Annotated in this window: 212 protein-coding genes, 2 pseudogenes and 1 riboswitch (1 of these 215 only partly in view); of the genes and pseudogenes, 96 read left to right on the forward strand and 118 right to left on the reverse strand. The window is 68.6% G+C overall.

All coding sequences use genetic code 11. The features are described 5' to 3' along the window. Positions 1-15 precede the first annotated feature (15 nt). Positions 16-813, forward strand: a complete 798-nt coding sequence (locus O7R11_RS04675; protein ID WP_337996329.1) for an alpha/beta fold hydrolase — start codon at positions 16-18, stop codon at positions 811-813. A 184-nt stretch (positions 814-997) separates the two neighbouring features. Here the strand turns inward: O7R11_RS04675 and O7R11_RS04680 are convergent, their stop codons facing one another. After that, entirely contained in the window at positions 998-1,666 is a 669-nt protein-coding gene (locus tag O7R11_RS04680; RefSeq protein ID WP_337996330.1) for a response regulator transcription factor, read from the reverse strand. A gap of 147 nt (positions 1,667-1,813) precedes the next feature. On the opposite strand from O7R11_RS04680, the gene ribA reads away from it, so the two are divergent. Together ribA and O7R11_RS04690 are read left to right on the forward strand one after the other, a co-directional pair. Further along, on the forward strand, positions 1,814-2,989 hold the full coding sequence (ribA, locus tag O7R11_RS04685) for a GTP cyclohydrolase II (RefSeq protein ID WP_337996331.1): 1,176 nt from the start codon (positions 1,814-1,816) through the stop codon (positions 2,987-2,989). 125 nt (positions 2,990-3,114) lie between these two features. Further along, entirely contained in the window at positions 3,115-4,200 is a 1,086-nt protein-coding gene (locus tag O7R11_RS04690) for a hypothetical protein (RefSeq protein WP_337996332.1), read from the forward strand. A 180-nt stretch (positions 4,201-4,380) separates the two neighbouring features. Here O7R11_RS04690 and O7R11_RS04695 read toward each other — a convergent pair whose 3' ends face one another. After that, a complete protein-coding gene (locus tag O7R11_RS04695; RefSeq protein ID WP_337996333.1) occupies positions 4,381-5,064 on the reverse strand; it encodes a YggS family pyridoxal phosphate-dependent enzyme in 684 nt (227 codons plus the stop codon). Between the two features lie 25 nt (positions 5,065-5,089). Here O7R11_RS04695 and O7R11_RS04700 point away from each other — a divergent pair, with 25 nt between their 5' ends. Then, the gene (locus O7R11_RS04700) at positions 5,090-5,695 is read left to right on the forward strand and encodes a thiamine phosphate synthase (protein ID WP_337996334.1); all 606 of its coding nucleotides are present in this window, start codon (positions 5,090-5,092) and stop codon (positions 5,693-5,695) included. Positions 5,696-5,742: 47 nt separating this feature from the next. Here the strand turns inward: O7R11_RS04700 and O7R11_RS04705 are convergent, their stop codons facing one another. The 4 genes from O7R11_RS04705 to O7R11_RS04720 all read right to left on the reverse strand — a co-directional run bounded on the left by O7R11_RS04705 (position 5,743) and on the right by O7R11_RS04720 (position 10,304). Continuing rightward, complete coding sequence (locus tag O7R11_RS04705; protein ID WP_337996335.1) at positions 5,743-6,876, reverse strand: porin; 1,134 nt, start codon at positions 6,874-6,876, stop codon at positions 5,743-5,745. 279 nt (positions 6,877-7,155) lie between these two features. Next, positions 7,156-8,349, reverse strand: coding sequence for a porin (locus O7R11_RS04710; RefSeq protein ID WP_337996336.1), 1,194 nt, complete (start codon positions 8,347-8,349; stop codon positions 7,156-7,158). 463 nt (positions 8,350-8,812) lie between these two features. Then, positions 8,813-10,000 (reverse strand): porin, encoded by a 1,188-nt coding sequence (locus tag O7R11_RS04715; RefSeq protein ID WP_337996337.1) that lies wholly within the window; start codon positions 9,998-10,000, stop codon positions 8,813-8,815. Between the two features lie 160 nt (positions 10,001-10,160). Beyond that, the gene (locus tag O7R11_RS04720) at positions 10,161-10,304 is read right to left on the reverse strand and encodes a hypothetical protein (protein WP_337996338.1); all 144 of its coding nucleotides are present in this window, start codon (positions 10,302-10,304) and stop codon (positions 10,161-10,163) included. On the opposite strand from O7R11_RS04720, the gene O7R11_RS04725 reads away from it, so the two are divergent. From O7R11_RS04725 to holA, 4 genes are all read left to right on the forward strand, one after another. Further along, positions 10,303-10,866 (forward strand): DUF3576 domain-containing protein, encoded by a 564-nt coding sequence (locus O7R11_RS04725; protein ID WP_337996339.1) that lies wholly within the window; start codon positions 10,303-10,305, stop codon positions 10,864-10,866. The two genes, O7R11_RS04720 and O7R11_RS04725, sit on opposite strands and share 2 nt — an antisense overlap. A gap of 101 nt (positions 10,867-10,967) precedes the next feature. Next, complete coding sequence (gene leuS, locus O7R11_RS04730) at positions 10,968-13,556, forward strand: leucine--tRNA ligase (protein ID WP_337996340.1); 2,589 nt, start codon at positions 10,968-10,970, stop codon at positions 13,554-13,556. A gap of 22 nt (positions 13,557-13,578) precedes the next feature. Continuing rightward, entirely contained in the window at positions 13,579-14,196 is a 618-nt protein-coding gene (gene lptE, locus O7R11_RS04735) for an LPS assembly lipoprotein LptE (protein WP_337996341.1), read from the forward strand. A 4-nt stretch (positions 14,197-14,200) separates the two neighbouring features. Further along, a complete protein-coding gene (gene holA, locus O7R11_RS04740; RefSeq protein ID WP_337996342.1) occupies positions 14,201-15,238 on the forward strand; it encodes a DNA polymerase III subunit delta in 1,038 nt (345 codons plus the stop codon). 170 nt (positions 15,239-15,408) lie between these two features. Here holA and O7R11_RS04745 read toward each other — a convergent pair whose 3' ends face one another. The 5 genes from O7R11_RS04745 to mnmE all read right to left on the reverse strand — a co-directional run bounded on the left by O7R11_RS04745 (position 15,409) and on the right by mnmE (position 21,168). Next, on the reverse strand, positions 15,409-16,281 hold the full coding sequence (locus O7R11_RS04745; RefSeq protein ID WP_337996343.1) for a ParB/RepB/Spo0J family partition protein: 873 nt from the start codon (positions 16,279-16,281) through the stop codon (positions 15,409-15,411). Beyond that, on the reverse strand, positions 16,278-17,087 hold the full coding sequence (locus O7R11_RS04750) for a ParA family protein (protein WP_337996344.1): 810 nt from the start codon (positions 17,085-17,087) through the stop codon (positions 16,278-16,280). Before O7R11_RS04750 ends, O7R11_RS04745 begins: the two co-directional genes overlap by 4 nt. Beyond that, a complete protein-coding gene (gene rsmG / locus O7R11_RS04755) occupies positions 17,065-17,712 on the reverse strand; it encodes a 16S rRNA (guanine(527)-N(7))-methyltransferase RsmG (RefSeq protein ID WP_337996345.1) in 648 nt (215 codons plus the stop codon). The genes O7R11_RS04750 and rsmG overlap by 23 nt, the downstream gene beginning before the upstream one ends. 166 nt (positions 17,713-17,878) lie before the next feature. Continuing rightward, positions 17,879-19,831: a tRNA uridine-5-carboxymethylaminomethyl(34) synthesis enzyme MnmG gene (mnmG, locus tag O7R11_RS04760; RefSeq protein ID WP_337996346.1), complete on the reverse strand. Its 1,953-nt coding sequence runs from the start codon at positions 19,829-19,831 to the stop codon at positions 17,879-17,881. Further along, the gene (gene mnmE, locus O7R11_RS04765) at positions 19,828-21,168 is read right to left on the reverse strand and encodes a tRNA uridine-5-carboxymethylaminomethyl(34) synthesis GTPase MnmE (protein ID WP_337996347.1); all 1,341 of its coding nucleotides are present in this window, start codon (positions 21,166-21,168) and stop codon (positions 19,828-19,830) included. Before mnmE ends, mnmG begins: the two co-directional genes overlap by 4 nt. A gap of 129 nt (positions 21,169-21,297) precedes the next feature. Between mnmE and O7R11_RS04770 the strand changes: the two genes are divergently transcribed. Beyond that, positions 21,298-21,753 (forward strand): methylated-DNA--[protein]-cysteine S-methyltransferase, encoded by a 456-nt coding sequence (locus O7R11_RS04770; protein ID WP_337996348.1) that lies wholly within the window; start codon positions 21,298-21,300, stop codon positions 21,751-21,753. A gap of 155 nt (positions 21,754-21,908) precedes the next feature. Here the strand turns inward: O7R11_RS04770 and rho are convergent, their stop codons facing one another. The 4 genes from rho to hemE form a co-directional block, all read right to left on the reverse strand. Beyond that, complete coding sequence (rho, locus tag O7R11_RS04775) at positions 21,909-23,168, reverse strand: transcription termination factor Rho (protein ID WP_337996349.1); 1,260 nt, start codon at positions 23,166-23,168, stop codon at positions 21,909-21,911. A 222-nt stretch (positions 23,169-23,390) separates the two neighbouring features. After that, a complete protein-coding gene (locus O7R11_RS04780) occupies positions 23,391-23,819 on the reverse strand; it encodes a CopD family protein (protein ID WP_337996350.1) in 429 nt (142 codons plus the stop codon). A 7-nt stretch (positions 23,820-23,826) separates the two neighbouring features. After that, on the reverse strand, positions 23,827-24,879 hold the full coding sequence (hemH, locus tag O7R11_RS04785) for a ferrochelatase (protein WP_337996351.1): 1,053 nt from the start codon (positions 24,877-24,879) through the stop codon (positions 23,827-23,829). Next, complete coding sequence (gene hemE / locus O7R11_RS04790) at positions 24,876-25,937, reverse strand: uroporphyrinogen decarboxylase (RefSeq protein WP_337996352.1); 1,062 nt, start codon at positions 25,935-25,937, stop codon at positions 24,876-24,878. The genes hemH and hemE overlap by 4 nt, the downstream gene beginning before the upstream one ends. 451 nt (positions 25,938-26,388) lie before the next feature. Here hemE and O7R11_RS04795 point away from each other — a divergent pair, with 451 nt between their 5' ends. The 5 genes from O7R11_RS04795 to dnaQ are packed head-to-tail and all read left to right on the forward strand — an operon-like array spanning position 26,389 to position 29,995. Then, positions 26,389-27,228: a pyruvate, water dikinase regulatory protein gene (locus tag O7R11_RS04795; protein ID WP_337996353.1), complete on the forward strand. Its 840-nt coding sequence runs from the start codon at positions 26,389-26,391 to the stop codon at positions 27,226-27,228. Further along, entirely contained in the window at positions 27,221-27,823 is a 603-nt protein-coding gene (locus tag O7R11_RS04800; RefSeq protein ID WP_337996354.1) for a Maf family protein, read from the forward strand. Before O7R11_RS04795 ends, O7R11_RS04800 begins: the two co-directional genes overlap by 8 nt. After that, positions 27,820-28,704, forward strand: a complete 885-nt coding sequence (locus O7R11_RS04805; protein ID WP_337996355.1) for a shikimate dehydrogenase — start codon at positions 27,820-27,822, stop codon at positions 28,702-28,704. The genes O7R11_RS04800 and O7R11_RS04805 overlap by 4 nt, the downstream gene beginning before the upstream one ends. A gap of 6 nt (positions 28,705-28,710) precedes the next feature. Then, positions 28,711-29,313 carry a dephospho-CoA kinase gene (gene coaE, locus O7R11_RS04810; protein ID WP_337996356.1) on the forward strand — a complete coding sequence of 201 codons (603 nt, stop codon included), beginning with the start codon at positions 28,711-28,713 and terminating at the stop codon, positions 29,311-29,313. Then, a complete protein-coding gene (gene dnaQ, locus O7R11_RS04815) occupies positions 29,306-29,995 on the forward strand; it encodes a DNA polymerase III subunit epsilon (RefSeq protein WP_337996357.1) in 690 nt (229 codons plus the stop codon). The genes coaE and dnaQ overlap by 8 nt, the downstream gene beginning before the upstream one ends. Positions 29,996-30,152: 157 nt before the next feature. On the opposite strand, the gene grpE is transcribed toward dnaQ, so the two are convergent. After that, complete coding sequence (gene grpE, locus O7R11_RS04820; protein WP_337996358.1) at positions 30,153-30,764, reverse strand: nucleotide exchange factor GrpE; 612 nt, start codon at positions 30,762-30,764, stop codon at positions 30,153-30,155. Between the two features lie 44 nt (positions 30,765-30,808). Beyond that, on the reverse strand, positions 30,809-31,861 hold the full coding sequence (hrcA, locus tag O7R11_RS04825; RefSeq protein ID WP_337996359.1) for a heat-inducible transcriptional repressor HrcA: 1,053 nt from the start codon (positions 31,859-31,861) through the stop codon (positions 30,809-30,811). A 156-nt stretch (positions 31,862-32,017) separates the two neighbouring features. On the opposite strand from hrcA, the gene rph reads away from it, so the two are divergent. From rph to hemW, 3 genes are all read left to right on the forward strand, one after another. Further along, entirely contained in the window at positions 32,018-32,737 is a 720-nt protein-coding gene (gene rph / locus O7R11_RS04830; protein WP_337996360.1) for a ribonuclease PH, read from the forward strand. A gap of 3 nt (positions 32,738-32,740) precedes the next feature. Continuing rightward, positions 32,741-33,343 (forward strand): RdgB/HAM1 family non-canonical purine NTP pyrophosphatase, encoded by a 603-nt coding sequence (gene rdgB / locus O7R11_RS04835; protein WP_337996361.1) that lies wholly within the window; start codon positions 32,741-32,743, stop codon positions 33,341-33,343. Positions 33,344-33,532: 189 nt separating this feature from the next. Then, positions 33,533-34,714, forward strand: a complete 1,182-nt coding sequence (gene hemW / locus O7R11_RS04840; protein WP_337996362.1) for a radical SAM family heme chaperone HemW — start codon at positions 33,533-33,535, stop codon at positions 34,712-34,714. A gap of 266 nt (positions 34,715-34,980) precedes the next feature. On the opposite strand, the gene O7R11_RS04845 is transcribed toward hemW, so the two are convergent. Then, on the reverse strand, positions 34,981-36,381 hold the full coding sequence (locus O7R11_RS04845; protein WP_337996363.1) for a penicillin-binding protein activator: 1,401 nt from the start codon (positions 36,379-36,381) through the stop codon (positions 34,981-34,983). Positions 36,382-36,413: 32 nt separating this feature from the next. Between O7R11_RS04845 and rsmI the strand changes: the two genes are divergently transcribed. From rsmI to O7R11_RS04860, 3 genes are read left to right on the forward strand one after another with little or no spacing between them, the layout of a single operon-like run. After that, a complete protein-coding gene (rsmI, locus tag O7R11_RS04850; protein ID WP_337996364.1) occupies positions 36,414-37,298 on the forward strand; it encodes a 16S rRNA (cytidine(1402)-2'-O)-methyltransferase in 885 nt (294 codons plus the stop codon). Beyond that, on the forward strand, positions 37,295-37,681 hold the full coding sequence (locus O7R11_RS04855) for a YraN family protein (RefSeq protein ID WP_337996365.1): 387 nt from the start codon (positions 37,295-37,297) through the stop codon (positions 37,679-37,681). The genes rsmI and O7R11_RS04855 overlap by 4 nt, the downstream gene beginning before the upstream one ends. Before the next feature lie 13 nt (positions 37,682-37,694). Beyond that, a complete protein-coding gene (locus O7R11_RS04860; RefSeq protein WP_337996366.1) occupies positions 37,695-38,285 on the forward strand; it encodes a BON domain-containing protein in 591 nt (196 codons plus the stop codon). Here the strand turns inward: O7R11_RS04860 and O7R11_RS04865 are convergent. Continuing rightward, positions 38,272-39,654: a sensor domain-containing diguanylate cyclase gene (locus tag O7R11_RS04865; RefSeq protein ID WP_337996367.1), complete on the reverse strand. Its 1,383-nt coding sequence runs from the start codon at positions 39,652-39,654 to the stop codon at positions 38,272-38,274. The two genes, O7R11_RS04860 and O7R11_RS04865, sit on opposite strands and share 14 nt — an antisense overlap. A gap of 325 nt (positions 39,655-39,979) precedes the next feature. Here O7R11_RS04865 and gshB point away from each other — a divergent pair, with 325 nt between their 5' ends. From gshB to O7R11_RS04880, 3 genes are all read left to right on the forward strand, one after another. After that, positions 39,980-40,930, forward strand: coding sequence for a glutathione synthase (gshB, locus tag O7R11_RS04870; RefSeq protein WP_337996368.1), 951 nt, complete (start codon positions 39,980-39,982; stop codon positions 40,928-40,930). Positions 40,931-41,127: 197 nt separating this feature from the next. Continuing rightward, positions 41,128-42,651, forward strand: a complete 1,524-nt coding sequence (locus tag O7R11_RS04875) for a YifB family Mg chelatase-like AAA ATPase (protein ID WP_337996369.1) — start codon at positions 41,128-41,130, stop codon at positions 42,649-42,651. Further along, complete coding sequence (locus O7R11_RS04880; protein ID WP_337996370.1) at positions 42,648-43,253, forward strand: LysE family translocator; 606 nt, start codon at positions 42,648-42,650, stop codon at positions 43,251-43,253. The genes O7R11_RS04875 and O7R11_RS04880 overlap by 4 nt, the downstream gene beginning before the upstream one ends. A 177-nt stretch (positions 43,254-43,430) precedes the next feature. On the opposite strand, the gene O7R11_RS04885 is transcribed toward O7R11_RS04880, so the two are convergent. From O7R11_RS04885 to hisB, 8 genes are all read right to left on the reverse strand, one after another. Further along, on the reverse strand, positions 43,431-43,784 hold the full coding sequence (locus O7R11_RS04885) for a nuclear transport factor 2 family protein (RefSeq protein WP_337996371.1): 354 nt from the start codon (positions 43,782-43,784) through the stop codon (positions 43,431-43,433). Positions 43,785-44,255: 471 nt separating this feature from the next. Then, complete coding sequence (locus tag O7R11_RS04890) at positions 44,256-44,621, reverse strand: histidine triad nucleotide-binding protein (RefSeq protein ID WP_337996372.1); 366 nt, start codon at positions 44,619-44,621, stop codon at positions 44,256-44,258. A gap of 43 nt (positions 44,622-44,664) precedes the next feature. After that, positions 44,665-44,985 carry a phosphoribosyl-ATP diphosphatase gene (locus O7R11_RS04895; protein ID WP_337996373.1) on the reverse strand — a complete coding sequence of 107 codons (321 nt, stop codon included), beginning with the start codon at positions 44,983-44,985 and terminating at the stop codon, positions 44,665-44,667. Then, positions 44,982-46,580: a GGDEF domain-containing protein gene (locus O7R11_RS04900; protein ID WP_337996374.1), complete on the reverse strand. Its 1,599-nt coding sequence runs from the start codon at positions 46,578-46,580 to the stop codon at positions 44,982-44,984. The genes O7R11_RS04895 and O7R11_RS04900 overlap by 4 nt, the downstream gene beginning before the upstream one ends. A gap of 63 nt (positions 46,581-46,643) precedes the next feature. Then, positions 46,644-47,414 carry an imidazole glycerol phosphate synthase subunit HisF gene (hisF, locus tag O7R11_RS04905; protein WP_337996375.1) on the reverse strand — a complete coding sequence of 257 codons (771 nt, stop codon included), beginning with the start codon at positions 47,412-47,414 and terminating at the stop codon, positions 46,644-46,646. A gap of 2 nt (positions 47,415-47,416) precedes the next feature. Further along, positions 47,417-48,154: a 1-(5-phosphoribosyl)-5-[(5-phosphoribosylamino)methylideneamino]imidazole-4-carboxamide isomerase gene (gene hisA, locus O7R11_RS04910; RefSeq protein WP_337996376.1), complete on the reverse strand. Its 738-nt coding sequence runs from the start codon at positions 48,152-48,154 to the stop codon at positions 47,417-47,419. Then, a complete protein-coding gene (gene hisH / locus O7R11_RS04915) occupies positions 48,151-48,810 on the reverse strand; it encodes an imidazole glycerol phosphate synthase subunit HisH (RefSeq protein WP_337996377.1) in 660 nt (219 codons plus the stop codon). Before hisH ends, hisA begins: the two co-directional genes overlap by 4 nt. Beyond that, positions 48,807-49,430, reverse strand: coding sequence for an imidazoleglycerol-phosphate dehydratase HisB (gene hisB, locus O7R11_RS04920; protein WP_337996378.1), 624 nt, complete (start codon positions 49,428-49,430; stop codon positions 48,807-48,809). Before hisB ends, hisH begins: the two co-directional genes overlap by 4 nt. A gap of 242 nt (positions 49,431-49,672) precedes the next feature. Between hisB and O7R11_RS04925 the strand changes: the two genes are divergently transcribed. From O7R11_RS04925 to hslU, 3 genes are all read left to right on the forward strand, one after another. After that, complete coding sequence (locus tag O7R11_RS04925; protein WP_337996379.1) at positions 49,673-50,146, forward strand: helix-turn-helix domain-containing protein; 474 nt, start codon at positions 49,673-49,675, stop codon at positions 50,144-50,146. A gap of 80 nt (positions 50,147-50,226) precedes the next feature. Continuing rightward, positions 50,227-50,766: an ATP-dependent protease subunit HslV gene (gene hslV, locus O7R11_RS04930; protein WP_337996380.1), complete on the forward strand. Its 540-nt coding sequence runs from the start codon at positions 50,227-50,229 to the stop codon at positions 50,764-50,766. Beyond that, entirely contained in the window at positions 50,763-52,076 is a 1,314-nt protein-coding gene (hslU, locus tag O7R11_RS04935; protein WP_337996381.1) for an ATP-dependent protease ATPase subunit HslU, read from the forward strand. Before hslV ends, hslU begins: the two co-directional genes overlap by 4 nt. Before the next feature lie 193 nt (positions 52,077-52,269). Here the strand turns inward: hslU and ppa are convergent, their stop codons facing one another. From ppa to O7R11_RS04955, 4 genes and pseudogenes are all read right to left on the reverse strand, one after another. Beyond that, positions 52,270-52,806 carry an inorganic diphosphatase gene (gene ppa / locus O7R11_RS04940; RefSeq protein WP_337996382.1) on the reverse strand — a complete coding sequence of 179 codons (537 nt, stop codon included), beginning with the start codon at positions 52,804-52,806 and terminating at the stop codon, positions 52,270-52,272. Then, a complete protein-coding gene (locus O7R11_RS04945) occupies positions 52,803-54,107 on the reverse strand; it encodes an AmpG family muropeptide MFS transporter (RefSeq protein ID WP_337996383.1) in 1,305 nt (434 codons plus the stop codon). The genes ppa and O7R11_RS04945 overlap by 4 nt, the downstream gene beginning before the upstream one ends. 4 nt (positions 54,108-54,111) lie before the next feature. Next, positions 54,112-55,938, reverse strand: coding sequence for a translational GTPase TypA (typA, locus tag O7R11_RS04950; protein WP_337996384.1), 1,827 nt, complete (start codon positions 55,936-55,938; stop codon positions 54,112-54,114). Between the two features lie 42 nt (positions 55,939-55,980). Further along, a pseudogene (locus tag O7R11_RS04955) lies at positions 55,981-56,970 on the reverse strand (adenosine kinase). A 128-nt stretch (positions 56,971-57,098) separates the two neighbouring features. Here O7R11_RS04955 and O7R11_RS04960 point away from each other — a divergent pair. From O7R11_RS04960 to O7R11_RS04970, 3 genes are all read left to right on the forward strand, one after another. Continuing rightward, the gene (locus tag O7R11_RS04960) at positions 57,099-57,776 is read left to right on the forward strand and encodes an EI24 domain-containing protein (protein WP_337996385.1); all 678 of its coding nucleotides are present in this window, start codon (positions 57,099-57,101) and stop codon (positions 57,774-57,776) included. Positions 57,777-57,962: 186 nt separating this feature from the next. Continuing rightward, positions 57,963-58,457 carry a bactofilin family protein gene (locus O7R11_RS04965; RefSeq protein WP_337996386.1) on the forward strand — a complete coding sequence of 165 codons (495 nt, stop codon included), beginning with the start codon at positions 57,963-57,965 and terminating at the stop codon, positions 58,455-58,457. 6 nt (positions 58,458-58,463) lie between these two features. Then, entirely contained in the window at positions 58,464-58,925 is a 462-nt protein-coding gene (locus O7R11_RS04970) for a hypothetical protein (RefSeq protein ID WP_337996387.1), read from the forward strand. A 160-nt stretch (positions 58,926-59,085) separates the two neighbouring features. Here O7R11_RS04970 and nth read toward each other — a convergent pair whose 3' ends face one another. The 4 genes from nth to dnaK all read right to left on the reverse strand — a co-directional run bounded on the left by nth (position 59,086) and on the right by dnaK (position 63,914). Beyond that, on the reverse strand, positions 59,086-59,730 hold the full coding sequence (gene nth, locus O7R11_RS04975; RefSeq protein ID WP_337996388.1) for an endonuclease III: 645 nt from the start codon (positions 59,728-59,730) through the stop codon (positions 59,086-59,088). A gap of 202 nt (positions 59,731-59,932) precedes the next feature. Continuing rightward, on the reverse strand, positions 59,933-60,733 hold the full coding sequence (gene dapB, locus O7R11_RS04980; RefSeq protein ID WP_337996389.1) for a 4-hydroxy-tetrahydrodipicolinate reductase: 801 nt from the start codon (positions 60,731-60,733) through the stop codon (positions 59,933-59,935). A gap of 25 nt (positions 60,734-60,758) precedes the next feature. Next, complete coding sequence (gene dnaJ, locus O7R11_RS04985; RefSeq protein WP_337996390.1) at positions 60,759-61,895, reverse strand: molecular chaperone DnaJ; 1,137 nt, start codon at positions 61,893-61,895, stop codon at positions 60,759-60,761. 102 nt (positions 61,896-61,997) lie between these two features. Continuing rightward, positions 61,998-63,914 (reverse strand): molecular chaperone DnaK, encoded by a 1,917-nt coding sequence (dnaK, locus tag O7R11_RS04990; RefSeq protein WP_337996391.1) that lies wholly within the window; start codon positions 63,912-63,914, stop codon positions 61,998-62,000. A gap of 276 nt (positions 63,915-64,190) precedes the next feature. On the opposite strand from dnaK, the gene O7R11_RS04995 reads away from it, so the two are divergent. Beyond that, on the forward strand, positions 64,191-64,421 hold the full coding sequence (locus O7R11_RS04995) for a DUF1178 family protein (protein ID WP_337996392.1): 231 nt from the start codon (positions 64,191-64,193) through the stop codon (positions 64,419-64,421). After that, on the forward strand, positions 64,418-65,209 hold the full coding sequence (locus O7R11_RS05000; RefSeq protein WP_337996393.1) for a DUF1848 domain-containing protein: 792 nt from the start codon (positions 64,418-64,420) through the stop codon (positions 65,207-65,209). Before O7R11_RS04995 ends, O7R11_RS05000 begins: the two co-directional genes overlap by 4 nt. 283 nt (positions 65,210-65,492) lie before the next feature. Here O7R11_RS05000 and O7R11_RS05005 read toward each other — a convergent pair whose 3' ends face one another. The 3 genes from O7R11_RS05005 to O7R11_RS05015 form a co-directional block, all read right to left on the reverse strand. Next, positions 65,493-66,140, reverse strand: a complete 648-nt coding sequence (locus O7R11_RS05005; RefSeq protein WP_337996394.1) for a hypothetical protein — start codon at positions 66,138-66,140, stop codon at positions 65,493-65,495. A gap of 451 nt (positions 66,141-66,591) precedes the next feature. Continuing rightward, the gene (gene secB / locus O7R11_RS05010; protein ID WP_337996395.1) at positions 66,592-67,068 is read right to left on the reverse strand and encodes a protein-export chaperone SecB; all 477 of its coding nucleotides are present in this window, start codon (positions 67,066-67,068) and stop codon (positions 66,592-66,594) included. A gap of 76 nt (positions 67,069-67,144) precedes the next feature. Beyond that, positions 67,145-67,603, reverse strand: a complete 459-nt coding sequence (locus tag O7R11_RS05015) for an FxsA family protein (protein WP_337996396.1) — start codon at positions 67,601-67,603, stop codon at positions 67,145-67,147. Between the two features lie 139 nt (positions 67,604-67,742). On the opposite strand from O7R11_RS05015, the gene O7R11_RS05020 reads away from it, so the two are divergent. The 8 genes from O7R11_RS05020 to O7R11_RS05055 are packed head-to-tail and all read left to right on the forward strand — an operon-like array spanning position 67,743 to position 73,992. Next, positions 67,743-68,432, forward strand: coding sequence for a Tim44/TimA family putative adaptor protein (locus O7R11_RS05020; protein WP_337996397.1), 690 nt, complete (start codon positions 67,743-67,745; stop codon positions 68,430-68,432). Beyond that, a complete protein-coding gene (gene mltA, locus O7R11_RS05025; protein WP_337996398.1) occupies positions 68,419-69,612 on the forward strand; it encodes a murein transglycosylase A in 1,194 nt (397 codons plus the stop codon). The genes O7R11_RS05020 and mltA overlap by 14 nt, the downstream gene beginning before the upstream one ends. Positions 69,613-69,619: 7 nt before the next feature. Continuing rightward, entirely contained in the window at positions 69,620-70,396 is a 777-nt protein-coding gene (locus O7R11_RS05030; protein WP_337996399.1) for a (Fe-S)-binding protein, read from the forward strand. Beyond that, positions 70,393-71,850, forward strand: a complete 1,458-nt coding sequence (locus O7R11_RS05035; RefSeq protein ID WP_337996400.1) for a lactate utilization protein B — start codon at positions 70,393-70,395, stop codon at positions 71,848-71,850. Before O7R11_RS05030 ends, O7R11_RS05035 begins: the two co-directional genes overlap by 4 nt. After that, positions 71,840-72,364, forward strand: a complete 525-nt coding sequence (locus O7R11_RS05040) for a hypothetical protein (RefSeq protein ID WP_337996401.1) — start codon at positions 71,840-71,842, stop codon at positions 72,362-72,364. The genes O7R11_RS05035 and O7R11_RS05040 overlap by 11 nt, the downstream gene beginning before the upstream one ends. Continuing rightward, positions 72,361-73,029, forward strand: coding sequence for a LutC/YkgG family protein (locus O7R11_RS05045; RefSeq protein WP_337996402.1), 669 nt, complete (start codon positions 72,361-72,363; stop codon positions 73,027-73,029). The genes O7R11_RS05040 and O7R11_RS05045 overlap by 4 nt, the downstream gene beginning before the upstream one ends. After that, positions 73,022-73,612 carry a Smr/MutS family protein gene (locus O7R11_RS05050; RefSeq protein ID WP_337996403.1) on the forward strand — a complete coding sequence of 197 codons (591 nt, stop codon included), beginning with the start codon at positions 73,022-73,024 and terminating at the stop codon, positions 73,610-73,612. The genes O7R11_RS05045 and O7R11_RS05050 overlap by 8 nt, the downstream gene beginning before the upstream one ends. Then, on the forward strand, positions 73,609-73,992 hold the full coding sequence (locus tag O7R11_RS05055; RefSeq protein ID WP_337996404.1) for a helix-turn-helix domain-containing protein: 384 nt from the start codon (positions 73,609-73,611) through the stop codon (positions 73,990-73,992). Before O7R11_RS05050 ends, O7R11_RS05055 begins: the two co-directional genes overlap by 4 nt. 173 nt (positions 73,993-74,165) lie before the next feature. Here O7R11_RS05055 and O7R11_RS05060 read toward each other — a convergent pair whose 3' ends face one another. Continuing rightward, the gene (locus O7R11_RS05060) at positions 74,166-75,755 is read right to left on the reverse strand and encodes a DUF6119 family protein (RefSeq protein ID WP_337996405.1); all 1,590 of its coding nucleotides are present in this window, start codon (positions 75,753-75,755) and stop codon (positions 74,166-74,168) included. A gap of 276 nt (positions 75,756-76,031) precedes the next feature. On the opposite strand from O7R11_RS05060, the gene O7R11_RS05065 reads away from it, so the two are divergent. Both O7R11_RS05065 and O7R11_RS05070 read left to right on the forward strand, forming a co-directional pair. Next, positions 76,032-76,262 (forward strand): AbrB/MazE/SpoVT family DNA-binding domain-containing protein, encoded by a 231-nt coding sequence (locus O7R11_RS05065; RefSeq protein ID WP_337996406.1) that lies wholly within the window; start codon positions 76,032-76,034, stop codon positions 76,260-76,262. After that, the gene (locus O7R11_RS05070; RefSeq protein ID WP_337996407.1) at positions 76,252-76,659 is read left to right on the forward strand and encodes a PIN domain-containing protein; all 408 of its coding nucleotides are present in this window, start codon (positions 76,252-76,254) and stop codon (positions 76,657-76,659) included. Before O7R11_RS05065 ends, O7R11_RS05070 begins: the two co-directional genes overlap by 11 nt. Before the next feature lie 157 nt (positions 76,660-76,816). On the opposite strand, the gene phoU is transcribed toward O7R11_RS05070, so the two are convergent. The 3 genes and pseudogenes from phoU to O7R11_RS05085 all read right to left on the reverse strand — a co-directional run. Next, complete coding sequence (gene phoU / locus O7R11_RS05075; RefSeq protein ID WP_337996408.1) at positions 76,817-77,548, reverse strand: phosphate signaling complex protein PhoU; 732 nt, start codon at positions 77,546-77,548, stop codon at positions 76,817-76,819. A gap of 32 nt (positions 77,549-77,580) precedes the next feature. After that, on the reverse strand, positions 77,581-79,083 hold the full coding sequence (phoR, locus tag O7R11_RS05080; protein WP_337996409.1) for a phosphate regulon sensor histidine kinase PhoR: 1,503 nt from the start codon (positions 79,081-79,083) through the stop codon (positions 77,581-77,583). 228 nt (positions 79,084-79,311) lie between these two features. Continuing rightward, a pseudogene (locus tag O7R11_RS05085) lies at positions 79,312-80,589 on the reverse strand (malic enzyme-like NAD(P)-binding protein); the annotation flags it as partial. A 228-nt stretch (positions 80,590-80,817) separates the two neighbouring features. Here O7R11_RS05085 and mutS point away from each other — a divergent pair. From mutS to O7R11_RS05135, 10 genes are all read left to right on the forward strand, one after another. Next, a complete protein-coding gene (mutS, locus tag O7R11_RS05090; protein WP_337996410.1) occupies positions 80,818-83,496 on the forward strand; it encodes a DNA mismatch repair protein MutS in 2,679 nt (892 codons plus the stop codon). Positions 83,497-83,845: 349 nt separating this feature from the next. Then, a complete protein-coding gene (locus O7R11_RS05095) occupies positions 83,846-86,701 on the forward strand; it encodes a [protein-PII] uridylyltransferase (protein ID WP_337996411.1) in 2,856 nt (951 codons plus the stop codon). Continuing rightward, a complete protein-coding gene (gene murJ, locus O7R11_RS05100; RefSeq protein WP_337996412.1) occupies positions 86,698-88,248 on the forward strand; it encodes a murein biosynthesis integral membrane protein MurJ in 1,551 nt (516 codons plus the stop codon). The genes O7R11_RS05095 and murJ overlap by 4 nt, the downstream gene beginning before the upstream one ends. Positions 88,249-88,604: 356 nt before the next feature. Continuing rightward, positions 88,605-89,603, forward strand: coding sequence for a tryptophan--tRNA ligase (gene trpS, locus O7R11_RS05105; RefSeq protein ID WP_337996413.1), 999 nt, complete (start codon positions 88,605-88,607; stop codon positions 89,601-89,603). A 39-nt stretch (positions 89,604-89,642) separates the two neighbouring features. Next, the gene (locus tag O7R11_RS05110) at positions 89,643-90,662 is read left to right on the forward strand and encodes a DUF2333 family protein (RefSeq protein ID WP_337996414.1); all 1,020 of its coding nucleotides are present in this window, start codon (positions 89,643-89,645) and stop codon (positions 90,660-90,662) included. 26 nt (positions 90,663-90,688) lie between these two features. After that, the gene (locus tag O7R11_RS05115; protein ID WP_337996415.1) at positions 90,689-91,609 is read left to right on the forward strand and encodes a sulfite exporter TauE/SafE family protein; all 921 of its coding nucleotides are present in this window, start codon (positions 90,689-90,691) and stop codon (positions 91,607-91,609) included. Then, on the forward strand, positions 91,606-92,364 hold the full coding sequence (locus tag O7R11_RS05120) for a TIGR02186 family protein (protein WP_337996416.1): 759 nt from the start codon (positions 91,606-91,608) through the stop codon (positions 92,362-92,364). Before O7R11_RS05115 ends, O7R11_RS05120 begins: the two co-directional genes overlap by 4 nt. Before the next feature lie 66 nt (positions 92,365-92,430). Further along, complete coding sequence (locus tag O7R11_RS05125) at positions 92,431-92,976, forward strand: NifU family protein (protein WP_337996417.1); 546 nt, start codon at positions 92,431-92,433, stop codon at positions 92,974-92,976. A gap of 72 nt (positions 92,977-93,048) precedes the next feature. After that, complete coding sequence (locus tag O7R11_RS05130) at positions 93,049-94,008, forward strand: glucosaminidase domain-containing protein (RefSeq protein ID WP_337996418.1); 960 nt, start codon at positions 93,049-93,051, stop codon at positions 94,006-94,008. A gap of 218 nt (positions 94,009-94,226) precedes the next feature. After that, the gene (locus O7R11_RS05135) at positions 94,227-95,336 is read left to right on the forward strand and encodes a PA0069 family radical SAM protein (protein ID WP_337996419.1); all 1,110 of its coding nucleotides are present in this window, start codon (positions 94,227-94,229) and stop codon (positions 95,334-95,336) included. Between the two features lie 260 nt (positions 95,337-95,596). Here O7R11_RS05135 and O7R11_RS05140 read toward each other — a convergent pair whose 3' ends face one another. From O7R11_RS05140 to O7R11_RS05155, 4 genes are all read right to left on the reverse strand, one after another. Beyond that, positions 95,597-96,040, reverse strand: a complete 444-nt coding sequence (locus O7R11_RS05140; RefSeq protein WP_337996420.1) for a PaaI family thioesterase — start codon at positions 96,038-96,040, stop codon at positions 95,597-95,599. A 310-nt stretch (positions 96,041-96,350) separates the two neighbouring features. After that, positions 96,351-97,271 carry a hypothetical protein gene (locus O7R11_RS05145; protein ID WP_337996421.1) on the reverse strand — a complete coding sequence of 307 codons (921 nt, stop codon included), beginning with the start codon at positions 97,269-97,271 and terminating at the stop codon, positions 96,351-96,353. Positions 97,272-97,612: 341 nt separating this feature from the next. Then, entirely contained in the window at positions 97,613-98,200 is a 588-nt protein-coding gene (locus tag O7R11_RS05150; protein ID WP_337996422.1) for an NAD(P)H-dependent oxidoreductase, read from the reverse strand. A gap of 76 nt (positions 98,201-98,276) precedes the next feature. Continuing rightward, complete coding sequence (locus O7R11_RS05155; protein ID WP_337996423.1) at positions 98,277-98,879, reverse strand: class I SAM-dependent methyltransferase; 603 nt, start codon at positions 98,877-98,879, stop codon at positions 98,277-98,279. 138 nt (positions 98,880-99,017) lie between these two features. Between O7R11_RS05155 and O7R11_RS05160 the strand changes: the two genes are divergently transcribed. Further along, on the forward strand, positions 99,018-99,560 hold the full coding sequence (locus tag O7R11_RS05160) for a flavin reductase family protein (protein ID WP_337996424.1): 543 nt from the start codon (positions 99,018-99,020) through the stop codon (positions 99,558-99,560). Positions 99,561-99,817: 257 nt separating this feature from the next. On the opposite strand, the gene ubiV is transcribed toward O7R11_RS05160, so the two are convergent. The 4 genes from ubiV to O7R11_RS05180 are packed head-to-tail and all read right to left on the reverse strand — an operon-like array spanning position 99,818 to position 105,036. Continuing rightward, positions 99,818-100,726, reverse strand: a complete 909-nt coding sequence (ubiV, locus tag O7R11_RS05165) for a ubiquinone anaerobic biosynthesis protein UbiV (protein ID WP_337996425.1) — start codon at positions 100,724-100,726, stop codon at positions 99,818-99,820. A 17-nt stretch (positions 100,727-100,743) separates the two neighbouring features. Beyond that, positions 100,744-101,763, reverse strand: coding sequence for a ubiquinone anaerobic biosynthesis protein UbiU (gene ubiU / locus O7R11_RS05170; protein ID WP_337996426.1), 1,020 nt, complete (start codon positions 101,761-101,763; stop codon positions 100,744-100,746). A 44-nt stretch (positions 101,764-101,807) separates the two neighbouring features. Then, positions 101,808-102,461: a ubiquinone anaerobic biosynthesis accessory factor UbiT gene (gene ubiT, locus O7R11_RS05175; protein ID WP_337996427.1), complete on the reverse strand. Its 654-nt coding sequence runs from the start codon at positions 102,459-102,461 to the stop codon at positions 101,808-101,810. A 34-nt stretch (positions 102,462-102,495) separates the two neighbouring features. Beyond that, on the reverse strand, positions 102,496-105,036 hold the full coding sequence (locus O7R11_RS05180; RefSeq protein ID WP_337996428.1) for a heavy metal translocating P-type ATPase: 2,541 nt from the start codon (positions 105,034-105,036) through the stop codon (positions 102,496-102,498). 134 nt (positions 105,037-105,170) lie between these two features. Continuing rightward, positions 105,171-105,320, forward strand: a riboswitch (FMN riboswitch). A gap of 114 nt (positions 105,321-105,434) precedes the next feature. On the opposite strand from O7R11_RS05180, the gene ribB reads away from it, so the two are divergent. Next, positions 105,435-106,094 carry a 3,4-dihydroxy-2-butanone-4-phosphate synthase gene (ribB, locus tag O7R11_RS05185; RefSeq protein WP_337996429.1) on the forward strand — a complete coding sequence of 220 codons (660 nt, stop codon included), beginning with the start codon at positions 105,435-105,437 and terminating at the stop codon, positions 106,092-106,094. Positions 106,095-106,298: 204 nt separating this feature from the next. On the opposite strand, the gene gyrB is transcribed toward ribB, so the two are convergent. The 7 genes from gyrB to mutM all read right to left on the reverse strand — a co-directional run bounded on the left by gyrB (position 106,299) and on the right by mutM (position 114,776). Further along, positions 106,299-108,743 carry a DNA topoisomerase (ATP-hydrolyzing) subunit B gene (gene gyrB / locus O7R11_RS05190; protein ID WP_337996547.1) on the reverse strand — a complete coding sequence of 815 codons (2,445 nt, stop codon included), beginning with the start codon at positions 108,741-108,743 and terminating at the stop codon, positions 106,299-106,301. A gap of 20 nt (positions 108,744-108,763) precedes the next feature. Beyond that, complete coding sequence (gene recF / locus O7R11_RS05195; protein WP_337996548.1) at positions 108,764-109,942, reverse strand: DNA replication/repair protein RecF; 1,179 nt, start codon at positions 109,940-109,942, stop codon at positions 108,764-108,766. Between the two features lie 22 nt (positions 109,943-109,964). Then, complete coding sequence (gene dnaN / locus O7R11_RS05200) at positions 109,965-111,083, reverse strand: DNA polymerase III subunit beta (protein WP_337996430.1); 1,119 nt, start codon at positions 111,081-111,083, stop codon at positions 109,965-109,967. Between the two features lie 376 nt (positions 111,084-111,459). After that, positions 111,460-112,854: a chromosomal replication initiator protein DnaA gene (gene dnaA / locus O7R11_RS05205; protein WP_337996431.1), complete on the reverse strand. Its 1,395-nt coding sequence runs from the start codon at positions 112,852-112,854 to the stop codon at positions 111,460-111,462. A gap of 327 nt (positions 112,855-113,181) precedes the next feature. Further along, positions 113,182-113,442, reverse strand: a complete 261-nt coding sequence (gene rpsT, locus O7R11_RS05210) for a 30S ribosomal protein S20 (RefSeq protein ID WP_337996432.1) — start codon at positions 113,440-113,442, stop codon at positions 113,182-113,184. A gap of 123 nt (positions 113,443-113,565) precedes the next feature. Beyond that, entirely contained in the window at positions 113,566-113,925 is a 360-nt protein-coding gene (locus O7R11_RS05215) for a hypothetical protein (RefSeq protein WP_337996433.1), read from the reverse strand. 14 nt (positions 113,926-113,939) lie between these two features. After that, the gene (mutM, locus tag O7R11_RS05220) at positions 113,940-114,776 is read right to left on the reverse strand and encodes a bifunctional DNA-formamidopyrimidine glycosylase/DNA-(apurinic or apyrimidinic site) lyase (protein ID WP_337996434.1); all 837 of its coding nucleotides are present in this window, start codon (positions 114,774-114,776) and stop codon (positions 113,940-113,942) included. A 76-nt stretch (positions 114,777-114,852) separates the two neighbouring features. Here mutM and ubiE point away from each other — a divergent pair, with 76 nt between their 5' ends. From ubiE to O7R11_RS05260, 8 genes are all read left to right on the forward strand, one after another. Continuing rightward, the gene (gene ubiE / locus O7R11_RS05225) at positions 114,853-115,635 is read left to right on the forward strand and encodes a bifunctional demethylmenaquinone methyltransferase/2-methoxy-6-polyprenyl-1,4-benzoquinol methylase UbiE (RefSeq protein ID WP_337996435.1); all 783 of its coding nucleotides are present in this window, start codon (positions 114,853-114,855) and stop codon (positions 115,633-115,635) included. A 9-nt stretch (positions 115,636-115,644) separates the two neighbouring features. Beyond that, positions 115,645-117,183 (forward strand): 2-polyprenylphenol 6-hydroxylase, encoded by a 1,539-nt coding sequence (ubiB, locus tag O7R11_RS05230; RefSeq protein WP_337996436.1) that lies wholly within the window; start codon positions 115,645-115,647, stop codon positions 117,181-117,183. A gap of 82 nt (positions 117,184-117,265) precedes the next feature. After that, on the forward strand, positions 117,266-118,465 hold the full coding sequence (gene coaBC / locus O7R11_RS05235; RefSeq protein WP_337996437.1) for a bifunctional phosphopantothenoylcysteine decarboxylase/phosphopantothenate--cysteine ligase CoaBC: 1,200 nt from the start codon (positions 117,266-117,268) through the stop codon (positions 118,463-118,465). Next, entirely contained in the window at positions 118,462-118,929 is a 468-nt protein-coding gene (dut, locus tag O7R11_RS05240; RefSeq protein WP_337996438.1) for a dUTP diphosphatase, read from the forward strand. Before coaBC ends, dut begins: the two co-directional genes overlap by 4 nt. A 19-nt stretch (positions 118,930-118,948) precedes the next feature. Then, complete coding sequence (locus O7R11_RS05245; protein WP_337996439.1) at positions 118,949-119,404, forward strand: RrF2 family transcriptional regulator; 456 nt, start codon at positions 118,949-118,951, stop codon at positions 119,402-119,404. 10 nt (positions 119,405-119,414) lie between these two features. Then, positions 119,415-120,380 (forward strand): cysteine synthase A, encoded by a 966-nt coding sequence (gene cysK / locus O7R11_RS05250; protein ID WP_337996440.1) that lies wholly within the window; start codon positions 119,415-119,417, stop codon positions 120,378-120,380. Positions 120,381-120,586: 206 nt separating this feature from the next. Further along, on the forward strand, positions 120,587-121,339 hold the full coding sequence (locus O7R11_RS05255; protein ID WP_337996441.1) for a HesA/MoeB/ThiF family protein: 753 nt from the start codon (positions 120,587-120,589) through the stop codon (positions 121,337-121,339). 282 nt (positions 121,340-121,621) lie between these two features. Next, complete coding sequence (locus O7R11_RS05260; protein ID WP_337996442.1) at positions 121,622-122,383, forward strand: SDR family NAD(P)-dependent oxidoreductase; 762 nt, start codon at positions 121,622-121,624, stop codon at positions 122,381-122,383. Positions 122,384-122,584: 201 nt separating this feature from the next. Here the strand turns inward: O7R11_RS05260 and O7R11_RS05265 are convergent, their stop codons facing one another. Together O7R11_RS05265 and O7R11_RS05270 are read right to left on the reverse strand one after the other, a co-directional pair. Further along, positions 122,585-123,463, reverse strand: coding sequence for an EamA family transporter (locus O7R11_RS05265; RefSeq protein ID WP_337996443.1), 879 nt, complete (start codon positions 123,461-123,463; stop codon positions 122,585-122,587). 27 nt (positions 123,464-123,490) lie between these two features. Next, positions 123,491-124,468: a 2-hydroxyacid dehydrogenase gene (locus O7R11_RS05270; RefSeq protein ID WP_337996444.1), complete on the reverse strand. Its 978-nt coding sequence runs from the start codon at positions 124,466-124,468 to the stop codon at positions 123,491-123,493. A gap of 122 nt (positions 124,469-124,590) precedes the next feature. Between O7R11_RS05270 and O7R11_RS05275 the strand changes: the two genes are divergently transcribed. Continuing rightward, positions 124,591-125,112 (forward strand): SH3 domain-containing protein, encoded by a 522-nt coding sequence (locus tag O7R11_RS05275; RefSeq protein ID WP_337996445.1) that lies wholly within the window; start codon positions 124,591-124,593, stop codon positions 125,110-125,112. 2 nt (positions 125,113-125,114) lie between these two features. Here O7R11_RS05275 and irrA read toward each other — a convergent pair whose 3' ends face one another. The 24 genes from irrA to tsaB all read right to left on the reverse strand — a co-directional run bounded on the left by irrA (position 125,115) and on the right by tsaB (position 149,589). Next, the gene (gene irrA, locus O7R11_RS05280; protein ID WP_337996446.1) at positions 125,115-125,534 is read right to left on the reverse strand and encodes an iron response transcriptional regulator IrrA; all 420 of its coding nucleotides are present in this window, start codon (positions 125,532-125,534) and stop codon (positions 125,115-125,117) included. A 184-nt stretch (positions 125,535-125,718) separates the two neighbouring features. Beyond that, a complete protein-coding gene (locus O7R11_RS05285) occupies positions 125,719-127,116 on the reverse strand; it encodes an NAD(P)H-dependent flavin oxidoreductase (RefSeq protein ID WP_337996447.1) in 1,398 nt (465 codons plus the stop codon). Positions 127,117-127,352: 236 nt separating this feature from the next. Further along, complete coding sequence (gene pnp / locus O7R11_RS05290; RefSeq protein WP_337996448.1) at positions 127,353-129,482, reverse strand: polyribonucleotide nucleotidyltransferase; 2,130 nt, start codon at positions 129,480-129,482, stop codon at positions 127,353-127,355. Between the two features lie 194 nt (positions 129,483-129,676). Beyond that, entirely contained in the window at positions 129,677-129,946 is a 270-nt protein-coding gene (gene rpsO, locus O7R11_RS05295) for a 30S ribosomal protein S15 (protein WP_337996449.1), read from the reverse strand. Further along, positions 129,909-130,886, reverse strand: a complete 978-nt coding sequence (gene truB / locus O7R11_RS05300; protein WP_337996450.1) for a tRNA pseudouridine(55) synthase TruB — start codon at positions 130,884-130,886, stop codon at positions 129,909-129,911. Before truB ends, rpsO begins: the two co-directional genes overlap by 38 nt. Then, complete coding sequence (rbfA, locus tag O7R11_RS05305) at positions 130,879-131,271, reverse strand: 30S ribosome-binding factor RbfA (RefSeq protein ID WP_337996451.1); 393 nt, start codon at positions 131,269-131,271, stop codon at positions 130,879-130,881. The genes truB and rbfA overlap by 8 nt, the downstream gene beginning before the upstream one ends. 180 nt (positions 131,272-131,451) lie before the next feature. Continuing rightward, entirely contained in the window at positions 131,452-134,001 is a 2,550-nt protein-coding gene (gene infB, locus O7R11_RS05310; RefSeq protein WP_337996452.1) for a translation initiation factor IF-2, read from the reverse strand. A 31-nt stretch (positions 134,002-134,032) separates the two neighbouring features. Next, a complete protein-coding gene (locus O7R11_RS05315; RefSeq protein WP_337996453.1) occupies positions 134,033-134,659 on the reverse strand; it encodes an RNA-binding protein in 627 nt (208 codons plus the stop codon). Continuing rightward, the gene (gene nusA / locus O7R11_RS05320; protein ID WP_337996454.1) at positions 134,643-136,193 is read right to left on the reverse strand and encodes a transcription termination factor NusA; all 1,551 of its coding nucleotides are present in this window, start codon (positions 136,191-136,193) and stop codon (positions 134,643-134,645) included. Before nusA ends, O7R11_RS05315 begins: the two co-directional genes overlap by 17 nt. 11 nt (positions 136,194-136,204) lie before the next feature. Next, positions 136,205-136,699: a ribosome maturation factor RimP gene (rimP, locus tag O7R11_RS05325; protein WP_337996455.1), complete on the reverse strand. Its 495-nt coding sequence runs from the start codon at positions 136,697-136,699 to the stop codon at positions 136,205-136,207. 326 nt (positions 136,700-137,025) lie between these two features. Continuing rightward, positions 137,026-137,739, reverse strand: coding sequence for a tRNA (guanine(46)-N(7))-methyltransferase TrmB (gene trmB, locus O7R11_RS05330; protein WP_337996456.1), 714 nt, complete (start codon positions 137,737-137,739; stop codon positions 137,026-137,028). A 1-nt stretch (position 137,740) separates the two neighbouring features. Next, the gene (gene metK, locus O7R11_RS05335) at positions 137,741-138,910 is read right to left on the reverse strand and encodes a methionine adenosyltransferase (RefSeq protein WP_337996457.1); all 1,170 of its coding nucleotides are present in this window, start codon (positions 138,908-138,910) and stop codon (positions 137,741-137,743) included. 229 nt (positions 138,911-139,139) lie between these two features. Continuing rightward, on the reverse strand, positions 139,140-139,646 hold the full coding sequence (locus O7R11_RS05340) for a helix-turn-helix domain-containing protein (RefSeq protein WP_337996458.1): 507 nt from the start codon (positions 139,644-139,646) through the stop codon (positions 139,140-139,142). Between the two features lie 136 nt (positions 139,647-139,782). Beyond that, positions 139,783-141,339, reverse strand: coding sequence for an apolipoprotein N-acyltransferase (gene lnt / locus O7R11_RS05345; protein WP_337996459.1), 1,557 nt, complete (start codon positions 141,337-141,339; stop codon positions 139,783-139,785). Further along, on the reverse strand, positions 141,336-142,256 hold the full coding sequence (locus O7R11_RS05350) for a hemolysin family protein (RefSeq protein ID WP_337996460.1): 921 nt from the start codon (positions 142,254-142,256) through the stop codon (positions 141,336-141,338). The genes lnt and O7R11_RS05350 overlap by 4 nt, the downstream gene beginning before the upstream one ends. Then, the gene (gene ybeY, locus O7R11_RS05355) at positions 142,249-142,818 is read right to left on the reverse strand and encodes an rRNA maturation RNase YbeY (RefSeq protein WP_337996461.1); all 570 of its coding nucleotides are present in this window, start codon (positions 142,816-142,818) and stop codon (positions 142,249-142,251) included. Before ybeY ends, O7R11_RS05350 begins: the two co-directional genes overlap by 8 nt. Further along, entirely contained in the window at positions 142,811-143,809 is a 999-nt protein-coding gene (locus O7R11_RS05360) for a PhoH family protein (protein ID WP_337996462.1), read from the reverse strand. Before O7R11_RS05360 ends, ybeY begins: the two co-directional genes overlap by 8 nt. After that, positions 143,806-145,164, reverse strand: coding sequence for a tRNA (N6-isopentenyl adenosine(37)-C2)-methylthiotransferase MiaB (miaB, locus tag O7R11_RS05365; RefSeq protein ID WP_337996463.1), 1,359 nt, complete (start codon positions 145,162-145,164; stop codon positions 143,806-143,808). The genes O7R11_RS05360 and miaB overlap by 4 nt, the downstream gene beginning before the upstream one ends. Before the next feature lie 259 nt (positions 145,165-145,423). Then, positions 145,424-146,254, reverse strand: a complete 831-nt coding sequence (locus O7R11_RS05370) for a lysophospholipid acyltransferase family protein (RefSeq protein ID WP_337996464.1) — start codon at positions 146,252-146,254, stop codon at positions 145,424-145,426. 5 nt (positions 146,255-146,259) lie between these two features. Further along, the gene (locus O7R11_RS05375) at positions 146,260-147,060 is read right to left on the reverse strand and encodes a GNAT family N-acetyltransferase (RefSeq protein ID WP_337996465.1); all 801 of its coding nucleotides are present in this window, start codon (positions 147,058-147,060) and stop codon (positions 146,260-146,262) included. Between the two features lie 86 nt (positions 147,061-147,146). Continuing rightward, complete coding sequence (locus O7R11_RS05380) at positions 147,147-147,584, reverse strand: Fur family transcriptional regulator (protein ID WP_337996466.1); 438 nt, start codon at positions 147,582-147,584, stop codon at positions 147,147-147,149. A 161-nt stretch (positions 147,585-147,745) separates the two neighbouring features. Next, positions 147,746-148,168, reverse strand: coding sequence for a Ros/MucR family transcriptional regulator (locus O7R11_RS05385; RefSeq protein WP_337996549.1), 423 nt, complete (start codon positions 148,166-148,168; stop codon positions 147,746-147,748). 330 nt (positions 148,169-148,498) lie between these two features. Continuing rightward, a complete protein-coding gene (gene rimI, locus O7R11_RS05390; protein ID WP_337996467.1) occupies positions 148,499-148,975 on the reverse strand; it encodes a ribosomal protein S18-alanine N-acetyltransferase in 477 nt (158 codons plus the stop codon). Continuing rightward, positions 148,966-149,589, reverse strand: coding sequence for a tRNA (adenosine(37)-N6)-threonylcarbamoyltransferase complex dimerization subunit type 1 TsaB (tsaB, locus tag O7R11_RS05395; protein WP_337996468.1), 624 nt, complete (start codon positions 149,587-149,589; stop codon positions 148,966-148,968). The genes rimI and tsaB overlap by 10 nt, the downstream gene beginning before the upstream one ends. Before the next feature lie 49 nt (positions 149,590-149,638). Between tsaB and ddpX the strand changes: the two genes are divergently transcribed. Beyond that, entirely contained in the window at positions 149,639-150,193 is a 555-nt protein-coding gene (gene ddpX / locus O7R11_RS05400; RefSeq protein ID WP_337996469.1) for a D-alanyl-D-alanine dipeptidase, read from the forward strand. Between the two features lie 230 nt (positions 150,194-150,423). Here the strand turns inward: ddpX and O7R11_RS05405 are convergent, their stop codons facing one another. Then, on the reverse strand, positions 150,424-151,011 hold the full coding sequence (locus O7R11_RS05405) for a malonic semialdehyde reductase (protein WP_337996470.1): 588 nt from the start codon (positions 151,009-151,011) through the stop codon (positions 150,424-150,426). An 84-nt stretch (positions 151,012-151,095) separates the two neighbouring features. On the opposite strand from O7R11_RS05405, the gene O7R11_RS05410 reads away from it, so the two are divergent. After that, positions 151,096-152,166 carry a polysaccharide deacetylase family protein gene (locus tag O7R11_RS05410; protein WP_337996471.1) on the forward strand — a complete coding sequence of 357 codons (1,071 nt, stop codon included), beginning with the start codon at positions 151,096-151,098 and terminating at the stop codon, positions 152,164-152,166. Position 152,167: 1 nt separating this feature from the next. On the opposite strand, the gene O7R11_RS05415 is transcribed toward O7R11_RS05410, so the two are convergent. Further along, entirely contained in the window at positions 152,168-152,368 is a 201-nt protein-coding gene (locus O7R11_RS05415) for a CopG family transcriptional regulator (RefSeq protein ID WP_337996472.1), read from the reverse strand. 41 nt (positions 152,369-152,409) lie between these two features. Here O7R11_RS05415 and O7R11_RS05420 point away from each other — a divergent pair, with 41 nt between their 5' ends. Next, positions 152,410-154,206, forward strand: a complete 1,797-nt coding sequence (locus O7R11_RS05420; RefSeq protein ID WP_337996473.1) for a transglycosylase domain-containing protein — start codon at positions 152,410-152,412, stop codon at positions 154,204-154,206. Positions 154,207-154,412: 206 nt separating this feature from the next. On the opposite strand, the gene O7R11_RS05425 is transcribed toward O7R11_RS05420, so the two are convergent. From O7R11_RS05425 to O7R11_RS05440, 4 genes are read right to left on the reverse strand one after another with little or no spacing between them, the layout of a single operon-like run. After that, complete coding sequence (locus O7R11_RS05425; RefSeq protein ID WP_337996474.1) at positions 154,413-155,168, reverse strand: M48 family metallopeptidase; 756 nt, start codon at positions 155,166-155,168, stop codon at positions 154,413-154,415. After that, positions 155,165-155,599, reverse strand: a complete 435-nt coding sequence (locus O7R11_RS05430; protein ID WP_337996475.1) for a YcgN family cysteine cluster protein — start codon at positions 155,597-155,599, stop codon at positions 155,165-155,167. Before O7R11_RS05430 ends, O7R11_RS05425 begins: the two co-directional genes overlap by 4 nt. After that, complete coding sequence (locus tag O7R11_RS05435) at positions 155,596-156,930, reverse strand: cobyrinic acid a,c-diamide synthase CobB (RefSeq protein WP_337996476.1); 1,335 nt, start codon at positions 156,928-156,930, stop codon at positions 155,596-155,598. The genes O7R11_RS05430 and O7R11_RS05435 overlap by 4 nt, the downstream gene beginning before the upstream one ends. Next, positions 156,927-158,195 (reverse strand): SCO family protein, encoded by a 1,269-nt coding sequence (locus O7R11_RS05440; RefSeq protein ID WP_337996477.1) that lies wholly within the window; start codon positions 158,193-158,195, stop codon positions 156,927-156,929. Before O7R11_RS05440 ends, O7R11_RS05435 begins: the two co-directional genes overlap by 4 nt. Positions 158,196-158,494: 299 nt before the next feature. Between O7R11_RS05440 and cbiB the strand changes: the two genes are divergently transcribed. Together cbiB and O7R11_RS05450 are read left to right on the forward strand one after the other, a co-directional pair. Next, positions 158,495-159,472 (forward strand): adenosylcobinamide-phosphate synthase CbiB, encoded by a 978-nt coding sequence (cbiB, locus tag O7R11_RS05445; RefSeq protein WP_337996478.1) that lies wholly within the window; start codon positions 158,495-158,497, stop codon positions 159,470-159,472. Positions 159,473-159,506: 34 nt separating this feature from the next. Next, positions 159,507-160,226, forward strand: coding sequence for a nitroreductase (locus O7R11_RS05450; protein ID WP_337996479.1), 720 nt, complete (start codon positions 159,507-159,509; stop codon positions 160,224-160,226). 195 nt (positions 160,227-160,421) lie between these two features. Here O7R11_RS05450 and O7R11_RS05455 read toward each other — a convergent pair whose 3' ends face one another. The 5 genes from O7R11_RS05455 to O7R11_RS05475 form a co-directional block, all read right to left on the reverse strand. Then, complete coding sequence (locus O7R11_RS05455) at positions 160,422-161,879, reverse strand: cobyric acid synthase (protein WP_337996480.1); 1,458 nt, start codon at positions 161,877-161,879, stop codon at positions 160,422-160,424. A gap of 181 nt (positions 161,880-162,060) precedes the next feature. Continuing rightward, complete coding sequence (gene cobO, locus O7R11_RS05460) at positions 162,061-162,675, reverse strand: cob(I)yrinic acid a,c-diamide adenosyltransferase (RefSeq protein ID WP_337996481.1); 615 nt, start codon at positions 162,673-162,675, stop codon at positions 162,061-162,063. 11 nt (positions 162,676-162,686) lie between these two features. Then, positions 162,687-163,229 carry a bifunctional adenosylcobinamide kinase/adenosylcobinamide-phosphate guanylyltransferase gene (gene cobU / locus O7R11_RS05465; RefSeq protein ID WP_337996482.1) on the reverse strand — a complete coding sequence of 181 codons (543 nt, stop codon included), beginning with the start codon at positions 163,227-163,229 and terminating at the stop codon, positions 162,687-162,689. Next, entirely contained in the window at positions 163,222-163,857 is a 636-nt protein-coding gene (locus O7R11_RS05470) for a histidine phosphatase family protein (RefSeq protein WP_337996483.1), read from the reverse strand. The genes cobU and O7R11_RS05470 overlap by 8 nt, the downstream gene beginning before the upstream one ends. Positions 163,858-163,873: 16 nt before the next feature. Next, entirely contained in the window at positions 163,874-164,671 is a 798-nt protein-coding gene (locus O7R11_RS05475; RefSeq protein ID WP_337996484.1) for an adenosylcobinamide-GDP ribazoletransferase, read from the reverse strand. Between the two features lie 82 nt (positions 164,672-164,753). Here O7R11_RS05475 and cobT (O7R11_RS05480) point away from each other — a divergent pair, with 82 nt between their 5' ends. After that, positions 164,754-165,788, forward strand: coding sequence for a nicotinate-nucleotide--dimethylbenzimidazole phosphoribosyltransferase (gene cobT / locus O7R11_RS05480; RefSeq protein WP_337996485.1), 1,035 nt, complete (start codon positions 164,754-164,756; stop codon positions 165,786-165,788). 11 nt (positions 165,789-165,799) lie between these two features. Continuing rightward, complete coding sequence (gene cobT, locus O7R11_RS05485; RefSeq protein WP_337996486.1) at positions 165,800-166,822, forward strand: nicotinate-nucleotide--dimethylbenzimidazole phosphoribosyltransferase; 1,023 nt, start codon at positions 165,800-165,802, stop codon at positions 166,820-166,822. A gap of 190 nt (positions 166,823-167,012) precedes the next feature. On the opposite strand, the gene O7R11_RS05490 is transcribed toward cobT (O7R11_RS05485), so the two are convergent. From O7R11_RS05490 to O7R11_RS05505, 4 genes are read right to left on the reverse strand one after another with little or no spacing between them, the layout of a single operon-like run. Next, the gene (locus O7R11_RS05490; RefSeq protein ID WP_337996487.1) at positions 167,013-167,846 is read right to left on the reverse strand and encodes an ABC transporter permease; all 834 of its coding nucleotides are present in this window, start codon (positions 167,844-167,846) and stop codon (positions 167,013-167,015) included. Further along, positions 167,843-168,595 (reverse strand): ABC transporter ATP-binding protein, encoded by a 753-nt coding sequence (locus tag O7R11_RS05495; protein WP_337996488.1) that lies wholly within the window; start codon positions 168,593-168,595, stop codon positions 167,843-167,845. Before O7R11_RS05495 ends, O7R11_RS05490 begins: the two co-directional genes overlap by 4 nt. Continuing rightward, on the reverse strand, positions 168,592-169,947 hold the full coding sequence (locus O7R11_RS05500; RefSeq protein ID WP_337996489.1) for a hypothetical protein: 1,356 nt from the start codon (positions 169,945-169,947) through the stop codon (positions 168,592-168,594). Before O7R11_RS05500 ends, O7R11_RS05495 begins: the two co-directional genes overlap by 4 nt. Beyond that, positions 169,944-171,161, reverse strand: coding sequence for a hypothetical protein (locus O7R11_RS05505; RefSeq protein ID WP_337996490.1), 1,218 nt, complete (start codon positions 171,159-171,161; stop codon positions 169,944-169,946). The genes O7R11_RS05500 and O7R11_RS05505 overlap by 4 nt, the downstream gene beginning before the upstream one ends. A gap of 174 nt (positions 171,162-171,335) precedes the next feature. Here O7R11_RS05505 and rfaE1 point away from each other — a divergent pair, with 174 nt between their 5' ends. After that, the gene (gene rfaE1 / locus O7R11_RS05510) at positions 171,336-172,808 is read left to right on the forward strand and encodes a D-glycero-beta-D-manno-heptose-7-phosphate kinase (RefSeq protein ID WP_337996491.1); all 1,473 of its coding nucleotides are present in this window, start codon (positions 171,336-171,338) and stop codon (positions 172,806-172,808) included. A 436-nt stretch (positions 172,809-173,244) separates the two neighbouring features. Then, positions 173,245-174,927: a methyl-accepting chemotaxis protein gene (locus O7R11_RS05515; protein ID WP_337996492.1), complete on the forward strand. Its 1,683-nt coding sequence runs from the start codon at positions 173,245-173,247 to the stop codon at positions 174,925-174,927. 56 nt (positions 174,928-174,983) lie between these two features. Here O7R11_RS05515 and O7R11_RS05520 read toward each other — a convergent pair whose 3' ends face one another. After that, a complete protein-coding gene (locus O7R11_RS05520) occupies positions 174,984-175,505 on the reverse strand; it encodes an invasion associated locus B family protein (RefSeq protein WP_337996493.1) in 522 nt (173 codons plus the stop codon). A 234-nt stretch (positions 175,506-175,739) separates the two neighbouring features. Continuing rightward, positions 175,740-175,925 carry a DUF1127 domain-containing protein gene (locus tag O7R11_RS05525; protein ID WP_337996494.1) on the reverse strand — a complete coding sequence of 62 codons (186 nt, stop codon included), beginning with the start codon at positions 175,923-175,925 and terminating at the stop codon, positions 175,740-175,742. Positions 175,926-176,050: 125 nt separating this feature from the next. Between O7R11_RS05525 and gcvA (O7R11_RS05530) the strand changes: the two genes are divergently transcribed. Together gcvA (O7R11_RS05530) and O7R11_RS05535 are read left to right on the forward strand one after the other, a co-directional pair. Next, the gene (gene gcvA, locus O7R11_RS05530; RefSeq protein WP_337996495.1) at positions 176,051-177,007 is read left to right on the forward strand and encodes a transcriptional regulator GcvA; all 957 of its coding nucleotides are present in this window, start codon (positions 176,051-176,053) and stop codon (positions 177,005-177,007) included. Between the two features lie 77 nt (positions 177,008-177,084). Next, a complete protein-coding gene (locus tag O7R11_RS05535) occupies positions 177,085-177,993 on the forward strand; it encodes a DMT family transporter (protein ID WP_337996496.1) in 909 nt (302 codons plus the stop codon). Positions 177,994-178,181: 188 nt separating this feature from the next. On the opposite strand, the gene cobB is transcribed toward O7R11_RS05535, so the two are convergent. From cobB to O7R11_RS05550, 3 genes are read right to left on the reverse strand one after another with little or no spacing between them, the layout of a single operon-like run. Then, on the reverse strand, positions 178,182-178,913 hold the full coding sequence (cobB, locus tag O7R11_RS05540; protein WP_337996497.1) for a Sir2 family NAD+-dependent deacetylase: 732 nt from the start codon (positions 178,911-178,913) through the stop codon (positions 178,182-178,184). Further along, positions 178,910-179,488 (reverse strand): RNA 2',3'-cyclic phosphodiesterase, encoded by a 579-nt coding sequence (gene thpR, locus O7R11_RS05545; protein WP_337996498.1) that lies wholly within the window; start codon positions 179,486-179,488, stop codon positions 178,910-178,912. The genes cobB and thpR overlap by 4 nt, the downstream gene beginning before the upstream one ends. Further along, positions 179,485-180,120 carry an arylesterase gene (locus O7R11_RS05550; protein ID WP_337996499.1) on the reverse strand — a complete coding sequence of 212 codons (636 nt, stop codon included), beginning with the start codon at positions 180,118-180,120 and terminating at the stop codon, positions 179,485-179,487. The genes thpR and O7R11_RS05550 overlap by 4 nt, the downstream gene beginning before the upstream one ends. On the opposite strand from O7R11_RS05550, the gene O7R11_RS05555 reads away from it, so the two are divergent. The 3 genes from O7R11_RS05555 (at position 180,119) to O7R11_RS05565 (ending at position 184,221) form a co-directional block, all read left to right on the forward strand. Further along, entirely contained in the window at positions 180,119-180,835 is a 717-nt protein-coding gene (locus tag O7R11_RS05555; RefSeq protein ID WP_337996500.1) for an ABC transporter ATP-binding protein, read from the forward strand. The two genes, O7R11_RS05550 and O7R11_RS05555, sit on opposite strands and share 2 nt — an antisense overlap. After that, entirely contained in the window at positions 180,832-183,360 is a 2,529-nt protein-coding gene (locus tag O7R11_RS05560; protein WP_337996501.1) for an ABC transporter permease, read from the forward strand. Before O7R11_RS05555 ends, O7R11_RS05560 begins: the two co-directional genes overlap by 4 nt. Before the next feature lie 111 nt (positions 183,361-183,471). Further along, positions 183,472-184,221, forward strand: a complete 750-nt coding sequence (locus tag O7R11_RS05565) for a Bax inhibitor-1/YccA family protein (protein WP_337996502.1) — start codon at positions 183,472-183,474, stop codon at positions 184,219-184,221. A 227-nt stretch (positions 184,222-184,448) separates the two neighbouring features. Here O7R11_RS05565 and O7R11_RS05570 read toward each other — a convergent pair whose 3' ends face one another. Beyond that, the gene (locus O7R11_RS05570; protein ID WP_337996503.1) at positions 184,449-185,207 is read right to left on the reverse strand and encodes a cobalt-precorrin-6A reductase; all 759 of its coding nucleotides are present in this window, start codon (positions 185,205-185,207) and stop codon (positions 184,449-184,451) included. Further along, entirely contained in the window at positions 185,194-186,276 is a 1,083-nt protein-coding gene (locus tag O7R11_RS05575) for a cobalt-precorrin-5B (C(1))-methyltransferase (protein WP_337996504.1), read from the reverse strand. Before O7R11_RS05575 ends, O7R11_RS05570 begins: the two co-directional genes overlap by 14 nt. A 95-nt stretch (positions 186,277-186,371) precedes the next feature. Between O7R11_RS05575 and cobA the strand changes: the two genes are divergently transcribed. Beyond that, complete coding sequence (gene cobA, locus O7R11_RS05580) at positions 186,372-187,199, forward strand: uroporphyrinogen-III C-methyltransferase (protein WP_337996505.1); 828 nt, start codon at positions 186,372-186,374, stop codon at positions 187,197-187,199. Positions 187,200-187,207: 8 nt separating this feature from the next. Here cobA and O7R11_RS05585 read toward each other — a convergent pair whose 3' ends face one another. Then, a complete protein-coding gene (locus tag O7R11_RS05585; protein ID WP_337996506.1) occupies positions 187,208-187,624 on the reverse strand; it encodes a DUF1636 domain-containing protein in 417 nt (138 codons plus the stop codon). A 128-nt stretch (positions 187,625-187,752) separates the two neighbouring features. Between O7R11_RS05585 and O7R11_RS05590 the strand changes: the two genes are divergently transcribed. From O7R11_RS05590 to O7R11_RS05600, 3 genes are all read left to right on the forward strand, one after another. After that, on the forward strand, positions 187,753-190,179 hold the full coding sequence (locus tag O7R11_RS05590) for a PAS domain-containing sensor histidine kinase (RefSeq protein WP_337996507.1): 2,427 nt from the start codon (positions 187,753-187,755) through the stop codon (positions 190,177-190,179). Continuing rightward, on the forward strand, positions 190,154-190,519 hold the full coding sequence (locus tag O7R11_RS05595) for a response regulator (RefSeq protein ID WP_337996508.1): 366 nt from the start codon (positions 190,154-190,156) through the stop codon (positions 190,517-190,519). The genes O7R11_RS05590 and O7R11_RS05595 overlap by 26 nt, the downstream gene beginning before the upstream one ends. A gap of 321 nt (positions 190,520-190,840) precedes the next feature. Then, complete coding sequence (locus O7R11_RS05600) at positions 190,841-191,506, forward strand: J domain-containing protein (protein ID WP_337996509.1); 666 nt, start codon at positions 190,841-190,843, stop codon at positions 191,504-191,506. A gap of 188 nt (positions 191,507-191,694) precedes the next feature. On the opposite strand, the gene cobM is transcribed toward O7R11_RS05600, so the two are convergent. Further along, on the reverse strand, positions 191,695-192,459 hold the full coding sequence (gene cobM / locus O7R11_RS05605) for a precorrin-4 C(11)-methyltransferase (RefSeq protein ID WP_337996510.1): 765 nt from the start codon (positions 192,457-192,459) through the stop codon (positions 191,695-191,697). A 210-nt stretch (positions 192,460-192,669) separates the two neighbouring features. On the opposite strand from cobM, the gene O7R11_RS05610 reads away from it, so the two are divergent. The 6 genes from O7R11_RS05610 (at position 192,670) to O7R11_RS05635 (ending at position 198,583) form a co-directional block, all read left to right on the forward strand. Further along, positions 192,670-193,794, forward strand: a complete 1,125-nt coding sequence (locus O7R11_RS05610; RefSeq protein ID WP_337996511.1) for a sirohydrochlorin chelatase — start codon at positions 192,670-192,672, stop codon at positions 193,792-193,794. Positions 193,795-193,862: 68 nt separating this feature from the next. Further along, positions 193,863-194,516 (forward strand): precorrin-8X methylmutase, encoded by a 654-nt coding sequence (locus tag O7R11_RS05615; protein WP_337996512.1) that lies wholly within the window; start codon positions 193,863-193,865, stop codon positions 194,514-194,516. After that, positions 194,513-195,727, forward strand: a complete 1,215-nt coding sequence (gene cbiE, locus O7R11_RS05620; protein ID WP_337996513.1) for a precorrin-6y C5,15-methyltransferase (decarboxylating) subunit CbiE — start codon at positions 194,513-194,515, stop codon at positions 195,725-195,727. Before O7R11_RS05615 ends, cbiE begins: the two co-directional genes overlap by 4 nt. Beyond that, the gene (gene cobI, locus O7R11_RS05625; protein ID WP_337996514.1) at positions 195,724-196,419 is read left to right on the forward strand and encodes a precorrin-2 C(20)-methyltransferase; all 696 of its coding nucleotides are present in this window, start codon (positions 195,724-195,726) and stop codon (positions 196,417-196,419) included. The genes cbiE and cobI overlap by 4 nt, the downstream gene beginning before the upstream one ends. Before the next feature lie 8 nt (positions 196,420-196,427). Then, positions 196,428-198,257 (forward strand): precorrin-3B C(17)-methyltransferase, encoded by a 1,830-nt coding sequence (gene cobJ / locus O7R11_RS05630; RefSeq protein WP_337996515.1) that lies wholly within the window; start codon positions 196,428-196,430, stop codon positions 198,255-198,257. Positions 198,258-198,262: 5 nt separating this feature from the next. Beyond that, entirely contained in the window at positions 198,263-198,583 is a 321-nt protein-coding gene (locus O7R11_RS05635) for a DUF1491 family protein (RefSeq protein WP_337996516.1), read from the forward strand. 148 nt (positions 198,584-198,731) lie between these two features. On the opposite strand, the gene O7R11_RS05640 is transcribed toward O7R11_RS05635, so the two are convergent. Further along, the gene (locus O7R11_RS05640; RefSeq protein WP_337996517.1) at positions 198,732-199,709 is read right to left on the reverse strand and encodes a TRAP transporter substrate-binding protein; all 978 of its coding nucleotides are present in this window, start codon (positions 199,707-199,709) and stop codon (positions 198,732-198,734) included. A 345-nt stretch (positions 199,710-200,054) separates the two neighbouring features. On the opposite strand from O7R11_RS05640, the gene O7R11_RS05645 reads away from it, so the two are divergent. Beyond that, positions 200,055-200,981, forward strand: a complete 927-nt coding sequence (locus tag O7R11_RS05645; protein WP_337996518.1) for a hypothetical protein — start codon at positions 200,055-200,057, stop codon at positions 200,979-200,981. Between the two features lies 1 nt (position 200,982). Here the strand turns inward: O7R11_RS05645 and O7R11_RS05650 are convergent, their stop codons facing one another. Together O7R11_RS05650 and xseA are read right to left on the reverse strand one after the other, a co-directional pair. Further along, entirely contained in the window at positions 200,983-201,732 is a 750-nt protein-coding gene (locus tag O7R11_RS05650) for a M23 family metallopeptidase (RefSeq protein ID WP_337996519.1), read from the reverse strand. A gap of 251 nt (positions 201,733-201,983) precedes the next feature. Next, on the reverse strand, positions 201,984-203,381 hold the full coding sequence (gene xseA / locus O7R11_RS05655; RefSeq protein ID WP_337996520.1) for an exodeoxyribonuclease VII large subunit: 1,398 nt from the start codon (positions 203,379-203,381) through the stop codon (positions 201,984-201,986). 97 nt (positions 203,382-203,478) lie between these two features. Between xseA and purD the strand changes: the two genes are divergently transcribed. The 3 genes from purD (at position 203,479) to O7R11_RS05670 (ending at position 206,608) form a co-directional block, all read left to right on the forward strand. Next, complete coding sequence (gene purD, locus O7R11_RS05660; protein WP_337996521.1) at positions 203,479-204,750, forward strand: phosphoribosylamine--glycine ligase; 1,272 nt, start codon at positions 203,479-203,481, stop codon at positions 204,748-204,750. 340 nt (positions 204,751-205,090) lie between these two features. Further along, positions 205,091-206,155 carry an HD-GYP domain-containing protein gene (locus tag O7R11_RS05665; RefSeq protein WP_337996522.1) on the forward strand — a complete coding sequence of 355 codons (1,065 nt, stop codon included), beginning with the start codon at positions 205,091-205,093 and terminating at the stop codon, positions 206,153-206,155. Between the two features lie 90 nt (positions 206,156-206,245). Next, positions 206,246-206,608, forward strand: a complete 363-nt coding sequence (locus O7R11_RS05670) for a hypothetical protein (protein ID WP_337996523.1) — start codon at positions 206,246-206,248, stop codon at positions 206,606-206,608. Here the strand turns inward: O7R11_RS05670 and O7R11_RS05675 are convergent. Next, positions 206,568-208,148, reverse strand: coding sequence for a glycoside hydrolase family 17 protein (locus O7R11_RS05675; protein WP_337996524.1), 1,581 nt, complete (start codon positions 208,146-208,148; stop codon positions 206,568-206,570). The genes O7R11_RS05670 and O7R11_RS05675 overlap by 41 nt on opposite strands. 171 nt (positions 208,149-208,319) lie before the next feature. Between O7R11_RS05675 and acuI the strand changes: the two genes are divergently transcribed. Next, on the forward strand, positions 208,320-209,315 hold the full coding sequence (gene acuI / locus O7R11_RS05680) for an acrylyl-CoA reductase (NADPH) (protein WP_337996525.1): 996 nt from the start codon (positions 208,320-208,322) through the stop codon (positions 209,313-209,315). 246 nt (positions 209,316-209,561) lie between these two features. On the opposite strand, the gene O7R11_RS05685 is transcribed toward acuI, so the two are convergent. Next, positions 209,562-211,823 (reverse strand): GAF domain-containing protein, encoded by a 2,262-nt coding sequence (locus O7R11_RS05685; protein ID WP_337996526.1) that lies wholly within the window; start codon positions 211,821-211,823, stop codon positions 209,562-209,564. Beyond that, entirely contained in the window at positions 211,820-212,266 is a 447-nt protein-coding gene (locus O7R11_RS05690) for a hypothetical protein (RefSeq protein ID WP_337996527.1), read from the reverse strand. Before O7R11_RS05690 ends, O7R11_RS05685 begins: the two co-directional genes overlap by 4 nt. 184 nt (positions 212,267-212,450) lie before the next feature. Here O7R11_RS05690 and O7R11_RS05695 point away from each other — a divergent pair, with 184 nt between their 5' ends. The 4 genes from O7R11_RS05695 to O7R11_RS05710 all read left to right on the forward strand — a co-directional run bounded on the left by O7R11_RS05695 (position 212,451) and on the right by O7R11_RS05710 (position 217,455). Continuing rightward, positions 212,451-213,329 (forward strand): HTD2 family dehydratase, encoded by an 879-nt coding sequence (locus O7R11_RS05695; protein WP_337996528.1) that lies wholly within the window; start codon positions 212,451-212,453, stop codon positions 213,327-213,329. A 288-nt stretch (positions 213,330-213,617) separates the two neighbouring features. Beyond that, complete coding sequence (gcvA, locus tag O7R11_RS05700) at positions 213,618-214,562, forward strand: transcriptional regulator GcvA (RefSeq protein WP_337996529.1); 945 nt, start codon at positions 213,618-213,620, stop codon at positions 214,560-214,562. Positions 214,563-214,684: 122 nt separating this feature from the next. Continuing rightward, a complete protein-coding gene (locus O7R11_RS05705; RefSeq protein ID WP_337996530.1) occupies positions 214,685-215,491 on the forward strand; it encodes an esterase/lipase family protein in 807 nt (268 codons plus the stop codon). A gap of 74 nt (positions 215,492-215,565) precedes the next feature. Continuing rightward, on the forward strand, positions 215,566-217,455 hold the full coding sequence (locus O7R11_RS05710) for a hypothetical protein (protein ID WP_337996531.1): 1,890 nt from the start codon (positions 215,566-215,568) through the stop codon (positions 217,453-217,455). Here O7R11_RS05710 and O7R11_RS05715 read toward each other — a convergent pair. The 5 genes from O7R11_RS05715 to O7R11_RS05735 all read right to left on the reverse strand — a co-directional run bounded on the left by O7R11_RS05715 (position 217,446) and on the right by O7R11_RS05735 (position 222,644). Beyond that, positions 217,446-217,964, reverse strand: coding sequence for a hypothetical protein (locus O7R11_RS05715; protein ID WP_337996532.1), 519 nt, complete (start codon positions 217,962-217,964; stop codon positions 217,446-217,448). The genes O7R11_RS05710 and O7R11_RS05715 overlap by 10 nt on opposite strands. An 11-nt stretch (positions 217,965-217,975) precedes the next feature. After that, positions 217,976-218,656: an exonuclease domain-containing protein gene (locus O7R11_RS05720; protein WP_337996533.1), complete on the reverse strand. Its 681-nt coding sequence runs from the start codon at positions 218,654-218,656 to the stop codon at positions 217,976-217,978. Between the two features lie 2 nt (positions 218,657-218,658). Then, positions 218,659-220,518: a DUF294 nucleotidyltransferase-like domain-containing protein gene (locus O7R11_RS05725; RefSeq protein ID WP_337996534.1), complete on the reverse strand. Its 1,860-nt coding sequence runs from the start codon at positions 220,516-220,518 to the stop codon at positions 218,659-218,661. A gap of 67 nt (positions 220,519-220,585) precedes the next feature. Then, positions 220,586-222,352, reverse strand: a complete 1,767-nt coding sequence (locus tag O7R11_RS05730) for a sodium:solute symporter family protein (RefSeq protein WP_337996535.1) — start codon at positions 222,350-222,352, stop codon at positions 220,586-220,588. Positions 222,353-222,362: 10 nt separating this feature from the next. Further along, on the reverse strand, positions 222,363-222,644 hold the full coding sequence (locus tag O7R11_RS05735; protein WP_337996536.1) for a DUF4212 domain-containing protein: 282 nt from the start codon (positions 222,642-222,644) through the stop codon (positions 222,363-222,365). A gap of 852 nt (positions 222,645-223,496) precedes the next feature. Here O7R11_RS05735 and O7R11_RS05740 point away from each other — a divergent pair. Beyond that, positions 223,497-223,996 carry the start of a zinc ribbon domain-containing protein gene (locus O7R11_RS05740; protein WP_337996537.1) on the forward strand. 943 nt of this gene lie beyond the right edge of the window, so 500 of the gene's 1,443 nt are visible here — the first part of the coding sequence; it begins with the start codon at positions 223,497-223,499; the stop codon falls past the right edge of the window.

Here is a 223,996-nt window from a genome sequence, read left to right on the forward strand (position 1 = left end):
CAGCGGAGACCGATGATGACCCAGCTTCCCCTTCTTCTGACCGCCGAACTCGGCGCGCCGCAGGCCGCGGCGCGGCCGCTCCTGGTGGTCGGGCCGTCGCTCGGCACCTCCGCGGCGGCGCTGTGGAGCGCCGCGGCGCAGCGCCTCGAAGGCCGCTTCACCGTGCTCGGCTTCGACCTGCCCGGCCACGGCCTTTCGGCCAAGGCCGCGCCCGCCGCCGACATGGCCACCCTGGCCCGCGCCGTGCTCGCCGCGGTCGATGCCTTCCAGGCGCGCAGCGGCGCAACCGGACAGGGCTTCTTCTATGCCGGGGTCTCGGTGTCGGGATGCATCGGCCTGCAACTCCTCCTCGACGCGCCGGACCGCATCGATCGCGCCGTCATCCTCAACTCCGCCGCCAAGATCGGCGAGGCGGCAGGCTGGCGCGAGCGCGCCGACCTGGTGCGCGCCCAAGGCTGCGCGGTGCTGCGCGAGGCCTCGGCCGGGCGCTGGTTCGCCCCCGGCTTCCCCGAACGCGACCCGGCCACCGCCGACGCCCTGCTCGAGTCCCTCTGCGCCGCCGATGCGGCAGGCTACGCCGGAGTGTGCGAGGCCCTCGCCGCCTTCGACGTGCGCGCCCGCCTCGCGGAAATCGAGGCCCCGGTCCTGACCATCGGCGGCCGCGACGACCTCGCCACCCCGCCCGCGGCGCAGCAGGCGCTCGCCGCCGGGGTGCGCCACGGCCGCGTCGAAATCCTCGATGCCGCCGCCCACCTCGCCCCGGCGGAACAGCCGGACGCGGTGGCCGGATTGATCGCGGGTTTTCTCGGGTGAGACAACACCAGGCCAGGGGCGCCGCCCCTGGACCCCGCCGGGGCCTCGGGCCTCAGACCCCATAAGTTTTTCGCCGCGAAGCGGCTATCGATCGTCATGCCGCGTGATGGCTTTATAGCGCTACGCGCAAAAATAAGGTTATGGGGTGCGCGAGGGGTCCGAGACCCCTCGCAACGTTTTACCCTTACGGCACCAGGCGGTAGCCGCCCGCGTCGGTGACCAGGATGCTGGCGTTGGAGGGGTCTTTCTCGATCTTCTGGCGCAGGCGGTAGACGTGGGTTTCCAGGGTATGGGTGGTGACCGCCGGGTTGTAGCCCCAGACCTCGTGCAGCAGCACCTCGCGCGAGACCACCGCGTCGCCCGCGCGGTAGAGGTATTTGAGGATCGAGGCTTCCTTCTCGGTGAGGCGGATGATCCGCTCGTCGTCTTCCACCAGGTGTTTGGAGGCGGGCTGGAAGGTATAGGGCCCGATCGTCAGCACCGCCTCGTCGCTGTTCTCGAAGACGCGGATGAGGGCGCGCAGCCGCGCCAGCAGCACCCCCATGCGGAAGGGTTTGGCCAGCCCGTCGCAGACCCCGCCGAGCCCGGAGAAGTCGTCCGACGCCTCGGCTCCGAGAATCAACAGCGGCCAGGTCACCCCTTCGGCGCGCAGCGACCGCGCGAAGGCGAGCCCGCCCATGGCGGCGGAGACGATCAGCGCGTCGAAGCGCCGGGCGTGCGCCATCGCCGCGCCATCGCCCGCAGACGCGGCGGTCTCCACCAGGGCGAAGTCCTCCTGGGCCAGAATCTGCTCGCTGAGGGAGCGGCTCAGCACCGCATCGTCCTCGATAATCAAGACCCGACGGCCCGCCATACCCCTCTCCGGCGCTTTACATTCCCGGTGCGTGGTAACATATGTTGCACCGGGATTCAGATATAGCGAGTCCGCCGGACTCGGACCAGGGCTTTCCGTCCCGCCGGTTTTTGTCTACAGTCCCCTCCTGTTTTTCCGATAGTGGCGATGATGTCCCGTCCCATTCTCTCCTTTCCCGGCCTCGTCCTCTCTCCCTCCGCGGAGGGCACCGCCGCATGGCTGCCCGAGACCGATGCCCTGCTCTCGGTCAACCGCATCGTCGATGACGTGCGGCGCGGCGCGATGGCGGGCCTGCGCCGCAGCGCCGCGGGCCGCGCGGTGGCGGTGCTGGCGCTGGAGGCCGCGGGCCGCGACCCTCTGGCCGCCTTTGCCGAAACCGCGGGCGGCGCGGCGCGCCTGGCGATGACCGGCCGACGCGCCGTGGTGCTCGGCCTGTGGCCGGAGGACGCCGCCGAGCCGCCGAAGGTGGTGGTGGTGGAGGGCGACCTGCCGGTGATCGCCGACCTTGCCGCCGCCGCCGTCGATCCCATCGCCGCCGGGCCGTTTTCCGCGCCGGGCATCACCGTGCGCGCCGCCGATGCCGACGGCCTCGCCGCCGCCGCGGTGCACCTGATGAAGCGGGCGCGCCTGATGCCCGCCGCCGCGGTGGTGGACGTGACGCCGGACCGCGCCGCCGCCCTGCCGCTGCTCTGGGCCGAAGCCGCCGACGTGCTGCACCACGAACACCTGCTGGCGCTCAGCCTGCAACCGGTAAGCCGGGCGCATGTGCCGCTCGCCGACGCGCTGGAAACCACGGTGATCGCCTTCCGTCCGTCCGACGGCGGCATCGAGCACCTGGCGCTGCTGATCGGCGAGCCGGAACCCGGAGCCCCGGTGCTCACCCGCCTGCACTCCGAATGCTTCACCGGCGACCTTCTGGGCTCGCTGCGCTGCGACTGCGGCGACCAGCTGCGCGGCGCGATCAAGGAAATCGGCGAGCGGGGCGCGGGCATTCTCCTCTACATGGCGCAGGAAGGCCGCGGCATCGGCCTGGTCAACAAGCTGCGCGCCTACACCCTGCAGGACGCGGGTTTCGACACCATGGAGGCGAACGAACAGCTCGGCTTCGACGACGACGAGCGCATCTACCTCCCCGCCGCGGCGATGCTGCGCCAGCTCGGCTTCTCCCAGGTGCGGCTGATGACCAACAATCCGGCCAAGGTGGAGGCGCTCGCCCGCCACGGCGTCGCGGTGGTGGAGCGGGTGCCCCACGTCTTCCCCTCCAACGACCACAACCGCTCCTACCTCGAGGCGAAGCGCACCAAGGGCGGTCATCTTTTCTGACCGCCCGGCAATTCTTTCCCTGTCCGGCCACCGCGGCGGGCCGATTCTCCCCCTGATTTCCAGCGTTTTTCAATAAGATACGAGTTTGGCACCGGGCTTGCTGTCTCCTTGGCGGAGGCATGCGTATGACCATCGACGCCACACAGACGCAAGGACTGACACGCTCCCTGACCCGCGACACCCTGAACCTCGGGCCGCAGGGCAAGGTCGAGCTGAAGAAGTCCGCGCACGACGAGGACAAGGACAAGACCGGCGCGTCCGGCGGTTCGTCCTTCTCCCTGTTCGGCGACGACGGCCTGAGCTTCTGGGACGTGCTCGACGTGTTCAACCCGTTGCAGCACATCCCGGTGGTCAACAGCATCTACCGCGAACTCACCGGCGACACCATCAAACCCGGCATCAAGCTGATCGGCGGCACCCTGTTCGGCGGCCCGGTCGGGCTCGCCGCCGCGTCGGTGGACGTCGCGGTCGAAGGCTTCACCGGCAAGGATCTCGGCGGCAACGCTCTCGCCATGATCGAAGGCGAACCGGACGAAAAAGGCGCCGCCTACGCCGCCCTCAGCGTTTCCATCGAGCCCAGCGACCCCAACGCCGCCGAACTCGAGGCCGCCGCCGCGGCAGCGCGGGACTACCTGCAGAAATCCGCATCCGCCTCTCCCACGGAAACCGCCGCAGCCACGGCACAGGCCGCCGCCGAACCCGCGCGCCTCGCCCGCGCCGAACCCGCGGCGAAAGAGCCCGCCGCCCTGCCGCCGTGGAGTCCGGCGGCCCAGACCGCCGCCGCGGTGCAATCCGCGCCTGGGGTTTCGGCAAAATCCTTCGCGCCGCCGAAGCGCCGCAACGCCTATGCCGACTCCCCGAAACCCCTCAGCGAACTGCGCGCCGATACCGTCGGCCGCGCCGCGCTCACCTCCTCCGCCGCCGAGCTGCCGCCCGGCCTGTCGGAAGCGGCGATGCGCGCCGCCGGGCTGACCCCCGACATGGTGCGCGACGTCATCGCCGTCCACAGCAACGCCGAGGCCGCCACGACCGCCGCCACCGCCAAGGAAACCGCCGGGATCGGCTCCGCAAACACCCCCGCCGGGACGGAAAACATGTGGTTCTACAGCGCGATGAACCAGGCGCTCGACAAGTACGGCGCCGCCAAGACCCTCAGCCCCGCCGCCGAAATCCCGGAAATCGCCGCCACCGATACCGGCTCCGGGCGATAAAACCAGGCCGGGGTTCCACCCCGGACCCCGCTGGGGCCGCGGGCCCCAGACCCCCTGACTTGTTTTCGCCGCGCAGCGGCCATTAACCATCACGCCGCGTGATGGTCATACGGCGCTACGCGCAAAAACCAAAGTTATGGGGTGCGCGAGGGGTCCAAGACCCCTCGCAAGGTTTTTGTTTTACCCCGCCGCCGGATACGCCCGGGCGCCGAAGATGGCGGAGCCGACGCGGACGAGGGTGGCCCCCAGGGTGACGGCGATGGGGTAGTCGTCGCTCATGCCCATGCTGAGTTCGGGCAGGCCGTGGCGTTCGGCGATCTTGCGCAGCAGCGCGAAGTGAGGCGAGGGTTCCTGCTCCACCGGGGGAATGCACATCAGCCCGGCCACCGGCAAGTTCCATTCGGTTTTGCAACGATCCAGGAAGGCATCGGCCTCCGAGGGAAGCACCCCGGCCTTCTGGGGTTCGCAGCCGGTGTTGATCTGAACCAGGAGGCGCGGCAGGGCGAGACCTTCGTCGCGCAGGCGGACGAAGGTTTCGGCGAGTTTGGGGCGGTCGAGGGTTTCGATCGCGTCGAACAGGGCGATCGCCTCGCGCGCCTTGTTGCTTTGCAGCGGGCCGATGAGGTGGAGTTCGATGCCGGGATAGCGGGCGCGCAGGCCGGGCCATTTGGCGGCGGCCTCCTGCACGCGGTTTTCGCCGAACCGGCGGTGCCCGGCGTTCAGGGCCTCGGCGACGGTTTCCGCCGGGTGGGTTTTGGAAACGGCGACGAGGCGCACGGCGGCGGGGTCGCGGCCGAAGGCCTCGGCCTCCGCGGCGATTCGCGCCTTCACGGCGGCGAGGTTTTCCTCGATAGTGGCTGACACGATAAGAGCTCCCGGATTCATTCCGTTGCGCACCATAACAACCGTCGCCTTCCGGCTCAATGCCCGTTCCGGGGATGCGCGCCTGCCCGCGCTTCTGGCGATGAGCGACCGCGCGCGCCTGCCCGATCCCGTGCCTTTCCTGCGCCGCTTCCCGCGCCGCGCCGCCCTGGTTTTCCGCGGCGGCGACGCGGCGCGCGGCTGGGCGGCGCGGGCGGCGTGCCGCCGCCTGGGGGTTCCCTTCTTCTGGGCGGGCGCGGCGGCGGAGGCGCGGTTTCTCTCCGCCGACGGGCTGCACCTGCGCGACGATGCGGCGGCGCGGCAGCGCGAGGCGCGGGCCTGGCGGCGGCACGGCGGCGCGCTGCTGTTCGCCGCGGCGCACGGGCCGCGGGCGGTGCGCGCGGCGGCGGCGGCGGGGGCGGATGCGGTTCTGCTGTCGCCGGTGTTCCCCACGGCGAGCCACCCCGGCGCGCCTGCGATCGGGATTTCGCGCTTCCGCGCCTGGGCGCGGGCGGCGGGCGTGCCGGTTTATGCCCTGGGCGGCGTGACGCCGAAGACGGCGCGGGCGCTTGTTTCCACGCCGTGCGTCGGGATCGCGGGAATCGACTGGGTTCTCGCCCTGCGCGGGGCATGAAAAAGGGCGGCCGGAGCCGCCCTTTCCCGTTTCATCCGGAAACCGGATCAGAAGTCGAGGTGGATACCCACCACACCGCCATAAGCCCCATCGTTGCTGTTGGCCGGGGTGACCGAATCGCCGTCCTTGTAGTCGGCATAGGCGACCTGGCCGAACAGATCGACGCCCGCGCCCAGGGCATACTTGGCGCCCACGGCATAGGTGTCGATGATGTCCTTGCCCTTGTTGTTGGTGGCGCCCTCGGCGGAGGACTTGCGGTAGTTCAGGGACACCGCATAGGGGCCTTCCGCATACATCAGGCCGGCATCCCAGGCAAAGCCGTCGGCCGACGCAGAGGCGGTGGACTCCGGAGCGTTGATGCCGCGATAGGCGCCGCCCAGGGTGAATCCGCCGTAGGTCAGGTTCAGGCCGACCGCCCAGTCGGAGGCATCCTTCGACGACTTGGTGCCGGCGGCGGCGTCATGACGGCCGTTCGCCATGGTGTAGCCTGCGGTGGCGAGAACGCCGACCGGGCCGAAGGTGTTGTCGTAGCTCAGGGTGAGCGCCATGGCTTCATCGAAGTCGGCGGCGCGGGTAACGGTTTCGGAAACCGCGGAGGCGTCGTCACCCACGGTGTTGTTGGACGGCGCATAGGACGCACCGGCCTGCACGCCGTAGAACTTCGGCGTGAAGTAGCTGAGCTTGTTGGCGTCGCCGTCGAAGCCGAGGTCGGTGATGTTGTCGGTCACCGCGGCGGGACGGGACAGGTAGCGCGGAATCGCGACGTCATCCACCTCGGTGTAGGCGGCATTCGGCGCGGCGGCGCGCATCAGGTACGCGGCGTTGTCTTCCGAACCGACGATCAGCTTGCCGTAGTTGCCCTCGATGGTCATGTAGCTTTCGTCGATATTGTCCCCGCCGGAGGCATCGCCGTCGGAGCCGGCTTCCAGTTCGACCTGGACGCTGATCTTCATGCCGTTGTCGAGAGTGGTCGAACCGACGAACCAGATTTCGGATTCGCCCTGCACGTCGAAGTTGTTGACGGCCGTGCCTTTCTTGAAGTCGCCGTCCTGGCTGGCGCCGGCCATGTAGTATTCCATGAAGCCGCCAAGCTTCAGCTTGATCGGATCCGACGCCTGGGCGGCGGAGGCCAGAGCGCTCGCCGCCAAAAGAGCGGACGTTCCAAACAGAATCTTTTTCATTACGCGTTCCCTCTTGATTGTCACCGGATCCCACGGCTACGGGTTCCTTCAGCCCAACATTGAGAAAAAATCATACGGCCGGACACCAGGCAATGCCGATCAACGCTTATCGACATTTCCATGGCGGTGTGTGCTTAAAATATCACACATTTTTAATCAAAAACCGCTCCTGCCCAAAAAACGGGCGTTCGTTCGCGTGCCGCGCCTCCCGGCGCGCCGCCAAAAGCAACGGGGCGGCCCAAGGGCCGCCCCGCGCACGGTCGATCCGAGGATCGGCGATTAGAAGTTCAGGTGCAGACCGACGACGCCGCCGAAGGCGCCTTCGTTGTCGGTCTTGACGGTCGCAAGCTCATCCGAGGAGTCGAGGTACGCCACCTGACCGAACAGGATGACGCCCGGGCCCATGGTGTAGCTCGCGCCGACGCGCCACGCATCGACCTCGTCGTCACCGGCAGTCGTGCGGGAGCCGACCACGGTGGAGTTGAGGTAGTTGAGGGACACCTTGTACGGGCCCTCGGCGTACATCACGCCGGCGTTCCACGCCACGCCGTCGGTCGCGGCATAGGCGGTGTTCGCGTTGGCGATACGGCGCTTCGCGCCGCCGCCGACGGTGAAGCCCTGGTAGGACACGGCCAGACCACCGGCGAATTCCTGGATCTCGGTGTCCTGGTTGTGGAGGGCCGGGGTGACGCGGCTGGCGGTCGCATCGTCGATGGTGATGTAGCCCGCGGAAGCCTGCACGCCGACGCCGGAGAAGGTGTTGGCGTAGGTCAGGCTGAAGGACCACGCGTCATCGTTGCCGGCGCGCTTCAGGATGTCTTCCGACGTGGCGGCACCGTCGAGGCTGGTCCCGGAGACCGTGCCGCGGAAGGTGTCGTCGCCGCTGCCGTTGTTCGACGGGGTGTAGGAAACGCCGCCCTGCAGGCCGTAGAACTTCGGCGTGAAGTAGCTGATCTTGTTCTGGTCGCTGAGAGCGTTCAGCTTGGTATCCAGAACGGAGACGGTCGCGCCGGTCGGCAGGTAGGTGAACATGTCGCCTTCAGAGGACGCATAGGCGCCGCCCATCTCGGAGGCTTCCGGGGCGTCGATCTGCATCAGGTACGCCACGTCGTTCTCGGAGCCGATGATCGCCTTGCCGTACTTGCCTTCGAGAGTCATGTAGCTCTCGTCGATGACGTCGTTCTGGCCGCCGACATCGTTGTTGTTCGAACCGGCTTCCAGTTCGACCTGGACGCTGATCTTCATGCCGTTGTCGAGGGTGGTCGAACCCTTGAAATAGATTTCGGACTCGCCGGCCACGTCGAAGTTGTTGACCGCGGAGTTCTTCTTGTAGTCGCTGTCCTGGCTGGCGCCGGCCACCCAGTATTCCATGTAGCCGCCAAGCTGCAGCTTGATCGGGTCGGACGCCTGGGCGGTGGAAACGAAAGCACCAGCGGCGAGCAGCGCGGTGGTGCCGATAAGAATCTTCTTCATGTCTATCCCTCGTTCGATAGGACTGAATCGGTCCCGACCCCACTCGGCGGAACCATGCTCGCCGACAAGGAAGTCATGGCCGCCCCCGCCCCGTCAACGCGCAAGACCGCCTCGGGGGCGTTTCCCACCCCGTGTGTTGCCGTATGGCAACACTCGTAGGGGTCGGCGGGTCGGCGGTCGTCAAAAATCTCTTTCTTTTATAATGTGTTACGCCTGATATTTGTGGCGGCCCGCCTTAGTGTGTCTTTTGTGACACGATTACGCCACAGTGTGTGACATGTTCTCGCCATATATGGGGCGGGGTTTGCGGCGCTTCCGCTCATAAAACGGCGCGCCCCGCTCCGGCGTTCGGCCGTGCGGGCGGTTCCGTTCAACCTGCTGGATTTACGGGAAAAACCCCGCTGAAAAAGCAACGGGGCGGCCCAAGGGCCGCCCCGCGCACAGTCGATCCGAGGATCGGCGATTAGAAGTTCAGGTGCAGACCGACGACGCCGCCGAAGGCGCCTTCGTTGTCGGTCTTGACGGTCGCAAGCTCATCCGAGGAGTCGAGGTACGCCACCTGACCGAACAGGATGACGCCCGGGCCCATGGTGTAGCTCGCGCCGACGCGCCACGCATCGACCTCGTCCTCACCGGCAACGCCGCGAGCGGCGACCACGGAGGAGTTGAGGTAGTTGAGGGACACCTTGTACGGGCCCTCGGCGTACATCACGCCGGCGTTCCACGCCACGCCGTCGGTCGCGGCATAGACGGTGTTCGCGTTGGCGATACGGCGCTTCGCGCCGCCGCCGACGGTGAAGCCCTGGTAGGACACGGCCAGACCACCGGCGAATTCCTGGATCTCGGTGTCCTGGTTGTGGAGGGCCGGGGTGACGCGGCTGGCGGTCGCATCGTCGATCACGATGTAGCCCGCGGTCGCCTTCACGCCGACGCCGGAGAAGGTGTTGGCGTAGGACAGGCCGAAGGACCACGCGTCATCGAGACCGGCGCGCTTCAGGATGTCTTCCGACGTGGCGGCACCGTCGAGGCTGGTCCCGGAGACCGCGCCGCGGAAGGTGTCGTCGCCGCTGCCGTTGTTCGACGGGGTGTAGGAAACGCCGCCCTGCAGGCCGTAGAACTTCGGCGTGAAGTAGCTGATCTTGTTCTGGTCGCTGAGGCCGTTCAGCTTGGTATCCAGAACGTTCACGCCGGACGGCAGGTAGGTGAACATGTCGCCTTCAGAGGACGCATAGGCGCCGCCCATCTCGGAGGCTTCCGGAGCGTCAACCTGCATCAGGTACGCCACGTCGTTCTCGGAGCCGATGATCGCCTTGCCGTACTTGCCTTCGAGAGTCATGTAGCTCTCGTCGATGACGTCGTTCTGGCCGCCGACATCGTTGTTGTTCGAACCGGCTTCCAGTTCGACCTGGACGCTGATCTTCATGCCGTTGTCGAGGGTGGTCGAACCCTTGAAGTGCACTTCGGACTCGCCGGCCACGTCGAAGTTGTTGACCGCGACGCGATCCTTGTAATCGCCGTCCTGGCTGGCGCCGGCCACCCAGTATTCCATGTAGCCGCCAAGCTGCAGCTTGATCGGGTCGGACGCCTGGGCGGTGGAAACGAAAGCACCAGCGGCGAGCAGCGCGGTGGTGCCGATAAGAATCTTCTTCATGTCTATCCCTCGTTCGATAGGACTGAATCGGTCCCGACCCCACTCGGCGGAACCATGCTCGCCGACAAGAAAGTCATGACCACCCCCACCCCGTCAACGCGCAACGCCACAAGAAGGGCATTTCTGGCCCCGGGTGTGGCGCTGATGACACACTAATGCCTTAATGCCGACCAGCTTGCCGCGCCCGCCTTTTTTCTTCCGCGGCACAAAGGGCATTTTCCCGCTGGACGATCCGCTCGTGCCGCGACAAACTGTCGCGGCGTTTTCCGCTCGTTTTGGCAACCTTGACGATGGCGATATTCATGACCTTTTCCCGATCGGCAACCCGGTTCCGCGTGGCGGCGGCGTGTCTTGTGCTCGGCAGCCTTCTTTCCGGCTGCGACAGCCCGAACACCGAATACGCCTACCCCGAAAGCTACGGCAAAAAGATCTACCACCCCGGCGACAAACGGCCGGACAGCGTCTTCGGCAAGGAGGGGCTGGACATTTTCGGCCAATCCAAGAAGGACGCCAACCAGGGCGGCGGCGGCGGGCTGGGCATCAACAGCTTCCTGTGGCGCGCCTCGCTCGACACCATCAGCTTCATGCCGATCGCCTCGGCCGACCCGTTCGGCGGGGTGATCATCACCGACTGGTACGCCCCGGCGGAAACCCCGAGCGAGCGCTTCAAGCTCAACGTCTTCATCATGGGCCGCTCGCTGCGCGCCGACGGCTTGAAGATCGCCGCCTTCCGCCAGGTCAAGGACGAAACCGGAAACTGGGCCGACCGCCCGGTGGACGCGAACGTCGTCACCGACCTGGAGAACACCGTGCTCACCCGCGCCCGCAAGATGCGCATCGCCGCCCAGGCCGGCGCCACGGAGTAAACCCTCTTCCCTCCTTTGCCCGCCGGTCCCGGCCGTTCGGCCATGCGGGACCGGCGTGCGTCTATAAAGAATAAGACTGAAGAAAGGCTGGTATCGCGATCATGACGCGGATGGACGAACGCTACAATTTCCGCGAATCGGAACCCAAGTGGCAGGCCTACTGGGCGGAAACCGACGCTTTCGCCGCCGAGGCGGCCTCGGCCAAGCCGAAGTGCTACGTGCTCGAGATGTTTCCCTATCCGTCGGGGCGCATCCACATGGGCCATGTGCGCAACTACACCCTGGGCGACGTGATCGCGCGCTTCCGCCGCGCCCAGGGCTACAACGTGCTGCACCCCATGGGCTGGGACGCCTTCGGCCTGCCCGCGGAGAACGCCGCGATCCAGAACCGCGTGCACCCGGCGAAATGGACCCGCGAGAACATCAGCACGATGAAGGCGCAGTTCCAGCCGCTCGGCCTCTCCATCGACTGGAGCCGCGAGGTCGCCACCTGCGAGCCGGACTACTACCGCCACGAACAGAAAATGTTCCTGGACTTCCTTGCGGCCGGGCTCGCCTACCGCAAGACCAGCATGGTCAACTGGGATCCGGTGGAGCACACCGTGCTCGCCAACGAACAGGTGATCGACGGCAAGGGCTGGCGTTCCGGAGCGGCGGTGGAGCGGCGCGAGCTGGCGCAGTGGTTCCTCAAGATCACCGCCTTCGCCGACGACCTGCTGGAAGCCCTGGAAACCCTCACCGAATGGCCGGACCGCGTGCGCATCATGCAGCACAACTGGATCGGCCGCTCCGAGGGCGCACGGGTGTTCTTCGACCTGGTCGGCCGCGACGGCAAGCTCGAGGTGTTCACCACCCGCCCCGACACCCTGTTCGGCGCGTCCTTCTGCGCGATTTCGATGAACCACCCGCTCGCCAAGGAGCTGGCGGAGACCGACCCGGCGCTGCGCGAGTTCGTCTCCGCCTGCAATGCGGTCGGCACCAGCGAGGCGGCGATCGAAACCGCGGAGAAGATGGGCTACCGCACCCCCTTCTCCGTCGTCCACCCGTTCGACCCGGCGCGCACCCTGCCGGTCTACGTCGCCAACTTCGTGCTGATGGAATACGGCACCGGCGCGATCTTCGGCTGCCCGGCGCACGACCAGCGCGATATGGACTTCGCCCGCAAATACGGCCTGCCGGTGACCGCGGTGGTCGCCCCCAAGGACGAGGACGCCGCCGCCTTCGCCGCACAGCTGGAAGCCGGGGCCGAGGCCTTCACCGGCGACGGCGTGGCGATCAACTCGGGTTTCTTGAACGGCCTCGCCGTCGCCGAGGCGAAGCGCGCCGCGATCGGCCGCCTCGCGGCGGAAAACCGCGGCTCCGGCACGGTGCAGTTCCGCCTGCGCGACTGGGGCGTCTCGCGCCAGCGCTACTGGGGCTGCCCGATCCCGATGATCCACTGCCCGCACTGCGGCGTGGTGCCGGTGCCGGACGACCAGTTGCCGGTCCGCCTTCCCGAGGACGTGAACTTCGACCAGCCGGGCAATCCGCTCGCCAACCACCCGACCTGGAAGAACGTCTCCTGCCCGGTGTGCGGCAAACCCGCGCAGCGCGAGACCGACACCTTCGACACCTTCTTCGAGTCCTCGTGGTACTTCGCCCGCTTCTGCGACCCGAAGAACGAGGGCGCGGCCTTCGACCGCGCCGCGGTGGACTACTGGCTGCCGGTGGACCAGTACATCGGCGGCATCGAGCACGCGGTGCTGCACCTGCTCTATTCGCGCTTCTTCACCCGCGCGCTCAAGACCTGCGGCTACCTCGGCATCGACGAGCCGTTCAAGGGCCTGTTCACCCAGGGCATGGTCTGCCACGAGACCTACCGCGCCGCCAATGGCGGCTGGCTCTACCCGGCGGAAGTGGAAAAGCGCGGCGAGCAGGCGGTGGAAATCGCCTCCGGCGCGCCGGTCTCCCTCGGCCGCTCGGAAAAGATGAGCAAGTCGAAGAAGAACACCGTCGATCCCGGCCACATCATCGAGACCTACGGCGCGGACGCCGCCCGCCTGTTCATGCTCTCCGACAGCCCGCCCGACCGCGACCTGGAATGGACGGAGGCGGGCATCGACGGCGCCTGGCGCTACATCCAGCGCCTCTGGCGTCTCGCCGCGGTCCCCGCCGTGCCGCTTGCCGAAAGCGCGGAGACCGCAAGCGTCTCCTTCGCCGGTTCGGCCAAGGAAACCATGGCGATGGCGCACCGCACCATCGCCGCGGTCACCGACGACCTCGCCAGGCTGCGCTTCAACACCGCGGTGGCGAAGCTGCGCGAGCTCTCCAACCAGATCGCCGCGACCAAGCCGGAAGACGCGGGCGCGCCGGCGGCCTACCGCTTCGCGCTGGAAACCCTCTTGCGCCTGATCGCACCGATGACCCCGCACATCGCAGAGGAAATCTGGCAGGCGCTGGGCCACCCGCAGCCGCTCTCCGCTGCCGACTGGCCGCAGGCGGACCCCGCCTGGCTCGCCGTGGACACGGTGACGCTCGCGGTGCAGGTCAACGGCAAGCTGCGCGCCACCCTCGAGGCCGCCGTCGGCGCAGACGCCAAGACGGTGGAATCCCTGGCCATGGCGCTCTCCGCGGTGCAGACTCACCTCGGTGGCCGCACGCCTAAGAAGGTCATCGTGGTGCCCGACAAGATCGTCAACATCGTCGGCTGACGCCCGCGAGGAGTCCGCATCCATGAGCACAGCCCGGTTCCGCGTCCCGCATCCCGTCCGCCGCGTCCTTCTCGGCGCGGCCGCCGCGGGCCTGCTTGCCGCGCTTGCCGGCTGCGGCTTTCATCCGCTGGATGCACGCGGCACCAACGCCGAGGCATTGCCGGAGCTGGCGCGCATCCATGTCGGCCTGATTCCCGACCGCACCGGCCAAATCATGCGGGGCGAGCTCTCCCGTCGGCTCAATCCGACCAGCGCCGACCTGCCGCCCGCCTATGCGCTACAGGTGAGATACACCGCCAACTCGGTGTCGCGCGGCACCCGCCTCGACGATTCGGCGATCCGCATCGACATCACCATCACCGCCGACTTCACCCTGACCACATGGTCGAAGGAAGACACGCCTTCCCGCATCCTGCTGGCAGGCACCAGCCTGGCGGTGGCGCGCAAGAACAACACCGATGCGCTCTATGCCACCTACGTCTCGGAAGAGGAAGCCACCGCCCGCGCCGCCCGCCTCGCCGCCGAGGACATCGCGCGCCAGGTCGCCCTCTATTTCAAATACCCGGACCGTTATCCGGAAGTCCTCCCGCCCGTCAAACCTGCCCCGGCATTGCCCCAGGGCCGCCCGGCAAGGCCCTGAAATCATGAGCAAACTTGCGGGCAGCGCCGCCGACTCCTTCATCCGGCGCCCCGACCCGGCGGTGCGCGCCGTGCTCCTCCACGGGCCGGACGAAGGCCAGGTGCGGGAGCGCGCGCTCACCCTCTCCCGCGCCATCTGCCCGGACCCGGACGACCCCTTCCGCGTCGCCGACATCCCGCCCACGGCGCTCAAGGACGACCCCGCCCGCCTCTTCGACGAATGCTCCGCGCTCGCTTTCGGCGGCGGGCAGCGGGTGGTGCGGGTTTCCGGCCTCACCGATGCGCAGGCCGCGCCCGTGCTCTCCTTCCTCGCCGGGCCGGTGGGCGAGGCGCTGCTCATCGTCACCGCCGGGGTCTTGCCGCCGCGCTCCAAACTCCGTTCCGGATTCGAAACATCAAAGGTGGGCGCAGCCCTTGCCTGCTATCCGCCGGAGGGCGCGCAGCTTCTCGCGGCGCTGCGCACAGCGTGCGCCGAGGCGGGGGTGACGCTCTCCCGCGAAGGCCTGGAGGAACTCGCCGCGCGGCTCGCCGACGATACCGCCTGCCTCAAGGCCGAGGTCGAGAAACTCCGCCTCTACCTCGGCAACGAAACCCGGCCGCTGACGCCGGAAGACGTCCGCGCCTGCTGCGGCGACCAGTCGGAACACTCGGTGTTCGAACTCGCCTTCGCCGTCGCCGACGGCGCGCAAAAAGCCATCCAGGGAATCTGCGACCGCCTCTTCGCCGCGGGCGACTCCCCCATCGCCATCCTGCGCGGCGTCGCCCGCCACTTCGACCGCCTGCTCCAGGCGCGCGGCGCGGTGGATGCGGGAACCCCTCCCGACCAGGCGATGAAGGAGCTACGTCCCGCCGTCTTCTTCAAGGACGCCACAACCTTCCGCCGCCAGCTCGGGGCCTGGACCGGCCCCACCCTGCTCGCCGCGCTCGACCGCCTCGTCGAGGTGGAGCGCCAGTGCAAATCCACCGGCATCCCCGCCAACCTCGTCACCCAGCGCGGCCTCATGGAAATCGCCGCCCTCGCCAACCGCACACGGCGGAGATAGGACCAGGGGTTTCACCCCTGGACCCCACCAAGGGCCTTGGGCCCTTGGATCCCATGACTTATCCACGCAAAAGGGGGATATTTCTATCCCCCTTTTGCGTGGATTAAACCGGGGTCGAGGGGTCCGTGACCCCTCGCGGGGGTACCGGGGGCGGAGCCCCTGGCCCTATCTCACCCCGGGCGGCCGAGGCGTTGCAGCAGGTCGTCCAGTTGTTCGAGGGTTTGGTACTGGAGGACGAGTTTGCCGCCCTGGCCCTGGGTTTCGATGATGACCTTGAGGCCGAGCATTTCGGTGAGGTCGTGTTCCAGGGCGCGGCAATCGGCGTCTTTTTCGCGCGGCGGCCTGGGGGTTTTGGGCTTGCCGCCGTGGCCCGCCTTGGCGAGGTGTTCGGCCTGGCGGACGTTGAGGCCTTTCTCGGCGATTTCGCGGGCAAGCGCGACGGCGTTCTCGACGCCGAGCAGCGCACGGGCATGCCCGGCGGTGAGGCTGCCGGCCTCCATCAGCTGCTTGATCTCGTCCGGCAGGGCAAGCAGGCGCATGGTGTTGGCCACGTGGCTGCGGCTTTTGCCCACCGCCCTGGCGAGGTCTTCCTGGGTGTGGTGGAACTCCTCCTGCAGGCGGCGGTAGCCTTCCGCTTCTTCCAGGGCATTGAGGTCCTGGCGCTGCAGGTTTTCGACGAGGGCGACTTCCAGGGCTTCCTGGTCGCTCATCTCGCGGATCACCACGGGGACTTCGTGCACCTGGGCGCGCTGTGCGGCGCGCCAGCGGCGCTCGCCCGCGATGATCTCGTAGATGCCGTTCATCCCCGGCGCGGGCCGCACCAGCAGCGGCTGCAACACGCCGCGCTCGCGGATCGAGGCGGCGAGGTCGTCGATCGCGGCCTCGTCGAACACCTGGCGCGGCTGCAACGGACTCGGGGTCAGCGCGGCGACCGGCAGGACCATCGGCCCGCGGGTTTCGGGTGCTTCGGGGGAAACCGGGTCATCCCCGAGAAGGGCGGAAAGGCCGCGTCCGAGGTTGCGGCGTTTGGTATCGTCGGTCATGCGGCGGCACTTCGTTCTTGTTTGAGGATTTCTCCGGCAAGGCGGATATAGGCCTGGGACCCGGCGCAGCGCATATCATAGAGCAGCGCGGGCTTGCCATGGGACGGCGCCTCGGAAATCCGGACGTTGCGGGGGATCACGGTCTGGTAGACCTTGTCGCCGAAAAAGCCGCGCACGTCGTCGGCGACCATGCCGGCGAGGTTGTTGCGGCTGTCGAACATGGTGAGCACGATGCCCTGGATTTCCAGGCGCGGGTTGAGCGCGCGGCGCACCCGTTCGATCGTCTTCATCAGGTGGCTGATGCCTTCGAGGGCGAAGAACTCGCACTGCAGCGGCACCATCACCGAATCCGCGGCGCACAGCGCGTTCAGGGTGAGAAAGCCGAGCGCCGGCGGGCAGTCGATGAGGATGTATTCATAGTCCAGCGCCGCGGCTTGCAGCGCGGCGCGCAGGCGGAACTCCCGGTCCTCCAGCGCCACCAGCTCCACCTCCGCCCCGGCGAGGTGCATATCCGCCGGAATCACCGACAGCATCGGAATATCGGTGGGCTGGACCGCATCGCGCGCCGGGATCATCCCGGCGAGCACCTGGTACGACCCCTTGGCCCGCTTGTTCGCGCCGATGCCCAGCCCGGTGCTGGCGTTGCCCTGGGGGTCGAGGTCGATCAACAGGACCGACTTCTGCACCGCCGCCAGCGCCGTGGCGAGGTTGATCGCGGTGGTCGTCTTGCCCACGCCGCCCTTCTGATTGGCGATCGCCATGATGCGGCGAAACGGCGGCTTTTCAGGCTGTTGATCCGGAGCCATGTTCTCGGGCCTCATCGATTTTCAGGATGACCCCATGCGGATCGGTGATGCTGGGGATTGTGTCGAACCGCAGTGTCCAAGTTTTTTCCGCGTCCGTCAATTCCGCCTGGACCCCCCGCCCCTTGGGAAACAGGCAGATCGTGCCGGAACGGCGGATTCCCGCAGAGAGTCGCAGCAGCTCGGCCACCGGGGCGAGCGCCCGGGCGGTCACCACATCGGCCTTGGGAGCCTCCACCGTCTCGATGCGCCGCGCCATCACCTCCACCGCAACCCCGCATGCCCGTGCGGAGTCGCGCAGAAAAACCGCCTTGCGCGTGTCGGACTCGACGAGATGCACCTCCCATCGTCCGAACAGGGCCAGAATCATCCCCGGAAACCCGGCGCCGGAGCCCAAATCCACGATCACCCGCGACTCCGCAGAAATCAGCGGCACCAGTTGCAGCGAATCGAGAATGTGCCGCTCCCACACCTTGGCCTCGGTGCTGCGGCCGATCAGGTTGATCGCCTTCTGCCACTTCGCCAGGTGCGCGGCAAATCGCGCGATTCGCTCCGCCACCGCCGCATCCACGCCATACCGCGGGTCCAGCGCCGCACACTTCGCGGCAATGTCGTCCGGATGTTTCACGTGAAACAGACTCCAAAAACCTTCCGGGGGGACTCGGTCCCTCCGGACCTTCCCTAACTAGCCGGTTTTTGCGCGAAGCGCTATAAAACCGTGCGTGTGGCAGGTATGCCCATCCCGCTTCGCGGTAAAACGCGAAAGTCATGGGGTCAAGGGGACCATCTCCGCCTCAGAAACGCCCGCCGGGCGTTTCTGTCGCCTCCGGCGAACGGCTACGATCCCCTTGCAGGTCCGGGCAGCGCCCGGCCCGGTTTTCCGGCGCGCGCACGAACCGCAGCAGGGCGGTGACCGCCGCGGGGGTGACGCCGGAGATGCGGGCGGCCGCGCCGAGGGTGGCGGGCCGGGCGGCCTGGAGCTTGGCGACCACTTCGTTGGAGAGTCCGCCGATATCCTCGTAGGGAATATTTTCCGGCAGGATGAGCGCCTCGTCGCGGCGGAAGGCCTCGATATCGTGGGCCTGGCGGTCGAGATACCCGGCGTAGCGGGCCTCGATTTCCAGCTGCTCGAGCACGTCGGCGCGCAGGGCGGCGAACTCCGGCCACGCGGCGAGAACCCTTTCCCCGCCGATTTCCGGGTGGCCGAGCAGTTCGAGGGCGCTGCGGCGCACGCCGTCGCGGTTGAGCGACCAGCCGAAGGCCTCCGCCGCGTTGGGGGTGACGGTCGCCGCGGCGAGGCGTTCGCGCGCCGCTTCCAACGCATCCATCTTCCCGGCGAAGGCACGGGCGCGGGTCGCGCCGACGCAGCCCCAGGCGATGCCCTTTTCGGTGAGACGGCGGTCCGCATTATCGGCGCGGAGAGACAGGCGGTATTCGGCGCGCGAGGTGAACATGCGGTAGGGTTCGCTGGTGCCGAGGTGGACGAGGTCGTCGATCATCACGCCGATGTAGGCCTCCGAGCGGTCGAGGCGCACCGGCCCCTGCCCCGCGGCCTGGCGTGCCGCGTTCAGGCCTGCGATCAGGCCCAGCGCCGCCGCCTCCTCGTAGCCGGTGGTGCCGTTGATCTGCCCGGCGAGGAAGAGGCCGGAAACGGCGCGGGTTTCCAGGCTGGGGCGGAGATTGCGCGGGTCCACGAAGTCGTATTCGATGGCATAGCCCGGCCGCAGGATGCCCACATGCTCCAGCCCCGGGATGGTATGGATCATCGCCTCCTGCACGTCGGCGGGCAGCGAGGTGGAAATGCCGTTGGGGTAGACGGTGTGATCGTTCAGGCCTTCGGGTTCGAGGAAGATCTGGTGGCTCTCGCGGTGAGCGAAGCGCACGATCTTGTCCTCGATCGACGGGCAATACCGCGGGCCGATGCTGGTGATCTGCCCGGAATAAAGCGGTGCACGGTCGAGGTTGGCGCGGATCACCGCGTGGGTTTCCGTCGTAGTGGCGGTGATGCCGCAGTCGATCTGCGGCGTTTTGATCTCAGACGTGAGGAAGGAAAACGGCACCGGCGGCGCATCGCCCTTCTGCCTGTCCAGGCCCGCCCAGTCGATGGTGCGGCCGTCGAGGCGCGCGGGCGTGCCGGTCTTCAGCCGCCCGACGGAAAGTCCGAGGCGGATGAGCGCGGCGGAGAGGCCCACGCACGGCGCTTCTCCCACCCGGCCGCCCGGCGTCTGGGTTTGGCCGACGTGGAGAACGCCCTTCAAGAACGTGCCGGTGGTGAGCACCACGCAGGCGGCGGTGAACGCCCGCCCATCGGCGGTGCGCACGCCGGTGACCCGCGCGCCGTCCGGCGTGGTGGTGAGGTCCTCCACCGCCGTGGCGACGAGGGTAAGATTCTCCTGCGAGCCCAGGCCGCGCCGCGCCGCGGCGCGATAGAGCGCGCGGTCCGCCTGGGCGCGCGGCCCCTGCACCGCCGCCCCCTTGGAGCGGTTGAGCACGCGGAACTGGATGCCCGCTTCGTCGATCCAGCGCCCCATCACGCCGTCCAGCGCATCGATCTCGCGCACCAGGTGGCCCTTCGCCAGGCCGCCGATCGCCGGGTTGCACGACATTTCGCCCAGGGTGTCGAGGCGGTGGGTGAGAAGCGCGGTGCGCGCGCCGAAGCGCGCGGCGGCGGCGGCGGCCTCGCAGCCCGCATGGCCGCCGCCCACGACGATCACGTCATACCCAAGATTTTCCGAAATCGCGGTCATTTTCCGATACAGAACTCGCCAAAAATCCGGTCCAGCACATCCTCGACATCGATGCGCCCGGTGATGCGGCCCAACTCGCGGATCGCCAGGCGCACGTCTTCGGCCTGCAATTCCTGCTGCGTCTGCGCCTGGGCGCGCTCCAATGCCACCAACGCCGCCGCCGCCAGAGCGCGGTGGCGCTCCCGGGTGATCGGCGGGGCCTCGCCCGCCTGCCGTCCGGCGAGCGCCCGCACCCGGGCGCGCAGCGCATCGGCCAGAGCGTCGAACCCCGCGCCGGTCAGCGCCGAGACGGCGATCGGCGGCGGCTTCATAGGGGGGCCGCCCGCAACCCCGCCAAGGTCCGCCTTGTTGACCACGACCAGGGCGCCGCTGTCAACCCAACGCCATGTGGGGTCTTCCGGTGCGGGCCAGGTCTCGGCGGAAAATACCGCGAGGCGCAAATCCGCATCCGCCACCGCGCGCTCGGCACGGCGGATTCCCTCCGCCTCGATCTCCTCCGCCGCCGCGCGCAGGCCCGCGGTGTCGGTGACGGTGACCGGCAGGCCCTCCAGCGCCAGATCCACCGAAACCCGGTCGCGCGTCGTGCCCGCGGTGGCGGAAACGATCGCCACGTCCCACCCCGCCAGCCGATTGACCAGGCTGGACTTGCCGACGTTCGGCGCGCCGAGCACCGCAACGGTCACCCCCTGCCGCACCCGGCAGCCGATGCGCGCCGAGTCCACCAGCTCCGCCAGGTCGGCCTTCAGTCCGGCGATCATCGTCAGACCCCGGTCCCGGGTGCCGGCGGGGAGCTCGTCCTCCGGAAAGTCGATCACCGCCTCGATGAAGGCCCGAACCTCCACCGCGCGGTTGCGCAAGTCCTCGAAACGGCGGGACAGCGCGCCATCCATCTGGCGCACCGCCTGGCGGCGTTGCGCCTCGGTCTCCGCGGCCAGAAGGTCGGCCAATGCCTCCGTCTCGGTGAGGTCCATCTTGCCCGCTTCGAACGCACGGCGGGTGAACTCCCCCGGCTCCGCCCAGCGGACCCCGGGCCGCCCGGCCAGAACCCCGGCGAGCCGTTCGAGAACCGCGGCGCTGCCGTGCACGTGCAGCTCCGCCACGTCCTCCCCGGTGAAGCTCGCGGGGCCGGGGAAGCACACCGCGAGTCCGCGGTCGATCGCCTCCCCGGTTTCCGGGTCGGAAAAGCGCACCGAAACCATCGCCCGCGGCGGAAACGCCGCCCGCCCACAAAGCGCGGCAAGCGCGGCGAAGGCCTGCGGCCCGGAAAGCCGCAGCACCGCCACCCCGGCGCGCCCCGGCGCGGTGGCCGGGGCGAAGATCGTCGCCCGTTCTTCCATGCTCCGTCCTGCTCGTTTCGCACGGGCACTGTTTCACGTGAAACATCCGCCCCGGATCAAACCGTCTCGACAGAGCCGCCGTTTCACCCCATCTTAGGTCGCAGTCCCCGGCAATGGAGGTCCACACCCATGGACAGCGGCAGCCTCGTCGTTCCCTCGCCCTTCGGTCCGCTCACCTTGTTCGCCGACGAAGGCCGCATCGTCGCCTTGGAATTCGGCCAGGGCATCGCCACCCCGGAAACGCCCGCCGTGCTCGCCCGCGCCGCGGAACAGCTCGCCGACTACTTCGCCGGAAAACGCGATACCTTCGACCTGCCCTTAGCACCAAGCGGCACACCGTTTCAACAGCGGGTTTGGCTGGCGATGCGGCAAATCCCCTACGGTCAAACCCGAACCTACGGCGACGTGGCCGGAGATCTCGACTCCGCGCCGCGCGCCGTCGGCGGCGCCTGCGGCGCCAATCCCATCCCCATCCTCATCCCCTGCCACCGCATCCTCGGAACCGCCGGCCTCGGCGGATATTCCGGCCTCGGCGGCCTCGACACCAAGGCCGAACTCCTCCGCCTCGAAGGCGCGATGCAGTAGATGAAAACAAGGCCAGGGGCGTTGCCCCCGGACCCCATAACTTTTTCGCCGCAAAGCGGCTATCGGCCATCACGCCGCCAGACGGTTCTTTCGCGCTTCGCGCAAAAACCAAAAGTTAGGGGTGGCGCGGAGGGACCGAGTCCCTCCGCGAAGTTTTAGCTGTTCATCGAATCGAAGAAGTCGTTGTTGTTCTTCGACAGGCGGAGTTTGTCGAGGAGGAACTCCATGGCGTCGGTGACGCCCATGGGCATCAACACGCGGCGCAGCACCCACATCTTCTGCAGGGTGCCCCGTTCGACCAGAAGCTCTTCCTTGCGGGTGCCGGAGCGGGTGATGTCGATACCCGGGAAGGTGCGCTTGTCGGTGAGCTTGCGGTCGAGGATGATTTCCGAATTGCCGGTGCCCTTGAACTCTTCGAAGATCACCTCGTCCATGCGCGAGCCGGTATCGATCAGCGCGGTGGCGATGATGGTGAGCGAGCCACCCTCTTCGATATTGCGGGCCGCGCCGAAGAAGCGCTTCGGCCGTTGCAGGGCGTTGGCGTCCACGCCGCCGGTGAGCACCTTGCCGGAGCTCGGCACCACGGTGTTGTAGGCGCGCGCGAGCCGGGTGATCGAGTCGAGCAGGATCACCACGTCGCGTTTGTGCTCGACCAGGCGCTTGGCCTTCTCGATGACCATTTCCGCCACCTGGACGTGGCGGGCGGCCGGTTCGTCGAAGGTGGAGCTCACCACCTCGCCCTTCACCGAGCGGGCCATGTCGGTCACTTCCTCCGGGCGCTCGTCGATGAGCAGCACGATGAGGTAGACCTCCGGATGGTTGGCCGAGATGGCGTGGGCGATGTTCTGCAGCATCACCGTCTTGCCGGTGCGCGGCGGCGCGACGATCAGCGCGCGCTGTCCCTTGCCCAAGGGCGCGATCAGGTCGATGACGCGGGTGGTATATTCCTTCGTCTTCGCCGGGTTTTCCACTTCCAGGTGAAGGCGGTCCTCCGGGTAGAGCGGTGTGAGGTTGTCGAAGTTGATGCGGTGGCGCACCTCGTCCGGCTCGCCGAAGTTGATCTTGTTGACCTTGAGCAGGGCGAAGTAGCGTTCGCCTTCCTTCGGCGCGCGGATCTCGCCTTCCACCGTGTCGCCGGTGCGCAGGCCGAAGCGGCGCACCTGGGAGGGCGAGACGTAGATGTCGTCCGGACCGGGGAGATAGTTTGCCTCCGGCGAGCGCAGAAAGCCGAATCCGTCCTGAAGAATCTCGAGAACCCCATCGCCGTAGATGGCGGTATCGTTCTCCGCCAGCTGCTTGAGGATGGCGAACATCATGTCCTGCTTGCGCAGGGTCGAGGCGTTCTCGATTTTCAATTGTTCAGCGAATTCCAGCAATTCCGCCGGGGATTTGCCTTTCAATTCCTGTAGGTGCATAGAAACCCCTGATGGCTTAAGTACGCAGCCTGAAATTTCGACTCATGGATGGGAGGATTGAGAAACCTCTCGTTCGAATCGAACGCGAGTCCACACGAAAGACTACGGAGAGGGAGAACACGAAAGGAGGTTCGGCGGGCCGAACGGGCGCACCACCGGCTGCCGGAGGGCCCATTTACCCAATCAATCGCGGAGTGTCAAATCCCAAACTCCGCCCCGATCCTAAAAAGGCCGGACCACGACACAAACGACTATACCGACAAATAGGACGATTGGAAACACCTTCAAGCGGCGAAATGCCGCGGGCGTCGGCACCCGACGCCCCGCCGCAAAGGCGCGGAACCACACCAGAAGCCGCGCATGATAGGCGAGAAGCATCGCCACGGCGAGAATCTTGGCGTGCAGCCAGGGTTCCAGCTCCGCGCCGAAGGTGAGCGTCAGCACCGTGCCGCCGGCGACGGCGAGGACCGCTGCCGGGTTGACCACGCGGTTCATCAGGCCGCGGCACCAGGAGAGGCAAGGCCCGCCGCCCGCCTCCTGCGCCAGGGCAAAGGCCTCGCCCCAGGCGATCAGCCCGCCCACCCAGGCCACCGCCACGATGACGTGCGCCGCCTTGAGCCAAACGTAAGCGCCGTACGAAAGATCGAGCATTTCGGAATCAATCCATCAGACAGTGGCCGGCTCCGGCGCGGCAGGCGCGGCGGCAGCCATCGCCGGTGAAGAACCATTTGCCCGCATCGCAGGGCAGGTCCGCGGCGAAGTCCACGAGGTCGGCGAGGCCGCCGATGTAGGGAACGGCGCACTGCGCCGTGGGCGCGCGGAAATACTCCGGCACGCCCGCGGCCTCCGCCTGTTCGCGGTAGTCGATGTCGAGCTCGACCAGGGTTTCCGAATGCTCGGAAACGAAGGCGATGGGCACCACCACCAGGGAGCGTCCCTCGGCGCCCGCCGCGGCGATCACTTCCTCGGTGTCCGGGCCGATCCACACCTGCGGGCCGACGCGGCTCTGGTACGAGAGCACCCAATCGAGGCCGGGGCGGCGCAACGCCTCCACCACCGCGTCCACCGAGGCTTCGACGTGCGCGGGGTACGGGTCGCCCGCATCGACGATGGTCTTCGGCAGGCCGTGGGCGGAAAAGACCACGCGCACCCGCTCCGGGTCCGACACCTTGGCGAGTTCGCGCTCCACACCCTCCGTCACCGCGTGAATCCAGCCGGAAAGCCGTGGATAGCAGCACAGCGCCAGGTGCGGGCAATCGAGTCCGGCCTTTGCCGCCGCTTCCTTCCAGTCGGTGAGGGAAGAGCCGGTGGTGGTGGTGGAATACTGCGGATAGAGCGGCAGCATGATCACCCGGTCCGGATTCCAGGCCGCCACCTCCCGCACCACCTCTTTCGCCATCGGATGCCAGTAGCGCATCGCCACGAAACAGCGGAACTCCACGTCGTCGCGCCGCAGGGCGAGGCGGGCGGAGAGCGCCTCCGCCTGGTCCCTGGTCTGCGCGAGAAGCGGCGAGGCCCCGCCGATCAGGGAATAATTGTGCCGCGCCACCGCAAGACGCCGCCAGACGATGAAACGCCCGAGCAGCCAACGGAACGGCTGGGGCATGGTGAGGATCGCCGGATCGGCGAACAGGTTGCGCAGAAACGGCTTCACCGCCTCAAGCGAGTCGGGACCGCCGAGATTGCACAAAACCACGGCTACTCGAGTCATGTCGTCACACACGCTTCGCTGCGAATCAGCCGGACCATCGCCTCCACATGCTGCGGCGGCGTGTCCGGCAGGATTCCATGGCCAAGGTTGAAAATGAACCGGCCTTTGCGCCAGCCGTCAACGATGGCGGAGACCGCGCGTTCCATCGCCACCCCGCCGAGGCGCAGCAAACCGGGATCGAGATTGCCCTGGATCAGGGTTTGCTTCTGCAGCACGTCGCGTCCCCAGGCCAGCGGCACCGCCCAATCCAGCGCCAGGCCGTCCGCATCGATGCGCGCCGCCAGACCGTCGAGATGCTGCCCCGCGCCGCGCGCGAACACCAAAATCGGTATCTCCGGATGCTTCGCCCGCACCTTGCGGATCACCGCGGCGATCGGCTTTTCCACCCAGTTGGAGAAGCCCCAGTCGTCGAACACTCCGGCCCAAGTGTCGAAGATCTGCAGCACGTTGGCCCCGGCCTTGACCTGGGCGGAAAGATGCAGCGCCACCGCCTCCACCAGCACGCCGATGAGACGGTCGAAATCGTCCGGCCGCGCATAGGCCCAATACTTGGCGATCTGGAACTCGCGGCTGCTGCGTCCCTCCATCATGTAGGTGGCGAGAGTCCACGGCGCGCCGGAAAAGCCGATCAGCGCGGTCTCGGCGGGCAGCGCATCGCGCAGCAGGGAAACCGTCTCGTACACCGGCTCGAGGTGACGCTCCATCCGTCCCAGCGACAGGCGTGCGAAGTCGCCGGTCTTTTCCAGCCGCATCAGCACCGGACCGACCCCTTCGTCGAAGCGCACCGTCTGCCCCAGGCCGTCGGGAATCACCAGAATGTCGGAAAACAGGATCGCCGCATCCAGATCGAAGCGGCGCAGGGGTTGCAGCGCCACCTCCATCGCCAGCTTCGGCGTATAACAGAGGTCGAGGAAAGAACCCGCCTCCGTCCGCACCTTGCGGTATTCGGCGAGATAGCGACCGGCCTGACGCATCAGCCAGATCGGCGGAGATCCCTTGGCGGGACCGGAGAATGCCGAGATCAAACGGCTCTTGGCGGGCGAAAAGGAATGGGTCACGGAACGGAGTCCTCCGAGTACGGTCGCTCTCTTACCTAAACATGAATCCTTGAATAAAAAAGGTATTGGTTGTGGTTGTAGGGGGGAATTGCGGGAATGCCGAATCATCCACGAAATCGTCCCCAACCGTGCGGGAAAATCCGCCGCACGGTCGAAACCCCCCGGACGGCTGCGGATAATATTTTTTATAATATTGAAAATAAATGGTAATTACGGTTATCCACAGGATGTGAAAAATCCGCATAAGCGGCGGCGGCAGTTCCCTCATCCCGATGATTCACCCAATGCGGCGCGGCGGCGGGCCTGCGGGAAAATCCTGTGGACGAGAATCAGGGGTACGGGCAGGAAATCCGGAAATCCGGAAAAACCGGAAATCATCCACAGTTTGTCCCCAGATTGTCCTATGGAGTTATCCAGGGTAGGCTGCATGCGGCATTTCAGGAGAGACGGCATGCTCGACGGCAGCGGCGGATTCCACGTTCACCTGGTTTCGGACTCCACCGGCGAGACGGTGGCCACGGTGGCGCGCGCCTGTCTCGCGCAGTTTTCCGATGCGCGGCCGATCCAGCACCTGTGGTATCTGGTGCGCACCCCGGGCCAGGTGGAGCGGGTCCTCGCCGGCGTCGCCAACGACCCGGGCCTGGTGCTGTTCACCGTGGTGGACAGCACGGTGCGCCGCGCGCTGGAAACCGGCTGCTATGCCCTCGGCGTGCCGTGCATCGCGGTGCTCGACCCGGTGATGTCCACCCTCACCACGCTTCTCGGCCGCGGCATCACCGGCCGCCCCGGCGGGCAGCACGTGCTGGACGCCGCCTACTACAAGCGGATGGAGGCGATCGAATACACCATCAGCCACGACGACGGCCAGGCGCTGGACGACCTGGAAACCGCCGATCTGGTGCTGGTGGGGGTTTCCCGCACCTCCAAGACGCCGACCTGCGCCTATCTCGCCAACCGCGGCTTCAAGGCGGCGAACGTGCCGATGGTGCTCGGCATCGACCTGCCGGAGCAGCTGGCGACCCTGAAAAGCCCGGTGATCGTCGGCCTCACCCGCGAGCCGAAAAGCCTCTCCGAGATCCGCCAGAACCGCCTGCGCATGCTCAACGAGGCGGAAACCACCGCCTACGCCCGGCTGGAAAGCGTCACCGAGGAGGTGGGGGAGGCGCGCCGCATCTTCGCCCGCCGCGGCTGGCCGGTGATCGACATGACCCGCCGCTCGATCGAGGAGGCGGCGGCGACGATCGTCGAGCTCTACCGCAGCCGCTATCCCAACCGGGGCGAAGATGGCTGAGCCCGCCCTCATCCTCGCCTCCGGCAGCGCGGTGCGCCACCGCCTGCTCGCCGAGGCCGGGGTTCCCCACGCCGTCGAACCGGCGGATATCGACGAGGCGGCGGTGAAGGCGCGGCTTCGCGCCGCGGGCGGCAGTGCGGCGGATGCGGCCAAGGCCCTGGCGGAGGCCAAGGCGCGCGCCGTGGCGGCCCGCCACCCGCAGGCCTGGGTGCTCGGCTGCGACCAGATTCTCGATTTCGAGGGCGCATGGTTCGACAAGGCGCAAGACATCGCAGAGCTGCGCCGCCATCTCCAGCGCCTGCGCGGGCGGGCCCACATGCTGGTCTCCGCCCTCTGCCTGGTGCGCGGCGGCGGCCCCGCCTGGGTCGCGGCGCGCACCGCGCGCCTCGCGATGCGGGAATTTTCCGATGAATTCCTCGAAGCCTATCTGAAAATCGCGGGGCGAGAAGCCTTGCAAGCGGTCGGGGGCTACAGTATCGAAGGACGAGGAGCGCAACTCTTCGCGCGCGTCGAAGGCGACCTGTTCACCGTCATGGGCCTGCCCCTGATGCCGCTGCTCGCGCGGTTGCGCCGCACCGGGATTTTGCCGTCATGACCCATTCGCCTCGGATTCTCACCCACACCGGCGCCAGCCGCCTCGCCGGGGTGATCGGCTGGCCGGTCGATCACTCGCAGTCGCCGCGCCTGCACGGCTATTGGCTGGCGCACCACGGCATCGACGGCGCCTACGTGCCGCTCGCGGTGCCGCCGGACCGCCTGGCGGAAGCGCTGGCCGGGCTGCCCGCGCTCGGCTTCTCCGGGGCCAACGTCACCATCCCGCACAAGGCCGCGGTGATCCCGCTGGTCCACCACGTCACCGCGGTGGCGCGGCAGATCGGCGCGGTCAACACCCTGATCGTCAACGGCGACGGCACCATCACCGGCACCAACACCGACGCCCAGGGCTTCCTCGACAACCTGAAACAGCAGGCCCCGGCCTGGACCCCCGCCCGCCCCGCCGCGGTGATCGGCGCGGGCGGCGCGGCACGCGCCGTGTGCGCCGCCCTGATCAAAGCCGGGGTGCCGGAAATCCTCCTCTTCAACCGCACCATCGACAAGGCGGCCGAACTCGCGGAATCCCTGCGCATCCACCGCGCCGCCGCGATCTTTCCGCTGCCGCTTACCGGCGGCATGTGGAAGGCGCGCGCCCGCGACATCGGCCTGATGGTCAACGCCACCGCGCTCGGCATGACCGGCCACCCGGCGCTGGAGCTCGATCTCTCGGTGCTGCAACCCGACGCCGTGGTCGCCGATATCGTCTATGCGCCGCTCAAAACCCCGCTGCTCGTCACGGCGGAGCAGTTCGGGCTGACCACCGTGGACGGCCTCGGCATGCTGCTGCACCAGGCGCGCGCCGGCTTCTCCCAGTGGTTCGGCGTAATGCCGGAAGTCACGGACGAACTGCGCGCCTTCGTCCTCTCCGGCATCAACGCCTGAGGCCGGATGATGCGGGTGATCGGACTCACCGGCTCCATCGCCATGGGCAAAAGCACGACGGCGGCGATGCTGCGCCGCCTCGGCGTTCCGGTGTACGACGCCGACGCCGCGGTGCACCGCCTCACCGCGCCGAGGGGCCGCGCGGTCGCCGCCATCGCCGCGCGCTTCCCCGGCGTGATCGACCGAACCGGCGCGGTGGACCGCCGCCTGCTGGGACCCCGCGTTTTCAAGGATGTGAAGGAACTGAAGGCGCTGGAGGCAATTCTTCATCCTCTAGTCAAGCATGAGGAAAGGCGCTTCATGCAACGGCAATACCGCGAAAAACGCCGCATCGTCGTCCTCGACATCCCGCTCCTCTTCGAAACCCGGGGACAGGGCCGCTGCGATGCGGTGTGGGTGGTCTCCGCGCCGCGCCTGTTGCAGACCCAGCGGGTGCTGCGCCGTCCCGGCATGACCGGCGACCGCCTCGCCGCGGTGCGCGCCCGCCAGATTCCGGATGCGGAAAAACGCCGCCGCGCCGACCTCGTCATCCCCACCGGGCTCGGCCGCCGCCCCGCCTGGAACGCCGTGCTCCGCGGCCTGAAGAAACAGGGAAAGCCCGATGCGTGAAGTCGCCCTCGATACGGAAACCACCGGCCTCGACCCGGAAACCGGCGACCGCATCGTCGAAATCGCCTGCGTCGAAATGATCAACCACCAGGCGACCGAGAACGTCTACCATGCCTACGTCAACCCTCTGCGCGACATGCCGGAAGAGGCGCGGCGCATCCACGGCCTGACCGCCGAATTCCTCTCCGACAAGCCGCTGTTCGACGAAATCGCCGACGAGTTCCTGAAATTCATCGGCGACGCGCCGCTGGTCATCCACAACGCCGCGTTCGACATCAAGTTCCTCAACATGGAACTCAGACGCGCCGGGCTGAAACCCCTGCCCTATGAACGCGCCATCGATACCCTGCGCATCGCCCAGGGAAAATTTCCCGGCGCGCGCGTCAACCTCGATGCGCTGTGCCAGCGCTTCGGCATCGACAATACCCACCGCACCCTCCACGGCGCGCTGCTCGATACCCGCCTCCTCGCCGAGGTCTATCTGGAACTCTGCGGCGGCCGCGAACCCGGCCTCGCCTTCCTCGGCGCGGGCGCGGAAAAATCCGAAACCGGCCCGGCCCGGGTCTCCCTCGACCGTCCCTTCCGCGAACCCAGACCCCACAGCCCCACGCCGGAAGAGACGCAGGCCTTCGAGACCTTCCTCGATACCTTGAAAAACCCGATCTGGCGCCGGGACGCGTAGCGAAAAACCAGGCCGGGGCTCCGCCCTGGACCCGCAAGGGGCCGGAAGGCCCCTTGACCCCCCCCCAACTTTTTGCGCGCAGCGCCATAGAGCCGTCACGCGGCGAAAACTTAGGGGGGGTGCGGGGGGCCCAAGGTCCCCCGCGAAGCTTTGGTTTTTACGCCTGGGTGTCCACGGTTTGGCCGGGGCCGCCGGGGGGCATGCCGTCGCCCTTCGGGCCGCCTTTGGAGACCACGACCATGGCGGCGCGCAGCAGCCGGTCGTGCAGCACGTAGCCGGGCTGGAACACCTGGACGACGGTTCCGGAGGGCACGGAGGCGTCCTCGATTTCGTGCACCGCCTGGTGGACGTGCGGGTCGAAGGGTGCGCCGACGCCGGGGACGGCGCGGATGTTGTAGCGCCCCAGCGCCTCCTGGAGGCCCTTCTCGGTCATTTCCAGGCCGATCACCAGGTTCTTTACGGTTTCGTCGGCAAGGCCGTCCTGCGGCACGGCGGAAAGCGCGCGTTGCAGGTTGTCGGCGACCGGCAGGATGTCCGTGGCGAGGCCCTGCAGGGCGTATTTCAGCTTGGTCTCGATTTCCGCCGCGGAGCGTTTGCGCAGGTTCTCCATATCCGCGTGGGCGCGGATGTAGGCGTCCTTGAGCTTTGCGGCCTCGGCCTCCAGTGCGGCGATTCTGTCCTCGGGCGTGGGTTCCGGCGCCGGTTCCGGGGCCGGAGCCTCGGCCTGCGGGGTTTCCGGCGGGATGATGTTCTCAGGGTTCTCGGTCATCGCGGTAACGGTTCTTCCTTGGGTGGTTTGCGCCGGGGGGGTCCCTAGCCGATCAGGCGCGTCAGGACCTTGGCGGTGAAATCGACCAGCGGGATGATACGGCCATAGTTGAGGCGGGTCGGCCCCACCACCCCGATCGCGCCGACGATCTTTTCCGAGGCGGAGCGGAACGGCGCGACGATGAGCGACGAACCGGACACCTCGAACAACGGATTGTCGGAGCCGATGAAAATTTGGACGCCCTCGGCCTGATTCGCAATATCCAGCAGCGAGAGCATGCGTTCCTTGGCTTCCAGCGCTTCGAACAGGGCGCGGATGCGCTCCAGCTCGTCCAGCGCGTGGACGTTCTGCAACAGGTTGGCCTGGCCGCGCACGATCAGCGCGCCGCCGCCCGCCTCACCGCCCCAGACGGCGAGCCCGTCCTCCACCACCTTTTTGGTGAGGACGTCGATCTCGCTCCTGTGGCCTTCCAGCTCGGCGAAGATGCGGGCGCGCGCCTCGGCCATGGTGCGGCCGACGATGTGGGCGTTGAGGTAGTTGGTCGCCTCCACCAGCACCGAGGGCGGCAGGCCGCGCGGCACCGAGATGATGCGGTTTTCCACCAGGCCGTCGCTGCTGACGGTGACCACCAGCGCCCGCTCGTCGGAGAGGGCGACGAACTCCACGTGCTTCAACGGCGCTTCCGCCTTCGGCGCAAACACCAGCCCGGCGCAGCGGGAAAGCCCGGAAAGCAGGGTGGTGGTGCTTTCCAGCGCGGCGGGGAGGTCCTTGCTGCTCTGGCGGCAGCGCGCCTCGATGAGGGCGCGGTCGTCGGGGTCGAGGTGGCCGGTCTCCATCAGCCCGGAGACGAAGAAGCGCAGCCCCGCCTCGGTGGGCAGACGCCCGGCGGAGGTGTGCGGCGCATAGATCAGGCCCATCGCCTCCAGGTCCGCCATCACCGCGCGGATGGTGGCGGAAGAAAGCGGCTGCGAAAGCCGCGCCGACAGCGTGCGCGAGCCCACCGGCTCGCCGGTTTCCACATAGGAATCGACGATCAGGCGGAACACCTCGCGGGAGCGGTCGTTCAGCTGCTGGACGGGCGAATTCGCGTAGGGCATCGGCTCTCGGGCGCGTGGAAAAATTCGTACACCCTTCACTTAGTGCAAAGCGCGGCAAAGGGGAAGCGCGGAAGGGGACTCGCCGTCCTTGTGTTTTGCCGCCGGGATGGGTACATCCCAAGGAACACGAATTTCACCGGAACAAAGGAACCGCTCATGCGCCCCTCCGGCCGCGCTTTCGACGACCTGCGCACCGTCGTCCTCGAACCCAACGTCAACAAGCACGCGGAGGGCTCCTGTCTCGCCAAGTTCGGCGATACCCATGTGCTCTGCACCGCCAGCGTCGAAGACCGCGTTCCCTCGTGGATGCGCAACACCGGCCGCGGCTGGATCACCGCCGAATACGGCATGCTGCCGCGCTCCACGCACGAGCGCACCGACCGCGAAGCGCGGCGCGGCCAGTCCGGGCGCACCCACGAGATCCAACGCCTGATCGGCCGCTCCTTGCGCGCCGTGGCGGACCTCAAGGCGATGGGCGAGCTGTCGATCAAGGTGGATTGCGACGTCATCCAGGCCGACGGCGGCACCCGCACCGCCTCGATCACCGGCGCCTATGTCGCCCTCTTCCTGGCGTTGCAGAAGCTGCGCGGCATGGGCATGCTGCCCACCATCCCGCTCAAGGATTACGTGGCCGCGGTCTCCTGCGGCCTCTACAAGGGCCAGCCGGTGCTCGACCTCGACTACGACGAGGATTCCAACGCCCAGGCGGACGCCAACTTCGTGCTCACCGGCTCGGGCGGCATCGTCGAAATCCAGGGCACGGCGGAGGCCGACCCCTTCTCCCAGGCGCAGTTCATGCAGCTGCTCGACCTCGCGCGCAAGGGAACCACCGACCTCATCCGCATGCAGAAACAGGTCCTCGGGACCGGAGGCTGAGGCATGGCCAGGCAGTTTTCCGGCAGCAAACTGGTGATCGCCAGCCACAACGCGGGCAAGGTCAAGGAAATCGCCGAACTCCTGGAAGGCCGCGGCATCGCGGTGGTCTCCGCGGGAGACCTCGGCCTGCCGGAGCCGGAGGAAACCGGCGAAACCTTCGCCGAGAACGCGGCGCTCAAGGCGCGCGCCGCGGCGGAGGGCGCGGGCCTGCCCGCGCTCGCCGACGATTCCGGCCTCTGCGTCACCAGCCTGGAAAACGCGCCGGGCATCCACTCGGCGCGCTGGGCCGGGCCGAACCGCGACTTCAGCTACGCCATGGAACGCATCCGCATCGCGCTGGGCGATTCCGCCGACCGCGAGGCCCATTTCGTCTGCGCCCTCGCGCTCGCCTGGCCCGACGGCCACTGCGAAATCCTCGAAGGCCGGGTGGACGGCCAGCTCACCTTCCCGCCGCGCGGCGAAAAAGGCTTCGGCTACGACCCGATCTTCGTGCCGGTGGGCGATTCCCGCACCTTCGCGGAAATGGAACCGGCGGAAAAACACGCCATGTCCCACCGCGCCCGGGCGTTCCGGAAGCTGCTGGATGCGTGCTTCGGGGAAAAATAAAACGGTGCGGGGGGACTCGGTCCCCCCGCGCCCCCCATATGTTTTTTGCCGCGAAGCGGCAGGCAATACCTCCCGTTGCAGCCGCACAGGTTTATGGCGCTACGCGCAAAAACCAAGTTATGGGGTCAAGGGGACCGAGTCCCCTTGCGGGTCCGGGCGGAGCCCGGCCTTGTTTTCACGGACTGACGCATGACCCAATCGCCCGAGACCGCGTTTCATCTCTACGTGCACTGGCCCTACTGCCGGGCGAAGTGCGGCTACTGCGATTTTGCCAGCTTCGTGCCGAAGCGGGCGTGGGATGCGGCGGCGTGGGGCGCGGCGTACGAGGCGGACATTGCGGCGTTGCGCGGGCGCACCGGCAGCCGGGAGTTGGGGTCGGTTTTCTTCGGTGGGGGCACGCCTTCCCTGGCCGAGCCTGCGGTGATCGGCCGGGTGGTGGAGGCGGCGCTGCGCGCGTGGGAGCCGCGGGCGGATTTGGAAGTGACCCTGGAGGCCAACCCCGGCACGGTGGACAAGGCGGGCCTGCGGGCATTGCGCGACGCGGGGGTGAACCGCCTGTCGGTGGGGGCGCAGAGCTTCGATCCCGAAGATCTGGCGCGGCTTGGGCGGATTCATTCCGTCGATGAAACGAAGCGGGTCCTGGACTGGGCGCACCACATCTTCGACCGTCTGTCCTTCGACCTGATCACCGCGCGGCCGGGGCTGACCCCCGCCGCGTGGCGGGCGGAACTGGCGGAAGCATTGGAGTTCGCGGGCGAGCACGTGTCGATCTACCAGCTCACCGTGGAGGACGGCACGCCGCTTTCGCGCGATGTGGCGGCGGGCCGCGTGACCATGCTCGACGAGGACACCGAGGCGGAGATTTTCGAGGACACGCGGCAAATCATGGCGGAGGCCGGACGCCCGGCCTACGAGGTCTCCAACTTCGCCCGCCCCGGCGCGGAATGCCGCCACAACCTGGCGATCTGGCGCGGCGCGGACTACGGCGGCGTCGGCCCGGCGGCGCATGGCCGCCTGACGCTGGAGGAAGGCCGCTTCGCCACCCGCCACGCGCCGGATCCGGCGGCCTGGGTCAAGGGCCCGCCGCCGCCGCGCCTCGAGCCGCTTTCCGCCGAGGAACGTGCCCGCGAGCACCTGATGATGGCGCTGCGTCTCACCGAGGGCGCGCGCGCCGAGCCCTTTCGTCTGCGCTTCGCCGCCGACGGCATGGCCGACCCGCGCGAATTGATGAACCCCGACGCGCTCGCCGAGGCGGTGGGCCTCGGCCTGATCGAAAGCGGCGAGGACGGCGTGCGCGCCACCGAACAGGGCGTGATGCTGCTCAACACCCTCACCGCCCGCCTGCTCGACGGAGAAAGGACGCCCCGATGACCGAGCCTACCCCCTTCGCCGCCGCCTCCCCGAAACCGCGATCGCCGCTTTTCTGGCCGGTAAGGGCTGAAAAAACTAGAACTTTGCGAGGGGTCTTGGACCCCTCGCGCTCCCCATAACTTTTGGTTTTTCGCCGCGAAGCGGCAGACAACATCTCCCGTTGCCATCGCACGGGCTTATGGCGCTTCGCGCAAAACTTAGGTTATGAGGTCAAGGGGACCGAGTCCCCTTGCGGGTCCGGGCAGAGCCCGGCCTGGTTTTATCCCTCAGTTCCCCTGCGCGAAGCGGGTCGGCGCGGGGGAGACGACGCGGCTGCCGGTACGGGTGACTTCGCGCACCGCGAGCATGCGGTCGGCCTGGCCGTTGGAGTCGAGGCGGAAGGCCCCGTTGACGCCGATGAAGCCGCCGGGGGCGGTGAGGTAGCGCCACGGCGTGGCGCTCTGCCGCGACAGGGCGGCGGCGAGCGCCACCATATCGTAGGCGAGGGAGCCGAGCTGCGTCGGCGGGCGGCCGTAGGTTTCGGTATGGCGATCGACGAAGCGTTCGTAGCCGACGCGCGAGGCGGCGGGGAACCATGCGCCGACGAGGGCGGGTTCGCTGCCCAGGGTTTCGTCCTGCCACAGCAGGGTGCCGAGGAATTTCACCTGGCCGGGATCGACGTCGTAGAACTTGAGCAGCGAGATCGCCTGGCGCAGGGAGGTTCCGCCGATCGGCAGCAGCAGCGCGTCGAAGTCCACGTCGCCCAGGGTATCGAGTTTCTCCAGGCGTTTCAGCGCCTCGGCGGAGGCCGGGTCGGTTTCCGCGGCGAGGGCGAGTTTGGCTTTTTCCGCCTCCAGCGCGGCCTTGCGCCGGGCGTAGGAGGAGAGTTCCTTGATCACCGGGGAGAAGTTGACCTTGGCCGGGTCGAACACCGCGGTGCGCACCATCACGCCACCGGCGCGGGCCACCGCGTCCTGGGCGGCGGCGGCGGCGGCATGGCCATAGGGGGTGGCGGGCGCGAGCACGGCGAAGCGGCGCGCCCCCTGCTCCGCGGCGAAGGAGACGACGCGTTCCACCTGCGGGCGGATGAGGAAGCCGGAGACGAAGACGTTGGCGGAGGTGGCCGTGGCGTCGGAGGAGAACGACAGCACCGGGATTCCGGCGGACTGCGCCACCGCGGTGACGGCGGAGACGGACTGCGAGAAGAGCGGCCCGATGAACAGCTCCGCGCCCTGGTCCTTGGCCGCCAGGGCGGCGTCGCGCGCGCCCTCGGCGGTGCCGCGGGTATCGTAGAACTGCAGGATCAGGCCGGGGTTGGCCACCTCGAATTGCGCAAGCAGCGCGGCGTCGCGGAGCGACTGCCCGGCGGCGGCGGCCTCGCCGGTCAGCGGCAGCAGCACGCCGACGCGGGTTTCCCGCACCGGGGCGGGCAGTGCGGCCTCGGGCGCGGCGGCGGGCGGCAGTGCGGCCTCCTGCGGCGCGGCGGGCGCGGCGGGCGCGGCGGGTGCGGCGGCGGCAGGCGGCGGGCCGCCCGGACGCCCGGAAAGGTAAAGCGGCGTCTGCCCCTTGTCGCAGGCGGCGAGCGCCAGCAGCGCGGCGGCGAGGGCGAGCAGGCCGAGGCGGCGCGCTTTCCCCGCGACAGGGGGCCGCGCCGTCGTGTTATAACCGTTGCCGTGGATACCGTTCATCTGCCGTTCCGTCCGCATTGGAAACCTTCGCCATGACGCGCGCGATTTCGCCCGATCATCCCACCGAACGATCCGCCGAGCCGCTCGCTCCCGCACTCTACATCACCGCGACGCCGATCGGAAACCGCGGCGATGTCACCCTGCGCGCGCTCGAGGCGCTCGCCCGCGCCGACCGGCTGCTCTGCGAGGACACGCGGGTGACCCGCAAGCTGTTGGGGATGTACGGGTTGTCGCGACCGCTCATCGCCTATCACGATCACAACGCGGAGTCCATGCGGCCGAAAATTTTGGCGTGGATCGCTGCCGGGGAGTCGGTGGTGCTGGTCTCCGACGCGGGCACGCCGCTGATCTCCGACCCCGGCTTCAAGCTGGCGCGCGACTGCCGCGCCGCGGGGCTGCCGGTCACTGCGCTGCCCGGCGCGTCGGCGGCGCTGGCGGCGCTGGCGGTGTGCGGCCTGCCCACCGACCGTTTCTTCTTCCTCGGGTTTCTGCCGCCGAAGAGCGCGGCGCGACGCGCCGAACTGGCGGAGGTGGCGGGCCTGCGCGCCAGCCTGGTGATCTATGAGTCGCCGCGGCGGCTCGCCGCGCTGCTCGCCGATGCGGCGGCGGTTCTGCCGGGGCGGCAGGCTGCGGTGTGCCGCGAACTGACCAAGATGTTCGAGGAGGCGGTGACCGGCACGCTGGAAGAGCTGGCGCGGCGCTATGCCGAGGCCGACACGCCGAAGGGGGAGATCGTTCTGGTGATCGGCCCGCCCGGCGAGGCGGCGGCATGGAGCGAGGCGGCGGTGGACGCCGCGCTCGACGAAGCTCTCGCCACCCACTCGGTGAAGGATGCCGCGGCCGCGGTGGCCGCCGCCTCCGGCCTGCCGAAAAAGACGGTCTACGCCCGCGCGCTCGCCCGCCGGGATGCGCCGTGAACCGCGCGGCGGCGGGGCGCGCCGGGTATGCGCGCGGCAAATGGGCGGAAACCCTGGCCGCGTGGCTGCTGCGGGCGAAGGGCTACCGCATTCTCGGCCGCCGCGTCGCGCCGCCGCGCGGCAGCGGCGCGGGCGAGATCGACATCGTGGCGCGGCGCGGCCGCACCCTCGCCTTCGTCGAGATCAAGGCGCGCCCCTCCGCGGAAGAGGGATTGTTCGCGGTTTCGCCGCAACAGCAGCGCCGCCTCTTGCGCGCCGCGGCCTGGTTCACCAAAAATCAACCGAGGCATGCGATGTGTGATATCCGCTTCGACGTCGTCGTCGTTGCGCCGGGGCGGTGGCCACTGCACCTGCCCGATGCCTGGCGCGGCGACTTTCTCTGAACGGAGTCCGGTGATGAAACGATCCCTACCCTTCGCCGCGTGCGCGGCGCTTGCCGCGGTTCTCGGGCTTTCCGCCTGCTCGCCGTTCGGCGCGCTGGTGGGCGTCGGCGCGACCGTGGGCACGGCGGCGGTGGACGAGCGCGGCGTCTCCGGCACCGCCTCGGACGTGCGCATCCGCGCCGAGGTCAACGCCGCGTGGGTGAAGCGCGACGCCTTCGGCTTTGCCGGGGTCGGCCTGCTGATCCACGAGGGCCGGGTGGTGCTCACCGGCACCGTGGCCGACGAGGGGCTGCATGCGGATGCGGTTTCGCTCGCCCGCGGCGTTTCCGGCGTGAACGAGGTCTACGACCACGTCCGCGTCGATCCGGGGAGCGGGCTCGCCGACTACACCGAGGACGCGGGAATCGTCGCGTCGATGCGCAAGGGCATCCTGCTCGACAAGAGCATCACCTCGCTCAACTACGACATCGACGCCTCCAACCACGTGCTCTACCTCATCGGCATCGCCCAGGATGCGGGGGAGAAGCAGCGGGTGCTGGCGCACGCGCGGGCGCTCTCCGGGGTGCGGCAGGTGGTCGAGTATGTCCGGGTCAAGACGCCGTAGTCTCGGCGGAGGGCGCCGCTTCCACGCAGACGCGGTTGCGCCCGCCGCGCTTTGCCGCATAGAGCGCGGCGTCGGCGCGGGAGACCACCGCGGCCGCGGAGTCCCCCGGCGCATGGGCGGAAACCCCGAAGCTCACGGTGACGCGCCCGGCCTCGGGGAAGGCGATCGCCGCGATGCGGCGGCGCAGCATGTCGGCGAGAATGACGGCGGCCTCCGGCCGGGTGTGCACGCAGACGATGAGAAACTCCTCGCCGCCCCAGCGCCCGACCACGTCGGTGGTGCGCGTCGAGGCGCGCATCTCGGCGGCGACGATCTCCAGCACCCGGTCGCCGATGGGGTGGCCGAAGGTGTCGTTGACCGCCTTGAAGCGGTCGATGTCCGCCATGATCACCGAGAAGCCGGTGCCGTAGCGCCGGGCGCGGCGCTCCTCGGAGGCGAGAACCTCCTCCAGCTTGTAGCGGTTGAACACCTGGGTCAGCGGGTCGGTGACCGAAAGGGTGTGCGCCTTGCGCAGCATCTCGGATTGGCGTTCCCACAGAGTCAGGCAGGAAAGCGCGTTGGCCACGGCGCAGGCATAGGGAATCGACTGCTTCTCCCAGGCCTCGGCGAGCGCCGCGTCGTCGGGCAGCACCATGACGGCATGGCGGCGGCCCGCGGGCATGGTCTCGTCGGCGAAGCAGAGGAGAAGCACGGAAAGCCCGGGGTGCGCGGCGGCGAGCTCGGGCGCGATCTCGGCCAGGCGCCCGGCCCGGATCGCCGCGGCCCCGGTTTCCCGCCCGCGGCCGCCGCGGCGCATCTCCGCCGCCAGGGCGGCGAGCCAGGGGGCCGGCGGCTCGGGCGGCTGCGGTTCGATGACGACGCGCACCGCGCCGGAGATCGCCTCCATCAACAGCGTCAGGTCGCGCAGGAATTCCGGCACGTGATTGGACTTGGCGAGAAGCTCGGTCACCGCCGAAAAGGCGCGCGTCACCGTGTCGGTGGCGCGGTCGCGCTCCGCCCGGGTGCGCGCGTGGGAGACCGCGCGGGCGAAACCGTCGGTGGTCCAGATCTCGCAGGCATAGCCGCCGCCCGCTTCCCGTGGGCGCGGCTGCGCCATCAGGATGCCGCCGACGGAGCGCCCGGACTTGCCCCGCAGGGCGACGGGCAGGAACGGCGAAGCGCCGGGCCGGCCGAGGGCGCGGAAAAAGACATCGGCCTCGGCGCGAAGGCCGGGTTCGAGAAAATCGCGGAAGGGGAGCCCGACGCAGTCCTCCGCGGCATACTCGAGAAGGGAATTCCATTCCGGATTCACGTCCAGAATGCACCCCTCGTCATCGAGCACCTGCAGCAACAATCCATCGAAGCCATGGAGATCGGCGGCTCCATACACGATCTACTTGACTCCTCTTTCCCGCAGATAGACTTGGTTGTCTTATTTTGCTTTTGGGCAGGGCCGCCAAAGGGATCGTCCGTCCCGGAGGCGCAGACATTAGGATCGTATCTTTCATATTTCCAGTAAATTCGAAAAATTTTATGTATGAATAGCCGCTTGCGGCAACCTTCCATTGGAATGACTATAAAATTCCGCTCTGGTTCATAAGGCGGAAAAAACCGCGCCGAATGGCGCGAAAACCGCGCCGCAAGGCCTTGCGGCTGGATGCGGGAGAGGAAATCTCCTATTTCGTTTGAGAGTTCACGCGAAGGAGAAACCGACCATGACCCTTTCGGTCGCCCTGCAAATGGACCCCATGGAAGGGGTGAACATCGACGCCGACTCCACCTTCGCCCTCGCCGAAGAGGCGCAAGCCCGCGGCCACAGCCTGTTCCACTACCTGCCCAGCGCCCTGCGCCTGGAGGGCGGGCGCGTCTCCGCCACCGGCCATGCGGTCGCCGTGCAGCGCGTGGCGGGGGACCACGCCCGCTTCGGCGCGGCGGAAACCCTCGACCTCTCCACCTTCGACGTGGTGCTGCTGCGCCAGGACCCGCCCTTCGACCTCACCTACATCACCACCACCCACATCCTCGGCCATATCCATCCCAAGACCCTGGTGGTCAACGACCCGGCAGGCGTGCGCAACGCGCCGGAGAAACTCCTCGCCACCCACTTCCCCGACCTCATGCCGCCCACCCTGGTCAGCGCCGACCCCGCCGCCATCCGCGACTTCCGGGCGCGCCACCGCGACATCATCGTCAAACCGCTCTTCGGCAACGGCGGCGCAGGCGTCTTCCACCTTCGCCCGGAGGACGAAAACCTCGGCTCGCTGCTGGAGATGTTCTTTCGTTCCGGACCCGAACCGTTGATGGTCCAGGCCTACCTGCCCGCGGTGCGGGCGGGCGACAAACGCATCATCCTGATCGACGGCGAGGCCGCGGGCGCGCTCAACCGCGTGCCGAACGAAGGCGACGCCCGCTCCAACATGCACGTCGGCGGCCGCGCCGAGGCCGCCCGCCTCACCGACCGCGAACGCGATATCTGCCGCCGCGTCGGCCCGGTGCTCAAAAACATGGGCCTGCTCTTCGCCGGACTCGACGTCATCGGCGACTGCCTCACCGAAATCAACGTCACCTCCCCCACCGGCATCCAGGAAATCGGCCGCTTCGACGGAACCAGCCTCGCCGCCCGCATCTGGGACGCCATCGAGGCGAAATTCGCCGCGACGCGGTAAAACTTTGCGGGGGGACTCGGTCCCCCCGCTCCCCCCATGACTTTTAGGTTCTGCGCGTAGCGCTATAGACCTTCACGCGGCGAAAAACAAAGGGGTCCGGGGACAGCGCCCCTGGTCTGGTTTTTTGTTCTCTTGACCGTTGCGCGCATTGGGTGATCTGTTGAAACCGGCACGGTGGTTTCGGGGGAGGGTTTGCGGTGGTGGCGTTGGTGCACACCGTGGCGTTTGCGGGGGTCGAGGTTTGCCCGGTCGAGGTTCAGGTGCAGATCGCAAGCGGTCTGCCCACCTTCTCGGTCGTGGGTCTGCCCGACAAGGCGGTGGCGGAGAGCCGCGAGCGGGTGCGCGCGGCGCTGGTGGCGATCGGCCTCGGCCTGCCGCCGAAGCGGATCACGGTCAACCTCGCGCCGGCGGATCTGGCGAAGGAGGGCAGCCACTTCGACCTGCCGATCGCTCTCGGCATTCTCTCGGCGATGAACCTCGTCCCGGCGGAAGAGATTCTCAATTACACGGTGATGGGCGAGCTGTCCCTCGACGGGCGGATCAGCGCGGTGGCCGGGGTGTTGCCCGCGGCGATTTCCGCCCATGCGCACGAGCGCGGGCTGATCTGCCCGGCGGCGCAGGGGGCGGAGGCGGCCTGGGCGGGCGGCGGCGACACCTATGCCTTTTCCGACCTGATGCAGGCGGTGGGCTTCCTCAAAGGAGAGACCGTGGTGCCGCCCGCCGCGCCGGGCGCCCCGGCGGAGGCCGCCCCGGGGCCAGACCTCGCCGACGTGAAGGGGCAGGAGACGGCGAAGCGTGCCTTGGAGATCGCCGCCGCCGGGGGGCACAACATGCTGATGGTGGGGCCGCCCGGTTCCGGCAAGTCGATGCTGGCGCGCCGCCTGCCGGGGCTTCTGCCGCCGCTGTCGCCGCGCGAGGCGCTGGACGTCAGCATGGTGCACTCCATCGCGGGCGACCTGCCGGAGGGCGGCCTGGTGTGGCAGCGGCCGTTCCGCGCGCCGCACCATTCGTGTTCCACCGCGGCGATGGTGGGCGGCGGCCTGCGCGCGCGGCCGGGGGAGGTTTCGCTGGCGCATCTCGGGGTGCTGTTCCTCGACGAGCTGCCGGAGTTCCCCCGCGCGGTGCTGGAGAGCCTGCGCCAGCCGCTGGAGAGCGGCACGGTTTCGGTGGCGCGGGCCAACCGCCACGTCACCTATCCGGCGCGGGTGCAGCTGATCGGCGCGATGAACCCGTGCCGCTGCGGCCATCTCGACGATCCGGCGCAGGCCTGCCGCCGCGCGCCGCTCTGCGCCGAGGAATACCAGAACAGCCTGTCGGGACCCTTTCTCGACCGTATCGACCTGCACGTGGCGGTGGGCCGGGTCGATCCGTGGGAATTGGAAAGCCTGCGCCCCGGCGAATCCACCGCTCTCGTCGCGGCGCGGGTGGCGGCGGCGCGCGCCCGCCAGGCGGCGCGCTTCGCCGGGCGGCCCGGGCTTTCGCTCAATGCCGGACTCGAAGGCCGGGCGCTGGAGGAACTGGCGCCGCTTTGCGCCGCCGACCGCGGCTTCCTCGCCGAGGCGGCGTCACGGTTCAATCTGACGGCGCGGGGCTACCACCGCGTCATCAAGGTGGCGCGCACCATCGCCGACCTCGCCGGGGCGGAGGCGGTGGAGCGCCCGCACCTCGCCGAGGCGCTCACCTACCGCCGCCGCCCGCCGCACGGAGGAAACCGCAAATGATCACCCTGCCCTTCCTGCTCACCGCGCTGGTGGTGGTGCTGATGCCCGGCACCGGGGTGATCTACACCGTCTCCTGCGGCCTGCTGCACGGGCGGCGCGCCGCGGTGGTCGCCGCCTTCGGCTGCACCCTCGGCATCGTGCCGCACCTTGCGGCCTGCCTTCTGGGCCTCGCCGCGGTGCTGCACGCCGGGGCCATGGCCTTCCAGGCGATGCGCCTCCTCGGCGCGGTCTACCTCGGCTTCCTCGCCTGGAGCCTGTGGCGCGACGCGGCGGAGCCGGTCTCCCTCGCCGCCCCGGCGGCGCGGCGCGGCCACCCGGCGCTGCGCGGCATCGCGCTCAATCTGCTCAACCCCAAACTCACCCTGTTCTTCTTCGCCTTCCTGCCGCAGTTCGTCGATCCCGCCACGGACCCGGCGCGCCAGATGCTGCTGCTCGGCGCGGTGTTCATGGCGATGACCTTCGCCGTGTTCGTGGTCTATGGCCTGTGCGCCGCCGCGGCGCGGCAGAAGGTCCTGGAGTCGCCCGCCGTGCTCTCCTGGCTGAAACGCGGCTTCGCCGCGGCGTTCGCCGCCCTGGGGCTGCGGTTGGCGTTCGGCGAGTAAAGAAAAAACTTCGTGGGGGGACTCGGTCCCCCCACACCCCCGATAACTGGTTTTTCGCCGCGTAACGGCAGGCGGCACCTCCCGTGGCAACCGCACGGGCTTATGGCGCTACGCGCGAAAAACCAAAAGTCATGGGGTGCGCGAGGGGACCGAGTCCCCTCGCAACGCTTTGATTTTTCACCCGACCGGCAGGCCGTGTTGGCGGAGGAAGGTGAGTTTGTCCCAATAGCCGCGCTGGAAGGCGATTTTGCCGTCCCTGACGTGGAAGAAGCCGCAGCCTTGCAGGCCGAGGGGGTCGCGCCATTCGAGGATGGCGACCTCGCCGTCGGCATAGAGGGCCTCGACGAGACAGACCATTTCGGCGGCGGCGAACGCGCGGGCGAACATTTTGCGGATCGCGTCGCGGCCTGCCACCGGCTCTTGCGCCACCTGGTGGTTGATCGCGTCCTCGTGGTAGAGCGCGGCCAGCGCGTCGGCGTCGCCGCGGTTGAAGGCGGCCACCCAGGCGCGCACCAAGTCCTTCGGAGTCATCGCGGAATTCCTTTTTTCGCGGCTTTGGCGAGGGGCATGATAGCGCGAAAGCCCACCCCTGGGCACGAAACGATGGCGGAAAGCCTGGGGCTTGCGCGCAAGGGGGGCGATGCGGAAAAAGCCTGGGGGGTGCGGCGCGTGCGACCGATTCGCCGCCGAATCTTCCGCGCCGCGCGCCGCTGCGGGAACCGGCGGGCGATTCGCGGCATCGGCGCGGCGTTTCCGGCGGGCGTGGGATGGGGTGACGGAGGAGGGGTTGCCGAGTCGCGGCGGCGGCGATTCGGCGGCGCGGAGGCGTGTTACAGGCTTGCGACTCCGCGGAATTCATTGGTTGTCTGGAACGTCCTAAAACGCGAACAACCACGATTGAAGTTGTTCTGCTCCGGAACCCTCCGAAAACGCCGACGCAGCCAGGGATTCCCTCGGCCCCGGCGTCCGTAAAAGGCAGATTATCGCTTTTATTTCAAAAGATTATACGCGACCGGCAAGCATCGGGCCGAGCGGCCGCCCGGCGAACACGTGCACGTGAAGGTGGGGCACTTCCTGGCCGCCGTTCAACCCGACGTTGCTTAAAACCCGGTAGCCCTCTGCCTCTGCGCCGAGCATGCGCGCGGTCTCGCCGACGGCACGGACGAATCCGGCGATTTCCTCCGCCGGGGCGTTGGCGGAGAAGTCCGCCATCGACACGTAGGCGCCCTTGGGAATCACCAGAACATGCAGCGGAGCCAAGGGGTTGATGTCGTGGAAGGCGAGCGCGTGCTCGGTTTCCAGCACCTTCTTGCAGGGGATCTCGCCGCGCAGGATTTTCGCGAACACGTTGTTCGGATCGTAAGCCACTCTCGTCTCCTTGGTTAACGGAACGGTGCAACGGCTTGCTGCGTCAGTCTTTCGGCCGCTTCGCCTTCTCCGCGAGGCCGGAGGTTCCGGTGCGCGCCGCAAGTTCCGCCCACACCGCGTCGGGGGAGATTCCGGCGTCGGCCCACAGCACCAGCATGTGATAGAGCAGGTCGGCGCTTTCCGGCACGATCTTCTCCGGCTCGGCGCAGGCGGCGATCACCAGCTCGGCGGCCTCCTCGCCCACTTTCTGCGCGATCTTGTTGCGCCCCTTGGCGAACAGCTTTGCGGTATAGGAGGAGGCGGGATCGGCGGTCTTGCGGGCGGCGATGGTGGCGGCGAGGGCGTCGAGCGGGTGGTCGGTCATCTTACGCGGGGCTTTCCTTTGGGGCGATTCGGCGGAGCGCGGTCTCCGGGCGGAGTCCGATGCTCCCGCTTCGCACCATACATGGCCTGGTCGGCGATGCGCAAAAGCAATTCGACGCTCTCGCCGTCGTCGGGGCAGACGGCGAGGCCGAGGCTGGCGCGGATCGGCCCCACCGTATCCCCTGCCGCGGCGGCTTCCATGCGGTCGGCGATCTTGGCGCGCACCGCCTCCGCCGCGGTGCGGGTTCTGCACGGGGCGAGGAGGACGACGAACTCGTCGCCGCCGAGGCGGCCCACCGCATCGCTGTCGCGGATGCAGGCGCGGATGCGCAAAACCGTTTCCCGCAGGCAATCGTCGCCCGCCTCGTGGCCGTAGATGTCGTTGATCTCCTTGAACTCGTCCAGGTCGGCGAAGATCAGGGCATAGCCCTCGCCGGCCGCCTCGTAGCGCGCCGCGGCGACGGCGAGGCACTCGTCGAAGGCGCTGCGGTTGAGCGCCCCGGTGAGCGGATCGACGGAGGCGCGGTGCAACAGGCGGATGTGGCGGTGGCGGCGCTCGGCCCACAGCACCGCGAAGATCCATGCTCCCAGGCCGAGCGCCAGGATCGAGGCGAAGGCGAAGGGCAGGAGGGTCTGCAAGATGTCGTTTTGCATCTCCGCCAGGGCCTCCGGCGAGAGGAAGGAGATGATCTTCCATTCCGAGGCCTCCGGCGCGGGTTCGCCGTCGCCGCGCAGCCCCCAGAAGCCCTTGATCGCCGGGTGCGCGGTGCGGAAGACGAAAACCCCGTCCTTGACCCGGATGACGCCGCTCTCCTCGCTTTGGATGCGGCCCCAGGCGACGGGGTAGCGCTGCGGCAGGCTCGCCTTGGCGAAATCCACGTGGTCGAAGCCCCAGGTCAGGGCGGAGGCCAGGGGGTGCGCCAGCCACAGGCTTTCGCGGTCGGCGACGATCAGGGTGGTGGTGGTGTGCGCGCCGATCTGCTCCATCTGGTCGAGAAGCACGTCGGCGCGGTAGGCGACCTCGACGATGTGGGTCGGTTTTCCTCCGGTGGCGGCGGCGGTGGTGGCGAAACGCCAGAGCGGGCGGGGCGAGGCGCCGTCGTGGCGGTCGTGGGCGAGCATCAGCATGCCCCCCGGCGCCATGCGCAGCACCGCGGCGCGCACCTGCGGCGAGAGGGGGCCGGGCGCAGCGCGCATGTGGAAGCTGATCTCGCCGTCGATGTCGGAAACCGCGATCAGTTCCCTGCCGGAGAGGTCGAGCAGGCGGATGGCGTCGTAGAGGCCGACGGCGTGCGCGAACTCGGCATATTCCCGCGCCAGGGCGGCGAGCGCAGGAGACCCGGGCGTGGCGGCGGCCAGTTCGCTCTGGCGGCTGAGAATCAGCAGGTCGGCGCGGATGCGGTGCAGGGCGTCGATCATCGCCGTGGTTTGCGCCGTCACCACCAGGGATTCGGCGGTTTCCATCTGCGCCAGGCGGCCCAGGCGGCGGATCTCGAAAAAACCGATGCAGGCGACCATCACCATGAGCGCGAGCCCGGCGAACAGCTTCGCGAACAGGGGAAACCAGGAGGGAGGGGAGCGTTCGCCTGCGATCACGAAAGCGGTCCTCGGCTCGGGTGACGGGAAAACACGGGCGCGGCCGGTCCCCGGTCGCGGGGCTCAGGCCGTCGGCACCGAACGCACCGGAATTCCGGCGGCGGCGAGATACGCTTTCGCCTCCGGAATGGAATAGTGCCCGAAGTGGAAGATCGAGGCGGCCAAAACCGCCGTCGCCCCGCCGTCGCGGATTCCTTCCACCAGGTGGTCCAGGTTGCCGACCCCGCCGGAGGCGATCACCGGGACGGAAACGGCGTCGGAAACCGCGCGCGTCAGCGCGATGTCGAAGCCCTGCCGCGTGCCGTCGCGGTCCATCGAGGTCAACAGAATCTCACCTGCTCCATATGTGGTCATTCGGCGCGCCCATTCCACCGCGTCGATGCCGGTGGGCTTGCGCCCGCCGTGGGTGAAAATCTCGAATTTTCCGGGGGCCGTCCGCTTCGCGTCGATGGCGACGACGATGCATTGGTTGCCGAACTTTTCCGCCGCCTCGCGCACGAACTCCGGATGGTGCACCGCCGCGGTGTTGATCGAAACCTTGTCGGCCCCGGCCAGCAGCAGCTTGCGGATGTCCTCCACCGCGCGCACCCCGCCGCCGACGGTGAGCGGCATGAAGCACTGCTCGGCGGTGCGGCGCACCACGTCGTAGAGGGTGTCGCGGTTGTCGGAGCTGGCGGTGATGTCGAGGAAGCAGAGTTCGTCCGCCCCCGCCGCGTCGTAGACGCGGGCCTGCTCCACCGGGTCGCCCGCGTCGATCAGATCGACGAAGTTGACCCCCTTGACGACCCGTCCGTCCTTGACGTCGAGGCAGGGGATGATGCGCATGCTGAGCATGGTCAGGCCGCCCCCAGGATGGCGATCGCCTCCCGCAGGTCGAGCTTGCCGTCGTAGAGCGCGCGCCCGGCGATCGCGCCGATCAGGCCGCTCTTGCGCGCCGCCGCCACGGCGCGGATGTCGTCCATTCCCGCCACCCCGCCGGAGACGATCACCGGCAGGCCGCAGGCCGCCGCAAGCCTGGCCGAGGCGGCGACGTTGGCGCCGCCCATCGCGCCGTCGCGCGAAATGTCGGTGTGGACGATCGCCGCCACGCCCGCGTCGGCGAAGCGGCAGGCGAGGTCCTCCGCGGTGACCTGCGAGGTTTCGGCCCAGCCCTCCACCGCGACGAAGCCGTCGCGCGCGTCGATGCCCACGGCGATGCGGCCGGGGTGGCGCGTGCAGGCGGCGGCGGCGAAATCCGGGTCGCGCACCGCAACGGTGCCGAGAATCACCCGCTCCACGCCGCGCGAAAGCCAGGCCTCGATGGTCGCCTCGTCGCGGATGCCGCCGCCGAGCTGCACCTTCACGTCGTTGTCCGCGGCGATTTCCAGAATCGCCTCCACCGCCGCGGCGTTCACCGGCTTGCCGGCGAACGCGCCGTTCAGGTCCACTACGTGCAGCCAGGTGCAGCCGGTGACGATGAAGCGTATCGCCTGGTCGGCGGGCGAGGCGTTGAACACCGTCGCCTGGTTCATTTCGCCTTTGTAAAGACGCACGCAGGCGCCGTCCTTGAGGTCGATGGCGGGGAAGAGAATCATGGTGCGGGCGTCCAGGAAAGGAAGTTGCGGATCACCGCCAGGCCGACCGCCTGGCTCTTTTCCGGGTGGAATTGGGTTCCGACGATGTTGCCGCGCCCCACCGCCGCGGTGACCGGCCCGCCGTAATCGGTGGTCGCCAGAACGTCCGCCGCATCGGCCGGGGCGAGCGCATAGCTGTGGACGAAATAGACCTGCGCCGCCGCGGGCAGGCCGCGGAACACCGGATGCGCCGCCCCGGCGGCGGTGAGCGCCAGGCCGTTCCACCCCATGTGCGGAATCTTCAGGCCCGGGCCTTCCGCCAGGCGCGACACCTCGCCCGGAATCCACCCGAGGCCCGGGTGGGTGCCGTGCTCGTGGCCCTCGGCGGCGAGCAGCTGCATGCCGACGCAGATGCCGAAGAACGGTTTCTTTTCGGCCAGCACCGCCTCGGCCAGCGCCTCGGCCAGGCCGCGGCGCGCCATCAGCCCGGCGCGGCAGTCGCCGAACGCGCCCACGCCGGGCAGCACGATGCGCTCCGCCGCGCGGATCGCCGCCGCATCGTCGGTGACGACGACGGAGAAGGACAATTCCGCCTCGGCGGCCGCGCGTTCGAACGCCTTGGCCGCCGAGCGCAGGTTGCCCGAGCCGTAATCGACGATCGCGACGGTCCGCGTCATGGCCGGTCCCGCGCCTCCACGCGCAGCGCGCCGCTGAGCACGCCCTTGGTGGAGGGCACCGCGGTGGCGGCGCGCGGGTCGATCTCCACCGCGGCGCGCAGCGCGCGCGCCAGCGCCTTGAAGCACGCCTCGACGATGTGGTGGGTGTTGCCGCCGTAGAGCGACTCCATGTGCAGGGTCGCCCCGGCGGTCTGCGCGAAGGCCTGGAACCACTCCTTGAACAGCTCGGTTTCCATGGTTCCCAGCCGCGCCTGCGGCAGCGCCACCCGCCAGATCAGGTATGGCCGGTTGGAGAGGTCGATGGCGCAGCGCGCCAGCGTTTCGTCCATCGGGATCAGGGCGTCGCCGTAACGGCGGATGCCGGCGCGGTCGGAAAGCGCCTGGGCGATCGCGGTGCCGATGGCCAGCCCGCTGTCCTCGGTGAGGTGGTGCGCGTCGATGTGCAGGTCGCCCTTGGCCTTGACCGTGAGGTCGATCAGGCTGTGGCGGGAAAGCTGCTCCAGCATGTGGTCGAGGAAGCCGACGCCGGTTGCGACGTCGTAGACTCCGGCGCCGTCCAGGTTCACCGTCACCGAGATCGCGGTTTCCCGCGTCACCCGTTCGACCGTTGCGGTTCTCATACCCGTTTCCTCCGCTGGCGGCGCGGCTCCTCCCGCGCCCCGCATGCATTCCCTGGGTGTATTACAGGAATGCGGGAGGAGAGGCAAATCCTTGCTCCGCCGAAGCTTGTGCGGTGTGCGGAAATAACGTGCGGGATTCGCCGCCTTTGCCGCGATGCCCATTGACAGCGGCAAAAAAACGCACGTATGCATGCAGTCAATAAAACATCTCCCTGATACCCCCCTTGAGAGATTCCAGTCCCATGATCGAACGTCGCTTACCCAAGAATGTCGTGACGGAAAACGGTCCGGACCCGATCGACGTCCACGTCGGGCAAAGAATCCGTCTGCGCCGCAATCTGGTGGGCATGACCCAGGAACAGCTTGCCGCCTCCGTCGGTGTGACATTCCAGCAAATCCAAAAGTATGAACGCGGCTTCAACCGCGTCTCCGCCAGCCGCCTTTACGACATCGGGCACGTGCTCTCGGTGCCGATCAGCTTCTTCTTCCAGGACGTCAACGCCCAGGTGGCGGAGGAACGCTACGGCGTGCTGCCGGACACCTTCGACGGCGCGGGCGCGCCGTCCGTTCTTGCCGAGGACGAAAGCTTCTCCGACGACCCGCTGTCGCGCACCGAAACCCTGGAGCTGGTGCGCAACTACTGGAAAATCCGCAACGAACGGGCGCGCGCCCAGGTCTTCGCCCTGATCAAGGCGATGGCCCAGGCGGACGCCTGAGCCCAACCGCGACGGTGGCGTTTCGGCGCCACCGGCCTTACATTGCATCCCTGTCCCCTCACGACAGGGAGTATCCTCCTTTGGAACCGCAATCCTGGCACGGAACCACCGTGGTTTCGATCCGCAAGGCCGGTCGTGTCGTCATCGCCGCCGACGGCCAGGTGACCCTTGGCAATACCGTGGTCAAATCCACCGCGCGCAAGGTCCGCCGCCTCGGCGACGGCCGCGTCCTCGCCGGGTTCGCCGGCGCGACGGCCGATGCCTTCACCCTGTTCGAACGCCTGGAGGCGAAGCTGGAACGCTTCCCCGGCCAGCTCACCCGCGCCTGCGTCGAACTCGCCAAGGACTGGCGCACCGACCGCTACCTGCGCCGCCTCGAGGCGATGATGGCGGTGGCGGACGCCGAAACCTCGCTCATCCTTTCCGGCACCGGCGACGTGCTGGAACCCGACGACGCCCTCATCGGCATCGGCTCCGGCGGGCCCTACGCGCTCGCCGCCGCCCGCGCCATGATCGACCGGCCCGACATGGACGCCGAGGCGATCGCGCGGCGCGCCGTGGAAATCGCCGCGGACATCTGCATCTACACCAACCGCAACATCGTGATCGAAAGCCTATGAACGTGTTCAGCCCCCGCGAAATCGTTTCGGAACTGGATCGGCACATCGTCGGCCAGACGGAAGCCAAGCGCGCCGTCGCCGTGGCGCTGCGCAACCGTTGGCGCCGCCAGCAGCTGCCCGAGGGCCTGCGCGAGGAAATCCTGCCGAAGAACATCCTGATGATCGGCCCCACCGGCGTCGGCAAGACCGAGATCGCGCGCCGCCTCGCCAGGCTCGCCCAGGCCCCGTTCATCAAGGTGGAAGCCACCAAGTTCACCGAGGTCGGCTACGTCGGCCGCGATGTGGAAAGCATCGTCCGCGATCTCCTGGAATCCGCCATCCAGACCACCCGCACCCGCCTGCGCCAGGATGTCCGCGCCAAGGCCGAAGGCGCGGCGGAGGAACGCGTCCTCGACGCCCTGGTCGGCGCGTCCGCCAATCCGGAAACCCGCCAGAAGTTCCGCGTCATGCTGCGCCAGGGCGAACTCGACTCGCGCACCATCGAAATCGAGGTCAAGGATACGGCGGGCGCGGCGCTCCCCACCTTCGACCTGCCCAACATGCCGGGCGCGCAGATGGGCGTGCTCAACCTCAACGACATCTTCGGCAAGGCGTTCGGCGGCGCGACGAAAAAGCGCAAGACCACGGTCTCCGAAAGCTACGAATTCCTCATCGCCGACGAAAGCGACCGCCTCCTCGACGAGGAACAGGTGGTCCGCGAGGCGATCCGCGTCACCGAGAACGACGGCATCGTCTTCCTCGACGAAATCGACAAGATCTGCGCGCGGGCGGAGATGAAGGGCGGGGCAGACGTCTCCCGCGAGGGCGTGCAGCGCGACCTCCTGCCCCTGATCGAAGGCACCACCGTCGCCACCAAACACGGCATGGTCAAAACCGACCACATCCTGTTCATCGCCTCGGGCGCCTTCCACCTCGCCAAACCGTCGGACCTGCTGCCGGAACTCCAGGGCAGACTGCCCAACCGCGTGGAACTCAAGGCGCTTTCCCGCGAAGACCTCAAACGCATCCTCACCGAGCCGGAAGCCAGCCTGATCACCCAGTATACCGCCCTCCTCGGCACCGAAAACGTCACCCTCGCCTTCGCCGAAGAGGCGATCGACGCCATCGCCGACCTCGCCGAGGAAATCAACCAGACGGTCGAAAACATCGGTGCACGAAGGCTCCATACGGTCCTGGAACGTCTGCTGGAGGAAATCAGCTTCACCGCCGCAGACCGCGCGGGCGAAACCGTCGAGATCACCGCCGAAATGGTCCAGGACCGCGTCGGCACCCTCGCCAAATCCTCGGACCTGTCGAAGTTCATCCTCTGAGGCGGGGAAAAACCAGGCCAGGGGCGCTGCCCCTGGACCCCGCTGGGGACGCGGTCCCCAGACCCCGCAACTTTTGGTTTTTGCGCGTAGCGCGAGAGAGCCGTCACGCGGGGTGACGGCCGATGGCCGCTATGCGGCGAAAAAAGTTAGGGGGTGCGCGAGGGGACCGAGTCCCCTCGCAACGTTTTGGTTCTTACTTCTTCGCCGCGGCGGCGCGGGCGATGGCTTCGGTGAGGACCTGTTTGGCTTCGGCGCAGGTTCCCCAGCCGAGGATTTTCACCCATTTGCCGTTTTCCAGGTCCTTGTAGTGGGCGAAGAAGTGTTCGAGGCGCAGGCGGTCGAGTTCCGCCACGTCGGTGACTTCCTGGACGTTGGAATAGAAGGATTTCAGCGATTCGTGGGGGACGCAGAGGAGCTTCTCGTCCATGCCCTTTTCGTCTTCCATGCGCAGCACGCCGACCGGGCGGGCGCGCACCACGGCGCCGGGGATGACCGGCAGGCGGCCGAGCAGCATGACGTCCACGGGGTCGCCATCCTCGGAGAGGGTATGGGGGACGAAGCCGTAATTGCAGGGGTAGTGCATGGCGGTATGGAGGAAGCGGTCCACCATCATGGCGCCGGATTCCTTGTCGAGTTCGTATTTCACCGGGTCGGCGAGCAGGGAGACCTCGACGAGGACGTTGACGTCGTGGGGCGGGTTCTTGCCGAGCGGGATCTTGTCGATATTCATCGGTGGGTCCTGTGTGTGGGGGAGAACGCGGCGTCTCCCATCCGGGTTTTGCTGAGAACATGGGCGAGCAGGGCCAATCCGGGAAGGGCCATCGCCGCGGTAAGGGCGAAAAAGGTGCTCCAGTCGCCGTTCAGGCGATCGACGATCCAGCCGCTGCTTCCGGCGAGCTGGATGCGCGCGAAGTTGGCGATGGAGGCGAGCAGCGCGTATTGGGTGGCGGCGTATCCGGCCTCGCAGAGGCGGGAGAGGAAGGCGACGAAGGCGACGGTGGCGAAGCCGGAGGTGAATCCGTCGCCCGCCACGGCGAGGATGAAGTGGGCGCGGTCCGGGGCGGCGGCGAGGGCGGAGAACAAGAGGTTGGTGGCGCTCATCACGATCCCGGCGAGGAAGAGACCGCGCCCGGCGCCGAGCACGCGTAACGCGCCGCCCGCGACCAGCCCGCCGGCGAAGGCCGCGCCGATGCCGTAAAGCTTGCTCACTTCGGCGATCGTTACGTAGTCGAAACCCATCTCTCGGAAGAACACCCCGCTCATCCGCCCGAGCATCGCGTCGCCGAATTTGAAGAGCACGATGAAGGCGAGGATTTCCGCCCACAGCGGCCGTTTGGCGAGGCTTTTCAGCGGGTCGATGACGGCGCGGGCGAGCGCGGCGGCGAAGCCCGGCTCCCGGTCCTCCGCGGCGGTTTGCGGCGCGGCGGGCTCGCGGATGAAAAACACGGCGAAAAGCGGCAGGGCGAGCGCGCAGGCGAGCGCGGCATAGGCGGCGGGCCAGCCGAAGCGGGCGGCGAGGACGAGGCCGCCCGCGCCGCCGACCACCGTTCCGCCGATGTGCCAGCCCGCCACGGTGGCGGCGGAGCCCGCGCCCATGTGCGGCGGATCGAGGGTTTCGATGCGGTAGGCGTCCACCACCACGTCGAGGGAGGCGGAGAGCGCGGCGACGGCCACTGCGCAGGCGGCCATGGCGGCGAGGCCGCCGCGCGGGTCTTGGCGGCCGAGCAGCAGCACCGCGGCGATCAGGCCGCAGAGCAGACAGGCGAGCCAGCCGCGCCGCTGCCCCAGGGAGGCGAACAGCGGCGGCCGCATGCGGTCGAACAGCGGCGCCCACAGGAAGTTGATCGCGTACGGCGTCGCCACCGCGCCGAAGGCGGCCACCGCGGTGCGGCTGAGCCCCGTATCCGCCAGCCAGATCGACAGGTTGGCGAACAGGAGCGGCGAGGGCAGGCCGCTCGCCACGCCGAGGATGAGCACCGGCAGCAGCCGGGCATCCCGATAGACGGCGAGCGCGGCGGCGAACCGGGGCATCGCCTCAGCCGGAATCGCGGGCGGCGCGGGCGGCGCGCTTGCGGTCGTTGGGGTCGAGGATCGCCTTGCGCAGGCGGATGTTGGTGGGCGTCACCTCGACCCGCTCGTCGTCCTCGATGTAGGAGAGCGCCTCTTCCAGCGACATCTTGCGCGGCGTGGTCAGGGTGACCGCCTCGTCCTTGGAGGTGGTGCGGATGTTGGTGAGCTGTTTCGCCCGCAGCGGGTTGACTTCGAGATCGTGGCCGCGCGCGTTCTCGCCGATGATCATGCCGGTATAGACGTCGATGCCCGAGGTGATGAACAGCGGGCCGCGTTCCTCCAGGTACCACAGGGCGTAGGGAACCGAGGTGCCCTGCGCGGTGGAGACGAGGACGCCGTTGCGGCGGCCTTCGATCGCGCCCTTGTAGGGGGCGTAGCCATGGAACAGGCGGTTCATCACGCCGGTGCCGCGGGTGTCGGTCATGAATTCGGAGTGATAGCCGATCAGCCCGCGCGACGGCGCGAGGAAGGAGAGCCGCATCTTGCCGCCGCCGGAGGGGCGCATCTCGGTCATCTCCGCCTTGCGCTGCGACATCTTATCGACCACGGAGCCGGAGTATTCCTCGTCCACGTCGATCACCACCTCCTCGATCGGCTCCTCGCGCTCCCCGGTTTCCGGGCTGTCGCGGAAGAGCACGCGCGGCCGCGAGACCGACATCTCGAAGCCCTCGCGGCGCATCGTCTCGATCAGCACGCCGAGCTGGAGTTCGCCGCGGCCGCCCACCTCGAAGGCGTCGCGGTCGGTGGATTCCTTGACGGTCAGCGCCACGTTGCACTCCGCCTCACGCTTCAGGCGCTCGCCGATCATCCGCCCGGTGACCTTCGTCCCCTCGCGCCCGGCCAAGGGCGAATCGTTGACCGAGAAGGTCATCGCCAGGGTCGGCGGGTCGATCGGGTGCGCCGCCAGCGCCTCGGTGACGTCCGGCGCGCACAGGGTGTCGGCCACCGTGGCGTCGGTGAACCCGGCGAGCGCGATGATGTCGCCCGCCTCGGCGGAGTCCACCGGCACGCGCTCGAGGCCGCGGAAGGAGAGAATCTGGCTGGCGCGCGCCAGCTCGACCGGGTTGCCGGTATGGGAGAGGGCCTTGAGCGCCATGTTGCGGGTGACCCGCCCGTCGAGGATGCGGCCGGTGAGCACGCGGCCGAGGTAGGGGTCGGCCTCCAGCGTCGTCGCCAGCATGCGGAACGGCTTCTCCAGGTTCGCCTCCGGCTCCGGCACGTGGGCGACGATCAGCTCGAACAGAGGGGTGAGGTCGGTGTGCGGATCGTCCAGCGACTTCGCCGCCCAGCCGTCGCGCCCCACCGCGTAGAGCATCGGGAAGTCCAGCTGCTCCTCGCTGGCGTCCAGCGCCGCGAACAGGTCGAAGATTTCGTCGTGCACTTCGTCGGGACGCGCGTCGCCGCGGTCCACCTTGTTGATCACCACGATCGGCCTGAGCCCAAGCTTCAACGCCTTGCCGACGACGAACTTGGTCTGCGGCAGCGGGCCTTCGGCGGCGTCCACCAGCACCACCACGCCGTCCACCATGTCGAGGATGCGCTCCACCTCGCCGCCGAAGTCGGCGTGGCCGGGGGTATCGACGATGTTGATGCGGATGTCGTGCCACAGCACCGAGGTGCACTTCGCCAGAATGGTGATGCCGCGCTCGCGCTCCAGGTCGTTGGAGTCCATGGCGCGTTCCGCCACCATCTGGTTGGCGCGGAAGGTTCCGCTCTGCTTCAGCAAATTATCGACCAGGGTGGTCTTGCCATGATCGACGTGCGCAATGATCGCGATATTGCGACGCTGCATTAACTTTGTCCTGTCAGGTTGGCGGTGCGAGACGGTGCCGGATCAAGCCGTCGCCCGCGCGTACAGTTCTCCCATGGGGCGCTCCGGTCTGGCCCCGAAATGGGTAATGATTTGCCCGGCTGCCAGGTTGCCCAGGCGGCCGCAGGCGGAAAGGTCGAGATCTTGCGTATAGGCACGCAAAAAACCGGCGGCGAAGGCGTCGCCCGCGCCGGTGGTGTCCACCACCGCTTCCACGGGGTCGGACGGCACGGCAAGGGTCTCCCCGCCCGCAACCACCACGCAGCCGTTGGATCCGCGGGTGATCGCGGCAAGGCGCACGTGCGGGCGCAGCGCGTCGAGCGCGGCGTCGAAGCTTTCGGACTCGAACAGCGCCATCGCCTCGTCCTCGTTGGCGAAGAGGATATCCGCCTCGCGCTTCACCAGGTCCTGGAATTCCTCGCGGTGGCGGTTGACGCAGAACGGGTCGGAGAGCGACAGCGCCACGGTGCGCCCGGCGGCGCGGGCGGCGTGGCAGGCCTTCAGCATCGCCGCCTTGGCGGCGGGCTCGTCTCACAGGTAGCCTTCGAGGTAGACCGCCTTGGCGTCGGCGATCAGCGCCGCGTCCACGTCGTCGGAGGTCAGCTCGCGGCAGGCGCCGAGATAGGTGTTCATCGTGCGCTCGCCGTCGGCGGTCACCAGGATCAGGCAGCGCGCGGTGGAAGCGCCGTCGGCGCTGGGCACGCAGCCGAAGGCGACGCCCGCCTTCTCGATATCGTGGCGGAACACCGTGCCGAGGAGGTCGTCCCGCACCTTGCCGATGTAGGCCGGGCTGCCGCCGAGCGCGGCGATCACCGCGGCGGTGTTGGCCGCCGAACCGCCCGAACACTCGACACCCGGGCCCATGGCGCGATAGATTGCCTCGGCGCGCTCGGCGTCGATCAGGGTCATGATGCCCTTGTCCATGCCGTGCGCGGCGAGGAAGGCCTCGTCGGCGTGGGCCAGGACATCGACGATGGCGTTGCCGACGGCAACCACGTCATGAGCCGTGGACATGCGCGTGCTCCTCCAAAAAACGGTTCTTCAAGCGGCGGCAGTATACCCAGCCGCGGGCCGATCACAAGCAGTCCCGGGTTGCGGTTGCGTGAATGCCGCAGGGACGAAACTTTCGAGGCGGTCTATAGATGTTTGGTCTGTTCGTCAAATCCCTTGCGCAATTATCCGACCCGCGCACCCGCGGCGTGCTGTGGCGGGCGGTCGGTTTGGGGCTTCTGCTCTACGTCGCGGTGGTCGCCGGGGTGTGGTGGGGGCTCACCTTCCTTTCCGAGACCCGGTGGGAAACCGTCAACGCGCTGATCGCCGCGGCGGGGGGCCTGGTCGCGGTGGTCGCGGGCGCGCTGATCTATCCGGCGCTGGTCACCGTGCTGATCGGCCTGTTCTCCGAAGCGATCTGCCGCCGCGTCGAAACCCTGCACTATCCGGAGCGCGGCGCGGGGCGGGAACAACCTCTGACGGAAATCCTCATCGGGACGATCAACTTTGCCGGAAAGACTCTTGCCCTGAATCTTCTCACGCTGTTGCTGACGTTCATCATTCCCGGCGTGAATATCTTTGTGTTTATTGCGATCAACGGCTATCTTGTGTCGGTTGAGTATTTTGAAATGGCCGCTGTCCGACGCGTCGATCTGAAACAGACCAACGCTTTGCGCAAGCGGCATTTCTTTCGATTGTGGGGAGCAGGCGCGGTTTTCGCGGTCGGTATGGCGGTGCCGGTGGTCGGCATCGTGGCGCCGGTGGTCGCGATGATCTTCATGGTCCACATGCTGGAGACCGCGCGCACTCCCGCACCCAAGAGTCCCTGAAAGGGACCGCAGACGAGGGATAGCCCCGCAAGCAATAGAGGGAGAACCGATATGTTCCGTTTGTCCGGGCTGGGACCGGCGCAGGTGCCGGAAGAAGTCCAAGACAAGGAGACCCCCGCCTCCGAACCCGCCGCCGCGCCGGAGTCCGCTCCACCGCTCAAACCGTTCTCGAAAAGGGGTAGCCACATGCCGAGCAAACCCTCTGCGCCCCAACAGCCCTTCCGCAACGATATTCCCCGCCGCGTCCTCGACATCCCCGGCGCGCAGCGCAAACCCGCAACCCCGGAAGGACTGGCGGGCGACGGCAAAAGGCTGGTCGTCGGCCGGGAAATCCGCCTCTCCGGCGCGATCTCCTCATGCGACTGCCTGGTCGTCGAAGGCCAGGTGGAAGCCGACCTCACCGAGGCGCGCATGGTCGTGGTCTCCCGCGGCGGCACCTTCAAAGGCACCGCCACCGTCGCCAACGCGGAAATCTCCGGCCTGTTCGACGGCAACCTCACCGTCTCCGATACCGCCACGGTCAAACCCGGCGGCGTGGTGCGCGGCACCATCCGCTATACCAACCTGGTGATGGAGAAAGGCGGCATCGTCGAAGGTACGCTGACCCCCCAGCCGCGCAAGTCCGCGCCGGTCAAGGGGCTGATGATGCCCTCCGACAGCGCCGACGACGGCAGGAGCTGACCGCTCTTGTCCTGCCCGACCGATATGCCGCGGCGTCCCCTGCGCGCCGCGGCGGCAGCCTTCCTGCTTTTCCTCACCGCCGCCTGCGCCGGACCCGGCCTGCAGGAACGCCCGCGCTTCGACCCCGCGCTCACCCGGGCGCTCGCCGCGCTCGCCCACCCCGACGCGCCGGTCCGTCTCGACGCGCCGCCCGGCCAAACCAGAAGCCTCGACGGCGCGCTGCTCAACGGACTGTCCGCCGCCGACGTCACCGTCATCCTCGGCCCGCCCGCGCGCACCCGCCACGATCCGCCCGCCCAGGTCTGGCTGTTCGAACGCCCGAACTGCTTCGTCGATGTCTTCCTCTACGACGAAGGCAACGGCTCGCGCGTCGTCTACGTCCAGGAACGCTCCCGCCTGGTGAAGAAAATCCGCCCCGGCGCCTGCCTCGGCGAGGTCTGGCAGACGCGCCAGGAAAAACCGCGGTAAAGCTGAAATGTTGCGAGGGGTCGCGGCCCCCTCGCGCTCCCCATAACTTTGTTTTTTGCGCGAAGCGCCATAAGCCTGCCGCTTCGCGGTGAAAAAAGCGGGGGGTCAAGGGGTCCGCGACCCCTTGCGGGTCCGGGCAGCGCCCGGTCCGGTTTTTGCCTCAAACCGTTTTGCTGTCGAAACGGCAGAGGGTGGCGATGGGGCAGGCCGGGCACTGCGGGCGCTGGGCCTTGCAGGTATAGCGCCCATGCAGGATCAGCCAGTGGTGGGCGTGGCGCTTGAACTCGGCGGGAATCGCCGCCTCCAGGCCCTTTTCCACCTCCAGCGGCGTCTTGCCCGGGGCCAGCCCGGTGCGGTTGCCGACGCGGAAGACGTGGGTGTCCACCGCGATGGTCGGCACGCCGAAGGCGATGTTGAGCACCACGTTGGCGGTCTTGCGCCCGACCCCGGGCAGCGATTCCAGGGCCTCGCGGTCGCGCGGCACCTGGCCGCCGAACGCGGCGATCAGCTTCCCGCTCAGCGCGATGACGTTCTTCGCCTTGGTCTTGTAAAGTCCGATGGTGCGGATCGCCTCGGCGAGCGCCGGCTCGCCCAGGGCGACCATCTGTTCCGGCGTGTCCACCCGCGCGAACAGGGGCCTCGTCGCCTTGTTCACTCCCTTGTCGGTCGCCTGCGCCGACAGCACCACCGCCACCAGCAGGGTGTAGGGGTTGACGTGCTCCAGCTCCCCCTGCGGCTCCGGATTCGCCGCCCGCAGCCGCGAAAACATCTCCCGGATTTCGGACTCGCTCAACGCCGTGGCCATGGCTTCGCCTTTCGAAAAACAAGGCCAGGGCTCCGCCCTGGACCCGCAAGGGGACTCGGTCCCCTTGACCCGTTAACTTGTTTTTCGCCGCGAAGCGGCAGGCAACGCCTTTGTTGCAACCGTCGTAGGCTTATGGCGCTTCGCGCAAAAACAAGTTATGGGGGGCGCGGGGGGACCGAGTCCCCCCGCAAGGTTTTGGTTTTTACATCCCCAGCACGTCGGTCATCGCGTAGAGGCCGGGTTTCTTTCCGGCGAGCCAGGCGGCGGCGCGGAGGCCGCCGGTGGCGAAGATGCTGCGCGCGGTGGCGCGGTGGGTGAGTTCGATGCGTTCGCCCGCGCCCGCGAGGATGACGGTATGTTCGCCGACCACGTCGCCGCCGCGCAGGGCGGCGAAGCCGATATCGCCCATGCGGCGTTCGCCGGTATGGCCGTGGCGGCCGCTCTGGGTGACTTCGGCGAGGGCGACGCTGCGGCCTTCCGCGGCGGCCTCGCCGAGGAGGATGGCGGTGCCGGAGGGGGCATCGACCTTGTGCTTGTGGTGCATTTCGACGATTTCGATGTCGAAGGCTTCCGCGGGCAGGGCGGCGGCGGCGTTCTTCACCAGGGCGGCCAGCAGGTTGACCCCGAGGCTCATGTTGAACGACTGGAGGATCGCCGCCTTGGCGGCGCAGGCGCGGATCTCCGCCAGGTCTTCCGGGGAGAGGCCGGTGGTGCCGATGACGGCGGGGGTTCCGGTTTCCGCGGCGAGGCGCGCGGTGGCGCGCGCGGTGGCGGGGGTGGTGAAATCGATCAGCGCGTCGGCATCGGCGAAGGCGGCGCGCGCATCCGCCTGCGCGGCGATGCCGATGGGCGCGCACCCGGCGAGCGTGCCGAGGTCCTGGCCGATCAGCGGCGAACCTTCGCGTTCCGTGCCGCCTGCGATCGCATGTCCGCCGCCTTCGAGGATGAGCTTCATCAAGAGGCGGCCCATGCGTCCGCCGCACCCGACGATTCCGAACTTCATGGTCTGGTTCCCCCTGTTGCTGCGTTTATTCCGTCAGGTCCTCCCAGAACTCCTTCACCTTCTTGAAGAAGCTGGTGGATTCCGGGCTGTGGTCCTCGCCCGCCTCGGCCGCGAACTCGCGCAGCAGCTCTTCCTGGCGTTTCGACAGGTTGACCGGGGTTTCGACCACCGTACGGACGAACATGTCACCGCGCGCCGGGCTGCGCAACACGCTCATGCCCTTGCCCTTCTGGCGGAACTGCGCGCCGGTCTGGGTGCCGCGCGGGATGTCGATCTTGGCGCGGCCGCCGTCGATGGTGGGCACTTCCACGGCGCCGCCGAGCGCAGCGGTGCTCATCGGGATCGGCACGGTGCAATAGATGTCCGCGCCCTGGCGCTGGAAGATGCGGTGCGGCTTGATCGACAGGAAGATGTAGAGGTCGCCGGGCGGCGCGCCGCGCAGGCCCGCCTCGCCCTCGCCGGAGAGGCGGATGCGGGTATCCTCCTCGACGCCCGCGGGGATGGCGACCTGCAGGGTCTTCGCCTTCTGCACCCGGCCGCTGCCGCCGCAGGCGGTGCAGGGGTCCTTGATCACCCGGCCCTGGCCGTGGCAGGTGGGGCAGGTGCGCTCGATGGTGAAGAAGCCCTGCTGCGCGCGCACCTTGCCCGCGCCGCGGCAGGTGGGGCAGGTCACCGGCTCCGCGCCGTCCTTGCCGCCGCTGCCCTTGCACGCCTCGCAGGGGACGGAGGTGGGGATTTCGATGGCGGTTTTGACCCCGGCGAAGGCTTCCTCCAGGGTGATCGTCATGTTGTAGCGCAGGTCGGCGCCGCGCATCGCGCCGCCGCCGCCGCCGCGGCGTCCGCCGCCCATGAACTCGCCGAACATTTCGTCGAAGATGTCGGAGAAGCCGGAGGCGAACTCGAAATCGAAGCCGCCGCCCGGCCGCGCGCCGCCCTGTTCGAAGGCGCGGTGGCCGTAACGGTCGTAGGCGGCCCGCTTCTGGTCGTCCTTGAGGATTTCGTAGGCCTCGTTGATTTCCTTGAAGGCGAGTTCCGCTTCCTGATCGCCCGGATTGCGGTCCGGGTGATACTGCATGGCGAGCTTGCGGTAGGCCTTTTTCAGCTCGTCGGCAGAGGCGGTGCGGGACACCCCCAGAACTTCATAGTAGTCGCGCTTACTCACCCATTCCCTCGCGTCGCGGCAACCGATGGCCCGTGCCTCCCCTGCGAAACCGGGCGGAACCGCGATGGGTTCCGCCCGAGGTCCGCATCCGGGAAGAGTGGGTTACTTCTTGGTGTTATCGACTTCCTCGAAGTCGGCATCGACGACGGCGTCGTCGCCCGGCTTGGCCTGCTGCTGCGCCCCGGCGGCTTCCGCCTCCGGCGCGGCCTCGGCGGCCTGGTCCTTGTACATCGCCTCGCCGAGCTTCATCGCCGACTGGGCGAGCGCCGCGGTCTTGGCCTTGATGTCGTCGAGGTCGTCGCCCGCCGCGGCGGTCTTGAGCGCGGCGACATCGGCCTCGATCTTGGCCTTGACCTCCGGCGGCACCTTGTCGGCGTGTTCGGAGAGGCTCTTTTCCGTCGAGTGCATCAGCGCGTCGGCGTGGTTCTTCGCCTCCACCAGTTCGCGGCGCGCCTTGTCCGCGGCGGCGTTGGCCTCGGCGTCGTGCACCATGTTCCGGATCTCGTCGTCGGAAAGACCGCCGGAAGCCTGGATGCGGATCACCTGCTCCTTGTTGGTCGCCTTGTCCTTGGCGGAAACGTTGACGATGCCGTTGGCGTCGATGTCGAAGGTCACCTCGATCTGCGGGAAGCCGCGCGGCGCGGGCGGAATGCCCACCAGGTCGAACTGGCCGAGGAGCTTGTTGTCCGCCGCCATTTCGCGCTCGCCCTGGAACACCCGGATGGTCACCGCGGTCTGGCTGTCCTCGGCGGTGGAGAAGATCTGGCCCTTGCGGGTCGGGATCGTGGTGTTGCGGTCGATCAGCCGGGTGAACACGCCGCCCAGGGTCTCGATGCCGAGCGACAGCGGCGTCACGTCGAGCAGCAGCACGTCCTTGACCTCGCCCTTCAGCACGCCGCCCTGGATCGCGGCGCCGATGGCGACCACTTCGTCCGGGTTGACGCCCTTGTGCGGCTCGCGGCCGAAGAACTGCTTCACCGTTTCCTGGATCTTCGGCATGCGGGTCATGCCGCCGACCAGGATCACCTCGTCGATTTCCGAGGGCTTGAGCCCCGCGTCCTTGAGCGCGGCCTTGCACGGGCCGATGGTCCGCGCGATCAGGTCCTCGACCAGGGCTTCCAGCTTGGCGCGGGTGAGCTTGACGTTGAGGTGCTTCGGCCCGTTCTGGTCCGCGGTGATGAACGGCAGGTTGACGTCGGTCTGCATCGCCGAGGACAGCTCGATCTTCGCCTTTTCGGCGGCTTCCTTCAGGCGTTGCAGGGCCAGGCGGTCCTTGCGCAGGTCGATGCCGGATTCCTTTTTGAACTCGTCGGCGAGGTAGTCGATGATCCGCGCGTCGAAGTCCTCGCCGCCCAGGAAGGTGTCGCCGTTGGTGGACTTCACCTCGAACACGCCGTCGCCGATCTCGAGGACCGACACGTCGAAGGTGCCGCCGCCGAGGTCGTAGACCGCGATCACACCGGTGTTGTTCTTGTCCAGGCCATAGGCGAGGGCCGCGGCGGTGGGCTCGTTGATGATGCGCAGAACCTCGAGGCCCGCGATCTTGCCCGCGTCCTTGGTCGCCTGGCGCTGGCTGTCGTTGAAGTAGGCGGGCACGGTGATCACCGCCTGGGTGACCTTCTCGCCGAGGAAGGATTCGGCGGTTTCCTTCATCTTCTGTAGGATGAAGGCGGAAATCTGGCTGGGCGCGTACTTCTGCCCGTCGGTTTCCACCCAGGCGTCGCCGTTGTCGCCGGGGACGATCTTGTAGGGGACCAGGTCCTTGTCCTTGCCCACCATCGGGTCGTCATAGCGGCGGCCGATCAGGCGCTTGATCGCGAACAGCGTCTTTTCCGGGTTGGTCACGGCCTGGCGCTTCGCCGGCTGGCCGACCAGGCGCTCGCCGGAATCCGAGAACGCCACCATCGACGGCGTGGTGCGGGTGCCTTCGGCATTTTCGATCACGCGGGCGTCCTTGCCATCCATGATGGCGACGCAGGAATTGGTGGTACCCAGGTCGATACCGATAACTTTGCTCATCTTGAACCTCTGTTTGTTACGGCAGGTTCACCGGGGCCTCGGCCGCATGGCCTTGACATAAGCACCCCAACGAACCCCCAGGGACGAATTCCGTCTTACGGTTTCCACAAGGGGGCCGCCGCGCCGCAGTGGCGAGCGGGAATCGCGGCAAACCCTTGTCCGATTGTCACCGGACGATATAAGAAAAGGCGAAGCGCGCCGCAACAGGAGATACGGCACGCGGAGATGAGGTATTAGCACTGTTTTCCGCCGATTGCCAAGGCCGGAGGTCCCCCGATGATCCGCTACCGCCTGCGCTGCGCCCATGGCCACGCCTTCGACTCCTGGTTCCGCAACGCGGACGCCTGCGACGCGGACCTCGCCGCCGCTTCGGTCGCCTGCCCGGAGTGCGGTTCCACCGAGGTCGCCAAGGCGATCATGGCCCCCGCCGTGGGCAAGCAGGCCGCTCCCGCCACCCCCTGCGGCAGGCCGGTGTGCGCCTGCGGCTGCCCGGCGCTGGACGGATGATCGTCTCGGCGAGCTACCGCACCGATATTCCGGCGTTCTTTTCCGCCTGGTTCGCCGAACGCTGGGCCGCGGGCTTCGCCGAGGTGGAAAACCCCTACAACCGCAAACCCTACCGCGTCAGCCTGAAACCGGAGGAGGTGGACGGCATCGTCTTCTGGACGCGCGCGGCCAGACCCTTCTTCGGCTGCCTCGACCGCGTCGCGGAGGACGGCGTGCCCTTCTTCGTTCACTACACCGTCACCGGCTACGGCGCGGAGCTGGAGCCCGGCGTGCCGGACTGGCGCAAGGGCGCGGAAACCCTCCACGCGCTCGCCGACCGATTCGGCAAGGAGTCCGTGGTCTGGCGCTACGACCCCGTGCTGATCACCGAAACCCAAACCTGGGACTGGCACGCGGAGCACTTCGCCGAGCTCGCTGCCGCGATCAAGGGCGCGACCGACGAGGCGGCGCTCTCCTTCGCCCAGTTCTATGCGAAGACCAGACGCGGCCTCGCGGGGCAGGCCGCCCGCGACCCGGACGCGGCGGAAAAGCGCACCGCCCTCGCCACGTTCCGCGACATCGCGGCGGGCCACGGCCTCGCCCTCAGCCTCTGCGCCCAGCCGGAGCTGCTGATCGAAGGCGTGCGCGATGCCGCCTGCATCGATGCGGCCCGTCTCTCCCGCATCGCGGGCCGCCCCATCGCCGCCGCCGCCAAACCGCACCGCCCCACCTGCCGCTGCGCCCAGTCGCGCGATATCGGCACCTTCGCCACCTGCCGCTTCGGTTGCCGTTATTGCTATGCCGCATAAAAAAAGGCCGGGGCGCTGCCCCGGACCCCGCTGGGGACTCGGTCCCCAGACCTCATAACTTTTTTGCGCGTAGCGCGAGACAATCATCGCGCGGCGTGGCGGGTATTGCCGCTACGCGGCGAAAAACTTAGGGGAGGCCGGAGCCGTTCGCCGACGGCGGCGGAAACGCCCAGTGGGCGTTTCCGAGGCGGAGATGGCCCTCCGGAACGTTTTGGCTTTCGGGACATCTTGACGCCGCGTGTAGATTTCCTTGTGCCGTTCCTTCATCCCGTTCCCCTCCGCTTTACTGTTTGCCGCCGCTCCAATCGATCTCGGGCTCGCCCAGGCTGCCGTCGTCGCCGATGGGAATACGCCCGCTGACCGGCGGCCCCCCCCATTCGCCGTGCATGTCGAACGGCTTGGCCTTGCCCTGATTCTCCAGCACGAGCATCTCGTCGCCGGTGACCAGTCCGCCCAGGAAGGAGGTATCCTTCTGCCAGTCGTAGACGTCGCGCCAGCGGTGCGCCTGGTCCCCTTCCACCCGGATGTTACCGCCATCACGGGTAAAAGTTAAGGTGGCGGTCGTGTCCAGGTTGCTCTTTCCGCTTGCATAGTGCAGGTCGTTGAAGCCGTCGGCGTTTATATCTTTGTTCTGCCGTGTCAGAGGGTGGGTCAGGCTCTGGCCCTCCTTCAGCGCGGCTAGCTTGTCGCGCGGGCCGGGTTGATTCGGAAAATTCTTATCCATCCACCCCCGATTCTGCTCTTCCGCATCCCGGATCGCCGGGCCGGAGCGGAGGGTGCGCCCGGCCGCGTCGTATGCCTCGGCGTCGGGGTAGGCGCGGGCGAACTCCTGCGTCACGTGCGCGCGCAGCCGGTCGTCCGCGGGGTCGTGATACAGCGGATGCTCCATCAGGGAGCGCAAACGCCGGTCAACGGTGTCGCCCGCGGGCACGATGGGAAAACCGCCCCCGGAGGACGGGGCGGCATCAGAAAATAACGAATTTCGTATTTTTTACGCATGGCAATCCCCCTGATTTTTGCGAGTTCTTGCTGGCATTCTACAAAATTTCACCGAAAAACGCAAGGAAGTATGACGAATATCGGTATTTAAGGCCTGTATCACATAAAACAAGGCCGGGGCGCAGTTCGAAAAATGCTTGAGGCATTTTTCTCATCCTCGGCTCCGCCTCGGACCGTTGCCTTCGGCAACGTCCCTACGAACGCCTTCGGCGTTCTCCGTGCCCCGGACCCTGCTGGGGACTCGTCCCCAGACCCCATGAATTTCGGTTTTTGCGCGTAGCGCGATAAATTACGTCACGCGGCGTAATCGTTGACTGCCGCTGCGCGGCGAAAAACTTAGGGGAAGCGCGGAGGGTCCGCGACCCTCCGCGAAGTTTTTACCTTTACGCCTTGGCTTCGGCTTCGGCCATGCGCTGCTGGTAGATTTCGACGAAGTCGATGGGGGCGATCATCAAGGGCGGGAAGCCCGCGTCGCGGGTGATGCCGGCGACCACGGCGCGCGCGAACGGGAAGAGGTGGCGCGGCACTTCGATGAACAGCATCGGCTTCAGGTGTTCCTCGGGGACGTTGAGGGTGACGATGCCGCAATAGAGGATTTCCACCAGGAAGGCGGGTTTCTCTTCGGTCTTGGCCTCGACGTTGAGGATGAGGTCCACCTCGTACATCTCGGCATGCAGTTGGGTGGCCTTGACGTCCACGGAGATGCCGATGGAGGGGCCGTCGCCGCTCGCCATGTCGGCGAAGATTTCCGGGACGTGCGGCGCCTCGAAGGAGAAGTCCTTGATGAACTGGCCGTTGATCGTCAGCGGCGGGGCGGGGGTCTGGTTTTCGGCGCCGGCGGCGTCCTGTCCTTCGGTCATTACAGCATCTCCGGTGAAGGGAAGGGTGCCTTTTCGTAGCCGAAAGGCCCCCTGCGGGTCAAAGGAATCCGGAGCGTCAGCGCGGTTCGTCCTGCGGCGGCAGGCCCTGCGGCGGCTCGGGCGGCTCATCGACCACGGTGAATTCGCCCTCGATCACGGTGGAGCCGCCGTGCTGGGCGGTGTGCGCGGCGCGCGCCGCGATCAGCCCGCCGATGGCGCGCCGCAGCGGCCCGATGAGCAGCAGCAGGCCGAGGATGTCGGTGAGGAAGCCGGGCAGGATGAGCAGCAGCGCGGCGACGGAGAGCGCCGCGCCGGAGAGCATCTCGGAGAGCGGCATCTCGCCGCGGGCCATCGCCGCCTGCACCTTTCGCCCGGTTTCCCACCCGGCGATGCGCAGGATGTTGGCGCCGATGATGGCGCTGACGATCACCCAGGCGATCACCGGCAGCGCGCCGACGTGCGAGCCCACGACGATCAGCCCGGCGAGTTCGACGAGCGGCAGGGCGAGAATGAGCAGGGGAAAGGGGAACGGCATGCTTGTTCTTTCGGGTAAGACCGCTTAATTTCCAGATAATAGCGGGCGGCGCGCCCTGTCGATCATGGACGATTCCGGCGGGCCGCGTCCAATTGTTCTTCTTTCGCCGGAGAGATCGGCGCCAGCATCGGGACCGACAATGGACGGCAGCTTTCAGATTCTCGACCTGATCTTCCTGGCGCTGATCGCCGGATTCCTGGTGTATCGGTTGCGCAACGTTCTTGGGCGGCGCGGCGGCTACGAGCAGACCCCGGAGGATTTGATGGGGGGCCGCAAAACGGACCACGACAACGTGGTGGACCTCGCCGATGCGCGCACCGCCGAGGAGCCGGTTGTTCCCCCCGCCCTGATCCTGCCGCCGGGCACCGACCCGCAGGTGGGGGAGGGGCTGGCGCAGATTCAGGCCGCCGACCCGGATTTCGACCCCGAGGGTTTTTTGGGCGGCGCGAGCAAGGCCTTCGAGATGATCGTCTGCGCCTTCGCCGAGGGCCGCCTGGAGGACATCCGCCCCTATCTCGGCACCGAGGTCTTCTCCAACTTCGCCCTCGCGGTGCAGGAGCGCGAGACGGCGGGCGAGACCGCCGAGACCCAGGTGATTTCCATCAAGTCGGCGAAGATCACCGAGGCGGCGATGAAGGGCCGCGACGCCGTGGTTTCGGTGGAGTTCGTCACCGAGCAGGTCAACGTGACACGCAACGCCGAGGGCGCGGTGGTGGACGGCGACGCCAATTTCATCGCCACCCTCACCGACATCTGGACGTTCAGCCGCGATGTCGGCACCGGCGATCCGAACTGGAAACTCATGGTCACCCGAAGTGTCGAGGCCTGACGCGGCGCATTCCGCGATTCGGCGCGGGCTGGCGGTTTGCGCGCTGTTGCTGACCGGCGCGTGCGCGCAGCACGAGGCGTTTCCGCCGCCGGAACCCCAGGCCGGGTTCAAGGCCGAGACGGCAAGTTTCGACTCCCTGCCCGGATGGGAAACCGACGCGGTGGAGCATGCGCTCCCCGCCTTGCGCCGCTCCTGCGGCGCGTTTTCGCGCAAGCCGCCGGATGCGGCGGTGGGCGCGGGCGCGTTTGCCCGGCCTGCGGCGGATTGGCAGCGCGCCTGCGCCCGCCTGCCGGAGACGGCGGACGCCGCGGCCCTGCGCGCCGCCCTGCGGGAGGCGTTCATTCCCTATCGCGTCACCGCGGCGGACGGCGCGGACGAGGGCCTCTTCACGGGTTATTACGAAGCCGAATTGAGCGGCTCGATGTTCTCCTCGCCCTACTTTCCCTATCCGGTCTACGGGCGGCCGATCGACCTGGTGGAGCGGGTGCAGGACGGGCGCAAGCTCACCGGGCGGCTGAAGGACGGCCGCGTCGCGCCCTATCCCGCCCGCGCCGAGATCGAATCCGGGGCGATCGCCAAGGTGGCGCCGGTATTGTTCTGGGTGGACGATCTGGTGGACCTGCACGTCGCGCAGATCCAGGGTTCCTCGCGGGTCCTTCTGCCCGACGGGCGGCGCTTCCGCATCGGCTATGCGGGCAACAACGGCAGGCCGTTCAAGGGCCTGGGGCGCATCCTGCTGGACGCCAGGCTGATCGAGCCGGGCAAGGCCTCGATGCCGGAAATCCGCGCCTGGCTGCACGCCTATCCGCGCCAGGCGGAGCGCCTGATGCAGGAGAACCCGCGCTTCATCTTCTTCCGCCTGATCGACGGCGAAGGGCCGGTCGGCGCGCTCGGCGTGCCGCTCACGCCGATGCGCAGCCTCGCGGTGGACCCGGCGGTGGTGCCGCTCGGCGCGCCGGTGTGGCTGGATAGCGTCGATCCCGACGGCAAGCCGCTCACCCGCCTGATGGTGGCGCAGGACATCGGCAGCGCGATCAAGGGCGCGGTGCGCGGCGACTTCTTCTGGGGGTCGGGGGAGCCCGCGCTCGCCAAGGCCGGGCGGATGAAGAGCCCGGGCCGCTATTTCGTGCTGATTCCCGCCGCCGCGCCGGTGTTCGCCGATGCGGCCCCCGCTTCGTGAGCCCGCGATGACCGCCCCCTCTCCCCTGCCGCGCCGCGTCGCGCTGTTCGCCACCTGCCTGGTGGAGACCTTCCGCCCCGCCGTGGGCTTCGCCGCGATCAAGCTGCTGCGCGATGCGGGGCTCACGGTTGCGGTGCCGCCGGGGCAGACCTGTTGCGGCCAGCCCTCGTTCAACTCCGGCGACCGCGAAGGCGCGAAGCGCCTGGCGAAGCGGGTGATCGCCGAGTTCGAGGATTACGACGCGGTGGTGGTGCCGTCCGGCTCCTGCGCCGGAATGATCCGCGAGCACTACCCCGCGCTTTTCGCCGACGATGCGCAGTGGGGGCCGCGCGCGGCGCGCCTTTCCGCCAAGACGCATGAACTCACCGCCTTCCTGGTGGATATTTGCGGTATCGAAACGGTCGAGGTGGAACGCTCTGCCTCCGCCGCCTATCACGACAGCTGCTCGGCGCGGCGCGAGATGAAGGTGCTGTCCCAGCCGCGCAAGCTGCTCGCCTCGGTGGACGGGCTGGAATTGCGCGAAATCGACGAGCCGGAGGAATGTTGCGGCTTCGGCGGCACCTTCTGCGTGAAGAATCCGGAGATCTCCGGCCATATGGTAGAGGAAAAGGCGAAGGCGGCGCTCGCCACCGGCGCGGACATGCTGCTCGCCGGAGACATGGGCTGCCTGCTCAACATCGCGGGCCGCCTGCGCCGCATGGGCTCGGCGATGGAGGTGCGCCACGTCGCCGAGGTGCTGGCCGGGGATACGCAAACCCCCGGCATCGCGGAGCCGGAAGAATGACTCCGCTCTCCAGCGGCGGCTTCCCCGCCAATGCGCGCGACGCGCTGGCCGACGAAAAACTCCAGGCGGCGCTGGTCAACGTGCGCACCATCTTCCGCGGCAACCGCACCCGCGCCGTCGCCGCGACGCCGGAGTTCGAGGCGCTGCGCGATGCGGGCGCGGCGGTGAAGCGCCACGTCGTCGAAAACCTCGATGCGTACCTGGAACGTTTTATCGCCGCGGCGGAGGCGCGAGGCGGCGTCGTCCACCTCTGCGCCGATGCCGCATCCGCCCGCGAGACCATCGCCGCGATCTGCCGCGGCGAGGGGGCGAAGCTGGTGACCAAGGGCAAGTCCATGGTCACCGAGGAGATCGGCCTCAACCCCTACCTGGAATCCCAGGGCTTCACCCCGGTGGAGACCGACCTCGGCGAATACATCGTGCAGCTGCGCGGCGAGCCGCCCAGCCACATCATCGCCCCCGCCTGCCATGTGAAGAAGGAGCAGGTGGCGGAGACCTTCCGCGCCGCGCACCCGCACCGCCCGGCGGAACGCGACCTTTCCACCCACGAGGCGCTCTTGGCCGAGGCCCGCGCCGAGCTGCGCGCCCGCTTTCTCTCCGCCGACGTCGGCATCACCGGGGCCAACCTCTTGATCGCGGAAACCGGCGACGCGGTGCTGGTCACCAACGAGGGCAACGGCGACCTCACCCAGTCGCTGCCGCGCTGCCACATCGTCGTCGCCTCGATCGAGAAGCTGGTGCCGACCCTGGAGGATGCGGCGACGGTGCTGCGCGTGCTCGGCCGCTCCGCCACCGGCCAGGCGGCCTCGAGCTACACCACGCTCTCCGGCGGCGTGGCGCAACCGGGGGAACGCGGCGGCCCGGCGGCCTGCCACGTGGTGATCCTCGACAACGGCCGCAGCGCCATGCTCGGCGGCAAATACGAGGAGATGCTGCGCTGCATCCGCTGCGGCGCGTGCATCAACCACTGCCCGATCTTCGCCGCGGTCGGCGGCCACGCCTACGGAGCGGTCTACGTCGGCCCCATGGGCTCGGTGCTCACCCCCCTGCTGCAAAGCCTGGAGGAAGCGCGCCACCTGCCGCATGCCTGCACGATGTGCGGCCGCTGCGCCGAGGTCTGCCCGATGAAGATTCCGCTGCCGGACCTGCTGCGCCGCCTGCGGGAGGAAACCCACGCCGCGGCGCTGACCTCGGCGCGCAGCCGCATGGGCTTGCGTCTGTGGACGTTTCTGGCGCAACATCCGAGTCTGTACCGCGGGGCGGGCCGCCTCGCCGCGGCGGCGTTGCGCCTCGCCGGGCGCCGCGCCGGGGCGCTGCGGCGCTGGCCGCTGGCGGGCGGGTGGACGCGCTTCCGCGACCTGCCGGTGCCGCAGGGCGGCGGCTTCGTCGCGCGCGCCTACCGCGGGGACCGCACCGGGCGAGCCGCCGAGGGGGACGGAGCAGATGGCCAGTGAATCGCGCCGGCAGCGGCTGGAAAAGGAATTCGACTACCGGGTGCTGCAACACGGCATCAGCTCCGGCCGCCTCAAGGTGTTCACCGACTTCCGGGTGTTCAACCAGGGCCATTCCCCCACCTACAGCCCGTGGGACAACGTCGCGCCGCTGCTGCTCATGGTGCTGATCAGCCTGGCGCTGCTGGTGGTGGTGGGAATCATCGTCGGCGTGCTGGCGCTCGTGCTTTCGGTGGTGCTCTACGCCTTCTTCGTCCGCCTCTGGGTGATGCATCGCCTGCACGAGCGCACCCGCCAGGCGATGATGCAGAACCTCAACAACTGGGACCTGTTGTGGAGCATGGGCGGCGTCGTCCTCTCCAACGAGCGCACCGGCCAGATCTGCCATGCGCCCTCGGGCAACTGGCGCGCCTTCGTCGTCAACGGCCTCGCCGACATCGCCGCGGCGCTGCGCGGCGACGCCGACATGGCGAGCCTGCGCGAAGACGGCGCGCTGACGCGGGGAGGGCGCAAATGACCGCCGCCGACGGGCGCGCCGCGGCGCTCGCCGCCGTCGCCGCCCGCCTCCCCGGTTCCGCCGCGGAGCGCGCCGCAGCGGCGGAACGCCGCCTTGCCGAGCGCCCCCGCGGCCCGGGGCTCGCCCACGTCGCGGCGGCGGCGAAGGCGGGAACCCTGGCGGAAACCTTCTGCGCCGCCGCATCCGCATCCGGCGCCACGGTGCTGCGCACCGCCGGGGCCGCCGCCTCGGAGGCGGCAATCCGCAAAATCCTCGCCGAACATGCGCCCGCGGGGCCGGTCGTCCGCGCCGACCTGCCGCGCTTCGCGGGCCTCGACGATCGGCCGGGCGGCGCGCATGCCGGCGCGGCGCAGCCGGAAGATGCGGCCGGCGTCACCCGCGCCGCCGCGGGCATCGCCGAAACCGGCAGCGTCGTCCTCGCCTCCGACCCGGAAACCCCGACCAGCCTCAACTTCCTGCCCGCGATCCACATCGTCACCCTTTCCGCCGCGGCGATCCACGCGGGCCTCGACGACGCGCTCGCCGCGCTGCGCGGCCCCGGCCGCCGCCCGCGCACCGTCAACCTGATCACCGGGCCGTCGCGCACCGGCGATATCGAACTCACCCTCCAGGTCGGCGTGCACGGCCCGCGCGCGATCTTCATCCTGGTCGAGGACGATGACTGACGAGCCGAAGCGCCGCCGCCGCAAGCCCCTGATCTCGCGGGAGGACGCGGAACTCTGGGCCCGCCTCACCAGCCGCGTCAAACCGCTCGCCGAAACCCCGCCGGTGGTCGTTCCGGAGGCGGAAGAACCGCTGCCCGAACCCGATCCCGCCGCCCCGCCGCAGCTGCCCGGGCCGCGCCTGCCGCGCCCCGAACCCGGCGCTGCGAAACGGGAACGCAAAGCCCCGGCGCTCACCCACGGCTCCACCGCCGGGGTGGACAAACGCACCGCGGAGCGCTTCAAGAAAGGCGATATGGAGATCGAGGCCCGCATCGACCTCCACGGCCTCACCCGCGAGGCGGCGCACATCGCGCTCACCCGCTTCATCCAGGGCTCCGCCGCGGCGCGCCGCCGCATGGTCCTGGTGATCACCGGAAAAGGCCGCCAAAGCGGCGAAGGCGAGGGAATCCTCAGGGCCGAGGTGCCGCGCTGGCTCAACGAACCGGCCCTCCGCCCCCTCGTCCTCAGCTTTTCCTACGCCCAGCCGCGCCACGGCGGCGAGGGCGCGCTCTACGTCTTCCTCAAACGGGAACGCACCGCATGACCCCGTTCGGCGCCCGCCTGCGCGAACTCCGCGCCCGCCGCGGCCTGACGCTGACCCGCATGGCCGCCGACCTCAACATCTCCGCCGCCTACCTCTCCGCGCTGGAACACGGCCGCCGCGGCAGCCCCACCCCCGGCCTCGTCCAGCAGATCTGCGGCTACTTCAACCTGATCTGGGACGAAGTCGAATACCTCAAACGCCTCGCCACCCTCTCCCGCCCGCGCGTCACCCTGGATACCGCCGGACTCCCCGCGGAAACCACCCGCCTCGCCAACGAACTCGCCGAGGCGATCCGCGACCTGCCGGAAGAAGACGCCCGCGAACTGCGCCTCGCCCTCGCCACCCTGCGCGGCAAAGGCCCCGGCCACCCGCCGTCGTAGGGCGGGGAGGGAAAACCAGGCCGGGCTCCGCCCGGACCCGCAAGGGGACTCGGCCCCCTTGACCCCGTGACTAAGTTGGGCCGGAAGGGGAATGGCGGCTGTGGAGCGGGCTGAGTGGAATGCCGCCATTTGAGCTGCTGCCGGTTCATCAAAACACCTTAACTCGGCGTCCTTCAAACCGGATTGCCTGGAGTGAGCCCGACCCAAAGGAGACTTACACCGTAGTTCATTCTCCGAAGCTGTTTCGAGATGCTCGTTAGGGCGACTTTGCTAAAGAAGGGGAGTGTTGGGTTTCCCTCATGTAAGAGCGCGTAGACGATTTCATAGTCGGCCGGGTTAGGCCTGTCCGCTGGGATTAGCTCCACGATCTCTGGCATTGCCTCCCGAATTTGTGCTCTAAGCGGTGGATGGTCGAGAAAAGCCTCGGCAGATACCTGTCCTTGCAGGAACAGATGACTCAGTGTTTGTGACTTACTACGGCGCTTCACATGTACGAGTTGCCGACCATCGGTCAGAATGTCACAGAATTCGACCCGACCACGCTCTCCTTCGAAGTTCACGAGCCTTTTGTCGTAAAGATACATCCCTGCTTGGGCCGTGGCCGCACGGGCGTTGTAGTCGCCCTCCTTTTCGCCAGCGGTGTAGAAAGGGAGCTGGAGGGTAGATAACGGAATTTCCACCATGGCTGCGTTGACGATGGCGACGAAATCATCCTTGACCACATACCATTCGTCCGATGCGAGAATGTGGAGCTGGTCGTTGAACTGAACCTCTGCGCATAGACATTTGAACACAGACCATCGGTCACGGAACGGCCCATCATCGTTCGCGACACGAACCTTGTCCGATTTCAGATGTGCAAGCGTGACGGCATGCTCCTCGTCAAAGAGGGCCAGATAATCATGCAGACGAAGATCATCGAACGTATCCGCCCGTAAGCTACCCGAGAATTTGAACCGGTCGACATTCTGATAGTCGATGATTTCCGGTGGCGCGAGATGGATGCCGTCGATTTCCCCATTCTGCAATCGGTTGACTAGGTTCTGGTTGAGTTGGTCTATGCGTAAACGATCCCGTATGGGTGTGATCTTGCCATACCAAGGAAACAGCTCCCGGTATGCCGTATCATTGAATGAGTTGATGATCGTCAGACCTTTATCGTCGATCCCGTTATAATCGACCTCGCAACTTAGCTTGAGTCCGTCGTTTCCTGTCAGTGTCCCCCCAAACGCTTCGTCTACCGATTTTCCGGTAATTGCCTGAAGAATGATGCTCGATGTATCGACACCGAAATCGAAGATTTCGCCGATCCGGCTATTCTGCGAGCGAGTCTGAATAGTTGAGTCTTCGGGCCTACGCGTGTCGATGCTCTTGATCCGCTCGCGACCGAGCCGGTTCAGCGCTACCTTCAATCCGAACTGGCTCTCCAGCGCTTCCGGGCGAAGCTCCTGAAACCCCATTCCGAAGCATACGGCAAGCCATCTGTGCTGCGGATTGGTGCCCTCGGTAGCGAGATCGATACCAACAAACAGGATCGCAGCTGCTTGCCCACCGTAGAGCCCATCGAATTGGGCCCGGTCAGCAGCATTGAAAAACGATATCCAGCCGGGAGGAGAGTTGTATGCCTGGCCTGCGAACAGACGCTTGTTTTCGGGGTTACCAGTAAGGGGCTTTTCATCTAGCCGATGTTGCTCTTTGAGCGCATTAGCTGGATCTGCAACATGCGCTTTCAGCAGCCGGAATGTATATGATCTTTTGGCCATAATATACTCCCCCACAAGTAGCGCCAGCTATGATAGAGGTTGTTGTCGAACGGTTCACGCCCTAAATGCGGGAATTGAGTATGCGTAGCACTGGATTTCAAGGCATACCAAGTTTGATGCTTATAAAGCGTATCCTACGGGCGGCTGCTTTCCGAAAGCCTACAATCTGGTACTAATGACCGAGATGGGCGCGAAGCGCCCGATGTGCCGCTCTTGATTTGAGTCCTCGAAGGATATACATCATTATAATTGTGTATCCAAAAGGTGGAGGATGGCATGCAGGTATCCAAATGGGGCAACAGTCTCGCCGTTCGTCTCCCCGCCGCCGTGGTTGAAGCTCTCGAACTTAAGGAAGGCGACGAGATCGAAATCCATGTCGCCGACGCGCGGAATCTCGGCGTTGCGCGCAAGCCGGGCCGTGATGAATTGCTGAAACGGCTTCGCGCTTTCCGTGGCCGTCTGCCGCTCGATTTCAAGTTCGACCGGGACGAGGCAAATGCCCGGTAGCTTCTTCGATACCAATATCCTGGTCTACGTCGCGTCCGGCGACTCCGTGAAGGCGGATCGCGCGGAAGCGATCATCGGCAATGGTGGCGTGATCAGCGTGCAGGTCCTGAACGAACTGACCAATGTCGCGCGCCGCAAGATGCGGATGGCGTGGCCGGATACGCGCAGCTTTCTGTCTGTACTGCGCTCCCTGCTGACCGTCCAGCCGATCACCATCGAGACCCACGAGACCGGGCTTGCGCTTGCCGAGCGCTACAATCTCTCTACTTACGATGCGATGATCGTCGCTTCGGCCCTTCAGGCCGATTGCGATACGTTATGGTCGGAGGATATGCAGCACGGCATGACGTTTGGCGAGAGACTGCGAATCATTAATCCGTTTCTCATGGCGGATTGATCCCAATCAAAAAGAGACAAGGGCGTTCGTAGGGACATGGCCGAAGGCCATGGTCCGAGGCGTAGCCGAGCAAGCGCCATAGGCCTGCGGCGAAAGACAAGTCATGGGGTGCGCGAGGGGTCCAAGACCCCTCGCAAAGTTTTTGCCCCTACTGCTTTTACACGTCCGCTTCGTCGTCCAGGGAGTAGCCGAGGGAGGAGGTGACGTCGGCTTTCGGGCGGTCGCGGAGTTGTTTGCCGGTGACCATGAAGTAGGTGAGTTCGGCGATATTGGTGGAGTGGTCGCCGACCCGTTCGACGTTTTTGGCGATGAACAGCAGGTGGGCGCACGCGGAGATCTGGCGCGGGTCTTCCATCATGTAGGTGAGGATTTCGCGGAACAGGCTGGAGTAGATGGCGTCGATTTCGTCGTCGTGTTCCCACACCGCGATGGCCTGCTGGGCGTCGCCTTCGACGAAGGCGTTGGTGGCGGCGTGGAGTTGGCGTTTGACCATTTGCATCAGGCGCACCACGGGGCGCGCCGCGGGGACCAGCGGCATGGTGTTGAGCACCATGGAGCGTTTGGCGGCGTTGGCGGCGTAGTCGGCGACGCGTTCGAAGGCGGAGGCGGCGGAGATGGCGCTGACCACGAGGCGCAGGTCGTCGGCCACCGGCGCGCGCAGGGCGAGCATGTGGAGGATCTTCTGCTGGATGTCCGCCTCCAGGCGGTCCACTTCCTGGTCGCGTTTGATCACCTCGGCGGCGAGGCGGTCGTCGCGTTCCAGCAGCGCGCGGGAGGCTTCCTCGATCTGGTTTTCCGCCATGCCGCCGATGCGGGCGATGAGCTTCAGGAGTTCGGCGAGTTCGCGATCCAGGACCTTGGCGGTATGGGGTTCGTTGAGGTTGGTCATGGTGTCCTCGGACAAGGGTCAGGGGGAAAGGGTCAGGCGGGGCGGCCGATGCGTTGCGGCGGCGCATCGGTTCCCGCGGTGGCGGCTGCGGCGGCGGGCAGGTAGGCGGTGAACACGCTGCCGAGGCCGAGCGAGCTGTCGATGGTGAGCACGCCGCGGTGGCGGCTCATCACGTGTTTGACGATGGCAAGCCCCAGGCCGGTGCCGCCCATCTTGCGCGAGCGCGCGGAATCGACGCGGTAGAAGCGTTCGGTGAGGCGCGGGATGTGTTCCTGGGCGATGCCTTCGCCGCGGTCGCGCACCGCCACGGCGACCACCGGGCCCTGGGCTTCCTTGGGCATGTTCACCGGGCCGCGCTCCAGCGCGGCGATGGAGACGGTGACCTCGGTATCCGGCAGGGTGTATTTCACCGCATTCTCGATGAGGTTCTGGAACACCTGGGTAAGCTCGTCCGGTTCGCCGCGCACCGCGGGCAGGCTTTCCGGCGCGGCGATGGCGAGGGTGACGTTGCGCGCCGCGGCCTTCTGTTCCAGGCCTTCGATCACCGAGGCGATGACGCGGCGCACGTCCACCGCGTGCGAGGGCTGGGTGTGTTCGTTGAGTTCGATGCGCGACAGCGAAAGCAGGTCTTCGATCAGCCGCGCCATGCGCGCCGCCTGTTCCGCCATGATGCCGAGGAAGCGTTCCCGCGCTTCCGCGTCGTCGTGGGCGGGGCCGCGCAGGGTGTCGATGAAGCCGATGAGGGAGGAGAGAGGCGTGCGCAGTTCGTGGCTGGCGTTGGCGACGAAGTCGGCGCGCATCTGCTCCATGCGGCGGATCGTGGTGATGTCGTGGAAGGAGATCAGGATCGCGGCGTTGCCCGCGAGGTCGCCGGGCAGCGGCCGGATGCTGACGATGAAGCGGCGCTCCACCGGAATCGGCAGGGAGAACTCCAGTTCGCGGCCGCCGCCTTCGATCTGGTCGATGGCTTCGAGGATCGGCGGATGGCGCACCAGGCCGGAGACGTCGCGCCCGGTGAGGCTGCGGCCGAAGAGCCCGCGCGCCGCCATGTTGGCGCGCACCACGCGGTGGTCGGCGTCGAGCATCACCACCGCGTCGGGCAGGGCGTCGAACACGTCCTCCATGGAGCGGGCGGAGCGGTCCGAGGCGGCGAGCGCGCGGCGCATTTCGCGGCGCATCTGCGACAGCGCGAAGGCGGCGGCGGCGGCGACGCCGTGGGTGCGCATTTCCGGCGTCGGCGGCGCGGCGCCCTGGGCGAGTTCCTGCACGAAGCGCAGCAGGCGGGAGAGATCGACCAGCGGCGCGAGCGCGAGCAGCGCGGTGACCGCGGCGGCGGCGAGGACGGCGAGGAGGGCGTCGGCGGCGGCGAGGCGGCCGAGCGCCGCGAGCGCCGCCAGCACCAGCGCGGCGGGGAAGAGGGCAAGCGCATACCAGCGCAGCGCACGGCCCAGCACCGAAGGCCCGCTTACGGCCGGGGCCGCGGGCGTCGTCTCGGGGGTCGGTTCCGTCGTTTGGCCGGACGGCCGGTCGCTCATGGTGCGCATCGTCCCGCGTTGTCGGGACGTCCTGTCCCGGGGAAAAGTATTGCCGGGCGTTTCGCGAAGGTCAAACCCGCAAGATGGCCGGGCAGTCTCGCACGGTTGCGCGGGCGGGCCGATGACGGTTTTTTGAAAAACGAAACGCGGCGGGGTGCGCCCGCCGCGTCCGTTGGAATGGTTCGCGGGCGCGCCCTACTCCGGCGCGCACAGCGCGATGGCGTGGGTGAGCCGCGCCGTCAGGGAGGCGCGGTAGGCCTCGATGTCGGCGATCGGCTTCTGCGCGACGCCGCTCTTCATCGCCGCCTCGGCTACCGCCACCGGCACCCGCGACATCAGGCGCGGGTCGAACGGCACCGGCAGGATGTATTCCCGGCCGAAGGACATCTTCTTTCCGGAGTAGGCCGCGCCCACCTCGGCCGGAACCTCCTCGCGCGCCAGCATGGCGATCGCCTCGGCGGCGGCGAGCTTCATCTCCAGGTTGATCGTGCTCGCCCGCACGTCGAGAGCGCCGCGGAAGATGTAGGGGAAGCCCAGGAGGTTGTTCACCTGGTTCGGATAATCCGAGCGCCCGGTGGCGACGATGGCGTCGTCGCGGACCGCGTGCGCCTCCTCCGGGGTGATCTCCGGGTCGGGGTTGGCCATGGCGAAGATGATCGGGTCCTTGGCCATGGATTTCACCATGTCCTGGGTCAGGGCCCCCTTCTTCGACAGGCCGAGGAAGACGTCCGCCCCCTTCACCGCCTCGGCCAGGGTGCGCAGCTCGGTCTTCACCGCGTGCCTGGTCTTCCACGGGTTGAGGTCGGCGCGTCCGCTGTGGATGACGCCCTTGGTGTCGATCATCGTGACGTCGGAGACGCCCATGCCCTTGATCAGTTCGACGCAGGCGATCGCCGCGGCGCCCGCGCCGCTCACCACCATCTTCGCGCCGGCGAAGGTGCGGCCGGTGAGGTGGAGCGCGTTGGTCAGACCGGCGAGCGCGGTGATCGCGGTGCCGTGCTGGTCGTCGTGGAACACCGGGATGTTCATCAGCTTCTGCAGGCGTTCCTCGATGACGAAGCACTCCGGCGCGGCGATGTCTTCCAGGTTGATGCCGCCGAAGGTCGGGCCGAGGTAGCGGACGCAATTGACGAAGGCGTCGGCATCCTTGGTATCGACCTCGAGGTCGGTGGCGTCGATGTCGGCGAATCGCTTGAACAGAACCGCCTTGCCCTCCATCACCGGCTTCCCGGCGAGCGCGCCGAGGTTGCCGAGGCCGAGCACCGCGGTTCCGTTGGAAATCACCGCGACGCTGTTGCCCTTGATGGTGTAGTCATAGGCGGCGTCGGGGTTCTTTTCGATGGCCAGGCAGGGGGCGGCAACCCCCGGCGAGTACGCGAGCGAAAGATCGCGTTGGGTGGTCAAGGGCTTGGTCGGTAGAATCTCGATCTTCCCAGGGCGGCCCGTTGCGTGCAAGGTGAGGGCGGCGGCGTCAAGTTCGGTTTTTTTATCGATCGGTTTGTTCATGGTACTGCTTTCGTCTCCTGCGCTGTGGCGGCGATTACGCCTTATCGTTGTCGTGGTGGACTATGCGGAGGCCCCACAGGATACGGGGAAGAACCGTCTATATCATATTATTTGCAAAAGTGCTGGGGTTTTTGTGAAACTTAATTACTAACTAAGGCAGCGCTGCATCCCCATTCCATATCTTTAGGGGTATTACAATGAGAGTGCGTCGCATTACGAGGTAGACCGATGACTCGGGAGATCCCGCCTGAAACCACCCATGAGGGCGTTACGCCGTTGATGCGCCAGTATTTGGCCATCAAGGCGGAGAATCCCGGCTGTCTGCTGTTCTACCGCATGGGCGATTTCTACGAGATGTTCTTCGACGACGCGGTGGCCGCCGCGGGCGCGCTCGACATCGCGCTGACCAAGCGCGGCACCCACCAGGGCGAGGACATCCCGATGTGCGGCGTGCCGCAGCATGCGTATGAGGGCTATCTCGCGCGGCTCATCCAGAAGGGCTTCAAGGTCGCCATCTGCGAGCAGATCGAGGACCCGGCGGAGGCGAAGAAGCGCGGCGCGAAGTCGGTGGTGGAGCGCGCGGTGATCCGCCTCGTCACCCCCGGCACCCTCACCGAGGAGGCGCTGCTCGACGCGCGGGCGGCGAACTATCTGGCGGCTTTGGGGCGGGTTCATGGCGAAATCGGGGCGGCGTGGCTGGACCTTTCCACCGGCGGCTTCTCCACCCGCTCCTGCGACGCGGCGGGCCTGCCCGCGCTGATCGAGCAATTGGACCCCGGCGAGATCCTGGTCTCCCAGCGCCTGGTCGAGGACCCGGCGTTCTACGACCTCTGGGCGCGGCTGAAGCCGCGCCTCACGCCGCTGCCGGATATCCGTTTCGATAGCGAAATCTGTGCCCGCCGCCTTGCCGAGGCCTTCGGCGTGGCGACGCTGGACGGCTTCGGCGGCTTTTCCCGCGCCGAGATCGCCGCCGCGGGCGCGGCGCTCGACTATGCGGTCGCCACCCAGGCCGGGCGGCTGCCCCTGGTGCGCCCGCCGGTGCGCGTCGCCCGCGGCGCGGTGATGGAGATCGACGCGGCGACGCGCCGCAGCCTGGAACTCACCCAGACCCAGACCGGCGAGCGCAAGGGCAGCCTGCTTTCCACCATCGACCGCACCGTCACCGGCCCCGGCGCGCGGCTGCTCGCCGAGCGCCTCGCCCAGCCGCTCACCGAGCCCCCCCGTATCGCACGCCGCCAGGACGACGTCGGCTTCTTCCTCGACCGCGCGGAAACCCGCGACGGCCTGCGTGCGCTGCTGCGCCGCTGCCCCGACGTCGCCCGCGCGCTGACCCGGCTTTCGCTCGGCCGCGGCGGCCCGCGCGACGCGTTGTCCATCCGCGCCGCGCTTTCCCGCCTGCCGGAGGTCAAGGCCCTGCTCACCCAGCCCGACGGCCTGCTGCCCGAGGGGCTGCTGCGCGGCTATGCGGCGCTCGGCGATCACGGCAACCTGGTGGAGCGGCTGGAACGCGCCATCGTGGACGAGCCGCCGCTTCTCGCCCGCGACGGCGGGGTGATCCGCCCGGGCTATGCGCCGGAGCTGGACGAGTTGCGCGAGCTGCGCGACGACAGCCGCCGCCTCATCGCCGCGCTACAGGCCCGTTATGTGGCGGAGACCGGCGTCTCCTCGCTCAAGATCAAGTTCAACAACGTGCTCGGCTACTTCATTGAGGTATCGCAACGAAATGCCGGGCCGCTGGCCGAAAACAAGGGCCGCTTCATCCACCGCCAGACCATGGCCAACGCCATGCGCTTCACCACGGTGGAACTCTCCGACCTGGAAAACCGGGCGCGCGGCGCGGCGGACAAGGCGCTGGCGCTGGAGCTCAGGCTGTTCGACGACATCGTCGCGGAAGTGCTTGCCCACGCTCAGGAAATCCTCGCCGTGGGGCAGGCGCTCGCGGTCTTCGACGTGGCCGCCGGATTGGCCGATCTCGCCACCGCGCGCGGTTACGTGCGGCCGAAAATCACCGACGACGCGCGCTTCATCGTGCGCGGCGGGCGTCATCCTGTGGTCGAAGCGGCGCTTTTCGACCGCGACGGCGGAAAATTCGTCTCCAACGACTGCGTTCTCGACGAAAATGCGCGAATCTGGCTGATTACAGGCCCGAATATGGCCGGTAAGAGCACTTTTCTCCGCCAGAACGCGCTGATCGCCATTCTCGCCCACATCGGCTCCTTCGTGCCCGCCGAGTCGGCGGAAATCGGCGCGGTGGACCGCCTGTTCAGCCGCGTCGGCGCCGCCGACGATCTCGCCTCCGGACGCTCCACTTTCATGGTCGAAATGGTCGAAACCGCCGCCATCCTCCACCAGGCGACGGAGCGCTCCCTCGTCGTCCTCGACGAGATCGGACGCGGAACCGCCACCTACGACGGCATGGCCATCGCCTGGGCGGTGGTGGAACACCTCCACGACGTCAACCGCAGCCGCGGCCTCTTCGCCACCCACTACCACGAACTCAAGGCGCTCACCGCCAAGCTCCCGGCGCTCGCCCCCTACACCATGCGCATCAAGGAATGGAAGGGCGACCTCGTCTTCCTTCACGAGGTCGCGCCCGGCGTCGCCGACCGCTCCTACGGCATTCACGTCGCCCGCCTCGCCGGGCTGCCCGCCGCCGCGGTGCGGCGCGCCGAAACCGTGCTCTCCACCATCGAACGCAGCGAACGGGACTCCGCCGCCACCCGCCTCGCCGACGACCTCCCCCTGTTCTCCGCCGCGCGCAGCCATGCCGCAGCGCCGGACCCCCGCCCCGACGCCCTGCGCGCCGCGCTCGAAGGCTTCAGCCCCGATGCGATGACCCCGCGCGACGCGCTGGACGCCCTCTACCGGTTGCAGGAGATTGTGCGGGAGGAGGAAAAGGAGCGGTAAAACCAGGCCAGGAGCTCTGCCCCTGGACCCCGCCGGGGATTCGATCCCCGGACCCCATGACTTTGGTTTTTCGCCGCGGAGCGGCATTCAACGCCCGTGTTGCCGCCGCATGGACTTATGGCGCTACGCGCAAAAACCAAAGTTATGGGGTGCGCGAGGGGATTGGAGCCGACCGCCGGAGGCGGTGGGAACGCCCAGTGGGCGTTCCCAAGGCGGAGATGTCCCCTCGCAAAGTTTTGGTTTTTGTGAGCGGGGTGGCAGCCCCGTTGTTTTCCCGGCGCTTCAATTTCATTTGATAATGTTCTAGGGTTTCTCGCGTGGGCCGTTGGGGCCTTGAGGGATTGGGTGCATGGACACGAAGACGATGCAGTCGGTGGCGATGGCCTGCGACTGGGACGCGGATCAGGCGCGGCTCGGCTGTTCGGGCATTGCGCCCGAGTTCCTGGCGGCAATTCCGGACCCGGAACAGATTATCCGCTGCGACGCCATGGTGGCGCGGCTGGAGGAGATCTGGCAGGAGGCGGGTGGCGACGCGGCCAAGGCGCGGCCTGCCGCGTTGGCCCTGTTCAAGGCGGCGTTGAAGGACGGCTCCGAGGAGATCCGCCGCCGTTTCGAGGACGACAAGGCCAACGGCACCCAGGTGGTGCGCGCCCAGGCGTACCTGGTCGATCGCATCGTGCATGCGCTGATGGAACTGGTGGTCAAGCGGATCTACGGCGAGGGGGTGCGCACCACCGGCGAGGCGCTGACGGTGGCCGCGGTCGGCGGCTACGGCCGCGGCGAGCTTGCGCCGCATTCCGACATCGACCTGTTGTTCCTGCTGCCCTACAAGGCGACCGCCTACCACGAGAAGGTGGTGGAGACGGTGCTCTACATGCTGTGGGACCTGGGGCTGAAGGTGGGGCATTCCACCCGCTCGCCGGACGAGTGCGTGCGCCAGGCCAAGGACGACAGCACGGTGAAGACGGCGCTTCTGGAGTGCCGCTGGCTGTGGGGCGACAAGGCGCTTTATGACGAGGCGCGCCGCCGTTATTGGGAGGATGTGGTCTCCGGCACCTCGGCGGCCTTCATCGAGCAGAAGCTGGCGGAGCGCGACGAGCGCCACCAGCGCACCGGCTGCTCGCGCTATGTGCTCGAACCCAACATCAAGGAGGGCAAGGGCGGCCTGCGCGACCTGCACACCCTGTTCTGGATCGCCAAATACACCTACGGCGTCACCGCGGTGGAGGACCTGGTGAAGGGCGGCCTGTTGACGCCGGAGGCGGTGCGGGTGTTCACCCGCGCGCAGAACTTCCTGTGGACGGTGCGCTGCCATATGCACTATCTCACCGGCCGCGCCGAGGACCGCCTGACCTTCGACCTGCAGCCGGAGCTGGCGCGGCGCATGGGCTACAAGAAGCGCACCGGCCAGAAGACCGTCGAGCGCTTCATGAAGCACTATTTCCTCGTCGCCAAGGACGTGGGCGACCTCACCCGCATGGTCTGCGCGGTGCTGGAGGAGCAGAACAAGCGCCGCACCCGTTTCGGCATCGGCTTTGCGCGCCGGAAGGTCACGCCGGAAGGTTTCGTCATCGAAAAGAACCGCGTGGACATCGTCTCCGACGATGTGTTCGCGAAGGACCCGGTGAACATCCTCCGGCTGTTCTTCCTCGCCCACGACCAGGGGCACAACATCCATCCCCACGCCTTGAAGCGCGTCACCGAGGAGTTGGGCCGGGTCAAGGGCCTGCGCCGCGATGCGGAGGCCAACCGCCTCTTCCTCGACATCCTGACCCACCGCAAGAACCCGGAAAGCACGCTGCGTAAGATGAACGAGAGCGGCGTGTTCGCCCGCTTCGTGCCCGATTTCGGCCGCGTCGTGGCGCAGATGCAGTACGACATGTACCACGTCTACACCACCGACGAGCACACCATCCGCACCGTCGGCATCCTCCACGACATCGAACTCGGCCGTTACGCCGCCGACATGCCCACCGCCACCGAGCTCTTCCCCCTGGTGCAGTCGCGCCGCGCGCTCTATGTGGCGATGCTGCTGCACGACATCGCCAAGGGTTCGGGCGAGGACCACTCCGTCGCCGGGGCGCGCATCGCGCTGACCCTCGGGCCGCGCTTCGGCCTCAGCGAAGAGGAGACGGAGACCGTCTCCTGGCTGGTGCGCAACCACCTGATCATGTCGATGGTGGCGTTCAAGCGCGACCTCGACGACCCCAAGACCATCGCCGACTTCGCCGCCCAGGTGCAAAGCCCGGAGCGCCTGCGCCAGCTGCACGTGCTCACCTGCGCCGATATCCGCGGCGTCGGCCCCGACATCTGGAACGCCTGGAAGGCGCAACTTCTGCGCGCCCTCTATTCGCGCACCCTCGACCGCATCACCGGCGGCCTCGCCTCTTCCGCCGGGGTCTCCGCCGCCGCCGAGCAGGAGGCCGCGGCCAAGGACGCGCTGCGCGCCCGCCTGGCCGATTGGCCCGCCGAACTGGTGGACCGCGCCATCGAGCGCGGCTACCGCGCCTACTGGTATTCCTTCACCGCCGAGGAGCACGAGCGCCAGGCCCGCATCATGCGCGCCGCCGACGAGGCGGGCGAGGACCTCACCGTGGTCTGCCGCGTCAATCCCGACACCGCGCACACCGAGGTGATGGTCTATACCACCGACCATCCCGGCCTGTTCTCCAAGATCGCGGGGGCCATGGTGCTCGCCTCCGCCTCGATCCTCGATGCGCGCATCACCACCTTCTCCGACGGCATGGCGATGGACGTGTTCACCGTGCAGGGCCTCGACGGCGAGGCCTACACCGAGATCGACCGCATCGAACGCGCGATTTCCCGCGTGCTCAAGGGCGAGGTGCGCATCCACAAGGAACTGGCGGAGCGGCCGATACGCGGGCTGAAGCGCACCCAGGTGTTCACCGTGCCGCCGCGCGTCATCATCGACAACACCGCATCCGCCGCCTACACCCTTATCGAGATCAACGGCCGCGACCGCCCGGGCCTGCTCTACGACGTCACCTCCGCCCTGCGCGACCTCGGCCTGCAGATCAACTCCGCCCACATCTCCACCTATGGCGAGCGCGTGGTGGACGTGTTCTACGTCAAGGACGTGTTCGGCATGAAGATCGCGCATGAGGGCAAGCTGCAACAGGTCCGCCGCGGCCTTCTCGACGCCATCGAACCGTTCGCGCCCGCTGCCGGAGCCAAAAGCGCATGAGCCTCTATCGCGCCGTCGCCACCGTCGGCGGCTTCACCCTGATCAGCCGCGTCACCGGGTTCGTCCGCGACGTGCTGCTCGCGCGGCTGTTGGGCGCGGGCACCGTGGCGGACGCCTTCTTCGTCGCCTTCCGCTTCCCCAACCTGTTCCGCCACCTCTTCGCCGAGGGCGCGTTCTCCGCCGCCTTCGTGCCGCTGTTCTCCCGCAAGCTGGAGGGCGAGGGCGCCGCCGCGGCCAGGGCCTTCGCCGATTCCGTCTTCGCCATGCTGTCGCTGGCGCTGCTCGCCATGGTTCTGGCCATGGAGGTCGCCATGCCCTGGGCGATCGCCGCCTTCGCCCCCGGATTCGCCGAGGTGGCGGGCAAGCTGGAGCTCGCCAGCGATCTCGCGCGCATCGCTTTTCCCTATCTCTTCTTCATCGCTCTGGTCTCCCTCTTCTCCGGCATCCAGAACTCGCTCGGCCGCTTCGCCGCCGCCGCCGCCGCGCCGATCCTCCTCAACCTCTGCCTGATCGCCGCGGCGCTCGGCTATGGCCGCCTGTGGCAGGGCGACGGGCCGGGCCAGGTGCTCGCCTGGGCGGTCACCATCGCGGGCGTGGTGCAGTTCGTCTGGCTGTTCGTCAACAACCGGAAGAGCGGCATGGGTCCCGGCCTGGTGCTGCCGCGCCTCACCCCCGACGTGCGCACCCTCGGCCGCCGCATCGTCCCCGGCGTCGTCGGCATGGGCGTCTACCAGATCAACCTCCTGGTCGATACGGTGATCGCCTCCCTGGTTTCCGAGGGCGCGGTCTCCTGGCTCTATTACGCCGACCGCGTCAACCAGCTGCCGCTCGGCGTCGTCGGCATCGCCATCGGCACCGCTCTCCTGCCCATGCTGTCGCGGCAGATCAAGTCCGGCCGCGGCGACGTCGCCCAGCATACCCAGAACCGCGGCCTGGAATTCGCCCTGCTGCTCACCCTCCCCGCCGCCGCGGGCGCGGCCAGCCTCGCCGGGCCGATCGTCGCAACCCTGTTCGAACGCGGCGCCTTCACCGCGCGGGACACCACGGCCACCAGCCTCGCCCTCGTCGCCTTTTCCTGCGGCCTGCCCGCCCACGTGCTGGTCAAGGTGCTGGTGCCCGGCTTCTTCGCCCGCGAGGACACCGTCACCCCGGTGCGCATCGCCGCGGTCTGCCTCGTCTCCAACCTCGTGCTCAACCTTGCCCTGATGGGCCCGCTCGGCCACGTCGGCATCGCCACCGCCACCGCGGTTTCCGCCTGGCTCAATGCAGGCCTCCTCGCCCTCATCCTGCACCGCCGCGGCCACTTCCGCCTCGATGCGCGGATGAAACGCCGCGCCCCGCGCATCGCCGCCGCCGCGCTCGGCATGGCCGCCCTGCTGGTCGCCTTGCAGGCCGCGGGCGCCGCCACGCCGGAACTCGCGGCCCTGCCCGCCTGGGGCCGCCTCTGCCTGTGGATCGCCATCGGCGGGGCGGTCTACGCCGTCGCCGCCGGCGCCCTCGGCGCAGCCACCCTCTCCGAACTCCGCGCGGCTTTGCGGCGGGGGTAAAACCGGGCCGGGGGCGCTGCCCCCGGACCCCACAACCGTTTTTCCGCGTAGCGGGATAAGCCTGTGCACGCCGCACGCATGGTTCTATGGCGCTGCGCGCAAAAACCTAAAGTCATGGGGTGCGCGAGGGGATTGGAGCCGACCGCCGGAGGCGGTGGGAACGCCCAGTGGGCGTTCCCAAGGCGGAGATGTCCTCTCGCAAAGTTTCGGTTTTTACCCCCTCCGGCAGTGCGCATCCGGCATCCGGCATTATATGTGACCCGCGCCTTGACCCTGGGCGGTAAAATGGAGGATACCTCGAACGGGCCGCGCGGCGACCGTTCGGGTTTTCGTTCCTCAGGCAGAGTTCTTCTCAAATGAATCGGATTTTTTCGGGCATCCAGCCCTCGGGCAATCTTCATCTCGGCAACTATCTCGGCGCGATGAAGAACTGGGTCGATTTGCAGAACGACTACGAATGCATCTTCTGCATGGTGGACATGCATGCGATCACCGTGTGGCAGGAGCCCGCTGCCCTGCGCGCCCAGACGCGCGAACTGGCGGCGGGGATGATCGCCGCGGGCATCGACCCGGAGAAGAACGTGCTGTTCGTGCAGAGCCAGGTTGCGGCGCATGCCGAGCTGGCCTGGGTGTTCAACTGCGTGGCGCGCATGGGCTGGCTCAACCGGATGACCCAGTTCAAGGAGAAGGCGGGCAAGAACCGCGAGAACGTTTCCGCCGGGTTGTTCGCCTATCCGTGCCTGATGGCCGCCGACATTCTGGTCTACAAGGCGACGCACGTGCCGGTGGGCGAGGACCAGAAGCAGCATCTGGAGTTCACCCGCGACGTGGCGCAGAAGTTCAACATCGATTTCGGGCGCGAGGTGTTCCCGCTGCCGGAGCCTTTGATCTTCGGCGCGGCGACGCGCGTGATGTCGCTGCGCGACGGCGAGAAGAAGATGAGCAAGTCCGACCCGTCGGATTATTCCCGCATCAACATGAGCGACGACGCGGACGCCATCGCCTTGAAAATCCGCAAGGCCAAGACCGACCCCAACCCGCTGCCGGAGACGGCGGAGGGTCTGGAGGGCCGCCCCGAGGCGGCGAACCTGTTGGGCATCTACGCCGCGCTCACCGGCAAGAGCCTCGCCGACGCGGTGGCCGAGGCGGCGGGCATGGCGTTCGCCGACTTCAAGGCCAAGCTGGCCGATGCGGCGGTGGCGATGCTCGGGCCGATCAACGCCGAGATGGCGCGCCTGCGCCAGGACCCGGCCTATGTGGACGGAATCCTCAAGCGCGGCGGCGAAAAGGCCGCGGCGTTGGCCAAGCCGGTGCTCGACGAGGTTTACGAGACGGTGGGTTTTCTGCGACCCTGAGGGACGAAGAAGAATAAATACAGGAACGGGAGGTTCCGCATGCCGAACTTCGAGGATTTCACCGGCCGTGTGCGTGGCGCGTTTTCCGCCGTGCGGAAGCGGGCCAACCTGAAGGACGGCATCGGCCGCCTCAACCGGGGCGCCGGACCGTGGCGGATGGTGAAGTGGGTGGTGGCGGTGGTGGCGGTGGCCGCCCTGCTCTACTACCCCATCGGCATGGCGGTATTCCACAAGATCAACGACGACCCGGACTTCGCTCCGGGCGAGGTGGCCGCCGGGCAGTCCCGCGCCGTCGCCGTGGCCGCCGAGTTGATCCGCCGCGAGGTGGCCGACGGCCACTGGATTCCCAACGATCCCTTCTTCTTTCCCACCGCGGCCCTGGACAACATGCCGAATTTCCAGACCGGCCTCTTCGCCGCGCTGTCGCGCTTCGCGGTGGAACTGTCCGACCAGTTGGGGCGCACCCGCGGGTCCTCCCAGGTCGATCCCGACCTGGAGAAGGCGGTGGGGCTTTTGAAGTATCCGGGCAACGTGTGGATCTTCAACTTCTCCACCTCGCTGATGCCCACCGCCTCCTCCGAGAGCCAGTACCTGGCGGCGCGCCGCGCCCTGGTGAGCTACAACGAGCGCCTGGGGGTGGGCAAGGCGGTGTTCGAGCGCCGCGCCGACAACCTCATCGCGACGCTGGAGCGCATCGGCAACGACATGGGCTCCGCCTCGGCGCTCCTCGACCGGCGCATCGAGGACGGCGGCGGCCTGATCTTCGACCGCACTTCCGACGACGTGTTCTATCAGACCAAGGGGCGGCTCTACGGCTACTACCTGATCCTGCGCGAACTCGGGGCCGACTTCGCCGCGGTGATCAAGGACAAGGAGCTGACCTCCGCCTGGGAGCAGATGCTGGGGTCGTTCCGCGTCGCCGCGACGCTCGACCCGCTGATGGTGTCCAACTGCGCGCCGGACGCGCAGCTCTGCCCCAGCCATCTCGCCGCGCAGGGGTTTTATTTGCTGCGGTCGCGTACCCAACTCCAGGAAGTCGCCAACATCCTCTTGAAATAGGATAAGCCGCACGGCGAGACGCACCGATGATTCAGGTCTACCTGCCGATCGCCGAAATGTCCGTGGATGCCGCCGCCATCGTCGCGCTCGGCACGGCGGTGGGATTCATCGCCGGGCTGTTCGGCGTCGGCGGCGGCTTTCTGATGATGCCGATCCTGATCTTTCTCGGCGTGCCGCCCGCGGTGGCGGTGGGTTCCGGCACCAATCAGATCATCGCCTCCTCGATTTCCGGGGTGATCGCCCACTGGCGGCGCGGCAACGTCGATTTCAAGATCGGCGGGGTGCTGCTGGCGGGCGGCGTGGCCGGTTCCGGCATCGGCGTTCTGCTGTTCCGCCTGCTGCGCACCTCGGGGCAGATCGACGTGGCGATCCGCATGGCCTATGTCGTCTTCCTCGCCGCGATCGGTGGGCTGATGCTGGCCGAGACCGTGGTCTCGCTGATCCGCTCCCCCGGCGCGGGCGGCAAGCCGCGCGGCACCGAGCGCTTCGCCTGGGCGGCGCGGCTGCCCTGGCCGATGCGCTTTCCCCGCTCGGGGCTCTACATCAGCATTCTGCTGCCGCTCGGCGTGGGCTGCGTCGTCGGCGTGCTGATGGCGATTCTCGGCGTCGGCGGCTTCGTCATGGTGCCGGCGATGATCTACATCCTCGGCATGCCGACCCAGGTGGTGGTGGGAACCTCGCTGTTCCAGATCATCTTCCTCACCATGGTCACCACCTTTCTGCAGGCCAATCTCAACCACAACGTCGATATCATCCTCACCGCGCTTCTGATGCTCGGCGGCATCATGGGCGCGCAGTGGGGCGCGCGGGCGGGCGCGCGCCTGGGGGCGCGGCATTTGCGCATTCTTTTGGCGCTTCTGGTGCTCGGGGTGTGCGTCGGCCTGGTGGACGAACTGGTCTCCACGCCGAAGGAGCCGTTCTCCGTGACCATCGTGAGGCCGTCATGAAGCGGCCGCGCGCCCTCTTCGCCGCGCTGGGGCTTTGCCTCCTCGCCGGGGGGAGCGCCGACGCGGCGCGCCCGGTGGTGGCCGACCTCTCCAATCACCTGGTGGCGATCACCACCGGGTTTTCCGGCACCCATGTGCTGGTGTTCGGCGCCACCGACGAGCGCAAGGGCGACATCGTGATGGTGGTGCGCGGCCCGCAGGAAACCCACGTGGTGCGCGAGAAGACCCGCCTCGCCGGGGTGTGGATGAACCGCACCGAGGCCTATTTTTCGCAGGTGCCCGCGTTCTACGCGGTGGCGGCGACGGCGCCCTTGGACAGCATCGTCCCTCCGGAGGTGCGCAAGCACCACCAGATCGGCGTCGCGGCCCTGGAGCTTTCCGCCACCAACTCCGACGGCCGCGCCCTGCCCGCGGACGAGGCGAAGCGCTTCCGCGAGGCGCTGATCCGGCTGAAGAGCAGGGCCGGGCTCTACCCGGGTGGACTCGGCAACGTGACGACGCTCGAAAACCGGCTTTTCCGCGCCGAACTCGACCTTCCGGCGACCGTGCCGGTGGGGTCCTACACGGTCGAAGTGTTTTTTGTGCAGGATGGCGGTGTGATCGGCGCGGAGATCACTCCGCTCTTCGTATCCAAGACCGGTTTCAGCGCCGAAGTGTTTGATTTCGCCATGTATCATGCGGTGCAGTACGCCCTTGCGGCGATCGCCTTCGCGGCGCTTTCGGGCTGGGGAATCGCCCTGGTGTTCCGCCGCTGAAAACAAAAGTGACTTGACCCCCGGCCCGCCTCCCCATATTTCAAGCTCCCGGCAAGGAGGTCGGCGATGTTCATTCAGACCGAAACCACGCCCAATCCGGCGACCGTGAAGTTTCTGCCCGGACGGGTGCTGACGGAAGGCGGACCCGTCGATTGCCCGACGCCGGAGGATGCCGCCGCCAGTTCGCCTCTGGCCGAACGCCTGTTTCAGCTCGACGGCGTGACCGGCGTACTGATCAACCGCGACGCCGTGGTGGTGAGCAAGGCGGAAACCGCATCCTGGGACGTGCTGAAGCTGCAGGTGATGGGGCTTCTGGTCGAGCACCTGACGCTGGGGCATCGCGTCCTGTTCGAAACCGAGGCGGCGGCGGCCGGTGACGACGAGGGCATCGGCGGGCGCATCCGCAGCCTGATCGAAACCCGGGTCCGCCCGGTGGTGGCCCGCGACGGCGGCGACATCGTGTTCGACCGCTTCGACGAGGGCATCGTCTATCTGCGCATGAAGGGCGCCTGCGCCGGCTGCCCGAGCGCGACGATCACGCTGAAGAACGGCGTGGAGGCGATGCTCAAGACCTACGTGCCGGAAGTCGTCGCGGTGCGGCAGGTCTCGTAACGGCATACGATTTGCTAACCATTTTTGTGCGTAACTGAACCGGCCGGGTCAACAGCAACGGAGACGAGATCATTGACCAGCACGACCTTTCCCGACGCTAGCGCGCGCCCGCGCGTCGCCCTGGCCTTCGCGGCGGCTGCCGTCGCGCTGGGCCTGGGTGCGCTCGCCGCGGTCGCGCCGCCCGCGCCGCAGGCGAAACTGGCCGTGATCGAAAACGTGCGCGAAGTCCGCACCGCCAAGGCGGTGGCGCCGAAGGTGGTGCCCGAGGAGTCGCTCGCCCTTGCCGCCCGCTTCGATGCGGAAGGCTACGACTGGGACGCGGTGCTCGCCGGAAACCAGGAGGTGCCCTCCCTGGTGATGAAGAGCCTGCCCAAGGATCTCGTGCACCTGCAGAACGTCGATCTGAAAAAGAGCCTATTCTTCCGCACCCTGCTGCCGCTGGCGCTGCAAATCAACGCGGATATCGAGGCGGACCGCAAGCACCTGCTCGCCCTCAAGGCGAAGGCGGCGGCGGGCGAGCCGTTCTCCGCCCGCGATTCCCGCCGGCTCGCCGACCTCGCCCGCGCCTACAAGACCGAACCGGAGAACATCGAGGAACTGCTGCTGCGCGTCGATGGCGTGCCGCCCTCGCTGATGCTCGCCCAGGCGGCGGAGGAAAGCGGCTGGGGCACCTCCCGCTTCGTGCGCGAGGGCAACGCCCTGTTCGGCCAGTGGACCTGGTCCGACGACCACAGCGGCATCGTCCCCGCCGCCCGCGATGAGGGCGAAACCCACAAAATCCGCGCCTTCGCCAGCGTCAAGGGGGCGATCGCCGCCTACGTGCGCAACCTCAACACCCACGCGGCGTACGAACGCTTCCGCCTGCAGCGCGCGCTCGGCGCCTCCGGCTACGACCTCACCGCGACCCTGGACAAGTACTCCGAACGCGGCGTCAAATATGTGGACACCCTGCGCACGATCATGCAGGCCAACAACCTCGCCGCCCTCGACCAGGCCCGCCTGTCGAAGGAAGTGCTGGTGGTGCGGCGGTAACGGCAGGGAAAACTTTGTGGAGGGACTCGGTCCCTCCACGCCTCCCATAACTTGGTTTTTGCGCGTAGCGCGATAGAGCCATCACGCCGCGTGACGGTTGACTGCCGCTTCGCGGCGAAAAGTTATGGGGAGCGCGAGGGGTCCGAGACCCCTCGCAACGTTTTTATGTTCCATTTTTGTTCTTGCCGTCTCCCGGCTTTCGCGGCATGCTTTCGGGCATGGAGCACATTCCGTTCAAGGCGCAGCCGCACATTGCGGCCTCCCGCAAGCGCGGCGCGGGGCTGAACCGCGCGGGCCGCTACGAATCGCGCGCGAGCGAGGTGGTGGACGACGGCTGGGAATCGTGGAACGACCCGGACCTGCCGCCGCTCTCCACCACGGTGCAGGAGGATGCGGCCCGCAGCGTCATCACCCGCAACGACAGCCCGGACATTCCCTTCGACCGCTCCCTGAACGCCTACCGCGGCTGCGAGCACGGTTGCATCTATTGCTATGCCCGGCCCTCCCACAACTGGCTGGGGCTTTCCTCCGGGCTGGATTTCGAGACCCGGCTGTTCGCCAAGTCCCGCGCCCCCGAACTGCTGGAGGCGGAGCTTTGCCGCGCCGCCTACCGCAAGAAGCCGATGCAGCCGCTGGCCATGGGCACCAATACCGACCCCTACCAGCCGGTGGAGCGCCGCCTGCGCCTCACCCGCCGCGTGCTCGAGGTGCTGCGCGACTTCAACCACCCCTTCACCATCACCACCAAGTCGGCCATGGTGGTGCGCGACATCGACATCCTCGCCCCCCTGGCGGCCAGGGGGCTCTGCGCCGTCGCCCTCTCCCTCACCACGCTGGAGCGCGACCTGGCGCGGGTGATGGAACCCCGCGCCACGCCTCCGGCAGGCAGGCTGGAGGCGATGCGCGCCCTCTCCGCCGCGGGAATCCCGGTTACCGTGATGTCCGCGCCGATGATCCCGGCGCTCAACGACCACGAGATGGAGGCCATTCTCGCCGCGGCGCACAATGCCGGGGCCACCAGCGCCGGGTATACCCTGCTGCACCTGCCCTACGACCTCACCGAGCTGTTCTCCGACTGGCTCGCCACCCACGCGCCGGACCGCGCGGAACACGTGCTCTCCCTCATCCGCCAGACTCACCAGGGCTGCCTCAACGACGCGCGCTTCGGCTTCCGCATGCGCGGCACCGGGCCGATCGCCGACCTCCTCCACCTGCGCTTCGCCAACGCCTGCAAACGCCTCGGCCTCGATAAACCCCGGCCGAACCTGCGCACCGACCTCTTCCGCCCGCCGCCGCGCCGGGGGGAACAGTTCAAACTCGCGCTGTGAAGCGGGAAAAACCAGGCCAGGGGCGCTGCCCCTGGACCCCGCTGGGGACTCGGTCCCCAGACCCCATAACTGGTTTTTGCGCGTAGCGCGATAGAACCATCACGCGGCGCGACGGTTGATAGCCGCTGCGCGGCGAAAAACAAGTTATGGGGTGCGCGAGGGGATTGGAGCCGACCGCCGGAGGCGGTGGGAACGCCCGGTGGGCGTTCCCAAGACGGAAATGTCCCCTCGCAAAGTTTTATTTTTCGCGGGGCGGCAACTCAACCGCAGGCCGGACAGTCGTCCTGGAATTCCGCGGGGTCGATGGTGCCGATGACCAGAAGGCTGGCCCTGGCTTCCGCCGTCACCGTGCCGTCGGGCAGCGCGATACTGCCCGCCATCTCGATCAGCTTGCCGCGTTCCTTCACCACCCAGCCGCTGACGGTCAGCGCCTGCCCCACCGGCGTGGGATGGCGATAGCGCGTCTCCATGCGCGCGGTCACCACCTTCAAACCGTGCTTGCAGTGCACCCGGCCCATCACCTCGTCCAACACCGTGCCGATGATGCCGCCGTGCAAAGCCCCCTCGTAACTCTGATGCTCCGGCCCCGGCGTGAAAATCGAAACGTATCGCCCACCCCGCTCGCAGAATTTCAGCTTCAACCCGATGGGATTGGCCTTGCCGCAGGCAAAACAATAATCGTTCCGCGCTTCCTCTCCAGACACGATCCACCGCCTCTCCGGTTATGACTCTCCTGGCCGAAACTGGCGCTCCGGGTGGGAAAAAGGAAGGGAAAAAAGGGAAAAACTTCACGAGGGGACATTTCCGCCTTGGGAACGCCCACCGGGCGTTCCCACCGCCTCCGGCGGTCGGCTCCAATCCCCTCGCGCCCCCCATAACTCAGCCTCTCAACGCGACACGGCCAGCAACTCCTGCTGCATCGGCAGTGGGCCGGAAGCGGACAGTCGGCCATATGGCGACAATTGTAACGAACGCAACGATTAGACCAAGTTCATATTTGAGCTGGGGAGGGGCTCAATGGTCGATCACAAGGGCCGATTCCGGAGCGCCGTTTCTGGGTGGCACCATGTCTTCGTCAGGAGGCGTTAGCTCTGACGCCTGCGCTAGGTTTTCGAGCGGATAGCGCGCATCGAGTGTCCTTGCATCGAGTTGCGGAAGCTGAATTTTCTCGAAATCAAATACCTCTCGGCCATTGAGGAACAGCCTACCGCTTGTAGCGTCCGGCCAATGAACAGCAAACTCGATGGTTCTAAAGAATGGGTAGACTTTGAGAAGTTGTGGCGCGCCGCCGATGACCCCTTTCAGGTCTCTGCGGCGGTCCGTATAGACCGGATTATTAAGCATAGAATTAAGGGCGCAGAACGGCTCCATGTTGATCCTGTCTGCCGAGCCGTAGTCAATGTGCTGGCCGAGTTCCTGATAATATTGATGCTGAAGGTCACCGATCATGCCAAACTGCTTGACCTCGCGATGAAGTCTCTCACTTATTCTCTTGGGAAAGGATGAGCTAGAAGCCACAAACTGCTTCGCGCCATTGTCGAAGCGAATTTTGTTGATAATGGGGTGCCCGTGACGCCACGAAAAGCAACCGATCAGGAAAGAGGTCTCTAAGAGTTCCCGCTCAAGATCGACAGGATCAATGTATGAGTTCAAAAATTTATTGGCGAGTGCCGCAAAGCGGCGTGGCAGCTCCGAGCCGTCAAGTGCCCGGTCTATATTCTTCTTATAATTTTTAATATAAGATATGAATTGATTGATGAGTGGATAAGCGATCAATGTGCTGCCACAGAAACCTATTGCCGCATCTTCACGAGGAAGGGGGAACAACTTCTGGCAAACGTCGATATTACCTCCGCCCGACAACCGACTATCAGAGCAAAAAACGATCTCGGAGTACGTTGTGAGGCGGCGTTCCCAAGCCAGCGTGACCGTCAATTTTCTCTCCGAATTTTATAGATCTCACCTTTATTCTGCTCTTCCATAAGACTTTCATCTAGTCATAGATGAACATATGACGTGGATTGAATGGTTCTCCTGGGTTCTGGCGTAATGGGGGTCCTGTCACTGCCAGTTCATGGCTGCTTTTTGGAACGGCTTCCATCAGCATGGAATGTCGTGAATGGGCGCAGAGCGGAAATGATCTGTTTTTTTGCGCGCAGCGCCATAAGCCCGATGCCTGATGCAGCAGGGGTTGATTGCCGCTGCGCGGCGAAGAACAAGTTATGGGGGGTGTGGGGGGCCTGAGGTCCCCCACGAAGTTTTTTATCCACCCGGAATCAGCACAGCGTTTCGCGGGCGAGTTGGGTGGCTTCGGTGAGCCAGGTGGCGCGTTGGTCCGGGGTGCTGAGGATTACCGGCTCGAAGTTGCGGCGTTGGGTGGGGATGCCGAGGGCGCCCCAGACGCAGCGTTTCCAATAGGTGTCCAGCGGGTCGCCGTAGAGGGCCTGTTCCGCCGCCTGGGGGGTATTGGAGGTGGTGAAGACCAGGGCTTTTTGGGTGTTGAGTAGGGAGACCATGACGCCCTCGCCCTTTTCGTTGGCGCCGAAGCGGTAGGCCACGCCGACGCGGAGCACGCGGTCGAGCCATCCCTTGAGGATGGCCGGGGCCTGGCTCCACCAGTTGGGGTGGACGATCACCACCGCGTCGGCGGCTTTCAGGCGGTCGATCTCGGCGGCGAGGCGCGGCGGGAGTTCGCAGTCGCGGTTGAGTTCGTCGGCGGCGAACAGCGGGTCGAAGCCTTCGGCATAGAGGTCGCAGGTATCGACGGCGTGGCCTTCCGCCGCCAGGGCCGCGCCGACGGCGGCGGCGATGGCGTGGTTGAAGCTGCCGAGGCGGGGGTGGGCGAGGACGATGAGAACGCGCATGGGGATCGGTCCTGGTGAGAAGCGGAGAGGGTGAGTCCCGGTTACCACTTGCTTCGCCGCGCGTCCAGGCCGGGCTTTATTTCCGCGCGATGAGGGAGATCACCGCGCCCTCGCCCTGGTGGCTGGGGCCTTCGTCGAGGGTTTCGAGAACGGTTTCGAGGAGGAGGATTTCCGCGCAGGCGGCGAAGTCCTTCCGCAGCGTGGCTTCGCTGTAGAGCATGGTGGGGTCCTTGGGGCCGCCGGAGGCGTAGTGGAGCTGTTCCGTGCAGAAGGCCTGGAGGAGGACGAGGCCGCCGGGCTTGAGGGTTGCGACGGTCTTGGCGTGGAGGTGGTGGCGCACCCGCGGCGGCAGGTGGGCGAAGATCAGGGCCACGGCGTCGTAGTAGCCGGGCGGGTAGTCGAAGGCCAGGGCGTCGGCGGCGAGCGCGGCGATGCTCACGCGGTTTTTCGCCGCCAGGGCCTTGGCCTTTTCCACCCCGACTTCCGACTGGTCGAAGCAGGTGACGGCGAAGCCCTGTTTGGCGAGGAAGACGGCGTTGCGCCCTTCGCCCTCCGCCGGCAGGAGCACGCGCCCGCCGGGCGGCAGCAAGTGGGCGTGCGCGGCGAGAAAACGGTTGGGCGTGCGGCCGTAGGCGAAGCCCGCGGCGCGGTAGCGGGTGTTCCAGAAGTCTTGGGTCATGCGGCTGATATGGGGTGTTTTCCGGGTGTGTGAAAGCGATATTGCGAAGAGTGCGCCGTTTGCCCGGGCCAACGGAGCCAGCGATGCCGTGAGGTGGTAGGCTTGGGGGCGGTTGGCCCCTGTTGAACGGAGGCGGGCATGGAAACTCTGCCGATCGGCAAGGCGTTCACGCTGCTGGAACCCGGACCGGTGGTTCTGGTCACGACGAACGACGGCCGCAAGGACAACGTAATGACCATCAGCTGGACCATGGTGCTGGACTTTGCCGCGTCCTTCGCCATCACCACCGGCCCGTGGAACCACTCCTATGCCGCGCTGCGGGAGTCGCGGGAATGCGTGATCGCCATTCCCACCGTGGACATGCTCGACACAGTGGTCGGCGTGGGCACCTGCTCCGGACGGGATACGGACAAGTTCGGGAAATTCGGACTCACCCGGATCAAGGCCGCGCAGGTGCGCGCGCCGCTGATCGGGGAATGCCTGGCGAACATCGAATGCCGCGTCGCCGATATCGTCGAACGGCACAACATCGTGGTGCTGGAAGGACTTGCCGCCTACCTCGATTCCGCCCGCAAGGAGAAAAGAACCCTCCACGCCATCGGCGACGGCACCTTCGTCACCGACGGCCGCAAATTCGACCGCAGGGAAATGATGCGGTCGAAGCTGCCGGATGGGGTGTGAGGCGGGGAAAACCAGGCCGGGCTCCGCCCGGACCCGCAAGGGGCCGGGAGGCCCCTTGACCCCATAACTTTTTTGCGCCGCGCAGCGGCAATCATCCCCTGCTGCATCGGGCATCGGGTTTATCGCGCTACGCGCAAAAACCAAAAGTTATGGGGTGCGCGAGGGGATTGGAGCCGACCGCCGGAGGCGGTGGGAACGCCCGGTGGGCGTTCCCAAGACGGAAATGTCCCCTCGTGAAGTTTTGGTTTTTCCCGCCCCTACTCGGCGTTTTTGTATTTCAGGCCTTCCTCGTCGTAGAAGAAGCCGTTGGAGTTGGGGGCGCCGTCGATCAGGCCGTCGGTTTCGTCGAGGAGGTCCTGCGGGTCGGCGGTTCCGTCGATGATGCCGCGGAACTGCCGGGCGATGCGGACGACGTCCACGTCGTGAGGCGAGATGCGGAAGCTTTTGACCCCCATTTTGAGCATTTCGGGGATTTCCGCGGCGAGGTTGGAGACGGTGTAGGACATCGTCTGGGTGCCGTTGACGGTGAGGAAGGGTTTGCCGTCGAGGGTATCGATGGCGAGGCCGTCGTTGTCGAGGCCGCAGACGTAGCGGCAATTGGATTTCGGCACCTTGTGGATGCGCGAGTGATAGCAGCGCGCGGCGATGGCGAGCGGCATGCGGCCGAAGACGAAGACCTCCACATCCATGATGCCCGCGCCCGCGAGCACGCCGATGGCGTGGCCCGACATTTCCACCGGCACGCAGACGCGGTCCGCACCGCCCGCGGCGAGGCGGGCGAGGGTGCCTTCGTTATAGACGTTCATCATCGGGCCGATCATGTGGGGGCGGCCCTTGAGCATGTCGTCCACGGCGATGTCGTTGGCCTCGAAGTAGAGGTTCTCGTCCGCCACCGTCTCGCGCATGTCGTTCATTTCGCGGCTGGAGAGGATGAGGCCGAGGGTGGAGAGCACCACTTCCTTGCCGCCCTTCTGCAGGCGGTCGATCAGGCCGGGCCAGTGCGGCTCCTGGAAGGGGGTGCGCTTGGAGCAGACGGTTTCCCCCAGGATCACGGTGTCCACGTCGGCCTCGTCGGCGACGCGGGCGTAGTAGTCCTGGCGTTTTTCGTTGCTCCAGTTGAACAAGAGCGGGCCGAGGGTGAGCTTTGCGGTCTGTGCGGCGGTCACGGTGCGGCGCTCCTTGCTCAGTGCCAGGCTTTCTTGTAGGCGCCCGCGGTTTCGCGGCCGCCCTCGGTGAGGTCGGCGATCGCCGCGGCGTCCAGCTGTTCGCCGCGGTCGAGCGCGTCCACCGCCTTGCGGAAGGCGCGCACCACCTTTTCCACATAGGCCTTGCCGCGCTGGCGGCCTTCGATCTTGAGGGCGGTGACGCCCGCGTCCGCCACTTCCGGCAGCATGGTGAGGAGGTTGAGGCTCACCGGCTCCTCGAACAGGTAGCTCACCTTGTCGTTGGCGGAGAAGCGGCCCTTGCACAGGGTGGGGTAGCCCGCCGGTTCGCCCTCGGCGAAGCGGTTGATGGTGAAGCCGCCGAGCTTGGAATCGAGGCCGGAGCCGTGTTCCTCGTAGGCGACGTGGCTGGCCGGGGAACACACGCCGGTCTTGTTGGGCGATTTGCCGGTGACGTAGGAGGAGAGCGAGCAGCGGCCCTCCGCCATCACGCACAGGCCGCCGAAGACGAAGACCTCGGTCTCCACATCGGTGTGGCGGTTGAGCTCCTTGATTTCCGGCAGGGTGAGGACGCGCGGCAGCACGACGCGGGAGATGCCGAACTCGCGGGCGTAGAAGTTGATGCCCTCGGGCGTCGAGGCCGCGGCCTGCACCGAGAGGTGGCGGCGGATGTTGGGGCAGTTGTCGCGGGCATAGGCGACGAGGCCGATATCGGCGAGGATGGCGGCGTCTGCGCCGATCTCCGCCGCGTCGTCGATGGCGCGGTGCCAGGGGGCGAGGTTGCCCGCCTCGGGGAAGGTGTTGATCGCGACCAGCACGTCGGCGCCGTGGTCGTGGGCGTAGGCCACGCCTTCGCGCAGTTCCGCGCGGTTGAAGTTGAGGCCGGGGAAGTTGCGGGCGTTGGTTTCGTCGCGGAAGCCGCAATAGACGGTGTGCGCGCCCGCATCCACGGCGGTGCGCAGGGCGGCGGGGGTTCCCGCCGGGCAGACCAGTTCCAGGGTGGTGACCGGGCGGGACGGATCGCGGGCGACGCGTGTCATGGCGGAGCCTCCTTCGGCGGGCGCGGGGATTTTGAGAACCGTTCTCAGGTAGGCATGGTCTTGACCCGGCGCAAGGCCTTTTCCAGCCGCGCGCAGCGTTCTTCCAGTTCCTCGATGCGGCGGGCCTGCGCGTCGGTGCGGCGCACCACCGGCTGGATCAGCGACTCGCCCACCGCCGCGAGGTCGGCCTCGGCGCGGGAGAACCCGGCGAGCGCCTTTTCCGCCACCGCCTGCGCCGCGCCGGAAAGCGGCCCGAAGGCGGAGGCGATGTCGGCGATGAAGTCCACGTCCGCGCCGTCCAGCGCATTGCGCAGCGCCACCACCGCCTCGGTATCGCCCTCGTAGGCGAGGTCGCGGGTGAAGAACATCGCGTCGCCGTCGATGCTGCCGTCCAGCAAGCCGAACAGCACCTTCAGGGGGGCGTGGATGCGGGCATCCGCCGCGGTTTCGTCGGACTTGGCGCGCACCTCGACATGGCCCTCGCCTTCCGCCACGGAGAGGAGAAACAGCCACGGCAGGTCGGTGACGTCGATGGCGAAGCTGCGCGGGCCAAGCGGCGCGAGGCGTTCGAAAATGCCGGGGTGGCGGTCTTGCAGGCGGCGGGCCAGACGCTCCGCGACGGGCTGCACCAGCTCCGGCGGAATCGCCCGCAACAGCAAGCCGCCCATGAGAATGGGAGAGAACGGCGGCGTCGTCATCGTGGCTTCCTTATGGCATGCGCTGGGGGTCGTTTTAGCACGGCGTTTCGGGTTTGTCCCCCCCCTGCATCGGCGCAAAGGCGGTGCGGCAGGGGTCGAGCGGGGCCTCCGGCGGCGCGGCGTCGGGGAGCTGGGGCTTCCACCGGGTGAGCAGGAAGGCGTTGAGCACCACGCTGATGCTGGAGGCGGCCATCGCCGCGCCCGCCACCGCCGGGCTGAGCAGCCCGAGCGCCGCGAGCGGCAGGGCGATGAGGTTGTAGACGAAGGCGAGCGCCAGGTTCTGGCGGATCTTCTTCCAGGTTTCGCGGGCCACCGCCAGCGCGTTGGTGACGGAAATCACGTCGGTGCGCAACAGCGTGATGTCGGCGCTCTGCAACGCCGCATCGGCGGCGGACCCCACCGCGATGCCGAGGTCCGCCTGCGCCAGCGCCGGGGCGTCGTTGATGCCGTCGCCGACCATGGCGACGCTGCGGCCGATGCGCTGCAGGCGGCGGACGATGCGGGTCTTGGTTTCCGGCAGGGCGTCGCAGAAGGCGTTCTTGATCGCCAGCGCCTCGGCCACCGCCGCCACCGCGGAGTCCGCGTCGCCGGAAACCACGGCGCAGGCGATGCGGTCCTTCTGCAGGGCGGCCACCGCGCGCCGCGCATCCACCCGCAGCGGGTCGCATACCGAGAGTCCGCCGATCAGCCGGGCGTTTTCCGCCACCCAGATCGCCGAGCGGCCCTTCATCGCCAGCATCGGCACGATCCACTCGCCGACGTCCATATCCACGCCCGCGCTCTCCATCAGCGGGCGGTTGCCGATCAGGACCTCGGTGTGGCCCTCGAGCGCGGCGCGCACGCCGCGGCCGGGTATCGCCTCGAAGGACTTGAGCGCCGCGGGCACGATGCCGTAGTTTTCCGCATACTCCAGGATGGCGCGGCCGAGCGGATGCTCGTTGCCCTGCTGCGCCGAAGCGGCGAGGTAAAGCAGGCGCGAGACGTCGCCGTCCAGGGCCTCCACCGAGGTGACGAAGGGCCGCCCCTCGGTCAGCGTGCCGGTCTTGTCGAACAGCACGGTATCGACGCGGTAGGCCTTTTCCAGGCTGTCGATGTCGCGGATCAGAATGCCCGCCTTGGCCGCCGCGCCGGTGCCCGCCACCAGCGCCGTCGGCGCGGCCAGGCCGAGGGCGCACGGGCAGGCGATGACGAGCACGGAAACCGCGGCGTTGACCGCCTCGGCGAAGGGGGCGTTGAGCGCCAGCCAGGCGAACAGGGTGAACGCCGCGATCCCCAGCACCACCGGCACGAACATCGTGGTGGTGCGATCGACGAAACGCTGCAACGGCACGCGCCGGGCCTGCGCTTCCTCCACCAGGGCGATGATCCGCGCCAGCGTGGAGTCCGCCGCGGCGCGCCGCGCCTCCACATGCAAGGTGCCGCCGCCGTTCATCGTGCCGCCGGTCACCAGGTCGCCCACCGTCTTGTCCTCCGGCAGGCCCGCGCCGGTGATCATCGAGGCGTCCACCGTGCTCTCGCCGCGCACGATCGCCCCGTCCACCGGGATGCGCTCGTAGGGCTTCACCAGCACCACGTCGCCCACCGCCACCGACTCGATCGGCTTGGAGACCAGCGCACCGTCGCGGATCACCCGGGCGCTCTTCGCGCGCAGCTCCATCAGCGAGCGGATCGCCCGCGTGGTGCCGTGCTTGACCACCGCTTCCAGCCACTTGCCCAGGCGCACGAAGGCGATGATCGCCGCGGCGGTCTCGAAATAGAGGTTGCGCCCCGCCGGACCCATGGCGATCCACGCGATGACGCTGTAGAAGAAAGCCGAAGCGCTGCCGAGAACCACCAGGATGTCCATCGTCGCGGTGCGCTCGCGGATCGCCCGCCACGCGCCGAACACATAGCGCGCGCCGCCCAGCGAGAGCACCACCGAGGACAGCAGGAACGCCCACACCACGCCGAACAGCGGGCCCTCGCCCAGCACCCGCCAGGCGAGGTTTGCGAGCAAGGGCACGGTGAGCACTCCGACGATGCCGAGCATCAGGGACTCCACGCGGCTCGCCCCCGCGCCGAAGCCGTAGGCCGCCGCGCTCTCCACATCCGCCACCGCGCCGTGTTCGCCCAAGGGCGTGACGCCGTAGCCCACGCGGCGCACCGCCTGCATCAGGGCCTCCACGTCGCGCGCGGTGGAGACCAGGCGCACGTCGGCGCGGTTCAGCACCGGGTTGACCTGCGCCTCGATGACGCCCTCTACCGTCTCCAGCGCATGGCGCACCCGCACCACGCAGGCGCTGGAGGTCATGCCGCGGATGGAGAGCGGCACCAGGGCGTCGATCACCGCAACCTCCAGTCCCTCCAGCTCGCGCACCACCTCGGGCAAGGTGGCGCGCGCCGGGTCCAGGGTCAGACTCACCGCGTCCAGGCCGGGGGACACCTCCACCGCGATCACCCCCTCCATGCGGCGCAGGCGGTTGGCGAGGCGCTGCGCCGCCGCGGCGTCGCCCATGCCGGACACCGGCAGTGCGACGCGGCGGTACGGGCCGGGGTCGGCGGCTTCTGGGGTCGTCTCGGTCGGCGGGACGGACATGCGGCGGGTGCCTCAACCTCGAAAAAATCAGGGCGTATCAAGACTGTCGCACGCCGCGTCGGCTCCGTCCAGATTTTGGCCGGATAGGGGTTGACCGGGCGCGGGCGCGGCACGATAGTCTCTGCCAACGATATGCTTGTTCTCAGGGCAGGGTGCAATTCCCGACCGGCGGTAATCCCTCGCAAGAGGAAAGCCCGCGAGCGCCCGTCCCCCCAAGGGGCGGGGTCAGCAGATCCGGTGCGAAACCGGAGCCGACGGTACAGTCCGGATGGAAGAGAATGGGTAGACGGCTTGCCGCGCGGGGGAACCCGCGGGCCGGACCGTCCGCGTTTGCGGCTCGCCGCAAGTCTCTGAATTGCCCTGATTCAGGCTCATTGCTTACGGAGCATGTGAGAACCATGAATCAGACCGTCGTAAAGTCCTATACCCCCGAAGTCCCGTTCTGTAGCCCCGATGCCGCGGCCGACCGCGTCGCCCGCGCCGTCGCGGCGCTCAAGGCCGGGCGCGGCGTCGTCGTCACCGACGACCCGGACCGCGAAAACGAAGGCGACATGATCTTCGCCGCCCATACGTTGACCGCCGCGCAAATGGCCCTGCTCATACGCGAAGGCTCCGGCATCGTCTGCCTCGTCCTCACCGCGGAACGCTGCCGCCAACTCGGCCTGCCGCCCATGGTTGCGGACAACTCGTCCGCCTACGGCACGCCGTTCACCGTCTCCATCGAGGCGGCGAGCGGCGTCACCACCGGCGTCTCCGCCGCCGACCGCGTCGCCACGGTGAAGGCCGCCACCGACCCGGCAGCCAAACCCCAAGACCTCGCCCGCCCCGGCCACGTCTTCCCGCTGGCGGCCAACCCGCAGGGCCTCGCCGGACGCCAGGGCCATACCGAAGCCACCCTCGACCTGATGCGCCGCGCCGGGCTGCCCCCCGCGGGCGTGCTCTGCGAAGTCACCAACCCCGACGGAACCATGGCCAAAGGCGACCGCCTCACCGGCTTCGCCTATGCCCACGCCCTGCCCATAGTCTCCATTGCCGACCTGCTGAAGGTGCCGGGGTGACACCAAAACTTTGCGGAGGGACTCGGTCCCTCCGCGCCTCCCCCAACTTTTCGTTTTTGCGCGCAACGCGATAAGCCCGTGCGGTTGCCACGGGGGATGTTGCCTGCCGCTACGCGGCGAAAAATAAGTTATGGGGTCGAGGGGCCTTCCGGCCCCTCGCGGGTCCGGGCGGAGCCCGGCCTGGTTTTTGATTCCATCCCGCCCCTACGCGTCCAGGTTCACTACGTTCATCGCGTTTTCGACGATGAAGTCGCGGCGGGGTTCGACGACGTCGCCCATGAGGGTGGAGAAGATATCCTCCGCCTCGTCGGCCTGGCGGACGGTGACCTGGAGCAGGGTCCGGGCATTGGGGTCGAGCGTGGTTTCCCACAGCTGGTCGGGGTTCATTTCGCCCAGGCCTTTGTAGCGTTGGATGGTGATGCCCTTGCGGCCTGCGTCCATCACCGCGTCGGCGAGCGCCACCGGGCCGTCGATGCGGGTTTCCTTGTCCTTGCTTTTCAGCGTCGCGGGGTGGGTGAAGAAGTCCGCGAGTTCCGCCGCCACGGTGCGCAGGCGGCGCGCCTCCGGGCTTTCCAGCATGGTGGGTTCCAGGGTGACCACCTGGGGCACGCCGCGCAGGATGCGCTTGAAGGTGAGGCCGCCTTCGGCGGAGCGTTCGCCGCTCCAGCCGCGGGCGTAGGGCGGCTCCAGCGCGTCGAGCACCTGGGCGATATGGTTGGCCGCGGCCTGGGCGGTGGTCTTGTCGTCGAGCACGTGGGGTTCCAGCGCGCCCGCGATCGCCGCCTGTTCGACGATGTGCATCGGCACGGAGCGCGACAGCGGGGTGAGCAGGTGCTTGGCGGAGCGGCAGCGTTCGGTGAGGTGCTTGAGGTCGTTGGCGGCGATCTGCTGACCGTCGTGGAGGACGAGCACCGCGTCGGCGACGCCGCTGTCGGTGAGGTAGTCCTCGAGTTCGCGGTCGTCCTTGAGGTAGCGGCCCTTGGTTTCGCCGCGTTTGACCCGGTAGAGCGGCGGCTGCGCGATGTAGAGGAAGCCGCGTTCGATGAGTTCCGGCATCTGGCGGAAGAAGAAGGTGAGCAGCAGGGTGCGGATGTGCGCGCCGTCCACGTCGGCGTCGGTCATGATGATGATCTTGTGGTAGCGCGCCTTGTCGATGTCGAAGTCGTCGCGGTCGATGCCTGCGCCGATGCCGGTGCCGATGGCGGTGATCAGGGTGCCGATTTCCGCCGAGGAGAGCATCTTGTCGCGGCGCGCGCGTTCGACGTTGAGGATCTTGCCCTTGAGCGGCAGGATCGCCTGGTTGGCGCGGTCGCGGCCCTGTTTGGCGGAGCCGCCGGCGGAATCGCCCTCCACCAGGAAGAGTTCGGAGAGCGCGGGGTCGCGTTCCTGGCAGTCGGCGAGCTTGCCCGGCAGGGTGGCGACGTCGAGCGCGGTCTTGCGGCGGGTGAGGTCGCGCGCCTTGCGTGCCGCCTCGCGCGCCGCGGCGGCCTCGATCACCTTGCCGATGATCTTTTTCGCCTCGGTGGGGTGTTCCTCGAACCACTGGGTGAGCCTGTCGCCGACGATCGCCTCGATCACCGGGCGCACCTCGGAGGAGACCAGCTTGTCCTTGGTCTGCGAGGAGAACTTGGGGTCCGGCGCCTTGACCGAGAGGATGCAGGAGAGGCCCTCGCGCATGTCCTCGCCGGTGAGCGCCACTTTTTCGCGCTTGGCGATGCCGGAATCGTTGGCGTAGGCGTTGACCGAGCGGGTGAGCGCGGCGCGGAAGCCCGCGAGGTGGGTGCCGCCGTCGCGCTGCGGGATGTTGTTGGTGAAGCAGAGCGTGGAATCGTGATAGGAGTCGGTCCATTCCATGGAGACTTCCAGGACGATCCCCTCCTTCTCGCCGCTCATCGTGATCGGCGGGGAGTGCAGCGCCGTCTTGGTGCGGTCGAGGTAGCGCACGAACGCCTCGATGCCGCCCTCGTAGTGGAAGTCCACGGTGCGTTTTTCCGGCGTGCGGGCGTCGGTGAGCGACAGGTAGACCCCGGAGTTGAGGAAGGCGAGTTCGCGCAGCCGGTGTTCCAGCGTCGCGAAGTCGTAGGTGGTCATGGTGAAGGTTTCGCTCGAGGCGAGGAAGGTGATCTCGGTGCCGGTGAAGGGCCTGCCGTCGTCGCGCTTGGGCGCGGCGCCGACCTGGGCGAGCGGCGCCTCGGCGTCGCCGTGGCGGAAGCGCATGAAGTATTCGTGGCCGCCGCGCCAGACCCGCAGGTCCAGCCATTCCGACAGCGCGTTGACCACCGAGACGCCGACGCCGTGCAGGCCGCCCGAGACCTTGTAGGAGTTCTGGTCGAACTTTCCGCCCGCGTGCAGCTGGGTCATGATGACCTCGGCGGCGGAGACGCCTTCCTCCTTGTGGATGTCCACCGGGATGCCGCGGCCGTTGTCGCGCACGGTGACCGAGCCGTTGGCGTTGAGGGTGACGTCGCAGCGGTCGCAATAGCCCGCCAGCGCCTCGTCGATGGCGTTGTCCACCACCTCGTAGACCATGTGGTGCAGGCCCGAGCCGTCGTCGGTGTCGCCGATGTACATGCCGGGGCGTTTGCGCACCGCCTCCAGTCCCTTGAGGACCTTGATCGACTGGGAATCGTAGGTTTCGGTCGCAGGCATGGTGATGTCGCTCAACGGATTCAGTCCTTGGTCATCGGGGTTTCCCCCGTCACGGCGGCGGCTTCCACCGCCAGAAACTGGGCGCGGCCCTGCAAGGGCGCGAAGAGGGCCGCATCGGTGCCGGTGAGCCAGGATTGCCCCGGAAAACCGGCAAGGGTATCGAACAGCGCGGCGCGGCGTTCCGCATCCAGGTGCGCCGCCACCTCGTCCAGCAGGAGGAGCGGCGGCGCGGTGCGCCCCTGCGCCAGCACGCGGGCCTGCGCCAGCACCAGGCCGATCAGCAGCGCCTTCTGCTCGCCGGTGGAGGCCAACTGCGCCGGCATCTCCTTGCCGAGATGCGTCGCCGCGAGGTCGCTTCTGTGCGGCCCGCCGGTGGTGGCGCCCGCCGCCGCGTCGAGGCCGCGCGCGGCGCGCAGCCGGGCGCGGAAGCCGTCCTCCACCGCCAGCGCCGAGGCGCCTTCGGCGAGTTCCGCCTCCAGCGCGCCCGCCAGCGCCAGGCCGCAGCCGGGGAAGGGGCCGTGGCCCGCCGCCGCGAAGGGCGCGAGCCGCAGCACCCAGTCGCAGCGCGCCGCCGCCACCGCCACGCCCTGCGCCGCCATCACCGATTCCAGCGCCGCGAGCCAGGCATCGTCGCGGCGGCCTTCCTTCAGCAGCGTCAGGCGCTGGCGCATCGCCCGCACATAGGCCGCGGCGCGCTCCGCATGCCCGGAATCGAGCGCGTTGACCATGCGGTCGAGGAAGCGCCGCCGGTGCGATGCGCCCTCGATGAACAGGCGGTCCATCGCCGGGGTGAGCCACAGCACCGGCAGCACCCGTCCGAGATCCGCCAGGCTGCGCAGCGGCTGGCCATCCATCCGCACCATGCGCTTGCTCTCGCCGTCCTCGCCGCTCCAGCCGGTGCCCACCGCCACGCTCTGTCCGGCGCTCTCCACTTCCGCCGCCACCGCCCAGCCCGCCTGCGCGCCGTGGCGCACCGCCTCGGCCAGCCGCGCGCGGCGCAGGCCCCGGCCGGGGGTGAGGAAGGACACCGCTTCCAGAAGGTTGGTCTTGCCCGCGCCGTTCGGCCCGGTCAGCACCACCGGCGCGGCGCCGAGGTCGAGGCGCTGCCGCTCATAACAGCGGAAGTCGGTGAGGGTGAGCCGCCGCACCGCGGTGCGCGCCGCACCCGCATCTCTGGGCAGGCATGCCGAACGCTCCATCACGAGGCCCGCGCCGCCCGCCCTAGACGCGCATCGGCATCAGCACGTACACCGCGCTGGCATCCGCCACGTCGCGCACCACCGTGGGCGAGGCCGCATCGAGCATGCCGAAGCGCGCCGCGTCGCCCTCGATCTGCCCCATGATGTCCAGGAGGTAGCGGGCGTTGAAGCCGATCTCCAGCGGCGCGCCGTCGTAGGCCGCTTCCAGTTCTTCCTCGGCGCTGCCGCTTTCGGGGCTGGAGGCCGACAGCTTGACCAGGCCGTTCTGCACCTGCACCTTCACCGCGCGCGATTTCTCCGACGACACCGCGGAAACGCGGTCCACCGCCTGGCTGAACGCCTTGCAATCGACTTCCAGGACCTTGTCGTTGTCGGTGGGGATCACCCGCTCGTAGTCGGGGAAGGTGCCGTCGATCAGCTTGGACGACATCACCGCGTCGTCGAAGGCGAAGCGCACCCGCGAATCCGACAGCGACACCGAAATGTCCGCCGCGGTGTCCTCGATCAGCTTGCGCAGCTCGGTCACCGTCTTGCGCGGCAAAATCACCCCCGGCATGCCCTGCGCGCCCTCCGGCAGCGGCAACTCGACGCGCGCCAGGCGGTGGCCGTCGGTGGCCACGGCGCGCAGCACCGGCACGCCCTCGGCCGCCGACTGGTGCAAAAAGATGCCGTTGAGGTAGTAGCGCGTCTCCTCCACCGCGATGGCGAAGCGGGTGCGGTCGATCAGGCCGCGCAGGTCCGCCGCCGCGATGCGGAAGAAATGGGTCAGCGCGCCGCCGGTCATCGCCGGGAACTCGTCCACCGACAGCGCCGAGAGGGCGAACCGCGACCGTCCGGAGGTGAGCATCATCTGGCCGTCCTCGCCCGGCGTGGAGATCTCCACCACCGCGCCGTCCGGCAGCTTGCGCACGATGTCGAACAGGATGTGCGCGGGCGCCGTGGTCGCGCCGGGCTCCGCCACCTCGGCGGGCACCGTCTCGGTGATGTCGAGGTCGAGGTCCGTGGCGTTCAGGGAAAGCCCCGCATCGCCCGCCACCAGTTTGACGTTGGAAAGGATCGGAATGGTGTTGCGCCGCTCGACGACGCTTTGCACGTGTTGCAGCGATTTGAAGAGTTGCGCGCGTTCGATCGAAAGCTTCATGTCGGTGCGACTCACCCGTGATGTCGGGAAACCGGGAGCCCCCGGCCGCATCCCCGCAGCCGCCCGAACCCCCGGAATAATCCCTTGAGAACTGAGGAACAACCCCCACCAGAAGGGCCGGTCAGTATAGCACACGCACACCCCCGCCCAAGTGAAAACGCGGCGCGGTGGAGGTAAAAACCAGGCCGGGCTCTGCCCGGACCCGCAAGGGGTCGCGGACCCCTTGACCCCATGTCCCTGGTTTTTGCGCGCAGCGCCGTAAGACCGTGCGTGCGGCAAGCACAGGTTTATCCCGCTTCGCGGAAAAACAAGTCATGGGAGGCGCGGAGGGACCAAGTCCCTCCGCGAAATTTTGGTTTTTTCGGGGAGCGGGGGTCTAGTTTTCCAGCATCCGGCGCAGCAGATCGACTTCCTCGGCGAAGTCGGTGTCCTGCTGCATCAGTTCCTCGACCTTCTTCACCGCGTGCATCACCGTGGTGTGGTCGCGGCCGCCGAACTTGCGGCCGATCTCCGGCAGGGAGCGGGCGGTGAGCTGCTTCGCCAGGTACATCGCGACCTGGCGCGGGCGGGCCACGGCGCGGGCGCGGCGCGGCGAGGACATGTCGGCGATCTTGATGTTGAAGTGCTGGGCGACTTCCTTCTGGATCGCGTCGATGGTGAGGTGGCGTTCGCGCTGGCGCAGCAGGTCGTGGAGGACTTCCTGGGTGCTTTCCAGCGTGATGTCGCGGCCGATCAGCTGGGCATGGGCGACGACGCGGCGCAGCGCGCCTTCGAGCTCGCGGACGTTGGTGGTGATCTTGTGGGCGAGGAACTCCAGGACCTTCGGCGGGATGAGGACTTCGGCGGCGTCGGGGCGGGACTGTTCGGACTTGATCTGTTCGACCTTGGATTCGAGGATGCCGAGGCGGAGTTCGTAGCTGGTGGGATGGATATCCGCCACCAGGCCGCAGCCGAGGCGGGATTTCAGCCGTTCCTCGATGCCCTGGAGGTCGGTGGGCGACTTGTCGGCGGAGATGATGATCTGCTTGCCCTGGTCCATCAGGGCATTGAAGGTGTGGAAGAACTCCTCCTGGGTGGAGTCCTTGTCGCTGATGAACTGCACGTCGTCGATCATCAGCACGTCGAGGGAGCGGAGCTGTTCCTTGAAGTTCATCATGTCGTGGTAGCGCAGCGCGCGGATGAACCGGTACATGAACTTTTCCGCCGAGAGGTAGCCGACGGTGCGGCCCGGGTCGCGCTCGCGGATGTGCCAGGCGATGGCGTGCATCAGGTGGGTCTTGCCGAGGCCGACGCCGGAATAGAGGAACAGCGGGTTGAACGGCGGAATGTCGGATTCCGCGACGCGGCGCGCCGCGGCCCAGGCGAATTCGTTGGGCTTGCCGACGACGAAGGTGTCGAAGGTGAAGCGCTTGTCGAGCGGCGCGTTCATGGAGTCGCGGTCTTCCGCCGGGGCCTCCGCCACGGCGGGCAGGGAGATCACCTCCGCCGAGGCCGCCGGGTCCGGCTCCAACAGGCCGGAGGCGGCGCGCCGCACCGGCTGTACCACGAAGCTCACATCGACGGATTCGCCGCTCAGCTCCGCCCACAGTTCGCGGATGCGTTGCGCGTAGTGTTCGACCACCCAGTCGCGGATGAAGCGGGTGGGCACTCCCAGGCAGACCGCATCGCGCTGCGCCTCGACGACGCAGATCGGCTGCAGCCAGTTGCGGTAAGCGGCATCCCCGATTTCACCCCGCAACAGATCCTGAACGCGCTCCCATTGCTGTTCCATTTGCCCCACTGACTCTGCGTGTCCCGCCAGCCCATTCGCTCCGGCACCGCCCCCCGGCGTGTTTTCCGGCCTTCCTGCCGCTCCGTTGCGGCGCGGTCCCTCCACCGCGCCGCCGCAAACCGGAAGCGGGCATGGTAGGCGCGCCGGACGGGCGGCGCAACGACGTCGCCGCAGGACCGGAAAAACCCTTGACCGCCGACGGCTTGCCGCCGTGGCGTACGCCGCGGCCGGGGTCGGCGCGGCAGGGAAGACGCGGCGAATCCGCCGCACATGCAAAGGGCGGCCCGAAGCCGCCCCGCGATGGTGTCGAGCGAACCCGAGACCGGATTACATCGCCTTGATTTTCGCCGCCAGACGCGAGGTCTTGCGCGACACCGTGTTGCGGTGCATGACGCCCCGGGAGGCGCCGCGGTGCAGCTCCGGCATGGCCGCCAGGAACGCCGCCTGCGCCTCGTCCTTGTTGCCGGCCTCGATCGCGGCTTCGACCTTCTTCACGAAGGTGCGGACCCGGCTGAGGCGGTTCTTGTTGATCACGGCGCGCCGTTCGTTGCGGCGAATCCGCTTCTTGGAAGAGATGTGGTTGGCCATGACCTGAGAAAACCCGTTCGTTTCATCCAGACTCGCACACTGGCGAGAGGGGGGCTTATACGCGTCCCGCGCGCCCAGGTCAACCGCTTTGTGCCTTGTTTGCGGCGATTCCGCGCGGCGTTTTCAATCCGAGGTGATGAGGATGCGGATCACCGTGGGCGGCCCCTTGGAGACCACCTCGAAGGTCAGCGTTTCCCCGTCGCGGACGAACTTCGCCGCGGTCTTTCCGCTCCAGCCGAGCTGCGGCAGGGTTTCGGCATAGGCGGCGAGCACGGCGGCGGCGGATTGCGGCGTCTGGGCGAAGGCTTCCACCACGCGGCCCTGCGGCGTGTCGAACACCATCACCGAGTCGCGGTCCTGGGTGAGCCCGGCCAAGAGCGGCAGGTCCTCGTGCCCGGTGAGGAAGCCCGCGGCCTGCGCCGGGGCCGCCGCCGCGAGGGCGAGGCCCGCCGCGAGGAGAGCGGTTCGAATCCAGATGCGCATGCCGTGGTTCCCGTTCAGCGCTGACAGCCGGGACAATAATACGTGGAGCGGCCGGATTGCACGATGCGTTTGATGCGGTGGCGCGGATTCGCCCCGTCCGGATGCGCCGGGCAGGGTTCGCCCTCGCGGTCGTAGACGGCGAACCGCATCTGGAAATACCCCAGCGTGCCGTCGGGGCGGCGGTGGTCGCGCAGGGAGGAGCCGCCCGCTTCCACCGCTTCGGCCAGCACCGCGGCGATCGCTTCGGCAAGGCGGGCGACGCGCGCGGCGGAAAGCGACCCCGCGGCGACGGCGGGGGAGATTCCGGCGCGGTAGAGCGCCTCGCAGACGTAGATGTTGCCGAGCCCGGCGACCAGGGCCTGGTCGAGCAGCGCGGTCTTCACCGGCCCGCTGCGTCCGGAAAGGCCGGCGGCCAGCGCCGCGGCGGAAAACGCCGGGGCGAGAGGCTCCGGCCCGAGGCGGGCGAGCAGGGGGTCGGCGGCGAGGCTTCCCGGCGCGGCGTAATCGACGAAGCCGAAGCGCCGCGGGTCGCAGAAGGTGACCGCGCCGCCGTCGTCCAGGGTGAATCGCAGGTGGTGGTGCGGGCCCAGCGGGGCCTGCGGGTCGGTTTCCACATGGCCGGACATGCCGAGGTGGATCAAGACCGTGCCGCCGTCCGAAAGGTCCCACAGCAGAACCTTGCCGCGGCGGGCGAGGCCTTCGATGCGGCGGCCGACGACGCACGGACCGAAGTCCAGCGGCACGGTGCGGCGCAGGTCGCGACGGCGCACCAGAACGCCCGCGATGCGGCGGCCCGGCAGGATCGGCAGAAGCCCGCGGCGGACGGTTTCGACTTCCGGCAGTTCCGGCATGTTCGGTCCCGGCGAGGGGGATGAAAAACGCATTTTCAACATGGTGCGGCGGCGGCGCATCCGCTATGGTGCGGTCATGTCGATCGATGAAAAATCCGCCGGTCCCGGCCTCGGCCCGACCACCCATTTCGGCTTCAAGACCGTGGACACCGCCGCCAAGGCGGGCCTGGTGCGCGGCGTTTTCGACGCGGTGGCCGGCCGCTACGACCTGATGAACGACCTGATGAGCATGGGCGTGCACCGGGTGTGGAAGAGCGCGATGATCGACGCCCTGAACCCGCGCCCGGGGCGCACCTACCTCGACGTCGCGGGCGGCACCGGCGACATCGCCTTCCGCATCCGCAAGCGGGTGATGGAAAAGGGCGGCGCGGCGCGGATCATCGTTGCCGACATCAACACCGAGATGCTGCGCGTCGGCCAGGACCGCGCCATCGACCGCGGCATCGACGGCCTGGAATGGCTGTGCATCGACGCCCAGGACGTGCCCCTGCCCGACCGTTCGGTGGACGCCTACACCATCTCCTTCGGCCTGCGCAACGTCACCGACATCGCCCGCGCGCTCTCCGAGGCGCACCGCGTGCTGAAGCCGGGCGGGCGCTTCCTCTGCCTGGAGTTCTCCCGCGTCGTGCTGCCGGTGCTCGACAAGGCCTACGACGCCTATTCCTTCACCGTGCTGCCCACGCTCGGCCGTCTCATCGCCCACAATCCCGAGGCGTACCGCTATCTGGCGGAGAGCATCCGCAAGTTCCCGGCGCAGGAGGAACTGGCGCAGACGATGCGCGACGCGGGTTTCGGCAACGTTACGGTGCGCAACTATTCGGGCGGCATCGCGGCGCTGCATTCGGGCTGGCGGATCTAGGATCGCACCATGCTGCGGACCCTGCGCAACACCTCCCGTCTCATCACCATCGCGCGGGTTCTGGCGCGCCACGACGCGCTCTTCCTGCTCGACCGCCTGCCGGTCACCCGCCACATCGCGGGGATCGTCCGCCTGCTGTCCAGCCGCAGCGCCCCGGGCCGCCCGGGCGAGCGCCTCGCCCGAGCGCTGGTGGACCTCGGCCCCAGCTTCATCAAGTTCGGGCAGGCGCTGTCCACCCGCGCCGACCTGGTGGGCGACGAGGTGGCCGACGATCTCTCGGCGCTGCAGGACCGCCTCGCGCCGTTCCCCTTCGCCGAAGTGCGGGCGATCGTCGCCGAGGAGCTGGGCGCGCCGATTCCCGACCTCTTTTCCGAATTCGCCGAAACCCCGGTCGCCGCCGCCTCGGTGGCGCAGGTGCACCGCGCGGTGACCAAGGACGGCCGCACCGTGGCGGTGAAGGTGATCCGCCCCGGCGTCGAGGCCGCCTTCGACCGCGACATCGATCTGCTGTTCTGGCTCGCCGAGATCGCCGAGCGCGCCCAGCCCTCGCTGCGCCGCCTGCGCCCGGTGGACAGCGTCGAGACCTTCGAACGCACCGTCGCCATGGAGATGGACCTGCGCTTCGAGGCCGCCGCCGCCTCGGAACTCGGCGAGAACTTCATCGAGGACGAGACCTTCCGCGTGCCCGAGGTGATCTGGGCGCTCACCGGCAAGAGCGTGCTCACCACCGCGTGGATCGAGGGCATCCCGATCGACGAGCGCGGCCGCATCGCCGCCGCCGGGTTCGACCCGAAGGTGATCGCCGAGCGCGCCGCCCGCGCCTTCTTCACGATGGTCTTCTCCGACGGCTTCTTTCACGGCGACATGCACCCCGGCAATCTCTTCGTCGGCGCGGCGGGCGAGATCATCGCCGTGGACTTCGGCATCATGGGCCGCATCGACGCGCCGACGCGCCGCTATCTCGGCGAGATGCTGCTCGCCTTCCTCCGGCGGGATTACCACCGCGCCGCGGAGATGCACTTCGAGGCGGGCTACGTGCCGCAGGACCGCTCGGTCGAGCTGTTCGCCCAGGCCTGCCGCTCCATCGCCGAACCGATCTTCGACAAGCCCGCCTCGGAAATTTCGCTCGCCCGCCTGCTCTCCCAGCTGTTCAAGGTGACCGAGACCTTCGGCATGGAGGTCCAGCCGCAGCTCCTGATCCTGCAGAAGACCATGCTCACCGCCGAGGGCGTGGGCCGCAGCCTCTGCCCGGACGTCAACTTCTGGGAGCTCGCCCGCCCGCTGGTCGAGGCGTGGATGGCCGAGAACGTCTCCGCCCCGGCGCGCCTGCGCCGCACCCTGGAGGAGACGCTTTCCGCCGCCGCCACCCTGCCGCGCTTGATCGAGCGCGCCGAGCGCATCTCCACCCAGTTCACCGACGACGGACTCAAGCTCCACCCCGACACCCTCAAGGCGCTGCTCACCCGGCGCAGGACCTCGGCGGTGCAGACCTGGCTGCCCTGGGCGCTGATCGTCGCCCTGTTCGCGCTGCTGGTGGCGCGGCGGTGAAACTTCTCCGTCCGGCCCCCTTTACTTCCCGCCCGGCGTCGATTATCCACAAAAGAGGGCGGGCATCCCCGGGATTGAACACATGCTGACTGGAAAAAAGGTTTTCCTCATCATCGCGGGCGGCATCTCCGCCTATAAATGCCTGGACCTGATCCGCCGCCTGCGCGAACAGGGCGCAAGCGTGCGTTGCTGCCTCACCGAGAACGCCAAGGAATTCGTCACGCCGCTCTCCGTCGCCGCGCTTTCCCAGGGGCCGGTCTATACCGACCAGTTCTCGCTGAAGGACGAGAGCGAGATGAGCCACATCGAGCTCTCCCGCCAGTCCGACATCCTCGTCGTCGCCCCCGCCACCGCCGACGTCATGGCCAAGATGGCCGCGGGCCTGGCCGACCAGCTCGCCACCACGCTTCTGCTCGCCACCGACAAGCCGGTGCTGATCGCGCCCGCGATGAACCTGCGGATGTGGCTGCACGCCGCGACGCAAGCCAATCTCGCCACCTTGAAATCCCGCGGCATCCACGTCGTCGGCCCCAACGACGGCGCGATGGCGTGCAACGAGTTCGGTCCCGGCCGCATGGCCGAGGCGCCGGAGATCATGGCCGCCATCGACGCGGTGCTCAACCCGCGCCGCCCGCTTTCCGGCAGGCACATCGTCGTCACCAGCGGCCCCACGGTGGAGCCGATCGACCCGGTGCGCATCATCGCCAACCGTTCCTCCGGCAAGCAGGGCCACGCCATCGCCGCGGCGCTCGCCGCGCTCGGCGCGCGCGTCACCCTGGTCAGCGGCCCCACCGCGCTGCCCGATCCCGAGGGCGTCGATGTGGTGCGCATCGAGACCGCGCGCGAAATGCTCGCCGCCTGCCAGGCGGCGCTGCCCGCCGCCGCCGCGGTGTGCGCCGCCGCCGTCGCCGACTGGGGGGTCAAGGCCCCCGCCGGGCAGAAGATGAAAAAATCCCCCGGCGCGCCGCCGCCCGCGATCGAACTCATCCCCAATCCGGACATCCTCGCCACCCTCGCCGCGCCCGGCGCGGCGCGGCCCGGCCTTGTCGTCGGCTTCGCCGCCGAGACCGAAAACCTGATCGAGCACGCCCGCGAAAAACGCGCCCGCAAGGGCTGCGACTGGATTCTCGCCAACGACGTCTCCGCCGCCGCGGGCACCTTCGGCGGCGAGACCAACCGCGTCCACCTGATCACCGCCGACGCCTGCGAACCCTGGCCCGTCCTCGACAAGCGGGCGGTGGCGCAGCGTCTTGCCGACCGTATCGCCGAGGCATTGTCATGAGTATCGTCACCGTTCCCGTCGCCGTCCCCGTGCAGCGCCTGCCGCACGGCGAGGACCTGGCCCTGCCGAAATACCAGACGCCGGGCGCGGCGGGGGTGGACCTGCTCGCCGCGCTGGCCGAGCCCAGAACCCTTGCGCCGGGCGAGCGCGCCCTGGTGCCCACCGGCATCGCCATCGCCCTGCCGCCGGGCTACGAGGCTCAGGTGCGGCCGCGCTCCGGCCTTGCGCTCAAACACGGGGTGACGGTGCTCAACGCGCCGGGCACCATCGATGCCGACTACCGCGGCGAGATCGGCGTGATCCTGATCAATCTGGGGCAGGAGTCCTTCACCATCGCCCCCGGCGAGCGCATCGCCCAGATGGTGGTGGCGCCGCTGTCGCGCATCGTCTGGCAGTCCATGGGCACTGCGCTTTCCGAAACCGGGCGGGGCGCAGGGGGTTTCGGCTCCACTGGCGCCAAATAGTTCCGGCGGAGGTGCGGAGATGCTCAACCCGTCGAAGAAAACCCTGTTCGCCATCGAGGCGGTGCTCGACATCGCCTACAACGCCGGCGGCGAACCGGTGCAAAGCAGCGAGATCACCGCACGCCAGGGAATCCCCCGGCGCTACCTGGAACAGACCCTCCAGGCCCTGGTGCGCGCCAATATCCTTATCGGCGTGCGCGGGCCGCGCGGCGGCTACCGCCTGGCGCGGGAGCGCCGCCGCATTTCCGTGGGCGACATCGTGCGCGTCGTCCAGGCGGGAGAGGCCGCCGCCTCCCCCGGGGCCGACCTGCCGAATTCCGAAATCGGCGCCAAGGTGATCCAACCGATGTGGGGGGACCTCCAGGCCTCCCTGATGGCCCGCCTCGACGAACTCAGCATCGATGCCCTGTGCCAGAGCGCCAGCGAACAAGGCGTGCCCTGCACCGCCCGCGAACGCCTGAGCTACGAAATCTGAAGGAGCCGCCATGACCCAGCCTCCGCCCTCCGCCGCCTTCCGCGGCCGCATCTACGACGACGTGCTCGCCACCATCGGCGCGACGCCCTTGGTGCGCTTCTCCCGCCTCGCCGCCGAAAACGGCGTCGGTGCGGAAATTCTCGCCAAACTCGAATTCTTCAACCCCCTCGCCTCGGTCAAGGACCGCATCGGCCTGGCGATGATCGCCGACGCCGAATCCCGCGGCGAAATCGACAAGGACACCGTCCTCATCGAGCCGACCTCCGGCAACACCGGCATCGCGCTCGCCTTCGTCTGCGCCGCCAAGGGCTACCAGCTCGTCCTCACCATGCCGGAAAGCATGTCGGCGGAACGCCGCAAGATGCTCGCCCTGCTCGGCGCGCGCCTCGAACTCACCCCCGCCGCCAAGGGAATGAAGGGCGCCATCGCCCGCGCCGAGGAACTCGCCAAGGAGCTTCCCAAGGCGAAAATCCTCCAGCAGTTCGCCAACCCCGCCAATCCGGCGGCGCACCGCGCCACCACGGCGGAGGAAATCTGGGCCGATACCGCGGGCGAGGTGGATATCCTCGTCGCCGGGGTCGGCACCGGCGGCACGCTGACCGGCATCGGCGCGGCGCTGAAGGAAAAGAAACCCGGCGTCCGCATCGTCGCGGTGGAGCCGGAGGACAGCCCCGTGCTCTCCGGCGGCGCGCCCGGCGCGCACGGCATCCAGGGCATCGGCGCGGGCTTCGTCCCCGAAGTCCTCGATGCCTCGCTGATCGACGAAGTGGTGCAGATCGCCACCGCCACCGCGCTGGCCACCGCGCGCGCCGCCGCGCGCAGCGAAGGCGCGCCGGTCGGCATCTCCTCCGGCGCGGCGCTCGCCGCCGCCATCGAACTCGGCAAACGCCCGGAAAACGCAGGCAAGAAAATCGTCGTGATCATCCCCTCGTTCGCCGAACGCTACCTCTCCACCGCGCTGTTCGACGGCCTGTGAGGGAAAAATAAAACTTCGCGGAGGGACTCGGTCCCTCCGCACCTCCCCTAAGCTTTGGTTTTTGCGCGTGGCGCGATAGAGCCATCACGCGGCGCGACAATCGATAGCCGCTTCGCGGCGGAAAACTTATGGGGTCTGGGGACCGAGTCCCCAGCGGGGTCCAGGGGCAGCGCCCCTGGCCTGGTTTTTCGGCAAGGGAGCCCGCCATGGCTTTGACGTCCGGCCAGAACATGCGGTACGCGCGGCAGATTCTGCTGCCGGAGGTTTCCGGCGCGGGGCAGGAAGCGCTTTTGGCCGCGCGGGTTCTGGTGGTGGGTGCGGGCGGCCTCGGCGCGCCGGTGCTGCTCTATCTCGCGGCGGCGGGGGTGGGGCGCATCGTCATCGCCGACGACGACGCGGTGACGCTGTCCAATTTGCAGCGCCAGGTGCTCTACGAGACCGCGGATGTGGGCCGGCCCAAGGCCGCCTGCGCCGCCGCGCGGCTGGCCGCGCTCAACCCGGATGCGGCGGTGGAGGCCCTGGCCCTGCGCGTTTCCGCCGCCAACGCGGCGGAACTGGTGGCGGCCTGCGACGTGGCGGTGGACTGCTGCGACAACTTCGGCAGCCGCTTCGCCCTCGGCGACGCCTGCCTCGCCGAGGGCAAGCCCCTGGTCTCCGCCGCGGTGCAGGGATTCTCCGGCCAGCTTGCGGTGTTCGACCCGGCGCACGGCGGGCCGTGCTTCCGCTGCTTCAACCCGGCGCCGCCGCCGCGCGACGGCCGCGCCTGCGAAGAGATCGGCATCCTCGGCGCGGTGGCGGGCATGGTCGGCGCGGCGCAGGCGCTGGCGGTGCTCAAGCTCATCCTCGGCCTCGGCGACGACGCGCAAGGCTTCCTCCAGGTCTTCGACGGCCTCGCCGGAACCGCGCGCCGCGTCCGCCTGCCGCGCGACCCCGCCTGCCCGGCGTGCGGTGGTCGGTAAAAACCAGGCCGGATTCTGCCCGGACCCGCAAGGGGCCGGGAGGCCCCTTGACCCCCTAACTTTTTCGCCGCGCAGCGGCAGAAAATGCCGCTCATGGCAAGCGCTGCAGGCTTATGGCGCTACGCGCAAAAACAAGAGGTTATGAGGGGTGCGGGGAGACGGCGTCTCCCCGCAAAGTTTTTGTTTTTTGGCGGTGCGGTTTGTGTTTCCGGGCGGTTGTATGCATATTTATCGGATTCCCTCCCCGCGCCCCCACGCGCAAAAAGCAGAATGGAGATATCCATGCCCAACACGGTATTCATCACCGGCGCGACCGCCGGGTTCGGCGCGGCGTGCGCGCGCAAGTTCGCCGCCGCCGGGTGGAGCCTGGTGCTCACCGGCCGCAGGGCCGAGCGCCTGGAGGCGCTGAAGGCGGAGCTTTCCGCCCAGTGCGCGGTGCACACCATCCAACTGGACGTGCGCGACCGCGCCGCGGTGCTCGCCGCCGTCGCCGCGTTGCCGGAGCCGTTTTCCCGCGTCCACACCCTGGTCAACAACGCCGGTCTGGCGCAGGGCCTCAACCCCGCGCAGACGAGCGACCTCGACGACTGGGACCGCATGATCGACACCAACGTCAAGGGCCTCACCTACTGCACCCGCGCCCTCCTGCCGACGCTGATCGAAGTGGGCGGCGGTACGGTGGTCAACCTCGCCTCCGTCGCGGCGCGCTGGCCGTATCCGGGCGGCAACGTCTATGGCGCGACCAAGGCCTTCGTCCGCCAGTTCAGCTACAACCTGCGCTGCGACCTGGCGGGCACCGGGGTGCGCGTCACCTCCATCGAGCCGGGCATGGCGGAGAGCGAGTTTTCCTTGGTGCGCTTCCACGGCGACGAGAAAAAGGCCGCCTCGATCTACAAGGGCGCGCACCCGCTGACCCCGGAAGATATCGCCGAGACGATCTTCTGGGTCGCCTCCCTGCCCAAGCACGTGAATATCAACAGCCTGGAAGTCATGCCCACCACCCAGGCCTGGCAGGCCCTCGGCATTACCCGCGACGCGGAGTGAGGGGCGAAAAAACCAAAACTTTCCGGAGGGTCGCGGACCCTCCGGGCCTCCCATAACTTGTTTTTCCGCGAAGCGGGATAGAGCCGTCATGCGGCGTGACGGTTGATTGCCGCTACGCGGCGAAAAACCAGTTATGGGGTCCGGGGACCGAGTCCCCGGCGGGGTCCAGGGGCAGCGCCCCTGGCCTTGTTTTTTTGGGGGCTACGCCCGCGCCGGGCGGGCGGCGATGGCGGCGCTGCCGGCGGAGGCGGCGACCATGCAGGCGATGGCGAGCCACTGCGGGCCGGTGAGCCGTTCGCCGAGGACGACGAAGCCGGAGAACGCGGCGACGGCGGGCGCGGTGCTGACCAGGATGCCGAAGACGAAGCGCGGCAGGAAGCGCAGGGCCATCATTTCCAGCGAGTAGGGCAGGGTGCTGGAGAAGAGGGCGATGACCGCGCCGAGGGCGAGGGTGGAGGGTTCCAGCAGCGCCGCGCCCGCGGTGTGCAGGCCGAGCGGCACCATGCAGGCGGCGGAGACGGCCATGCCGATGGCGACCGCCTGTCCTCCGGCGAGGATGCCGGAGATGCGTTTGCCGGAGAGGATGTAGAGCGCCCAGCAGAGTCCCGCGCCGCCCGCATAGGCGAGCCCGCGCCAGTCGAGGCCGCGGTTGGCCTGGTGCAGCGGCAGCAGCAGGGAGAGGCCGAGGACGGCGAGCGCGAGCCAGACGAAATCGAGCGGTTTGCGCGAGGAGATCAGCACCACGAAGAGCGGCCCCGCCACCTCGATGGCGACGCCGATGCCGATCGGGATGAGGGCGAACGCCTTGTAGATGAGGAGGTTCATCACCCCGAGGGAGAGGCCGTAGGCGAGGAGGTTGACGCGGTGCCGCCACGCCGCCGCGGCGTTGCGCCAGGGCCGCCACATCGCCGCGAGGAGGAGGGCGGAGATGCCGACGCGCAGCGCCACCATGCCTTCCACGCCGACCAGGGGGAAGAGGGTTTTGGCGAAGGCGGCGACGAGGTTCTGCGAGAACAGCGAGCCGACGATGGCGAGCGTCGCCATCGGCACGTGGGTGGGGGAGGCGGGTACGCTCGTCATCGGCTACGGCGCGGCGGCGCCTCCATCCTACAGGTTGGGCAGAACGCGGTCGGGCGGGCGGTGGCCGTCTACGAAGGTCTTGATGTCGATCAGCACCTTCTGGCCCATTTCGTGCCGCGCCTCGAAGGTGGCGGCGCCGAGGTGGGGCATCAGCACCACATTGTCGAGGGCGACGAAGCGCGGGTCCACCGCCGGTTCGTTCTGGAACACGTCGAGCGCCGCGCCGGCGATGCGCCGCGTGGCGAGGAGTTCGAGCAGCGCGTCCTCGTCGATCACCGAGCCGCGCGCGGTGTTGACCAGGTACGAGGTCGGGCGCATCAGCTCGAGGCGGCGGCGGTTGAGCAGGTGGTGGGTCTGCGGCGTGCCGGGGCAGTGGATGGAGATCACGTCCATGCGCGGCAGCATCTGGTCCAGTTCGTCCCAGTAGGTGGCTTCCAGCGCGTCCTCGACCGAGGGGTGGAGGCGGCGGCGGTTGTGGTAGTGGATGGACATGCCGAAGCCGCGCGCGCGTTCCGCCACCGCCTGGCCGATGCGGCCCATGCCGATGATGCCCAGGCGCTTGCCGGAGACGCGGCTGCCGAGCATGGTGGTGGGGCCCCAGCCCTCCCACTTGCCGGCGCGCACCAGGCGGTCGCCCTCGATCAGGCGGCGCGGCACCGAGAGCAGCAGCGCCATGGTCATTTCGGCGGTGTCCTCGGTGAGCACGTCGGGGGTGTTGGTGACGGTGATGCCGCGGCTCTGCGCGAAGGCGACGTCGATGTGGTCGGTGCCCGAGCCGAAGTTGGCGATCAGCTTGAAGTGGGGCGTGGCGGATTCGAGGATGGCGCGGTCGATGACGTCGGTGACGGTGGGGACCAGGACGTCGGCTTCCGCCACCGCTTGCGCCAGTTCCGCCGCGCTCATGCGGTGGTCGTCGGTGTTGAGCCGCACGTCGAAGAGTTCCTTCATGCGGGTTTCGACGACTTCGGGCAGGCGGCGGGTGACGATGACGATCGGCTTTTTCATGGATGTTCCTCCCGCGGGCTTGGCGAGACTTACCAATCCCGGAGACTCTTGTCCAGGGGTTGAGCCGGGGGGGGCTTGACGCTATGGTGGCACCCGATCCGCTGGAGAGAGGCCGAGAGCCGATGCGCCGTCCGTTTTTGCGTGCCGTGATGCGCGCCGTTGCCGCCGTCCTCGTGGTGGGCGTGTGCGCCGGAACCGCCGCCGCGGCCGACCCCAACGGGGAAACCGGTCTGCGGCTGCCGCGTTTCGCCTCGCTGCGCGCGACGCAGGTGAACCTGCGCTCCGGCCCCGGCGTGCGCTATCCCATCGAGTGGGTGTACCTGCAACGCGACCTGCCGGTGGAGATCATCCAGGAGTTCGACCACTGGCGGAAGGTCCGCGACTGGGAGGGCACCGAGGGCTGGGTGCACCGCAGCATGCTGTCCGGCGCGCGGGCGATCCGCATCATCGGCCCGATGACGCCGCTGCGCGCGTCCGCCGGGCCGGAAAGCCCGGCGGTCGCACAGTTGGAGGGCGGCGTCATCGGCCGCCTGCTTTCGTGTCCGGAGGGCTCGGCGTTCTGCCGCGTCGAGGCCGGGGGGTATGCCGGTTGGCTGCCGCGCGCCGCCTTCTGGGGCGTCTACCGCGGCGAGACGGTGAAGTAGCCTCAGGCGTCCGCCAGGCGGATCACCACATCGATGCGTTTGATCACCGTGCCATCGGGAACCATCGGCGCGCCGGTGACCCGCAGGTGGTCGCCGGGCACGTCTTCCAGCATGCCGGAGGACTCGTGGTAGTAGTGGTGGTGCTCGGTGGTGTTGGTGTCGAAGTACGAACAGCCGGTATCCACCACGATTTCCCGCAACAGGCCCGCCCCGGTGAACTGGTGCAGGGTGTTGTAGACGGTGGCGAGAGAAACCCGCGCGCCTTCCGCCGCGGCTTCCTTGTGCAGGGTCTCGGCGGTGATGTGGCGGTCTGGCTTTTCGAACAGAAGCTTGGCGAGCGCCAGACGCTGCCGCGTCGGGCGCAGGTTGACCGAGCGGAGCTGCTCGAGAACGTGTGAGAACGGTCGTGTGCGATTGAACATGCGCAAATTTACCGGCCGAGGCCGGTCCCCCCCTTGCGGGCCGTTTGCCGCAATATTGTTTTTTCCCTCCTCAATGTATTTCAAATTGCGGATACAAATGCAACTAAGAAGCCGACAAACACCTATGGTTTGTCGGCTTCTTAAAACGACTCTTGAGTAAAGGACGCGGCGGTAGCCTTGCGGCTCAACCGCCTTTCAGCAGGTGCTCTACCAGTTCCTTAACCGTCGGCACGAAGCCGTTGCGGTAGAACGGATCGCTTTTGAAGCGGAACACGTTGTGCCCGGCGAACATCAGCTCGTGCTCGATGTCGCCGGTGTGCGCGATGCTTTGCAGCGTCTTCTGGATGCAGAAGGAACGCGGATCGGCGCGGCGGCCGGTGGTGCCCTCCTCGTTCTGCGACCAGTTGGAGAAGTTGCACGCCGAAAGGCAGCCCATGCAGTCGGTCTGCTCCTTGAGGATGCGGCGCGACGTCTCCGGCGTGACGAAGACCAGGGTTTCGTCCGGGGTCTTCAGCGGTTCGGTGTCGCCTTCGGCGATCCACGCCTCGGCCTTCGGCTTGTCCTCGGGCTTGAGGAACACCGAACGGCCGCGCCGCCCGAAGGCGAGTTCCGCGGTGAACTCCCCCTCCGCCGCGGCGCGGAAGTCCACCTGGCGCTCCGAACGGGCGACCAGATCGTTGAGGAAGGCGTTGCGCACCGCCGACGAATAGAAGCCGGTGGGGCTGAAGCGGTGCAAGAGCACGTCGCCCGGGTTGAGCTCCAGCAGGCGGGTCTTCCACTCGTCGGAGATCGGGCTTTCCCGGGTGAGCAGCGGCCGCGTGCCGAACTGGAAGGCGACGGGCCCGATCTCCGGGTTGCCGATCCAGTCGGCGAAGTCGGAGACCGACCACACGCCGCCCGCCATCACCACCGGGGTGTCGGTGAGCCCGGCGGCGTTCATCTCGCGGCGCAGATCGACGACGCGCGGATAAGGCGCTTCCGGCGAGCGCGGGTTCTCGTTGTTGGACAGGCCGTTGTGCCCGCCCGCCAGCCACGGGTCCTCGTAGACCACGCCGCCCAGCCATTCCTTGCTCTTGTGGTAGGCGCGCTTCCACAGCGCGCGGAAGGCGCGCGCCGAGGAGACGATGGGGTAGTAGTAGACGCCGTACTTCGCCGCGATCTCGGCGAGGCGGTAGGGCATGCCCGCGCCGCAGGTGACGCCGTGCACCAGGCCCCTGGCCTGGGTGAGAATGCCTTCGAGGATGCGCTCGCAGCCGCCCATCTCCCACATCACGTTCATGTGGATGCGGCCCGCGCCGCCGGAGATGTCGTTGGCGATGCGCGCCTGGGCGGTGCCGCCCCGGATGCCGAAGGCGATCAGCTCCTCGTGGCGTTCGCCGCGCGTTTTGCCGGTATAGATCATCGGGATCAGGCGGCCGTTCTCATCGTAGAAGTCCGCGTTGACGCCGGAAAACGTGCCGACGCCGCCGGCCGCGGCCCACGCTCCGGCGCTCGCGCCGGTAGACACGCCGATCCCTTTGCCGCCCTCGACCAAGGGCCACACGTCCTTTCCGGAGATCCAAAGCTTCTGCAGGGCTTTCACGCCATCGCTCTCCACCCGCACCGGCGAAGGGCAAGCTCCCCGCCGTTGTTGTCACGCCGCACGCGTTTGCCCGCGTGCAGTCCCCTCTTGTCTCGTGGGTGTCGCCCGTTCCCCCGAACGGCGATGCCGCAACCTCTAACCCAGGCGTCACGAAAATGCAAACGCCCCGGTCCGGTCCGGCCCCCCGGCTGCCGCGCCTCCCCCCGCGGATGCGGGGGGAAACGCAACGGATGCGGTCAGTTGGCCTTGGGCGCCGGCGGAATTTCCTCGCCGGTTTCCTGGTCCACCACCTTCATCGACAGCTTGACCTTGCCGCGGTCGTCGAAGCCGATCAGCTTCACCTTCACGGAGTCGCCCACCTTGACCACGTCGTCCGGATGGTTGACGCGCTTCTGCGCCATTTCCGAAACGTGGACCAGGCCGTCGCGGCTGCCCATGAAGTTGACGAAGGCGCCGAACTCCAGAACCTTGACCACCTTGCCGGTGTAGATCGCGCCGACCTCGGGCTCGGCGACGATGCCCTTGATCCAGCGGATCGCCTCTTCCTGCGCCCCGGCATCGACCGCGGCGACGCGGATGGTGCCGTCGTCCTCGATGTCGATCTTGGCGCCGGTGGTCTCGCAGATCTCGCGGATCACCTTGCCGCCGGTGCCGATGACTTCACGGATCTTGTCCTTCGGAATGCTGAAGGTGGTGATCCGCGGCGCGTTGCCCGAAACCTCGGAGCGCGCGTTGGTCAGGGCCTTGGCCATCTCGCCCAGGATGTGCAGGCGGCCGGCGCGCGCCTGGTTGAGCGCGATGCCCATGATCTCCTTGGTGATCGAGGTGATCTTGATGTCCATCTGCAGCGAGGTGATGCCCTCTTCGGTGCCCGCCACCTTGAAGTCCATGTCGCCCAGGTGGTCCTCGTCGCCCATGATGTCGGAGAGCACCGCGAAGCGGTCGCCTTCCTTGATCAGGCCCATGGCGATGCCCGCCACCGGGCGCGGCAGCGGCACGCCCGCATCCATCAGCGACAGCGACGCGCCGCACACCGTGGCCATCGAGGACGAGCCGTTGGACTCGGTGATCTCCGAGACGATGCGGATGGTGTAGGGGAAGTCCTCCGCCAGAGGCAGAAGCGGCTTCACCGCGCGCCAGGCGAGCTTGCCGTGGCCGATTTCGCGGCGGCCCGGAGAGCCCATGCGGCCCGCCTCGCCCACCGAGTAGGGCGGGAAGTTGTAGTGCAGCATGAAGGTCGAGCGGTGCTCGCCTTCCAGCGCATCGACGATCTGCTCGTCCTGGCCGGTGCCGAGCGTGGTGACCACCAGCGCCTGGGTCTCGCCGCGGGTGAACAGCGCGGAGCCGTGGGCGCGCGGCAGCACGCCGACCTCCGCCTCGATCGGGCGGATCTGGTCGTTCTTGCGGCCGTCGATGCGCACCCCGGTGTCGAGAATCGCCCCGCGCACCACCTCGGCTTCCATCTCTTCGAAGATGTCCTTGGCGGAGGCGGCGTCCACCGTGGTCTCGTCCAACAGGGCGGCGGCCTCGGTGCGCACGGCCTTGACCGCGTCCTGACGCGCGAGCTTGGCCTTGATGCCGTAGGCGGCGGCGAACTTGTCGCGGACGCCGGCGGCGGCGAACTTGTCCCGGGTCACCGCAACTTCCGGAGCGGCCGGCGGCACGTCGCGCGGCTCCTTGGCGCAGTTCTCGGCCAGGGAAACGATCGCATCGAGAACCTGCTGGAAGGCCTCGTGACCGAAGGTCACGGCGCCCAGCATCATCTCTTCGGTGAGCTGCCTGGCCTGGCTCTCCACCATCAGCACGCCCTCGCGGGTGCCCGCGACGACGAGGTCGAGTTCGGACTCGGCGATCTCGGCGATCGTCGGGTTGAGGATGTAGGCGCCGTCCTTGTAGCCGACGCGCGCGCACGCGATCGGGCCGAGGAACGGCAGGCCGGAGATGGTCAGCGCCGCGGAGGCGCCGATCATCGCCACGACGTCCGGCGGGTTGTCCATGTCGTGCGACAGCACGGTGCAGATGACCTGCGTCTCGTTCTTGTAGCCGTCGGCGAAGAGCGGACGGATCGGACGGTCGATGAGGCGGGAGATCAGGGTCTCGGCTTCCGAGGGACGGCCCTCGCGCTTGAAGAAGCCTCCGGGGATCTTGCCCGCGGCGAAGGCCTTCTCCTGATAGTTGACGGTCAGGGGGAAGAAGTCCTGGCCCGGCTTGGCCGACTTCGCGCCGACCACGGTGCAAAGAACCGTCGTTTCGCCATAGGTGGCCACCACGGCCCCATCGGCTTGGCGCGCGACCTTGCCGGTTTCCAGAACCAGCTTGCGTCCGCCCCAGAGCAGTTCCTTACGGGTGATATTGAAAAGAGACATGCATCGTTTCCTTCGGGTTTTGCCCGGCTCCTTGCGCGAGGCGGCACCTTGCGCGGCGCATCCTCGAAAACCAAAAACACCTGCGCGGGGAGGCCGGATGATGATCCGCAGCCGTGTGCGTTTTTCCTCGGAACCCAACCGGGGAAAGGCGAACCGGCGGGACATCCGTGATGTCCCACCGGTTCCGCATCGGCTTAACGGCGGAGTCCGAGCCGCTGGACCAAGCCTTCGTACCGCTTCACGTCCTTGCTCTTCACGTAGTCGAGAAGGCGGCGGCGCTGACCCACCATGATGAGAAGGCCACGACGGGAGTGGAAATCCTTCTTATGCTCCTTGAGGTGTTCGGTCAGATTCTTGATGCGCTCGGACAACACCGCCACCTGGACTTCCGGCGACCCGGTGTCGCCTTCGGCGGTGGCGTATTCCTTAATCAGTTCCTGCTTGCGTTCCTGCGTGATCGACACCGGAATCTCCATCTTCATGTGTATGAATGACGCGCACGGGCTGCAACCGGTGGTCGGCAATCCGTGCGATCGCTACCACCCGCTCGCCGCACATCGCCCGTACGACGGGCGCCGTGGCGGCTTCGGGACAGGGCGAGCGCTTCAGCAAGGGCAGAAGCGGCAGAGCCTGTCCGTTCGCCAGGTGGCGGGCCTCCTCTTCCGTCAGGGCCAGGGCCGGGATGTCGTCCAGCGCGGTCGAAACGGAATGCAGGAGGTCCAAGGACGGCGCACTATGCCCGAGGGGCAATAGTTTATCCAGAGAAATCGCCTCGGCCTCGGAAAAAGGGCCGCAGCGCGTGCGGCGCAGCGCCGCGACGTGTCCGACGGTGCCGAGAGCGGCCGCAAGGTCCCGCGCGATCGAGCGGATGTAGGTGCCTTTGCCGCACTCCGCGGCGAAAACCGCATGGTCCGCATCGGGCATTTCCACGAGGTCGAGCGCGTGCACCACGACCTCCCGCGGTTTGAGATCGGGTTCCTCGCCGCCGCGCGCAAGGTCGTAGGCGCGTTCGCCCGCCACCTTGATCGCCGAGAAGCGCGGCGGCACCTGGGAGATGACGCCGCGGAAGCGCGGCAGCGCCGCGCGGATTTCCTCCGCCGCGGGGCGCACCTCCGAGGTGGCGGTCGCCGCGCCTTCCGCGTCGTCGGTGGCGGTGGCGATGCCGAAGCGCACGGTGAAGCGGTAGGCCTTGCGCCCGTCCATGATGAAGGGCACGGTCTTCGTCGCCTCGCCGAAGGCGATCGGCAGGATGCCGGTGGCCAGGGGGTCCAGCGTGCCGCCATGTCCCGCCTTGGCCGCGCCGAAGGCGCGCCGCGCCGCGCCGAGCGCCGCGGTGGAGGTCATGCCGTAAGGCTTGTCGAGAACCAGCCAGCCGTCGATCGGCCGCCCCTTGCGCTTACGCATCGCCCTCTTCCGGGCGGGAGAGGTCGCGCGCCACTTCGGGGCGGCGCAGCACCTCGTCGATGTGCGAGGCCTCGTCGAAGCTCCCGTCGGCGATGAAGGCGAGCGTCGGCGTGTAGCGCAGGCGCAACGCGCGCGCCACCAGCTTGTTGAACATCCAGGCGTTGCGCGAAAGCGCCGCCAGAACCTCGTCGAGGCGCAGGCCGCCCAAGGGCATGACGAAGGCGGTGGCGTGCCGCAGGTCGGGACTCACCCGCACCTCGGAAATCGTCACCGGAACCACGTCGAGCACCGGATCGTGCAGCTCGCCGCGCTCCAGAGCCTGGGCGACCAGATGACGGATCTCTTCGCCGACGCGAAGCTGCCGTTGCGATGGGGCTTGGATCATCTCGGGCCTCCCAAAAACGGTCGCGGGGGTTGCCGGTAAAACCAAAACTTTGCGAGGGGTCTCGGACCCCTCGCGCTCCCCATAACTTTTTTCGCCGCGTGATGGTTTATCGCGCTTCGCGCAAAAACCAAGTTATGGGAGGTCCGGAGGGACCGGGTCCCTCCGGGAAGTTTTTCCGTTTTACAGGGTGACGGCGATTTCCTCGATTTCGTAGCACTCGATGACGTCGCCGACCTGGATGTCGTTGTAGTTCTCGAACGACATGCCGCACTCGTAGCCTTCGCGGACTTCCTTGGCGTCGTCCTTGAAGCGCTTGAGCTGGCCGAGCCCGCCCTCGTGGATCACCACGTTGTCGCGCAGCAGGCGCACCTTGGCGCCGCGCCGCACCACGCCTTCGGTGATCATGCAGCCCGCGACGCGGCCCACCTTGGTGATGTTGAACACCTGGCGGATTTCCGCATAGCCGATGAAGTGCTCCTTCAATTCCGGCGCCAGCATGCCCGAGAGCGCCCGCTTCATCTCTTCCGCCACGTCGTAGATGATCGAGTAGTAGCGGATTTCCGCGCCGTCGCGGCGCGCGAGATCGCGCGCCTGGGCGTTGGCGCGGACGTTGAAGCCGATGACCAGGGCGTTGGACGCCTTGGCCAGGGTGACGTCGGATTCGTTGATCGCGCCGACCGCGGCGTGCAGCACCCGCACCCGCACGTCGTCGTTGCCGATCTTTTCCAGGGTGCCGATCAGGGCTTCCACCGAGCCCTGCACGTCGGCCTTGACGACGACCGGGAACTCCTGGGCCTCGCCCGCCTGGATCTTGGCGAACATCTCCTCCATCGAGGAGCGCGCGGTCTTGACCTGCATCGCCTCGCGGTCCTTGCGGCGGCGGTAGTCCGCCACTTCGCGGGCCTTCTGTTCGTTGCCGGTGACCAGGAAGTCGTCGCCCGCGCCCGGAGTCCCCTGGAAGCCCACGACCTCCACCGGCACGCCCGGCCCGGCGTCGTCGAGCTTCTGGCCGCGATGGTCGGTCATCGCGCGCACCCGGCCCCACTCCTTGCCGCCGATGAAGATGTCGCCGACGTGAAGCGTGCCGCGCTGCACCAGGACGGTGGCGACCGAGCCGCGGCCGACCTCCATGCGCGCCTCGACCACCACGCCTTCCGCCTCGCGGTTGGGGTTGGCCTTGAGGTCGAGAATTTCCGCCTGCATCAGAATCGCTTCCTGCAGGGCGTCGAGATTGGTGTGCTTCTTCGCCGAGACCTCGACGCACTGCACGTCGCCGCCCAGGCTTTCCACCACCACTTCGTGGCTGAGAAGTTCGGTGCGCACCCGGTCGGGGTTGGCGCCCGGCTTGTCCATCTTGTTGATCGCGACGATGATCGGCACCTGTGCGGCGCGGGCGTGGCGGATCGCCTCGATGGTCTGCGGCATGATGCCGTCGTCGGCGGCGACCACCAGGACGACGATGTCGGTGACCTGCGCGCCGCGGGCGCGCATCGCGGTGAACGCCTCGTGGCCGGGGGTGTCGATGAAGGTGATGCGGTCGCCGGTGGACATTTCCACCTGATAGGCGCCGATGTGCTGGGTGATGCCGCCCGCCTCTCCCGCCGCCACATCGGTGGCGCGCAGGGCGTCGAGGAGCGAGGTCTTGCCGTGATCGACGTGGCCCATCACGGTGACCACCGGCGGCCGCGGCTGCAGCAGTCCTTCCGCATCCGGGGCGCCCTTGAGGCCGTCCTCGACGTCGGAGTCGGCGACGCGCTTGACGGAATGGCCGAACTCCTCGACCACCAGCTGCGCGGTGTCGGCGTCGATGATCTGGTTGATGTTGGCCATCACGCCGAGCTTCATCAGCGTCTTGATGACGTTGGCGCCGCGTTCGGCCATGCGGTTGGCGAGGTCCTGCACGCTGATGGTTTCCGGCACCACCACTTCGCGCACCACCTTTTCCTGGCTCTTCGCCATGGCGAGCTGCTTCAGGCGCTCCTTCTCGCGGGCGCGGCGCACCGCCGAGAGGCTGCGGCCGCGTTCCTCGCGGTCTTCGTCGGAGAGCGCGGCGGTGATGGTGAGCTTGCCCATGCGGCGGCGCGGCTCGGACTTCTTGGCCGGAACCTTGGCCGGGGCGGGCGCGCCGGGGCGCACCGCGGCCTTGCGGCGGGCGCGTTCGTCGTCGTCCGCCTCGTCCTTGCCGGCGTCTTTCTTTGCGGGCTTGCGCACCTCGGCGGGGCCGGTGGCGTCCACCTCTTTGGCCGGGCGCGGCAGGTCCACCACCACCGGGGACTTTTCCGGTTCGGCGGCGGGCTTGGCGGTCTCTTCGGCGGCGGCCTGCTTTGCGGCTTCCTCGGCGGCCAGGCGGGCGGCCTCTTCCTCGGCGGCCAGGCGGGCGGCCTCTTCCTCGGCGGCCTGCTTTGCGGCTTCCTCGGCGGCCAGGCGGGCGGCCTCCTCGGCGGCGCGCCTGGCTTCTTCCTCGGCGCGGCGGGCTTCCTGCAGGACGCGCAGGCGCTGCGCCTTTTCCTGGTTGGTCAGCACGCCGTCGTCGCCGATGGCGCCGAATCCGGCGTTAGTCCCTGTGGCGATGGTCCGTTTGCGGCGGACCTCGACCTTCACCTCTTTCGACCGGCCATGCGAGAAGCTCTGGCGAACACGGCCTTTTTCAACCGTCTTCTTCAATTCCAGAGTTCCGCTGCGCAGGGTCAGGGGAGCCTTTCGATCGTTTTCCGTGGTATCGTCCGCCATCACTATCCTGAATATCTGCCGTTCTTAGCGCCTAATCCGGCGCACCAACCTTGTCGATTCCGCGATACGACGCAAGCCGCGCCATATCCCGGGCGATCCGCTCCGCGAGCGGACCCGCCGCCACCCAGACATGCACCGCACGGTCGCGGGCGAATGGGAAACCCAACTCTTCGGCGTTCAGCGCGGCGGCCACCGGGGCGGGGTTCGCCCCCGCACGCCGCGCCGCCTGCGCGATCTTGCGGCTGCCGTCCGCGCTGCCGTCGGCTGCCGTGATCAGGCGGCCCGGACCCTCGCCCAGCGCCGCCGCGACCTTGTCGAAGCCGCACACCGCGCGCCCCGACCGCCGCGCCAGCCCCAGGGACTCCTGGCACCGCCGCAGCAGCAGGCGCTCCACTTGCGCGGCCAAGTCGGCGGGCACCGCCACTTCGCGGCGTGCAGCGCGGTGAAAAGCCTTACGCTTGACCGCCGTTTCTACCACATCCCGGCGTGCACTCAACCAAAAACCCCGTCCCGGCAGCCGTTCCTCGATGTCGGGGACCACTTGGTTCTCCGGCCCGACGACGAAGCGCAGCAGTCCTTCGGCGGCTTGCGGCCCGCCCGAGACCAGGCAGCGCCGCCGCGGCCCGTCGTCTTCGACGATGTCAGGGATTGGGTTCACCGTCTTCCGGCTCCGCCGCGTCCTCTTCCTCGTCCGCGAACCAGTGGGCGCGCGCCGCCATGATCACGGCGTTGGCCTCGTCCTCGGTCATTTCCTCGGCGCCGACGATCTCGATCAGTTCGTCGCTGGCGAGATCGGCGAGGTCGTCCAGGGTCTTCACCTCGGCTTCGCCCAGCTTCACCAGCATCACCGGGGAAAGGCCCTCGATCGCCGCCAGATCGTCGGCGACGCCGAGCTCCACCCGGCGTTCCGAGGCGGCGCGGTCGCGGTCCTCGAGATAGGCCTGGGCGCGGCTCTGCAGTTCCACCGCGATCTCGTCGTCGAAGCCCTCGATGTCGCCCAGGTCCTGCGCCGGGACGAAAGCCACCTCTTCCACCGAGGTGAAACCCTCGGCGACCAACAGATGGGCGATCACGTCGTCCACGTCCAGCGCATCGATGAACATCTGCGAGCGGGACTTCACCTCTTCCTGACGGCGCTCGGATTCCTCCTGCTCGGTGAGGATGTCGATGTCCCAGCCGGTGAGCTGCGAGGCCAGCCGCACGTTCTGGCCGCGGCGGCCGATCGCCAGCGAAAGCTGGTCGTCGGGCACCACCACCTCGATGCGGTTGGTTTCTTCGTCCAGCACCACCTTGGTCACTTCCGCCGGCGCCAGCGCGTTGACGATGAAGGTCGCCGGGTCCTGGGACCACTGGATGATGTCGATCTTCTCGCCCTGCAACTCGCCGACCACCGCCTGCACGCGCGAACCGCGCATGCCGACGCAGGCGCCCACCGGGTCGATCGAGGAGTCGTTGGAGACCACCGCGATCTTGGCGCGGGAGCCGGGGTCGCGCGCCACCGACTTGATTTCGATGATGCCGTCGTAGATCTCCGGCACTTCCTGGGCGAACAGCTTGGCCATGAACTGCGGATGGGTGCGCGAGAGGAAAATCTGCGGGCCGCGCGGCTCCTGCCGCACCGCCATGATGTAGGCGCGCACCCGGTCGCCGACGCGGAAGGCCTCGCGCTGGATCAGTTCGTCGCGGCGCAGCAGGGCCTCGGCGCGGCCAAGATCCACATAGACGTTGCCGAACTCGACGCGCTTCACCAGGCCGTTGACGATCTCGCCCGCGCGGTTCTGGAATTCCATGAACTGGCGCAGACGCTCCGCATCGCGCACCCGCTGCACGATCACCTGCTTCGCGGTCTGCGCGGCGATGCGGCCGAAGTCGATGGGCGGCAGCGGATCGATCAGGAAGTCGCCGACGGCGAGTCCCGCCGCCTGGGCGCGCGGGTCGGCGGCGGCCATCTGAACGTTCTCGTCCTCGACTTCCTCCACCACCTCGACGTAACGGGCGAGCTTGATCTCGCCGGTCTTGCGGTCGATGGTGGCGCGGATGTCGTAGTCATGGCCGTATTTCGACCGCCCGGCCTTCTGAATGGCCGATTCCATCGCCTCGATCACCTCGTCGCGGTCGATCCCCTTGTCGCGGGCGACCGCATCCGCAACCTGAAGCAATTCGGGCCGTGGCAATGCCGCTGTGCGTTCCATCCTGTCGATCCTTAACCTTGCTCTTTTTCCGCTGCCTTGATCAGATCGTCGGTCAGCATCAGTTTCGCCCGCGCGACGTTGGAAAACGGCACGATCACCTCGCCGCTCTCCTCCGACGCCAGAACCACCGCGCCCGCATCGTTCAACCCGACGATGCGGCCGGAAAACCGCTTGCGCCCGGAAACCGGCATCACCGTTTCCAGCTTCGCCGCGAATCCGGCGAAACGCGCGAAATCCTCGACGCGGGTGAGCGGCCGGTCGAGCCCCGGCGAGCTCACCTCCAGCACGTACTGCCCGGCGATCGGGTCGTCCACGTCCAGAAGCGCAGAGGCGGCGCGGCTGATCTCCGCACAATCTTCCACCGTCATCGCCCCACGGTCGGTCCGCTCGGCCATGATCTGCAGGGTGCGCCGCGTCGTTCCGGTGAACTGTACGCGCACCAACTCGTAGCCCATGTCGCCCAGGGACGGCAGAATCAGCTCCGCCACGTGCCGCGCAATGTCCATGGTCTTCCGGTTTCCCGCTCCGTTCCAGCCAACGCCTGCGCCCAAAAACAAAAAAAGTGGGCCACCGGCCCACCCCCATCGGCGCCCGCTGGCCGCTCCAATAAGAATGTCGGCCTCAATCTAGACGATCATCCGCCGGTGTAAAGAAGAATTTCGGGATTGGGGAGAAGCCGGGGAAAAACCAAAACGTTGCGAGGGGTCTTGGACCCCTCGCGCTCCCCATGACTTGTTTTTGCCGCGAAGCGGCGAGCGACCGGCGGCGCATCAATATACCGCAGCTTCCAGACACAAGGTGTGGAGGGACCGAGTCCCTCCACGAAGTTTTTTCATTTCCTCGGCGTGCGGACAAAGCGCAGCACGATGGGCGCGCGGCCCTGTTTCAGGGCCTTTCGTTCGTAGCGGGTGGGGACCCAGTCTGCGGGCCGGCCGAGCCAGTCCTGCGGCCCTTCGGCCATCCAGGCGAAATCCGCGCAGTTCATCAGGTGGGCGAGCGCCCAGCGGATATAGGTCATGTCGTCGGAGGCGACGCGCAGTTCCGCGCCGTCCTTCAGGAGGCGGGCGAGGTGCGGCAGGTTGTCCGGCCCGATGAAGCGGCGCTTGGCGTGGCGGAGCTTCGGCCACGGGTCGGGGAAGAGGACGAAGGCGCGGTCGAGGCAGGCGTCCGGCAGGCGCGGCATCAGGACGCGGGCGTCGCCGTGGCAGATGCGCACGGTTTCCTCCGCCGGGGCGCCGTCGATCAACGAGAGCAGGCGGGCGACGCCGTTGAGGAAGACCTCGCAGCCGAGGATGCCGGTCTCCGGATGGGACGCCGCCTGCCCGGCGAGGTGCTCGCCGCCGCCGAAGCCGATTTCCAGCCAGAAGGCGGAAACCGGGCGGGCGAACAGGCCTGCCGGGTCGAGCGGCGGGCCTTCCTGCGGCACCGCGAGGCGCGGCAGGAGGGTCTCCATCAGGCGGGCGCGGCCGGGCCGCAGGGCCTTGCCCTTGCGGCGGCCGAAGAACTGCGGCCCCCGCGCATCCGGCGGGGTGTCGGGGGCGGCCATGTTACGGCAGCAGCTTCTTCAGGGAGTCGACGAGGTCGCAGCGTTCCCACGAGAAGCCGCCGTCCGCCTCCGGCGTGCGGCCGAAGTGGCCGTAGGAGCTGGTGCGCGCATAGATCGGGCGGTTGAGCGAGAGGTGCTCGCGGATGCCGCGCGGCGACAGGTCCATCAGGTCCTGCAACGCCGCGCTGATCGCCGCCTCCGGCAGCTTGCCGGTGCCGGAGGTCTCCACGTACACCGACAGCGGCTTGGAGACGCCGATGGCGTAGGACACCTGGATCAGGCAGCGTTCGGCCAGGCCCGCGGCGACGACGTTCTTCGCCAGGTAGCGGGCGGCATAGGCCGCGGAGCGGTCCACCTTCGTCGGGTCCTTGCCGGAGAACGCCCCGCCGCCGTGCGGCGCGGCGCCGCCGTAGGTATCGACGATGATCTTGCGCCCGGTGAGGCCGCAATCGCCGTCCGGACCGCCGATGACGAAGCGGCCGGTCGGGTTGACGTAGAATTCGTCCTCCGGCGGCATCCAGCCCTCGGGCAGGACCGCTTCGACGAAGGGGCGCACCAGGCGGCGGATATCGGCCTGGGAGGCGCTTTCGGCATGCTGGGTGGAGACCACCACCGAGGTCGCGCCCACCGGGCGGCCGTTCTCGTAGCGCAGCGTCACCTGGCTCTTCGCGTCGGGGCCGAACTCCGGCCGCGCGCCCGAATGGCGGGCCGCCGCCATGTCCTGCAGGATGCGGTGCGCATAGGTGATCGGCGCGGGCATCAGCTCGGGGGTTTCGTCCACCGCATAGCCGAACATGATGCCCTGGTCGCCCGCGCCTTCGTCCTTGTTGCCGGCGGCGTCCACGCCCATGGCGATGTCGGAGGACTGGCTGTGCAGCAGCACATCGACCTGGCAGTTGGCGTGGTGGAAGCCGTCCTGCTCGTAGCCGATGGCCTTCACCGCGTCGCGGGCGGCTTCTTCCAGGGTTGCGGGAGTGATCGACGACGGACCGCGCACCTCACCCGCAAGCACGATGCGGTTGGTGGTGGCCAACGTCTCGCAGGCGACGCGGGCCTGCGGGTCCGCCGCGAGAAAGGTATCGACGACGGCGTCCGAAATACGGTCGCACACCTTGTCGGGATGCCCCTCGGCAACCGATTCGCTGGTAAACAGATAGTCCGACTGGAACACCGACGGTCCCCTCCCCTGCGATGCCGCGCGCACCGCCCGGTGCGGTGGTTTTTCCGCAGGACGGGGTGCGGTCGAAATGAACGGCAAAAACACGACCGAGGCCCACCCGGCGCGGGCGCCGGGCGAACGCGAACGTTCTCTCGTATCCGAAGTGCCGCCGCAATGCAAGAGAGCCGCCCCGGCAAATTTCACCGGACGGGGCGCGAGGCGGGGGCGGCCGGTCTCGCCCTCAGGCGTCGGAGGCGGGGGTCTGCGGTCCGTCGGCGGCGCTGGCCAGAGCCTTGGCGAGGTCGAACACCCGCTTGCGCACCGTCGGGTCGGCGATGCGGTAGTAGGCGCGCACCAGCTCCAGGGTTTCGCGTTTGGTGAGCGGGTCGGTCCCGATCGTTTCCGGTTCTTCGTCGAGACCGGAGATCAGGCGCGGGCTCTTGTCCGCGACGCCTTCCGACATGTCCTCGTAGAAGAAGCTGATCGGCACGTCGAGGACGCGGCTCAGATCCCACAGACGGCTGGCGCCGACGCGGTTGGTGCCGCGCTCGTACTTCTGGACCTGCTGGAAGGTCAGCCCCAGGGCGTCGCCCAGGCGTTCCTGGCTCATCCCCAGAAGCGTCCGGCGCAGCCGGATGCGGCTGCCCACATGCACGTCCACGGGATTCGGGTTGCCTTGCGGCGTCCGCCCGCGCGACGACCCGCGTGACCGACCGGGGTCGCGGCTTCTGATGGACTTGTTGGGCATTTTCCTCTCCTCGTGGAACCTGCCACGTTTTGCCCGGCATCTATCAACTTATGCGCACTCTATACATGCAGTTGTATGTGCGTCAACCGGGAAAGCCCCCTGTCTCCCGCCATTCGCCCAGACGAGCAAGGGGCGATTAAGATGTGGGTGTTGCACGCCTTCGATGCAAACCATATCGCGCTGCAAGGCACGCGGCGAGGAATCCCATCGCGGCGAGGGCCAGGGGAACCCCGTTGCCGAGGCGCGAAAACGGCGTTTCCGGCAGGGCGCGCGGCAATTCCGCGTCGATCACGCCGCGGCTGCCGAGGGCTAGGCGCGCGACGATGCGGCCGTAGGGGTCGATCACCGCGCTGATGCCGGTGTTGGCGGCGCGCGCCACCGGCAGGCCCTCCTCCACGGCGCGCAGCGCCGCGGCGGCGAGGTGCTGGTGCGGCCCGGCGGAGAGGCCGAACCAGGCGTCGTTGGTGACGTTGAGCAGCCACTCCGGGCGGTCCTTCGGGTCGGCCACCGCGCCGGGGAAGACGATCTCGTAGCAGACCAGCGGGCTGTAGGGCGGCGCGCCGGAAAGATGCACGGTGCGCAGCCCCGGGCCGGGGGAATAGTCCACCCGCCCGGCGGCGAGCTTGGCGATCGGCAGCCAGCCGTGGCCGGGCACGTATTCGCCGAAGGGGACGAGGTGCGCCTTGTCGTGGATGTCGCCGATTTCGCCCGCGGCGCTGAGCGCGATGACGCTGTTCCACAGGCGGAAGGGTTCTCCCGGCGGGGTGCGGCGCGGCGCGCCGGCGATCAGCCAGCCGCCGGGCGGCGCGGCCTGCGCGGCAAGGTTGCGCGCGAGGGCATCCTGCGGCAGGTCGAGCGGGAAGGTGGAGGCGGTCTCCGGCCAGACCACCAGGGTGCGGCTTTCCCACCCCGGGCGGCGGCTGAGCAGGACGTGCTGCAACAGGTTCTCGCGGCGCAGCGCGGACCGCCACTTCTCGGTCTGCGGGATGTTGGGTTGCACCAGGCGCAGGGCGGCGTGCGCGTGCGCCGGCGCGGGCCCGGCGGGCAGGCGCGCCCAGCCCGCGAGCCCCTGGACGGCGACGATCAGCGCCAGCACGCCGCACCCCCGTAATACGCCGCGCGCCGCGCCGAAGGCGGCAAGCCGCCCGGCGGCGGGGGCGGTGGCGGCGAGCGCGACGAGCCAGGAGAGCCCGTACATGCCGATCGCCGCGGCGGCCTGCGCGAAGGCGGGCAGCGGCGCCCAGACGATGCCCAGCGCATTCCACGGGAAGCCGGTGAGCACCCAGCCGCGCAGCCATTCGGCGAGCACCCATGCGGCGGCGAAACCGGCCCAGCGGGCGAGCGGGCGGGCGGGGGCGAACCCGGCGAGCCACAGCGCCGCGCCGGGGAAGAGGCCGAGCCCCACGCCGAGCCCCCCGAGGGCGAAGGGGATCATCCAGCCGTAGGTGGCGGCATCCACCAGGAAGGCCTCCGCCACCCAGTAGAGCCCGGCGGCGAAATAGCCCGCGCCGAAGGCCCATCCGACGAGGAAGCGCCGCCGCGCCGGGCGCGGCCGGGCATCCGCCGCGGCCCACAGCAGGTAGAGGCCGGAGAGGCAGAGCGGCAGCAGCGGCAGGGCGGAGAGCGGCGGCAGGGCCGCCGCCGCCGCCACGCCGGCAAGCGCGGCGAGCGCCGCGGCGCGGCGTGCGGTCATGATGCGGCCGCGCCGGGGCGCGGCGGCAGGTTGCGCACCCGCAGGCGCTTGATGCGGCGGGGGTCGGCATCGACGATCTGGAACTCGATGCCGGAGTCGTGGGGCACCAGTTCGCCGCGCGCCGGAATGTGCCCGGCGAGAGCGAACACCAGACCGCCCAGGGTGTCCACGTCCTCGCGGTCGGCGTCGCTGAGGATCGGGCCCACCGCCTGTTCGAACTCGGAAAGCGGCACCCGGGCGTCGGCCTCCAGCACCGTGTCGGAGCGGAACACCAGTTCCGGCTCGTCCTCGTCGTCGTGCTCGTCCTCGATCTCGCCGACGATCTGCTCCACCAGGTCCTCGATCGTCACCAGGCCGTCCACGCCGCCGTACTCGTCGATCACCAGCGCCATGTGGGTGCGCTTCACCCGCATCTCGAGCAGCAGGTCGAGCACCCGCATCGACGGCGCGACGAAGAGGATGGGGCGCAGCATCTTGCCGAGCGCGCAGGCGTCCTCGCCGACGAAGTGCTGCACCGCGTCCTTGATGTGGATGAGGCCCACCGCGTCGTCGAGGTTCTCGCGGTAGACCGGCATGCGCGAGACGCCCTCCTCGACGATGCGGCGCACCAGGTCGGGCAGGGGCGTGTCCAGCGCCACCGCGACGATGTCGGCGCGCGGCATCATCACGTCCTCGGCGGTGACGTCGCGCAGGTGCAGGATGTTGGACAGCAGCAGGCGCTCGTGCGCGTCGATCGGCGCGTCGGATTCGCCGCTTTCCTCGATCAGTTCGGCGAGCGCCTCGCGCACCGTGGGTTCGCCGCCCGCGGCGGACACCCAGGGCAGGCGGTCCTTGAACGCCTGCCACCACGAGCGCTCGCTTCGAGACGGAGGCTCTTCCGCCGGGACCGGGAGTTGTTCGGGGGTGGGGTCAGTCATCGTCGCTGTCTCCGCGCGGGTCGAGGCCGCCGTAGGGATCGGCGATCCCGATCTCCGCCAGCAGGCGGATTTCCAGGGATTCCATCTCCCGTGCGGCGGCGGCGTCCTGATGGTCGTATCCGAGAAGGTGCAGCAGCCCGTGCAGCACCAGATGGGCGAAATGGTCGGCGGGGGCCTTGGTCTCGGCCGCCGCCTCGGCGAGAAGGGTCTCGCGCGCCACCGCCAGGTCGCCGAGGAGGAGCGGCAGGCCGGGGGCGGGCGGCGGCGGACAGCCGTCGTCCCACCAGGTGGCGAAGGAGAGCACGTTGGTGGGTTTGTCGATGCCGCGCCAGTCGCGGTTGAGCTCCTGCACCGCGGCGTCGGTGGAGAGCGCCAGGGCGGTCTCCGCGGGCGCGGCGCAGCCCGCCTCGGCGGCGCGTTGCGCAACCTCCGCCGCCGCGGCGGCGCCGAGGCGGGCGAGCGCTTCGCGCCAGCCGGGCACGGCGGCGTCCCAGGCGGGGTCCTCGATGCAGACCTCGAAGGCCCAGTCCGCGCCGCCGATGCGGATGCAGTCCTCAACCATGGCCGCCTCCGGGCGGGGCCTCGTAGGGCGAGGCGGGGGAGCGCGCCGCATAGGCGGCGACGATGCGCGCCACCAGGCCGTGGCGCACCACGTCGCGGTCGGTGAACTCGACGACGCCCACGCCGCCCACGCCCTCGAGGGTTTCCAGCGCGTCGCGCAGGCCGGAACGCACCCCCTTCGGCAGGTCCACCTGGGTGAGGTCGCCGTTGACCACCATCACCGAGCCTTCGCCGAGGCGGGTGAGCAGCATCTTCATCTGCACCGCGGTGGTGTTCTGCGCCTCATCGACGATGACGAAGGCGTCGGTCAGGGTGCGGCCGCGCATGAAGGCCAGGGGCGCGATCTCGATCTCGCCGGTCTCGATGCGCTTCTGCACCTGGTCGGCGGGCATCATGTCGTTGAGCGCGTCGTAGAGGGGGCGCAGGTAGGGGTCCACCTTGTCGCGCAAATCGCCGGGGAGGAAGCCGAGGTTCTCCCCCGCCTCCACCGCCGGGCGCGACAGCACGATGCGCGAAATCTCGCCCTTCAGGTATTTCGACACCGCCATGGCGACGGCGAGGTAGGTCTTGCCGGTGCCCGCCGGGCCGAGGCCGAAGACGAGGTCGAAGCGCCCCATGGCGCGGATGTAGTCCGCCTGCATCGGGGTGCGCGGCTGGATCGTCTTCTTGCGGGTCTTGAGCGCGAGATCGGGCGCGGCGGCATCGTCGCGGATCATCCGCACCGCCGCCTCCACGTCCGCCGCCTCGACGCCATGGCCGCTGCGCGCCCGCTCGGCGAGGCCGGTCACCGCGCGCACCGCGGCGTCGAGCGCGCGTGCCCCGCCGCTGATGGTGAGCGCGTTGCCGCGCGGCGCGCAGCCGATGCCGAGCAGGCTTTCCAGCCGGTCGAGGTGGGCGTTGTGCGGCCCGTAGACCTCCGCCGCAATCGCGTTGTCCCCCAGGTCGAGGGTGCGCGCGGCGACGCCGCGCGGGGTTTTCGGCAACTCACTCATTCCGCCGCGTCCCTTTCTCCCAGATCGTCGAGCACGCCCGCGAGGCTGTTGGGCCCGACCCCGACGATGCGCACTGGGCGGATCGCGCCCATCGCTGCGGCGGGCGCTTCCGCATGCACCGCCTGCATCGCCGGGCTGCGCCCCACCAGTTGCCCGGCGTGGCGGCCCGCGCGCTCGAACAGCACCGGCAGGGTGCGCCCGACGCAGGATCGGTTGAACGCCGTTTGAATCTCCGCGAGTCTTTCCTGCAGGCGGGCGAGGCGTTCCACCTTCACCGCATCCGCCACCTGGCCCGGCATCGCCGCCGCCGGGGTGCCGGGGCGCGGGCTGTATTTGAACGAAAACGCCTGGATGAAGCCCACGGCGTCGATGATCTTCAGAGTCTCGGCGAATTCCGCCTCGGTCTCGCCGGGGAAGCCGACGATGAAGTCGGAGGAGAGCATCAGGTCGGGGCGCGCGGCCTTGAGCGCATCCACGGTGCGCAGGTAGTCGGCGGCGGTGTGCCCGCGGTTCATCGCCTTCAGCACCCGGTCCGCGCCCGCCTGCACCGGCAGGTGGAGGAACGGCACCAGGGCAGGCGCGTCGCGGTGCGCGGCGACGAGGTCGGCATCGACGCTCTGCGGGTGCGAGGTGGTGTAGCGCAGGCGCTCCAGGCCGGGAATCTCCGCCAGTTCGCGCAGCAGGCGGCCGAAGCTCCACGCGCCGCCGTGCGGCCCTTCCGCCGTCCAGGCGTTGACGTTCTGGCCGAGCAGGGTGATCTCGCGCGCGCCGGTCTCCACCAGGCGGCGCGCGTCGGCGATCACCTCCGCCGCGGGGCGCGCATACTCCGCGCCGCGGGTGTAGGGCACCACGCAATAGGTGCAGAAGCGGTCGCACCCCTCCTGAATCGCCAGAAAGGCGGACGGACCCTCCGCGCCGGGCGGCGGCAGATGGTCGAACTTCGGCTCCGCCGGGAACTCGGTGTCGAACACCGCGCCCGCGCCGCGCAGCACCCGCGCCACCATCTCGGGCAGGCGGTGATAGGTCTGCGGCCCCAGCACGATATCGACGATCGGCGCGCGGGCGCGCAGCGCCTCGCCCTCCGCCTGGGCGACGCAGCCCGCCACCGCCACCACCATGCGGCCGCCGGCTTCCGCCTTGGCGTGGTGGTGCGCGCGCAGCCGCCCGAGGTCGGAGAACACCTTCTCCGCCGCCTTTTCGCGGATGTGGCAGGTGTTGAGCACCACCAGGTCCGCCCCCGCCGGGCTTTCCGCCGCGGCGTAGCCGAACGGCGCGAGAACGTCCTTCATCCGCGCCGTGTCGTAGACGTTCATCTGGCAGCCGTAGGTCTTGATGAATACTGTCTTGTCGCTCACCGGAAAATGCGTGTCCCTTGCTGATCCGTAAAAACGAAAACTTTGCGGAGGGTCGCGGACCCTCCGCGCCTCCCATAACTTGGTTTTTGCGCGCAGCGCGATAACGCCATCACGCGGCGTGACGGTTGATAGCCGCTACGCGGCGAAAAACAAATGGGGAGCGCGAGGGGGCCGAGTCCCCTCGCGACGTTTTTGTTTTCCTGAAACCCATCTCTTCTCATCGGTGCCCGGAAAAGTCTAGAGCATGTCCGTGCCCGCGTCACGCGCGGTGCCCGGTGTGCGCCCGGCCGAGCGCGTCCTTGACCGCCTCGTGGCACACCGCCGCCGCGTTCTTGCGCGAGCCCAGCGCGGAGAGCAGGCGCGGCTCGAGGAAGTTCACCTCCACGGTGAGGCGGCCCATGCGCAGCACGCTCCACAGGTGGGGCGCCAGGTCCATGTCGCCGTACCAGGCGAAGAAGTGCCGCCAGAGGTAGCCGATCGGCACGCCGAAGCAGTGGGTGTAGGCGACCGCCACCGGCTGCACCACCACCGGCTGGCCCTCGATGTATTCCTCGGCGATGGAGAAGAGGGTGCTTTTGAACGGCAGCACGCGGTTGCCGTCGCTGCTGGTGCCCTCGGGGAAGAGGATGAGCGGCGTGCCGTGGGCGAGCCGTGCGGTGAGTTCCACCTTCTGGCGCGCCGCCTCGGCGCGCTTGCGCTCGACGAACACGGTGCGCCCGAGCTTCGCCAGCACGCCGAGGCCGGGCCAGCCCGCGACGTCCGCCTTGGCGACGAAGACGCCGGGGATGAGGCTGCCGAGCACCGGGATGTCGAGATAGGAGATGTGGTTGCTCACCACCAGGAGCGGCCGCGTCGCGGCGATGCGGCCGTGCACACGTACGCGGATGTTGGCGAGCCGCAGAACCCCTTTCCAGAAGGCGCGGTTGCACACCGTCTGCGCGTGCTCGGAGAGCAGCATCGCGGGCAGATAGACCGGCAGGCAGATCAGCAGCCAGAGGAAAATCAGCGCAAGCCGCACCCCCGCGACCAGGGACTCCAGACCCCCGAGTTCGCCGAACCGCGCCGCCGTTGGCTCCGCTTCCTTGCGCATGCCGCTCAGACCGTGCCCCCGCGCGCCGTGCGGTCGTAATGGCGGAAGTATTTGTCCGTCACCAGGTCGGTCTTGACCATGACGCACACGTCGGTGGTGTTGAACTGCCGGTCCACCACCGCGCCGTCGCCGACGAAGCCGCCGAGGCGCAGGTAGCCCTTGACCAGGGGCGGCAGCGCGGCGAGCGCCTGTTTCGGCGTGACCGAGCCCTTCGCCAGCAGGTCCATCGGCGTGTAGAGCGCGGGCAGCGCGCGCGGGCGGAATTCCTCCGGCGCGAGGTGGCAATGGTGGAGGTAGCTGAGTTCCAGCGCCAGCGCCTGGGGGTCGGTGCCGCTCATGCTGGCGCAGCCGAACATCATCGCGATGTCGTGGGTGAACACGTACTTGGCGATGCCCTGCCACAGCATCTGCATGGTCGAGCGGGTGCGGTAGTCGGGATGGGTGCAGGAGCGCCCGAGTTCCAGAATCTCCCCCGGCAGGGCGAGAATGCGGGAGATGTCGTACTCCGCTGCGGTGTAGAAGCGGCCGATCTTCGCCGCGTTCTCGCGGCGCATCAGGCGATAGGTGCCGACGATGCACGCCGCGGGGGTTTCGCCGCGGGCGTGGTCGATCACCAGAAGGTGGTCGCACACCGTGTCGAAGTCGTCGCGGTCGCGCTGCGATGCGGCGGTCTCGGGCGAAGCCTGCGCGCCGCCGTCGGTGTAGAACACCTGGAAGCGCAGGGCCTGCGCGGCGTCGATTTCGCGCGGGTCCGCCGCCAGACGAACCTCCATGCTGCCGCCGGGCAAGTCGTCGATGGATTCCATGTTTCTCCGTACCACTCAGGGCGGCGCCGATCCCCGTTGCGCCGCATGCAAGGCCATCCCCCGGGCCAGGGAGAGTGTCTTTTTATTCAGTCGTCGGCGACGCCGCCGGGCACCGTGTCGCCCAGCGGCTTGCAATAGAGCTCCAGCCGGTGACCGACCAGGCGGTAACCGTGCTCACGCGCGATGCGGCGCTGCAACTCCTCGATTTCCTTGCACTGGAACTCGATGACGCGGCCCCCCACCAGGTCGATCAGGTGATCGTGATGGTTCTCCGACATCTCCTCGTAGCGGGCGCGGCCGTCGCCGAAGTCCAGGCGTTCGAGAATCTTCTCCTCCTCGAACAGACGGACGGTGCGGTAGACCGTGGCGATGCTGATCTTCGGGTCGATCCGGGTGGCGCGGCGATACACGCCCTCGACGTCCGGGTGGTCGTCGGATTCGGAAAGAACCTGAGCGATGACGCGGCGTTGGCCGGTCATTTTCAGGCCCAGTTCCAGGCATCGCTTCTCAATCCGGGATGTCATGTTCCGTCCATCACGTCCTGTTTGCCTCGCCCGCGACAGTAGTCCGAATCCGCGCAAATGAAAAGACATGCGGATAACGCGCAACGGCGGACTGTATGCAACAGCCCGCCGTTCGTGTCGGTGAAAGTTTCATGAACGCCCGCCGCTTCCGCGGACCGGCCTTACTCCGCCGCGCCGCGCCCGCGCCGCGCCCGCGTGCCCAGGCCGATCTTTTTGGCCAGGGAGGAGCGGTGCCGCGCGTAATTCGGTGCGACCATCGGGTAGTCGGCGGGAAGGCCCCATTTCTCGCGGTAGTCTTCCGGGGTCATGTCGTAGGCCGTCTTGAGGTGGCGTTTCAGCATCTTCAGCTTCTTGCCGTCCTCCAGGCAGACGATGAATTCCGGCGTCACCGACTTCTTGACCGAAATCGCGGGCTGCGGGCGGTCAACCGCCGCTGGAGTTTCCCCAAGCGCCGAGAGGGCCGAAAAAACATTCCGGATCAAACCGGGAAGGTCAGCCAAGGCAACGTCGTTATTGCCGACGTGCGCCGCGACGATTTGCGTCGTAAGATGAAGCAGATTTTCCTTGCACTCTTGCCCAGACATGTACCGAACCCCTTTAATCATCGGATCGATGCTTATATAAAATGTTCATCAAGCATTATCAACATCAAAATCGACGACAATAAAAGGTGCGCGGTATATCCCCGCAACCCTGTGGGTTGATTTAAGAGAAAAAGACATTCTCCGGGGGCGTCGAGATTTTAATACTTACGATAGGTCGCTGTGGCGGGATGTCTAGTCCGAAAGGATGGTTTCGGCCGGAAGGCGCCGAGGGTGCGGTTGCCGGCTGGACAGGGATTGCCGTTGGAGCGCCCTTGCCCGCGGCCGAAAACTCTCATGAAATACCTTTGAAAACAACAAATTATTTGGCGGCTATTGCGTTTTTCCGAGGCCGGTTAGGCCTTTGGCCATAATGTGTGCATCCACGCGCTTTTCCGTATTGTTGATAAACTCAAGGTAGTATTTCCTGCGTGTTCCGGTAATCTGGAATTCATGGGCCGTGTAAAGCGCCACAGCGGCATGATTATTAACGGAAACCTCGAGGAATGCCTGGGCCGCTCCGGCCTCCGCCGCCGCCGCCAGAGCATGCTTCAGAAGAAGGTGCCCCACGCCTTCGCCGCGTTGCTCCGGGCGCACCCCGATGGTCAGAATCTCCATTTCGTCGGCCGCGATACGGGTCAGCACGAAGCCTACAGGCCCCGCTTCCTCCGACTCCGCCAGCAGGGCGAGAACCCCCGCCGAGGACAACAGGGTGCGAAATTCCCCCTCGCTCCATGGGCGGTGGAACATCGCGGCGTGCAGGCGGGCGAGGACCGGCGCGTAGACCGGCGTGGCGTCGATCAGGTGCATCGCGGCGGCGTCGCCAGGGGCACCGCATCCGCGGCGCGCAGATAGGCGGGCAGCGGCGGCCGCCGGTGCGCGGCCACACCCGCGGCGGCGAACACGCCGCTGAGCGATGGCGCGGCGTCGCCGCCGATGTCGCCGCCGAGGCGCAGTCCCTCCGGCGCGGCCCGCGCCTCGGCCAGGGGCATCACCGCCGCCTCGGCCAGGGGCAAACCGTCGGCGCTGAAATCCTGCACGAAGGCGTCGCCGCGCCGGGTGTCGAGAATGACCCTGAGCGGTCCGCCGAGGGTCATCGCCCAGGCCGCGGGGGAGGACACCCCGACCACCGGGCAATCCGCCGCCAGCCCCAGCCCCTGCGCCGCGGCCAGCCCCACCCGCAGCCCGGTGAACGACCCCGGCCCCACGGTGGCCACCACCGCGGCGAGGTCGGCGAACGCCACCCCCGCCTCGGCCAGCGCCTGCTGCAGCAGCGGAATCAGCGCCTCGGCCTGACCGTGCACCATCTCGACGCGCAACGCCGCGCGCGGCGCTCCGTCCACGAACACCCCGGCCTGGCAGGCGCGGCCCGCGGTGTCGATCACCGCCACCGCGCCGCGCGAAAGTTCGACTTGTTCCGGCATGCCCGGTAATCCTATGTTATCCGCGCTCACCCGACCGCAAGGAACCTCCATGCTGATCGAAGTCACACGGCAAAACCACGGCGTCTTCCTGGACCTGGCCTACGCCACCGCCGCCAACTTCACCGGCGCGCCGGTCTATGGCCGCGCCGCATGTTATCTGCACCCGCATGCCCTGGACAAGCTGGAACGCGCCCGCGACCTCGCCGCCGCGATCGGCCTGCGCCTCAAGGTGTTCGACGCCTTCCGCCCCACCGAGGCGCAGTGGGCGCTGTGGAACCATACCCCGGACGCCACCTTCGTCGCCGACCCGAGAACCGGCTCCACCCACGGCCGCGGCGTCGCCGTGGACCTCACTCTCACCGATGAAACCGGCGCGGAACTCGACATGGGCACCGGCTTCGACGACTTCACCCCGCAGTCGCACCACGCCCGCACCGACATCTCCGCCGCGGCGCAGAAGAACCGCGCCCTCCTCCTCGGCCTGATGACCGCCGCGGGATGGGAGTTCTATATGAACGAGTGGTGGCACTATCAGCTCCCCGATGCGGGGCGGAAATACCCCCTGCTCTCGGACAGCGTCCTTTCCCTGCCGATGATGTCTTAAAAAAAACAAGGTCAGGGCTCCGCCCTGGACCCGCTGGGGCCGTGGGCCCCAGACCCCATAACTGGTTTTTCGCCGCACGGGCTTATGGCGCTGCGCGCAAAAACTAAAAACCATGGGAGGCCCGGAGGGTATTGGAACCCCGGTCCCCAAAGGGGACAAATCGCCCCGGTGGGGCGATTTGAGGGTGGAAATCCCCCGGAGGGAGACCCTCCGGAAAGTTTTTGTTTTTTTCACACCACCCGGCTGATTTCTTCCGGCGCGAAGCGGGGGTTGCGCGGGTGCAGGCGGGCGGCGTCGCCGTGGCCGAGGTTGCAGAGGAAGTTGGCGCGGATTTGCGTTCCGGCGAAGAATTCCCCGGTCACGCCGTCGGCGTCGAAGCCGCTCATCGGGCCGCAATCGAGGCCGAGGGCGCGGGCGGCGAGGATGAAGTAGCCGCCCTGCAGCCCGGCGTTGCGGAAGGCGGTTTCGGCGATCAGGGCGTCGTTGCCGACGTACCAGGATTTCGCGTCGGTCTGGGGGAACATGCGCGGCAGCGCCTCGTAGAAGGCGTAATCGATGCCGAGGATGACGGTGACCGGCGCGGCCATGGTCTTTTCCACGTTGCCGGGGGCGAGGTGGGGTTTGAGCCGCGCCTTGCCCTCGGGCGTGGACACCAGAACGTAGCGGGCGGGCTGGGTGTTGGCGGCGGTGGGGGCCAGCCCGGCGAGGCCGATGGCGCGGCGCACCAGATCCGGATCGACCGGCTCGTCGCGCCAATAGGAATGGGTGCGCGCCGCGGTGAACAGCGCCGCGAGGGCGGAATCGTCGAGCATGGGCATTGCAAGCCTCCGGCAAAGGGAATTCTGGACCGCGCATTTCGAAGCGGTAATAATCGCTTCCGTCTCGACATGGGGGAGACTTCGATGATTCACAAGCTTGTGCGGCGTTGCGGCCTGTCGGCCTTTCTGTTCTCCGCCTGCGTGGGCGCTGCGGCCCCGGCGCGGGCCGAGGCCCCGGCGGCGGACGCCACCGCCGCGGTGGCGCTGATGTACCACCGCTTCGGCGAGGACGGCATTCCCTCCACCAACATCCGCGTCGAGCAGTTCGAACGGCATTTGCAGATTCTCGCCGAGGGCGGCTATCGCGTGGCGCCGCTGGAGGAGATCGTCGCGGCGATGAAGGCGGGCGCGCCGCTGCCGCCCAAGACCGTGGCGATCACCGTGGACGACGCCTACGCCTCGGTGTTCACCGTCGCCTGGCCGCGGCTGAAGGCGCGCGGCTGGCCGCTCACCGTGTTCGTCGCCACCGACCCGGTGGACCGCGGCCTGCACGGCTATCTCACCTGGGAACAGATCCGCGCCCTCGCCGCCGAGGGGGTGACCATCGGCGCGCATTCCAGAACCCACGCCCACATGGCGAAGCTCTCCCCCGCCGCCGCGGCGGCGGAGATCGCGCAGTCCAACGCGCGCTTTCAGGCGGAACTGGGCAAGGCGCCGACGCTCTTCGCCTATCCCTACGGCGAGGCCAACGCGGAGACCGAGAGACTGGCGGCGCAGACCTATGCCGCCGCCTTCGGCCAGCATTCCGGCGTGCTCACCGCGGCGGACAACCGCTTCTTCCTGCCGCGCTTCGCGCTGAACGAGACCTATGGCGACGAAAGCCGTTTCCGCCTGGTGATCGGCGCGCTGCCGATCCCGGTGGCCGACGTCACTCCCGAGGACCCGACGCTCACGCGCAATCCGCCGCTCTTCGGCTTCACCGTGGCCGATCCCGCGGTCTCCCTGCGCGGCGCGAAGTGCTATGCGTCGAGCCCGGGGGAAACCACCACCGAGGTGCTCGGCCGCCGCGTCGAGGTGCGGCAAAGCGCGGGCTTCACCGGCACGCGCGGGCGCATCAACTGCACCCTGCCGGGGCCGGATGGGCGCTGGCGCTGGTACGGGCGGATGTTCTATCTGCCGCCGGGGGTGCGCGCCGCCGGGGTAAGGGACGACTAGCCTAGTCGCCGGGCTTCAACCACGGCAGCATCGGGGAATCGTCCTCGTCGAGGTCGGCGAGGTGCTCCTCCCAGGTGGCGAGGTAATCGGCCAGCGCATCGTTCAGCGCGGCCTCGGGGCTGATCCCCTGGGCTTCGGCCACGGCCTTCAGCCGATCGGCGGTTCCGGGATTCAGCGGGACGGTGTAGGTTTCGTCGGGCATTGAAAAAACGTCGCAATTTCTGAAAGGGCGATCACCATAGCATGGCCCGACGCGCCGGACCAAAAGCCAAAACGCGCAAGGCCGCGCCCGCCCGCTCCGGCGGGCGCGCCATCCTGCGCTGGGCGGTGGCGGGGTGCATCTGGGCGGGCATCGCGCTTGCGGGTTACCTCGTCTATTGCGCCTACGGCCTGCCGGACATCGACGCCGCGGCGCGGGAGCCGCGCCGCCCCGCCGTGGTGGTGGAGGCCGCGGACGGCCGCCTGCTCGCCACCTACGGCGACCTGCACGGCGGCTATGTGCGCTTCGCCGAGATTTCCCCCAACCTGATCCACGCCCTGCTCGCCACCGAGGACCGGGGGTTCTATTCCCACTTCGGCGTCGCGCCGCTTTCGGTCGCCCGCGCGGTGTGGGTCAACCTGCGCGCCGGAGGGGTGCGCCAGGGCGCCAGCACGATCACCCAGCAACTGGCGAAGAACCTCTTCCTGTCGCGCGACCGCACGATCCACCGCAAGGTGCAGGAACTCCTCCTCGCCTTCTGGCTGGAGGCGAAGTTCGGCAAGAACCAGATTCTCGCGCTCTACCTCAACCGCGTCTATTTCGGCGGCGGCACCTACGGCGTGGAGGCCGCCGCCCGGCGTTTCTATGGCCGCTCGGCGAAGGACGTGGACGTCTACCAGGCGGCGGTGCTGATCGGCGCGCTCAAGGCGCCGTCGCGCTACAACCCGCTCGCCTCGCCCGAGGCCTCGGACAAGCGCGCCCGCCAGGTGATCCGCAACATGGCGGACGCGGGCTACCTCTCCGCCACCGCCGCCGCCCGCGTGCCGCGCCGCAGCGCCATCGGCGCGGGGGGCGGCGGCCTCTCCCGCTATTTCACCGACTGGGTGCTGGATGCGGTGGGCGACCGCCTCGGCGCGCCGGACCGCGACGTCTGGGTGCGCTCCACCCTCGACCCCCGCGCGCAGAGAATCGCCGAGGAGGCGCTGACCTCCGCCCTCGACCGCGACGGCGCGAAACACCGCGTCGGCGAGGGCGCGGTGGTGGTGATGGACCGCTCCGGCGCGGTGCGCGCCATGGTCGGCGGGCGCGGCTACGTGGCGGGCGGCTTCAACCGCGCCACCCAGGCGGTGCGCCAGCCCGGCTCGACGATCAAGCCCTTCGTCTACCTCGCCGCGTTCTCCCGGGGCCTCTCCCCGGAAACCGTGTTCGACGACGCGCCGGTCACCATCGGCGGCTGGTCGCCGCGCAACGCCGACAACCGCTTCCGCGGCCCGGTGACGTTGCGCACCGCGCTCATCCACTCGCTCAACACCGTGCCGGTGCGCCTGTGGCAGCGCCTGGGGGCCGCGCCCATCCTCGCCACCTGCGCGCGCTTCGGCCTGCCGCAGGACGACGACGCCAACCCCAGCGTGGTGCTCGGCAGCGGCTCCGCCACCCTTCTCGACCTCACCGCCGCCTACGCCGCGCTCGCCAACGGCGGCGTCGGGGTGTGGCCGCGCGGCCTCGAAACCGTGCGCGACGCCCAAAACCACGTCCTCGACCGCCCCGCGGGCGGCGGCCCGGGCCGTATCGCCGATGCCGACGCAGTGGCGACGCTGACCGATATCCTCACATCCGTGATCGCCGAAGGCACCGGCCGCCGCGCCAAGCTCTCCATCCCCGCCGCAGGCAAGACCGGAACCACCCAGAACGGCCGCGACGCCTGGTTCGTCGGCTTCACCGACCGCTACGTCGCCGGGGTCTGGCTCGGCAACGACGACAACTCCCCCATGGAAAAAGTCGGCGGCGGCACGCTGCCCGCCCGCATCTGGCGGGACGTGATGGAAGATTTGTCGCGGTGAAAACCAGGCCAAGGCTCCGCCCTGGACCCGCTGGGGCCGCGGGCCCCAGACCCCCATTCGTTTTTCGCCGCGCAGCGGCAAGCAACACCTGCGTTGCCGACGCACGGTCTTATGGCGCTACGCGCAAAAACCAGAGCTTATGGGATCAAAGGGCCTTCCGGCCCTTTGCGGGGTCCGGGGTAGCGCCCCGGCCTGGTTTTTCCAGACTACCGCAGCGGTGGGCCGATGCGGTGCAGGGCGATGCCGTGGCGTTTCAGCCAGGCGCGGTGGGGGCCGAACTCCGGGTCGAGTTTGGCGACGATCTGCCAGAAGCGGGGGGAGTGGGACATATCCGCGAGGTGGGCGACCTCGTGGGCGACGACGTAGGCGAGGATTTCCGGCGGCGCGAGGACGAGCCGCCAGGAGAAGCGCAGCGTGCCGTCGGCGGCGCAGCTGCCCCAACGGCCGCGCGTGTCGGCCACCGCGATGCGGCGGATCGGCCGGGGGGAAAACGGCGCGGCGCGGTGGAAGGCCTCTTCCGCCGCGGTGGAGAGGAGGGTTCGCGCGGCGCGTTTGAGCGCGTCCGCGGTGCGGCGGGGCAGGTGTTCCGGCCTGCCGCCGAGGGTCAGCGTGGCCGCGGTTTCATCGAGGCCGGGCGCGGCGGCGGGGGCGTGGACGAGGGTGAGCGCGCCGCCCTGGAAGGGGATTTCCGCGCCCGGGGAAAACGCGATGCGCGGCGGCAGCTTGGCGGCGCGGCGGGCGAGCAGCGGCGCGTGTTCGGCGAGCATCGCGGCGATGGTGGCGGCGGGGCAGCGCGGCGGCGCGCCGATGCGCAGGGTATCGGAGACGGCGCACAGCCGCAGGGTGACGCGGCGGCTGCCGGGCCTGCGGGAGAGCACCAGCGGCCAGTCCGCGCCGTTAAGCGGCCAGGTTGCCGGCAGGGCGGCGGGGGCGGCGCGGCGGGCGAGCAGGGAGAGGATCACAGGTCGTCCCACTCCACCACATGGTCTTCCAGGTCGATCACGGTGTCCTCGCCGACGCAGCGGCCCTTCACCGAGACCCCGGCGCGGTGCACCGCCTCCGGGTCGCCGCAGACCAGATAGTGCCACTCCGGCAGGGGCTTGCCCTCGGCGAGCAGGCGGTAGGCGCAGGTGCGCGGCAGCCAGGCGAAGGTGTGCGCGCCCTTGGCGGTGAGGCGCACGCAGTCGGGCACGCGGATGCGGCGGCGCGGATAGTCGGTGCAGCGCGCGGTTCCGGTATTCAGCAGGCGGCAGGCGACGTTGGTGAAGGCGATCTCGCCGCTGTCCTCGTCCTGGAGTTTGTGCAGGCAGCACTTGCCGCAGCCGTCGCACAGCGATTCCCACTCCGCGTGGGTCATCTCGGAGAGTTTCTTGGTCTCCCAGAAACGGCTCATGACGACTCCCGGTCGATCAGGTGCATGAACGAGCCGCACACCTTGCCGCGGCGCAGCCCGGCGCCGCCGCGGTCCTCGCCCGCCGCGTCCTTCACCGCGAACAGCGGCTCGGCGGGACCCTCGGCGGTGATCGCGGCGTAGTGGAACTCGTGCGCGCGGAAGGCGGTTCCCGCCGGGCCGAAGGGCGCGCCGCCCATCTGCGCGGCGATGCGGTAGCCCATGTGCAGGCGGCGGTTGGCGAAGCTGGTGGAGAGCGGCAGCAGGCCGAGCATCGCGTGGTCCGCGCCGTCGGCGTCGGTCAGCACGTCGCCCAGCGCCATGTAACCGCCGCATTCGCCGAACACCGCGGCCCCCTTCGCCGCCGCATCGCGCACACCGGAAAGGAAGGCGGCGTTGCCCGCGAGCAGGCCGGCGTGCAGTTCCGGGTAGCCGCCGGGCAGGTAGACCGCGTCGCAATCGGCGGCGGGGGCTTCGTCCGCCAGCGGCGAGAAGAAGCCGAGTTCCGCCCCCGCGGCGCGCCAGCCCGCCAGCAGCGCCGGATAGCAGAAGGCGAAGGCGACGTCCTGCGCCACCGCGATGCGCTGCCCCAAGGGCGGCACCGGCACCGGCTGCGGCGCATCTGGCAGGGCGGCGGGGCGCGCCATCGCGGCGAGCGTATCGAGATCCAGGCGTTCGGCGATCAGCCCGGCGGCGGAGTCGAGGAAGCCCGGCAGGTCCGGGTGTTCGTGCGCCTGCACCAGGCCGAGGTGGCGCTCCGGCACGCCGAGGCCCTGGGTGCGCGGAATGCCGCCGAGGATGCGCACCCCCGGCACCGCCGCGGCGGTGGACTCGCACAGGATATCCAGGTGGCGGCCCATGCCGACGTTGTTGAAGATCACCCCCGCGATCGCCACCCGCGGGTCGTGGGCGGCGAAGCCGCGCACCACCGCGGCGGCGGAGGCCGCCTGCCCCTTGACGTTGACCACCAGCACCACCGGCCAGCCGGTGAGCCGCGCCAGCGCGGCGGTGGAGCCGTCGCGCTCCGTTCCCGGCGGCACCATCGCCCCGTCGAACAGGCCCATCACCCCCTCGGCGACGATGATGTCCGCATCGCGGGAGAGATCGCCGATCAGCCCGGCGATGGTGGCCTCGCGCATCGCCCAGGTATCCAGGTTGAGGCAGGGCCGGGCGGTGGCCGCGGCGTGGAAGGCGGGGTCGATGTAGTCCGGCCCGACCTTGGCGGAGGCGACGCGCAGCCCCCGCTTCGCCAGGGCGCGCAGGATGCCGAGCGTGGTCAGGGTCTTGCCCGAGCCGGAGGCGGGCGCGGCGAGGATCAGGCCGGGAATGCTCAACGGATTTTTCCTATGGCGGTTTTCAGGGCGCGGGCGAGGAGCCTGGGCTCCACGGTGTGCGCGAAATGGCGGATGAAGCGTCCGTCCGCATCCATCAGGTAGATCGCGGTGGAATGATCCATCAAATACTCCGCCGCGCCCTGGCCCTCAACCCTGGCATAAGTGGCGGAATAGGCCTTGGCCGCCGCGGCGATCGCGGCCGGGCTGCCGGTGAGGCCGGTGATCTTCTCGTGGAAGTGGCTGGTGTACTCCGCCAGGGCCTCCGGCGTGTCGCGGTCCGGGTCCACCGAAATGTAGACCGCCGCCACCTTCTCCTGCTCCTCCGGGGTCAGCAGGTCGATGGCGTCCGCGATGTTGGCGAGGCTGGTGGGGCAGACGTCGGGGCAGAAGGTATAGCCGAAATAGACGATCAGCACGCGGCCCTTGAAGTCCGCGTCGGTCACCGTCTCGTGGTGCGGCCCGGTCAGGGCGAACGGCCCGCCGATGGTCTCCACCGGGCGCGCCGCCAGGCTCCAGGCAAGCGCCAGAAGCACCGCCGCGTTGACCAGGAAAAGCATCGGCAACAGCCGCCGCGCCCAGGCGCGGAAGCGGTCCGCCGCCCAGCCGCCGATCATCCCCAGGCCGATCAGCGCGGGCATGGTGCCTGCCGCGAACGCCGCCATGGCGAACAGGCCGCCCAACGCCTCGCCGGAGGCCGCCGCAGCCGCCAGCGCCGCATAGACCAATCCGCAGGGAATGAACCCCAGCGCCACGCCGAGACCATAGCCGCGCCAGCCGACGGGCCGCGCGAACAACGGCCGCACGATGCGGTCGATGCCGCGCACCCACAGGCTGTCCGCCCCCAGGCGGAAGGGCAGCTTCAGCCCCAGCCGCGGCAGCGCATAGCCGAGGAAGCCGAGCGCGGCCAGGGCCAGCAGCGCCGCCCCCGCCCAGTTGGCGGCGCGCCCGGCGGGGATCATCCCGAACAGGCCGCCCGCCACGCCGCCGAGCGCCGCATAGGTGGTCATCCGCCCCAGGTGATAGGGCGCGAGCAGGCCGCCCTTGACACGGTGCCACTCCCGCATTTCGGCGGCGGGAACGTCCTCCAGACGGCAGGCCGCCTGCGCCACGACGAACGGCCCGCACATGCCGACGCAATGGGTCACCGACCCCAGAAGCCCGGTGAAGAACAGGGTGGCGATCAGACTGCCGTGCTCCTCCACCGCCGCCACGCAGTGCGCGGCGCCGGAACCGAGAAAGGTGAGAAGCAGGTCCTGCGCATTCATGATGCCTTCAAGGTAGACGAAACCTCTGCCGGTTCAACCCGCTTTCACGGGAAGCGGGAAAACCAAAACGTCGTGGGGGGACTCGGTCCCCCCACGCCCCCCATAACCAAGTTTTTCGCCGCGCAGCGGCAGGCAACCGTCACGCCGCGTGACGGCTCTATGGCGCTACGCGCAAAAACCAAGTTATGGGAGGCCCGGAGGGTCCGCGACCCTCCGGAAAGTTTTTGTTTTCCACCTCACACTCACCCCGGCAAATCGCGGTTGACGGCGGGGGGAGGGGGCACCGATCATGGCGCGCCATGATCGAGACTCTTTCCCCCGCCGGAATTCTGTTCGCCGCGTTGCTGTTCGACACCGCGGTGGGCGACCCGCATGGGTTCTACGACCGGGTGCCGCATCCGGTGGCGTTGATCGGGCGCGCCATCGCCTTTCTCGATGCACGGTGGAACCTGCCGCAACGCGGCCCCGAGGCGCGGCGGCGCAGGGGCGTGGCGCTGGTTCTGACCATGGCGGGCGGCATGGCGGCGATCGGCCTGGCGCTGCACGGCCTGGCGTTGGCGCTGCCCTACGGCTGGGCGATCGAGGCGTTTTGCGTCTATCTGCTGATCGCGCAGAAGGATTTGTACGTGCACGTGCGCGCCGTGGCGCGCGCCCTGCGCGGCAAGGGGCTGGAGGCGGGGCGCGCCGCGGTGGGCTGGATCGTCGGGCGCGACCCGGCGCTGCTGGACGAGCCCGGGGTGTGCCGCGCCGCCATCGAATCCTGCGCCGAGAGCTATTCCGACGGCATCATCTCGCCGGTGTTCTGGTACGTGGCGCTCGGCCTGCCGGGGTTGTGCGCCTTCAAGGCGGTGAGCACGCTCGATTCCATGGTCGGCCACAAGACCGAGACTTACATCGACTTCGGCCGCGCCTCGGCGCTGACCGACGACGCGATGAACTGGGTTCCGGCGCGGCTGGCCGGGGCCTTTCTCTGCGGTGCCGCGGCGCTCTGGCCCAAGACCGACGGCTGCGCCGCCTGGCGCACCATGCGCCGCGACGCCAAGCTGCACGATTCCCCCAACGCCGGATGGCCGGAATGCGCCATGGCCGGTGCGCTGGGGGTCAAGCTGCTCGGCCCGCGCGTCTACCCCGGCGGCGAGGCGATCGAGGCGCCGTGGGTCGGCGACGGCGCGGCGGAGGCGACCATCGACCACATCTGCCGCGCGCTCAGGCTCTATGCCACGGCGTGCGCAATCAGCGGGGGACTGGCGATAGGGGTTCTGGCTTTCGTGGGGTAGGGGGATTCATTATCGGCATAAAGGAGTGCGTAACGTGACGAGTCGAACCCAAGACCCCCGGCCTGCCGGGGCGGACGTGCCGGGCTCGGTGGAAGAGGCGATCACCAGCCGCAAGTCGGCGCGGGCCTTTCTGCCCACGCCGGTGCCGCGCGAAACCGTAGAGCAGGTCCTCGCCCTCGCCGCCCGCTCGCCGAGCGCCACCAACACCCAGCCCTGGCGGGTCTACGTGGCGATGGGCAAGGTGCGGGATGCGTTGGCCTTCGACCTCTGCGCCGCCTTCGACGACCCCGACTTCCCGCAGGAGCCGGGCTATGCCTTCTATCCGGACCCGATGCCGGAGCCCTACCTCTCCCGCCGCCGGGACCTCGGCTGGAAGCTCTACGGCCTCCTCGGCATCGACCGCGGCGACCCCGAGGCGCGGCACAAACAGCACGGCCGGAACTTCCGCTTCTTCGATGCGCCGGTCGGACTGTTCTTCACCGTCGAACGCTGCATGGAACGCGGCAGTTGGCTCGATATCGGCATGTTCATGCAAACCGCCATGCTCGCGGCGCGCGGCATGGGGCTGCACACCTGCCCGCAGGCGGTGTTCGTGCCCTATCACAAGGTGATCCGCAAACACCTGCCGATCCCGGACACCGAAGTGATGGCCTGCGGCATGTCGCTCGGCTACGCCGATCCCGCGAAGATCGAAAACACCCTGGTCTCCCCCCGCGACCCCGTGACGGGCTTCGCGTCGTTCCTCGGGTGCTGAAACCAAAAACTTTGCGGAGGGTCGCGGACCCTCCGCGCCTCCCATAACTTTTGGTTTTTGCGCGCAGCGCCATAGTCCCGTGCGGCTGCAACGGGAAATACCGATTGCCGCTTCGCGGCGAAGAAAGTTAGGGGATCAAAGGGCCTCGCGGCCCTTTGCGGGGTCCGGGGCAGAGCCCCGGCCTGGTTTTCCCCGCTACCGCGCCGCCTTGAGGATCGCGTCGATGTCGGTATGGGCTTCCATGTGGTCGGCGAGTTTGTCGAGCGTCGTCTCGACCAGTTTGTCGTATTCCACGGCGGAGCGGTCGCTGCCCGCGATATGGCGGAGGAAGGCGGCGCGGAAGCCGTCGGAGGCGAAGATGCCGTGGATGTAGCAGCCCATCACCCGGCCGCTGGCGTCGATCGCGCCGACGGCAGTGTTGCCGAGCGTCACCCAGGGGGTGTCGAGGCCGGGGCCGGTGGTTTCCCCCACGTGCATTTCGTAGCCCGCGATGTCGCTGTCGGACCAGTGGTCGTGGCCCGCCACCTCGCGCAGCACCTTTTTGCCGCGCATCGAGGTGGCGAGGTCGAGGTAGCCGAGGCCGGGGGTGTCGCCGGGCGGGCCCTCGATGCCGTCGGGGTCGGAGACGGTGGTGCCCAGGCTCTGGAACCCGGCGCAGAGGCCGACGAGGAATCCGCCGCGCCGCACGTGGGCGGCGATGTCGATGTCCCAGCCCTCGGTGCGGATGACCTCCAGGTCGGCGCGGGTGGCCTTGGAACCGGGGAGGATGACCACGGTGGCGTCCGCCGGGATCGGTTCTCCCGACTGCACGAAGATCACGTCCACGTCCGGCTCGGCGGCCAGCGGGTCGAGATCGTCGAAGTTGGCGATGCGCGAGATGCGCGGCACGGCGGCGACGATGCGCCCGCCCTTGCGCGAGAAGTCGCGGTTCTCCAGGGTCATCGCGTCCTCGGCGGGCAGCTTCGCCGCATCGGCGAACCACGGCACCACGCCGAGGCAGCCCATGCCGGTGCGCGCGCGGATCGCCTCGATGGCCGGGTCGAACAGGGAGACGTCGCCGCGGAACTTGTTGATCAGGTATCCGGCGATGCGGGCGCGCTCGCTTTCGGAGATCAGCACGTGCGAGCCGACCAGGGAGGCGATGACGCCGCCGCGGTCGATGTCGCCGATCAGCACCACCGGCACGTCCGCCGCCTCGGCGAACCCCATGTTGGCGATGTCGTTGGCGCGCAGGTTGACCTCCGCCGCGCTGCCGGCGCCCTCGATCAGCACGATGTCGCACTGCGCCTCCAGGCTGCGGAAGCTTTGCAGAATCTCCGGCATCAGGGCCGCCTTGGCGGAGAAGAACTCCCGCGCGCTCGCCGAGCCGCGCATCTGGCCGCGCACCACCACCTGCGCGCCGATGTCGGTCTGCGGCTTCAACAGAACCGGGTTCATCTCCACACTCGGCGGCACGCCGCAGGCCTTCGCCTGCAACGCCTGGGCGCGGCCGATCTCTCCGCCCTCGGGCGTCACCGCCGCGTTGTTGGACATGTTCTGCGGCTTGAACGGGCGAACCCGCATCCCCCGGCGCACCAGGGCGCGGCACAACCCCGCCACCAGCATCGACTTGCCGACATCCGACCCGGTGCCCTGAAACATGATCGCGGTCATTGGCCTAAGCCCTTCCTTCCCCGAACTCACCCGGTCCCTGGTAATAATGCGGTTTGCCTGAAAACGAAAGCCCTGGGGAAAGCCAGGCCAGGGCTTGTATCTCTGAGTTGCCTGCCGCTTTGCGGCGAAAAACCAAGGGGAGGTCCGGAGGGACCGAGTCCCTCCGGAAAGTTTTTATACCCTAGAACTCGATCCCCGCCTGGGCTTTCACCCCGGCGCGGAAGGGGTGTTTGACCATGCCCATTTCGGTGACGAGGTCGGCGGCTGCGATCAGCGCCTCGGGGGCGTTGCGGCCGGTGGCGACGATGTGCATGTCCTGCGGCTTGGCGGCGAGCGCGGCGACCACGTCGGCGACGTCGAGGTAGCCCATGCGCAGGGCGATGTTGATTTCGTCGAGGATGATCATGCTGTGCGCGCCCGCGGCGATCCAGCCCTTGGCGGTTTCCCAGGCGGCGGCGCAGGTGGCGATGTCGCGTTCGCGGTCCTGGGTTTCCCAGGTGAAGCCTTCGCCCATGATGCGGAAGTCCACCTGGTCGCCGAAGCATTCCAGGGCCCGGCGTTCCGCGGTGTCCCAGTTGCCGGAGCCCTTGATGAACTGGATGATGCCGACCCTGCCGCCGTGGCCGATGATGCGCAGCGCCATGCCCATGGCCGCCGTGGTCTTGCCTTTGCCGGGGCCGGTGTGGACGATGACGAGGCCCTTTTCCACGGTTTTTTCCGCCATCAGGCGGTCGCGGGCGGCCTTGTGCTTTTTCATCTTTTCGGCGTGGCGGCGGTTGAGGTCGTCATCGCTCATGCGGGGATCCTTCATTCGGATTTGAGGGTAAGCGGCAGCCCGGCGGCGACGAAGACGACGCGCTGCGCGGCGGCGGCGACGGCCTGGTTGACCAGGCCCTGGGCGTCGCGGAAGGCGCGGGAGAGCGCATTGTCCGGCACGATGCCGAGGCCGACCTCGTTGCTGACGCAGACCACCGGCCCCGGCGCGCGGGCCAGCGCCGCGGCGAGGGCGGCGATCTCCGCCGTGGCGTCGTGGTCTTCGAGGATGTGGTTGGTCACCCACAGGGTGAGGCAGTCGAGCAGCACCGGGCGGCCCGGCGGCAGGGTCGGCAGCAGCGCGGCGACGGCCAGCGGTTCCTCCACGGTTTCCCAGGCGTCGCCGCGGCGCGCGCGGTGGGCGGCGACGCGGGCTTCCATCTCGGCGTCCCAGGCGCGGCCGGTGGCGAGGTAGAGCGCGGTCGCGCTGCGGCGCTTCGCCTCCGCCTCCACCCAGGATTCGGCGAGCGCGCTTTTGCCGGAGCGTGCGCCGCCGAGGACGAGGGAAAGCGGCGGCAGGGGGCGGTTTTCAAACATAGAGGCCGTTCACCGCGCGGATGCGCGCGATGCCTTCCAGTTCGCCGTGGTAGTGGTCGATGCGGCTGATCGAGACGAAATCGATGTCGAAAGCGGCGCCGGTTTCGTGCGGCAGGCCGAGCACCGTGCCGATCTGGGCGCGGATGCTGCCCGCGTGCGCCACGCAGACGATCTCCCGCCCCGGGAAGCGGGCGTTGAGGCGCGCCACCCCGGCGGCGACGCGCGCCGCGTGGTCGAAGGCGTTCTCCCCGCCGCCGGGCGGGCGGAAGCCGTAGGGGTCCTCCCAGAAGCGCAGCGGCGCGCCGGGGGAAAGCGCATCGATCTCGCCCCAGGAGAGGCCTTCCCAGTCGCCGAAGAAGCGTTCCTCGAAGGCGGGCTCGGTCAGCGCCGCGGCGGGGTCGCAGGCATAGCCCGCCTCCGCCAGCGCCGCCAGGGTCTTCACCGCGCGGGAGAGGCCGCTGGTCACCAGCACTGCGCCCTCGGGCAGGCGCGCCGCCTGGGCGGCGAAGGTGGCGGCGTCCGAGGTGTCGCAGGCGACGTCGGCGCGGCCATAGACGATTTTGCCCGCCACCGGAACCGGGGCGTGGCGGACCCACCACCAGCGGGTTTTCTCGCCTTGCAGATGCACGGAAGGTGTCCTCGTTTCAGACCGGCGCGCGCAGCATCGCGACGGTGATCATCACCAGAATGTCCACGAGCTGCGCGCCCGCGCCCAGCACGTCGCCGGTATAGCCGCCGATCTGGCGCTTGGCCAGCGCGGCGAGGCCGGAGACTCCGGCGGCGGCGACGAAGAAGCAGAGGAAACCCTGCCCCGGCCCGAGCGCCAGCAGCGCGATCAGCAGGCCGAGCAGGATGGAGGTCAAGGTGGAGCCCTCGGTCGGATAGCCGGAGGACGCGCCGACGCCGTCGGAGCGGGCGGAGAGGTTGAGCGTCATCGAGACGGGGATCAGCCCGCGCCCCAGCGCCCCCGCGGCGACGAAGGCGGCCAGCGCATCCCACGCGCCCATGCTGCCCGCGGCGGTGGCGCGCAGCAGCAGGCTGAGAACCAGGGCGGCGCCGCCGTAGGTGCCGACGCGGGAATCCCGCATGATCTCCATCTTGCGTTCGCGTTCGTAGCCGCCGCCGAATCCGTCGGCGATGTCGGCGAAGCCGTCCTCGTGCAGCGCGCCGGTGAGCAGCACCGTGGCGGCGACGCCGATCACCCCGGACAGCGGGTGCGGCGCACCCAGCGCGGCGGCGGCGGCGAAGGCGAGCCCGCCGACGCAGCCGATCATCGCCCCGGCCAGCGGGAAGGTGCGCATCGCGGTGGCGAGCGGATTGTTTTTCGCCGCGTTTCCGGCATGCAGCGGCACGCGGGTGAGAAAGATCACCGCGAAGAGAAGATCGTCGAACCAGGCGGCGAGGCCGGAGGACGCGGGCGCGGGCGAGTTGGAAGCTGACATAAGGAGGATGATTTCCCTGTTTCGATCGTCTATAGGAATGGGCTCTTTCGAACCGGACCACACTTTAGGGAGAAACCGCCGGATGGTGAAGGCCCTGATGATATCCTCGCTCGACGAAGTGCGGGCGATGCTCTCCGCCTTGCCCGGGCCGGACGAGGCCGCCGCCGCCGCGGCGCGCCGGCGGGAGGCCGACCTGACCAAGCCCGCGGGCTCTCTCGGGCGGCTGGAAAGCCTGGCGGAATGGCTCTCCGCCTGGCAGGGCCGCCACCCGCCGGTGATGGATGCGCCGCACGCCGCGGTGTTCATCGGCAACCACGGCATCGCCGACCTCGGGGTCTCCGCCTACGGCATGGAGGTCACCGAGCAGATGTACCACAATTATCTGCACGGCGGCGCGGGGTTCAACACCATGTGCCGGGCGATGGGCGTGGCCTACGACATCTACCCCATCGACATCGACCGCCCCACCGCGGACTTCACCAAGGCCCCGGCGATGACCGAGGCGGACCTCGTCGCCGCGCTCAACGTCGGTCTTGCCGCGATCCGCCCCGGCATGAGCGTGTTCTGCCCCGGCGAGATGGGCATCGCCAACACCGCCGCCGCCGCCGCGGTGCTCGCCGCCCTGTTCAAAGGCACGGCGGAGGAATGGACCGGCGCGGGCTCCGGCGTCACCGGGGTGCACATGCAGCGCAAGATCGACGTGGTGCGGCAGGGCGTCACCCTGCACACCAAGGACGACCCCGACCCGCTGGAGATTCTCCGCCGCCTCGGCGGGCGCGAGCTTGCCGCGATGACCGGCGCCATCCTCGCTGCGCGGATGCTGCGGGTGCCGGTGCTGGTGGACGGCTTCCTCTGCTCCGCCTCCGCCGCGGTGCTGGAGATGATGCGGCCGGGCGCGCTGGCGCACTGCCGGTTCTCCCACGCCTCGCTGGAGGCCGGGCATGCCCTGCTGATGAAGAAGCTTTCGGGCGATCCCATCCTGCACATGGACATGCGCCTGGGCGAGGCCACCGGCGCCATCCTCGCCGTCGGCATCCTGCGCTCCGCCGTGGCCTGCCATACCGATCTCCTCACCTTCGAGGAAGCCCGCGTCAGCCGCAACAAGCCGATCGTTTGAGGAGACGCACCATGGCCCCCCGGATTTCTTCCCTGGACGACCTCCGCGCGATCCTGCGCGACCTGCCCGGCCCCGACGAGGCGGCGCGCGCCGCGGCGATCGAACGCGAACCCCATCTCACCAAGCCCAAGGGCTCGCTCGGGCGGCTGGAGGAGCTGGCCGCCTGGCTCGCCGCCTGGCAGGGCCGCCACCCGCCGGTGATGGACCGCCCGGCGGCCGCCACCTTCGCCGGCAACCACGGCGTCATGGCGCACAAGGTCTCGCCCTGCCCGGTGGAGGTCACCTGGCAGCAGTCCAAGAACTTCGGCGAGGGCGGCGGCGCGATCAACGCGATGTGCCGCTCCACCGGCACCGCGTTCAAGGTCTACGACATCGCCATCGACAGTTTCACCCGCGACTTCCTGGAAGGCCCGGCAATGGACGAGGGCGACTTCGTCGCCGCGTTCAACGTCGGCATGGCCGCGGTGGAGCCGGGGATGAGCGTGTTCTGCCCCGGCGAGATGGGCATCGGCAACACCACCCCCGCCTCGGCGATGATGTTCGCCCTCTACGGGGGCCAGGCGGAGGACTGGGTCGGCTATGGCGCGGGCGCGGTGGGGCCGATGCTCGCGCGCAAGATCCGGGTGGTCGCCGACGGCGTCGCCCTGCACACCGCCGACAGCCCCGACGCGGTGGAAATCGCCCGCCGCCTCGGCGGGCGCGAACTCGCGGCGATGGCGGGGGCCACCCTCTCCGGCCGCTTGCAGCGCGTGCCGGTGCTGCTCGACGGCTTCCCCTGCACCGCCGCCGTCGCCTTCCTCGATGCGTTCCAGCCGGGCGCGCTCGACCATTGCCGCATCGCCCACGCCTCCGCCGAGGCGGGCCACGCGCTCGCCGCCGAACGCCTGCGCCAGCGCCCGCTGCTGCGCATGGGCATGCGCCTGGGCGAAGGCACCGGCGGCGTGCTCGCGGTCAACCTGCTGCGCGCCGCCGTGGTCTGCCATGCCGAGATGGCGACCTACGAGGAAGCCGCGGTGGCCCGCACCGAGCGGTAAAACCAAAACTTTCCGGAGGGACTCGGTCTCTCCGGCCCTCCCATTACTTTTGGTTTTTGCGCGCAGCGCCGTAGAGCCATCACGCGGTGTGACGGTTGATTGCCGCTGCGCGGCGAAAAACCAGTTATGGGATCAAGGGGGCCTCCCGGCCCCTTGCGGGTCCGGGCAGCGCCCGGCCTGGTTTTTTCCCTCATTCCCCCATGTTGAGGAACAGGCCCTTGCGGCGGGCGACGCGGACCATGTGGAGGAAGAACGCGGCGAAGCCGGTGAAGTAGACGGCGTTGAGCGCCGCGGCGCGGATGAACAGGTCCCAGCGGAAGACATGGTCGAACATCACCGCGCGCATGCCTTCGAACACGTAGGCGGGCGGCAGGGCGTAGGCGACGTGTTGCAGCCAGCCGGGCAGGGTGGAGATCGGGTAGTAGATGCCGGCGAGCGGCGACAGCCCGAAGATCAGCACCCAGGCGAGGCTTTCCGCCCCCATGCCGAAGCGCAGCACCAGGCTGGCGGTGAACAGGCCGACGCTCCAGCCCATCACCATCAGGTTGGCGAAGAAGGCGATGAGCGGCAGGCCGAGGCCGTAGATGTTGAAGTCGTAGAGCGCGATGGCGAGCAGCGACGGCGGCAACAGGCCGATGCAGGTGCGGATCAGGCTCATCACCGCGAGCGCGGCGACGTGTTCGTGCGGGCGCAGCGGCGTGAGGTAGAGCTGGCCGAGGTTGCGCGACCACATCTCCTCGAGGAAGGAGAGAGAGAAGCCGAGGTTGGCGCGGAACATCACCTCCCAGAGGAGGACGGCGCCGATGAGCACGCCCGCGGCCTGCGCCACCCAGGAGGAGTGGCCACGGAAGAAGCTGCTGGCGAAGCCCCAGACGATCATCTGCACCGTCGGCCAGTAGGCCATTTCGAGGAGGCGCGGCCACGAGGTGCGCATCACGTAGAGGTGGCGCAGCACGATGGCGAACAGGCGGTGCCCGGCAAAGGCGCTGCGCGCCTGGGCGTCGCGGCGTTCGGCGGGGGTCATGGCGCGGCCTCCGGGGCGCGGGCGATGTCGAGGAAGACGCGCTCCAGGCTGTCGCGGGAGAAGGCGGCGAGCAGTTCGGGGAGCGTGCCCGCGGCCTCGATGCGGCCGGCCTTCATGATCAGGATGCGGGCGCACAGGCGTTCCACCTCCTGCATGTTGTGGGAGGCGAGCAGCACCGCGCAGCCGGAGCGGCCGGCGTAGGCTTCCAGGTAGCTGCGCACGAAGTCGCCGGTATCCGGGTCGAGCGAGGCGGTGGGTTCGTCGAGCAGCAGCACCTCGGGGCGGTTGAGCAGCGCCTTGGCGAGGGTGACGCGGGTCTTCTGGCCGGAGGAGAGGCGGCGCGCCGGGGTGTGCAGGAAGGGGTGCAGCATCAGCTCGTCGGCGAGCTCGGCGATGCGCGCGTCGATTTTGCGGATGCCGTAGAGCAGGCCGTAGACCTTGAGGTTCTGGTGGACGGTGAGGCGGTAGGGCAGGTTGACGTAGGGCGAGGCGAAGTTCATGCGCGGCAGCACCGCGTAGCGGTCCGCCGTGGTCATGTCGTGGCCGAGCACCGAAACCCGCCCTTCGGTGGGCAGCAGGAGGCCGAGCAGCATGCTGATGGTGGTGGTTTTGCCCGCGCCGTTGCCGCCCAAGAGGCCGATCGTCTCGCCGCGGGCGACGGAGAAGCCGATGCCGTCCACGGCGCGCACCGGACCGAAGCGTTTGGTCAGGCCGGAAACCGAGATCGCGGCTGCGTCGGCAGGGGTCATGGCGTCGCCGCGCCGCCGGGGCGGCGGTTGCCCTGGCCCTGGATCAGGCGTTCGACGCCGCGGCCCTGGAACATCGACAGCCCGAGGTTCTGCCCGGCCCGGATCTGCACGTCGGTATCGACGCGGGCGAGCACGATGCGTTTGCGTCCGCAGCGGGCGATCGCCTCGGCGAGAGGGTGGTTCTCACCCGCCTCGCCCGCCTCGGCGAGGTCCGGCCCCCACATCAGCTTCATCAGGTCGGCGCCGATCTTGACGCGATCGACCAGCAGCAGGGTCTCGGTGGTGACGCCGTCCACGCAGATGCGATAGCCGCGCTCGCGCGCGAAGTCGCGGGCGAAGAGGAAGGCGCCGACGTTGGCGAGGATGTCGTAGAGCTGGATTTCCAGCACGATGGTGCCGCGCAGGCCGCCCGCGATGCCGTCGTCGAAGTTGAGGAAATCCTCGCTGAGGATGGTCCGCACGTTGAGGTTGACGCTGAAGCCGCCGGAGAGGCTGCGGTCGTGCCCGGCGACGACGAGCGACAGCACGCGGCGGTCCAGGGTTTCGGTGAGGTGCTGGAACAGCCAGGGGTCGGAGGTGATGTTGACGTCGGGGACGAAGATGTCGCGCAGATCGGCGATCGAGACGAAGACCTCGCTGAACATGTGCTGCGGCCGCGACCGCCCGACGATGGCGCTGATCGACTGGTGGCGCACCAGGTTGGAGAGGTCGGTGCGCCGGAGCGCGTCTTCGAGCTTGCCGAGGATGCCGGGAGTGAGCGGGTTGAGGCGGCGTTCCGTCCCCGGGCGCTGGACACGCGGGTCCTGCGCGCGTTCGCCGGAGACGTCGGCGCGGCGGCGGTCCTCCTGCTCGGCATAGACCTGCTGCGCGAGGCGGAGGAATGCCGGGTAGTCGTTGGCGAGCACGTACCAGGTGACGAAGGGGTCGGCGCCGTTGCCGTCTTCCTCCAGCAGCGGGTCGTCGGCGAAGAGGAAGCGCAGGCGCACCAGCGCGGCCTCCACCTCGTCGCGGTACTTGGCGGCGAACACCACCACGATGTCGCCCTTGAACAGGGTGAACACCTGGGCGCGGTTGTCGAGGATCATCGGGTCGAAGGCGGCGGCGGCGGCGCGCAGCGTCGGCTCGCGCTGGTTGCCCGGCTGCAGGCGGGAGAGGTGCAGGTAGACCGCCTGGCGCTGCTTGCGGAACTTCTCCAGCCGCTGCGCGTAGTCGAGCAGCAGGCCTTCCTGTAGCTGCATCATCAGCTTGCGCTCGCCGTCGAGCAGCTCGTCCTCGGCCTTCTTTTCGGCCTTTTCCTTCTCGGCCTTGTCGCCGTCGCCGTCGCCGCTGAAGAATCCGGGCAGGTTGATCATGGCGCGGCTCCGGTTGCGGGCGGTGCGAACTTGTTCTCGATCCGTCCGATCAACGTTGCATCGACGAAACGTCCCTGGAAGGTCCGCAGCCCCTGGCGCAGCCCCCACTCGATGGCGGCATAGGTGTCGCAGTGCGCGAGGATCACCTTCTCCGGGCCGATGACGCGGATGGTGGTGCTGGGGTCGCGGTCCGACGCGCCGTGGTGTCCGGCGGCGATGTCGGGGGACCACATCAGCTTGTAGGCGTCCACCGGCAGGGCGGCGTCGGCGAGCATCCACAGGCTCAAGGGGGTGAGCGCGTCGATCAGCACGCGATGGCCGCTTTCGTGCAGCAGCGCGCAGGCGCGGGTGAACGCCGCGAGGTTGGCGAAGGCGTCGATCGCCTGCACCTCGATGCAGAAGCGCGCCTGCGGGAAGCGCCGGGCGAAGTCGGCGAACGCCTGGCCGAGCACGGTGGAGACGTTGAGGTTGAGGTTGGCCGGCATCTCCCGGCCATAGAGCATCAGGCTGCGGATGCCTGCGAGCAGGCGGGTGTCCAGCATTTCGCAGAAGTACTGGAACAGCCAGCGGTCGCCCGCGATGTCGATGCCGGGCGCGAGGCGGCGGGCGAGATCGCCTACCGAAACGAAGATCTCCTGGAAGGCGAGGGTGGATTCGCCGATCGGCGTGATGTTGACCGCCGCCTGCGCGGTGATGAACGGGCGCACCGCCGCCTCGGTGAGCGCGCCGGTGATGCGCTCCACGTCTTCCGGCGCCGCGGCGTGGGTCTGGTCGCGGCGGGCGCGCGGCAGACCGGCGGAGGCCCCGACCTCCTGAAGCGCGGTGCGGCACATCGACAGGAAGGCGTCGTAATCGGTTTCGAGGTCGTACCAGGAGCAGAAGCCGTCTTCCGGCCCGTAGGGGTCGTGGTGCACCAGAGGGTCGGAATCGAACAGGGTGCGCAGCTTGTAGACCACCGCATCGACATCGCCGAAGGGCATGTCCTTGCCGGTGGCGACGAGGTCGCCGTTGCTCAGGGCGAACACCTGGCAGCGGTAGCTGGCGATCAGCCCGTCGAACATCCGCCCGGCGATGCGCCCGTAGGCGGGGTCGCGGTAGGTCTGGCTGAGGCGCGACAGGTGGATGCGCAGGGCGATGCGCCCGGCGCGCACCCGGCCGAGGCGTTCGGCGGTGTCGAGCAGAAGGCTTTCCGGCGTCACGAATTCGGGTTGCATCGTCCTCGGCCGCGTCGTTGCTGGCGCAGTGTAGAGCATATTCCGTTGATGTTGAACACCCTGCGCCGGAGGGCAAGGCGCGCAGCGGAGCGTTGCTTTCGCACGGGCCGCCGCATAATCTAGGCCGTCGCGGGCGGCGGGGCCGCCCGGAGGAACCTTCCGGATGCTGGAACGATGACGTTGTCGGACACTTTTTCGCGGATTTTCGAAGGCTTCGCGGCGGCGCGGGTGCTGTGCCTGGGCGACGTCATGCTCGATCATTTCATCTATGGCGAGGTGGCGCGGATTTCGCCGGAGGCGCCGGTGCCGGTGTTCCGCATCGTGCGCGAGAACCTGATGCTCGGCGGCGCGGGCAACGTGGCGCGGAACCTGAGCGCGCTTTCCGCCTCCTCGGCGTTCGTCGCCTTCGTCGGCGACGATGCGGCGGGCCATGCGGTGGCCTCGTTGCTGGCCGCCGAAGGGGGCGTGAACTCGCTTCTGCAAATTCTGCCGGGCCGCCGCACCACCGAGAAATCGCGCTTCGTCGCGGGGGTGCAACAATTGCTCCGCGCCGACAACGAAGAGGTGGACGGCATCGACGGCGCGGCGGAGGACCAGGTGCTCGCCGCGGTGCGCGGCAGCATCGGCGGCTGCGCGGTGCTCACCCTCTCCGACTACGGCAAGGGGCTGCTGACCGGGCGCGTGCTCGCCGAGGTGCTGGCGCTCGCCGCGGCGCGCGGCATTCCCACCATCGTCGATCCCAAGGGGCGCGACTACGGCAAGTACCGCGGCGCCTTCATCGCCACGCCGAACCGCGCCGAACTGGCCGAGGCCTCCGGCATGGCGGTTTCGGGCGACGCCGCGGTCGTCGCGGCGGCGCGCCAGGTGATGCAGACCTGCGGCATCCGCAATCTCCTGGTCACTCGTTCCCAGGACGGAATGACCCTGGTGGCGGAGGACGGCGCGGTCCATCACATTCCCGCGCAGGCGCGCGAGGTGTTCGACGTTTCGGGCGCGGGCGACACCGTGGTCGCCGCGCTGGCCGCCGCGCTCGCCGCGGGCGGCGGGCTCCTGGACGCGGCGCGGCTGGCCAATCTTGCGGGCGGCATCGTGGTCGGCAAGATCGGCACCGCCACCGCCTCGTTCGCCGAGATGCGCGCCGCCGCCGCGGCGCTCACCGGCGGCCACGGCAACGCCAAGGTGATGGACCGCGAACTGGCGCGGGCCACCGTCGCCGAGTGGCGCGACCAGGGCCTGGTGGTGGGCTTCACCAACGGGTGTTTCGATCTGGTGCATCCCGGCCACGTCTCGCTGCTGCGGCAGGCGCGGGCCTGCTGCGACCGGCTCGTCGTCGGGCTCAACGGCGACGCCTCGGTGACCCGCCTCAAGGGCGCGGGCCGCCCGGTGCAGGACGAGGCGGCGCGCGCCGCGGTGCTCGCCGCGATGCAGGACGTGGACGCGGTGGTGATCTTCCCCGAGGACACGCCGTTCGAGCTGGTCTCCGCCCTGACGCCCGACGTGCTGGTCAAGGGTGCGGACTATGCGGGCAAGACCGTGGTCGGCGCCGACGTGGTGGAGGCCGCGGGCGGCCGCGTCGTGCTGGCGGAACTGGCCCCCGGCCGCTCGACGACGCGAATCGTCGAGGCGTTGGCGAACAAGCCGGCCTGACTATTACGGGAGCAACTTGATTCTGCAACGCGCATCCGGGGTTTTTCCGGATGCGGAGGCGTTTGTCGCCGCCCGATGGCGAGGTATTCAAGGCTATTCTTGGATTCTTGTTATCTTTGCGTAACAAGAAGATTGCCCGGAACGGTTACTCTTTTGTAATATCCCCCCGGCGAGTCCGCGGTGCGCCGGAGGCGGCCGCAGGAAGTCCCGCGGCAGGGGGCATGCGGGGGGGGCTGCGCTTATGCGCAGATGCCGGGAGTCGTCTAAAAAACACGCCGCACGTCCGTGATCCCGGGGGGATGACGGACTGCGAGGGATTTCGTATTGGAGCGGGCGCCGCACTGCGGCGTGGGAAGCCGCGAAGGGCGGGCAGGGCCTGCTTTTCGCGTCCGCGGGGAGAAACACGATGCTCGGAAGCCTGAAGATCACGACCCGTATGATCTTGATGGTGGTCGTCGCGCTGGTCGGCATGGTCCTGGTCGGCGCGATCGGCTTGAACAATTTGAAGACCAACCTGCTCGAAGACCGCTATCTCAAGACCCAGCAACTGGTCGAGGCGGCGCGCAGCATCGTGGTGCACTACCACGAACTCGCCAAGAAGGGGCAGATGCCGGAGGGCGACGCCAAAGCGCGCGCCCTGGCGGAGATGGCGGTGCTGCGCTATGCCGACAACAACTACTTCTTCGTCAACGATTTCGACGGCGTGCTGCTGATGCACCCGTTCCGCGCCAAGCAGATCGGCACCAGCATGCTGCAGGCCAAGAAGAAGGACGGCACGCTTTACACCGACGTGCGCGGCGTGCCGCTCTATCAGGCGTTCGCCGACACGGCGAAGGCGGGCGGCGGCTTCGTTCACTACACCGGGCGCGCCCCGGGCAGCGACAACGAGGACTCGCCCAAGGTGTCCTACATCGGCAGCTTCGAGCCCTGGCGCATGGCGATCGCCACCGGCATCTACGTCAACGACGTGGACGCGGTGTTCTCCGACAACCTCAAGCAGATGGCGATCTGGATCGGCGGCGTGCTGATCGTGGTCCTCGGCATCGCCTGGCGCATCAGCGTCAGCATCGGCGGCCCGCTCAAGAAGATCACCGGCGACATGGCGCGCCTGGCAGGCGGCGACACCGACATCGCGGTTTCCGCCACCTCCGCGAAGAACGAGATCGGCGAACTCACCAACGCGCTCGTCACCTTCCGCGACAACGCCGTGGAGGTGGAGCGCATGCGCGCCGAGCAGGCCCACGCCGAGGAAGAGGCCCGCGAGCAGAAGCGCCAGGCCCTGCTCACCATGGCCGAACGCATCGAGGAGGAGGCCCACAAGGCGGTGGGCGACGTCTCCCGCCGCGCCGAGGAGATGGAGCGCGCCGCGGTGGACATGAACGCCTCCGCCGCGCGGATGACCGAGGAGGCGACCAACGCCGCCGCCGCCGCCGAGCAGGCGCTCTCCAACGCGCAGACGGTGGCCTCCGCCGCCGAGGAGCTCTCCAACTCGATCGACGAGATCGGGCGTCAGGTGCAGAAGTCCTCGGAGGTCGCCCACGAGGCGATCGAAATGGCGGGCAAGACCCGCGACGTGGTGCAGGGCCTCGCCGACAGCGCCGAGCAGATCGGCACCGTGGTCGAGCTGATCAACGGCATCGCGGCGCAGACCAACCTGCTCGCGCTCAACGCCACGATCGAGGCGGCGCGCGCCGGCGATGCGGGCAAGGGCTTCGCCGTGGTGGCCAACGAGGTGAAGAACCTCGCCACCCAGACGGCGCGCTCCACCGAGGAGATCGCGGGCCAGGTGAACGCCATCCAGGGCGTCTCCAAGCAGGCCGGCGAGGCGATCGAGAAGGTCGCGGAAACCATCAACAGCATGGGGGCGATCGCCGCCTCGATCGCCTCGGCGATCGAGCAGCAGACCGCGGCGACCCAGGAGATCGCACGCAACGTGCAGCAGACCGCGGACACCGCCCGCGACGTCTCCACCCGCATGTCGCACGTCTCGGAAGAGGCGGCGCGCACCACCGGCCTCGCCGACCTGGTGCGCGGCACCGCGGGCGGCCTGACCGGCAATCTGGAGGAGATGGAAAACACCCTGGTGGAGATCGTGCGCGCCTCGACCGAGCGCGCCTGACCCCTTCCGCCGCGCTTGCGAACGGCCGCCCTCCGGGGCGGCCGTTCCGTTTCGCGTCAGTCCTTGACGCCGCAGGCGGCGCTGATCGCCTGATAGGTCTTGGTGAAGCCGAGCAGCGAGAAGAGATCGGTGGAGAGCGCGCCCGCGCGGTTGCGCCCGGTGACCAGCATGGTGTTGCCGCGCTTCATCGCGCGCACCACCGCGGTATCCTCGGAGCCGTTGGCCCAGGCGGTTTCCTCCCGCGTGAAGAAACGGAAGCTGGTGCCGCCGATCTTCACCGTGGCGTGGCTGTCGGGCTTGAAGGCATAGCCCGCCACCATGGTGACGACGCCCACGTCGTCGAACTCCGGGCGATGGGTGACCAGGAAGAACACCTCGCTGCGCTTGCCCACCGCGCCGCGCGACTTCACCGGCGCGCTTGCCGCATAGCACACCGGGCGGCCGTTCTCGGAATAGGAATACCCCGACCAGTCGCCGTAGCGGCCGAGCGCCTTGACCTCGGACTGCGCCGATGCGCCCGCCGCGGACAGCGCGAACAGGGCGGCGGCACAAGGGAAGAGCCAGGGGCGAAGCCTCATCGGGAGAACCTCCTTTCGCGGCGGGGCGGAGGGCGCCCCTCGGTGTCGGGGACGGCATGCGGGAAAGGGCTTCGGCAGGAGCGGAAGGACCCCGCGATGCGGGGCCGCGAGGGGCCGAAACGGCATGCCGCCGTCGGGACGCCAGTATTGCAGGAACCGGCGGCGAGTCCAACCCTGCAAAAAACAAAGGCCGCCGCGGATGCGGCGGCCTCGTGGGGCCTTATCGTCGGGGGATCAGGCGACCCAGGGAAACTTGTCGGCATCCTGCTCGGCGTCGGCGCGGGTCAGGCCGATGTCGCGCAGCTGGGTCTCGTCCATTTCGGCGAGCAGGCGGCGGCCCTGGCGGCGGCTTTCCAGCTGTTCCAGGTAGTCGATCAGAGCCATCACGCTCCACGAGCCGGGCATAAGATATTTCGACATCGAAGCCTCCTTCACGCGACCCATCGCGGTTCCTTCGGTTCTGCCTGAAAATATGGTTGACGAAGCGGCTTTGCGCAAACGATACTTCGTCGTCGTCGGATAAGTTCTACTTATGCGAGGCGGGCATGTCCCCCACTCCTCCGCTCAATATGCTGCGCACCTTCGAGGCCGCCGCCCGGCACTTGAGCTTCACCCGCGCGGCACGCGAACTGCACGTCACCCAGGCCGCGGTGAGCCAGCAGATCCGCCAGCTCGAGGCGATCCTGGGCGTCCGCCTGTTCAAACGGATGAACCGCGCGCTCCTGCTCACCGACGCCGGGCAGGAATACGCGGTGCCGGTGCGCCAGGCGATGCAGACCATCGCCGAGGCGACGCGCCGCCTGGGAGGGCACCAGGAAACCGGCATCCTCACCATCAGCATCCTGCCCTCGATCGCGGCGCGATGGCTGGTGCCGCGCATCGGCCGCTTCCGCCAGATGCATCCCGGCGTCGATCTGCGCCTGCACACCAGCTTCACCCCCGTGGATTTCGAGCGCGACGGCGTGGACGCGGCGATCCGCCTCGGGCACTGGGGGTCCCCCCTCACCCGCCGCCACCTCTATGGCGAGATCCTGATGCGGGAGTTCATCTTCCCCGTCTGCTCCCCCGCCCTGATCGGCGGCACGCCGCCGCTCAGGCGGCCCGAGGACCTGCGCTTCCACACCCTCCTGCAGGACGAATACATCAACTGGGACGACTGGTTCGAAAAGGTCGGCGTGGTCGGCAGCTTCGACACCCACAACGGCCCCGCCTTCTTCGATTCCGCGATGAGCCTGCAGGCGGCGGTGGACGGCATCGGCATCGCGCTCGGGCGCACGCCTCTCGTCGCCCGCGACCTGATGATCGGCCGCCTCGTCGCGCCGTTCCCCCTGCGCGTGCTGCACAAGGTCGCCTACCGCTTCGTCTGCCCCAAGGGCGACGAGGAGAACCCGAAGATCCGCGCCTTTCACGACTGGCTGTTCGCCGAGGTCGCCGCCTGGAAGAGGGAAATCGCCGACCACCCCATGCTCTCTCTCGAAGGCATCGACGAAACCGACGGCTAGGCTTGCAATCCCACCGGTTCCGGGGATGATGAAAGGACCGCGCCGAATCGGTCGGAGCGCTTGCGGGCGGAATGCGTATGCTGGGGTGGTTGGCGCGGACATCGGGCAACGTGCGGGGGGCGTTGTGGATGGTGCTCGCCGTCTGCCTGTTCTCCCAGATGAACGCGCTGATCAAATACGTCGGCCAGGACCTCCACCCCTTCGAGGTCGCCTTCTTCCGCGCCGTGTTCGGTTTCCTGGTGCTGCTGCCGGTGATCGCGGGCTCGGGCGGGATGCGGGTGTTCGCCACCCGCAAGCCCCTCTTCCACCTCTGGCGCGCCGCCTCCGGCTGCGGCGCCATGCTCTGCTTCTTCTACACCCTCACCCATCTGCCGCTCGCCAACGCCACCGCGCTGTCGTTCAGCCAGCCGCTGTTCCTGCTCGCCATGGCGCCGCTTCTGCTGAAGGAAAAAGTCGGCTGGCACCGTTGGGCCGCCGCGCTCGTCGGCTTTTCCGGCGTCGTCATCGCCGCGCGGCCGGGGGCGGAGGGGTTCAGCCCCGCCGCCTTCATCGCCGTCGGCGGGGCCTTTTTCATGGCGCTCGCCATGGTCAGCGTGAAGGTGATGTCGCGCACCGAGGCGCCGCTCACCATCCTTTCCTACTTCTCCCTCAGCATCATCTTCACCACTCTCGTCCCCGCCATCCCGGTGTGGCGGACGCCGACGGCGGCGCAGACCGCCTGGCTCGCCCTGATCGGCCTGATGGGCAGCATCGGGCAATACCTCTACATCCGCTCCTACCGCGCCGGAGACGCCTCGGTGGTCGCGCCGTTCAACTTCCTGCAGTTGCCGGTTTCCGCCGTGCTCGGTTTCGCGGTCTTCGCCGAAATCCCGGCCGCAACCACCCTCGCCGGAGGCGGCATCATCGTCGCCTCGGTGCTCTACATCATGCGCCGCGAAGCCAAAACCCACGCCCGCGTGGAGGACATACCGCCCCCGGCGGCGTGAAAAGCTAAAACGTTACGAGGGGTCGCGAACCCCTCGCGCTCCCCATGACTTTTGGTTTTTGCGCGAAGCGCCATAAGTCCTGCCCGATGCAGCAGGGGTTGATCGCCGCTTCGCGGCAAAAATCCAGTCATGGGGTCTGGGGACCGAGTCCCCAGCGGGGTCCGGGGTCAGCGCCCCTGGCCCGGTGTTCACGGCGCGGGGATGCCGTCTTTGAGGATGCGCTCGACGAAGGCGGGGACGATTTCCGTGGCCGGGCCGTAGATCGCCTCGGAGAACAGGGTGGCGCCCTGCGAGGGTTCGAGGTTGAGTTCCACCGAGTGGGCGAGGCCGCGGTAGCGCACATGCTGCACGAAGCCCGCGGCGGGATAGACGTTGCCCGAGGTGCCGATGGAGACGAAGAGGCGGCAGGTATCGAGGGATTCGTAGATCTTGTCCATGCCCAGCGGCATTTCGCCGAACCACACCACGTGGGGGCGCAGGCCGCCCTTGCGGCCGCAGTGCGGGCACGGCGTGGTGGTGGAGAGGTCGTCCTCCCACTGCATCAGGGCGTCGCAGTATTCGCAGCGCACCTTGAGGAGTTCGCCGTGCATGTGGATGAGGTTGTGCGAGCCCGCGCGTTCGTGCAAATCGTCGATGTTCTGGGTGACCAGCAGCACCTCGCCCGGCCAATCCTTTTCCAGGCGCGCGAGCGCATCGTGCGCCGGGTTGGGCACCACGTTGGGCTCCTTCAGTCCGGCGCGGCGGGCGTTGTAGAACTCCTGCACGCGGGTGGGGTTGCGGATGTAGGCCTCGGGCGTGGCGACGTCTTCGATGCGCACCTTGGCCCAGATGCCGTCGTTGTCGCGGAAGGTGTCGAGGCCGGATTCCTTGGAAATTCCGGCGCCGGTGAGGATGACGATGGTGGAGGCGGGTTCGGTCATGGCGGTTCTCCGGCGGTTCGGGCCGATGGTAACGCCCCCGCGGTGAGGGGGAAACGCATTTCCTCGGTGTAGAGCGAACCCCGCGGCGTGAGGATGCTGGAATAGAGCACCACCGCGTCAACGGAAAACGGCGGGCAGGTGGCGAGGCCGTGGGCGGCGAGATAGTCCTGCAGCCGCGCGGGCGGCGTGGCCTTCAGCCGCGCCAGGGTGACGTGGGGGCGGAAGCGCCGGGTCTCCGCCGCGCAGCCCGCGGCGCGGCAGAGGCGCTCCACCTTGTCCTGCAGGGCGGCGAGCTGCGGCGTGGGGTCCGCCTCCGCCCACAGGGTGGCGGCGCGGTGCCGCGCTCCTTCGACGCCGAGGCCCGAAAGGCGCACCGCGACCGCGGGATGGGCGAGGCGGTCCATCGCCGCGGCGATCTCCTCCGCCCGGCCTTCATCCACCTCGCCGATGAAGCGCAGGGTGATGTGATAGTTTTCCGGCGGGATGAAGCGCGCCCCCGGCAGGCCATGGGCGATGGCGGCAAGGCGCGCGCGGCAGGCTTCCGGCAGCGGCAGGCCGAAGAACAGGCGGATCATCGCGCCCCCTTGGCGGCGCGGTCCAGCAGCTCTTCCACCTGGGGGAGGATGGCGTTCACGACGATCTCCACGCCCTCGCGCGTCGGGTGCAGGCCGTCGGGCTGCACATAGCGCGGGTCGGCGGCGACGCCCGCGAGGAAGAAGGGGTAGAGCGGCACGCCGAACTCCGCGGCGAGCGCCGGGTAGATCGCGTCGAACTCCGTGGCGTAGGCGGCCCCGAGGTTGCGCGGCGCGCGCATCCCGGCGAGCAGCGCCGGGACGTTCTTCTCCTTGAGCTTTTTCAGCATCGCGGCGAGGTTGGCCTTGGCCTCGGCGGGGGGCAGTCCGCGCAGCGCGTCGTTGGCCCCGAGTTCCAGGATCACCGCGTCCGGCGGCGGGGTGAGCGCCCAGTCGAGCCGCGCCAGTCCGCCCGCCGTGGTATCGCCGGAAACCCCGGCGTTGCGCACCTCCACCTGCCACCCCATGTCGGTGAGGCGGCGGGCCAGCACGCTGGGGAAGGCGGCGTCCTGCGGCAGGCCGTACCCGGCGGTAAGGCTGTCGCCCAGGGCGACCAGGACCAAGGGCGGCGCGGCGTGCGCCGGAACCGCGGCGAGCGCCACGAGAATGCAGAAGATCGCACGAAGGACCGACATGACCTTGCCCCGAGAAGAGGAAACCGCCGCCGCCGAGGCCCTGCGCCTCGATGGCGTGGGCTTCGACGCCGCCACCGACGCCGGAGCCCTGACCATCCTGGACGATATAGGTCTCGCGATCAAACCCGGCGAGCGGGTGGCGGTGCTCGGGCCGTCCGGTTCCGGCAAATCCACGCTGATGATGCTGATGGCGGGGCTGGAGCGCCCGACCCGCGGGCGCGTCTGCGTCGGCGGCGAGAGCCTGGACGGCCTCTCCGAGGACGAAATGGCGGTGTTCCGCCGCGGCCGCGTCGGCATCGTCTTCCAGGCGTTCCACCTTATCCCGACGCTGTCCGCGCTCGACAACGTGGCGGTGCCGCTGGACCTTGCGGGCGTGGCGGATTCGCGCGCCCGTGCCGCGGAGGTGCTGGCGGCGGTGGGGCTGTCGCGCCGCCTCGGCCATCTGCCGTCGAAGCTTTCCGGCGGCGAGCAGCAGCGCGTCGCGCTGGCCCGCGCGCTGGCGCCGAGGCCCGGCCTGCTGCTCGCCGACGAACCCACCGGCAACCTCGACCACGACAGCGGCGAGGCGGTGGCGGAACTGATGCTCTCCGCCTGCGGCGCGGACGGGGCGACGCTGGTGCTGATCACCCACGACGAGGCCCTGGCGGCGCGCTGCGGCCGCATCGTGCGGCTGCGCGACGGCCGGGTGGAAAGCGACACGGGGCGCGCGGCGTGAGCGGCTTTCCCCTCTTCCGCCTCGCCTTGCGCGACTTGAAGGGCGGCTTCGCCAACGGCTTTTCCGGCTTCCGCGTGCTGCTCGCCGGGCTCGCCCTCGGCGTCGCCGCGGTGGCCGCCGCGGGGTCCGTGGTCTCCTCGGTGGAGGCGGGGCTGGCGCGCGACGCGCGTGTCCTCCTCGGCGGCGATGTCGAGGCCTCCCGCCTCTACCGCCCGCCGGATGCGGCGGAGCGCGCCGCGCTGGAGAGACTGGGCCGGGTTTCCGAAATCGCCGAGGCGCGGGTGATGGCGCGCCGCCCCGACGGCACCGGCCGCGCCCTGCTCACCGAGCTCAAGGCGGTGGACCGGGCCTATCCGCTGGCGGGGGCGCTGCGCCTCGACCCGCCGCTGCCGCCCGCCCGCGCGTTTGCGGCGGATGAGGGCGGCGAACCCGGCGTCGCGGTGGCGCAGGGGCTGCTCGCCCGCCTCGGCCTCGCGGTGGGGGATTCCGTGCGCATCGGCAATGCCGATTTCCGCATCCGCGCGCGCATTCTCGCGGAGCCGGATTCGGCGTCGCGGATGTTCAGCCTGGGGCCGCGGGCGATCACCGATTTCGCCGGGTTGCAGGCGACCGGCCTGGTGCAGCCGGGCAGCCTGATCACCTATGCCGCACGTCTTGCCGCGCCGGGCCTTGCCGCCGCGGCGGTGCAGGCGGCGCTGCCCGACCAGGCGTGGCGGGTGCGCGGCCTGGACAATGCCGCGCCGGGGACGCGGCGCTTCCTCGACACCATCGCCCGCTTCCTCGCCTGGGCCGGGCTTTCCGCGCTGCTGGTCGGCGGCGTCGGCGTGGCGAGCGCGGTCTCCGCGGTGCTGGACGCGCGCCGCCCGGTGCTGGCGGTGCTGAAGTCCCAGGGCGCGACCAACCGCCAGATCGTCGCGTTGCACGCCATCGTCATCGGCGCGGTGGCGGCGGTGGGGATTCTTGCGGGCCTCGTCATCGGCGCGGCGGCGCCGTGGCCGGTGGCGGCGCTGATCGGCCAGGGCGGCATGCTGCCCGCCGCGCCGCTGCCCGCGCTCTACCCCCTGCCGCTCGCCCGCGCCGCCGCCTTCGGCGCGCTCACCGCCGCGCTGTTCGCCTGGCTGCCGCTCCTGCGCGCCCGCGAGGTGCCCGCCGCCGCGCTGTTCCAGGATGTTTCCGGCGAGCGCGCCTCCCCGATCTCCCCCGCCGCGTGGGCGGTGCTGGCGGCGCTGCTCGCCGCACTGCTGGCGCTTGCCGCCGCCTCCGGCGACCGGCCGGAACTCGGCCTCGGCTTCGCCGCCGGGGCCGCCGCGGTGCTCGGCCTGCTGCGCCTCGCCGCCGCGGGCATCTCCGCCGCCGCGGCGCGCTGTCATGGGGCCGCTACCGGCGTTCTGGGCCGCCTCGCGCTCGCCAACCTGGCGCGGCGGCGCGGGCCGCTCGCGCCGATGATGACCGCGCTCGGCCTCGGCGCGACGGTGCTGGTGACGCTGACCCAGGTGCAGGGCAACGTCTCCGCCCAGGTCGGCAGCGAACGCGGCGACGACCGCCCGAGCTATTTCTTCATCGACATCCAGCCGGACCAGGCAAGCCGCTTCGCCGAGATCGTCGCCGCCATCCCCGGCGCGGCGATGGAGGACAGCGCGCCGATGGTGCGCGGCCGCGTCGTCGCCCTCAAGGGCCGCGCCGCGGACCCGAACGCGGTGGACCCGGCGGTGCGCTGGGTGCTCGCCGGGGACCGCGGCTTCACCGCCGCGGCCCGTCCGCCGCGCGGCGCGGACATCGTGGCCGGAAGCTGGTGGCAGGGCGCGCCCGGCAAGCCCCAGGTCTCGGTGGAGAAGGGCGTGGCGGACGGCCTCGGCCTTTCCATCGGCGATAGCGTCACCGTCAATATCCTCGGGCGCGAGATCACCGCCACCGTCGCCAGCCTGCGCGCGGTGCGCTGGACCTCTCTGTCGATGAATTTCGCCTTCGTCTTCTCCCCCGGCGTGATCGACGCCGCGCCGCACACCCGCATCGCCACGGTCAAGGCGCCGCCGGAGGGCGAACTGCCGCTGGAGCGCGCCGTCGCCGCGGCGCTGCCCAACGTCTCGGCGATTCGCGTCGCCGACGTGCTGGAACGGGTGCAGGGCCTCTCCGACGTCGGCGCGCGCGCCGTGCTCGCGGTCACCGGCGTCACCGTGCTCGCCGGGCTGCTGGTGCTCGGCGGCGCGGTCTCCGCAGGCCTGCGCGAGCGCCTCGACCAGGCGGTGGTGCTCAAGGTGCTGGGGGCGCGGCGGCGCGAGCTGATGCGCGTCACCGCCTGGGAGTTCCTCGGCATCGGCGCGATCACCGGGGCCTTCGCCATCGCCGCGGGCAGCGCCGCCGCCTGGGCGGTGGTGCGCCTGGCGCTGCGCCTGGAATGGACCTTCCGCCCCGGCGCGGCCATCCTCGTCGCCGCGCTCGCCGCCGCCGCGGGCCTGGCCACCGGCGGGCTGATCGCCGGGCGGGTGCTGGCGGCGCGTCCGGCGCGGCGGTTGCGGCATTTGTGAATCCCGCGGTTGCGTTCGGTTTTGCGCGTGGCATACTTGCGCGGTCCGAGGCGTCACCACATGTTTTGCCCATGGTGGGCGTGGACCGCCCCTTTGCACGAGAGGACGACGATGACGATGTATACCGACCCGCGTTCTGCGACGATGGGCCGTAGTGCGGCTGCGGAAGCCGTCGATCAGGGCCTGCGCAGCTATATGCTGAAGGTCTACAACTACATGGCCTCCGCCCTGGCCGTCACCGGCCTGGTCGCCTGGGTTGTCGCGCACACCCCGGCGCTGCTCAACATGCTGTACACGGTGACCCCGCGCGGCGTCCAGCCGAGCATGCTCGGCTACGTCGTGATGTTCGCGCCTCTGGGCCTGGTGTTCTTCCTCGGCATGAAGATCCAGACGATGCCGGTGCGCACCGCACAGACGGTGTTCTGGGTTTACGCCGGTCTGGTCGGCGCGTCGCTCGCCTATATCTTCCTGCTCTATACCGGCGCCTCGATCACCCGGGTGTTCTTCATCACCGGCGCGGCGTTCGCGGGGTTGAGCCTCTACGGCTACACCACCAAACGCAACCTCACCGGCATGGGCTCGTTCCTGATCATGGGCCTGATCGGCGGCCTGGTCGCCATGGTGGTCAACATGTTCCTGCACAGCACGGCGCTGGACCTCGCGCTCTCCGCGATGTTCCTGCTGATCTTCGCCGGGCTGACCGCCTACGATACGCAGAAGATCAAGTCGATGTACTTCATGGCCGGCCACGACGCCGCGATCGCCGAAAAAACCGCGATCATGGGCGCGCTGTCGCTCTACCTCGACTTCATCAACATGTTCCTCATCATGCTGCGCTTCATGGGCAACCGGAACCAGTAAGCCCAAGGGCTGAGGACAACGGAAAAAGGGCCGGTCGCCAGACCGGCCCTTTTCGATTCGGGGGAAAGGAAAAACACGCGGGCTCCGCCCGCACCCGCAAGGGGACTCGGACCCCTCGACCTCCTAACTTTTGGTTTTTGCGCGCAGCGCCATAGAGCCGTCACGCGGCGAAAAACCAGTTGTGGGGTGCGCGAGGGGACCGAGTCCCCTCGCAAAGGTTTGGTTTTTTAAATCAGCCTCTTCCCCCGCAGCCAGGCGAGCGCGTCTTCCGCCTGTGCGGTATCGCCGGGTTCGGCGGCGGGGCGGCGGATCATCAGCACCGGGATGCCGAGGCCGCGCGCGGCGGCGAGTTTGCCGTAGGTGGCGTTTCCGCCCGCGTGTTTGGTCACCAGCACGTCGATGGCGTAGTCGCTCATCAGGGCGCGTTCGGCCTCTTCGGCGAAGGGGCCGCGCGCGGCGAGGGTGCGGTGCGGGCCGTCGAGCAGCGGTTTTTCCGGCGGATCGACGACGCGCACCAGGCACCAGGTATCCGCCAGGTTGCGGAAGGGTTGGAGTTCGGTGACGCCGACGGTGAGGAAGGCGCGGCGGCCGAGGGCGGGGAGGCGTTGCGCGGCGTCTTGCGTGGAGTCCGCCTCGACCCAGCGGTCGGCGGGGTGGCGCGGCCATTCCGGGCGGCGGACCTGGAGGCGGGGGACGCCTGCGGCGTCGCAGGCGGCGCGCGCGTTGGCGGAGATCTGCGCGGCGAAGGGGTGGGTGGCGTCGATCACCGCCTTGATGCGGTTTTCGGTGAGGAAGGCGCGCAGGCCCTCGGCCCCGCCGAAGCCGCCGATGCGCACCTCGCCCGGCGGCATCTGCGGCGATTTGACCCGTCCGGCGAGGGAGGTGAGGGGGCGGCAGGTCCCGGTGGCGACGAGGCTTGCGGCGATTGCCGCGGCGTCGGCGGTGCCGCCGAGGATGAGAATGCGCGGCGGCTCACGGTCCGGCATGGCCCACCACCTCGCCCGAGCGGTCCACGATCAGCACGTCCACGGCGGTTTGCGGTTTGAGGATTTGGCGCGCCACGGCGAGGCAGCGCGCCGCCACCGCGTCGGCGAGCGGCAGATTGGCGGCGTCGGCGAGTTCCAGCACCTGCATCGCGGTGTTGGCGGCGCGCGCCGCGGCGACCACGGCGGGCGCGCCGCCGAGGCGTTCCACCTGCGCCGCCAGCGCGGCGAAATCGACGCGGGAAGCGCCGGAGTGGACGTTGAGGTGGCCCTCCGCCAGTTTGGCGAACTTGGCGAAGCCGCCCGCGAGGGTGAGGCGCGGCAGCGGGTGGGCGCGCAGGTATTTGAGCAGGCCGCCGACGAAGTCGCCCATGTCGATGAGGGCGACCTCCGGCAGGCCGTAGAAGCGCTGCGCCGCGCGTTCGGAGGCATAGCCGGTGGACCCGGCGATATGGGTGAGGCCGTTGGCCGCCGCCACCTGCACCGCGCGGTGCACGGTTTGCACCCAGGCCTCGCAGGAGAACGGCACGACCACGCCGGTGGTGCCGAGCACCGAGAGGCCGCCGGTAATTCCGAGGCGGGGGTTGAGGGTCTGCTCGGCGAGTTTTTCCCCGCCGGGGATGGAGACGGTGACGGTGACGTCGCGCGGGCCGCCGGTTTCGTCCATGGCGCGCAGGACCGCCGCGGCGATGATGCGGCGCGGCCCGGGGTTGATCGCCGCCTCGCCCACCGGCACCGGAATCCCCGGCAGGGTGACGGTGCCGACGCCCGCGCCGCCGGTGACGGCGATGCCGCTGCCCGGTTCTCCCGGCGCGACCGTGGCCAGGACCTCCGCGCCGTGGGTGACGTCCGGGTCGTCGCCCGCATCCTTGACCACGCCCGCGGTCGCCGCGCCCGCGGCGAGGCTCTTCGTCGCCAGGGCGAAGACGGGGCGCTCGCCGCGCGGCAGGACGATCTCCACCGCATCGGGGAAGACGCCGGTGGCGAGCGCGCGGTAGGCCGCCGCCGCCGCCGCCGCCGCGCAGGCGCCGGTGGTCCAGCCGTGTCTCAGGGGCTTGCCGGTTTCCGGCATCGGGCATCCTCTCGCCTCGGGAACCTGTGAAAAGTGTCATACAGGCTGAATGGCCGCTTGTCATCGCCGCGCCGCTTGGGCATATATCCCCGACCATGATGAAACGCTACGACGCATACACGGTGGAGCTGGAGCCCGGCTGGGTCTGGCTGGTGGGCGCCGGGCCGGGCGACCCCGGCCTGCTGACCCTGCACGCGCTCTCCGCCCTGGAGCAGGCCGACGTGGTGGTCCACGACGCCCTGGTGGACGAACGCATCCTCGGCATGGTCCGCCCGGGGGTGGAACTGGTCAACGTCGGCAAGCGCGGCTGGAAGTGCAGCCCGAAGCAGAGCGACATCTGCGAGCTTCTGGTCGAGCAGGCGCAGCTCGGCAAGCGGGTGGTGCGGCTGAAGGGCGGCGACCCCTTCGTCTTCGGCCGCGGCGGCGAGGAGACCCACGCCCTGGTGGCGGCGGAGATTCCCTTCCGCATCGTGCCGGGCATCACCGCGGGCATCGGCGGCCTGGCCTATGCGGGGATTCCGCTGACGACGCGCGACACCAACGACGCCGTGGTGTTCGTCACCGGCCACGACGAGAGCGGCGGCATGTCGCGCCGCGTGCGCTGGGAGGACCTGGCGCGCACCGTGCCGGTGATCGTCATCTACATGCCGATGAAGTCGCTGAAGCGCATCGCCGAGCGGATGATCGCGGGCGGGCGCGACCCGGACGAGCACTGCGCCATCGTTTCCCACGCCAGCACGCCGCGCCAGCGGGTGCTGATTTCCACCCTCGCGCGCTGCGCCGCCGATGCGGCGGCGAGCGATCTGCCCAACCCGGCGCTGTTCGTTCTCGGGCCGGTGGTGGACTTCCGCGTCTGGGTCAACTGGTTCCCCGGCAACCGTTCGCCGCGGCTTGCGCCGCTCAGCCCCGCCGCCGGGGAATAACCCCTTTCTCACGCGCAATCGGCGTCGCCGCCCGCGGCGGCGGGGTCGGCGTCGCCCTGCACCGGGTGCAGGCGCGCCACCAGACCCGCGGCCATTTCCGGCGGGCGGTCGTCGTAGGGGACGTTGCCCTGCGGGTCGGCGCGGTACTTCTCGGCGAACTCCAGCAGGCTGGGCACCGAGAAGCGCGGGTTGAGGTTGCCGAACACCCAGGAGATCTTGCCCGGCGCGCGGAAGGCGACGATGCAGGCGGTGCCGCAGGCGCCCATGCAGCGTGTCGGCTCCACCGCGAATTCGTCCTTGTGGGGCCACTTCTCGAATTTTTTGAGCAGATTCTCGTAAAGCTGCGTGCCGCCGCGCTTGCCGTCTTTCTCTTCCGCGGTCTTGGTGAAGTTGCAGCGGATGCAGACTTGTATGGTATGTGTCATGGTTGAGCGACTCCCCTGACGGCGGCGGCGCGCCGCGTCAGGGACAAGATGGGACGAAGCGCAGCCGCGATCAACCGCCGTTTTGCCGGTCCCGCCGCGCCGTTCGTGGTTTTTTCGAAGCCGTCGTGATGCCCGATTCGCCGTTCCGCCGCCCCGCCCTGTTCTCCCGCCTGCCCGCCTCGGCGTGGCGGTGGCTGCTGTTCTGCGGCGGCTTTGCCGTGGCGGGCGCGTGCGACGCCGTGGTCGCCGGGCCGGGGGGCGCGCCGCTCATCCCCGCGCTCGGGGCGTGGTGCCTCGCCGTCGGCTGGCTGTGGGGGACTGCCTGGCTCGCCGCCGCCGTGGCCGCCGTGGCCGCCTTCCACGCCTGGGGGCTGGGTCCCGCGCCGATGGCCGCCGTGCCGGGGCTCGCCGCCTTTGCCCTCGCCGCGCTGATCCTGCGCTTCCGCCGCGCCGTGCCGGTGCGCTGGAACGGCGCCGCCGTGGCGCAGGGCGGCGGCGCGGCGCTGGCCGCGGTGGCCGCCGCCGCCGCCGCGCAGGCCGCAACCGGCGGCCTGGGGCCGGACTTCTGGGCGCGTGCCGCATTCGCCCCGGCGGCGGGGGCGCTGCTCTGGCTGTTCCCGCTGGCCGCGCTGATCCGCTTCGCCGAGCCGCGCATGCTGCCGGTGCCGCCGCGCAACCGCTGGGGCTGGCCCTCCGGCCCCGCCGAGGCCGCGGGGCTCGCCGCGCTTGCCGCCGCCGCCGCGCTGATCGCGCAAAGCCATGCCCTGGGCGCGGGCACGCCCGCCGTGCTCGGCCTTGCGGTGCTCGCCGCGGCGCTTGCCTTCAACCTCGTCGGCGGCGCGGCGTGCGCGCTGGCCGCGGCGCTCGCCGCGGACCGCGGCGCCGACTTCGCCGATGCCGCGGCGCTCAACGCCGCGCTCGCCGCCGTGGCGCTCGCCGCCGGAGGGTTCGCCGGCACCATGCGCGAGCGCATGGACGAAACCGCCCACAACCTGCGGCGCTACCGCGCGCTGCTGGAATCCCTGCCGATCGGCCTGGTCGAACTGGACGAGCGCGGCCTGATCACCCAGGCCAATCCGATGGCCGGAAACATCGTCGGCTGCAACGCCGCCGACCTCCTGGGCCTGCCGTTCGACCGCCTCGGCACCTGGGAGGCGCGGCCGGTGCTCGCCGCCACCACGCGGGCCATCCGCCACATGCGCCAGCCGGAGGCGCGCTTCGTCACCAGCTTTCTCTACCGCCCGGATTCCACCCCCCGCGAGGTGCAGGTGGACTGGGTCTACCAGCGGGCGGAACACCGCCGCCGCCCGCTGCGCATCACCGCCCTGATCACCGACATCACGGCGCGCAGCCGCGCGCTCAGGGCGCTCAAGGACCGCGAGCACGAGCTCGCCGAACGCACCGACCTGCTGCGCATCACCATGGATGCGCTGGACCACGGCCTCGCCGCGTTCAGTCCGCACAACACGCTGACCGAGTGGAACGCCCGCTTCCCCGCGATGCTCAACCTGCCCTCGCCTCTGGCGCGCAACGGCACCCCGGCGATCGCCATCTTCCGCTTCCTCGCCACGCTCGGCGCGTTCGGCGTCGGCGTCACCGAGGGCAAGGTGCGCGCCCGCATGAACCGCCTGCTGCACGCGCCGAACCAGGACGACGTGCCGTGGCTCGCCGGGCGGCATTTGCGCTTTTCCGCCCACACCATGCCCGACGGCGGCTGGGTGTGGCGCATCGAGGACCGCACCGAGGACCTGCGCCTGCGCGACATCGAGCAGAACCGCCAGAAGATGGAGGCGCTCGGCCAGCTCGCCAGCGGCGTGGCGCACGAACTCAACAACACCCTGCAGCCGATCTTTTCGCTGTCCGAACTCGGCCTGTCGCAGATCGAAACGGGCACCCTGGCGTCGCGCTGCTTCTCCCGCATCACCGACGCGGCGGAACGCGCCGAAACCATCGTGCGCGGCGTGCTCACCTTCGCCCGCAACGCCCCCGCCTCCGACGAGAACACCCGCATCATCCCGGCGATCCACGACGCCGTGGCGTTCATCCGCACCGGCCTGCCGCCGCAGATCCGCCTCGACGTGGCGGTGGACGACGCCATCCCCGCCGCGGCGATGGCCCGCCTCGACCGCCGCGAACTCGGCCAGGTGCTCACCAACCTCGTCACCAACGCCGCCGACGCCATGGACCACGCAGGGGAGATCCGCGTGGAATGCCGCGGCGACCTGCTGCTCACCCCGGGCGAGGGCGATGCGGCGGAACCCGGCGGCGAGGCCCGCCCGGCGGTGGCGATCGCGGTGATCGATACCGGCAAGGGCATGGACCACGCCACCAAGCAGCGCATCTTCGAGCCGTTCTTCACCACCAAGGACGAAGGCCACGGCACCGGCCTCGGCCTCGCCGTCGCCTTCGGCATCGTGCGCAACTGGGGCGGCCGCATCGACGTGGACAGCGACCCCGGCCTCGGCAGCACGTTCACCGTGTGGGTGCCGCTGCTCGAACCCGAATCCGAACCCGCGGAAGGAGAGCCCGATGGCCGACATCCTGATCGTCGATGACAACCAGCTCGCCTGCGAGGCCATCGCCCTGGTGCTGGAGGCGGCGGGCCATCAGGTGCGCCAGGCCCATCGCGTCGCCGAGGCGACCGAGGCGGTGGCCGCCGCCTGCCCGCAACTCGCCATCGTCGATCTCTCCATGCCCGACGGCAACGGCGTGGACCTCATCCGCACCCTCCACCAGAGCCACCCGAAACTGCCGATCATCCTCTACTCCGGCTACTTCGCCCCCGAGGACGATTCGGAAAAACGCGCCAACCAGATGGACGGCATCGTCGCGGTGTTCAAAAAACCCCTGCGCAACGCCGACCTCCTGGCCGCTATCGACCGCGCGTTGGGGTGACGCGGGAAAACCAGGCCGGGCCCTGCCCGGACCCGCAAAGGGCCGGAAGGCCCTTTGATCCCCTAACCTCTTGTTTTTGAACGTAGTGCGATAGAGCCATCACGCGGCGTGATGGTTGATAGCCGCTTCGCGGCGAAAAAAGTTATGGGAGGTTCGGAGGGACCGAGTCCCTCCGGAAAGTTTTGGTTTTTATTCCCCTTCAACACCGAACGTAGTTGACCGGTGCGTCATGGGGCGTAGACTCGTTGCGCAAGCGGACTCGATTCGTGGCGGATTCCGCAGCGAGTGCAACGAGTCGCGGTTTGTCTGCGGGAGGAGTCGATGAAGAAATCCTACACCGTGCCGTGTTCGTTGGCCTTCCGCGATGCGGTGAACGGCCTGGCCGCGGCGCGCGGCGTCAACGCGGCGGACCTGGCACGCTCGATCCTGCTCGCCCTGCCGCGCTCCCTCGTCGAGGCCGCGCCGGATACCGGCGCGCCGGGAGCGGAGGACCGCGAAACGGTGATCCTGAAATCCGGCCCCGCCGCCGGGCGGCCCTGGCGGCGCAAACCGCGCCTCCAGGTGCGCATGGCGGAAGGAACGACGCCGGAACAGATCCGCCGCGCCCTCGGCCTGGCCCTCGGACTGGCGCAGGGGCGGCTGGCGCTCGACCTCAACGACCCCACGGTTCCGCCGCCGCCCGTGGCGGTGGCGCAGGATGGCCGCATCGCCGAGGCGGAGGGGCGCATCGCCCGCCAGGACGAGGAGATCGAACGCCTGCGCGCCACCGTCGCCGCGCTCTCCTTCGTTCCCCTCGCCCACGGCGTGCGCACCCGCGAGGAGGCGCTGCACATCCTCGGCTTCCCGCCCGGACTCAACCCCTCGCCCACGACGGTGCGCTCTCGCTTCCGCATGCTCGCCACCATCCACCACCCGGACAGCCCCTACGGCAGCCACGAACGCATGAGCCAGCTCAACGCCGCTGCCGCCCTGCTGCGCGCCGGGTAAAACCAAAGCCTTGCGAGGGGACTCGGTCCCCTCGCGCACCCCGTAACTTTTGGTTTTTGCGCGCAGCGCCATAAGCCCGTGCGACGGCAACGGGAGGTGCTGTCTGCCGCTTCGCGGCGAAAACCAGTTAAGGGGTCTGGGGCCCGCGGCCCCAGTGGGGTCCAGGGGCAGAGCCCCTGACCTGGTTGTTACACCTTCGGCTTGGCCTGGCGGGTGCCGGTGGTAAAGTTGGGGTCGTAGAGGAAGCTGTCCGGGTACTCGACGTGTTCGGCGAGCGCGGGACCGACGAGGACGAGGGCGGTTTTGGTGATGTGTTTGGCTTTTTCCTCGATGTCGGCGAGGGTTCCGCGGACGATTTCCTCATCCGGCCAGGTGACGCGGTAGGCGACGACGACCGGGCAGTCCGCGCCGTAGATCGGCGAGAGTTCTTCGACGATCGGGCGGAGGTTGGCGGCGGAGAGGTGGATGGCCAGCGTCGCCTTGGTCCTGCCGATGGTGGTGAGGTCCTGGCCTTCCGGCATCGGCGAGGTGCGCACGTTGGTGCGGGTCAGCACGATGGTCTGGCTGATCGTCGGCAGGGTGAACTGCCGCTTCAGGCTGGCCGCCGCGCCGCAATAGGCGGGCACGCCGGGGGTGACGTCGTAGGGAATGCCGAGCGGGTTGAGGCGGCGCATCTGTTCGTCGATGGCGCCGTAGAGCGACGGGTCGCCGGTGTGGACGCGGGCGACGTCCTGGCCCTTGTCGTGGGCGAGGCGCATTTCCGCGATGATCTCGTCGAGGTTCATCTCGGCGGTGTCGAGCACGCGCGCGCCCGCGGGCGCGGCGGCGACCACCTCGCGCGGCACCAGGGAACCGGCGTAGAGGCAGACCGGGCAGGATTGGATCAGCTTCAGCCCGCGCACGGTGATGAGGTCCGGGGCGCCCGGACCGGCGCCGATGAAGTGAACGGTCATGAAACGACTCCCCGTCTGTCGCGATGTGGTCTTGCCGAAGGCCGTCCTTATAATCCGGCGGCTTCCGGGTGTCAGCGGAAAAGCGGGCCCGCGGCGGAAATCGCTTGTGAAGGGGCGCGGCTTCGGAATAGGTTTGCGCCCCGGCGTTCCTCTCCGCTATGTTGCGTTACTTTGTAACATAATGAGACGGGTCACCCACCGGAGGCAACCATGACCGACGAACCCGCGATCCTGATTTGCAGCCATGGCAGCCGCGACGTCCGCGCGGTGGAGGAATTCGGCCTGGTGGCGGAGGCCCTGGCGGCCCGCCTGCCCGGCCGCCAGGTGGCGAGCGGTTATCTGGAATTCGCCCATCCCACGATCACCGAATCCCTGGAGGCGATGGCCGCCGACGGCGCGCGCGAGATCTGGGCGCTGCCGGGCATGCTGTTCGCCGCGATGCACATGAAGACCGACATTCCGCAGGAGCTGGACGCCTTTGCGGCGCGGCATCCGGAGGTGACGGTGCGCTTCGGCGCGGAGCTGGGGCTGGACTGGCGGATGCTGGAGGCGGCGCGCGACCGCATCGAGGCGGCGCTTGCCGCCGCCGACGAGGCCTTCGGCAAGGTGCCGCGCAAGGACACGCTTCTCGTGGTGGTGGGGCGCGGCACCTCGGACCCCGACGCCAACGGCAACATCGCCAAGGTCGCCCGCATGCTGTGGGATGTGATGGGCTTCGGCTGGGTGGAGACGGGGTTCTCCGGGCTGGCCCACCCCACCGCCGATCTGGTGCTTCTGAGGGAAATGCAGCGGGACGCTTTCCGTCGCGTCGTGGTGTTCCCATATTTCCTGTTCACCGGCATCCTCGTCGATCGGATTTACGATTGGGCGGATGCGGTGGCGGATCGCTTCCCCGAGGTGCAGGTCGTCAAGGTGCCCTATCTCAAGGACCACCCGCGCGTCATCGACACCTTCATGGAGCGTCTGCACGACATCGCGCGCGATGACGCGGGGGTTCACGACCGCCTGCGCGCCTATCGCGCCTGGATCGCATCGGGCAAACCCTTGGAAGGAGAACCCTGGATGAAGAAAGAGTTCGACCACGCCCACGAGCACGGCGGGTGCTGCGGCGGCCACGGTCACGACCACGGCCACGAGCATCACCACGAAGAAGAGCACGTGTGCGGCTGCGCCGAGCATGCCCACGAAGAGGAGCATGAGTGCTGCGGCGGCCACGGCGACGCGGAGCATTGCGCCTGCGCGGCCGAGGCCGAGAAGGAAAAGGAGCACGAGTGCTGCGGCGGCCACGGCCACGAAGAAGAGCACGTGTGCGGCTGCGGCGGCCACCACCACTGAGTCTCGTTGAGTCTTGCCGGGTCCGCGCGCAGCGGACCCGGCCAAATTCTGCCTGGGGGAAGCGGGCCATGAAATTCGATTACGTCACCGATCCGGACGAGATCTACCGGCGGTCGTTCGCCATCATCGAGGGCGAGAGCGACCTCTCCCAGGTGCCGGAGGATCTGAAGCCCGCGGTGATCCGCATGGTGCATGCGAGCGGCGACACCGGGCTCGCCCGCGACATCGCCTTTTCGGCGGATGCGGCGGCGGCGGGCAAGGCGGCGATCAACGCGGGCGCGAACATCTTCACCGATGTGGAGATGGTCGGCCACGGCATCCACCGGCCCTACCTGCCGGACGGCGCCGAAATCATCACCCTGATCCGCCATCCCGACATCGCGGAGGCGGCGAAGCGCCTCGCCACCACGCGCGCCGCCGCGGCGGTGGACGTGTGGGGCGACGCGTTGGCCGGGGCCATCGTCGCCATCGGCAACGCGCCGACGGCGCTCTTCCGCCTGCTGGAAGTGATGTCCGAAGGCGGGCCGAAGCCCGCCCTGATCGTCGGCATGCCGGTGGGCTTCGTCGGCGCGGCGGAATCCAAGGAAGCCCTGATTGCGCATTCCTGCGGCGTGCCCTACATCACGGTGCGCGGCCGCCGCGGCGGCAGCCCGCTTGCGGTGGCGGCATTGAACGCCTTGGCCATCGCGGCGAAGGCGGAACGCGAAGGCGCCGCAAAATGAGCGACGCCGCGCCCTGGCTGACGGTCATCGGTCTCGGCGAGGACGGCCTTTCCGGGCTTTCCGCCGCGGCGCGCGCCGCGCTGGACGCGGCGGATCTGCTGGTCGGCGCGCGGCGGCTGTTGCAGATGGTGCCCGAGGGCGCGGCGGACCGTATCGTCTGGGCGGGCCTGGACGGCACCCTGGACGCGATTTCCGCGGCGCGCGGCCGCCGCGTCGTGGTGCTGGCGAGCGGCAACCCGATGTGGTTCGGCGTCGGCTCCACGCTCGCGCGGACGCTGGACCCGCGCGAGATTTCGGTCTATCCCGCGCCGTCCGCCTTCTCGCTCGCCTGCTCGCGCATGGGCTGGGCGATGCAGGACGCGGTGGAGGTTTCGGCGCACGCCTTTCCTCTGGAAAGCATCGGGAGGCACCTCTTCCCCGGCGCGCGGCTGGTGGTGCTCTCCCGCGACGGCGACACCCCGGCGGGGCTTGCCGCCTATCTTTCCGAGCGCGGCTTCGGCCCGTCGCGGCTCACCGTGTTCGAGGCGATGGGCGGGGCGCGCGAGCGCCGCGTCGAGGGCTCTGCGGCGGGCTGGCCGCACCCGGCGGTGGATGCGCTCAACACCGTGGCGATCGAGGTGGCGGCGGATGCGGATGCCCGCATCTACGGCCTCGCCCCCGGCCTGCCGGACGAGGCCTTCCTCCACGACGGCATGCTGACCAAGCGCGAGGTGCGCGCCGTCACCCTGGCCGCCCTCAGCCCCCGCCCCGGCGAGACTCTGTGGGATGTGGGCGCGGGCAACGGCTCCATCTCCATCGAGTGGCTGCGCCTCAACCCCAGCGGCCGCGCCGTGGCGATCGAACGCGACCGCGACCGCGCCCAGGTGCTGCGCATCAACGCCCTGCGCCTCGGCGCGCCGACGGTGGAGATCGTCGAGGGCCTGGCGCCGGAGGCGCTGGACGACATCGCCGGCGAGCCGGACGCCATCTTCATCGGCGGCGGGCTGACCAGCGGCGACACCCTCGCCGCCTGTTGGGAGCGCCTGGCCGCGGGCGGGCGCATGGTGGTCAACGTGGTGGCGCTGGAATCCGCCGCGCTGCTCTTCGAATTCCAGAAACGCAACGGCGGCACGTTGACACAGCTGGCGATTGCGCGTAATGCCCCGGTCGGCGCGATGACCAAGTTCGAACCGATGGCGCCGGTGATCCAGTATGCCGGAGTGAAAGCGTGACCGGAAAAGTCTACGGCCTGGGCCTCGGCCCCGGCGACCCCGAACTGGTGACGATGAAAGCCGCCCGCCTGATCGGCGCGGCGCAGATCATCGCCTATCCGCGCACCCGGACCGGCGACAGCTTCGTGCGCGACATCGCCGCCCCCTACATTCCCGCCGCGGCGCAGGAGATTCCCCTCGACACGCCGATGGCGATCGACACCGCGATCGCCCAGGCGAAATACGACGAACACGCGGAGATCATCGCCGCGCACCTCGAGGCCGGGCGCGACGTGGTGCTGCTGTGCGAGGGCGACCCCTTCCTCTTCGGCAGCTTCATGTACCTCTACGACCGCCTCGCCGACCGCTTCGAGGTCGAGGTGGTGCCCGGCGTCTCCTCGGTCACCGCGTGCGCCGCCGCCGCGGGCCTGCCGCTCGTCGGCCGCGAGGACATTCTCACCGTGCTGCCCGGCACCCTGCCCGAGGAGATTCTCGAGCGCGAGCTGGCGCACACCTCCGCCGCGGTGATCATGAAGGTGGGCCGCCACCTGCCGAAGATCCGCGCGGTGATCGAGCGCCTCGGCTGCACCGGCGGCGCGACCTATGTGGAGCGCGCGCTCACCCCGGGGCAGCGCGTCGTGCCGCTCGCCCGCCTCACCGACGAGACCGCCCCCTACTTCTCGATCATCCTGGTTTTCCGCGACACGGATTGACGTTTCCCATGACCCAGACCTGCCCGCCGACCGCCATCGTCGTATTCTCCGAAAGCGGCCTCGCCGTCGCGCAAAAAATCCGCGCGGCCCTGCCCGGCGCGACGATCCACGGTTTCGAGGCGCGGGTTTCCGCCTGCGACGAAACCTTCACCGACGCGGCGGCGCACCTGCGCCGCCTGTTCCGCGGCGGCAGCGGCATCATCGGCGTGTGCGCCGCGGGCATCCTGGTGCGCGCCCTTGCCCCCTGCCTCGCCGACAAGTGGAGCGAGCCGCCGGTGCTGGCGGTGGCGCAGGACGGCAGCGTCGCGGTGCCGCTCCTCGGCGGACACCACGGGGCCAACCGCCTGGCGCGCAAGCTCTCCACCGTGTTGAACGGAGCCGCCGGGGTGACCACGGCGGGCGACGTGCGCTTCGACATCGCGCTGGACGAGCCGCCCGCGGGCTGGCGCGCCGCCAACCCGCAGACCGCCAAGGAAGTGGTGGGCCGCCTGCTCTCCGGCCTGCCGGTGGCGCTTTCCGTCGAGGCGGGCACCGCCGCCTGGCTTTCCGAGTGCGGCGCGGTGTTCGACGCCGCCGCGCCGGTGCGCATCCGCGTCACCGATGCGGCGCTGCCCGGCGATGCCGCCACCCTGGTGATGCACCCGCCGGTGCTTGCCGTCGGCATCGGCTGCAACCGCGGCGCCGCGGCGGACGAGGTGATCGCGCTGATCGACAGGACGCTGGCGGGCGCGGGCCTCGCCGCGGGCGCGGTGGCGTGCCTCGCCTCGATCGACGCGAAGATGGACGAACCGGCGTTCGAGGCCGCGGCGGCGCACTTCGGCGTGCCGCTGCGCTTCTTCTCCGCCGAGGCGCTCAACGCCCATGCCGAGCGCCTGACCGAGAAATCCGAACACGCCTTCGCCGCGGTGGGCTGCTGGGGCGTCGCCGAGGGCGCGGCCTTCGCCGCCGCCGGGACGGGTGCGGCGCTGGCGGTGGCCAAGACCAAGTCGGAAAACGCCACCTGCGCCGTCGCCCGCGCGCCGGAGCCGATCGACCCGCGCGGCGTCGGCCAGGCGCGCGGCAGCCTCACCGTGGTCGGCGTCGGTCCCGGCTCCGCCGCGTGGCGTTCGCCGGACGCCACCGCCGCGATCGCCCGCGCCGACGCGGTGGTGGGCTACAAGCGCTACCTCAACCTGGTTTCCGACCTCATCGAGGGCAAGCCGCAGCACGTCTCCGGCATGACGCGCGAGGAAGTGCGCGTCACCAAGGCGCTCGACCTCGCCGCCGAGGGCCACGACGTGGCGCTGGTCTGTTCCGGCGACCCCGGCATCTACGCCCTCGCCTCCCTGGTCATGGAAATGCTGGACAAGGGCGAGCACCGCCCCGACTGGCGGCGCATCCGGGTGCGCGTGGTGCCCGGCATCACCGCGGCGCAGGGCGCGGCTTCGCTCGCCGGCGCGCCGATGGGCCACGACTTCTGCCTGATCTCTCTGTCCGATCTGCTCACCGAGTGGGAAACCATCGAGACGCGGCTCAAGGCCGCGGCGCTCGGCGACTTCATCGTCGCGCTCTACAACCCGGTGTCGCGCCGCCGCCGCAGCCAGATCGAACGCGCGCGGGACATCCTGCTCACCGGGCGGCCCGGAACCACGCCGGTGGTGATCGCCCGCAACGTCGGCCGCGACGACCAGAGCGTGCAGACGATCACCCTGGCCGAACTCACCCCGGAGCACGCGGACATGCTCTCCATGGTGATCATCGGCAATTCGGCGACGCGCGCCTTCGACCTCGCCGGGCGCACCTGGGTCTATTCGCCGCGCGGCTACGCCAAGAAGCTCTCCTTCCTGCAACCCGGCTGACCGCCATGGAGCTTGCGCCGCGTCTCAAGGCGAAGCTTCTGGTGCAGGCGCTGGTGCGCCGCTGCGGCGTGGAAAACCGCGCCGCCTACGTGGTGCGGCGCGGCGATGCGGATTCCGGCGCGGTGCTGGTGAAACGCGTCTCGGCGGAAGGCTGCACGGTGTTCCAGACGGTGTTTTCCGGCGACGGCGACCGCCGTTGGATCGCCGCCACCGGCGACGCGCCGGGAGCGGAAGCCGAGGCCGACGCCTTCCTCGCGCGGCAAACCCGCATCGATCCGGACGCCTGGGTGGTCGAGGTGGAAGCCCCGGCGGACTGGACGCCGTAAAACCAAAACGTTGCGGGGGACCTTGGCCCCCCGCACCCCCCTTTATAGTTTTTTGCCGCGAAGCGGCTATCGACCGCCGCGCTGCGCGCAAAAACCAAAAGTTGTGGGGGGTGTGGGGGGACCGAGTCCCCCCGCGAAGTTTTGGCTTTTACCGCGCGGGTTGGGCGGTCTCTTCGCGGCCGATATCGACCAGTTCCATCCAGTCGGCGCCGAAGGACTGCTCGTAGGCGGCGCGGCGTTGCGCGGTGACCGCGGCGAAGCGCTCCGGGTTGAGCGGTTGCAGGCGGATGGTGCGCGGCAGGCGCTTGCGCGCCGCGTCGTAGTAGGTGGCGGCGAGTTTCGCCGCGGTGTCGGAGAAGTCCACGCCGATCTCGGTGAGCGCGGCGCGCTCGGTGTCCGACAGGCTCTCCCAGAAGGGCTGCGAGGCGAGCACGAAGAACGGCTCGTAGACGTGGCGGGTCAGCGTGATCACCGGCGCCTTGTTGCCGATGGGGAGGAGTTCCAGCGCGTCCATCATGCCGTCGAAGCTATCGACGATGCCCTGCTCCATCGCCTGCGCCGCCTGTTCCACCGGGTACTTCTGCGGAATCGCGCCGAGCGAGCGCATCACGTCGCGCATCTTGCGCCCGTCGTTGACCAGGATCTTGCGCTGCGCCAGATCCTCCGGCCCGAGGATGGCGCGGTCGGCGCGGATGTGGTGGAAGCCGTTCTCGTAGAGGCCCACCACCACCACCTTGAGGGTCTCCTCGACATGGGTGCGGATTTCGTCCTCGAGCCCGGCATAGAGCGCGTGCTGCACGTGTTCGCGGCTTTCGAACAGCCAGGGCAGGCGGAACAGCGACAGGCGCGGCACCTCGTCGATCACCGCATCGCCGAGCACCGCAATCTCGATGCGTCCGCCGCGCACCTGGGCCAGCAGTTCCGGCTCGGGCGGACAGGCGGCGCCGGTCTGCACCTCGAAGGCGAAGTGATGCGGCAGGCGTTCCTCGATGCGTTTGGTCAGGTAGACCATCTGGCGCGCCGCCAGACCGTCCGCGCGCCCGGGAATCCACACGGCGACGGAACGCGGGCCGGCAGCCTGGGCCGGAAAGGTCCACGTCGCCAGCAGCAGAAAGACAAGCCACACGGGCCGGAACGCAATCATCTGACCGCACATATCCGACATCTGAACGCCGTTCCCTTCCGTTGCAGGGGGGGAACGATCCACAAGTGACGCAGACTACTCGCTTCCGTGCCGCTCGCCAAGGCGGGGGAATTCATCCGGTGTAAAGAATTCATGATCGTGGCTTTCGAGTCGCAGTCGTCGCAGCGGCCGCAGCGGCGCGGCGCTCACAGCCGCCGGGTGGAGGTTGCGGGGGCCTTCCGGCCTGGAGGGATGAGCCGAAAGTATGAGCTTTTTTGTATACATGAAAAATTCATTGGTATGGTAGCCTCTGATTCCGAAGGATCAGGGATTAGGACGGTGAGGGACATGAAAACCGCCGTATTCTCGCAGGGGCTTCAGAGGGTCTGGATTTCCATCGTGGTGATGGACTCCTCCCCCGCGTCCTATTGGCGGTCGATCTGCCATACCGCCGGACTGCGCCGGCCTTCGTTCATTTCCGACTTCTCGGACCTGCGCACGGAACTGAACCAGGAGGAGATCGACTGCCTCCTCATTTCCATCCCGCGCAGCGGTTTCTCCACCGCCGGACGCACCGTCAAGGCGATCCGCAACGGCCAGCTCGGGCGCGATCCGTTTCTGCCCATTCTCATCGCCTCCGATCCGCCGGGAGGCGAGGAGATGCGCATCCTCGCCGGTTGCGGCGTCGATGCGGTGCTGGTGCGGCCGCTCTCGGTGGGCAAGATCTGCGACCGCCTGCGCCTGTTGACCACGCAGCGGCGGCCTTTCGTCGTCACCGCCGACTACATCGGCCCCGATCGCCGCGCCGCGCCGCGGACCGCCGCCATCGAAGCGCCGCTGATGGAGGTGCCCAACGCGCTCGCCGACCGCATTCTCGCCAATGTCCAGGTGAAGTCCCGCACCGCCGCGCGGCAGGCCGCCTGGGGCGAGGTGATGCGTCAGCGCCTGACGCGCTATGCCGAGAACATGCGCCTGCTCGGCGGGCGCAGCTTCCCCCCGGCGCTCAAGGGCGACCTCAACGCCGAAGTGCTGGAGGACATGCGCCGCCTCGCGCGGATCGCCGAGGACGCCTGGAAACGCCTGGAACGCGAAGCGGGGGCCGAGCCGCTGGCGCGGCAGATCGGCGATGTGGCGCTGCGCATGCGCTCCTTCGTGCAGGCGCCCAACGAAGCGCCGCGCGACCTCCTGGCCCACCTGCAGGCCGACCTCGGCCATTCGGCGAGCGGGCTTGCCGCCTTCCTCTCCGGGGCGGTGGCGGAACCGCCCCGGGCCTGACTCACTTCACCGGCAGCACCACGGGCAGGCGCATCGGGTCGAGCCGCCGGTCGAGCCAGCTTGCCCCCCAGTGCAGGTGCGGTCCGGTCGCCCGCCCCGAGGCCCCCACCGCGCCGATCGCCTCGCCGCGCTTCACCCGCTGCCCCGGCTTCACGTCGATGCGGCTCAAATGCGCATACACCGTCTGCAGCCCCAGGCCGTGGTCGATCATCACCGTGCGCCCGGTGTAGAACATGTCCGGATGCACCAGCGACACCACGCCGTCCGCCGCGGCGACGACCGGCGTGCCGGTGGCCGCCGCGATGTCCAGGCCCGAATGCGGCGCCTTCGGCGCGCCGTTCAGCACCCGTTGCGAGCCGAATACGCCGCTCACCACGCCGTTCACCGGGAAGACGAACCCGGAGAGGAAATCCGCCGCTCTTCGGCGGCTTTTGCGCGCGTTTTCAGCCGCCTGCGCGTCGGCCTTGATGCGCGCCATCAACGCGGGCGGCGGCGTCACCTTGTCCTGCGGCAGGCCGTCGATGCGCTGCACCCGCCATTCGCGCGGCGCAACCGCAATCGTCACGACGCTCTGCCCGCCGTCCCCGGCAACCGAGGTCAACTCCGCCCGCGCCGCCGCGTTGCGCCCGAAGCCGAGAACGAACCGCCCCGCCGCATCCACCGGAACCTCGGTCCCATCCAGATAAAGCCGCTCCCCCGGCGCAGCATGCCCGACCACCAGCCCGCCCTGCTCCGCCGCGCCCTCCAACACCGGCGCTCCGGCCCGTGTGGGGGTGGCGAAGAGGAGGAGCGCGGCAAGCAGCGGGGCTGCCGCCCCGTACCCCGCCCGGAGGGTCGCGGCCCCTCCGGACCTCCCATCGGTTTTTGCGCGAAGCGCGATGGAACCGTCACGCGGCGTGACGGTTGATAGCCGCTGCGCGGCGAAAAACGAGTTAGGGGGTCTGGGGCTCGTAGCCCCAGCGGGTCCAGGGCGGAGCCCTGGCCTTGTTTTTTCTGGAGCCGTCACAGCAGCGATCCCTGGCGCGGGTCGGTTTTGCCGGGTTTGGCGGCGGGGCGTTTTGCGCCGTCGGCGGTGGCGTGGACGTCGCCGTCGGCGAAGGCCAGGGTGAGGGCGCTGCCGGGAGCGACGGCGGCGGCGCGGGTGAGCGGCGTGCCGTCGGCGGCGCGGGCGAGGGCGAAGCCGCGGTCGAGGATGCGGCGGTAGGAGAGGGTATCGAGCAGCGCGGCCTGGCGTTCCAGGCGGTTTTGCGCGGCGTCGAGGCGGCGGGCGAAGGCCGTGGCGAGGGTCTGGTTCGCGGTGGAGAGGCGCAGCGCGGCGCGGTCGGCGACCTCGCGCGGGGTGCGCAGCCGCAGACCCAGCGCATCGAGGCGTTCGCCCGCGCGGGAAAGGCGGTTGGCGAGGCCGAGGCCGAGGCGTTCGGCGCGGTCGTCGAGGCGTTGCGTCGCCTCGGCGAGGAGGCGCTCGGGGCGCGGCAGGCCGCGGCAGGTGGCCTCCAGTTGGCGGGCGCGGCTTTCGGTGGCGGAGATCAGGGCGCGCGGCAGGCGCGCGCCGAGTTCGCCGACGCGGGCGATCAGGTCGAGGCGCACCGGCACCGCCATTTCCGCCGCGCCGGTGGGGGTGGGGGCGCGCAGGTCGGCGGCGTAGTCGATGAGGGTGGTGTCGGTTTCGTGGCCGACCGCGGAGATCAGCGGGATCGGGCAGGCGGCGGCGGCGCGCACCACGATTTCCTCGTTGAACGCCCAGAGGTCTTCCAGGCTGCCGCCGCCGCGCGCGACGATGAGGAGGTCGGGCCGGGGAATCGCGCCGCCGGGCGGCAGCGCGGCGAAGCCCGCGATGGCGGCGGCGATTTCGCCCGCCGCTTCCTCGCCCTGCACCCGCACCGGCCAGACCAGCACGCGGCGGGGGAAGCGGTCGCGCAGGCGGTGCAGGATGTCGCGGATCACCGCGCCGGTGGGCGAGGTGACGACGCCGATCACCTCCGGCAGGGCGGGAATGGGTTTTTTGCGTTCGGCGGCGAACAGGCCCTCGGCGGCGAGCTTGCGCTTGCGCTCTTCGAGCAGCTTGAGCAGCGCGCCCTCGCCCGCCACCTCCAGCGCCTCGACGATCATCTGGTATTGCGAGCGCGCGCCGTAGGTGGTGAGGCGGCCGGTGGCGACCACCTCCAGGCCTTCCTCGGGGCGCACCGAGAGGCGGGCGAGCGCGCCGCGCCAGATCACCGCCTCCAGCACCGCCTTGTCGTCCTTGAGGCGCAGGTAGCAGTGGCCGGAGGAGACGACCTTGGGCTGGGAAATCTCGCCGCGCACCCGCACCAGGCCGAAGGCGGATTCCACGGTGCTTTTCAGCGCCGCGGCGAGGGTGGACACGGAGAAATCGGGCTGGTTGTGGGTGGCTTCGGTCATGGCATCCCGGAAAATCCGGCGGCCCGGCAAAGCCGGTTTGCCGCCGCTCGGCAATCGAATTACACTCTGGCAGGCAATCGCGCGGAGGGGAAGTCGGATGAAGATTCTGGTGGTCGGTTCGGGCGGACGGGAGCATGCCCTGTGCTGGGCGATCCGGCGCTCTTCCGCATGTTCCGCGCTTTTTTGCGCGCCCGGCAACGCCGGAATCGCGGCGGTGGCGGCGTGCGTGCCGGTGGACTCCCTCGACGTTCCGGGCATCCTCGCGTTCTGCCGCGAGGAGGGCATCGATTTCGTCGTCGTCGGGCCGGAAGCGCCCCTGGTGGCGGGGCTGGTGGACCGCCTGGAGGAGGCCGGGATTCCGGCGATGGGCCCCTCCGCCGCCGCGGCGCGGCTGGAGGGCTCCAAGGGCTTCATGAAGGATTTCTGCGCCCGCCACGGCATCCCCACGGCGCGCTATGCCCGTTTCACCGATGCGGCGGCGGCCAAGGCCTATGTGGAGGAGGCGGGCGCGCCGATCGTGGTGAAGGCGGACGGCCTGGCCGCGGGCAAGGGCGTGGTGCTGTGCGCCAACGTCGCCGATGCGATCGCCGCCATCGACATGATCATGACCGACCGCGCCTTCGGCGCGGCGGGCGGCGAAGTGGTGATCGAGGAGTTCCTCACCGGCGAGGAGGCGAGCTTCTTCGCCCTGATCGACGGGATCACCGCGGTGCCGCTCGGCGCGGCGCAGGACCACAAGGCGGTGGGCGAGGGCGACACCGGCCCCAACACCGGCGGCATGGGCGCCTATTCCCCCGCGCCGGTGGTCACCCCCGAGATCGCCGAGACGGTGATGAAGACCATCGTGCGCCCCACCGTCGAGGGCATGGCGGCGGAGGGGCACCCCTTCAAGGGCGTGCTGTTCGCCGGGCTGATGATCGGCCCGGAAGGGGCGAAGCTTCTGGAGTTCAACGTGCGCTTCGGCGACCCGGAGTGCCAGGTGCTGATGGCGCGCCTGAAGTCCGACATCGTGCCGCTGTTGCGTGCGGTGCCTGCGGGCGAACTCGACAAGGTGGCGGTGGAGTGGTTCGACGCCGCCGCCCTGGTGGTGGTGATGGCGGCCAGGGGCTACCCCGGCACGGTGGTGAAGGACACCGAGATCCGCAATCTCGCCGCGGCGGACGCGGTGCCGGAGGCGGTGGTGTTCCATGCCGGGACCAGGGCCGAGGGCGGGCGCGTGCTCGCAGTGGGGGGACGTGTGTTGGGCGTCACTGCGCGCGGCCGCGATGTGGGGGAAGCTCAGACCCGTGCATATCAGGCCGTGGACCTGATCGACTGGCCCGAGGGCTTCTGCCGCCGCGACATCGGCTGGCGCGCCGTGAAGGCATGAGGGCGAAGCACATCTTTAAATAAAAAAACCACGCAAACCCAGGGAGATAGCGCTTGTCCAGGGCGCATTTTGCGCTGCCTTGGGGGGGGAGGAAGAATACACTTGCATGTAACTTCGCGTATTCTTATGAAGGTCGAGAGGGTTTCCGCGCAGACGGCGCGCAGGGGTGTGCTAAGGTCTGCGAAAGACCGAGGGGATACCCGCCGAAAGGCGCGGGGTGTCGTAGCGAAGGTGGTGGTTGCCGGAGCCCGGATATGGGGCTCAGGAGAGTCGGGTGTATAGGCCGAAGATACTCGTCGCGTGTCAGGATCAAGCGACTCGGCAACGGTTTGCCGAGACGATGCGTTTTCGCTATCGCGCGGTCGCGGTCGAGGACGGCTGGCTCGCCCTGCACCTGGTCAACACCACCCAGTTTTCCGCCATGGTCATCGCCGAGCGCCTGGAGTCCCTCTCCGGCCTCGACGTCGCCTATTCGGTGCGCGAGAGCCACCGCAACGCCCATGTGCCGATCATGCTGGTGGCGGAGCGGATCACCGCGCGCATCCGCGACATGGTGGAATCCGGCGTCATCGACTGCTGCGTCGATCAGGCCGCCGAGACCGGCTCTTTTCTCTTCGAGTTCAATTCGATGTGCGGCGCACACGCGGAGCGCGCGTGGTCGGCCCTGGAATCCGACGTGGCGCGTGTGCTCTCCACGGCGCGCGGCACCTACAAGGCGGTATTCGCCGCCAGCACCACCGACGAGCCGCTCGACGCCCGCCTGCTGGCGGAGACCGCCGACGCCGTGGTCGAGGCGGTGAAGAACGGCCGCGTCACCGCGGTGATGCGGGCGTTGCAGACCCACGACGACTACACCTTCGTGCACTCGCTCAGCGTGTCCGCGGTGCTCGCCTTCTTCGGCCGCGAGATCGGCATCCGCGACGGCGATCTCGGGGTGATGGCGCAGGCGGGGTTCGCCCACGACTTCGGCAAACGGGTGATGCCGCATGCCATCCTCTACAAGCCCGGCCTGCTGGATACCGCACAGATGGTGGTGATTCGCCGCCATGCGCAGGCCGCGGGCGAAATCCTGCGCCGTTCGGAGGGCATTCCGGCGGAGGTGATCAACGTCGCGGAACGCCACCACGAACGCCTCAACGGCACCGGCTATCCCAACGGCCTCACCGGGGCGGAGATCGACGACCTCTCGATGGTCGCGGCGGTCGGCGACGTGTTCTCCGCGCTCATCGACAACCGCTGCTACAAGCCGCGCTACGCGCCGCAGGAGGCGCTGCGCATGCTGCGCGACATGGCCGGGCCGCACCTCGAACCGCACCACGTGGCGAAGTTCATCGAGGTGATGAACGACACCGGCTTTGCGGCATGGATGGCGCCCCCCCTGGACGAGGGGGTTCCCGGCGAGTAGCGGCGGATTTTCTTTTTCGGAAACGTGTGGTAGGGATCGGCGGCAGAGGCCGCCTTTATTATGCGCGGCGCGCACGCGGGGAGAAGCGGCATGAGCGGAATGCGGTTGGGCTTTCTGGCGGTGGCGGTGGCGGCGGCGCTGGCCGCGGCGCTGGCCGCGCGTTTCCTGATGATCGAGCCGCGCGGCGCCGAGCTGATGTGCTCGATGCAGGGCGCGGCTGCCTGGTGCCCGCTGCGCGCCGCCCTGGCGCCGGTGTTCGACTACCAGGGTTTCGGTATCGCCAGCCTTGCCGCCGGGCTGTTCGCCGCCTGGAAACGCCGCCCCGCCTGGGGGGTGGCCGCGCTTCTCTTCGGCGCGGTGGGGCTGGTGCTGTTCAACGTGGAGCTGGCCGCCGCGGGCGCCGTGCTCGGTCTCATCGCGGTGACGCGGCAGACCCCGGCGCAGGCCGCGTGAACAAAATCGACCCGGCGAGCAGCACCCCCGCAGCCGCCCACAGCCACGCCTGGGCGTTGGCCGCGCCTTCGTGGATCGAAACCCCGATGGCGCTTGCCGCGAGCAGCGCGGCCACCGCCTTTTCCTCGCGCGGCGCGGCGGGCAGGCGGATCAGCGCGAAGCCCACCGCCGGGATCAGGAACATGCTGACCGGGAAGTCGCGGTAGCGCGAATCGAACAGCAGGCCGAGGCTCGAAACCGCCATGCCCGCCACCGCGGCGAAGCGCATCCGCGCCGCCGTGGCGAACGGGCAGAAGCGCGCCCGCGGGCAGGCGCAGGCGGGTTTGTCCGCAGGGCGCAGCCCGGAGAGGATGCGCAGCATCACCCAGGCGAGCCCGGCGGAGAACACCAGCCAGACCCCGTTGACCGCCCATTCCTCGACGCCGCGGCTGGACGCCAGCATGTGGCGCGCCTGTAGCGTCAGGGCGCTCGCCATGGCGAAGCCGCCGACGTCGAGAATCACCACCGTGGAGAGGTCCATCCTCTCGCGCCGGGCCATCGCCGCGCCCACCGGCAGCAGCCCGAGGATCAGCGCCGCGGCGATCCAGGCCGAGGCGTCCGGCCATTCCACCACCGGGCCATGGGTGGAAACCTTCTGCACCCGGTCGGCGTCGAAGAAGCCCCAGGCGCCGCCCACCGTGCCCTCCAGCAGGCGCTTCCACGGCTGGTCGAACGCCTCGATCAGGTTGTAGTCCGCCCCCGCCGCCTCCGCCGCGCTCATGAACTCGCGGATGAAGCGCGTCTGGTTGAGACGGCTCGGCTCCGCGCCCTCGCGGCGGCGGCCCTCCGACGGCCAGCCGACCTCGCCGATGAGAATCGGCTTGCCGGAAAAGCGCTCGCGCATCTGTCGCCACACCGCCATCACGTGCCTGATCGCCGCGTCGATCGGCGTCGGGTCGTCCTCCCAGTAGGGCAGCAGGTGGATGGTGACGAAATCCACGGCATCGGCCAGCTCCGGACTCTTCAGCCAGAACTCCCAGACGTCGGCGTAGGTGACCGGCAGGGGTTGGGCCAGCCCGGCGCGCAGCTGCGCGATATAGGCGGCCAGGCCCGCCGCCGTCTGCTCGCCGCGCAGCAGCACCTCGTTGCCGACGATCAGCCCCTTGATCGCCTCCGGGTGCGCGTTCGCCGCGGCGATCAGGCGCTCGAGCTCCAACCGGTTGTCCGCGTCCTTGCGGCCGATCCACGCCCCGGCGTAGACGCGCATCCCCAGGCGCGCCGCGATCTCCGGCAGCTTGTCCAGCCCCTGGCCGGTGGCATAGGTGCGCACGCAGCCGGTGAAGCCCGACAGCACCTTCAAATCCCGCTCGATCTGTGTGGGCGGGATCACCAGCTTGGCGTCGAAGGGCGACTGGCCGCGCTCGTAGGGCGCATAGGAGACGCAGGCCACCTTCTCCGAACTGCCGTCCGGCAGCGGCTGGGCGCGGCTCTTGTCGTAGAAGAACAATGCGGCGGCAAGCGCGCACAGAACGGAGGCGATCACGGCAGGAGTGCGGGTCATCGGGCGGTTCCCGGCGGAGGGAGAAAAAACGAAGGCGCAAACAGCAATGCAGGCGTGCGGGGGCCCTGTCAACCGCGGTTTTCCCGACGCGTTTTTTCCCTGGCGCGGCGCGCCCGGCGGCTCCAGATTGTAGGCCAGGGGGATACACCGAAGAGAGAAGGAAGAGTTGCCATGTCCGATGCATTCCGGGCCTTCGTCGTCGAAAAGACCGAAGGCGGCGTCACCGGCGCGATCAAGACCCTGACCGAGGCCGACCTCCCCGCCGGAGACGTGCTGGTCTCCGTCGCCGCCTCCAGCCTCAACTACAAGGACGGCCTCGCCGCGCAGGGCCTGGGCAATCTGGTCAAGACCTACCCCCACGTCCCCGGCATCGACCTCGCGGGCACGGTGATCTCCTCCGCCTCGCCGGACTACAAGCCGGGCGACGCCGTGGTGCTCACCGGCTGGTGGGTCGGCGAACGCTATTGGGGCGGCTATGCCCAGAAGGCGCGCGTCAAATCCGAATGGCTGGTGCCGCTGCCCAAGGGCCTCACCCCGCGCCAGGCGATGGCGGTGGGCACCGCCGGGTTCACCGCCATGCTCTGCGTCATGGCGCTGGAGGACGGCGGCGTCGCCCCGGAAAAAGGCCCGGTGCTGGTCACCGGCGCCACCGGCGGCGTCGGCTCGGTCGCCGTCGCCATCCTCGCCAACCTCGGCTACGAGGTCGCCGCGCTCACCGGCAAGGCCTCGGAGCACGCCTACCTGGAAAGCCTGGGCGCGCGCCGCATCGTCGATCGCGCGGAGATGTCCGAACCCCTCGGCAAACCCCTGGAGGCGGAAACCTGGGCCGGCGTCGTCGATACCGTCGGCGGCGTGCCGCTCGCCCGCGCGCTGGCCCAGATGAAATACAACGGCGTCGTCGCCTCCTGCGGCCTCGCCGCCTCGGCGAAACTGGACACCACGGTCATCCCCTTCCTGCTGCGCGGCGTGCGCCTCTCCGGCATCGACTCCGTGATGAAGCCCAAGGCCGACCGGCTTGTGGCCTGGGCGCGCATCGCCAAGGACCTGCCGCTCGCCAAGCTGGAAGCCATCGCCACCGACCACGGCCTCGCCGAAGTGCCGGACCTGGCCAAGCAAATCCTCACCGGCAAGGTCCGCGGCCGTGCCGTGATCGACGTGAACCGGTAAAACCAAAACGTTGCGAGGGGACATCTCCGCCTCGGAAACGCCCACTGGGCGTTTCCGCCGCCTTCGGCGGACGGCTACGATCCCCTCGCGCACCCCATGACTTTGGTTCTTGCGCGTAGCGCCATAGGACCATGCGTGTGGCACGCAACGGCTTATCCCGCTTCGCGGAAAACCAGTTATGGGGTCTGGGGCCCGCGGCACCAGTGGGGTCCAGGGGCAGCGCCCCTGGCCTGGCCTTTTCCCCGCCTATTTACTCGACAGCACCCATTCGCCGGACCAGTTTTCCGGCGGCGGTTCGGCGAGGAAGTGGGCGCAGCGGTCGATATAGAGCTGCGAGGGTTTGTCTTCCGGGCGGGCGGCCAGCGCGCGGGTGAAGGCGGTTTGCGCGGCGGCGAAGTCGCGGCCGCGGTAGAGGCCGATGCCCTCGCGGAAGTGGCCGAGCACCTCGGCCATGTTGGGGAAGCTTTCCGGGGTGTGGAATTCGAGGAGTTCGTAGACGCCGACCGCCTCGGTCTTGCCCTTGACCACCACCTTGTCGATGTCGCGCATGCGGTAGGTGGATTTCAGCTTCTCGACGGTGAATTCGCTGAGGAGCGCCTGTGCGCCGTATTGCTTGGAGGCGCTTTCCAGCCGCGAGGCGAGGTTCACGCCGTCGCCGATGACGGTGTAGTCCATGCGTTTGGGCGAGCCGATGTTGCCGGAGACCACGGTATCGGTGTTGAGCCCGATGCCGATGGCGAGCGGGCGGGAGCCCGCGGCGGTGCGGTGGAGGTTGAAGTCGGCGAGTTCGCGCAGCATGGCGATGGCGGCGCGCACCGCGCGGTCTTCGTCGTCGTCGTGGCCGAGGGGGGTGCCGAACACCGCCATGATCGCGTCGCCGATGAATTTGTCGAGCATGCCGCCTTCCGCCTGGATGCAATCGACCATGCGGGTGAAGTAGGCGTTGAGGAGCTGCACGATGCCCTGGGCGCCGAGTTCCTCCGACAGCGTGGTGAAGCTGCGGATGTCGGAGAACAGCACGGTGGCGGGCTTGGCCTGGCCGCCGAGGATGTCCTCCCCCGCTTCCAGCAGGCGGTCGGCGAGGGCGGCGTCCATGTAGCGGGACATCGTGCTCTTCATGCGTTTTTCCGAGCTGATGTCTTCGATCAGCAGCATCGTGCCCATCGCCTTGCCCTTGCCGTCGCGCAGGGGGGAGACGGTCATGTTGACCGAGACGGTGGCATCGCCGACGGCGAGCGCGGCGTCGATGGTGTGTTCCGGCGCGCCGGTTTCCGTCACCTTGGCGATGCGTTCCAGCACCCATGCGTCGGCGGTGGGAAAGACCTCCGCCGCGGGCTTGTCGGCGAGGTCGCGCGCGGCGCGTTTGAGGATGCGGGCGGCGGCGGCGTTGGCGGTGACGATGTGGCCCTCCGGCGAGACGGTGAGCACGCCGTTGGACATGCTTTCCAGCATGCTCTCGTTGTAGTTCTTCACCGTCTGCACGTCGTCGAAGAGCTTGGCGTTTTCCAGGCCGATGGAGATTTGCGCGGTGAAGGCCTTGAGGCGGGCCTCGTCCTCGGCGGTGAAGACGCCGCCGCGCTTGTTGAGCACCTGGGTGACGCCGATCACCTTGCCCGCCTTGTTGGCCACCGGCACGCAGAGGATGGAGCGGGTGAAGAAGCCGGTCTTCTTGTCGAAGCCGGGGTTGAATCGCAGGTCGGCGTAGGCGTGGGGGATGTTCACCGACCGGCCGGAGGTGAACACCGCGCCCGCGATGCCCGCGGTGTTGGGCAGGCGGATCTTCTGCGCGCCGAGACCTTCGCCGATCTCGGTATAGAGTTCGCCGGTCTTCTCGTCGTTGAGGAAGAGGGTGGAGCGCTCGGCATTCAGCATGCGGGTGACCGCGCTCATGATCTTCTGCAACAGCGGCCCGAGCATGATTTCGGTGGAGGCCTCGGTGACCACGCCGAGGAAGGCGTTCTCCTGCTTGCGGCTCGCCTCCAGGGTCTGCACGAACAGGCTGCCCTTGAGCACGATCGCCGCCTGGGTGTTCATCGCGGTGACCAGGGAGAGGTCGTCGCCGGAAAACGCGCCGTCGATCTTGTTGAGGATCTGCGCGACGCCGATGGGTTCGCCGCGCAGGGTGCGGATCGGCGCGGTGAGCACGTTGCGCGTCTTGAAGCCGGTGCGGCGGTCGATGTCCGGGTTGAAGCGTTCGTCGGCGTAGGCGTCGGGGACGATCAGCCCCGCGCCCTCGGTGAACACGTGACCGGCCAGCCCGCTGCCGTTGAGGATGCGGATTTCGCGGGTGACGCCGCCGACGACGACGCGGGAATAGAGTTCCCGGGTGTCCGGGTCGTTGAGGAAGATGGTGCCGCGTTCGGCCTTGAGCGCCTGGGTGGCGATGTCGATGAGGATTTGCAGCTGCGCGTCCAGGCCTTCCGCCTCGGCCATGCGCTGGGTGAGGTGCAGCAGCAGGCGCTCGGTGTCGCGGGTCTGGGCCTGCCGGGGCTTGCGTGGGGCTTTCATGTCGGGTTCTCCGGCGCGCGGCGGTCCAGCGCATCGCGCAGGGCCTGGACGGTGGCGCGCAGTTCGGCGATTTCGGCGGCGGCCCGCGCCGCGTTTTCCTGGGCGGTCTGGGCGCAGCCGTCGCGCAGGCGTTCCATCTCGTCGCGCAGGGCCGTGGCGGCGGCGCGAAGCTCGGCGATTTCCGCCTGGGCGGCGGCGCGTTCCGACTGTAGCGCGTGGTCGGATTCGAAGGCCTGCGCCTCCAGCGCGTCGCGCAGGCCCTGGACGGTTCCCTGGAGTTGCAGGATGGTGCCGTGGCTTTCGGAGAGCGCCGCCTGCACCGCGGCGTCGCGCCCGGCCTGCGCGGCGTCCAGCGCGTCGCGCAGCGCCTGCACGGTTTCGCGCAGGTGGCGCTCCGTGCGTTCCCGGTCGCTGACCCCGAACTCTTCCGCCGCGGCGTGCATTGTGCCTCACCCTCGTCCGTGTCGCAGTAGATTGCCATAAAACCCGCGTTCTGGAAAAGGTTGCGCGATGGCGGAATTCGATTCATGCGAAGCGTGAAAAACGATCGTTTGCGGCGGAAGCGGGGCATCCTTAATCTTTAATCGATTGGGTCTGTCACTTTTTTGACGGCGGGGACGACTGTCGATGACCGGTGGCCTGGACGAACGCACGGCGGATCATCTGAAAACCTGGGTCGGCCGCACCGAGACGGTGACCGACGAGATCGTCGCCGCGCAGGTCGCGGCGATGTCCGCGACGATCGACCGCGACGACCCGGCCCCCAAGCCCGGCGACCCCCTGCCCCCCCTCTGGCACTGGCTGTTCTTCATGCCGCGGATGCGCCGCTCCCTTCTCGGGCGCGATGGGCACCCGGCGCTCGGCGGCTTTCTGCCGCCGGTGCCGCTGCCGCGGCGGATGTGGGCGGGCAGCCGCCTGACCTGGACCTCGCCGCTCGCCGTCGGCGCGGCGGCGGAGAAGGTCTCCACCGTCGCCGACGTGGCGGTGAAGGAGGGCAAGACCGGGCCCCTGGTGTTCGTCACCGTGCGGCACGAACTGTTCCAGAAGGGCGTTTCCTGCCTGACCGAGGCACACGACATCGTCTACCGCGGCTACGACGCCCCCGGCGCGGCGAAGCCGAAGCCCCTGCCGCCGCCCGGCGTGCCCGAGTTTTCGCGCACCGTGACGCCCGATCCGGTGCTGCTGTTCCGCTATTCGGCGCTGACCTTCAACGGTCACCGCATCCATTACGACCGCAGCTTCTGCACCGGGGAGGAGGGCTATCCCGGCCTCGTCTTCCACGGGCCGCTCACCGCCACCCTGCTGGTGGATCTGGTGCGCGGGCGCTTCCCCGGCGCGGATATCCGGTCGTTCGCATTCCGGGCGGTGAGCCCGCTGTTCGATACTGCTCCGTTTTCCATCCACGGCTGCAAGACCCCACAGTCCGACGACGGAGCGTATACCCTCTGGGCCCAGAACCCGGAGGGCGCACTTGCCATGCAGGCGGAAATCCGGATCGCGGTCTGACCCTCCGCGCCCGGATCGAAGGCCCCGTTTGCAGCGGCAAGACAGGGTAAAGGCTCCGGCTTCGCGCCGGTCCCCTCGTTCCTTTTGGCGCGGGCCGGAGCCTTTCATCCCTCCCCGGGCGGCGTCCCCCGCCCGCCGTCGGCGTGGTCCGTCCGCCATGCCGGCCATTCATGGCGATTCTTTGCCCGGCGCGGCGCAGTGCGACCGGAAAGGCTTTACCTGTCCCGCGTAAACCGGTTTAATACCTCCTGACATAAATCGGACGAAATCGCCGGACTGGGGGTCGAGGTGAGCCGGACGCTGCCGCCGCTGATCGCTCTACGCAGTTTCGAATCCGCCGCGCGGCACTTGAGCTTCAAGGATGCCGCGGAGGAGTTGAGCGTCACGCCCTCGGCGGTGAGCCATCAGATTCACAACCTGGAGACTTTCCTCGGGGTGCGGCTGTTCCACCGCATGAACCGCGCCCTGCGCCTCACCGGCGCGGGGGAAACCTATGTGATGAAGGTGCGCATCGCCTTCGACCAGATCGAACAGGCGACCCGCGACCTCGCGGCGATTTCCGGCACCGACGTGCTCACCCTCACCGCGCCGCCCAGCCTCACCGCCACCTGGCTGGTGCCGCGGCTGAAGGCCTTCCGCGACCAGTTCCCCGACATCGACATCCGCGTCAAGGGCACCATGGACGACGTGGACTATGCGCGCGAGAACGTGGACGCCTCGATCCGCTACGGCTACGGCGACTGGCCGGGGCTGGAGGTGGAGCACCTCTCCACCGAACGCATGCTGGTGCTGTGCAGCCCCTCGCTGCTCAAGAGCGCGGCGCCGATGCGGGTGCCGGGGGACGTGCTCTCCCACCCGCTGATCCATTCCGAATGCCGCCTGACCGGCTGGGGCGACTGGTTGCGCGCCGCTGGCGTGCCCGCGCTGGAGGCTCTGGGCGGCTTCCGCTTCACCCATTCCGCGCACTCGCTGCGCGCCGCCGCCGACGGCCTGGGCGTCGCCCTGGAAAACGACCTGATGGCGGCGGACTACCTGGCGGAGGGGGTGCTGGTCGCGCCGTTCGCCGCCGACGTCAAGGTGTCCCGCCCCGCCGGATATTACTTCGTCTGTCCCGCCGACAATTTGCAGGTTCCGAAAATCCGCGCGGTGCGCGACTGGCTGCGCGAGGAGTTCCGCGCCTCCGATGCGCACTGCCTCGCCCGCGCCGAAATGGTAAACCTCGCGTCTTCTTGACGATTGTCATTCTTTGTTGGGTATCGGTTGTGTTCTCCTCGTAGTGCCCCGCCATGTCTGGGGTGCGGGCCAATCAAAAAACCTGTCCGCTCCGGGAAAGAAACCAAGAAAGGGAACAAACGATGCGACGCATGATGATGCGCAGCGCGGCGGTTTTTCTGCTTTGCACGGTTGCGGGCCTGTCGTCGGCGTATGCTGCCGACGAGGAAATCCGGTGCGCCAAGAACGGCGCCTTGACCTATCTCTTCGCCCACGGGTTGAACGGTTCGCCGAACGAGTGGCACCACTTCGTGATGAAGGTGCGCGACAAGAACAAGGACTACGGCATCTGGCGCACCCAGGTGAGCAAGCTCGGCCACATCAAGGAACGCGCCAAGGAGCTTGCCGACTTCATCAAGAAGGCGGCGAAGAAATGCGGCACGGCGGAGAAGAGCGTCGTCGCCGTCGGCCACAGCATGGGCGGCCTCGACCTGCGCAACATCGTCGGCAGCTATCCGAAGGAGCGCAAGTACCTCAAGGCGGTCTACACCATCGCCACGCCGCACCTCGGCGACCCCAACGCCTGCGCCGCGCCCGGCGGTTCGCACGACCTGTGCGGCCATCCGGACGACACCGGCAAGGATTCGCCGATGAAGTCGTTCAACAACAGGCACCCGTCCTCGGAGTTCAAGACCGCGGGCATCGCCTTCGAGGCGTTCTGGTACGAGTGCAAGGCCAACAAGCCGGGCGAAGACGGCGTGGTGCCGGTGAAGTCGCAGAAGTGGCACGGCGCGGATATCGCCCGCCGCGACGGCGGCGTCGGCTGGCACAAGGTGAAGCACCACTCCACCATCGAGGCCTCCAACTGCGAAGACCAGCACGGCTGCAAGCCCGAACTCTGCCAGAACAAGGAGATCGAGCACATCATGAGCGTGCAAACCAAGAAGTGACCGGCTATGCCGAACGAGTCCGACCGTCCGCGCCCTGCCGGGCGCGGGCGGCGAATCTGGGGGACGCGATGCGTATGCCGAAATCCGGTTGGGGGTGCCTGGCCCTGTTGAGCGCGGCGCTGCTCGGCGGTTGCGAAACGATGACCGCGGCGGCCCCGCCGCCCGCCGAAACGCCGATGCCGCTCGCGCAGTCCGAGGCGGGCCGCCATGTCCGCGAGGGGCTGGCCGCCCTGCGCGCGGGCAGAAGCGCGGCGGCGGTGGCGGCGTTCAACCGCGCGCTCTCCCAGGCTCCGTCGCAGGCCGGGCTGCATCTTCTCGCCGGGTTCGCCTATCACCTCGATTATCTGCACGGCAACTTTGCGGCGCGCGACCTGGCGGAGACCGGCTACATCGTCGCCGCGCAGCTCGACCCCAGCCTCACCCTGGCGCAGTTGCAGCTCGGGCGGCTCTATCTCGACAGCAGGCGTCCGGCGATGGCGCAGGCCGCCTTCCTCAAGGCCTTGGACGCCGAGCCGGACGATGCCGAGGCGGTGGAAGGGCTTGCCGTCGCCTCCTATTACGCGCGCGACCTGCAAAGCGCGGTGGGCGCGGTGCGGCGGCTGCCCGCGTTGCGCCCGGTGCGCGCCGAGGATGCGCGCGACGCCGCGATGATCTATGCCGCGGCGGGGCTCGGCGGCGAAGCGGCGGCGGCGCGCGCCCGCTTCGCCGAGTTGGGCGGCGCCACGGCGGCGGAGCGCCTGCTCGACCGCCGCATGGCGCAATGGCGCGCGGTGCACGCCCAGGTCGGGCCGCAGGTGGCGGCGAATCCCTACATCGACGACGACGACGACGCCAAGGACGCCAAGAAAGGGAATGCGGAGAGTGGCGGCGGCGGAAACGGACCGAAGCCCGCCTCCCCCAACTGGGCGGACTGCCCGCAGTGGCTGGCCGGAGCGCCCGACACCGCGATCTTCGAGACCGATGACGGCGACGGGGATTCCGGCACCGCCAACGTGCGGCCGCTGCGGCCGCTGCCCAGCCCCTGCGTCGGCGGACGGACGCCGCGCATGGCGGTGATCGACGCGACGATCATCCGCACCGAGGAGGTGCTCTACAATTCCCACGGCGTGAACCTGCTGGACGGTCTTTCGGTGATGTTCACCGGCAACCGCAGCTTCACCCACGGCACTCCCTCCTCGGGGAGCGACAGCAGCACCCATTCGAGCAGCCTGACCATCGCGCTGCCGACCGCGGGGGTGAGCTATTCCCTCAACATCGCCAACGCCTCGGACCTGCGCAACGACGTGCTGGCGCGGCCCTCGCTGATCGCGCTCGACCGCCAGCCCTCGGTGTTCTTCTCCGGCAACAACATCACCGTGTCGGTCTCCGGCAGCATTTCCGACGGCGACCTCGAGGACAAGCTGGTGGGCGTCAGCCTGGCGGTGACCCCCACCTTCCTCGACGACGACACCCTGCTGCTGGCGGTCAAGGCGGCGCGTTCCGCGATCGAGGACTCCAGCGCCGGAACCTTCACCGAGGCGCTCAACACCTCTCTCAACTCGGTCAGCGCCAACGTGATGATGCGCATGGACCAGAGCCTGGTGCTCTCCGGCCTCACCGAGAAGACCAACCAGTCGCTGCGCGACCGCACCCCGGTGCTCGGCGACCTTCCCGGCCTGCAATATCTGTTCAGCTCTTCGCAGAAGGAACAGGTGCAGCGCTCCATCCTGGTGGTGCTGACGCCGCGCCGCCCGGTCACCGACGATGCCGCCGCGGTTCCCTCCGACCCGCGCGTCGCGGAGATGCGCGACCGTCTGCGCGGCGAACTGGCGCTGCCGCCGGTGACGCTCTCGGCGATGCGGATGCTCGCCTCCAACCGCTACGTCGCGCAGTACCGGAGCGGCGATATCGCCGCCGACGCCTGGAAGGCGCGCAACGCCTTCGACCGCCTGATCGACGACGCCGTGCGGATTCTCTATTTCTGAGCGGGCGGGCACACTGCGGCGAACAGGGCGGCGGGTTCGCCGCCGCCGGTCCACGCCTCGGGCGGCGGCAGGAGACCGCCTTCCGGCCGCGTTGCCGGGGCGCGGCGGCGGCCCGCGCAATCGACGAACTGCCGCATCTCGATGACCTCGGCATTGCGCGCGAGAAGCAGCGTCCGCGCGACGTACACGCCGGGGGCTTCCGGGTTGGAGAGGGTGGCGGCGCGGTCCGCCACGACCAGGGAGCCGGTGCGCGGCCAAAGGTGGGTCCAGAACTCCAGGGTGGAGGTCTCGGGCAGGCGCAGCGCCACGGTCATCTGCGGCGGCAGGGCGGCGGCGGTGCGCTCCGCCCAGGTATAGCGCTCCCATTGCGTATAGGCGAACAGGCCGAGCCCCGCGGCGGCGAGCAGCACCGCCGGCGGCGCGCGCCGTCCGAGCAGGCGGAAGGCGAGCAGCGCCGCCCCGGCGGCGGCGAAGGCGACGCAGGCGGCGACGATCAGGGTGAACAGCATCGGGGTCTCCCTCAGAGCAGGTCGCGCAGCGGCGCGGGGGCCTTGCCGCTGCACGCGGCGGCTTCGGCGAGGAACAGTTCGGCGCAGGCGAGCGCATCGGCGAGCGCGTCGTGGCTTCTGTGGCGCGGCAGGCCGCGGCGGCGGCGGCAGGAGGACAACCGCAGCTCGCCGTTGGCGAGGACCGCGTTGCCGCGGGTGGCGTTGCGTTTCGCCAGGGCCAGGGTGTCCGCCCACGGCGTCACCAGCGGCCGGCCATAAACCGCGCGGCAGGCCCGCGACAAAAAGGCGCGCTCCACCGCCGCATGATGGGCGATGGGAATGCGCCCGGCAAGCGCGGCGAGCAGGCGCGCCAAGGCGGCTTCGAGCGGCCCCGCCGCGGCGAGGCGGTCGTCGAGGAGGCCGTGCACCTTGGCCGCCGCCTCGCCCACCGGGCAGTTCGGCCGCACCAGAAGATGTTCCGCCCCGGCGAGGCGCACCCGCCCTCCGATCACCGGGACGAAGCCGATGCTGACGATCTCGTCGCCGCGGGTCAGGCCGGTGGTCTCGATGTCCACGGCGAGAAACTCGGCGCGGGTATACGGGGTGTCGGCGGTGGGCGTATCGATGCGGTAATAGGACTTGAGCGGGCCGGGCGGGCAGAGCGCCGCGAGACCCCATCGGGTGATATCGGTGCCGAAGAGCGGGCTCCACATCTTCAGAAGCGGCTGAGCTGATAGGCGGAGGCCATGGAAGCCTGCATCTCCTTGACCACCTGGAAGGCGCTTTTCAGGTTGCCGCGCTCGAAGCCCGACAGCGTCTTGGGGTCGAGGAAGTTGTCGGGCGGCGCGCCCTCGCGGATCTGCCGCGCCTGATGGCGGAGACGGGTGAGGCCGATGAACTCCAGGGCGTCCTTCAGGTCCATCGCGCCCTGGCGGCTGATCTCCCCCGCCTCGGCGGCGGCGAGCAGGCGCTCCTGGGTGTTGGCCGCGGCGATCCCGGCGGAGAGCGCGTGCACCCGCGCCATATCGACGATCGGCACCGCGCCGCTGTGCTTGAGGTCCAGCGTGTTGTCGTGCGCCCCGTCGGAGACCAGCACGAAGCCGCGGAAGAAGCCGATGGGCGGCGCGTGGTGCATCGCGTTGGCCGCCATGTGGGCGAGGAAGATGCGGTTCCTGCGGCTCTCCTCCAAAACGGCGCGCGAAAGATCCTCCCACAGCGCCGCCTTGCCGCCGATGCAGCGCAGGTCGAAGAAGATGCACGACAGCATCAGCGCCCTGGGTTCCGGTTCGCGAATCCACCGCTCGAAATACGTGCGCCAGGCCGAGAGCGGCTGCCGCCAGAGCGGCGTCGCCGCCATCATCTCGCCGGGGCAATAGGCATAGCCGCAGGCGGCCAGCCCATCGACGACGAAACGGGAAAGCGCCGCGAAATAGCCGCCGTGCGCCGCTTCGTCGAAGCGGTCGTCGAGCAGCAGGCAGTTGTCCTGGTCGGAGACCGCGGTCTGCTCCTGCCGCCCCTGCGAACCCGCGGCAAGCCAGGCATAGGGCGTCGGCGGCGGCCCCAGTTCCGCCTCCGCCAGGCGCAAGAGGGCGCGGGTCACCGCGTCGGTGACCGCGGTGACCACCTGGCCGACGCTGTGGGCGGTGGCTCCGGCCTCGGCCATCTGCGCCGCCACCCGCGGCACGCGGCGCACCAGGGGCGGCAACTCGGCGGCGGCGGCGGCGGCGTGCACGGCGCGGGTGATGGTGAGCGGCGAAAGGGTCTGCGCCTCGGCGAGGACGGAGGAGGAGAGGCAGCCGACCAGGCGGCCCTTGTCCAGCACCGGCAGGTGGTGGATGCCGTGGCGGCTCATCAACAGCAGCGCGGCGAACGAAGGGTCCCCCGCCTGCACGCACATCGGCTGCGGCGACATCACGGCGCTCACCGGCTCGTCGCCGCTGCGTCCCGCGGCCACCACCTTGCCGCGCAGGTCGCGGTCGGTGAGGATGCCGACCAGTTCGCCGCCTTCGACGATGAGGGCGGAACTCACCCGTTCCGCCTGCATCGCCGCGGCGGCCTCGCGGATGGAGGCGCTGCGCGGCACGGTGACCGGGCCGCGGGTGAGCAGATCGCCGACGCTGCGCGACAGCAGGTCGAAGCTCTTGTGTTCGGGGGCGGCCTCGACGGCGGCGGCGAGGCCGCCGCCGTCGAACACCGCGAATGCCCCGCCGAAGGCCGGGTGTTCGCGGCGCAGGGTGGAAAACGTCTCGGCGGGCAGCAGGTAGATCAGGCAGTCCTCGATCGCGGCGGTGCGGCCGCCCGCCACGCCGCCGCGCAGCAGGTCCTGCGCGGCGAAGCATTCGCCCTCGGCGGCGCGGCCGAGCAGGCGGCCGTCGGGCGCGAGGCTTTCCACCGCGCCGGTGCGGACGATGTGGAGATGGGCAAGCGGCGCGCCGGGCGCGAGCACCGTGGCCCCCTTGCGCACGTAGGCGATTTCGATGGTCCGCGCCGCCGCGGCGCGCGCCTCTTCCGGCAGCAGGTCGAACGGATGGTGCCCCCCCAGGAAGTCCTGAACCTCGGCGATTTCCGGCGTCACGGCGTCTCCCCCGGCATGGCGGGCGAACCCCGCGAAGGGGTTCGCCCAAGTGTTGCGGCCCGCGGCCTCAGTGGCTGTGCGCGCTGCCCGCGCCCGCGGGCAGGCGGATGTTTTCGATCAGGTCCTGCACCTCCTTCGGCGGGCGGGCGGTGAGCTTGCTCACCACGAAGGTCACGCCGAAGTTGAGCGCCGCGCCGACCGTGCCGATGCCCTCCGGCGAGATGCCGAACAGCCAGTTCTCGGGCACGTTCTTCGCCATCGGCGTGATGAAGATCCCCTTGAAGTAGAGGATGTAGCCGAAGGTGAAGGCCAGGCCGGTGAGCATCCCGGTGACGGCGCCCTCGCGGGTCACCGATTTGGAGAAGATGCCCATCAGGATCGCCGGGAACAACGAGGCCGCCGCCAGACCGAAGGCGAAGGCCACCACCTGCGCGACGAAGCCGGGCGGGTTGTAGCCGAGGTAACCGGCGATGCCGACCGCCACCGCGGCCGCGATGCGCCCGACCATGAGTTCCTGCTTCTCCGACATATTGGGTGTCAGAGCGCCCTTGAACACGTCGTGCGAGATCGCCGAGGAGATCACCAGCAACAGCCCCGCCGCGGTGGAGAGAGCCGCCGCGATGGCGCCCGCGGCGACGAGGGCGATCACCCAGTCCGGCAACCCGGCGATCTCCGGGTTGGCCAGCACCATGATGTCGTTGTCCACCTTGAGTTCGCTGCCTTTCCAGCCGAAGGCTTCCGCCTTGGCGGCGAAGGCCGGGTTGGCGTCGTTGTAGTACTGGATGCGGCCGTCGCCGTTCTTGTCGGCGAACTTGATGAGGCCGGTCTCTTCCCAGCGCTTGAACCAGTCCGGGCGCTGCTCGTAGACGATGTTGGAGCTGGGTTGGCCGACCGCGCCGTGCTGGATGGTGGTGGTGAGGTTGTAGCGCGCCATCGCGCCCACCGCCGGGGCGACGGTGTAGAGCAACGCGATGAACACCAGCGCCCAACCCGCGGAGGTCCGCGCGTCGCGCACCTTCGGCACGGTGAAGAAGCGCACGATCACGTGCGGCAGGCCCGCGGTGCCGATCATCAGCGCCATGGTGATGGCGAAGATGTCGATGGTGCTCTTGTTGCCCGAGGTGTAGGCGGCGAAGCCGAGGTCGGTGACCACGGTGTTGAGCCTGTCGAGCAGGTGTCCCCCACCGTCGGTGAGCGAGGCCCCGAGGCCGAGCTGCGGCAGCACGTGTCCGGTGAGCTGCACCGAGATGAAGATCGCCGGAATGGTGTAGGCGATGATCAGCACCACGTACTGCGCCACCTGGGTATAGGTGATGCCCTTCATGCCGCCGAGCACCGCGTAGACGAACACCACGCCCATGCCGACGATCAGGCCGGTGGTGATTTTGACTTCGAGGAAACGCGAGAACACGATGCCGACGCCGCGCATCTGCCCGGCGACGTAGGTGAAGGAGATGAAGATCAGGCAGACCACCGCCACCATGCGCGCGCCCTTGGAGTAGTAGCGGTCGCCGATGAACTCGGGGACGGTGAACTTGCCGTACTTGCGCAGATAAGGCGCAAGCAGCATGGCGAGCAGCACGTAGCCGCCGGTCCAGCCCATCAGGTAGACCGAGCCGCCGTAGCCGAGGAAGGCGATGAGGCCGGCCATGGAAATGAAGGACGCCGCCGACATCCAGTCGGCGCCGGTGGCCATGCCGTTGGCGATGGGGTGCACGCCGCCGCCCGCGACGTAGAACTCGCCGGTGCTGCCGGCGCGGGACCAGAAGGCGATGCCGATGTAGACGGCGAAGGAGAGCCCGACGACGATGTAGGTGAGAAGTTTGAGATCCATGTCTGTCTCCTCAGCCTTCATCGACGCCGTGATCGCGGTCGATGGCGTTCATCCGCCGCGCGTAAAAGAAGATCAAAGCGATGAATACGTAGATGGAGCCCTGCTGGGCGAACCAGAAACCGAGCTTGTAGCCTCCGAGGCTGATGGTGTTCATCGCATCGACGAAGAGGATGCCGAAGCCGTAGCTGACGACGAACCAGACGAACAGGCAGCCCAAAATCAGCTTGGTGGAGGCCGACCAATAGGAGGCGGCGATGGCGGCTTTGTCTGACGAATCGATATGTGTCTTCATTCCGTCAAGTCTCCAGGTTGTCCCTATTCTCGAGGTCTTGCTCCGATGTGCGGAGTGGCCCCCGGCCCATGCCGTGGCCCTGGCCGAAAGACATAGGCATTTCGGCGCGGGAAAAAAGGCACAAATATTTCTTTTGGTTGATATACCAAACCAAAGGGTGTGCTCAGTGGCGTGATTTCCACCTGAAACGCGAAGCCGGGCCAAGGCTTCCGCGGGAATCCGGATGGGGCGGGACGCAAAAAAAGCGCCCTCGGACGGAAGGGCCGGAGCGCGCGGCGCAGGCGAGCGGATTGCCGGGAAAAACAAAGGACAGCCAGGGCCGCCCTATAACTTATTGATATATCGGTGGCGCCTCGGGGGCTCGCAAACGTTTCCTGGCGGCAGGGAGAACATGGCGATTTCCAAAAGAGAAAATCGTGCATCCCCCCGGAAGTATCGCCATTTTCTGCGGCCACCGGCTGTGTCCGAGGTGGACGGGGCGTGACGAGGGTGGCTTTGGCCGTCCGATTCGTGCCGACGGAACCACGCAAAAAGCAAATAGGTCGAGGGCCCTTCCCTTCCCTTGGTCTTGATGGCCCCAGCCCTACGAACCGGCTGGTTTTCTATTTTAGAGCAATTAAAGATTATTTTATAACCGCCACAAAATTAATGCATTAATAAGCAGCATCCTATTTTTACAGGAAAAAATGACCATGACATTTCCGTTAACGTAGGAAGCCAAGCTTAATCCCGAAGGCTATCATTCAGTCAAATCGTGAAGCCTGAATTTACTACGTCAGTAATTCAGAGGATACATGGATTGTATTCTTCCATGAATACAACACCTGTATTTATGTTTAAAAGGAGATCGGCATGGATGTTGGGATAAAATCTTTTGGCATTTACCTCCCATATTATTATATGGCCCGTGAAGCGATCAGCTCGGCATGGGAGACAAAGGGGCCAAAAGGTAAAAAAAGCATCGCCAATGTCGATGAAGACGTGGTCACCATGGCGGTCGAAGCCGCGATGGATTGCTTCAGGTTTGTCGACCGCAGCGACATCAAGTCGCTGTTTTTCGCGTCCACGACGGCTCCGTATGCGGAAAAAGCGCATAGCGCGCTGATCTCCGTTGCGTGCGATCTGGAGAACCACTCCGTATTCACCAGCGATTTCGCGCAGAGCACGCGGGCAGGCACCAATGCCCTGATGGTCGCCTGCGACGCGGCAAAGGCGAATGACGGTCGAAGCACGTTGGTCGTGGCTTCGGATATGAGAAAAGCGTACCCGAAGTCGTCGGAGGAATTGACCCTCGGCGATGCGGCGGCCGCGCTGGTTATCGGCGGCGGCGACGTGCTGGCGACCATCGACGG

Origin of the sequence: Oleispirillum naphthae, from assembly GCA_027864655.1 — a bacterium.
GTDB lineage: Bacteria > Pseudomonadota > Alphaproteobacteria > Rhodospirillales > Rhodospirillaceae > Oleispirillum > Oleispirillum naphthae.

Excerpts from the sequence above, each read along its gene's own strand:
- O7R11_RS04675 (WP_337996329.1), top strand. The coding sequence starts at position 16 with ATGACCCAGCTTCCCCTTCTTCTGACCGCCGAACTCGGCGCGCCGCAG.
- O7R11_RS04680 (WP_337996330.1), bottom strand. The coding sequence starts at position 1,666 with ATGGCGGGCCGTCGGGTCTTGATTATCGAGGACGATGCGGTGCTGAGC.
- ribA (WP_337996331.1), top strand. The coding sequence starts at position 1,814 with ATGATGTCCCGTCCCATTCTCTCCTTTCCCGGCCTCGTCCTCTCTCCC.
- O7R11_RS04690 (WP_337996332.1), top strand. The coding sequence starts at position 3,115 with ATGACCATCGACGCCACACAGACGCAAGGACTGACACGCTCCCTGACC.
- O7R11_RS04705 (WP_337996335.1), bottom strand. The coding sequence starts at position 6,876 with ATGAAAAAGATTCTGTTTGGAACGTCCGCTCTTTTGGCGGCGAGCGCT.
- O7R11_RS04710 (WP_337996336.1), bottom strand. The coding sequence starts at position 8,349 with ATGAAGAAGATTCTTATCGGCACCACCGCGCTGCTCGCCGCTGGTGCT.
- O7R11_RS04715 (WP_337996337.1), bottom strand. The coding sequence starts at position 10,000 with ATGAAGAAGATTCTTATCGGCACCACCGCGCTGCTCGCCGCTGGTGCT.
- O7R11_RS04725 (WP_337996339.1), top strand. The coding sequence starts at position 10,303 with ATGACCTTTTCCCGATCGGCAACCCGGTTCCGCGTGGCGGCGGCGTGT.
- O7R11_RS04720 (WP_337996338.1), bottom strand. The coding sequence starts at position 10,304 with ATGAATATCGCCATCGTCAAGGTTGCCAAAACGAGCGGAAAACGCCGC.
- leuS (WP_337996340.1), top strand. The coding sequence starts at position 10,968 with ATGACGCGGATGGACGAACGCTACAATTTCCGCGAATCGGAACCCAAG.
- lptE (WP_337996341.1), top strand. The coding sequence starts at position 13,579 with ATGAGCACAGCCCGGTTCCGCGTCCCGCATCCCGTCCGCCGCGTCCTT.
- holA (WP_337996342.1), top strand. The coding sequence starts at position 14,201 with ATGAGCAAACTTGCGGGCAGCGCCGCCGACTCCTTCATCCGGCGCCCC.
- O7R11_RS04745 (WP_337996343.1), bottom strand. The coding sequence starts at position 16,281 with ATGACCGACGATACCAAACGCCGCAACCTCGGACGCGGCCTTTCCGCC.
- O7R11_RS04750 (WP_337996344.1), bottom strand. The coding sequence starts at position 17,087 with ATGGCTCCGGATCAACAGCCTGAAAAGCCGCCGTTTCGCCGCATCATG.
- mnmG (WP_337996346.1), bottom strand. The coding sequence starts at position 19,831 with ATGACCGCGATTTCGGAAAATCTTGGGTATGACGTGATCGTCGTGGGC.
- mnmE (WP_337996347.1), bottom strand. The coding sequence starts at position 21,168 with ATGGAAGAACGGGCGACGATCTTCGCCCCGGCCACCGCGCCGGGGCGC.
- O7R11_RS04770 (WP_337996348.1), top strand. The coding sequence starts at position 21,298 with ATGGACAGCGGCAGCCTCGTCGTTCCCTCGCCCTTCGGTCCGCTCACC.
- rho (WP_337996349.1), bottom strand. The coding sequence starts at position 23,168 with ATGCACCTACAGGAATTGAAAGGCAAATCCCCGGCGGAATTGCTGGAA.
- O7R11_RS04780 (WP_337996350.1), bottom strand. The coding sequence starts at position 23,819 with ATGCTCGATCTTTCGTACGGCGCTTACGTTTGGCTCAAGGCGGCGCAC.
- hemH (WP_337996351.1), bottom strand. The coding sequence starts at position 24,879 with ATGACTCGAGTAGCCGTGGTTTTGTGCAATCTCGGCGGTCCCGACTCG.
- O7R11_RS04795 (WP_337996353.1), top strand. The coding sequence starts at position 26,389 with ATGCTCGACGGCAGCGGCGGATTCCACGTTCACCTGGTTTCGGACTCC.
- O7R11_RS04800 (WP_337996354.1), top strand. The coding sequence starts at position 27,221 with ATGGCTGAGCCCGCCCTCATCCTCGCCTCCGGCAGCGCGGTGCGCCAC.
- O7R11_RS04805 (WP_337996355.1), top strand. The coding sequence starts at position 27,820 with ATGACCCATTCGCCTCGGATTCTCACCCACACCGGCGCCAGCCGCCTC.
- coaE (WP_337996356.1), top strand. The coding sequence starts at position 28,711 with ATGATGCGGGTGATCGGACTCACCGGCTCCATCGCCATGGGCAAAAGC.
- dnaQ (WP_337996357.1), top strand. The coding sequence starts at position 29,306 with ATGCGTGAAGTCGCCCTCGATACGGAAACCACCGGCCTCGACCCGGAA.
- grpE (WP_337996358.1), bottom strand. The coding sequence starts at position 30,764 with ATGACCGAGAACCCTGAGAACATCATCCCGCCGGAAACCCCGCAGGCC.
- hrcA (WP_337996359.1), bottom strand. The coding sequence starts at position 31,861 with ATGCCCTACGCGAATTCGCCCGTCCAGCAGCTGAACGACCGCTCCCGC.
- rph (WP_337996360.1), top strand. The coding sequence starts at position 32,018 with ATGCGCCCCTCCGGCCGCGCTTTCGACGACCTGCGCACCGTCGTCCTC.
- rdgB (WP_337996361.1), top strand. The coding sequence starts at position 32,741 with ATGGCCAGGCAGTTTTCCGGCAGCAAACTGGTGATCGCCAGCCACAAC.
- hemW (WP_337996362.1), top strand. The coding sequence starts at position 33,533 with ATGACCCAATCGCCCGAGACCGCGTTTCATCTCTACGTGCACTGGCCC.
- O7R11_RS04845 (WP_337996363.1), bottom strand. The coding sequence starts at position 36,381 with ATGAACGGTATCCACGGCAACGGTTATAACACGACGGCGCGGCCCCCT.
- rsmI (WP_337996364.1), top strand. The coding sequence starts at position 36,414 with ATGACGCGCGCGATTTCGCCCGATCATCCCACCGAACGATCCGCCGAG.
- O7R11_RS04860 (WP_337996366.1), top strand. The coding sequence starts at position 37,695 with ATGAAACGATCCCTACCCTTCGCCGCGTGCGCGGCGCTTGCCGCGGTT.
- gshB (WP_337996368.1), top strand. The coding sequence starts at position 39,980 with ATGACCCTTTCGGTCGCCCTGCAAATGGACCCCATGGAAGGGGTGAAC.
- O7R11_RS04880 (WP_337996370.1), top strand. The coding sequence starts at position 42,648 with ATGATCACCCTGCCCTTCCTGCTCACCGCGCTGGTGGTGGTGCTGATG.
- O7R11_RS04885 (WP_337996371.1), bottom strand. The coding sequence starts at position 43,784 with ATGACTCCGAAGGACTTGGTGCGCGCCTGGGTGGCCGCCTTCAACCGC.
- O7R11_RS04895 (WP_337996373.1), bottom strand. The coding sequence starts at position 44,985 with ATGACCGACCACCCGCTCGACGCCCTCGCCGCCACCATCGCCGCCCGC.
- hisF (WP_337996375.1), bottom strand. The coding sequence starts at position 47,414 with ATGCTCAGCATGCGCATCATCCCCTGCCTCGACGTCAAGGACGGACGG.
- hisA (WP_337996376.1), bottom strand. The coding sequence starts at position 48,154 with ATGATTCTCTTCCCCGCCATCGACCTCAAGGACGGCGCCTGCGTGCGT.
- hisH (WP_337996377.1), bottom strand. The coding sequence starts at position 48,810 with ATGACGCGGACCGTCGCGATCGTCGATTACGGCTCGGGCAACCTGCGC.
- hisB (WP_337996378.1), bottom strand. The coding sequence starts at position 49,430 with ATGAGAACCGCAACGGTCGAACGGGTGACGCGGGAAACCGCGATCTCG.
- O7R11_RS04925 (WP_337996379.1), top strand. The coding sequence starts at position 49,673 with ATGATCGAACGTCGCTTACCCAAGAATGTCGTGACGGAAAACGGTCCG.
- hslU (WP_337996381.1), top strand. The coding sequence starts at position 50,763 with ATGAACGTGTTCAGCCCCCGCGAAATCGTTTCGGAACTGGATCGGCAC.
- ppa (WP_337996382.1), bottom strand. The coding sequence starts at position 52,806 with ATGAATATCGACAAGATCCCGCTCGGCAAGAACCCGCCCCACGACGTC.
- O7R11_RS04945 (WP_337996383.1), bottom strand. The coding sequence starts at position 54,107 with ATGCCCCGGTTCGCCGCCGCGCTCGCCGTCTATCGGGATGCCCGGCTG.
- typA (WP_337996384.1), bottom strand. The coding sequence starts at position 55,938 with ATGCAGCGTCGCAATATCGCGATCATTGCGCACGTCGATCATGGCAAG.
- O7R11_RS04960 (WP_337996385.1), top strand. The coding sequence starts at position 57,099 with ATGTTTGGTCTGTTCGTCAAATCCCTTGCGCAATTATCCGACCCGCGC.
- O7R11_RS04965 (WP_337996386.1), top strand. The coding sequence starts at position 57,963 with ATGCCGAGCAAACCCTCTGCGCCCCAACAGCCCTTCCGCAACGATATT.
- nth (WP_337996388.1), bottom strand. The coding sequence starts at position 59,730 with ATGGCCACGGCGTTGAGCGAGTCCGAAATCCGGGAGATGTTTTCGCGG.
- dapB (WP_337996389.1), bottom strand. The coding sequence starts at position 60,733 with ATGAAGTTCGGAATCGTCGGGTGCGGCGGACGCATGGGCCGCCTCTTG.
- dnaK (WP_337996391.1), bottom strand. The coding sequence starts at position 63,914 with ATGAGCAAAGTTATCGGTATCGACCTGGGTACCACCAATTCCTGCGTC.
- O7R11_RS04995 (WP_337996392.1), top strand. The coding sequence starts at position 64,191 with ATGATCCGCTACCGCCTGCGCTGCGCCCATGGCCACGCCTTCGACTCC.
- O7R11_RS05000 (WP_337996393.1), top strand. The coding sequence starts at position 64,418 with ATGATCGTCTCGGCGAGCTACCGCACCGATATTCCGGCGTTCTTTTCC.
- secB (WP_337996395.1), bottom strand. The coding sequence starts at position 67,068 with ATGACCGAAGGACAGGACGCCGCCGGCGCCGAAAACCAGACCCCCGCC.
- O7R11_RS05015 (WP_337996396.1), bottom strand. The coding sequence starts at position 67,603 with ATGCCGTTCCCCTTTCCCCTGCTCATTCTCGCCCTGCCGCTCGTCGAA.
- O7R11_RS05020 (WP_337996397.1), top strand. The coding sequence starts at position 67,743 with ATGGACGGCAGCTTTCAGATTCTCGACCTGATCTTCCTGGCGCTGATC.
- O7R11_RS05030 (WP_337996399.1), top strand. The coding sequence starts at position 69,620 with ATGACCGCCCCCTCTCCCCTGCCGCGCCGCGTCGCGCTGTTCGCCACC.
- O7R11_RS05035 (WP_337996400.1), top strand. The coding sequence starts at position 70,393 with ATGACTCCGCTCTCCAGCGGCGGCTTCCCCGCCAATGCGCGCGACGCG.
- O7R11_RS05040 (WP_337996401.1), top strand. The coding sequence starts at position 71,840 with ATGGCCAGTGAATCGCGCCGGCAGCGGCTGGAAAAGGAATTCGACTAC.
- O7R11_RS05045 (WP_337996402.1), top strand. The coding sequence starts at position 72,361 with ATGACCGCCGCCGACGGGCGCGCCGCGGCGCTCGCCGCCGTCGCCGCC.
- O7R11_RS05050 (WP_337996403.1), top strand. The coding sequence starts at position 73,022 with ATGACTGACGAGCCGAAGCGCCGCCGCCGCAAGCCCCTGATCTCGCGG.
- O7R11_RS05055 (WP_337996404.1), top strand. The coding sequence starts at position 73,609 with ATGACCCCGTTCGGCGCCCGCCTGCGCGAACTCCGCGCCCGCCGCGGC.
- O7R11_RS05060 (WP_337996405.1), bottom strand. The coding sequence starts at position 75,755 with ATGGCCAAAAGATCATATACATTCCGGCTGCTGAAAGCGCATGTTGCA.
- O7R11_RS05065 (WP_337996406.1), top strand. The coding sequence starts at position 76,032 with ATGCAGGTATCCAAATGGGGCAACAGTCTCGCCGTTCGTCTCCCCGCC.
- O7R11_RS05070 (WP_337996407.1), top strand. The coding sequence starts at position 76,252 with ATGCCCGGTAGCTTCTTCGATACCAATATCCTGGTCTACGTCGCGTCC.
- phoU (WP_337996408.1), bottom strand. The coding sequence starts at position 77,548 with ATGACCAACCTCAACGAACCCCATACCGCCAAGGTCCTGGATCGCGAA.
- phoR (WP_337996409.1), bottom strand. The coding sequence starts at position 79,083 with ATGAGCGACCGGCCGTCCGGCCAAACGACGGAACCGACCCCCGAGACG.
- mutS (WP_337996410.1), top strand. The coding sequence starts at position 80,818 with ATGACTCGGGAGATCCCGCCTGAAACCACCCATGAGGGCGTTACGCCG.
- O7R11_RS05095 (WP_337996411.1), top strand. The coding sequence starts at position 83,846 with ATGGACACGAAGACGATGCAGTCGGTGGCGATGGCCTGCGACTGGGAC.
- murJ (WP_337996412.1), top strand. The coding sequence starts at position 86,698 with ATGAGCCTCTATCGCGCCGTCGCCACCGTCGGCGGCTTCACCCTGATC.
- trpS (WP_337996413.1), top strand. The coding sequence starts at position 88,605 with ATGAATCGGATTTTTTCGGGCATCCAGCCCTCGGGCAATCTTCATCTC.
- O7R11_RS05110 (WP_337996414.1), top strand. The coding sequence starts at position 89,643 with ATGCCGAACTTCGAGGATTTCACCGGCCGTGTGCGTGGCGCGTTTTCC.
- O7R11_RS05115 (WP_337996415.1), top strand. The coding sequence starts at position 90,689 with ATGATTCAGGTCTACCTGCCGATCGCCGAAATGTCCGTGGATGCCGCC.
- O7R11_RS05120 (WP_337996416.1), top strand. The coding sequence starts at position 91,606 with ATGAAGCGGCCGCGCGCCCTCTTCGCCGCGCTGGGGCTTTGCCTCCTC.
- O7R11_RS05125 (WP_337996417.1), top strand. The coding sequence starts at position 92,431 with ATGTTCATTCAGACCGAAACCACGCCCAATCCGGCGACCGTGAAGTTT.
- O7R11_RS05135 (WP_337996419.1), top strand. The coding sequence starts at position 94,227 with ATGGAGCACATTCCGTTCAAGGCGCAGCCGCACATTGCGGCCTCCCGC.
- O7R11_RS05150 (WP_337996422.1), bottom strand. The coding sequence starts at position 98,200 with ATGCGCGTTCTCATCGTCCTCGCCCACCCCCGCCTCGGCAGCTTCAAC.
- O7R11_RS05155 (WP_337996423.1), bottom strand. The coding sequence starts at position 98,879 with ATGACCCAAGACTTCTGGAACACCCGCTACCGCGCCGCGGGCTTCGCC.
- O7R11_RS05160 (WP_337996424.1), top strand. The coding sequence starts at position 99,018 with ATGGAAACTCTGCCGATCGGCAAGGCGTTCACGCTGCTGGAACCCGGA.
- ubiU (WP_337996426.1), bottom strand. The coding sequence starts at position 101,763 with ATGACACGCGTCGCCCGCGATCCGTCCCGCCCGGTCACCACCCTGGAA.
- ubiT (WP_337996427.1), bottom strand. The coding sequence starts at position 102,461 with ATGACGACGCCGCCGTTCTCTCCCATTCTCATGGGCGGCTTGCTGTTG.
- O7R11_RS05180 (WP_337996428.1), bottom strand. The coding sequence starts at position 105,036 with ATGTCCGTCCCGCCGACCGAGACGACCCCAGAAGCCGCCGACCCCGGC.
- ribB (WP_337996429.1), top strand. The coding sequence starts at position 105,435 with ATGAATCAGACCGTCGTAAAGTCCTATACCCCCGAAGTCCCGTTCTGT.
- gyrB (WP_337996547.1), bottom strand. The coding sequence starts at position 108,743 with ATGCCTGCGACCGAAACCTACGATTCCCAGTCGATCAAGGTCCTCAAG.
- recF (WP_337996548.1), bottom strand. The coding sequence starts at position 109,942 with ATGGAGCGTTCGGCATGCCTGCCCAGAGATGCGGGTGCGGCGCGCACC.
- dnaN (WP_337996430.1), bottom strand. The coding sequence starts at position 111,083 with ATGAAGCTTTCGATCGAACGCGCGCAACTCTTCAAATCGCTGCAACAC.
- dnaA (WP_337996431.1), bottom strand. The coding sequence starts at position 112,854 with ATGGAACAGCAATGGGAGCGCGTTCAGGATCTGTTGCGGGGTGAAATC.
- rpsT (WP_337996432.1), bottom strand. The coding sequence starts at position 113,442 with ATGGCCAACCACATCTCTTCCAAGAAGCGGATTCGCCGCAACGAACGG.
- O7R11_RS05215 (WP_337996433.1), bottom strand. The coding sequence starts at position 113,925 with ATGCGCATCTGGATTCGAACCGCTCTCCTCGCGGCGGGCCTCGCCCTC.
- mutM (WP_337996434.1), bottom strand. The coding sequence starts at position 114,776 with ATGCCGGAACTGCCGGAAGTCGAAACCGTCCGCCGCGGGCTTCTGCCG.
- ubiE (WP_337996435.1), top strand. The coding sequence starts at position 114,853 with ATGTCGATCGATGAAAAATCCGCCGGTCCCGGCCTCGGCCCGACCACC.
- ubiB (WP_337996436.1), top strand. The coding sequence starts at position 115,645 with ATGCTGCGGACCCTGCGCAACACCTCCCGTCTCATCACCATCGCGCGG.
- coaBC (WP_337996437.1), top strand. The coding sequence starts at position 117,266 with ATGCTGACTGGAAAAAAGGTTTTCCTCATCATCGCGGGCGGCATCTCC.
- dut (WP_337996438.1), top strand. The coding sequence starts at position 118,462 with ATGAGTATCGTCACCGTTCCCGTCGCCGTCCCCGTGCAGCGCCTGCCG.
- O7R11_RS05245 (WP_337996439.1), top strand. The coding sequence starts at position 118,949 with ATGCTCAACCCGTCGAAGAAAACCCTGTTCGCCATCGAGGCGGTGCTC.
- cysK (WP_337996440.1), top strand. The coding sequence starts at position 119,415 with ATGACCCAGCCTCCGCCCTCCGCCGCCTTCCGCGGCCGCATCTACGAC.
- O7R11_RS05255 (WP_337996441.1), top strand. The coding sequence starts at position 120,587 with ATGGCTTTGACGTCCGGCCAGAACATGCGGTACGCGCGGCAGATTCTG.
- O7R11_RS05260 (WP_337996442.1), top strand. The coding sequence starts at position 121,622 with ATGCCCAACACGGTATTCATCACCGGCGCGACCGCCGGGTTCGGCGCG.
- O7R11_RS05265 (WP_337996443.1), bottom strand. The coding sequence starts at position 123,463 with ATGACGAGCGTACCCGCCTCCCCCACCCACGTGCCGATGGCGACGCTC.
- O7R11_RS05270 (WP_337996444.1), bottom strand. The coding sequence starts at position 124,468 with ATGAAAAAGCCGATCGTCATCGTCACCCGCCGCCTGCCCGAAGTCGTC.
- O7R11_RS05275 (WP_337996445.1), top strand. The coding sequence starts at position 124,591 with ATGCGCCGTCCGTTTTTGCGTGCCGTGATGCGCGCCGTTGCCGCCGTC.
- irrA (WP_337996446.1), bottom strand. The coding sequence starts at position 125,534 with ATGTTCAATCGCACACGACCGTTCTCACACGTTCTCGAGCAGCTCCGC.
- pnp (WP_337996448.1), bottom strand. The coding sequence starts at position 129,482 with ATGTCTCTTTTCAATATCACCCGTAAGGAACTGCTCTGGGGCGGACGC.
- truB (WP_337996450.1), bottom strand. The coding sequence starts at position 130,886 with ATGCGTAAGCGCAAGGGGCGGCCGATCGACGGCTGGCTGGTTCTCGAC.
- rbfA (WP_337996451.1), bottom strand. The coding sequence starts at position 131,271 with ATGATCCAAGCCCCATCGCAACGGCAGCTTCGCGTCGGCGAAGAGATC.
- infB (WP_337996452.1), bottom strand. The coding sequence starts at position 134,001 with ATGGCGGACGATACCACGGAAAACGATCGAAAGGCTCCCCTGACCCTG.
- nusA (WP_337996454.1), bottom strand. The coding sequence starts at position 136,193 with ATGGAACGCACAGCGGCATTGCCACGGCCCGAATTGCTTCAGGTTGCG.
- rimP (WP_337996455.1), bottom strand. The coding sequence starts at position 136,699 with ATGGACATTGCGCGGCACGTGGCGGAGCTGATTCTGCCGTCCCTGGGC.
- trmB (WP_337996456.1), bottom strand. The coding sequence starts at position 137,739 with ATGGCCGCCCCCGACACCCCGCCGGATGCGCGGGGGCCGCAGTTCTTC.
- O7R11_RS05340 (WP_337996458.1), bottom strand. The coding sequence starts at position 139,646 with ATGCCCAACAAGTCCATCAGAAGCCGCGACCCCGGTCGGTCACGCGGG.
- lnt (WP_337996459.1), bottom strand. The coding sequence starts at position 141,339 with ATGACCGCACGCCGCGCCGCGGCGCTCGCCGCGCTTGCCGGCGTGGCG.
- O7R11_RS05350 (WP_337996460.1), bottom strand. The coding sequence starts at position 142,256 with ATGACTGACCCCACCCCCGAACAACTCCCGGTCCCGGCGGAAGAGCCT.
- ybeY (WP_337996461.1), bottom strand. The coding sequence starts at position 142,818 with ATGGTTGAGGACTGCATCCGCATCGGCGGCGCGGACTGGGCCTTCGAG.
- O7R11_RS05360 (WP_337996462.1), bottom strand. The coding sequence starts at position 143,809 with ATGAGTGAGTTGCCGAAAACCCCGCGCGGCGTCGCCGCGCGCACCCTC.
- O7R11_RS05370 (WP_337996464.1), bottom strand. The coding sequence starts at position 146,254 with ATGCGCAAGGAAGCGGAGCCAACGGCGGCGCGGTTCGGCGAACTCGGG.
- O7R11_RS05375 (WP_337996465.1), bottom strand. The coding sequence starts at position 147,060 with ATGGAATCCATCGACGACTTGCCCGGCGGCAGCATGGAGGTTCGTCTG.
- O7R11_RS05380 (WP_337996466.1), bottom strand. The coding sequence starts at position 147,584 with ATGACATCCCGGATTGAGAAGCGATGCCTGGAACTGGGCCTGAAAATG.
- O7R11_RS05385 (WP_337996549.1), bottom strand. The coding sequence starts at position 148,168 with ATGTCTGGGCAAGAGTGCAAGGAAAATCTGCTTCATCTTACGACGCAA.
- rimI (WP_337996467.1), bottom strand. The coding sequence starts at position 148,975 with ATGCACCTGATCGACGCCACGCCGGTCTACGCGCCGGTCCTCGCCCGC.
- tsaB (WP_337996468.1), bottom strand. The coding sequence starts at position 149,589 with ATGCCGGAACAAGTCGAACTTTCGCGCGGCGCGGTGGCGGTGATCGAC.
- ddpX (WP_337996469.1), top strand. The coding sequence starts at position 149,639 with ATGCTGATCGAAGTCACACGGCAAAACCACGGCGTCTTCCTGGACCTG.
- O7R11_RS05405 (WP_337996470.1), bottom strand. The coding sequence starts at position 151,011 with ATGCCCATGCTCGACGATTCCGCCCTCGCGGCGCTGTTCACCGCGGCG.
- O7R11_RS05410 (WP_337996471.1), top strand. The coding sequence starts at position 151,096 with ATGATTCACAAGCTTGTGCGGCGTTGCGGCCTGTCGGCCTTTCTGTTC.
- O7R11_RS05415 (WP_337996472.1), bottom strand. The coding sequence starts at position 152,368 with ATGCCCGACGAAACCTACACCGTCCCGCTGAATCCCGGAACCGCCGAT.
- O7R11_RS05420 (WP_337996473.1), top strand. The coding sequence starts at position 152,410 with ATGGCCCGACGCGCCGGACCAAAAGCCAAAACGCGCAAGGCCGCGCCC.
- O7R11_RS05430 (WP_337996475.1), bottom strand. The coding sequence starts at position 155,599 with ATGAGCCGTTTCTGGGAGACCAAGAAACTCTCCGAGATGACCCACGCG.
- O7R11_RS05440 (WP_337996477.1), bottom strand. The coding sequence starts at position 158,195 with ATGAATGCGCAGGACCTGCTTCTCACCTTTCTCGGTTCCGGCGCCGCG.
- cbiB (WP_337996478.1), top strand. The coding sequence starts at position 158,495 with ATGATCGAGACTCTTTCCCCCGCCGGAATTCTGTTCGCCGCGTTGCTG.
- O7R11_RS05455 (WP_337996480.1), bottom strand. The coding sequence starts at position 161,879 with ATGACCGCGATCATGTTTCAGGGCACCGGGTCGGATGTCGGCAAGTCG.
- cobO (WP_337996481.1), bottom strand. The coding sequence starts at position 162,675 with ATGAGCGATGACGACCTCAACCGCCGCCACGCCGAAAAGATGAAAAAG.
- cobU (WP_337996482.1), bottom strand. The coding sequence starts at position 163,229 with ATGTTTGAAAACCGCCCCCTGCCGCCGCTTTCCCTCGTCCTCGGCGGC.
- O7R11_RS05475 (WP_337996484.1), bottom strand. The coding sequence starts at position 164,671 with ATGTCAGCTTCCAACTCGCCCGCGCCCGCGTCCTCCGGCCTCGCCGCC.
- cobT (WP_337996485.1), top strand. The coding sequence starts at position 164,754 with ATGGTGAAGGCCCTGATGATATCCTCGCTCGACGAAGTGCGGGCGATG.
- cobT (WP_337996486.1), top strand. The coding sequence starts at position 165,800 with ATGGCCCCCCGGATTTCTTCCCTGGACGACCTCCGCGCGATCCTGCGC.
- O7R11_RS05490 (WP_337996487.1), bottom strand. The coding sequence starts at position 167,846 with ATGACCCCCGCCGAACGCCGCGACGCCCAGGCGCGCAGCGCCTTTGCC.
- O7R11_RS05495 (WP_337996488.1), bottom strand. The coding sequence starts at position 168,595 with ATGACCCCTGCCGACGCAGCCGCGATCTCGGTTTCCGGCCTGACCAAA.
- O7R11_RS05500 (WP_337996489.1), bottom strand. The coding sequence starts at position 169,947 with ATGATCAACCTGCCCGGATTCTTCAGCGGCGACGGCGACGGCGACAAG.
- O7R11_RS05505 (WP_337996490.1), bottom strand. The coding sequence starts at position 171,161 with ATGCAACCCGAATTCGTGACGCCGGAAAGCCTTCTGCTCGACACCGCC.
- rfaE1 (WP_337996491.1), top strand. The coding sequence starts at position 171,336 with ATGACGTTGTCGGACACTTTTTCGCGGATTTTCGAAGGCTTCGCGGCG.
- O7R11_RS05515 (WP_337996492.1), top strand. The coding sequence starts at position 173,245 with ATGATCTTGATGGTGGTCGTCGCGCTGGTCGGCATGGTCCTGGTCGGC.
- O7R11_RS05520 (WP_337996493.1), bottom strand. The coding sequence starts at position 175,505 with ATGAGGCTTCGCCCCTGGCTCTTCCCTTGTGCCGCCGCCCTGTTCGCG.
- O7R11_RS05525 (WP_337996494.1), bottom strand. The coding sequence starts at position 175,925 with ATGTCGAAATATCTTATGCCCGGCTCGTGGAGCGTGATGGCTCTGATC.
- gcvA (WP_337996495.1), top strand. The coding sequence starts at position 176,051 with ATGTCCCCCACTCCTCCGCTCAATATGCTGCGCACCTTCGAGGCCGCC.
- O7R11_RS05535 (WP_337996496.1), top strand. The coding sequence starts at position 177,085 with ATGCTGGGGTGGTTGGCGCGGACATCGGGCAACGTGCGGGGGGCGTTG.
- cobB (WP_337996497.1), bottom strand. The coding sequence starts at position 178,913 with ATGACCGAACCCGCCTCCACCATCGTCATCCTCACCGGCGCCGGAATT.
- thpR (WP_337996498.1), bottom strand. The coding sequence starts at position 179,488 with ATGATCCGCCTGTTCTTCGGCCTGCCGCTGCCGGAAGCCTGCCGCGCG.
- O7R11_RS05555 (WP_337996500.1), top strand. The coding sequence starts at position 180,119 with ATGACCTTGCCCCGAGAAGAGGAAACCGCCGCCGCCGAGGCCCTGCGC.
- O7R11_RS05550 (WP_337996499.1), bottom strand. The coding sequence starts at position 180,120 with ATGTCGGTCCTTCGTGCGATCTTCTGCATTCTCGTGGCGCTCGCCGCG.
- O7R11_RS05565 (WP_337996502.1), top strand. The coding sequence starts at position 183,472 with ATGACGATGTATACCGACCCGCGTTCTGCGACGATGGGCCGTAGTGCG.
- O7R11_RS05570 (WP_337996503.1), bottom strand. The coding sequence starts at position 185,207 with ATGCCGGACCGTGAGCCGCCGCGCATTCTCATCCTCGGCGGCACCGCC.
- O7R11_RS05575 (WP_337996504.1), bottom strand. The coding sequence starts at position 186,276 with ATGCCGGAAACCGGCAAGCCCCTGAGACACGGCTGGACCACCGGCGCC.
- cobA (WP_337996505.1), top strand. The coding sequence starts at position 186,372 with ATGATGAAACGCTACGACGCATACACGGTGGAGCTGGAGCCCGGCTGG.
- O7R11_RS05585 (WP_337996506.1), bottom strand. The coding sequence starts at position 187,624 with ATGACACATACCATACAAGTCTGCATCCGCTGCAACTTCACCAAGACC.
- O7R11_RS05590 (WP_337996507.1), top strand. The coding sequence starts at position 187,753 with ATGCCCGATTCGCCGTTCCGCCGCCCCGCCCTGTTCTCCCGCCTGCCC.
- O7R11_RS05595 (WP_337996508.1), top strand. The coding sequence starts at position 190,154 with ATGGCCGACATCCTGATCGTCGATGACAACCAGCTCGCCTGCGAGGCC.
- O7R11_RS05600 (WP_337996509.1), top strand. The coding sequence starts at position 190,841 with ATGAAGAAATCCTACACCGTGCCGTGTTCGTTGGCCTTCCGCGATGCG.
- cobM (WP_337996510.1), bottom strand. The coding sequence starts at position 192,459 with ATGACCGTTCACTTCATCGGCGCCGGTCCGGGCGCCCCGGACCTCATC.
- O7R11_RS05610 (WP_337996511.1), top strand. The coding sequence starts at position 192,670 with ATGACCGACGAACCCGCGATCCTGATTTGCAGCCATGGCAGCCGCGAC.
- O7R11_RS05615 (WP_337996512.1), top strand. The coding sequence starts at position 193,863 with ATGAAATTCGATTACGTCACCGATCCGGACGAGATCTACCGGCGGTCG.
- cbiE (WP_337996513.1), top strand. The coding sequence starts at position 194,513 with ATGAGCGACGCCGCGCCCTGGCTGACGGTCATCGGTCTCGGCGAGGAC.
- cobJ (WP_337996515.1), top strand. The coding sequence starts at position 196,428 with ATGACCCAGACCTGCCCGCCGACCGCCATCGTCGTATTCTCCGAAAGC.
- O7R11_RS05635 (WP_337996516.1), top strand. The coding sequence starts at position 198,263 with ATGGAGCTTGCGCCGCGTCTCAAGGCGAAGCTTCTGGTGCAGGCGCTG.
- O7R11_RS05645 (WP_337996518.1), top strand. The coding sequence starts at position 200,055 with ATGAAAACCGCCGTATTCTCGCAGGGGCTTCAGAGGGTCTGGATTTCC.
- xseA (WP_337996520.1), bottom strand. The coding sequence starts at position 203,381 with ATGACCGAAGCCACCCACAACCAGCCCGATTTCTCCGTGTCCACCCTC.
- purD (WP_337996521.1), top strand. The coding sequence starts at position 203,479 with ATGAAGATTCTGGTGGTCGGTTCGGGCGGACGGGAGCATGCCCTGTGC.
- O7R11_RS05665 (WP_337996522.1), top strand. The coding sequence starts at position 205,091 with ATGCGTTTTCGCTATCGCGCGGTCGCGGTCGAGGACGGCTGGCTCGCC.
- O7R11_RS05670 (WP_337996523.1), top strand. The coding sequence starts at position 206,246 with ATGAGCGGAATGCGGTTGGGCTTTCTGGCGGTGGCGGTGGCGGCGGCG.
- O7R11_RS05675 (WP_337996524.1), bottom strand. The coding sequence starts at position 208,148 with ATGACCCGCACTCCTGCCGTGATCGCCTCCGTTCTGTGCGCGCTTGCC.
- acuI (WP_337996525.1), top strand. The coding sequence starts at position 208,320 with ATGTCCGATGCATTCCGGGCCTTCGTCGTCGAAAAGACCGAAGGCGGC.
- O7R11_RS05685 (WP_337996526.1), bottom strand. The coding sequence starts at position 211,823 with ATGAAAGCCCCACGCAAGCCCCGGCAGGCCCAGACCCGCGACACCGAG.
- O7R11_RS05690 (WP_337996527.1), bottom strand. The coding sequence starts at position 212,266 with ATGCACGCCGCGGCGGAAGAGTTCGGGGTCAGCGACCGGGAACGCACG.
- O7R11_RS05695 (WP_337996528.1), top strand. The coding sequence starts at position 212,451 with ATGACCGGTGGCCTGGACGAACGCACGGCGGATCATCTGAAAACCTGG.
- O7R11_RS05705 (WP_337996530.1), top strand. The coding sequence starts at position 214,685 with ATGCGACGCATGATGATGCGCAGCGCGGCGGTTTTTCTGCTTTGCACG.
- O7R11_RS05710 (WP_337996531.1), top strand. The coding sequence starts at position 215,566 with ATGCCGAAATCCGGTTGGGGGTGCCTGGCCCTGTTGAGCGCGGCGCTG.
- O7R11_RS05715 (WP_337996532.1), bottom strand. The coding sequence starts at position 217,964 with ATGCTGTTCACCCTGATCGTCGCCGCCTGCGTCGCCTTCGCCGCCGCC.
- O7R11_RS05720 (WP_337996533.1), bottom strand. The coding sequence starts at position 218,656 with ATGTGGAGCCCGCTCTTCGGCACCGATATCACCCGATGGGGTCTCGCG.
- O7R11_RS05730 (WP_337996535.1), bottom strand. The coding sequence starts at position 222,352 with ATGGATCTCAAACTTCTCACCTACATCGTCGTCGGGCTCTCCTTCGCC.
- O7R11_RS05735 (WP_337996536.1), bottom strand. The coding sequence starts at position 222,644 with ATGAAGACACATATCGATTCGTCAGACAAAGCCGCCATCGCCGCCTCC.